The organism is Algibacter luteus, from assembly GCF_900141715.1.
GTDB classification, from domain to species: Bacteria; Bacteroidota; Bacteroidia; order Flavobacteriales; family Flavobacteriaceae; genus Arenitalea; species Arenitalea lutea.
The window spans coordinates 115,343-346,028 of the sequence record NZ_FQYK01000004.1 but is presented as its reverse complement, the minus strand read 5'-3'; the positions used below and the strand labels follow the sequence as shown (position 1 = coordinate 346,028).

At 33.0% G+C, this 230,686-nt stretch carries 201 protein-coding genes, 1 tRNA gene and 1 pseudogene (1 of these 203 only partly in view); 85 read left to right on the top strand and 118 right to left on the bottom strand.

All coding sequences use genetic code 11. From position 1 onward, the window contains the following. Positions 1 to 147 precede the first annotated feature (147 nt). Positions 148 to 798, bottom strand: coding sequence for a rhomboid family intramembrane serine protease (locus BUA46_RS09970; protein WP_019386398.1), 651 nt, complete (start codon positions 796 to 798; stop codon positions 148 to 150). 106 nt (positions 799 to 904) lie between these two features. Between BUA46_RS09970 and BUA46_RS09965 the strand changes: the two genes are divergently transcribed. After that, on the top strand, positions 905 to 1,786 hold the full coding sequence (locus BUA46_RS09965; protein ID WP_026009914.1) for a lysophospholipid acyltransferase family protein: 882 nt from the start codon (positions 905 to 907) through the stop codon (positions 1,784 to 1,786). Between the two features lie 6 nt (positions 1,787 to 1,792). Here BUA46_RS09965 and aroC read toward each other — a convergent pair whose 3' ends face one another. Then, the gene (gene aroC, locus BUA46_RS09960) at positions 1,793 to 2,854 is read right to left on the bottom strand and encodes a chorismate synthase (protein ID WP_019386400.1); all 1,062 of its coding nucleotides are present in this window, start codon (positions 2,852 to 2,854) and stop codon (positions 1,793 to 1,795) included. 126 nt (positions 2,855 to 2,980) lie between these two features. Continuing rightward, the gene (locus BUA46_RS09955) at positions 2,981 to 5,890 is read right to left on the bottom strand and encodes an FAD-binding and (Fe-S)-binding domain-containing protein (RefSeq protein WP_019386401.1); all 2,910 of its coding nucleotides are present in this window, start codon (positions 5,888 to 5,890) and stop codon (positions 2,981 to 2,983) included. A 137-nt stretch (positions 5,891 to 6,027) separates the two neighbouring features. Between BUA46_RS09955 and BUA46_RS09950 the strand changes: the two genes are divergently transcribed. Continuing rightward, complete coding sequence (locus BUA46_RS09950; RefSeq protein ID WP_019386402.1) at positions 6,028 to 6,519, top strand: hypothetical protein; 492 nt, start codon at positions 6,028 to 6,030, stop codon at positions 6,517 to 6,519. 69 nt (positions 6,520 to 6,588) lie between these two features. On the opposite strand, the gene bshA is transcribed toward BUA46_RS09950, so the two are convergent. The 8 genes from bshA to BUA46_RS09910 form a co-directional block, all read right to left on the bottom strand. After that, positions 6,589 to 7,725, bottom strand: coding sequence for an N-acetyl-alpha-D-glucosaminyl L-malate synthase BshA (gene bshA / locus BUA46_RS09945; protein WP_019386403.1), 1,137 nt, complete (start codon positions 7,723 to 7,725; stop codon positions 6,589 to 6,591). 19 nt (positions 7,726 to 7,744) lie between these two features. Then, positions 7,745 to 10,663: a serine hydrolase domain-containing protein gene (locus BUA46_RS09940; protein WP_019386404.1), complete on the bottom strand. Its 2,919-nt coding sequence runs from the start codon at positions 10,661 to 10,663 to the stop codon at positions 7,745 to 7,747. Between the two features lie 192 nt (positions 10,664 to 10,855). Further along, positions 10,856 to 11,341, bottom strand: coding sequence for a hypothetical protein (locus BUA46_RS09935; RefSeq protein WP_019386405.1), 486 nt, complete (start codon positions 11,339 to 11,341; stop codon positions 10,856 to 10,858). A gap of 9 nt (positions 11,342 to 11,350) precedes the next feature. Next, entirely contained in the window at positions 11,351 to 12,007 is a 657-nt protein-coding gene (locus tag BUA46_RS09930) for a hypothetical protein (protein ID WP_019386406.1), read from the bottom strand. A gap of 10 nt (positions 12,008 to 12,017) precedes the next feature. After that, complete coding sequence (locus BUA46_RS09925; protein WP_019386407.1) at positions 12,018 to 12,809, bottom strand: (Fe-S)-binding protein; 792 nt, start codon at positions 12,807 to 12,809, stop codon at positions 12,018 to 12,020. 156 nt (positions 12,810 to 12,965) lie between these two features. Next, positions 12,966 to 14,279 carry a 4Fe-4S dicluster domain-containing protein gene (locus tag BUA46_RS09920; RefSeq protein ID WP_026009915.1) on the bottom strand — a complete coding sequence of 438 codons (1,314 nt, stop codon included), beginning with the start codon at positions 14,277 to 14,279 and terminating at the stop codon, positions 12,966 to 12,968. Between the two features lie 14 nt (positions 14,280 to 14,293). After that, on the bottom strand, positions 14,294 to 15,256 hold the full coding sequence (locus tag BUA46_RS09915) for an MlaD family protein (RefSeq protein ID WP_019386409.1): 963 nt from the start codon (positions 15,254 to 15,256) through the stop codon (positions 14,294 to 14,296). Positions 15,257 to 15,306: 50 nt separating this feature from the next. Next, positions 15,307 to 16,416: an N-acetylmuramoyl-L-alanine amidase family protein gene (locus BUA46_RS09910; RefSeq protein ID WP_019386410.1), complete on the bottom strand. Its 1,110-nt coding sequence runs from the start codon at positions 16,414 to 16,416 to the stop codon at positions 15,307 to 15,309. 171 nt (positions 16,417 to 16,587) lie between these two features. Here BUA46_RS09910 and BUA46_RS09905 point away from each other — a divergent pair, with 171 nt between their 5' ends. Together BUA46_RS09905 and BUA46_RS09900 are read left to right on the top strand one after the other, a co-directional pair. Beyond that, positions 16,588 to 19,350 carry a putative LPS assembly protein LptD gene (locus BUA46_RS09905; protein WP_019386411.1) on the top strand — a complete coding sequence of 921 codons (2,763 nt, stop codon included), beginning with the start codon at positions 16,588 to 16,590 and terminating at the stop codon, positions 19,348 to 19,350. A gap of 11 nt (positions 19,351 to 19,361) precedes the next feature. Then, positions 19,362 to 19,742 (top strand): RidA family protein, encoded by a 381-nt coding sequence (locus BUA46_RS09900; protein ID WP_019386412.1) that lies wholly within the window; start codon positions 19,362 to 19,364, stop codon positions 19,740 to 19,742. A 10-nt stretch (positions 19,743 to 19,752) separates the two neighbouring features. Here BUA46_RS09900 and BUA46_RS09895 read toward each other — a convergent pair whose 3' ends face one another. Continuing rightward, entirely contained in the window at positions 19,753 to 21,174 is a 1,422-nt protein-coding gene (locus BUA46_RS09895; protein WP_019386413.1) for a response regulator, read from the bottom strand. A 131-nt stretch (positions 21,175 to 21,305) separates the two neighbouring features. Here BUA46_RS09895 and BUA46_RS09890 point away from each other — a divergent pair, with 131 nt between their 5' ends. The 4 genes from BUA46_RS09890 to BUA46_RS09875 all read left to right on the top strand — a co-directional run bounded on the left by BUA46_RS09890 (position 21,306) and on the right by BUA46_RS09875 (position 29,340). Further along, a complete protein-coding gene (locus BUA46_RS09890; RefSeq protein WP_019386414.1) occupies positions 21,306 to 22,346 on the top strand; it encodes a GMP reductase in 1,041 nt (346 codons plus the stop codon). 205 nt (positions 22,347 to 22,551) lie between these two features. Further along, positions 22,552 to 25,881, top strand: a complete 3,330-nt coding sequence (locus BUA46_RS09885; protein ID WP_019386415.1) for a transglutaminase family protein — start codon at positions 22,552 to 22,554, stop codon at positions 25,879 to 25,881. A gap of 6 nt (positions 25,882 to 25,887) precedes the next feature. Further along, complete coding sequence (locus BUA46_RS09880; protein WP_019386416.1) at positions 25,888 to 28,449, top strand: circularly permuted type 2 ATP-grasp protein; 2,562 nt, start codon at positions 25,888 to 25,890, stop codon at positions 28,447 to 28,449. Beyond that, positions 28,450 to 29,340 carry a transglutaminase family protein gene (locus BUA46_RS09875; protein ID WP_019386417.1) on the top strand — a complete coding sequence of 297 codons (891 nt, stop codon included), beginning with the start codon at positions 28,450 to 28,452 and terminating at the stop codon, positions 29,338 to 29,340. Positions 29,341 to 29,347: 7 nt separating this feature from the next. On the opposite strand, the gene BUA46_RS09870 is transcribed toward BUA46_RS09875, so the two are convergent. The 12 genes from BUA46_RS09870 to BUA46_RS09815 all read right to left on the bottom strand — a co-directional run bounded on the left by BUA46_RS09870 (position 29,348) and on the right by BUA46_RS09815 (position 44,976). Further along, positions 29,348 to 29,869, bottom strand: a complete 522-nt coding sequence (locus tag BUA46_RS09870; RefSeq protein WP_019386418.1) for a nuclear transport factor 2 family protein — start codon at positions 29,867 to 29,869, stop codon at positions 29,348 to 29,350. A gap of 127 nt (positions 29,870 to 29,996) precedes the next feature. Next, entirely contained in the window at positions 29,997 to 30,533 is a 537-nt protein-coding gene (locus BUA46_RS09865; protein WP_019386419.1) for a hypothetical protein, read from the bottom strand. A gap of 122 nt (positions 30,534 to 30,655) precedes the next feature. After that, positions 30,656 to 30,988, bottom strand: a complete 333-nt coding sequence (locus BUA46_RS09860) for a hypothetical protein (RefSeq protein WP_019386420.1) — start codon at positions 30,986 to 30,988, stop codon at positions 30,656 to 30,658. Then, entirely contained in the window at positions 30,985 to 33,342 is a 2,358-nt protein-coding gene (locus BUA46_RS09855; RefSeq protein WP_019386421.1) for a hypothetical protein, read from the bottom strand. Before BUA46_RS09855 ends, BUA46_RS09860 begins: the two co-directional genes overlap by 4 nt. Positions 33,343 to 33,508: 166 nt before the next feature. Then, on the bottom strand, positions 33,509 to 34,117 hold the full coding sequence (locus BUA46_RS09850; protein ID WP_143148110.1) for a hypothetical protein: 609 nt from the start codon (positions 34,115 to 34,117) through the stop codon (positions 33,509 to 33,511). A 441-nt stretch (positions 34,118 to 34,558) separates the two neighbouring features. Then, positions 34,559 to 34,981 (bottom strand): VOC family protein, encoded by a 423-nt coding sequence (locus BUA46_RS09845; protein ID WP_019386424.1) that lies wholly within the window; start codon positions 34,979 to 34,981, stop codon positions 34,559 to 34,561. 163 nt (positions 34,982 to 35,144) lie between these two features. Then, positions 35,145 to 35,762: a hypothetical protein gene (locus BUA46_RS09840; protein WP_202801134.1), complete on the bottom strand. Its 618-nt coding sequence runs from the start codon at positions 35,760 to 35,762 to the stop codon at positions 35,145 to 35,147. 304 nt (positions 35,763 to 36,066) lie between these two features. After that, positions 36,067 to 37,278 (bottom strand): ATP-binding cassette domain-containing protein, encoded by a 1,212-nt coding sequence (locus BUA46_RS09835; protein WP_019386426.1) that lies wholly within the window; start codon positions 37,276 to 37,278, stop codon positions 36,067 to 36,069. A gap of 9 nt (positions 37,279 to 37,287) precedes the next feature. Next, on the bottom strand, positions 37,288 to 38,148 hold the full coding sequence (locus BUA46_RS09830; RefSeq protein WP_026009918.1) for an N-acetylglucosamine kinase: 861 nt from the start codon (positions 38,146 to 38,148) through the stop codon (positions 37,288 to 37,290). Between the two features lie 282 nt (positions 38,149 to 38,430). Then, positions 38,431 to 39,438 carry a type I glyceraldehyde-3-phosphate dehydrogenase gene (gene gap, locus BUA46_RS09825; RefSeq protein WP_019386428.1) on the bottom strand — a complete coding sequence of 336 codons (1,008 nt, stop codon included), beginning with the start codon at positions 39,436 to 39,438 and terminating at the stop codon, positions 38,431 to 38,433. A 17-nt stretch (positions 39,439 to 39,455) separates the two neighbouring features. Next, positions 39,456 to 40,442, bottom strand: a complete 987-nt coding sequence (pfkA, locus tag BUA46_RS09820; protein ID WP_019386429.1) for a 6-phosphofructokinase — start codon at positions 40,440 to 40,442, stop codon at positions 39,456 to 39,458. A 145-nt stretch (positions 40,443 to 40,587) separates the two neighbouring features. Beyond that, entirely contained in the window at positions 40,588 to 44,976 is a 4,389-nt protein-coding gene (locus BUA46_RS09815; RefSeq protein WP_019386430.1) for a translocation/assembly module TamB domain-containing protein, read from the bottom strand. Positions 44,977 to 45,230: 254 nt separating this feature from the next. Here BUA46_RS09815 and tsaD point away from each other — a divergent pair, with 254 nt between their 5' ends. From tsaD to BUA46_RS09775, 8 genes are all read left to right on the top strand, one after another. Continuing rightward, positions 45,231 to 46,253, top strand: coding sequence for a tRNA (adenosine(37)-N6)-threonylcarbamoyltransferase complex transferase subunit TsaD (gene tsaD / locus BUA46_RS09810; protein ID WP_019386431.1), 1,023 nt, complete (start codon positions 45,231 to 45,233; stop codon positions 46,251 to 46,253). 123 nt (positions 46,254 to 46,376) lie between these two features. Beyond that, positions 46,377 to 47,015, top strand: coding sequence for a peptidylprolyl isomerase (locus BUA46_RS09805; protein ID WP_019386432.1), 639 nt, complete (start codon positions 46,377 to 46,379; stop codon positions 47,013 to 47,015). Next, positions 47,015 to 47,719 (top strand): 16S rRNA (uracil(1498)-N(3))-methyltransferase, encoded by a 705-nt coding sequence (locus tag BUA46_RS09800; protein ID WP_019386433.1) that lies wholly within the window; start codon positions 47,015 to 47,017, stop codon positions 47,717 to 47,719. Before BUA46_RS09805 ends, BUA46_RS09800 begins: the two co-directional genes overlap by 1 nt. A gap of 6 nt (positions 47,720 to 47,725) precedes the next feature. Next, positions 47,726 to 48,367 (top strand): DUF4159 domain-containing protein, encoded by a 642-nt coding sequence (locus BUA46_RS09795; RefSeq protein WP_019386434.1) that lies wholly within the window; start codon positions 47,726 to 47,728, stop codon positions 48,365 to 48,367. Positions 48,368 to 48,429: 62 nt separating this feature from the next. Continuing rightward, positions 48,430 to 48,930 carry a TrmH family RNA methyltransferase gene (locus tag BUA46_RS09790; protein ID WP_019386435.1) on the top strand — a complete coding sequence of 167 codons (501 nt, stop codon included), beginning with the start codon at positions 48,430 to 48,432 and terminating at the stop codon, positions 48,928 to 48,930. Positions 48,931 to 48,951: 21 nt separating this feature from the next. Continuing rightward, positions 48,952 to 50,040 (top strand): AI-2E family transporter, encoded by a 1,089-nt coding sequence (locus tag BUA46_RS09785; RefSeq protein WP_019386436.1) that lies wholly within the window; start codon positions 48,952 to 48,954, stop codon positions 50,038 to 50,040. A gap of 8 nt (positions 50,041 to 50,048) precedes the next feature. After that, entirely contained in the window at positions 50,049 to 51,242 is a 1,194-nt protein-coding gene (locus BUA46_RS09780) for a THUMP-like domain-containing protein (protein ID WP_019386437.1), read from the top strand. Further along, positions 51,239 to 51,595: a hypothetical protein gene (locus BUA46_RS09775; RefSeq protein WP_019386438.1), complete on the top strand. Its 357-nt coding sequence runs from the start codon at positions 51,239 to 51,241 to the stop codon at positions 51,593 to 51,595. The genes BUA46_RS09780 and BUA46_RS09775 overlap by 4 nt, the downstream gene beginning before the upstream one ends. Before the next feature lie 46 nt (positions 51,596 to 51,641). On the opposite strand, the gene BUA46_RS09770 is transcribed toward BUA46_RS09775, so the two are convergent. The 3 genes from BUA46_RS09770 to BUA46_RS09760 are packed head-to-tail and all read right to left on the bottom strand — an operon-like array spanning position 51,642 to position 54,180. After that, entirely contained in the window at positions 51,642 to 52,616 is a 975-nt protein-coding gene (locus tag BUA46_RS09770; RefSeq protein ID WP_019386439.1) for an MlaD family protein, read from the bottom strand. Positions 52,617 to 52,627: 11 nt separating this feature from the next. Continuing rightward, positions 52,628 to 53,407 carry an ABC transporter ATP-binding protein gene (locus BUA46_RS09765; RefSeq protein ID WP_019386440.1) on the bottom strand — a complete coding sequence of 260 codons (780 nt, stop codon included), beginning with the start codon at positions 53,405 to 53,407 and terminating at the stop codon, positions 52,628 to 52,630. Positions 53,408 to 53,409: 2 nt separating this feature from the next. Beyond that, positions 53,410 to 54,180 (bottom strand): MlaE family ABC transporter permease, encoded by a 771-nt coding sequence (locus BUA46_RS09760; RefSeq protein WP_019386441.1) that lies wholly within the window; start codon positions 54,178 to 54,180, stop codon positions 53,410 to 53,412. A 317-nt stretch (positions 54,181 to 54,497) separates the two neighbouring features. On the opposite strand from BUA46_RS09760, the gene BUA46_RS09755 reads away from it, so the two are divergent. After that, entirely contained in the window at positions 54,498 to 55,097 is a 600-nt protein-coding gene (locus tag BUA46_RS09755) for a hypothetical protein (RefSeq protein ID WP_143148109.1), read from the top strand. 67 nt (positions 55,098 to 55,164) lie between these two features. Here BUA46_RS09755 and BUA46_RS09750 read toward each other — a convergent pair whose 3' ends face one another. Continuing rightward, positions 55,165 to 56,868 (bottom strand): ABC1 kinase family protein, encoded by a 1,704-nt coding sequence (locus BUA46_RS09750; protein WP_019386443.1) that lies wholly within the window; start codon positions 56,866 to 56,868, stop codon positions 55,165 to 55,167. A 1-nt stretch (position 56,869) separates the two neighbouring features. Beyond that, positions 56,870 to 57,241 (bottom strand): hypothetical protein, encoded by a 372-nt coding sequence (locus BUA46_RS09745; protein WP_019386444.1) that lies wholly within the window; start codon positions 57,239 to 57,241, stop codon positions 56,870 to 56,872. Between the two features lie 128 nt (positions 57,242 to 57,369). Here BUA46_RS09745 and BUA46_RS09740 point away from each other — a divergent pair, with 128 nt between their 5' ends. From BUA46_RS09740 to dgoD, 6 genes are all read left to right on the top strand, one after another. After that, positions 57,370 to 57,777, top strand: a complete 408-nt coding sequence (locus tag BUA46_RS09740) for a CBS domain-containing protein (protein WP_162129525.1) — start codon at positions 57,370 to 57,372, stop codon at positions 57,775 to 57,777. A gap of 104 nt (positions 57,778 to 57,881) precedes the next feature. Continuing rightward, positions 57,882 to 58,820 carry a L,D-transpeptidase gene (locus tag BUA46_RS09735; RefSeq protein ID WP_019386446.1) on the top strand — a complete coding sequence of 313 codons (939 nt, stop codon included), beginning with the start codon at positions 57,882 to 57,884 and terminating at the stop codon, positions 58,818 to 58,820. Between the two features lie 242 nt (positions 58,821 to 59,062). Continuing rightward, positions 59,063 to 59,791 carry a FadR/GntR family transcriptional regulator gene (locus BUA46_RS09730; protein ID WP_202801135.1) on the top strand — a complete coding sequence of 243 codons (729 nt, stop codon included), beginning with the start codon at positions 59,063 to 59,065 and terminating at the stop codon, positions 59,789 to 59,791. Beyond that, entirely contained in the window at positions 59,788 to 60,795 is a 1,008-nt protein-coding gene (locus tag BUA46_RS09725) for a sugar kinase (RefSeq protein ID WP_026009921.1), read from the top strand. Before BUA46_RS09730 ends, BUA46_RS09725 begins: the two co-directional genes overlap by 4 nt. Then, positions 60,792 to 61,442, top strand: coding sequence for a bifunctional 4-hydroxy-2-oxoglutarate aldolase/2-dehydro-3-deoxy-phosphogluconate aldolase (locus tag BUA46_RS09720; protein ID WP_019386449.1), 651 nt, complete (start codon positions 60,792 to 60,794; stop codon positions 61,440 to 61,442). The genes BUA46_RS09725 and BUA46_RS09720 overlap by 4 nt, the downstream gene beginning before the upstream one ends. Beyond that, positions 61,430 to 62,587, top strand: a complete 1,158-nt coding sequence (gene dgoD / locus BUA46_RS09715; protein ID WP_019386450.1) for a galactonate dehydratase — start codon at positions 61,430 to 61,432, stop codon at positions 62,585 to 62,587. The genes BUA46_RS09720 and dgoD overlap by 13 nt, the downstream gene beginning before the upstream one ends. A 268-nt stretch (positions 62,588 to 62,855) precedes the next feature. Here dgoD and BUA46_RS09710 read toward each other — a convergent pair. Then, positions 62,856 to 62,929, bottom strand: a tRNA-Arg gene (locus BUA46_RS09710). Positions 62,930 to 63,008: 79 nt separating this feature from the next. Next, entirely contained in the window at positions 63,009 to 64,658 is a 1,650-nt protein-coding gene (locus BUA46_RS09705) for a solute:sodium symporter family transporter (protein WP_019386451.1), read from the bottom strand. 273 nt (positions 64,659 to 64,931) lie between these two features. Here BUA46_RS09705 and BUA46_RS09700 point away from each other — a divergent pair, with 273 nt between their 5' ends. The 5 genes from BUA46_RS09700 (at position 64,932) to BUA46_RS09680 (ending at position 69,211) form a co-directional block, all read left to right on the top strand. Continuing rightward, complete coding sequence (locus BUA46_RS09700) at positions 64,932 to 65,816, top strand: aldose 1-epimerase (protein WP_019386452.1); 885 nt, start codon at positions 64,932 to 64,934, stop codon at positions 65,814 to 65,816. Positions 65,817 to 65,856: 40 nt separating this feature from the next. Continuing rightward, positions 65,857 to 66,246, top strand: coding sequence for an acyl-CoA thioesterase (locus tag BUA46_RS09695; protein ID WP_026009922.1), 390 nt, complete (start codon positions 65,857 to 65,859; stop codon positions 66,244 to 66,246). Positions 66,247 to 66,312: 66 nt separating this feature from the next. Next, positions 66,313 to 67,878 (top strand): hypothetical protein, encoded by a 1,566-nt coding sequence (locus BUA46_RS09690; protein WP_019386454.1) that lies wholly within the window; start codon positions 66,313 to 66,315, stop codon positions 67,876 to 67,878. Between the two features lie 72 nt (positions 67,879 to 67,950). Next, a complete protein-coding gene (locus tag BUA46_RS09685) occupies positions 67,951 to 68,403 on the top strand; it encodes a nuclear transport factor 2 family protein (protein ID WP_019386455.1) in 453 nt (150 codons plus the stop codon). Between the two features lie 37 nt (positions 68,404 to 68,440). Continuing rightward, a complete protein-coding gene (locus BUA46_RS09680) occupies positions 68,441 to 69,211 on the top strand; it encodes an SOS response-associated peptidase (RefSeq protein WP_019386456.1) in 771 nt (256 codons plus the stop codon). A gap of 75 nt (positions 69,212 to 69,286) precedes the next feature. Here the strand turns inward: BUA46_RS09680 and glyA are convergent, their stop codons facing one another. After that, positions 69,287 to 70,558 carry a serine hydroxymethyltransferase gene (gene glyA / locus BUA46_RS09675; RefSeq protein ID WP_019386457.1) on the bottom strand — a complete coding sequence of 424 codons (1,272 nt, stop codon included), beginning with the start codon at positions 70,556 to 70,558 and terminating at the stop codon, positions 69,287 to 69,289. Positions 70,559 to 70,761: 203 nt separating this feature from the next. Between glyA and fahA the strand changes: the two genes are divergently transcribed. Further along, positions 70,762 to 72,045 (top strand): fumarylacetoacetase, encoded by a 1,284-nt coding sequence (fahA, locus tag BUA46_RS09670; protein WP_019386458.1) that lies wholly within the window; start codon positions 70,762 to 70,764, stop codon positions 72,043 to 72,045. A 125-nt stretch (positions 72,046 to 72,170) separates the two neighbouring features. After that, positions 72,171 to 73,352, top strand: coding sequence for a hypothetical protein (locus BUA46_RS09665; protein ID WP_019386459.1), 1,182 nt, complete (start codon positions 72,171 to 72,173; stop codon positions 73,350 to 73,352). 45 nt (positions 73,353 to 73,397) lie between these two features. Here the strand turns inward: BUA46_RS09665 and BUA46_RS09660 are convergent, their stop codons facing one another. From BUA46_RS09660 to BUA46_RS09650, 3 genes are read right to left on the bottom strand one after another with little or no spacing between them, the layout of a single operon-like run. Continuing rightward, positions 73,398 to 73,808 carry a gamma-glutamylcyclotransferase family protein gene (locus BUA46_RS09660; protein ID WP_026009924.1) on the bottom strand — a complete coding sequence of 137 codons (411 nt, stop codon included), beginning with the start codon at positions 73,806 to 73,808 and terminating at the stop codon, positions 73,398 to 73,400. 14 nt (positions 73,809 to 73,822) lie between these two features. Continuing rightward, complete coding sequence (ytxJ, locus tag BUA46_RS09655) at positions 73,823 to 74,212, bottom strand: bacillithiol system redox-active protein YtxJ (RefSeq protein WP_019386461.1); 390 nt, start codon at positions 74,210 to 74,212, stop codon at positions 73,823 to 73,825. Positions 74,213 to 74,250: 38 nt separating this feature from the next. Continuing rightward, the gene (locus BUA46_RS09650) at positions 74,251 to 75,858 is read right to left on the bottom strand and encodes a glycoside hydrolase family 16 protein (RefSeq protein WP_026009925.1); all 1,608 of its coding nucleotides are present in this window, start codon (positions 75,856 to 75,858) and stop codon (positions 74,251 to 74,253) included. Between the two features lie 217 nt (positions 75,859 to 76,075). On the opposite strand from BUA46_RS09650, the gene clpB reads away from it, so the two are divergent. The 4 genes from clpB (at position 76,076) to deoD (ending at position 81,457) form a co-directional block, all read left to right on the top strand. Continuing rightward, complete coding sequence (gene clpB, locus BUA46_RS09645) at positions 76,076 to 78,682, top strand: ATP-dependent chaperone ClpB (protein WP_019386463.1); 2,607 nt, start codon at positions 76,076 to 76,078, stop codon at positions 78,680 to 78,682. Positions 78,683 to 79,087: 405 nt separating this feature from the next. Beyond that, on the top strand, positions 79,088 to 79,825 hold the full coding sequence (gene deoC, locus BUA46_RS09640) for a deoxyribose-phosphate aldolase (RefSeq protein WP_019386464.1): 738 nt from the start codon (positions 79,088 to 79,090) through the stop codon (positions 79,823 to 79,825). Positions 79,826 to 80,079: 254 nt separating this feature from the next. Then, positions 80,080 to 80,745: a deoxyribose-phosphate aldolase gene (gene deoC, locus BUA46_RS09635; RefSeq protein ID WP_019386465.1), complete on the top strand. Its 666-nt coding sequence runs from the start codon at positions 80,080 to 80,082 to the stop codon at positions 80,743 to 80,745. A gap of 10 nt (positions 80,746 to 80,755) precedes the next feature. Then, positions 80,756 to 81,457, top strand: a complete 702-nt coding sequence (gene deoD / locus BUA46_RS09630; protein ID WP_019386466.1) for a purine-nucleoside phosphorylase — start codon at positions 80,756 to 80,758, stop codon at positions 81,455 to 81,457. Here deoD and BUA46_RS09625 read toward each other — a convergent pair. The 17 genes from BUA46_RS09625 to BUA46_RS09545 form a co-directional block, all read right to left on the bottom strand. Then, positions 81,440 to 82,294: a 5-oxoprolinase subunit C family protein gene (locus tag BUA46_RS09625; protein WP_019386467.1), complete on the bottom strand. Its 855-nt coding sequence runs from the start codon at positions 82,292 to 82,294 to the stop codon at positions 81,440 to 81,442. The two genes, deoD and BUA46_RS09625, sit on opposite strands and share 18 nt — an antisense overlap. Next, entirely contained in the window at positions 82,287 to 83,021 is a 735-nt protein-coding gene (pxpB, locus tag BUA46_RS09620; RefSeq protein ID WP_019386468.1) for a 5-oxoprolinase subunit PxpB, read from the bottom strand. The genes BUA46_RS09625 and pxpB overlap by 8 nt, the downstream gene beginning before the upstream one ends. A 3-nt stretch (positions 83,022 to 83,024) precedes the next feature. Next, entirely contained in the window at positions 83,025 to 83,765 is a 741-nt protein-coding gene (pxpA, locus tag BUA46_RS09615) for a 5-oxoprolinase subunit PxpA (RefSeq protein WP_019386469.1), read from the bottom strand. Between the two features lie 4 nt (positions 83,766 to 83,769). Continuing rightward, entirely contained in the window at positions 83,770 to 84,891 is a 1,122-nt protein-coding gene (locus tag BUA46_RS09610) for a DUF2891 domain-containing protein (protein WP_019386470.1), read from the bottom strand. 11 nt (positions 84,892 to 84,902) lie between these two features. Next, the gene (locus tag BUA46_RS09605; protein ID WP_019386471.1) at positions 84,903 to 86,438 is read right to left on the bottom strand and encodes a YifB family Mg chelatase-like AAA ATPase; all 1,536 of its coding nucleotides are present in this window, start codon (positions 86,436 to 86,438) and stop codon (positions 84,903 to 84,905) included. A gap of 198 nt (positions 86,439 to 86,636) precedes the next feature. After that, complete coding sequence (locus BUA46_RS09600; protein WP_019386472.1) at positions 86,637 to 87,905, bottom strand: alginate export family protein; 1,269 nt, start codon at positions 87,903 to 87,905, stop codon at positions 86,637 to 86,639. A 130-nt stretch (positions 87,906 to 88,035) separates the two neighbouring features. Next, a complete protein-coding gene (locus BUA46_RS09595; protein ID WP_019386473.1) occupies positions 88,036 to 88,866 on the bottom strand; it encodes an ABC transporter ATP-binding protein in 831 nt (276 codons plus the stop codon). Between the two features lie 9 nt (positions 88,867 to 88,875). Further along, the gene (locus tag BUA46_RS09590) at positions 88,876 to 89,724 is read right to left on the bottom strand and encodes an ABC transporter ATP-binding protein (protein ID WP_019386474.1); all 849 of its coding nucleotides are present in this window, start codon (positions 89,722 to 89,724) and stop codon (positions 88,876 to 88,878) included. A gap of 136 nt (positions 89,725 to 89,860) precedes the next feature. After that, positions 89,861 to 90,967, bottom strand: coding sequence for an ABC transporter permease (locus BUA46_RS09585; protein WP_019386475.1), 1,107 nt, complete (start codon positions 90,965 to 90,967; stop codon positions 89,861 to 89,863). Between the two features lie 23 nt (positions 90,968 to 90,990). Beyond that, positions 90,991 to 92,382: a CmpA/NrtA family ABC transporter substrate-binding protein gene (locus BUA46_RS09580; RefSeq protein WP_019386476.1), complete on the bottom strand. Its 1,392-nt coding sequence runs from the start codon at positions 92,380 to 92,382 to the stop codon at positions 90,991 to 90,993. 257 nt (positions 92,383 to 92,639) lie between these two features. Further along, on the bottom strand, positions 92,640 to 93,389 hold the full coding sequence (locus tag BUA46_RS09575) for a Crp/Fnr family transcriptional regulator (RefSeq protein WP_050981752.1): 750 nt from the start codon (positions 93,387 to 93,389) through the stop codon (positions 92,640 to 92,642). Between the two features lie 149 nt (positions 93,390 to 93,538). Then, positions 93,539 to 94,756, bottom strand: coding sequence for a sulfate reduction electron transfer complex DsrMKJOP subunit DsrP (gene dsrP, locus BUA46_RS09570; RefSeq protein WP_019386478.1), 1,218 nt, complete (start codon positions 94,754 to 94,756; stop codon positions 93,539 to 93,541). Between the two features lie 13 nt (positions 94,757 to 94,769). After that, entirely contained in the window at positions 94,770 to 95,897 is a 1,128-nt protein-coding gene (locus tag BUA46_RS09565; protein ID WP_019386479.1) for a 4Fe-4S dicluster domain-containing protein, read from the bottom strand. A 36-nt stretch (positions 95,898 to 95,933) separates the two neighbouring features. Further along, the gene (locus BUA46_RS09560; RefSeq protein ID WP_237714652.1) at positions 95,934 to 96,506 is read right to left on the bottom strand and encodes a cytochrome c3 family protein; all 573 of its coding nucleotides are present in this window, start codon (positions 96,504 to 96,506) and stop codon (positions 95,934 to 95,936) included. Positions 96,507 to 96,546: 40 nt separating this feature from the next. Further along, on the bottom strand, positions 96,547 to 97,245 hold the full coding sequence (locus BUA46_RS09555; RefSeq protein WP_035105969.1) for a nitrate reductase cytochrome c-type subunit: 699 nt from the start codon (positions 97,243 to 97,245) through the stop codon (positions 96,547 to 96,549). Positions 97,246 to 97,248: 3 nt separating this feature from the next. After that, entirely contained in the window at positions 97,249 to 99,576 is a 2,328-nt protein-coding gene (locus BUA46_RS09550) for a molybdopterin-dependent oxidoreductase (protein ID WP_019386482.1), read from the bottom strand. Between the two features lie 7 nt (positions 99,577 to 99,583). After that, positions 99,584 to 99,820 carry a hypothetical protein gene (locus BUA46_RS09545; RefSeq protein WP_019386483.1) on the bottom strand — a complete coding sequence of 79 codons (237 nt, stop codon included), beginning with the start codon at positions 99,818 to 99,820 and terminating at the stop codon, positions 99,584 to 99,586. 124 nt (positions 99,821 to 99,944) lie between these two features. Here BUA46_RS09545 and BUA46_RS09540 point away from each other — a divergent pair, with 124 nt between their 5' ends. From BUA46_RS09540 to BUA46_RS09490, 11 genes are all read left to right on the top strand, one after another. Beyond that, positions 99,945 to 101,123: a molybdopterin molybdotransferase MoeA gene (locus BUA46_RS09540; RefSeq protein ID WP_019386484.1), complete on the top strand. Its 1,179-nt coding sequence runs from the start codon at positions 99,945 to 99,947 to the stop codon at positions 101,121 to 101,123. A gap of 2 nt (positions 101,124 to 101,125) precedes the next feature. Continuing rightward, the gene (locus BUA46_RS09535) at positions 101,126 to 101,464 is read left to right on the top strand and encodes a winged helix-turn-helix domain-containing protein (protein ID WP_019386485.1); all 339 of its coding nucleotides are present in this window, start codon (positions 101,126 to 101,128) and stop codon (positions 101,462 to 101,464) included. Between the two features lies 1 nt (position 101,465). Beyond that, the gene (locus BUA46_RS09530; RefSeq protein ID WP_035106010.1) at positions 101,466 to 102,206 is read left to right on the top strand and encodes a sulfite exporter TauE/SafE family protein; all 741 of its coding nucleotides are present in this window, start codon (positions 101,466 to 101,468) and stop codon (positions 102,204 to 102,206) included. A 1-nt stretch (position 102,207) separates the two neighbouring features. After that, positions 102,208 to 102,792 carry a molybdenum cofactor guanylyltransferase gene (gene mobA, locus BUA46_RS09525; protein WP_019386487.1) on the top strand — a complete coding sequence of 195 codons (585 nt, stop codon included), beginning with the start codon at positions 102,208 to 102,210 and terminating at the stop codon, positions 102,790 to 102,792. Beyond that, positions 102,776 to 103,009 (top strand): MoaD/ThiS family protein, encoded by a 234-nt coding sequence (locus tag BUA46_RS09520; RefSeq protein WP_019386488.1) that lies wholly within the window; start codon positions 102,776 to 102,778, stop codon positions 103,007 to 103,009. Before mobA ends, BUA46_RS09520 begins: the two co-directional genes overlap by 17 nt. A 1-nt stretch (position 103,010) precedes the next feature. After that, positions 103,011 to 104,090, top strand: a complete 1,080-nt coding sequence (gene moeB / locus BUA46_RS09515; protein ID WP_019386489.1) for a HesA/MoeB/ThiF family protein — start codon at positions 103,011 to 103,013, stop codon at positions 104,088 to 104,090. A gap of 7 nt (positions 104,091 to 104,097) precedes the next feature. Continuing rightward, positions 104,098 to 104,544: a molybdenum cofactor biosynthesis protein MoaE gene (locus BUA46_RS09510; RefSeq protein ID WP_019386490.1), complete on the top strand. Its 447-nt coding sequence runs from the start codon at positions 104,098 to 104,100 to the stop codon at positions 104,542 to 104,544. A 73-nt stretch (positions 104,545 to 104,617) separates the two neighbouring features. Further along, on the top strand, positions 104,618 to 105,529 hold the full coding sequence (gene moaCB, locus BUA46_RS09505; RefSeq protein ID WP_019386491.1) for a bifunctional molybdenum cofactor biosynthesis protein MoaC/MoaB: 912 nt from the start codon (positions 104,618 to 104,620) through the stop codon (positions 105,527 to 105,529). Next, complete coding sequence (gene moaA, locus BUA46_RS09500; RefSeq protein ID WP_019386492.1) at positions 105,529 to 106,536, top strand: GTP 3',8-cyclase MoaA; 1,008 nt, start codon at positions 105,529 to 105,531, stop codon at positions 106,534 to 106,536. Before moaCB ends, moaA begins: the two co-directional genes overlap by 1 nt. Positions 106,537 to 106,647: 111 nt before the next feature. Beyond that, a complete protein-coding gene (locus BUA46_RS09495) occupies positions 106,648 to 109,554 on the top strand; it encodes a PEP/pyruvate-binding domain-containing protein (protein ID WP_019386493.1) in 2,907 nt (968 codons plus the stop codon). 5 nt (positions 109,555 to 109,559) lie between these two features. Continuing rightward, positions 109,560 to 110,819 carry a serine hydrolase gene (locus tag BUA46_RS09490; protein WP_019386494.1) on the top strand — a complete coding sequence of 420 codons (1,260 nt, stop codon included), beginning with the start codon at positions 109,560 to 109,562 and terminating at the stop codon, positions 110,817 to 110,819. Here the strand turns inward: BUA46_RS09490 and BUA46_RS09485 are convergent. The 6 genes from BUA46_RS09485 to BUA46_RS09460 form a co-directional block, all read right to left on the bottom strand. Continuing rightward, positions 110,809 to 113,637, bottom strand: coding sequence for an Npt1/Npt2 family nucleotide transporter (locus BUA46_RS09485; RefSeq protein WP_019386495.1), 2,829 nt, complete (start codon positions 113,635 to 113,637; stop codon positions 110,809 to 110,811). The genes BUA46_RS09490 and BUA46_RS09485 overlap by 11 nt on opposite strands. Before the next feature lie 149 nt (positions 113,638 to 113,786). Next, the gene (locus tag BUA46_RS09480; RefSeq protein WP_019386496.1) at positions 113,787 to 114,719 is read right to left on the bottom strand and encodes a serine hydrolase; all 933 of its coding nucleotides are present in this window, start codon (positions 114,717 to 114,719) and stop codon (positions 113,787 to 113,789) included. Positions 114,720 to 114,906: 187 nt separating this feature from the next. Then, positions 114,907 to 115,593 carry a hypothetical protein gene (locus BUA46_RS09475; protein WP_019386497.1) on the bottom strand — a complete coding sequence of 229 codons (687 nt, stop codon included), beginning with the start codon at positions 115,591 to 115,593 and terminating at the stop codon, positions 114,907 to 114,909. 164 nt (positions 115,594 to 115,757) lie between these two features. Next, a complete protein-coding gene (locus BUA46_RS09470; RefSeq protein WP_019386498.1) occupies positions 115,758 to 116,726 on the bottom strand; it encodes a type I phosphomannose isomerase catalytic subunit in 969 nt (322 codons plus the stop codon). A 15-nt stretch (positions 116,727 to 116,741) separates the two neighbouring features. Next, positions 116,742 to 117,230, bottom strand: a complete 489-nt coding sequence (locus BUA46_RS09465; RefSeq protein ID WP_019386499.1) for a glycosyltransferase — start codon at positions 117,228 to 117,230, stop codon at positions 116,742 to 116,744. A 26-nt stretch (positions 117,231 to 117,256) separates the two neighbouring features. Next, the gene (locus BUA46_RS09460) at positions 117,257 to 118,441 is read right to left on the bottom strand and encodes a response regulator (RefSeq protein ID WP_019386500.1); all 1,185 of its coding nucleotides are present in this window, start codon (positions 118,439 to 118,441) and stop codon (positions 117,257 to 117,259) included. A 192-nt stretch (positions 118,442 to 118,633) separates the two neighbouring features. Between BUA46_RS09460 and BUA46_RS09455 the strand changes: the two genes are divergently transcribed. From BUA46_RS09455 to BUA46_RS09445, 3 genes are read left to right on the top strand one after another with little or no spacing between them, the layout of a single operon-like run. Further along, positions 118,634 to 121,723 carry a membrane protein gene (locus BUA46_RS09455; RefSeq protein WP_019386501.1) on the top strand — a complete coding sequence of 1,030 codons (3,090 nt, stop codon included), beginning with the start codon at positions 118,634 to 118,636 and terminating at the stop codon, positions 121,721 to 121,723. Further along, positions 121,723 to 122,940 carry a hypothetical protein gene (locus BUA46_RS09450; protein ID WP_019386502.1) on the top strand — a complete coding sequence of 406 codons (1,218 nt, stop codon included), beginning with the start codon at positions 121,723 to 121,725 and terminating at the stop codon, positions 122,938 to 122,940. Before BUA46_RS09455 ends, BUA46_RS09450 begins: the two co-directional genes overlap by 1 nt. Beyond that, the gene (locus tag BUA46_RS09445) at positions 122,934 to 124,451 is read left to right on the top strand and encodes a glycoside hydrolase family 2 TIM barrel-domain containing protein (RefSeq protein WP_019386503.1); all 1,518 of its coding nucleotides are present in this window, start codon (positions 122,934 to 122,936) and stop codon (positions 124,449 to 124,451) included. The genes BUA46_RS09450 and BUA46_RS09445 overlap by 7 nt, the downstream gene beginning before the upstream one ends. On the opposite strand, the gene BUA46_RS09440 is transcribed toward BUA46_RS09445, so the two are convergent. From BUA46_RS09440 to BUA46_RS09430, 3 genes are all read right to left on the bottom strand, one after another. Further along, positions 124,441 to 125,661, bottom strand: coding sequence for a glycosyltransferase (locus BUA46_RS09440; RefSeq protein WP_019386504.1), 1,221 nt, complete (start codon positions 125,659 to 125,661; stop codon positions 124,441 to 124,443). The two genes, BUA46_RS09445 and BUA46_RS09440, sit on opposite strands and share 11 nt — an antisense overlap. 107 nt (positions 125,662 to 125,768) lie before the next feature. Continuing rightward, a complete protein-coding gene (locus BUA46_RS09435; RefSeq protein WP_019386505.1) occupies positions 125,769 to 127,016 on the bottom strand; it encodes an oligosaccharide flippase family protein in 1,248 nt (415 codons plus the stop codon). Positions 127,017 to 127,046: 30 nt separating this feature from the next. Then, complete coding sequence (locus BUA46_RS09430; RefSeq protein ID WP_019386506.1) at positions 127,047 to 127,325, bottom strand: STAS domain-containing protein; 279 nt, start codon at positions 127,323 to 127,325, stop codon at positions 127,047 to 127,049. A 186-nt stretch (positions 127,326 to 127,511) separates the two neighbouring features. Between BUA46_RS09430 and BUA46_RS09425 the strand changes: the two genes are divergently transcribed. Next, positions 127,512 to 129,539: a tetratricopeptide repeat protein gene (locus tag BUA46_RS09425; protein WP_019386507.1), complete on the top strand. Its 2,028-nt coding sequence runs from the start codon at positions 127,512 to 127,514 to the stop codon at positions 129,537 to 129,539. A gap of 190 nt (positions 129,540 to 129,729) precedes the next feature. Here the strand turns inward: BUA46_RS09425 and BUA46_RS09420 are convergent, their stop codons facing one another. The 18 genes from BUA46_RS09420 to BUA46_RS09335 all read right to left on the bottom strand — a co-directional run bounded on the left by BUA46_RS09420 (position 129,730) and on the right by BUA46_RS09335 (position 154,022). Further along, positions 129,730 to 132,318 carry a DUF6923 family protein gene (locus tag BUA46_RS09420; RefSeq protein WP_019386509.1) on the bottom strand — a complete coding sequence of 863 codons (2,589 nt, stop codon included), beginning with the start codon at positions 132,316 to 132,318 and terminating at the stop codon, positions 129,730 to 129,732. Between the two features lie 208 nt (positions 132,319 to 132,526). Continuing rightward, the gene (locus BUA46_RS09415) at positions 132,527 to 133,252 is read right to left on the bottom strand and encodes a LytR/AlgR family response regulator transcription factor (RefSeq protein WP_019386510.1); all 726 of its coding nucleotides are present in this window, start codon (positions 133,250 to 133,252) and stop codon (positions 132,527 to 132,529) included. 9 nt (positions 133,253 to 133,261) lie between these two features. After that, positions 133,262 to 133,585: a hypothetical protein gene (locus BUA46_RS09410; RefSeq protein ID WP_019386511.1), complete on the bottom strand. Its 324-nt coding sequence runs from the start codon at positions 133,583 to 133,585 to the stop codon at positions 133,262 to 133,264. Continuing rightward, a complete protein-coding gene (locus BUA46_RS09405; RefSeq protein ID WP_019386512.1) occupies positions 133,582 to 136,062 on the bottom strand; it encodes a GAF domain-containing sensor histidine kinase in 2,481 nt (826 codons plus the stop codon). The genes BUA46_RS09410 and BUA46_RS09405 overlap by 4 nt, the downstream gene beginning before the upstream one ends. Then, positions 136,062 to 136,601 (bottom strand): heme NO-binding domain-containing protein, encoded by a 540-nt coding sequence (locus BUA46_RS09400; RefSeq protein ID WP_019386513.1) that lies wholly within the window; start codon positions 136,599 to 136,601, stop codon positions 136,062 to 136,064. The genes BUA46_RS09405 and BUA46_RS09400 overlap by 1 nt, the downstream gene beginning before the upstream one ends. Continuing rightward, on the bottom strand, positions 136,601 to 137,011 hold the full coding sequence (locus BUA46_RS09395) for a response regulator (protein WP_019386514.1): 411 nt from the start codon (positions 137,009 to 137,011) through the stop codon (positions 136,601 to 136,603). Before BUA46_RS09395 ends, BUA46_RS09400 begins: the two co-directional genes overlap by 1 nt. 157 nt (positions 137,012 to 137,168) lie before the next feature. After that, entirely contained in the window at positions 137,169 to 137,471 is a 303-nt protein-coding gene (locus BUA46_RS09390) for a hypothetical protein (protein WP_019386515.1), read from the bottom strand. 125 nt (positions 137,472 to 137,596) lie between these two features. After that, positions 137,597 to 139,036: a rubredoxin gene (locus BUA46_RS09385; RefSeq protein ID WP_019386516.1), complete on the bottom strand. Its 1,440-nt coding sequence runs from the start codon at positions 139,034 to 139,036 to the stop codon at positions 137,597 to 137,599. Beyond that, entirely contained in the window at positions 139,036 to 142,557 is a 3,522-nt protein-coding gene (locus BUA46_RS09380; protein WP_019386517.1) for a nitrate reductase, read from the bottom strand. The genes BUA46_RS09385 and BUA46_RS09380 overlap by 1 nt, the downstream gene beginning before the upstream one ends. Before the next feature lie 125 nt (positions 142,558 to 142,682). After that, positions 142,683 to 144,119, bottom strand: a complete 1,437-nt coding sequence (locus BUA46_RS09375; RefSeq protein WP_026009932.1) for an MFS transporter — start codon at positions 144,117 to 144,119, stop codon at positions 142,683 to 142,685. A 312-nt stretch (positions 144,120 to 144,431) separates the two neighbouring features. Beyond that, complete coding sequence (locus BUA46_RS09370) at positions 144,432 to 144,830, bottom strand: hypothetical protein (protein WP_019386519.1); 399 nt, start codon at positions 144,828 to 144,830, stop codon at positions 144,432 to 144,434. An 89-nt stretch (positions 144,831 to 144,919) separates the two neighbouring features. Beyond that, positions 144,920 to 145,588: a response regulator transcription factor gene (locus BUA46_RS09365; RefSeq protein ID WP_019386520.1), complete on the bottom strand. Its 669-nt coding sequence runs from the start codon at positions 145,586 to 145,588 to the stop codon at positions 144,920 to 144,922. Between the two features lie 53 nt (positions 145,589 to 145,641). Next, positions 145,642 to 146,022 (bottom strand): RidA family protein, encoded by a 381-nt coding sequence (locus BUA46_RS09360; RefSeq protein WP_019386521.1) that lies wholly within the window; start codon positions 146,020 to 146,022, stop codon positions 145,642 to 145,644. A gap of 7 nt (positions 146,023 to 146,029) precedes the next feature. Beyond that, positions 146,030 to 147,844 carry a sensor histidine kinase gene (locus tag BUA46_RS09355; protein WP_019386522.1) on the bottom strand — a complete coding sequence of 605 codons (1,815 nt, stop codon included), beginning with the start codon at positions 147,842 to 147,844 and terminating at the stop codon, positions 146,030 to 146,032. A gap of 10 nt (positions 147,845 to 147,854) precedes the next feature. Further along, positions 147,855 to 148,439, bottom strand: coding sequence for a DUF4202 domain-containing protein (locus BUA46_RS09350; RefSeq protein ID WP_019386523.1), 585 nt, complete (start codon positions 148,437 to 148,439; stop codon positions 147,855 to 147,857). A gap of 23 nt (positions 148,440 to 148,462) precedes the next feature. After that, a complete protein-coding gene (gene nirD / locus BUA46_RS09345) occupies positions 148,463 to 148,840 on the bottom strand; it encodes a nitrite reductase small subunit NirD (protein ID WP_019386524.1) in 378 nt (125 codons plus the stop codon). Between the two features lie 128 nt (positions 148,841 to 148,968). After that, the gene (gene nirB, locus BUA46_RS09340) at positions 148,969 to 151,482 is read right to left on the bottom strand and encodes a nitrite reductase large subunit NirB (RefSeq protein ID WP_019386525.1); all 2,514 of its coding nucleotides are present in this window, start codon (positions 151,480 to 151,482) and stop codon (positions 148,969 to 148,971) included. 245 nt (positions 151,483 to 151,727) lie between these two features. Beyond that, positions 151,728 to 154,022, bottom strand: a complete 2,295-nt coding sequence (locus BUA46_RS09335) for an FdhF/YdeP family oxidoreductase (RefSeq protein WP_019386526.1) — start codon at positions 154,020 to 154,022, stop codon at positions 151,728 to 151,730. A 146-nt stretch (positions 154,023 to 154,168) separates the two neighbouring features. Between BUA46_RS09335 and BUA46_RS09330 the strand changes: the two genes are divergently transcribed. Continuing rightward, on the top strand, positions 154,169 to 155,644 hold the full coding sequence (locus tag BUA46_RS09330; RefSeq protein ID WP_019386527.1) for an SLC13 family permease: 1,476 nt from the start codon (positions 154,169 to 154,171) through the stop codon (positions 155,642 to 155,644). Between the two features lies 1 nt (position 155,645). Here the strand turns inward: BUA46_RS09330 and BUA46_RS09325 are convergent, their stop codons facing one another. From BUA46_RS09325 to tilS, 3 genes are read right to left on the bottom strand one after another with little or no spacing between them, the layout of a single operon-like run. Continuing rightward, positions 155,646 to 156,608 (bottom strand): YheT family hydrolase, encoded by a 963-nt coding sequence (locus BUA46_RS09325; RefSeq protein WP_019386528.1) that lies wholly within the window; start codon positions 156,606 to 156,608, stop codon positions 155,646 to 155,648. Between the two features lie 13 nt (positions 156,609 to 156,621). Continuing rightward, complete coding sequence (gene ade, locus BUA46_RS09320; protein WP_019386529.1) at positions 156,622 to 158,256, bottom strand: adenine deaminase; 1,635 nt, start codon at positions 158,254 to 158,256, stop codon at positions 156,622 to 156,624. A gap of 9 nt (positions 158,257 to 158,265) precedes the next feature. Next, positions 158,266 to 159,576 (bottom strand): tRNA lysidine(34) synthetase TilS, encoded by a 1,311-nt coding sequence (gene tilS / locus BUA46_RS09315; protein ID WP_019386530.1) that lies wholly within the window; start codon positions 159,574 to 159,576, stop codon positions 158,266 to 158,268. 122 nt (positions 159,577 to 159,698) lie between these two features. On the opposite strand from tilS, the gene BUA46_RS09310 reads away from it, so the two are divergent. After that, complete coding sequence (locus tag BUA46_RS09310; RefSeq protein WP_019386531.1) at positions 159,699 to 160,391, top strand: hypothetical protein; 693 nt, start codon at positions 159,699 to 159,701, stop codon at positions 160,389 to 160,391. Here BUA46_RS09310 and pabB read toward each other — a convergent pair. Continuing rightward, positions 160,388 to 161,692 (bottom strand): aminodeoxychorismate synthase component I, encoded by a 1,305-nt coding sequence (gene pabB, locus BUA46_RS09305; RefSeq protein ID WP_019386532.1) that lies wholly within the window; start codon positions 161,690 to 161,692, stop codon positions 160,388 to 160,390. The two genes, BUA46_RS09310 and pabB, sit on opposite strands and share 4 nt — an antisense overlap. Positions 161,693 to 161,772: 80 nt before the next feature. On the opposite strand from pabB, the gene BUA46_RS09300 reads away from it, so the two are divergent. Both BUA46_RS09300 and BUA46_RS09295 read left to right on the top strand, forming a co-directional pair. Then, positions 161,773 to 162,663 (top strand): aldose 1-epimerase family protein, encoded by an 891-nt coding sequence (locus BUA46_RS09300; protein ID WP_019386533.1) that lies wholly within the window; start codon positions 161,773 to 161,775, stop codon positions 162,661 to 162,663. Between the two features lie 41 nt (positions 162,664 to 162,704). Then, the gene (locus tag BUA46_RS09295) at positions 162,705 to 164,063 is read left to right on the top strand and encodes a DEAD/DEAH box helicase (RefSeq protein WP_019386534.1); all 1,359 of its coding nucleotides are present in this window, start codon (positions 162,705 to 162,707) and stop codon (positions 164,061 to 164,063) included. 124 nt (positions 164,064 to 164,187) lie between these two features. Here BUA46_RS09295 and BUA46_RS09290 read toward each other — a convergent pair whose 3' ends face one another. Next, positions 164,188 to 164,580, bottom strand: coding sequence for a MotA/TolQ/ExbB proton channel family protein (locus tag BUA46_RS09290; RefSeq protein ID WP_019386535.1), 393 nt, complete (start codon positions 164,578 to 164,580; stop codon positions 164,188 to 164,190). Positions 164,581 to 164,771: 191 nt separating this feature from the next. Here BUA46_RS09290 and BUA46_RS09285 point away from each other — a divergent pair, with 191 nt between their 5' ends. The 6 genes from BUA46_RS09285 to BUA46_RS09260 all read left to right on the top strand — a co-directional run bounded on the left by BUA46_RS09285 (position 164,772) and on the right by BUA46_RS09260 (position 169,928). Continuing rightward, positions 164,772 to 165,824: a sensor histidine kinase gene (locus BUA46_RS09285; RefSeq protein WP_019386536.1), complete on the top strand. Its 1,053-nt coding sequence runs from the start codon at positions 164,772 to 164,774 to the stop codon at positions 165,822 to 165,824. A gap of 3 nt (positions 165,825 to 165,827) precedes the next feature. After that, entirely contained in the window at positions 165,828 to 166,544 is a 717-nt protein-coding gene (locus BUA46_RS09280) for a LytR/AlgR family response regulator transcription factor (RefSeq protein WP_019386537.1), read from the top strand. Between the two features lie 181 nt (positions 166,545 to 166,725). Then, positions 166,726 to 167,088, top strand: coding sequence for a coiled-coil domain-containing protein (locus BUA46_RS09275; protein WP_019386538.1), 363 nt, complete (start codon positions 166,726 to 166,728; stop codon positions 167,086 to 167,088). Between the two features lie 14 nt (positions 167,089 to 167,102). Then, positions 167,103 to 167,921 (top strand): hypothetical protein, encoded by an 819-nt coding sequence (locus BUA46_RS09270; RefSeq protein ID WP_019386539.1) that lies wholly within the window; start codon positions 167,103 to 167,105, stop codon positions 167,919 to 167,921. Then, positions 167,908 to 168,396: a Rab family GTPase gene (locus BUA46_RS09265; RefSeq protein WP_019386540.1), complete on the top strand. Its 489-nt coding sequence runs from the start codon at positions 167,908 to 167,910 to the stop codon at positions 168,394 to 168,396. The genes BUA46_RS09270 and BUA46_RS09265 overlap by 14 nt, the downstream gene beginning before the upstream one ends. Positions 168,397 to 168,401: 5 nt before the next feature. Continuing rightward, on the top strand, positions 168,402 to 169,928 hold the full coding sequence (locus BUA46_RS09260) for an ATP-binding protein (protein WP_019386541.1): 1,527 nt from the start codon (positions 168,402 to 168,404) through the stop codon (positions 169,926 to 169,928). Positions 169,929 to 169,948: 20 nt separating this feature from the next. On the opposite strand, the gene BUA46_RS09255 is transcribed toward BUA46_RS09260, so the two are convergent. From BUA46_RS09255 to BUA46_RS09245, 4 genes are all read right to left on the bottom strand, one after another. After that, positions 169,949 to 170,494, bottom strand: a complete 546-nt coding sequence (locus BUA46_RS09255) for an RNA polymerase sigma factor (RefSeq protein WP_019386542.1) — start codon at positions 170,492 to 170,494, stop codon at positions 169,949 to 169,951. 316 nt (positions 170,495 to 170,810) lie between these two features. Next, the gene (locus BUA46_RS09250; RefSeq protein ID WP_019386543.1) at positions 170,811 to 171,638 is read right to left on the bottom strand and encodes a mechanosensitive ion channel family protein; all 828 of its coding nucleotides are present in this window, start codon (positions 171,636 to 171,638) and stop codon (positions 170,811 to 170,813) included. Positions 171,639 to 171,683: 45 nt separating this feature from the next. After that, positions 171,684 to 171,860 (bottom strand): hypothetical protein, encoded by a 177-nt coding sequence (locus BUA46_RS15120; protein ID WP_019386544.1) that lies wholly within the window; start codon positions 171,858 to 171,860, stop codon positions 171,684 to 171,686. Next, complete coding sequence (locus BUA46_RS09245) at positions 171,860 to 172,432, bottom strand: RNA polymerase sigma factor (protein WP_019386545.1); 573 nt, start codon at positions 172,430 to 172,432, stop codon at positions 171,860 to 171,862. Before BUA46_RS09245 ends, BUA46_RS15120 begins: the two co-directional genes overlap by 1 nt. Positions 172,433 to 172,603: 171 nt before the next feature. On the opposite strand from BUA46_RS09245, the gene BUA46_RS09240 reads away from it, so the two are divergent. Further along, a complete protein-coding gene (locus tag BUA46_RS09240; RefSeq protein WP_019386546.1) occupies positions 172,604 to 173,386 on the top strand; it encodes a S1/P1 nuclease in 783 nt (260 codons plus the stop codon). A gap of 116 nt (positions 173,387 to 173,502) precedes the next feature. Further along, a complete protein-coding gene (locus BUA46_RS09235) occupies positions 173,503 to 173,703 on the top strand; it encodes a hypothetical protein (RefSeq protein WP_019386547.1) in 201 nt (66 codons plus the stop codon). A 52-nt stretch (positions 173,704 to 173,755) separates the two neighbouring features. On the opposite strand, the gene lpdA is transcribed toward BUA46_RS09235, so the two are convergent. Together lpdA and BUA46_RS09225 are read right to left on the bottom strand one after the other, a co-directional pair. Then, positions 173,756 to 175,156: a dihydrolipoyl dehydrogenase gene (lpdA, locus tag BUA46_RS09230; RefSeq protein ID WP_019386548.1), complete on the bottom strand. Its 1,401-nt coding sequence runs from the start codon at positions 175,154 to 175,156 to the stop codon at positions 173,756 to 173,758. Between the two features lie 93 nt (positions 175,157 to 175,249). After that, positions 175,250 to 176,851 (bottom strand): S41 family peptidase, encoded by a 1,602-nt coding sequence (locus BUA46_RS09225; RefSeq protein ID WP_019386549.1) that lies wholly within the window; start codon positions 176,849 to 176,851, stop codon positions 175,250 to 175,252. A gap of 111 nt (positions 176,852 to 176,962) precedes the next feature. Between BUA46_RS09225 and smpB the strand changes: the two genes are divergently transcribed. From smpB to BUA46_RS09205, 4 genes and pseudogenes are all read left to right on the top strand, one after another. After that, entirely contained in the window at positions 176,963 to 177,421 is a 459-nt protein-coding gene (gene smpB / locus BUA46_RS09220) for an SsrA-binding protein SmpB (protein WP_019386550.1), read from the top strand. A gap of 65 nt (positions 177,422 to 177,486) precedes the next feature. Further along, positions 177,487 to 178,038: a hypothetical protein gene (locus BUA46_RS09215; protein WP_019386551.1), complete on the top strand. Its 552-nt coding sequence runs from the start codon at positions 177,487 to 177,489 to the stop codon at positions 178,036 to 178,038. A gap of 23 nt (positions 178,039 to 178,061) precedes the next feature. Further along, positions 178,062 to 179,957: a Xaa-Pro dipeptidyl-peptidase gene (locus BUA46_RS09210; RefSeq protein ID WP_019386552.1), complete on the top strand. Its 1,896-nt coding sequence runs from the start codon at positions 178,062 to 178,064 to the stop codon at positions 179,955 to 179,957. Positions 179,958 to 179,962: 5 nt separating this feature from the next. Beyond that, a pseudogene (locus tag BUA46_RS09205) lies at positions 179,963 to 180,145 on the top strand (SAM-dependent methyltransferase); the annotation flags it as partial. 20 nt (positions 180,146 to 180,165) lie between these two features. On the opposite strand, the gene BUA46_RS09200 reads toward BUA46_RS09205, so the two are convergent. After that, positions 180,166 to 180,807 carry a protein-L-isoaspartate(D-aspartate) O-methyltransferase gene (locus BUA46_RS09200; protein ID WP_019386554.1) on the bottom strand — a complete coding sequence of 214 codons (642 nt, stop codon included), beginning with the start codon at positions 180,805 to 180,807 and terminating at the stop codon, positions 180,166 to 180,168. A gap of 158 nt (positions 180,808 to 180,965) precedes the next feature. Between BUA46_RS09200 and BUA46_RS09195 the strand changes: the two genes are divergently transcribed. The 8 genes from BUA46_RS09195 (at position 180,966) to BUA46_RS09160 (ending at position 188,886) form a co-directional block, all read left to right on the top strand. Next, entirely contained in the window at positions 180,966 to 181,925 is a 960-nt protein-coding gene (locus tag BUA46_RS09195; protein WP_026009934.1) for a Gfo/Idh/MocA family protein, read from the top strand. A gap of 29 nt (positions 181,926 to 181,954) precedes the next feature. After that, a complete protein-coding gene (locus tag BUA46_RS09190; protein WP_019386556.1) occupies positions 181,955 to 182,845 on the top strand; it encodes a 3-hydroxyacyl-CoA dehydrogenase family protein in 891 nt (296 codons plus the stop codon). A 56-nt stretch (positions 182,846 to 182,901) separates the two neighbouring features. After that, complete coding sequence (locus tag BUA46_RS09185) at positions 182,902 to 184,140, top strand: DUF1015 domain-containing protein (protein ID WP_019386557.1); 1,239 nt, start codon at positions 182,902 to 182,904, stop codon at positions 184,138 to 184,140. A 13-nt stretch (positions 184,141 to 184,153) separates the two neighbouring features. Then, positions 184,154 to 184,825 (top strand): YggS family pyridoxal phosphate-dependent enzyme, encoded by a 672-nt coding sequence (locus BUA46_RS09180; RefSeq protein ID WP_026009935.1) that lies wholly within the window; start codon positions 184,154 to 184,156, stop codon positions 184,823 to 184,825. A 30-nt stretch (positions 184,826 to 184,855) separates the two neighbouring features. Continuing rightward, positions 184,856 to 186,232 (top strand): exonuclease domain-containing protein, encoded by a 1,377-nt coding sequence (locus BUA46_RS09175; RefSeq protein ID WP_026009936.1) that lies wholly within the window; start codon positions 184,856 to 184,858, stop codon positions 186,230 to 186,232. A 26-nt stretch (positions 186,233 to 186,258) separates the two neighbouring features. Further along, a complete protein-coding gene (locus tag BUA46_RS09170) occupies positions 186,259 to 187,104 on the top strand; it encodes an ion transporter (protein ID WP_019386560.1) in 846 nt (281 codons plus the stop codon). A gap of 187 nt (positions 187,105 to 187,291) precedes the next feature. Beyond that, entirely contained in the window at positions 187,292 to 188,215 is a 924-nt protein-coding gene (gene miaA / locus BUA46_RS09165) for a tRNA (adenosine(37)-N6)-dimethylallyltransferase MiaA (protein ID WP_019386561.1), read from the top strand. Next, a complete protein-coding gene (locus BUA46_RS09160; RefSeq protein WP_019386562.1) occupies positions 188,212 to 188,886 on the top strand; it encodes a GNAT family N-acetyltransferase in 675 nt (224 codons plus the stop codon). The genes miaA and BUA46_RS09160 overlap by 4 nt, the downstream gene beginning before the upstream one ends. A gap of 33 nt (positions 188,887 to 188,919) precedes the next feature. Here the strand turns inward: BUA46_RS09160 and BUA46_RS09155 are convergent, their stop codons facing one another. The 3 genes from BUA46_RS09155 to BUA46_RS09145 are packed head-to-tail and all read right to left on the bottom strand — an operon-like array spanning position 188,920 to position 191,575. Then, positions 188,920 to 190,449 carry a DUF4097 family beta strand repeat-containing protein gene (locus BUA46_RS09155; RefSeq protein ID WP_143148108.1) on the bottom strand — a complete coding sequence of 510 codons (1,530 nt, stop codon included), beginning with the start codon at positions 190,447 to 190,449 and terminating at the stop codon, positions 188,920 to 188,922. 12 nt (positions 190,450 to 190,461) lie between these two features. Next, entirely contained in the window at positions 190,462 to 191,040 is a 579-nt protein-coding gene (locus BUA46_RS09150) for a hypothetical protein (protein ID WP_019386564.1), read from the bottom strand. Beyond that, complete coding sequence (locus BUA46_RS09145) at positions 191,024 to 191,575, bottom strand: RNA polymerase sigma factor (protein ID WP_019386565.1); 552 nt, start codon at positions 191,573 to 191,575, stop codon at positions 191,024 to 191,026. The genes BUA46_RS09150 and BUA46_RS09145 overlap by 17 nt, the downstream gene beginning before the upstream one ends. Positions 191,576 to 191,922: 347 nt before the next feature. Between BUA46_RS09145 and BUA46_RS09140 the strand changes: the two genes are divergently transcribed. Beyond that, a complete protein-coding gene (locus BUA46_RS09140) occupies positions 191,923 to 192,477 on the top strand; it encodes a DUF2911 domain-containing protein (RefSeq protein WP_019386566.1) in 555 nt (184 codons plus the stop codon). A 66-nt stretch (positions 192,478 to 192,543) separates the two neighbouring features. Further along, a complete protein-coding gene (gene meaB / locus BUA46_RS09135) occupies positions 192,544 to 193,620 on the top strand; it encodes a methylmalonyl Co-A mutase-associated GTPase MeaB (RefSeq protein WP_019386567.1) in 1,077 nt (358 codons plus the stop codon). Here the strand turns inward: meaB and BUA46_RS09130 are convergent. The 7 genes from BUA46_RS09130 to mnmA all read right to left on the bottom strand — a co-directional run bounded on the left by BUA46_RS09130 (position 193,603) and on the right by mnmA (position 200,776). Next, the gene (locus BUA46_RS09130; RefSeq protein ID WP_019386568.1) at positions 193,603 to 194,178 is read right to left on the bottom strand and encodes a phosphatase PAP2 family protein; all 576 of its coding nucleotides are present in this window, start codon (positions 194,176 to 194,178) and stop codon (positions 193,603 to 193,605) included. The two genes, meaB and BUA46_RS09130, sit on opposite strands and share 18 nt — an antisense overlap. A 120-nt stretch (positions 194,179 to 194,298) precedes the next feature. Beyond that, the gene (locus tag BUA46_RS09125; protein ID WP_026009937.1) at positions 194,299 to 194,526 is read right to left on the bottom strand and encodes a DUF8828 family protein; all 228 of its coding nucleotides are present in this window, start codon (positions 194,524 to 194,526) and stop codon (positions 194,299 to 194,301) included. 8 nt (positions 194,527 to 194,534) lie between these two features. After that, positions 194,535 to 195,911, bottom strand: a complete 1,377-nt coding sequence (locus BUA46_RS09120) for an MATE family efflux transporter (protein WP_019386570.1) — start codon at positions 195,909 to 195,911, stop codon at positions 194,535 to 194,537. 276 nt (positions 195,912 to 196,187) lie between these two features. After that, complete coding sequence (locus BUA46_RS09115) at positions 196,188 to 196,967, bottom strand: FkbM family methyltransferase (RefSeq protein WP_019386571.1); 780 nt, start codon at positions 196,965 to 196,967, stop codon at positions 196,188 to 196,190. A 21-nt stretch (positions 196,968 to 196,988) separates the two neighbouring features. Then, complete coding sequence (locus BUA46_RS09110; RefSeq protein ID WP_019386572.1) at positions 196,989 to 197,930, bottom strand: NAD(P)H-dependent flavin oxidoreductase; 942 nt, start codon at positions 197,928 to 197,930, stop codon at positions 196,989 to 196,991. Continuing rightward, a complete protein-coding gene (locus tag BUA46_RS09105; protein ID WP_019386573.1) occupies positions 197,930 to 199,564 on the bottom strand; it encodes a S8 family serine peptidase in 1,635 nt (544 codons plus the stop codon). Before BUA46_RS09105 ends, BUA46_RS09110 begins: the two co-directional genes overlap by 1 nt. A gap of 24 nt (positions 199,565 to 199,588) precedes the next feature. Beyond that, positions 199,589 to 200,776 (bottom strand): tRNA 2-thiouridine(34) synthase MnmA, encoded by a 1,188-nt coding sequence (gene mnmA, locus BUA46_RS09100; protein ID WP_019386574.1) that lies wholly within the window; start codon positions 200,774 to 200,776, stop codon positions 199,589 to 199,591. A 177-nt stretch (positions 200,777 to 200,953) separates the two neighbouring features. Here mnmA and BUA46_RS09095 point away from each other — a divergent pair, with 177 nt between their 5' ends. Continuing rightward, entirely contained in the window at positions 200,954 to 201,937 is a 984-nt protein-coding gene (locus tag BUA46_RS09095) for a fasciclin domain-containing protein (RefSeq protein WP_019386575.1), read from the top strand. Positions 201,938 to 202,019: 82 nt separating this feature from the next. Here BUA46_RS09095 and BUA46_RS09090 read toward each other — a convergent pair whose 3' ends face one another. The 5 genes from BUA46_RS09090 to folE form a co-directional block, all read right to left on the bottom strand. Beyond that, positions 202,020 to 202,724, bottom strand: a complete 705-nt coding sequence (locus BUA46_RS09090; RefSeq protein ID WP_035105983.1) for a toxin-antitoxin system YwqK family antitoxin — start codon at positions 202,722 to 202,724, stop codon at positions 202,020 to 202,022. Positions 202,725 to 202,868: 144 nt separating this feature from the next. Then, positions 202,869 to 204,755 carry a membrane protein insertase YidC gene (gene yidC, locus BUA46_RS09085; protein WP_019386577.1) on the bottom strand — a complete coding sequence of 629 codons (1,887 nt, stop codon included), beginning with the start codon at positions 204,753 to 204,755 and terminating at the stop codon, positions 202,869 to 202,871. Between the two features lie 75 nt (positions 204,756 to 204,830). Next, positions 204,831 to 206,471 (bottom strand): CTP synthase, encoded by a 1,641-nt coding sequence (pyrG, locus tag BUA46_RS09080; RefSeq protein ID WP_019386578.1) that lies wholly within the window; start codon positions 206,469 to 206,471, stop codon positions 204,831 to 204,833. Positions 206,472 to 206,667: 196 nt separating this feature from the next. Further along, positions 206,668 to 206,937 (bottom strand): hypothetical protein, encoded by a 270-nt coding sequence (locus tag BUA46_RS09075; protein ID WP_019386579.1) that lies wholly within the window; start codon positions 206,935 to 206,937, stop codon positions 206,668 to 206,670. A gap of 41 nt (positions 206,938 to 206,978) precedes the next feature. Further along, positions 206,979 to 207,566: a GTP cyclohydrolase I FolE gene (gene folE, locus BUA46_RS09070; protein ID WP_019386580.1), complete on the bottom strand. Its 588-nt coding sequence runs from the start codon at positions 207,564 to 207,566 to the stop codon at positions 206,979 to 206,981. Positions 207,567 to 207,742: 176 nt separating this feature from the next. Here folE and BUA46_RS09065 point away from each other — a divergent pair, with 176 nt between their 5' ends. From BUA46_RS09065 to BUA46_RS09055, 3 genes are read left to right on the top strand one after another with little or no spacing between them, the layout of a single operon-like run. Then, entirely contained in the window at positions 207,743 to 210,235 is a 2,493-nt protein-coding gene (locus tag BUA46_RS09065) for a DUF5916 domain-containing protein (protein ID WP_019386581.1), read from the top strand. Positions 210,236 to 210,285: 50 nt separating this feature from the next. Then, positions 210,286 to 210,951, top strand: coding sequence for an ABC transporter ATP-binding protein (locus tag BUA46_RS09060; RefSeq protein WP_019386582.1), 666 nt, complete (start codon positions 210,286 to 210,288; stop codon positions 210,949 to 210,951). A gap of 9 nt (positions 210,952 to 210,960) precedes the next feature. Then, on the top strand, positions 210,961 to 211,719 hold the full coding sequence (locus BUA46_RS09055) for a TIGR02757 family protein (RefSeq protein WP_019386583.1): 759 nt from the start codon (positions 210,961 to 210,963) through the stop codon (positions 211,717 to 211,719). A gap of 123 nt (positions 211,720 to 211,842) precedes the next feature. On the opposite strand, the gene BUA46_RS09050 is transcribed toward BUA46_RS09055, so the two are convergent. Next, positions 211,843 to 213,732, bottom strand: a complete 1,890-nt coding sequence (locus tag BUA46_RS09050; RefSeq protein WP_019386584.1) for a M61 family metallopeptidase — start codon at positions 213,730 to 213,732, stop codon at positions 211,843 to 211,845. Between the two features lie 87 nt (positions 213,733 to 213,819). Between BUA46_RS09050 and BUA46_RS09045 the strand changes: the two genes are divergently transcribed. From BUA46_RS09045 to BUA46_RS09020, 6 genes are read left to right on the top strand one after another with little or no spacing between them, the layout of a single operon-like run. Continuing rightward, positions 213,820 to 214,827, top strand: coding sequence for a glycosyltransferase family 2 protein (locus tag BUA46_RS09045; protein WP_019386585.1), 1,008 nt, complete (start codon positions 213,820 to 213,822; stop codon positions 214,825 to 214,827). Between the two features lie 38 nt (positions 214,828 to 214,865). Then, positions 214,866 to 216,791: a BatA domain-containing protein gene (locus BUA46_RS09040; RefSeq protein ID WP_019386586.1), complete on the top strand. Its 1,926-nt coding sequence runs from the start codon at positions 214,866 to 214,868 to the stop codon at positions 216,789 to 216,791. Next, on the top strand, positions 216,788 to 218,041 hold the full coding sequence (locus tag BUA46_RS09035; RefSeq protein WP_019386587.1) for a dihydroorotase: 1,254 nt from the start codon (positions 216,788 to 216,790) through the stop codon (positions 218,039 to 218,041). Before BUA46_RS09040 ends, BUA46_RS09035 begins: the two co-directional genes overlap by 4 nt. Positions 218,042 to 218,047: 6 nt before the next feature. After that, complete coding sequence (locus tag BUA46_RS09030) at positions 218,048 to 218,389, top strand: hypothetical protein (protein WP_019386588.1); 342 nt, start codon at positions 218,048 to 218,050, stop codon at positions 218,387 to 218,389. Beyond that, entirely contained in the window at positions 218,390 to 219,046 is a 657-nt protein-coding gene (locus tag BUA46_RS09025) for an alpha/beta hydrolase (RefSeq protein ID WP_019386589.1), read from the top strand. A gap of 36 nt (positions 219,047 to 219,082) precedes the next feature. Further along, positions 219,083 to 219,604, top strand: a complete 522-nt coding sequence (locus BUA46_RS09020) for a hypothetical protein (RefSeq protein WP_019386590.1) — start codon at positions 219,083 to 219,085, stop codon at positions 219,602 to 219,604. 46 nt (positions 219,605 to 219,650) lie between these two features. Here the strand turns inward: BUA46_RS09020 and BUA46_RS09015 are convergent, their stop codons facing one another. The 11 genes from BUA46_RS09015 to BUA46_RS08965 form a co-directional block, all read right to left on the bottom strand. Then, positions 219,651 to 220,355 carry a response regulator transcription factor gene (locus tag BUA46_RS09015; protein WP_019386591.1) on the bottom strand — a complete coding sequence of 235 codons (705 nt, stop codon included), beginning with the start codon at positions 220,353 to 220,355 and terminating at the stop codon, positions 219,651 to 219,653. A 2-nt stretch (positions 220,356 to 220,357) separates the two neighbouring features. Further along, positions 220,358 to 221,890, bottom strand: coding sequence for a sensor histidine kinase (locus BUA46_RS09010; RefSeq protein WP_019386592.1), 1,533 nt, complete (start codon positions 221,888 to 221,890; stop codon positions 220,358 to 220,360). A gap of 99 nt (positions 221,891 to 221,989) precedes the next feature. Continuing rightward, positions 221,990 to 222,589: a dephospho-CoA kinase gene (gene coaE, locus BUA46_RS09005; protein ID WP_019386593.1), complete on the bottom strand. Its 600-nt coding sequence runs from the start codon at positions 222,587 to 222,589 to the stop codon at positions 221,990 to 221,992. After that, positions 222,586 to 223,542: a YbbR-like domain-containing protein gene (locus BUA46_RS09000; RefSeq protein WP_019386594.1), complete on the bottom strand. Its 957-nt coding sequence runs from the start codon at positions 223,540 to 223,542 to the stop codon at positions 222,586 to 222,588. The genes coaE and BUA46_RS09000 overlap by 4 nt, the downstream gene beginning before the upstream one ends. Next, positions 223,542 to 224,549 (bottom strand): glycosyltransferase family 2 protein, encoded by a 1,008-nt coding sequence (locus tag BUA46_RS08995; RefSeq protein WP_019386595.1) that lies wholly within the window; start codon positions 224,547 to 224,549, stop codon positions 223,542 to 223,544. The genes BUA46_RS09000 and BUA46_RS08995 overlap by 1 nt, the downstream gene beginning before the upstream one ends. Positions 224,550 to 224,794: 245 nt before the next feature. Further along, positions 224,795 to 225,610 carry an enoyl-ACP reductase FabI gene (locus BUA46_RS08990; protein WP_019386596.1) on the bottom strand — a complete coding sequence of 272 codons (816 nt, stop codon included), beginning with the start codon at positions 225,608 to 225,610 and terminating at the stop codon, positions 224,795 to 224,797. A gap of 58 nt (positions 225,611 to 225,668) precedes the next feature. Then, the gene (gene recN, locus BUA46_RS08985; RefSeq protein WP_019386597.1) at positions 225,669 to 227,321 is read right to left on the bottom strand and encodes a DNA repair protein RecN; all 1,653 of its coding nucleotides are present in this window, start codon (positions 227,319 to 227,321) and stop codon (positions 225,669 to 225,671) included. A gap of 78 nt (positions 227,322 to 227,399) precedes the next feature. Continuing rightward, the gene (gene porD, locus BUA46_RS08980) at positions 227,400 to 228,287 is read right to left on the bottom strand and encodes a type IX secretion system protein PorD (RefSeq protein WP_019386598.1); all 888 of its coding nucleotides are present in this window, start codon (positions 228,285 to 228,287) and stop codon (positions 227,400 to 227,402) included. After that, positions 228,280 to 229,491: a bifunctional phosphopantothenoylcysteine decarboxylase/phosphopantothenate--cysteine ligase CoaBC gene (coaBC, locus tag BUA46_RS08975; RefSeq protein ID WP_019386599.1), complete on the bottom strand. Its 1,212-nt coding sequence runs from the start codon at positions 229,489 to 229,491 to the stop codon at positions 228,280 to 228,282. Before coaBC ends, porD begins: the two co-directional genes overlap by 8 nt. A 90-nt stretch (positions 229,492 to 229,581) precedes the next feature. Then, entirely contained in the window at positions 229,582 to 229,911 is a 330-nt protein-coding gene (locus BUA46_RS08970; RefSeq protein WP_019386600.1) for a DNA-directed RNA polymerase subunit omega, read from the bottom strand. An 11-nt stretch (positions 229,912 to 229,922) separates the two neighbouring features. After that, positions 229,923 to 230,686, bottom strand: partial view of an outer membrane protein assembly factor BamD gene (locus BUA46_RS08965; RefSeq protein WP_019386601.1) — the 3' portion only. The gene runs 76 nt beyond the window's last position; the window shows 764 of its 840 coding nt (coding positions 77-840); its start codon lies off the right edge, out of view — the gene reads right to left on this strand; it ends in the stop codon at positions 229,923 to 229,925.

Here is a 230,686-nt window from a genome sequence, read left to right as displayed (position 1 = left end):
GTCAGAAAACAAATTAGACCATTTATTTTATTAATAAAAGCAATTTTTTAAAATGTTGATAATCAATATTTTAATATTAAATATATCGACTCAACATACTTATAATTTCAATAGCTATGCCAATTCAGAAAATTAACACTTTAAATATTACATTTTACCCATTTTCTTTAAGCCAAAAAGCAAAATAATAGGAATAGCTAACAAGACCACCATAAGTAAGTTGGTTTTAAATAGCCAAGGTGAAAGTATTAAGGTAATTAAATAACCGCCCACGGCGCCACCAAAATGCGCATCATGACCAATATTTCCAATTCTATTTTTCATCCCGTAAATAGAATATAACAAATAACCAATTCCAAAGAGATAAGCAGGAATTGGTATTGGAATAAAAAAGAATAATAATTTCATTCCCGGTTGCAAAAGTATAGCAGAATAAATAATGCCACTAACGGCTCCACTGGCTCCAACGGCGCTATAATGATATTCGTTTTTATGAAAATAAAGGGATAACAAACTTCCTAACAATAAACTCCCTAAGTAAATAAGTGAAAATTGAAAAGGGTTTAAAAGATCAATAACAACGTCTGCGAAGAAGTATAAACTTAACATATTAAATAACAAGTGTTGTGTATCGGCATGTAGAAAACCAGAACTAAACAATCTTATTTGTTCACCACGCTGCACACTCCCTACTTGAAACTTATATTTTTCAAAAAAACTGTAATCACTAAATCCTTTATAAGAGATAATCACATTTGCTGCAATTATTATCATTGTTACTAAATCTAACTTGCCCATAGGGTATAAACGTTTATTATCAAATTAACATATATTTCTTCTATTTATGCTAAATTTTGAATGAAAAATTTCATGTACTTTTGTCCCACAAATCTAAAACTAATTCATGCAATTTCTAGTTTATATTCTGGTTTATCCCATTTTATGGGTCATATCTGTATTGCCTTTTAGATTATTATATTTTTTATCCGATGTCTTTTATGTGATATTGTATTATATCATAGGCTATCGGAAGAAAGTAGTTACCGAAAATTTAAAATTATCATTCCCTGAAAAAACCTCTGAAGAAATAGCTTTGATCAGGAAGCGATTTTATCATCATTTAAGTGATATGATGTTTGAAGCTATTAAATCGATTACTATTTCGGAGGCTGAAATGCATAAGCGATATGTTTTTACTAATGTAAACGAGATTCATAAACTTGAAAAAGAAAATAGAAGTATTGTTTTATTTATGGGGCATTATGCCAGTTGGGAATGGGTTTTTATTTTACAAACACACGTTAGACACAAAGGGTATGCGGTTTACAAAAGACTAAGTAATAGATATTTTGACGCACTAGTAAAACGTATACGGGCAAAATACAACAGCTATTTAATAACAACTAAAGAAACGTTTCCTACGCTTATAAAAGCCAAACAAGACAACGAATTAACACTTAATGGTTTTGTTTTTGACCAATCGCCTAAACTTAGTAGAGCTATTTATTGGCAAGAATTTATGGGAACTGAAGTTCCTGTGCATGTTGGTGCAGAAATTTTAACTAAACGATTGGATATGGTTTCGCTTTTTTTAAAAGTTAAAAAAGTAAAACGCGGACATTATGAAGCCACTTTTACAGATATCATTAGAAATACTAAAGACTACAAAGATTTCGATATTACAAATCTTTATTTAAAACGCGTTGAAGAGCAGATTCAAGAAGCTCCTGAGTATTATTTCTGGACACATAAGCGCTGGAAACATCGCGGTAAAAAACCACAATAAAATACATTAATTATAAAGCTTATTTATTAAATGAAAATCGGCTAATACCAATGCAGCCATGGCTTCTACAATAGGTACCGCTCTAGGCACAACACAAGGGTCGTGGCGACCTTTACCTTGCATTTCTACAGTATTACCTTCTTTATCGATAGTTTCATATTTCTGTATTAATGTGGCGACTGGTTTGAACGCTACACTAAAATAAATATCCATTCCGTTACTGATTCCTCCTTGAATACCACCTGAGTAATTTGTTTTTGTCGTACCATCATTATTAAAGGCATCATTATGCTCACTTCCGTACATAGTACTTCCGTGGAAACCACTACCGTATTCAAATCCTTTTACAGCATTTATAGAGAGCATTGCTTTACCTAATTCGGCATGTAGCTTATCAAAAACGGGTTCACCTAAACCTACTGGCACATTTTTAATTACGCAACTTACAATACCGCCAACGGTATCGCCTTTTCCGCGTACTTCTTTTATGTATGTTTCCATTTTTTTAGCCATTTCTAGATCTGGACATCGCACGATATTCGACTCTACGAGCGACAGGTCAATTTCGTTATAAGGTGTGTTTAACTTCATGGTTCCAACTCCTGAAACATAAGCCTTTATTTCAATGCCTTTAAGCATTTGTTTTGCAATGGCGCCAGCCACAACACGACAAGCAGTTTCTCGTGCAGAACTACGACCACCTCCGCGATAGTCTCTAACGCCATATTTTTTGTCGTATGTATAATCGGCATGACTAGGTCGGTAACTGTCTTTTATATGCGAATAATCGTGAGATTTCTGGTTAGTATTCTCAATAACAAAACCAATTGAAGTTCCGGTAGTTACACCTTCGAAAATTCCAGAATGAAATTTAACTGTATCGGGCTCTTTACGCTGTGTAACAATAGCAGATTGACCTGGTTTTCTTCGGTCCAACTCTTCTTGAATCGCGTCTAAATCTAAAGCAATTCCCGAAGGACATCCATCAATAACACCACCTAAAGCAGGTCCGTGAGATTCGCCGTAAGTTGTTAAATTAAATATTTTTCCGAAGGAATTTCCAGCCATAATTATAATTTTTGGCTAAAATAAAGCTAATACAATTAATAAGGAAATGAAATTACATTTCACTTTATTATTTCTTTACAAATTTCGAGTGTCATTATTAAAATAATTATAGTTCTAATTGCTGGACTACAAAAGTGCTTCTTTTAAAATGGTGATTGGATGTTTGGCTTCACGCTGTGTTCCGTCCTTTATTTGATGCCTACAACTTGTGCCATTTGCTGAAATAATCGTGTCTTGAGATGCTTTTCTAACTGCAGGAAAAAGCGTTTGCTCGCCTATTTGCATACTCACCTCGTAATGCTCTTTTTCGTATCCGAAACTTCCTGCCATACCACAACATCCGCTCGGAATAATAGTTACTTTATAATTTTTTGGAAGATTTAATACCTTAAAACTGGATAATTGATTAGAGCTTGCTTTTTGATGGCAATGCCCATGAAATTTAATTGTTTGCTCCTGAGTTGTGAATTGATCAGGAGTTATGTTGCCTAAGTCTATTTCTTGTTGAATGAATTCTTCTATTAAAAAGCAATGTTTGGCTATCGCTTCTGCAGAAGTTTTATCATCTGCTAATTTTAAGTATTCATCTTTAAACGTTAATATAGACGAAGGTTCAATACCAATTAGCGGCGTGTCTTCTGAAATTAAATCTTTGTAGATAGATACATTTTTATTTGCAAAATCTTTAGCTTGCTTTAGCAAACCTTTTGATAAAAAAGACCGACCAGATTCTTCATTTTTTACCACTTCAACTTGATAGTTTAATGCTGTTAGAAGTTCTAAAGTATCTATTCCAATTGATGTATCTAAATGATTCGTAAATTCATCGTTAAACAGATAAATTTTTTTTATATAATCTTTATTATATATCTGACTATCAATACTTTTAAGGTATTTATCTAAACTTATATTTGAAATTAAAGGTAGACTTCGTTTTGACGCAATTCCAATTGATTTCTTTATTAATGAAGCTAAAATCGGGTTTGAAAACACAAAATTTGAAAGCTTAGGTACTTTGCTTCCTATGCCATTAAATCTGTTATTATATGCGAATAGTTTTGAACGAAAAGGAACGCCATTTTCTTTTTGATATTGATATTGAAATTCCGCTTTTAAACTTGCCACATCAACACTACTTGGGCATTCGCTACTGCAGGCTTTACAACTTAAACATAAATCGAATACATCCTTTAGTTCGGTATGATTAAACTTGTTTATCTTTTCAGAGTTCGTTAAAAACTCACGTAAGGCATTCGCTCTTGCTCGTGTGGTGTCTTTCTCATTTCTGGTAGCGCGATAACTAGGGCACATGGTGCCGCCAAATTCAGGAAGCTTGCGGCAATCTCCAGAGCCATTACATTTTTCAGCCTCTCTCAAAATGCCTAAAGACTTTGAAAAATCTAAAAGGGTTTCAATTTCAGGTTCTTGTCTATCACTTACGTAGCGCAAGTTCGCATCCATTGGTAATGCATTGACAATTTTTCCTGGATTGAATATATTCTCTGGATCAAATACAAATTTTATGCGCTTTAAAATGTTGTAATTATCTTGACCAATCATGAATTCGATAAACTCTGAGCGAACAATACCATCGCCATGTTCACCACTCATAGAGCCTCGATAAGATTTTACTAATTGTGCTACTTCAGTGGTAATCAGTCTAAAAAGATGAACGTCTGTAGATTTTTTTATATCTAATATGGGTCTTAAATGAATCTCCCCTGCTCCAGCATGTGCATAATAAATAGCATCTTGATTATGCTTTTGCATGAGCTCGGAAAACTCGTTTATATAATTGGCTAAATCGGTTAAGGCCACAGCGGTATCCTCAATACAAGCCACGCCTTTTTTATCTCCGATAATATTACCTAAAAGCCCTAAACCTGCGCTACGCAATTCATTGGCCTTATTAATATTATCGCCCTTAAGTGTTGGGAAGGCATAACTTAAGCCAGTAGATTCAATGGTATTTACTAATTTTTGAGCCTGTTTATCAACCTCTTCAATAGTTTCAGCCCTGACTTCGCACATTAAAATCGCTTTGGGATCTCCAATTATAAACCGCCTGTTATCTTGCTGGGTTTTATTGTGTTTTGTACAGTCTAAGATGGTTTTATCCATCATTTCGCAAGCGTATAGGTTGTGTTCCATTAATGATTCTACTGCTTGCATGCAATTTTTAATACTATCAAAATGAACTGCCACCATGACAGCTTCTTGCGGTGGCAACTTATCTAATTTAAGTGTAATTTGTGTTGTAAAAGCCAAAGTACCCTCGCTTCCTGAAAGCAATTTGCACATGTTGAATTTGCTATTAGAATTTGAAAACACTTTAGTTGCAATCAATTCATCAATAGCATAACCTGTATTTCTTCGATGTATTTCTGGCTTCGGAAAATGATTCAAAACTTGTTTTTGTACTGCTTCAGACTTTAATTCTTCAAAAATCGTCTTGTAAACCTGCCCTTCTAAATCATCTTGCTTTAACTTCTCTTGAAACTCATCATTTGATAATTCACCAAAAACAACTTCACTTCCATCGCTCAAAATAGTGTGCATTTCTAACACTTTATCTCTAGTAACACCATATTGAATAGAAGTTGTTCCTGAAGAATTGTTGCCTACCATTCCTCCAATCATACATCGATTTGATGTGGAGGTATTCGGACTAAAAAACAATCCGTGAGGTTTGAGGTAATTATTTAACACATCGCGAACCACTCCAGGTTGAACGGTAATGGTTTTATTTTTTTCATCAAAATTAATAATGTCTGTAAAATACTTTGAAACATCTACAATTATTCCGTCGCCAACACATTGTCCAGCTAAAGATGTTCCAGCAGTTCTTGGAATTAATGAGGTGTTTTTTGCCTTTGCAAACTGTATTAATTGTTTTAAATCGTCATTATTTTTAGGATAAGCTACAGCGAATGGCAGTTTTCTATAAACTGACGCGTCAGTGGCATAAATTGATTTGATTAAATTGTCATCATACAATTCCCCCGATAGTTCTGATTTTAAAGCTTTTAAAGACATTAATTAAAAAATATATTACTAGCGTAAATATATAGACAAAATTGGCGTTATTTTTGTAAAGTTAAATAGATTATTACTAAGTGGTCTATTTAATGACAAAGACCGTATATAGAACAACAATCTAAAATCTTTAAATTATGAAAAAAGTATTTTTATTATCATTAACAGTATTAGGATTTGTTTTAACATCGAATGCACAAGACATTGCAGAAAATGCCATTGGACTACGATTAGGCGATAGCGATGGTCTGGGCGCTGAAATATCTTATCAGCATGCTTTAGGCGATAACAATCGTTTAGAAGTCGATTTAGGTTGGAGAGACGGGAACAACTACGATGGTTTTAAACTAGCAGGTTTATACCAATGGGTTTGGAATTTAGATGGAGGCTTTAACTGGTACGCTGGTGTAGGTGGAGGTTTAGGCTCTTTTAGTTTTGACAACCCGGGTGGAAAAGATATTGATGATACTTTTATTTTCGCTGCAGGAGATATTGGTATAGAATACAATTTTGACATTCCTTTATTGTTGTCATTGGACTTTAGACCAGAAATTGGTTTTGGCGATGACACATATAACAACAATGATTTGGATTTTGATATTGCACTTGGTATTCGTTACCAATTCTAATATTCTAAACATAAAAAAAGCACCATATCTTGGTGCTTTTTTATGTTTTAATTATATCTATAAATAGATCTATAAAACCATGCACTTTGCTAATGTGTCCTCATAGATGGCTTCATACTGTGGGACAATAGCATGTAAATCGAATTTTTCAGCCACTTTTCTTGCTGATTTTTTAAACGCTTTTAAACGCTCTTCATCACTTAAAATATACATGGCATTTTTAGTCATGTCTTCAACGTCTCCAACATTACTTAAGAATCCTGATTCACCATGAATATTCACCTCAGGTAATCCACCTGAATTACTCGAAATAACAGGAACACCAGAAGCCATGGCTTCTAAAGCCGCTAAACCAAAACTCTCTGTTTGCGAAGGCAGCAAAAACAAATCACTAAAACATAATATTTTATCTATTTCATTACTCCTTCCAAAAAATACAACTTTATCTAAAATACCTAATTCTTGACAACGGAGTTCTATTTTTTCTTTCTCAGGACCTTCCCCAATAAACATCAATTTTGCAGGTATTTCTTTTTGAATGTTGTAAAAGATACTGATCACATCTTGAACGCGCTTCACAGGCCTTAAATTACTAATGTGTGTTATGATTTTTTCATCATCATTAGCCATCATTCCTCTTTGACAATCGGTAAACTTATGATTGTATTTTTCTAAATCAATGAAATTTGAAACTACGTGTATATCATTCTTAATATCAAATAAACGTAAGGTATCATCTTTTAAACTTTGTGAAACAGTAGTAACAGCATCAGATTTATTAATACTAAAAGTTACAGCTGATTTGTAGAAAGGATGACTTCCAACAAGAGTAATATCAGTACCATGCAGTGTCGTTACAATTGGCACATTAATACCTTCTTCTTGAAGCATTTTTTTCGCCATATATGCAGCATAAGCATGCGGTATGGCATAATGCACGTGAAGAATTTCAATATCATGTAGCTTAACCATATCCACCAATTTACTAGATAAAGCTAATTCATAGGGTTGATAATGAAATAATGGATATTCAGGAACGGTAACCTCATGGTAATGCACGTTATTGCTTATTAATTCTAAACGTACTGGTTGATTGTAGGTAATAAAATGTATTTCATGTCCGCGTTTAGAAAGTTCTAAACCTAGCTCTGTAGCTACTACACCACTTCCACCAAATGTTGGATAACAAACAATTCCTATTTTCATATATGAATTTTAAGTGTCTTTAATTTTCAATTGCTTCGTAAATCAAGCGTTGAATTTCTGTTCTAATATTTTCTCTTAACAATAAATTTTTTCCAGCATGTGGAAATGTTCGATTTGCTAAAAATACATAAACTATTTCCTCTTCTGGGTCTGCCCAAGTGTATGTTCCGGTAAATCCAGAATGCCCAAAACTTGTCATTGAAATACAACCACATGTAGGACCATCATCACCTAATTGAGGTTTATCAAAACCGATACCCCTACGGTTATTATCATCACAATAATAGCAGGTGTTAAATTTATCAATAGTTTCAGGTTTTAAATAACGCTTACCGCCATAATAGCCTTTCTGCAAATACATTTGCATAATTTTCGCAACATCGTTGGCATTACTAAACACACCTGCGTGACCACCTACACCATCTTGCATTGCTGCACCCATATCATGAACATAACCATGTATTTTTTGGTACCGATAATAATCATCCATTTCTGTTGGCACAATCTTCTTACTACTTATTTTGTAATAAGGGTTATACAAGGTATAATTTGCTCCTAACGGTTCGTAAAAATGCGATTGTGCAAGCTCGTCTAACCTTCTGTCGTAATGTTGTTCTATAAATTTCTTTAAAATATAATATGGAAAGTCACTGTAACGATATCTTTGTGACTCTAATAACTCCGAATTTTTTATAATTTCAGGTATAGAATCCTGATAATCAGTTCTTAAAAATAAATTCTTAGTCACTTCAATATTAAAATTGTTGCTTCTTTTATTTCGATAATATTTTTTACTTGGGCGCTTGGTAATCGTGTCTAGAGTATGATAGTAGAATGGTTCCCAAGGACGTAATCGCGCATAATGTGACAACATACTTTTAAGAGTGATATGCGATTTGTTTGAATTTCTATACTCAGGTAAAATATCTGATAGTTTTGAGTTTAAGGATACGATACCTTGTTCTTCAAGCTCCATTAATAAAGGTAAGGTTGCTAAAATTTTAGTAAGGGATGCTACATCATAAATATCATCGAAGGCAACTTTTTCTTTACCGTTATATGTGTGTTTGCCAAAATTTTTATTGTAAATAACTTTCCCTTTTCTCGCCACTAACAACTGAATTCCTGGAGTCATCATTTTATCTACTGCGACTTGAGCTACTGAATCTATTTTTTTTAATTTTTCAGAATTCACACCAACCCGCTCCGGAATGGTATACCCTAACCTTTTTAATTCGTTATTGTGAATGCCTTCTCCTACTTTAAAATGATTTCCAATAGATACAGGTAGGTTTCCTTTAGAAGGGATGGCACCAAAAATAAGCTGTGCCGATTTACGTTGGGCAATTTCACTATTTTGATAACTTACAACGATGCTTTCAAAATTCACTAAACTCTTAAGACTAGAAAGTGCATATGGTTTAACAAAAGCATCTAGAATAACTGTATGGTTTTGTGCTATTTCGTGTAACCAAACCAATTCTTTATTGCTAAATTTATAAGATTTCCACGGATTATCATTAGAACGATGAAAACCTACAATCACTGTATTATAAGCTTTTAAGCTACTCATAAACGTATAAAGATTATCAGATTGAATCTCGTGAACTTTAGCATATTTTCTTAATTCATCTAAAAACGCAGAACCTGAGTCGTCACCCAATTTCACATAGGCAAACGTTTTGGTTTCAAGCCTTTGCAACGGTAATAAGTTATTTTTGTTTTTTACAACTGTTATGGCGTTTTCTAGCAATTCTTCGTATAAAATATCATCTTTAAGTCTGAGTAAATCTTTTGATAAATTATAAAGCTTTACAGGTTTATATCTATTTAAACCAACTTTATATTTGGCTTGAAGCACTTTTTTAACGGAATGCTCTAAACGAGACTCTGAGATTTTTCCATTTTTATAGGCTTCAATAATTTTTGCAACGCCGATCCCTACATCTTCAGACATAAGCATCACATCATTACCTGCTTGAAATGCTGCCAAATCAATATCTCCAGTTTCACTAAAGTTTGCAGCACCTTTCATGGTTAAAGCATCTGTAAAAATAAGTCCTTTAAACCCTAATCTTTCTTTTAAAATATCGGTTACAATATGTTTTGACAACGATGAAGGATACCCATCTCGAGGCTCTAAACTTGGCACGTTAAGATGCGCAACCATGACGCTGGACAGCCCTTCGTGAATTAATTTTTTATATGGGAATAACTCTATAGAATCGATGCGTTTTTCATTAAAGCTAATAGTAGGTAGTGTTAAATGTGAATCTTGGTCTGTATCTCCATGACCTGGAAAATGCTTTGCATTAGCCAAAACTCCGGCATCTTGCATACCTTTCATAAAATAAGACGCTTTTTCGGTCACATTATCCCGATCTTCACCAAAAGACCTATTTCCAATTATTGGGTTTTTGGGATTGGTGTTGATATCAACCACAGGTGCAAAATTAAAATGAACACCTAAGCGTTTGCAATGCTCCCCTATTTGTCTGCCTGTTTGTTCAATAAGCTTATTATCTTTTATGGCGCCTAATGTCATATTCCAAGGAAAGGCATACGTAGAATCTAAGCGCATGCTTAAGCCCCATTCTGCGTCCATACCTATAAGCAAGGGAATATTCGATAAAGCTTGCAGCTCATTATTTAGTTTAGCCTGTCTTACTGGACCACCATTCGAGTATATGATACCTCCAATTTTATGTTCCTTAATGGTTTTAATGACCTTGTTTTTAGTAGCTTGGTCTTGATTGGACATCACCTGAACCATATACAGCTGTCCCACTTTTTCCTCTAAAGTCATAGAAGCATATAAGCTATCGACCCATTTTTTTTGAGCAGCGTAGTCTGATGTTAAAAGCGGATTTTTAGTTGTTTGAGCAACCGAAAGGGCAAATGAAAATAAGGCAATAAATATTATAGTGATTTGACGCATATTTAGATTTTTAATGGGGATTACCAGTAATTACTAATACCAATAATAGCGCCAAAATAATACTTTTAAGAAGAAGATGAAAAGACTTTAAGATAGATTTATAAAGAAGTTTGTGAACAAACACGAACTATATTAAAACTGAGGTAAACCTTAAACTTGATTTGTCTTTAAATAAGTTTTAAGAATGAAACATTACTTTAAAAAACGGGCATGCCAGCTTTCGCTTGCAGGTACTTCCCAGTTTTCATTAAATTCTGCTACCGTGTTTACTAAATTGTTGAACACAATGGTGTTTTTAGACACAGCTTTGTCTTTTGCCATTTTACGAAAATCGGTAAGTGATTTGTGTGCAATGAATTCGCCTTGTTTGTAAGAGACATTCATTTTATCCATTAAATCGACGTTGTAGTCTTTCTCTAATTGTTGGATAAAATGTACCGAAGCATCTATCGAACAACCTGTGGCATTATTTAAGTTTTGATTTAAACCTATAACTATAAAGCGCTTATATTTAATAAGATAACCTGCTTGAAGATCACTACCATGTGCTGTCCAGTTTTCAATAAAGATATTTAGTTTAGCTTTTATCTCTTCCAATTCGGATTCAGAAAATGAACGATTGGCTTGGTAAATCCAAACGCGTGATTCTTCTGGTAATGTATTAAATTCTACTAGCATGAATGTGATTTAATCTATTAGTTCAAGGTATTTAACTACCTTCTTTTTAACGTATTTGCGCTCACTTAAATCGAACATATCTATTTCTTTATAATAGATATTAAATGACTTATTAAAGTTAGATTTCTTTAATAATTTATAACCATCAAATTGCTCATTTATTATAAAGGTATGCGTTTTATCAAAAGCATCTTTAACTTGAAAATAGGAAACCGCATCGTTACTTAAGGACAATAATTCGGCTTCTAATTGTAAGTCGTTATCGTTTTTTGCTGCAGGTGGTGGTGGCGCAGTTTCATCTTCATCTACATCGTCAATAATTTCACCTAACTGTTCGTCGCTAAATATGGCCATAAACTCAACACCACAAGTTGAAACCATTTGAATGCCTACTTCTTCGCCTAGTGCTTCAAAATCGTCTATACCACTATCCTTCATGGCTGAAGACTCAGATTTACGCGTGTTGTAACTTTTTAATAAACATAAACCCAAAGCAACTTGCTTTTGATTCATGGATTTATCTTGAGTGAAAGAGGTTTTGTCTTTTTTTATACATTCGCAAGTGTCTTCCGCCATTAATTCAATCACTTGTTCTCTGGTTTTGTCTTGTGCAAAAACATTCACAACAAAACATAGGTTTACTACTAATAAGGTGTATTTTAACATGGTATATTATTTATAAATCTTGGGCATTTGCAATTAATTCGGCAACATCCATTACGGCGACGTCGCTTTCTTTTTCTTTGGCTTTAATACCGTCGGTCATCATGGTGTTACAAAATGGACAACCGGCAGCGATAATTTCTGGTTTTACGTCTAAGGCTTGTTCTGTGCGTTCTACATTAACATCTTTATCACCTTTTTCTGGTTCTTTAAACATTTGCGCACCTCCTGCTCCGCAACATAAACCGTTGCGTTTGCAGTTTTTCATTTCTATTAATTCGGCTTCCAACTTTTGAATGAGTTCTCTTGGTGCTTCGTACACATTATTGGCTCTACCTAAATAACAAGGATCGTGAAATGTGATGCGTTTGCCTTTATATTTTCCGCCTTCAATAGTTAAGCGACCTTCATCAAGCAGAGTTTTTAAAAACTGGGTATGATGCATAACCTCGTAATTTCCACCTAGATCGGGATACTCATTTTTTATGGTATTAAAACAGTGTGGGCAAGCCGTAACTATTTTTTTTACTTCGTAAGCATTTAACACTTCTATGTTTGTAACGGCTTGCATTTGAAACAAAAATTCGTTACCAGCACGTTTTGCGGGATCGCCAGTACAACTCTCTTCGGTTCCTAAAACTGCAAATTCTACATTGGCTTTGTTTAATAGTTTTACAAAAGCTTTTGTGATTTTTTTAGCTCTATCATCAAAACTTCCAGCACAACCAACCCAGAATAGTACTTCGGGTTGTTTTCCTTGAGCCATGAATTCTGCCATGGTTGGTACTTTAAGTAATTCGCTCATTTTTTTTAGTTTAAGACCTTTAAAGTTTAAAAACTTTGCAGGAATTTGTTTTATGTTGTTTATCGCGTTAGGGATTGTAGCGGTATCCTTTTTGCGATGAAAAGCAAAAAGATAAAGTGAAAGCCCGACCCTTGTGGTAACGCCCTTATTATTTTATTATTCGTTTTTCCAGTTTAAACGGTCCATTTGGTTATAAGGCCATGGCGCACCGTTATTTTCTATATTCGTCATCATATTATTCAATTCGGTAGGCGCTGCGGATTGTTCCATAACTAAATAACGACGCATTTCTAGAATGATTGAAAGCGGGTCGATACTAACAGGACAAGCTTCCACACAGGCATTGCATGATGTACATGCCCAAAGTTCTTCTCGGGTAATATAATTATCTAGAAGCTGTTTACCGTCTTCTTTAAATTCGCCTTTATTAGCATCGATGTTTTTACCAACTTCCTCGAGACGGTCTCTGGTATCCATCATGATTTTTCTAGGTGATAATTTTTTACCAGTTTGGTTTGCAGGACATTCACTTGTGCAGCGTCCGCACTCGGTACATGTATAGGCGTTTAGTAATTGCACCCAATTTAAATCTTGAACATCGCTGGCACCGAATTTTGCTGGAACCTCATCTTCACTACCTTCGGCAGGTGCAGCAAAAGGATCGACATTAGAATCCATCATCATTTTTACTTCATTGGTAACTGCTTCTAAATTATTAAACTGCCCTTTGGGTTTTAAGTTGCCATAATAGGTATTAGGAAACGCCAATAAAATATGTAAATGCTTTGAGAAATATAAGTAATTAAGGAATATTAAAATACCAACAATATGCAGCCACCAAGCGCCTCTTTCTATAATGTGTAAGGTGCCTTCGCTTAATCCTGAAAACCATGGTGCCATATATTGACTAATAACATTACCAGAATTTAAGGCTTGAAAATTTACATCGGTGGCATTCATGACTAAAAATAACGTCATTAAAACCATCTCGAAATACAAGATATAATTACCATCGTTTTTTGGCCAGCTGGTCATTTCGCTTTTCCAGAAACGCGCTAGTTTTATTACATTTCTACGTAACCAAAACACAATAACCGCTATAAAAACTAAAACGGCTAACACCTCAAAACTACCTATTAAAAAACCATAAACCGATTGTGGTAATATTTGAAGACCAATGCGGTGTGTGCCGAAAATACCATCAATTATAATTTCAAGAACTTCAATATTTATAATTATGAACCCCACGTAAACTACAACATGCAATATCCCTGCAATTGGGCGACGCACCATTTTACTTTGCCCTAACGCAATCATCGCCATATTTTTCCAGCGTTGCGCTTTATTATCGCTCACATCGGTGTCTTGACCCAGTTTAATATTTCTCATTAATTTTTTTACATTTTTTGCAAAAAAACCAATTCCTAGAAATAGTATTATTATAAAAAGGAGATTAGGAAGATAACTCATATCTATGGCTTAATTTAGTCTTTAGTTTCAATCTCATTACCCTCGGCATCGTAATGTTTTGGCTTTTTTCCAAATAAAGAGAAATGCACATAACGTTTCGGGTTCAATTTCATGTCTTCTAATAACTGCTCGAGCTGCAAACTTGCCCCCTCTAAGTTATTATAAAGTCCGTCGTCTTCTAAAAGTTTTCCAATCGAGCCTTCTCCGTTCTTAATTTTATTAGAAATGTTATTGAAGTTTTGAATAGTAGATTCAAGATTTTTTATCGTTTCTTCTAAATTGGCATTCGCTAACTGGCTTGTTGTTTTATTTAAATTTGAAGAGATATTATCAACATTGGCTAAGGTATTGTTCAATTTTTCCTCGTTACTAGCCATCAAACTATTTAGTGAATTAGAAGTGTTTTTGAAATTCTGAATCACATCATTTAAACCTGCAAAACTCGCTCTTAAGTTGGCTTTTGTTTTTTCGTCGAAAACCTCATTGATATTATTGAGTAACGAATCTGCTCCTACCATCATGATTTCAATTTTTTCTTGTAATGGCGTTAAGCGCTGATTCACTAAAGCTGTTAAACCTGGCTTAACTGAACCTTCTAAAAAATCATTTTTTTGGGCATTTTCAGCACCATCAAAAGCAGGTATGATAGCAATGGCTTTCCCTCCTATCAATCCTGTTTCGTATAACTCTGCTTTACTGTTTTTTGAAAATTTAAAATCACTGTCAACCGACAATTCAATCTGTAATATTCCAGAGCCATCGCCTTTAAAACCAATACTGGTTACCTTACCTACTTGCAAACCATTAATGGTTACTGGTGTTGACGGCACTAAACCTTCAACATTATTATAACTTGTGTAAATAGTTAGTGAGGAACTAAGCAGGTTTTGACCTTTGAGGTAATTGAATCCAAAAATAAAAAGGACGATGCCTAATAATACGAGTATGCCTGTTTTAACTTCTTTAGATATTTTCAAACTGAATTCTTTAGAATAACAAATTTAATATAAATTTAAGAAGAATACCTTTAATTAGGAATGGATTTTAAAGCGTCGATTAAAGCTATTTTTTTTCCGTCTTTAAATGCTACAATAAAACTTGATGTATATCCTTTGCTTTTTGCCTCTTGTTCAAGGGTTTTAGTTGCTTCATAATCTGAAGAATTTCCATAAAAATATTTATACAAATTACCTTCTTTATGTCTAGAAATCACATCTAAACCTTTAAAATTATAAGGTTTTGTATCTAAAGCTTTAGAACTTGCGGCTATTTGAACTTTAAATGTGATGTTTTCAAGATTAGTGTCCGAATCTGAAATAACATCAGTTTCAATATCATTTAAAACATAGTCACTTACATTATTATCTATTCTACTTTTGTAATCTAAAATAGCTTCTACTATTGATTCTGCCATTTGTATTTGGCCTTTTTTAGAATTTAAATAAGCACCTTCTTTTTTATTTGTTAAAAAGCCCAACTCCACCAAAACACTAGGCATTACAGTTTGATGTAATACGATAAAACCAGCTTGTTTTACTCGACGGTCTTTTCGATTTAATTTAGAAGTGAATTTTTTCTGAATTAAGCTTGCTAATTGAATACTTTGATCGAGATATTCTTCTTGGCTTAACAAAATACTCATCACTGACTCTGGGGAATTAGGGTCGAAACCGGCATAGTTTTTCTCGTAATCTTCCTCCATAAAAATTACTGAGTTTTCCTTTTTAGCAACTTCAAAATTGGTTTGATTTCTATGTGTTCCTAATACAAATGTACCGGCACCGTAGGCCTGCGACGTATGAGAATCGCAGTGTACTGATACAAATAAATCTGCTTTTTCTTTATTGGCAATTTTTCCTCTAACAAATAAATCTACAAACACATCGGTTTTACGCGTGTAGACAACCTTTATGTTTTTATTTTTCTCTAACTCTTTACCAATGGCCAAAACTGTTTTTAAGGCAATATCTTTTTCTCTGTAACCATTACCAAGGTTTCCTGGGTCTTTACCACCGTGACCAGCATCCAACACCACGACAAATTTTTTAGAATTGTTTTGTGCCTCAACACCAGTAAAAGAAACTAATGTTAATACTATTATAAAAGATACGAAATGTATAATGTTGTTCGTTTTCATGTGGTAATTACTATTTTTTCATCTGGCGCCCCATCATTTCATCAAAGGCATCATTTTTGATAAAAACTAAATTCAATTTTTATGCCATTTTAACGACTAAAAAACCTTGTTTATTTTAAATTTAAATTTTTACTTGAATATTAAATTAATCCCAGAAAAATATATGTAATTTTGGCTTTTCAAAAACCGAGCCATACTTTTACAAAAATACATTTAAAAGCGTTGCGTACAAACAACTTTAAAATACTTTTTGCATTAAGTTTTACAGTGTTTATTAACACGTTAAGCTTCTCTCAAGACATCCCTAAAAAAGGAAAACCGCTTGATAGAACCGTAAAAGACAGTGTGAGTACAAATGTAAATGATCTTCTAATTCCGGCTTCAGAAAAAACTCAAGATACCATTGTAAAAGACTCTATAAAACCTAAAAAAGAGCTTTTAGAAAATATCGTAAAGTATCACGCCAATGATTATACGCGCTTTAGTCAAAAAAGGCAAAAATTGTATTTATACAACGAAGCGCGAATTGATTACGGCGATATGAATATTACTGCTGGTGATATTACCATAGATTATAACACAAACACGGTTTATGCCAAAGGAATTACCGATACTATTAATGGTTATACCCAAAAACCTGTTTTTACTCAAGGTACAAACGTGGTTGAACCTGACTCTATTGTATTTAATACTCAGTCGCAAAAAGCACTTATTTACAACTCTAAAACCGAGCAAGGTGAAGGAACTGTAGTATCAAATATCACAAAAAAAGAAAACGACTCGGTTTACTTTGTAAAAGACGCCAAATATACGACTGCCGAAAATCTTGAAGATCCTGAATACTACATCAAACTTAGAAAGGCTAAAATTGTACCTGGTAAAAAAATAGTAACCGGACTTGCAAACCTATTTATCTATGATGTACCAACACCTTTAGGATTGCCATTCGGATTTTTTCCTCAAAGTGAAACCCATACTTCAGGTGTGATTATTCCAACTTTTGGAGAACAAAACGATCGTGGTTTCTTTCTACAAAACGGTGGTTATTATTTTGCCATAAGTGATTATGTTGATTTAGCTGTTTTAGGTGATTATTATACAAACGGAAGTTATGGAACCCGCTTAGAAAGCACTTATGCCAAACGTTACAGATTTCGTGGTAATGTAGGTTTTAGGTATGAAAATTTAATTTCTAGCGAACGTGGTTTTCCTGATTATGCTAAAAATACGGTATATAATCTTAGATGGTCGCACAGTCAAGATTCCAAAGCAAATCCAAGTTCTCGTTTTTCGGCCTCAGTGAATTTAGGTAGTAGTACCTATTATCGTTCTTCGGTAAACCAAGTCAATTCTGGAGCGTTTTTAAATAATACTTTATCTTCTTCGGTCTCTTATTCCAAAACATTTTCTGGAGAACCTCAGGTTAATTATAGTTTAACGGCAACGCACTCGCAAAACACCAATACAGAAACGATTAACATGACGCTACCTACATTTCAGGGAAGTGTGGGCAGAATGTATCCATTTGCCTCTAAATCTGGCTCAAAAAAAGGAATATTTCAAAATATAAATTTACAGTATAACGTCAGAGGTGAAAACCAAATTCAAACTACAGATTCGTTATTCTTTAAAAAAGAAATGTTCGAAGAGGCTAAAGCAGGTTTTCAGCATACCATACCGCTTGCAACCAACTTTAAGCTATTTAAATATTTTAGTGCTAGTGCCAGTACGAATTTTAATGAGGTTTGGACGTTTAAAACCATCAACAGAAGTTACGACACTACAGAAGATGAAACCATAACTGAAGATGTTAAAGGGTTTGATGCTTTTAGAACCTATAATTTCAGTACAAGCATAGGAACAACCATTTACGGTATGTTTAATTTTGAAAAAGAAGGTCAGGATAAAAAAATAAAAGCCATAAGGCATGTTATGAGACCTTCTATAAGTTATAACATCAACCCTTCTTTTGATCAATATTATGATTCTTATGAAGGTGATGAAATTATAGATGCTGATGGAACAACAACAAGAGACATTATAGAATACACCCGTTTTGAAAATGGGGTTTTTGGTACGCCTAATAAAAACTTTTCAAGTTCTATGGGCATCTCAGTTTCTAACAATTTAGAAGCCAAAGTAAGAGATAGAGATTCTACGGCAACGGAAGCTAAAAAGATTACATTATTAAACAATTTAAATTTTTCAACTTCATATAATTTCGCAGGCGATTCATTACAATGGAGTCCGGTAAGGATGTCTGGTGGTACACAACTTTTTCAGAACAAGCTTAGTATTAACTTTAATGCCACACTTGACCCCTACGCTTTAGATAATAATAATAAAAAAATCGACAAGTTTAATATTGATAACGGAGGAAGTCTTTTTAGATTAACTAGTGCAAGTATGAACGCCAGCTGGTCATTACAAAGTAAAAAGGCGGATACTAAAGACAAGAAAAAGGACAGCGGTATAGAAGAAAATATTCGAAGCGGTGGTCGTGCAGACGATTTATTTGGCGTTTCAGAAGATTTTGCAAATCAGCAAATACGAGGCGACGAAGGTAAGGAAGAAGAAGATTCCGGTGAGTTATACAACTATAAAATCCCCTGGAATTTGAGGGTAGCTTATGCGGTAAATTATTCTAACAGTGCCAGACAAAATGAAATATCCTCCCACTCGCTTATGTTTTCTGGCGATATTCAACTGTCACCAAAATGGTCTATTGGTGGATCTTCGGGTTATGATTTAAAAAATGCTGGATTTACATATACGCAATTACGATTTGAACGTGATTTATTAAGTTGGCGAATGAATTTTAGTTGGGTACCTTTTAGTGATAGAAGTTCTTGGAACTTTTTTATTGGTATAAAATCTAGTTTACTTAGCGATCTTAAATACGAAAAACGTAGACAACCAGATATTCAGTTTTAAACTCTTTGCTTATGAAAACCATTATAACTACTGATAAAGCGCCTGCTCCTATTGGGCCTTATAATCAAGCCATTTTAGTTAACAATACCTTATACACATCGGGTCAAATAGCTATTAACCCTGAAACTAATGCCTTAGTTTTAGAAAACATTAAAGATGAAACGCATCAGGTTATGCAGAATCTTAAATCGGTTTTAGAAGCAGCAAGTATGACTTTTGAGAACGTTATAAAATCATCAATTTTCATTTCTAATATGGATGATTTTGCACAAATAAATGAAGTCTATGGTAGTTATTTCGATGATGCTAATGCACCAGCAAGAGAAACGGTACAAGTGGCAAGACTACCTAAAAATGTTAACGTAGAAATAAGTGTTATTGCTATAAAATAAAAACGTAAAATTATTCAGTCTCAATATCTTTGTGAGCGTATTTTACTAATAGCTTTTTTAACTTTTCAACATCAATAGGTTTTGATAAATAATCATCAATACCTGCGAGTTTCGCTTTTTCAATATCTTTCTCAAAAGCACTTGCCGAAACACCGATTATAGGTGTGTTAGAAATGGCATATTTTTCGGTTTCTTTTATGAATTTGGTAGCTTCATATCCATCCATATCAGGCATGTAGATATCCATAAAAATCATATCGAAATCTAATATTTTGTATAAATCTACAGCTTCCAATCCGTTTTTTGCGAATGTACAATCAGCGCCTTGTCGCTCTAAAATAAACTTGATGACCTTTTGGTTCATCCTATTATCTTCTGCCACTAAAACATTAAATTTATCGGATAAAACGGGGCGATGTATCTCCTCTTCAGATTTCACATTTAAAGTCTTTTTCAACTGTAAACTAAAGTAAAACGTAGAGCCTTCATTCTCTTTACTTTCAACTTTCAATTGCCCACCCATAATACTCACCAATTTATGAGAAATTATAAGTCCCATGCCGCCACCTCTGTAATCTCTTAAAATAGAATTTTTCCCAATGCCTTCAGTATTCATGAAAATACTTTTAGCATCTTTTGGCTTCATACCAATGCCCGTGTCTTTTATATAAAAGGTTATGATTTGATCGTTGTCTATTCCAACAGATTGGTCAACGATGATTGAGATTTTTCCTGTATGCGTGAATTTTATCGCATTATTAATCAAATTAATTAATACCTGTTGAATTCGAGCAGAATCAGCAAGTACTAAAAATTTACCGTTTTCTTCTGATAAAAATTTAAAATCAAATTCTAATCCTTTCTCCCAGGTTTGATATTCAAATACCTTAAAGAGCTTCGTTAAGTCTGCTTTTAAATCTACGGTTTTTAAATTCAATGTCACCTCCTCTTCATTAGCTTCAGCATTGTCGGTTACCATATTTACCAGTTGCAATAAATGCTTGGAAGAGTATTCGGCAATTTCAACTTGCGCCGATTGGTCGCTATCTAAATTAGTTTGTTTTAGCATATTTAGCATCCCTAAAACGGTATTTAAAGGAGTGCGCACTTCGTAACTCATGTTAGCCAAATAAATCGATTTATGATTCGCTAACTCTTCAGATAGTTCTAGCTTGTCTTTTAATTCCTCTAACCTTAATCTCAAATTAGATTTAACTACGTCGTTTTTAAGTTGATTTTTTAGGAAATATTGCAAAGCCAAAACTTGAATAATGGCTAAAATTAAGAGGAAGATTGCCGCACTTTCAGCATATATTTTTTTTTCAATAAAGAAAAATCCAATTATTAATATGGCAGCAATAGACACAAAAATGAAGATTGAAAGCTTCTTTTTCATTTTTATTTTGCCAATAGATTTAGGGAAAATCTTCATTTAGTGCATTTTTAACAAACATATCTATAATTATGGTAATTAACAAAACTATTCCACCTATTAAGCTTCGTATTTCTTCTGAATTTCTCTATTTTTAGATTATAATAAAAACTTACAATACAAATTAACTTATGCGCATTGAATACGAAATAAAATTAGGCTTTAAAGACGTGATGATTCGCCCGAAACGATCGACGCTAAAAAGCAGATCTGAAGTGACTTTAAACCGCGATTTTAAATTTTTACACAGTCCGTTAACTTGGGAAGGTATTCCTATTATAGCCGCAAACATGGATACCGTTGGAACCTTCGAAATGGCAACCGCTTTATCAAAACACAAAGTCATTACTGCGATACATAAACATTACAGTTTAGAAGAATGGGATGCGTTTTTAAACCAAGCACCACAAGGCATTGAAGATTATATAGCCATTAGCACAGGTATTGGTAAGCAAGATAACAAAAGATTAAGCGCAATTTTCACTTCACATCCGCAACTTAAATTTATATGTATTGATGTAGCTAATGGATACTCTGAGTACTTCGCAGATTTTGTAAAAAACGTACGCGCTCAGTATCCCGAAAAGGTGATTATAGCAGGTAATGTTGTTACTGGCGAGATGGTTGAAGAATTACTATTATCTGGTGCCGATATTATTAAAGTGGGCATTGGTCCCGGCTCTGTATGTACAACACGCATAAAAACTGGTGTAGGCTATCCGCAACTTTCGGCAATCATTGAATGTGCAGATGCAGCACATGGTTTAGGCGGACAAATTATAAGCGATGGTGGTTGCGCTTCACCAGGTGATGTGGCCAAAGCCTTTGGCGCAGGAGCGGATTTTGTGATGTTAGGCGGCATGTTAGCTGGACATAACGAAAGCGGTGGTGAAATCATTGAAAAAAACGGACAAAAATTTCGACAATTTTACGGGATGAGCTCTACAACAGCTATGGATAAACATGCTGGAGGCGTTGCCGAATATCGCGCTAGTGAAGGCAAAACGGTTGATGTGCCCTATCGTGGTGATGTCAATGAAACCATTCTGGATATTTTAGGTGGTTTGCGCAGTACATGCACTTATGTAGGAGCAGCTCGATTAAAAGAATTAACCAAACGCACTACCTTTATTCGCGTTGCCGAACAAGAAAATCAAGTTTATAAATCTTAAAGACAGCCATTTCTTTTTATTAGATTTCCATGTAAGAAGTAGTTTCAATAGAAAACTTACGCTTTTTGAAAATTTTCAATTTCAGGACACTAAATAAATTAAAATCACAATTAATGCCTATTAATTATATGACTATTTAAACGGTATTTCTGTAAATACTAAAAAGAAATAACTTAAATTGTAATATCAAAAAACCAATCCATATATGGCGCTTAAAGTAGTTATTTCGCATAAAACATTGTATAAATACGATCGTTCTGTAGCATTATCTCCTCACATTTTTAGACTTCGTCCTGCACCACATAGCAGAACACCTATTGAAGCCTATTCGATAAAAATAAAGCCTGAAAATCATTTCTTTAATTGGCAACAAGATCCTTTTGGGAATTACTTAGCGCGATTAACATTTCCGGAAAAAACTACCGAACTCTCTGTAGATGTTGAAATTATTGCAGATTTAAAAACCATAAATCCGTTTGATTTTTTTGTAGAAAAATATGCTGAAGAGTTTCCGTTTAAATATACCGAAACCACACAAAAAGAACTTATCCCTTATCTAGAAATAACAGATAAAGGCACTTTATTGCAGGAATTTTTAAAGACCATTGATTATACGCCTAGAAAAACCATTTACTTTTTAATCGATATCAATCGAAAAATATATGAATTTCTAAACTATAACATCCGTATGGATCCGGGTGTGCAGTCCTGTGAAGAAACCTTAGAACGCAAAAATGGGTCCTGTAGAGATTATGCCTGGTTATTTGTTCAGGTGATGCGTCACTTAGGATTGGGAGCGCGTTTTGTTTCCGGTTATTTGGTGCAATTGTCTGCCGATGAAAAATCATTAGATGGTCCTTCTGGTCCTGAAGCCGATTTTACCGATTTACATGCTTGGGCAGAAGTTTACATTCCAGGTGCTGGTTGGATTGGTCTTGATGCCACGTCTGGTCTTTTGGCTGGTGAAGGACATATTCCTTTGGCTTGTACACCATCGTTTGAAAGTGCTGCTGCCGTTTCTGGTATGACAGATATTTGTGAAACCGAATTCTTTTATGAAAACTCCGTAAAACGAATTTTTGAATCGCCCAGAGTTACCAAACCTTATACCGAAGAGCAATGGAACGCCATTTACAATCTTGGTTTTAAAGTAGAAGAACAATTAGAAAAAGGCGATGTACGTCTCACTATGGGAGGCGAACCAACCTTTGTGTCTATTGATGATATGGAGTCTCCGGAATGGAATACTGATGCCGATGGTCCACATAAAAGGGAGTTGGCTAAAGACCTCTCCGCAAAATTATACGACGAGTTTGGTAAAGGCGGTGTCTTACATCAAGCCCAAGGGAAATGGTATCCAGGAGAACCGCTTCCACGTTGGTCTATTGAGATTTGCTGGCGAAAAGATGGCAAACCCATTTGGAATACTAAAAACTTGTTATCGCTATTTGCTGATGATTATACCTTACCAAAAAATGCCGATAAAAAATTCCTGAAAACCTTAACGACCTATTTAGGCGTTTCAGATAAATTTATAAAGCCAACTTACGAGGATAGTTTTTATTTCTTGTGGGAAGAAGGGAAAATGCCTATTGATATTGATCCGACAAAAGACAATGGTAATTTATTAGTCAAAGATAAGTTAAAAGAAATCTTGAAGGAAGGCACTTCCAAACCAGTTGGTTATGTGTTACCCTTAAATAATTACAAGAATACTTGGTTAACTTCCGCTTGGAAGCTAAGACGAAAAAACATCTTTTTGATTCCTGGAAATTCACCAGTGGGATTACGATTACCATTAAAATCACTCATAAAAAAGGCGAAGCTAGAAGAGTTTCCTGTGGTGGAGCCCGACCAATTTTCAAAACCAAAAAAGTTTCCAAATTTCACTGCACAAGTGAACAAACGTTTTGAAGCGTTTCAGAATAATAAGGTTGAAAAAAGTGAAGAAAAATTCTTCATTCGTACCGCATTATGTTCAGAGGTAAGAGAAGGCAAGCTCTATTTATTTTTACCTCCTTTAGACACTGCTGAAATGTTTTTAGATTTAATGGCATCTATTGAAGCGACAGCTAAAGCCTTAAACATCCCTGTTATTTTAGAAGGCTACGATCCTCCAAAAGATAACCGTTTAGAATCTATGAAAATAACGCCAGATCCGGGCGTTATAGAGGTAAATGTACACCCAGCAAAAAATTGGAAAGAGCTTACTGATAATACCATAACGCTTTACAAACATGCCAAACAATCTAGACTAGGTACCGAAAAATTCATGCTAGACGGTAAACACACAGGTACTGGTGGTGGTAATCACGTGACTTTAGGTGGTGTTACTCCTGCCGATAGTCCGTTGTTGCGTAAACCGAGTTTACTACGAAGCTTATTAACCTTTTGGCAGCATCACCCGGGATTATCCTATCTATTTTCTGGTGCTTTTATTGGACCTACCAGTCAAGCGCCACGTATTGATGAAGCTAGAATGGAAAATCTTTACGAACTGGAAATTGCTTTTAGCAAAATCCCGAAAGGCGGCGATGTGCCGTTTTGGTTAACCGATAGATTGTTTCGACATTTATTAACCGATTTAACCGGAAACACGCACCGTGCAGAATTCTGTATTGATAAATTGTATTCTCCAGATTCATCGTCTGGTCGATTAGGTATTCTTGAACTTCGTGCTTTTGATATGCCGCCTCACCCACAAATGAGTTTGATGCAAAATTTGTTAGTGAGAACCTTAGTGGCTTGGTTTTGGAAAACGCCTTACGAACACGATTTGGTGCGTTGGGGAACCGAATTACACGATAAATTTTTAATTGAACATTTTGTTCGCGAAGACATCAAAGATATTGTACGTCAGTTAAATAAAGCTGGCTATGAATTCAGAGAAGATTGGTTCGACCCGTTTTTCGAATTCAGATTCCCACTTCATGGAATGACCACAATAAACCACATGCATGTAGAATTAAGAGCTGCTATTGAACCTTGGAATGTCCTTGGTGAAGAAATGGCTGGCGGCGGAACCGCACGTTATGTGGACTCGTCGTTAGAACGTATTCAAATAAAAATTTCAAACTTTGTAGATGAAAGATATATTGTAACTTGCAACGGCGTAAAAGTGCCTTTAAAAAACACAGGTGTAAAAGGTGAATATGTATCTGGAATCCGTTATAAAGCGTGGAATCCGTATTCAGCATTACATCCAACCATTGGTGTTGATGCGCCTTTAGTATTTGATATTATTGACACTTGGAACAAACAGTCTATTGGAGGTTGTACCTATTTTGTGGCGCATCCAGGAGGGCGTTCGTATGAAACGTATCCTGTAAATAGCTATGAAGCCGAATCGAGACGTATTAATCGTTTCTGGGGCTTTGGGCATACACAGGGTGATGTGGTCCCAGATCAAGACGATAAAATTACTAAAAAAGAATACCAAGGTATTCAGAAGAAAACAAGTTTAAAAAAGTTTAAATATAAAGAGTTGCCCATTAATTTTGAGTTTCCAAACACGCTCGATTTAAGAAAAAAATAACACCCTATGTCCATAGATTCAAATACACTATTTCAAAATTATTTTTCTGATTTTAGAAATTATGATGAAGTATTGAAATCTGATATGTCTATAAACCCCAATTGGGAACGTTTGCTTACAAATTTATCTCAAGTAGGACCGAATAATCTCAATGCGAAGCAAGACGAAGTCAATTGGTTAATGGAAGAAAATGGTGTAACCTATAACGTGTATAACGATCCTAACGGGATGCACCGTTCTTGGGGATTGAACATCGTGCCTTTTTTAATTCATCAAACGGAATGGGAAAACACCATTGAAAGAGGTCTTCAACAGCGTGCCGAATTATTAAACCTCATTTTAAAAGATATTTACGGGGAAAGAGCACTTATAAAACATGGCATTATACCGCAGGAAGTGATATTTGCACATCGCGGATTTTTGAGGCAATGCGATCAAATTCAATATCCAGCCTCTAAAAATTTACTCATTTATTCGGCAGATTTAGCCAGAGGACCAGACGGCCGTATGTGGGTGGTAAGCGACCGAACGCAAGCACCATCAGGTATGGGTTATGCTCTAGAAAATAGGTATGCGCTTAACAGAGTCATGCCCAATATCTTTCAAAATATACATTTGAAGCAACCTTCGCAGTTTTTTCATGAGTTCAATCAAATGCTTATTGATGCGGCGCCTCAAAATAAAAGCAATCCTAATATTGTGATTCTAACTCCGGGTCCGCATAACGAAACCTATTTTGAACATGCCTATTTGGCTTCGTTTTTAGGGTATCCGTTGGTTATGGGTAACGATTTAATTGTTAGAAATGGCAAGCTTTGGATGAAAACCTTAAAGCAACTCAAACAAGTTGATGTGGTTTTAAGACGTGTGGACGATGTGTTTATGGATCCTTTAGAATTACGTGAAGATTCTTATCTCGGTGTTGCTGGCCTTATGGAAGTGGTACGAGAACAACAAGTCAGTATCGTGAACCCTATTGGTAGCGGTATAATTGAAAACTCGGGGCTTATCCCGTTTATGAATGCCATATGTAAATACTTTTTTAACGAAGATTTAATTTTACCACAAATTGCGTCTTGGTGGTGCGGACAACAAAAAGAACGCGATTACGTCTTAAATCATTTGAAAGATTTAGTCGTGAAACGTATCGACAGATCGAATAGAGAAAACATCTTTTTCTGTGAGTTTTTAGATGAAACGGCGCTTAATAAACTCAGACAAGAAATAGAACAAACACCCTATCAATTTGTCGCACAAGAAAAAATATCATTCTCTACAGCGCCAAATTTCACCAATGGTATTTTAGAACCCAGAAAAGTGATGTGCAGAACCTTTGCCATTGCTAAACAAGGCGGTTATAGTATCATGCCCGGTGGTTTAGTGCGTGTGGCTTCAGAACGCGAAAATTTGTTTGTGTCCAACCAACGTGGTGGCATCAGTAAAGATTTTTGGGTGGTTTCTGATTCGCCTCAAAATTACATTCAAAATTATTCTTGGGACAATGCTTCCAATCAAACGATATCCGATATTAACGATTTACCGAGTCATACAGCAGAAAACCTGTATTGGTCTGGACGCTATTTAGGGCGTGCTTTAGTCACCGCGCGTTATTTACGCATGGTGCTGAATCGTATGACGCAAGAGCAATACAACAACCGAAAATCGGAATCTGAAAGTTTAGAATTGTTGTATAAATCCATAACACACATCACCTCTACTTTTCCTGGTTTTGTTGGTAAAGGTTCAGAAAAACGCTTAAACAATCCTTTGGAAGAAATTGTGTCGTTAATGCTCGACGAGAAGCGTTACGGGAGTTTTGCACAAACGCTTTCAAGTTTTAATAACTCGTATTATTCTTTACGTAGCTTATGGTCTAAAGACATGTGGCGCGTTTTTGATGGCATTAATAAACAATGGCGCAAATTTAAAGACGCCGAAAATTATTCGGTGATTGAGCTTTCCAAAGTTTTAGACCGCATTATTACCAGATTGATTGCCTTTATGGGGCTTATTGAAGAAAGCATTTTAGTCAACCAAGGGTTGCTGCTTTATTTTATAGGTTTACAAACCGAACAAGCCATGATGAATGTGGCCAAATGCCGTTCGTTATTGGTTTCTAATTACAACGAGCAGCTGCAATACGAAATTTTAGAGTCGCTATTAACCAGTCATGAAAGTCTTAATATTTACCGTTATAGTTACCGTTCGTATTTGAGTTTAGAGAATGTGATTAAGCTTATTTTATTAGATAAAGATTACGCCAAATCGTTGACTTATCAAATCAATCGGATAAAGAAAGATATAGACCGACTCCCCTATTCTGAAGGCTCAAACCAAGTTTCTATTTGCCAGCAAAAAATTGATGAAGCGCATCGTAAAATGCAAAGCTTAAATATTGAAAACTTGCTGCTTCTGAGTTCTGATGGTAGTATTCGACCGAATTTAGACGATTTATTAGCAGAACTAAGCGATTTGCTGCATAACACCTCTATGGCGATTTCCGATACCTATTTCAACCATTCGTATCAGCAAACTCAATTGGCTAATCAAAATTTCCCCATAACCTAAATGTTATATCGTTTATCACATACCACGAGTTATAAATACGAAAATGGCGTTACGTTTTGTCATAACATTGCCACGTTGAAACCGAAAGATATGTTGGGGCAAAAAGTAGTGAATTATGCTTTAGAAATTCATCCGAAACCGACTGACTTTTCAGAGAAAACAGACTTTTTTGGCAATACCATTACCCGCTTTTCAATTCAAGACTATCATAAAACCTTAAAGGTAATTGCGGTAAGCACCATTGAAAAAGATCATACGCTAATGCCCGATATCCACCAATCTGTTAGTGGAAAAAGCATCACCTTATCGGAAGGTTTGCAGCATTTAAAACATCAAGATCCGGGATTGTGGGATGTGAAGCAGTTTATTTTAGAATCTGTGCTTATTGCGAATATTTCGCCAGAAATACGAGCCTATGCCGAAGTCTCTTTTCAGCCCAATCGGTCTATTTTTGAGGCGGCTTACGAATTGATGCAACGCATTTACACCGAATTTGAGTTCAACCCAAATGTTACAAATGTGGCGACGCCTATTCACGACGTGATTTTGCAAAAGAAAGGGGTTTGTCAAGATTTTGCTCAAATTGCTATTGCTTGTGTGCGTTCGGTTGGGTTGCCCGCGCGTTATGTGAGTGGTTATATTGAAACTTTACCGCCACCAGGAAAAGAAAAACTTGTAGGTGCCGATGCGTCGCATGCGTGGTTCTCGGTGTATATCCCCACTTTTGGATGGGTAGATTTCGATCCTACAAACAATCAAATACCTCAAAACCAGCACATTATTACCGCTTATGGTCGCGATTATTATGATGTGCCGCCTTTAAAAGGTGTGATTTACAGTTCTGGTGACAACAAAATGAAAGTGGCTGTCGATATCAGGCCTGCGGTTTAAACGGTATTTATTCGGCTGCTTCCGGTTGCTTTAGCTCCGAATGGTGTTCGTGCACAATTCTCCAACCTTTATCGGTGTTTAGAAATAACAAGGTCATTTGTTCGTTAACCACCGCGAGGTCTTCTCCAAATTTTAAATGAAAATCGGTGTGCATGGTCACGTTCGCGACGTTATCAAAAACGGCAATTTTCATGTCGTTCACATCGAATTTCACCACTTCGGTAACTGAACCAAAAACGCCGCGTTCAAATTTTTCATTCTCAGCGCCATCATTTCTAGGTTCCCCATTTTTAAATTCTGTGAATTTCGGGCCATAGGCATGGAAGGAAATGAGTTTATCCAAATCGCCATCCTTAACACTTTGTAAAATACTGTCCATCGTAAGTTTTACAGCTTCTTGAGCTTCTGGGAAGGGTTCATTTAAAAGGTCTACAGGGGTTTCAACAACCATTGCTTTGTCGGTTTGCTTGCAATTGGTTATGGCCAAAGCCAAAAGAATAAGCATCATCACTAATGTTCTTGATTTCATAATTTCGTATTTATTTGATTAATAGCTAGTTATCAAGGTACGAAAAATAAAATGGAGGGTGTGATTGTTTTGTGCTTTGCGGCATTAAAAGAATTGACTAAAGCCATAGTTTTAGATGAAACTAATCCTAGTTGATGAGAAAATATTCCACGTTTAATAATTGGATGGAATTAATTACAGCTAAGTCTAAAGAACTTTCTTGATCGAAAGTTAAAATACAACTTGAATTTGCACCAATTTCAAGACAGGGCACCGAAGCATAATTAGAAAAACTGGCTGTTGTTACTAAGCCATCTGCATTCATGGTGAGCATAGGCACTCCAGAAACTGCATAGTCGTTTGGATTATTTAATTTGATTTCGAATTGTAATCGCGATGTATTGTTGCCTGTATCCGGTGTAAACTCAAACTTTAAAACTTCATACGTGAAGCCTTCTAATGCAGGGGCTTGAATCAATTCTGGTTCTGTGGGTTCTGGAAAATCACAAGGTAATTCTTGCGTCGTTTCATAACTATACGATTGATTATTTATAAAATAATATTGCGGAATGGTTATGGTTTTCATGCAATCAGCATTATCATTAGCTTTATCATCACTTGATGAACATCCAAATAGGAATACGGTGCTGAAAACTAAAATGCCATTTTTTAGGGTTGTGGTCATTATTAGGTTTTTTGATTTAAAGGTAACGTTAGTAAATACAAAGCTAATAGAAAATCTGATTGGATTTTCAAAAGTAAGCCCGCAATAGCAATTAATTATACACGTTGTTAATCTCTCGTGTTTTAAAAAGGTAAATCATCATTTTGTTCTTCAGTTTCATCATCTGTTACATTTACTTCACTATTTATAACAATAGAAGCATTGAATTTTTCATAAATTTCATTAATAGTACCTTTTATTAACTCAAGTTTTTCAACATTTTCTTGGTCTTCAAAATCATCATATTCTATTTCAAGATTTTCTTTTTCTGTTATAATTTCTAGTAGATAGTCAATTAATTCTTTGAAGTTTACATCGTTAGATGTATGGATAGTAATGTCTTTTATCGATTGAGTATCTCTAGAAAAATTAATTTCTAAATTAGATTCGTTGAACTTGTTTTTTACTTTTATCATGAGTTAAGTAATTTTTTTATGTTGTATTTTCTAGAACGCATATCAAAAATATATTTTCCGCCATCCAAATTATCTATTATTAATTCTTGATTTTCTTTACGTTCTAAAACTAATTGTTCATATGATATTTTTTCATTTTCATTTTTTGCAAGTATTATATTTTCAGAATCACCATAAACAACTATAGAAGGATTATGGGTAACTATAATAATCTGCTTCTTAAACTTGTGATCTCTTAATAATTTAATAAGGTCTTCATTCTTGAAACTATTGCCTAAATTATCTTCTGGTTGGTCAATCATCACAAGTTTACAATTCTCCTGTTGAAGAATTGTTTTTAAGTACATTTCTGAATTATAACCCGGTGATTTATTTTTAGAATTTCCATTTACGCCATAATCTAAATATGAAGTAGGGGAATTAAATTTTTCTAAAATTATATTCGTCGAACTTATTATCTTATTTGCTAAAATCTGCTTTGAATACTCATTATAATTTTTTATTTGAGAATTGTCTTTTACAAGACCTAAATAATTTATATAGATTGTACTATCTGAATGTCCAAAGTTTAAACAACCAATAATTGAATTAGATAAATTAATATTATTTTCTACTTCTAATGTGAGTTTAACAGATTCATTAATTTCAATATTTTCAGCTGTTTGATATTCATAATTTTGTAATATTTCAGTTGTTCTATTAAATTTTGATGCTGATTTAAATAATTTATTACAAGATGTTATTAAGTTGTTTCTACGTTCTATAGAAGCATTTTTTGCTCGTGATGTTGAATTTAGTTGGCTATTTTTTTGTCTAATTATTTGATTAACATCGTTTATGAAGCTAACCCTTTTCATTTGAAGATTCTTTTTTAGTTGTATTAGTTCTTTCTTTTCTAGAATCAATCTTTCAAATTGCTCGATTAATTCTATTTCTTCAACTAAAAATTCAAATACTTTATCTTCTCTTAAAGTTTCTGTATTAGATGATATTTTATTTAAGAGATTATCTTTTTCCTCAAAGTCTATAGTATTTATAGCTGAATTTATTTCAACGAAATAAAAACTATCGCTCAACATATTTTCAAAATCACCTTCTTGAATTGAAAAATCTTGGTGATATGAATTGTTGAAATCATCAAATTCATTTGATAATTGTGACCTTCTAGATTTGATATTTTCTTCTGCAATTGTTAGTTCTTCATTTTTTTCTGATTCTTTAACCAATTTAGTTAAGTCGCCTTCTTCAAAATAATTTACTATATCTCCTTGATTTATGTAGATTATTTCGTCACTATTAAAATGTAAAGAATTTTGATAATTTTGACTATTAGAAGCTTTTATAAGTGAGTTTAAATCCTCTTTGTGATACCTGTTAAATTTATGCTTGTTGTTTTCTATTTTTTTTCCAATAAGATTAAATAATAAACTTTTTCCGGATGAAGCACCTCCGATAATTGCATTCAAATTGGGACTAAATTCTATTTCACAGTTTTCAACATCTTTTATATTTTCAATTTTAATAGATGAAATGTACTTATTTACATTTTTTAGTAAATCTACATCAGTTTGTTTTCTAATGCGTGATAAAGGGTCGATACAAGCGAATCTTAAAGTTTCATAAGTTGGCTCTCCTTTTAAACAATAAAATTCATGTGGAGTTCCACTTTTGGGAGTTGGATATATATTACAATTGTGATTATCTGAAAAATTTATAAATGCTTCGTCTTCTTTATTTTGGAAATCAGGTTCTTTTAATTTGTCAAACCCTGCGTTAATAATTTGAGTACTTTTTTCCTTAACTTTTTCATGAGCACATTCCATAAGTAAAACCATTTCTTGTGCTTTTGCAATATTTGTTGGTTTATATGCTTCAATAATGTTCTTATGACCAGCAGCATGAGGAATATAGAAAAATTGATATGAACTGAACAATTCAAAAACTTGGTCAATGGTTAAATTTCTATCTTTCATATCAATACCATTAGTTGCAAAATGAGTTTCAATTATATTTGAAATTTCATTTGCTTTAATGGTGTTATTTTCATTAAATATTAAAAGAGTATGGTAAGTTAAAAAACTGCCGTCATTTTGCTTAACTTTTATATCAAATTCACACCCAACTAAAAGAATTGGGTCGCCTTCAGAAAATGAGTTATAATAATCTTCATAGGCTTTAGAATTGATAATATTATGGTCGGTAAGTGAAAATAATTTAACATCATTTTTTATTAGTTTTGATTTTAAAACTGATATGTCAAAAGTTCCGTCATAATCATTCGGTTTTGTTTGATTACTAAAGTCAGTGTGAATATGTAAATCTACTTTAAACCAATCAGAGTATTTGTTTTTCATTTGAGTTCATTTCAATGCAGTTAGTTTTTAACATGAAGCACAACGGTTAAGCAAAAGAATAGTGCATAGTTTGAGCGGGAGGATTTTCCGAAGGAAAATCAAGTGCAAGCAAACTAGCACTATATTTAGATTTAGGAATTGACTTAGGCATTATTTTTATACAATGTTAGCTACTATTTTTAATCCGTCTAGTATTCCTAAAAACACTAACGATTCCAAGAAAAAAAAACAAACCTGATAAAAACTGCCAGAATGAAAATCCGTCCATTTTCCATATCATGATTGGTGTAATAATCCCTGTAAACAGAATTAATATTATACTAATTTGAAAATTCGCTTTGTCAAAAAATCCTATTTGATAGAAAACTTCTTTGTTCTTTTTAGTATTAGTTTTTCCGAAAAGCATAGTCAATCCAAGTAATGAACAGAATAAAGTTAGTATAATCCACCCATTGAAACTGTCAGAGTTTTTAAATAAATCGACAGTCCAAAATCCGAATCCAATAAAAACGGCAATTCCCACTAAAAATTCAGTCCAAGTTTCTGAAGAGTCTTGAAAAGCATCTTCTAATTTGCTTTTTATTTTTTCTTCTATTTCTAAACTCTCAAAAGAACTATTTTCTTTAATCTTTTCTAATATTTCTAAATCAAGTTTTAATTCTTGCTTTCTCCTAATTGAAGCAAAGGTTTCTCTTAATTTTCCAAATGCGGCTATTGCTCCAGTTATTCCAACTATCAGCTTTCCTATGGTTTCTATATTGTAAAATTCTTTCAATAATGGTTTTTTTAAATTGCGGCTATCGTCTTTTAAAACAATCTTATACAATTAATCTATCAAATTAAATATGATAAGAGCACGATTAGTTATCTCATAAAAATATAAAAATTTATGTAAGTAAAAGATTATTTAATGAAATAAAATTAAACTTATATTATATTTTTTTACCTACAGAACCATTTGGGTGTGGCGTCAACTCAAAAACAAAATCGGGTTTAATAAAGTCTTCTTTTCGGTGCGATACATAAATAATAGCAGTGTCGCTTTCTTGGGCTATTTTGTTTACCAATTCTGAGAATAATTGGGCGGTGTTGTCTAGTTCGTTATTTTAGATATATACGTTACTTCTCGGTTTAAAAAGGCATTAGCAAATTCGAGTGGATTCGGACGTAGTCGAATCCGCCGTAATTGCGGTTATACATTGTTGTGTGTAGTTTTTTATTTATAAAATTCTCGTTCATTCACTTTAATAGTCGTTAATTCAACAGTATGTCCATCAAGGTCTTTTGTGTATATCGAATCAAAGTAATGATGGTCTTGGATGTGAAATTCCAAATTTAATTCGGTATATCTTTTTTTAGCTTTTTCAAAATTTTCACTTGTCACATTAAATGCAAAATGGTCAATTTTTACATTTTTTGAAGTTGGTTCAAGTTTAGTATCAATTGTATTCGCAGGAAACAATGCAATTCCAGATTTTCCAGAAAGTAAAAAGATTGGAAAATCTCCCCATTCAGGTAATTGATAACGTTTTAGTCCCAATACTTTTTCGTACCAAATTGCAGAAGCTTCCATATCAACAACTCGAATTGCTACGTGGTCTAAAAATTCAATTTCTATTTTATGTTTTTTATCTGTCATTTGGCAAATTACACACAACGGTCTCGGCTATGAGTAGTTGCGTGGGTTAGCAATTAACTTTGCAAGTACACACCAAACTAAAAATCCGCGAGGATTTTCAGAAGTAGGCGAGAACAAGCAATTACTTATAGCCATTGTTAGGGGCAGGTTTTATATTAATTTTTTAAAGACCGCTTCCATCTGCTTTGTTATATTCATTTTCGTAGTACATCAAAATACGATATTTTCCATATTCTTCATCAATCATAAACCAAACTGGTTTATTTATGCTATTCATGGATTCGGTTACTAATTCTACTATTAAGGGCTGTAATATTTTAAATTCTTTATCATTCAGAGAATCTTTTTGAGTAAGAAGTTCTTTTTTTCTTTCTAATTCTCTACTTAAAGAGTCATATTTTATAGACTTTTGATAAAATATCGCCTCGTATCTTTTTTTGTGAACTGTAATTTCATAGGAAATATCTTCATCTTTAGGTATGGTGTATTTGGCTATTGTTGAATCTGGTTCACTTACATATCTTTCATTATTCATAAATTGCCGGATAAGATTATTAAATCTAATTTTAATATTTATTTCATCTGTGTAATTAGCATCCATAACAGCAATTCGCCACACTTTGTTATTGTTCGTCGCCATGCCTATATTGACATCAGTCCCATTAAATTCGCCATCTAAAATATCTTCACTATACCGATTTATTGTGTATCCTTTAGATTTCAATTTCTTTATCATTTCGGGTTTAAATCCATCAATTGGAATGTCAAGAAATTGTGTCACATCTTTTTGCCCATACAATGCTATTGGTAAGATGAGAAATATGAAAATCTGTGTTATTTTTTTAAAATTTTTGTCCATCACGTTTTGTTTTTATCTGAACTCATTTTTTGTCTTATCCGTTACGTATAGTCAACTTGCCCCTAACGTATTTTAAAACAACCTGTATACATTTTATCTATCAAATTAAATAGGATAAAAGCACTTTAGGTTATTCACACCTTCTAAAACTAAAAAAATAAACTTGTAAGTAAAATATTATTCGAAGAAATGCAAATACAGGTGAGGAACTGCAAATACTACAGTACTATAAGCTTCTGCCTACAGAGCCATTTGGGTGTGGCGTCAACTCAAAAACAAAATCGGGTTTAATAAAGTCTTCTTTTCGGTGCGATACATAAATAATAGCGGTATCGCTTTCTTGGGCTATTTTGTTTACCAGTTCTGAGAATAATTGAGAATCGGTATCGTCTAGTCCGTTGGTAGGTTCATCTAAAATAAGTAGTGGCGGGTGTTTTACCATGGCTCTGGCAATAAGTACCAAGCGTTTATGCCCATTAGATAAAAACTGAAAGCTTTTATCTTTAATGGCGCTCATGTTGAGTAGCGAGATCCATTGTTGTGCAATACGCATTTGCCTATCGGTGGGGTAACTGTACAAGCCTATAGAATCTACAAACCCAGAAATAATCATGCTTTCAATAGTATCTCTGCGTTTAAACCCACGAAGCATTTCGGAGGTGTAAAAGCCAATGTGTTTTTTAATATCCCAAACGGTTTCGCCACTGCCCTTTTTTATACCAAACAGAGTCATATCTGCCATATAGCCTTTGGGGTTATCGCCAGAAATTAACGAAAGAATAGTGCTTTTTCCAGATCCGTTAGGGCCAATAAGTTGCCAGAACTCTCCGGGTTTTATTTCCCAATTGATGTTTTTAATAATTGGGCGTTCGCCATAACTCACCGATACGTTGTTGAGTTGTATGAGTGGGTTGAAGGTTTCCCTATCCAACTCGTAAGGTTGTGGTAAGGCTTGGGTGAAATGTTTGTGGTTGGTTTGTGCAGTTTCTACATACAATTTGGGTTCGCCATCTTCTAGCACATAAATGTCTTCTATAAAGTCTAAAACATCGCGCTTTCTAGTCGCCACTTGGATAATTTGTGTATGCTGACTTAATTGTGTGAGTGTGGTTTCGATGTTGGTTTGTGCTTCCACATCTAAACAATCAAAAACATTATCAAGAACTATATATTCGGGTTTCGATTTTAAAATATGCTGGAGTAAGGCCCGTTTGCGTTCGCCTTCGGAAGAATTTTTTAAACTGTTTGTCGTGGCGGTTTGCACATCGAATTGCCCGTGACGGGTTTCTTCTTCTATAAAGGCATTGACTGTAAAATCTGAAAATACAGCGCCTTTTAGGGTGTTGATCTCTTTAAACCACTGGCCTGACGTAATCTGTTTAAGCAGTTGCTTTTTGTTCTCGGTATTGGATATGTAAAAGGCTTTATGCTTAGGCATAAGCGTGATTTATATGCCTGTGGTATGAAATTTAACCAAGCCTTCTATAGGTCTACGTTCGAAATTACCAACCGTAAAGCCCATTTCTTGTGCTACTTCTTTGATTTCATTTTGTGCAAAAAAGGCGATAGACCCTGCAAAATGTACAGGAACGGTTTTGAGCTCTTCTTTGTACTGCATGATATAATTCTCAACAAAAATGCGAAGTCCCTTTTTAATAAGGTTTATAATATAATCTGAATCTTTGTTTAAAAACATAAATTCGGCAAAGTTTGCCAAATACGCATTAGGATGTGGCTGTTTGTAAATGTTATACTTTACATAATCGGCTTCTAAATTGTATTTACTACCAAAAGCGACTTTAATATCTTCTGGCATATGGTTGAAATAATAATCGCGTATTAATTGCTTACCATAATAGTTACCTGCGGCATCATCCATTAAAATATAACCTAATGATTGCACGCGCTGGTGTAGTTTTTTACCATCGTAATAACTACAATTTGAACCGGTGCCTAAAATACACACCACTGCTGCTTCGTCTACTTTATTAATGGTGCCGTAAACTGCAGCCATAGTATCTTCTTCAACTGTAATATTGGCGTTTACAAAAAATTCATCCAAAGCACTGTAAACTAAATCTTTACCACGGTCTGTTCCGCAACCTGCACCGTAAAAGTACACATGGGTTACAGCATCCTTGTGCGCTTTTAAAATCTCGTTATTTTTAATTGTTTTTTTGAGCTTCTTTTGCGTTAAAATTTCAGGATTAAGACCTTTTGTTCTTAACTTCTCTAAAAGTTGTTTTCCATTAATATCAACGGCTATCCAATCGGATTTTGTAGAACCACTATCAACAATTAAAATCATAAGACTTAGAATTAAAAGATTAATAACATGTTGCATAACAACATATTACAAGTAAAGTAATTAACTGAAAAGAAAAGGTTCTTGATGAAACAGAAAGCAGTTTAAGTTGTTATAACAAAAAACCTTTAGACTGCGCTCATGGTGACCTTTGAACTTAGTTTCAGCTGGTATGTTGTTCAACTCACAGTTTTGAATGCGTTTAAAAACGTATCAAAATGAGTTTCACAAAAAAAAAACCACAGCATGCTTCCGAAGAACCATACTGTGGTAATATATTAATTATTATTTTAAAGCTCCGATATGTTGAGCTAAATCAACTAATTTAGTTGAGTAACCAAACTCATTATCATACCAAGAAACTAATTTTACGAAACCGTCATTTAATGCCATACTTGCGTTAGCATCGAATGTACTTGTTTTAGGTTCTGATACGAAATCTTGAGATACAACACCTTCTTCAGTATATCCTAAAACACCGTTTAATTCACCTTCAGAAGCATCTTTTAAAGCTTTCTTGATTTCCGCCCATGGCGCTGGTTTCTCTAAACGACATGTTAAATCTACCACAGATACATCAACAGTTGGGATTCTAAAAGCCATACCTGTTAATTTTCCGTTTAATTCAGGAATTACTTTTCCAACCGCTTTAGCAGCACCAGTTGAAGCTGGTACGATGTTGTTTAAAGAAGCACGTCCTAATCTGTAATCTTTTCTTGAAACACCATCAACAGTAGATTGTGTTGCAGTAGCTGCGTGAACTGTAGTCATTAAACCTTCAGCAATTCCGAATTTATCGTGAATAACTTTAGCTAATGGCGCTAAACAGTTAGTAGTACAAGATGCGTTAGATACAATGGTATCAGCAGCTGTAATTTGTTTGTGGTTTACTCCCATTACAAACATTGGTGCATCTGCAGATGGTGCAGAAATTGCAACCTTCTTAGCTCCTGCTGTAATGTGTTTTTGAGCACCTTCTATGTTTGTGAAGATACCAGTACAATCTAAAACAACCTCTGCTCCTACAGCATCCCATTTTAAATCTTCTGGGTTACGCTCTGCAGTTACGCGAATAGTGTTTCCGTTTACAATTAGGTTACCATCTTTTGTTTCGATAGTACCATCAAATTGTCCGTGAACTGAATCAAATTTTAATAAGTAAGCTAAATGATCAACATCTAGTAAATCATTAATACCTACTACTTCGATATCATTTGGTCTAGAAGCTGCTACTCTAAAAGCAATTCTACCTATTCTTCCAAATCCGTTAATTCCAATTTTTAATTTTGACATAATCGTGTTTATAAATGTTAAGTGCTCATGATGTCTGAGACACGCAATAATTCTAAGTTTATTTTTGTTTTTCCTTTAATGGCTTTATCTAAAGGTGTTAGTAGCATTTTACCATTCATGAGACCCACCATAAAATTGGTTTCGCCACCTAGCATGGATTCTACAGCTTTTACACCCATTCTACTCGCAAGAACGCGATCAAAACAAGACGGTGCACCACCACGTTGCATGTGTCCTAAAACAGATACTCTAACGTCGTAACCTTCCATATTTTGGTCTACGTAATCCTTAAGTTCGAATATATTCTTTCCTATTTTATCACCTTCAGCAACGATTACGATGCTCGATGATTTTCCTGAGGTTCTACTTTTATTTAATGAATCAACCAATCGGTCTAATCCTAAATCTTCTTCAGGGATTAAAATTTCTTCGGCACCACCAGCTATACCTGCATTTAATGCAATATGACCAACATCGCGACCCATAACCTCTATAAAGAATAGTCTGTTATGTGAACTTGCTGTATCACGTATTTTATCGATAGCTTCTACAACCGTATTTAAAGCGGTATCAAAACCTAAAGTATGTGATGTACCAAATATATCGTTATCAATTGTTCCAGGAATACCCATTACTGGGAAGCCAAATTCTTGATTAAAGATTAAAGCTCCGGTAAACGAACCATCTCCACCAATAACTACTAATCCTTCAACTCCGGCTTTTTTAAGTGCTTCATGGGCCTTTTGGCGACCTTCAACAGTTCTAAATTCTTTTGAACGTGCCGATTTTAAAATGGTACCTCCTTTATTGATAATACCTCGAACGCTTCTGGCATTCATTTCTTTAAAATCGCCTTCAATCAATCCTTCATAACCTCGGTAAACACCAACGCATTCAATTTTATGATAAGCACAAGTTCTAACTACCGAACGAATGGCTGCATTCATTCCTGGAGAATCTCCTCCTGAAGTTAAAACGGCAATTTTTTTTATCTTTTGTGACATTAATTATTTCATTTAACAAGGTAAAATTACTAAACAAAAAGCACATATCTATAGCATTTACAGTAAATTAACAACACTTTTAAAACTATAACGTTTTAGTTGATAAAAAAAAGTTTACGGCTAGAAAATAATGGGTAAAAACGGACTATTTCTCTGAAGTTGACTTGAATGAAATGTACTCTGGAGTGGTATTTTCATCTTCATTTTCGGACGTTTCGGGATTCGATTCCTGAACTCTTTTCTCTTTTTTGAAAAGCTTTCTTATTAATTCTTTGAAGGTGTCAAAATCGACATTATAAGATAAACCTACACCTTGTGTATAACCAATATCTTCTCCGAAATTTCGGATGCTGTTTTCTCTATTGAATACATTGGCGGTTAACGTACCTTCTTCATTTAACAGAAAATCGATTTGCACGTCGCCAGCAATAACCGTTTCTGTAGCCCCACCTACCGGCACCCCTACTTTACCGTTTATTAAAACACGATCGCTAATTTGTGTTTGCAGGGTTACACCAAATCTGTCGTCGGTTTGATAATCGGGTCTGTTTTGTCCCGCTTCGTAGTTGATGCCAACGTTTACTTTACCATCTTCTGAAGTAAAAATACCATTTAAGATACCATTTAATCGTTCAGCAATTGTACCTGACGCATTTAAACTGTTAAGTCCGCTAGAAAACGACCCCGTAGATACTAAAAACAAGGCTTGTTGGTCGCGTTCATCTTTAGATTCTAAACGATAATTAAGCTCTGATTTAATGGTAGAACTTACATTAGGAAACTCGAAACTAAACTCGGGTTTGGGTTGCTCTAAATTCCCCGTAATCTCAATATGTAATTCTACAGGAATACTTCTATTAATAGGATTGTCAAGCAATGGTGATGGGTTGGCCTGCGTTTTGTAAATGGCTAACATGTTTATTTCTGCATCGAGCGGGTCGCCTTCCCATGCTAATGTACCACCAGGTTGTACTATGAATTGCTTTTGAATAATACCACCGTATGCGAAATTATAAACCCCTTCAAATACCGCGAAATCGCCCCACATATCAAATTTTCCGTTGGTGTTTATTTCTACTAGGAGTCCGCCTCTACCTCGACCTTTTAAAGAGTGGCCCGTATCTTTATCGATGATGATTTCAACCTCGGCATCTTCGGTAACATCTAAATCGAAATCGAGCTCTAGTCCTTTAATTTCATCAAATACCACTTCAACACCTTTTCTTCGTGCTTCTTTTTCTTCTTTAGTAATAAAATGGATGTATGAATTGTCTCCAAAAGATTCGGCATCCGTCAAAGGGATTTTAAATACCGTGCCTCTTTTCGTTTCACCAATTACATTAATAACCAATTGCTCTGTAGGCCCGTTAATAGTTGCGCGACCGCCTATAAAGCCTGTACCATAGTACAATGATTCTTCAGTTTCTGGAGTATCCAAGATAAGTAACCGTGGCGTGGTAATAATTAATCCGAGGCTCCATTTTGAAAAATTGACATGACTTAAAGAGCCATTCACATAACCCTTAGAATTAAATTTAGTATCCGTTAAAGCAACATCGTTAAAAATAAAACTTTGGTTTTTTAAGGTTATCGATGAGTTGTTATTAAAAGCATAATCTACATTTAGGTAAGGAATACCTAAACCTCCGTTATTTAATATCAAGTCGCCATTAATATCTGGTTTCTTTAAATCGCCAACCACTTGAATTTTGCCATTGGCCTTTCCACGAATGTTGGATAAGACACCATCGAGCAACGGATTAAGCGGAAATAGATCGAATTTATTCAAGTTAATAGCCACATCTATAGATGCCTTTCTACCTGAAACCGAGATATCGCCTTTGGCACTAAACGATTTATCGATATCATTCTTAATGGTAGCATCCACTTTATAGTTGGTAAGTGATTCGTTTCCTGAAATAGTGGCATCAAACGAGCCTAGGAGATAATCATTCACTTTTAAATCGTCCACAACAATGGTTGAATTCGGTAAATAACTGCCGTTTTTCTGTAAAATATCGAGTTTCCCATTAACATTACCAGCCAAGGATAGACTGTCTATATCGGGCGTAATTTTAGCTAAATCGACATTGGTGAAATTGAGTTTAATATCTTTTTGGGTTGAATCTTTAATGAAACCAGAGAGTTTAATTTCTTCATTTTCATGATTGATTCTAAACTTATCGAGATTGAATTTTGTGAGTTTTTTATCGAAGGAAATTTTATGGAATTTATCCTGATTTTCGTTGATAAACCATTTGTTGTCTTTTATGGTAACATCGGATTGTTTGAATCCAATAACCGATTCATTTTCGGCATTTATAGTATGGTAAAAACTTAAATTAAATATATCTTTATTACGTTTACCACCTTGAAACTCCGATCGCATAAAAAGGGTATCACTTAAGGTTACATTAATTAAACTGAATTTAGAAACGTTATAATATTTTGTATTTAAACTATCAATCTCAACATAAGTATTAAACAGCGGATTACTGTTATCTACTTGCAATTCTATGTTATCAACGAAGTTCTCGATATAACGTATTTTAGGTGACTTAAACGTAAGTTTAAACTTTTTTTCATCGCTTTCAACACGTCCTCGGATAAAGGTGTTTTTACCCAATTCAACCTCAGGATAAATAACTTCAATAATTTTATTATAAATTTTGAAATTAAAGTCGATGCTTTGATTGTTATCTACTTTATGTGGCACATAGTTGGTGTAAATATTACCAATAGAATTTTCAAATAGTTTTTTCAAATCTTTTAAAAAGAAGCGTCCTTTTAACTCGCCTTGAATAATATCTGGTGAGCTAATTTCTACAAAACGCATTTCATTTTCAAATCGTGAAGACACATCGAAACTCTCAAAATAATAGGTGTCGTTCTGGTTTTGATAGCTGGTATTCGCAAAAGTAATTTTACCAAAAGCATCATCAAAATTACTGCTATTCATGTTCATTTTAACCCGACTCTTAAAAATGGAAACACTGTCCTTTTTTATGAAATTGAGCGTGTTTAAATTGGCATAATCTACAACAGCTTCAAAATCGTACTTCCTTATCTTTTGCGAGAAGTCTACTAATCCGGTAAAGTTTAATTGCAAATTGCTATCATTTACATTTAAATTTCCATCAAATATTTTGTTCTTGACATTACCCGCTACTTTTATGTTTTTGTAATTGTAATCGTTATAAATGAGTTCAAAGACATCACCTTTAACTTGCGTATCAATTTTTTCGGCAATGAACCCTTTGCCATTTACATCAAAATCTAATGAGCCTACGCCTACGTTAGGGTCGTTTAAAAAGATGCCAAAATCGAATTCTTGAAATGCGATTTTTCCTTTATAATCGGCATTATCAATGTCGTTTATTTTTGTGATTTCAAGATTGGAATCAACCAAGCCTAATGCGGTATTCATTTGAATATCGGCAATTACTTTTGAAGCGGTGACTTGCGAGTTTCCTGTGATTGTAAAATATCCTAATCTATCAAAAGACGTTGGTATAGCTTCACCTAAAACGTTAGGCAACATGCCAGTTAAATCCTTATATGTTGAAGATAAATTGCTAAAACTTCCGTCCATTAAAAAATTATCTTCTTCCTTATTAAATAGGTTTTTAAAGTTTATATCGCCGTAAACCCTTGTGTTGTAATTGGTGTTTAGTTTTAAGTTATTGGTATGTAAATCGTTTAGTGTTCCTGATAAATCAACACTAAATCGGGCAGACTGATTGACACCAAACTCGTTGTAAAAGGTGTTAAGCTCATCGAGTAACACGTTGGAATCCTTAAAGCTGGCTTCTACTAATACCTTATCGGTAAAGAATTGTAAATCTTCACGCTGATATTTAAATTTTAAGTCGCCCTTTAAAACAGATCCAGGTGTTTTTATTTGAAGATTAGCAAACGTCATGTCTTGCAAGGTGTATGCAAAATCGGTCATCATGTTTTTAACCTCTACACCTCTACTGTCTTTAAACGCTAAGGTGTTGATTCGTGCACTAACATCGCTGCCGTTAATTAAAAAGTTTGTGGCATTAATATTTAAATTGTCAAAATGAAGTACTTCTGTGGTTTCTTTGTTTTCATCTGAAAGGGTAAAAACGCTATCATAAATTGAGACATCGCTCGAGGATAATAAAAAACTACTTTTTTCTTTTCTGGGGTTGTCGCTTTCAAATTTTTCAACAAAAACATTAAGATTAGATAGTGGTTCGTCTTTGTACGTTTTAATATTGAATAACAAGTTTTCGATATCAATATCACCAAAAACCAAATTCCCGTTGTATAAATTTCTGAAACTTAAAATAGAGGTGTTAAGCTCTACAATACTAATTAATGTGTCTTTTTTGTAATCTTCAATGTAAATTTCTTTAAGCTCTACATCGCCATTAAACTGCAAACTTACTTTACCAATATTGATGTTGGTTTTAAATTCGTTGTTTAACTGTTTTGTTGCATATTTACCCAAACCTGTTTGAACAAAGGGAATAGAAAGCACCAACACCAAAATGATGAACAGCATAAGCAGAATACCTGCTATTTTTGACAGTATTTTTAGAAATTTTTTGATGCCCTTAAAGTTATAACTTTATTAAGAATAAACTACTTTTCCTTAGTTATCAATTATTTTATAAATCGGTCTATGGTAAACCACACAAACTCAATTTACTTCCTTATTGAAAATTAAATGAGTAGTTTTGTATTTACGAATAAAAGTAACAGTTGAGATGTTTATTCGTTTTCAAAATTAACAATTATTGTGCCTAATTTTTATTAATGTCTTCACAAAATATTTATATTCTTGGAATAGAGTCTTCTTGCGATGATACAGCGGCCTCTGTAATACATAACGGTCGTATTTTAAGCAATGTTGTTGCGAGCCAAAAAATACACGAGGAATACGGTGGTGTGGTACCAGAATTGGCTTCAAGAGCGCATCAGCAGAACATTATTCCGGTAGTTCATCAAGCCATAAAAAAGGCGGGTATTTCTAAAAATCAGCTCAGTGCTGTGGCTTTTACTAAAGGTCCAGGACTTATGGGGAGTTTATTAGTGGGAACCTCGTTTGCTAAATCGTTGTCCTACGGTTTAAATATTCCATTAATTGATGTGAACCACATGCAAGGGCATATTTTAGCGCATTTTATAGATGAAGATGGCTTTGATAAACCGCCATTTCCTTTTTTAGCCATGACCATTTCTGGTGGACATACTCAGATTGTTAGAGTTGATGATTATTTCGATATGAAAGTTATTGGCGAAACCATTGACGATGCTGTGGGTGAAGCTTACGATAAAAGTGGAAAAATATTAGGCTTAGGCTATCCTGCTGGTCCTGAAATTGATAAACGTGCGCAATTAGGAAACCCTAAAGCGTTTAAATTCACCAAGCCAAAGGTTGATGGTCTCAATTTTAGCTTTTCTGGTTTAAAAACGGCTATCCTTTATTTTGTTCAAAGAGAAACCAAGGCGAATCCAAATTTTGTTGAAGAACATTTGAATGATATTTGTGCTTCCATTCAATACACCATTATTGGGATTTTGATTGACAAATTAAAACTTGCTACCAAGCAAACGGGAATAAAACATATTGCTATTGGCGGCGGCGTTTCTGCAAATTCTGGCATTAGGAAAGCATTAAAAGACGGAGAACAAAAATTTGGCTGGACTACCTATATTCCTAAGTTTGAGTTTACTACCGATAATGCGGCTATGATTGCTATTGTTGGTTACTTAAAATTTCTTGAAGGTGATTTTGCAAACCAAGATGTTTCAGCTTCTGCCCGATTGAAGATTTAAATTTTTTAATTCACTTCAGTGTTTCGAAAGTTATAAACAATGCCTTCTTAAAAACTTCTTTTTTCTTTTAGCATATCGCTCAGTATTCCTTTTAAATTTGAATTTGAATTCAAAAAAAGCCACATGTTACAAAAATTACTTTCTTTATTTTTTATTTGTTTTTCTATCATTCTAACAGCTCAAACCTCGGTTGAGGAAGAATTAAAAGTTTTGGAATCGCCAGAACAGGTTAAATCTTATCTAGAAACTAAAGCGTCTAAAAAGAATAAAATTATAGTTTTTAATGAAGAAAAACATAAAACCATTTTAGCAAAAGAGCTCTTTAAGCAAAATATAGGCGGGACAAAAATAAATGAAAATGAGTTTGAGAAAACCTATTTCAAAGTCATTAATAAAACAGAAAAAACTTATCACAGAGTCGCTTACATTTATTTAGATGGTGCGGAATATAGTCTTGACGAACTTAATGATTTGAGAGATAAAATTATCGCGCAATACCATAACGGTGCCCCATTTGATTTTTTAGCGAAACAATATTCTATGGATGGTAATGCTAAAAAAGGTGGTGATTTAGGATGGTTTTTAGAAGGTGAAATGCATCCTGATTTTGAAGTTGCTATTTTTAATACCGATTACAATGTCAATGATATTTTTACAGTAGATATTCCTTCTGAAAATTGGTATTATGTGGTGCTGAAAACCCACGACCCAAAAGATATTTCAGAAATTGAAGTTTTGAAAATTGTTGAATCTAAAATATAATGCAACTTTTTTATAGCCCAGAAATTGACGAAAATACCACGCAGTTTACTTTTGCTAAAGAGGAAAGTAAACACATCGTGAAAGTCTTGCGTAAAAATATGGGTGACACTGTTTTTATAACAAATGGCCTTGGTTGGTTGTTTACTGCAGAAGTTTCTGTGCCAAACATTAATAAATGTAGCGTTCAAATCATAAAAAAAGAGTTACAACCCCAACGAGACTATCAATTGCATTTGGCTGTGGCGCCTACAAAAATGAACGACCGCTATGAATGGTTTTTAGAAAAAGCTACTGAAATTGGTATAGATAGTATAACGCCCATTATTTGCGAGCATAGCGAACGCAAAGTTGTTAAAACAGACCGTTTTGAACGTATTTTGCAATCGGCCATGAAACAGTCTTTAAATTGCTATTTACCAAAACTTAATGCTGCGATAGCTCTTCAGGATTTTTTGAATGAAGATTTAAAAGGTGATTTATTTATCGCGCATTGCGAGGAAACCGATAAAAAATCTTTAAAACAAGAATTAAAACCTAAAACCAACGTTACTATTTTAATTGGTCCCGAAGGTGATTTTTCAACAAAAGAAATCGAACTAGCCATAAATAAAGGATTTAAACCAGTAACTTTGGGAGAAACAAGATTGCGAACAGAAACGGCGGCTATTGTAGCGTGTCATTCTGTTGCTTTTACCAATGAATAAGTTTTTATGAAAATATTTTTGTCCATAATCTTATCCCTTAGCTTCTATTTAGGAACGAGTCAAGAAATAGCTGTACTCAAGTATAAAGGTGGTGGCGATTGGTATAGCAACCCAACGGCATTACCAAACCTGATTCAATTTTGTAATGAAAATATCAACACAAAAATGATTACTAAACCCCAAACTGTTGAAGTTGGGAGTACAGACATTTTTCAGTTTCCTTTCTTGCATATGACGGGACATGGCAATGTGTTTTTTAGTGAAGCCGATGCTGAAAATTTACGTAACTACCTGGTTTCTGGTGGATTTTTGCATATTGATGATAATTATGGCATGGAACCTTACATCACTAAAGAGTTAAAAAAAGTGTTTCCTGATAAGGATTTGGTTGAATTACCTAGTAGTCATCCTATTTTTAAATCTGCTTACAACTTCCCTAACGGCTTACCTAAAATACATGAACATGATGGGAAACGTCCACAAGCTTTTGGGATATTTCATGAAGAGCGTTTGGTTTTATTATTTACATATGAAAGTGATTTGGGCGACGGATGGGAAGATCCAGAAGTACACAACGATCCGGCTGATGTTAGAGACAAGGCCCTAAAAATGGGTGCCAATATTGTTAAATATGCTTTTGAAAATTAAGTTGCCACGAATTCATGAATCTTTTTCACTGAATACTGCGACTGAGAACTGAGACCAAAAAAATGCAACTTACCCACTACAATACGAATTTTAAACAAAGAACATTTCCAATAACGCTTGTTTGCGAAAATGTGACTAATGCTCCAAATATTGGGAGCTTATTTAGAATTGCTGATGCTTTTGGAATTGAAAAGTTGATACTTTGTGGTGAGAACATCCAGTTGGGAAGAAAAATGGCTAAAACATCTAGAGCTACCGAGAAAGTTGTGAATTATGACATTCAAAAAGACGCTTCAGAAGTCATAGAAGAATTAAAAAAGAAAGACTTTCAAATCATTGCGTTAGAAATTACGAGCCAAAGTCAACCAATCCATACCTTTCAGTTCACTTCACAAAAACCCATGGTATTGGTTATAGGAGACGAGAATTTTGGAGTTTCAGAAGCTGTTTTGAGTTTATCTGATTATATCATTCATATCGATATGTTTGGAAATAATAGCAGCATGAATGTGGTACAAGCCACCAACATTGCATTATATGAAATGACAAAGCAACTTTTATAAACAGTTTTATATATTTACTATATGAATTCAAACACTATTTCAAACGGTATTTTAAGAGCTGTGGGTATTATAATTGGTATTGTACTACTACTCTATTTTCTATACCAAATTCAATCTGTAATTGGTTATATCGCCATTGCTTCTGTGATTTCTTTAATAGGCAGACCCATCGTATTGTTTTTAGAGCGTAAGTTGAAATTTAAAAATACCATTGCCGTAATAGTTGCTATGGTCTTGCTTTTAGGAATCTTTATAAGTTTAGTGGCGCTCTTTATACCTTTAATTATCAAGCAAGGTCAAAACTTATCGTTGTTAAATATTGAAGAACTTCAAGGTAATATCGAAAACTTATACAGTGAAATCATAAGATATTTTGACATACACCAAATAGATGTTGAGCAGTCTTTAAAGCAATCCAATTTACTTTCAAAAATAGACTTCTCTTTAATTCCGAATTTTTTAAACTCGGTAGTTAGCGGTTTAGGAAGTTTCAGCGTTGGGTTATTTTCTGTGTTATTTATCTCGTTTTTCTTTTTGAAAGATAGCAGGTTGTTTGAAAATGGGATCCTCACGTTTATCCCTGATAACAAAGAATCGCGCTGGAAAACCTCTTCAACTAAAATAAAAGATTTACTCTCACGATACTTTGTTGGACTTATTTTTCAAATTTTAATCATTTTTGTAATCTACACCATTGGTTTGTTAATCATAGGCGTGGAAAATGCCGTTGTTATCGCTTTTTTATGTGCCCTATTAAACCTTATTCCTTATGTTGGACCATTGGTAGGTGCATTTTTAATGCTTACACTTACCATGACCAGCAACCTTGGGGAATCGTTTAGCGATGTTATTTTACCTAAAACATTCTGGGTATTTATCGTTTTTATGGTTGGGCAATTGTTTGATAATTTTATCAGTCAGCCGAAAATATTCTCAACTGCAACAAAAGCACATCCGTTAGAAATATTCCTAGTTATTTTAATCACTGGTATTTTATTTGGTGTTATTGGGCTTATAGTTGCAGTACCAGCTTATACCGCAATAAAAGTGATTCTTAAGGCCTTTTTATCTGAAAATAAGATTGTTAAGAAATTAACTAAAGACCTTTAATCAATACTTTGAATAAAGAAATATTAAATACTGATGTTCAAGAGTTTATAAATAATAATATTGACACAAACACAGCTTCAATACTATTAAAAGGCACACATTTTAATTCAGTTAATACCAAAGAAATTATTGAGCAAATTGAAGCGAAAGCGAGGTGTAAAAACAAGCTTCCTACATGGTTTCATACTAAAAATATTTACTATCCCAATAAGTTAAATATAGAGCAAACATCATCTGAAATCACAGCCCAATTCAAATCTGAAATGATAGCAGGTGATTCTATAATAGATCTAACTGGTGGATTTGGAGTTGACTGTTTTTACTTTTCGAAACGGTTTAAACATGTTGAACATTGCGAACTTCATGAAGCACTTTCAGATATTGTTGCGTATAATTATAGGCAATTAAATATTCACAACGTCGATACCATTAAAACAAATGGCATTGAATACCTCAAAAACAATTCAAAAGCTTACGATTGGATTTATGTTGATCCTTCTCGACGTCATGAAAGTAAAGGCAAGGTTTTTTTCCTGAATGATTGTCTACCAAATATTCCATTTCATTTAGACTTACTCTTTAAGCGTTCTAAAAACATCCTGATTAAAACGTCTCCACTTCTAGACTTAACTGTTGGTATAAGTGAGTTAAAGGATGTTAATGCCATACATGTTGTTGCTGTAAATAATGAAGTCAAGGAGCTATTATGGGTTCTAGAAGCTAATTATAACGATTCTATAACAGTCCACACGGTAAATATTAAAAAAACCACCAAAGAACATTTTCAATTTTTATTACACGAAGAAACGTCAACAATAATTGATTATAGCGAACCACTCGCCTATTTGTATGAACCTAATGCAGCCATTCTTAAGGCAGGAGCATTTAATCAAGTTGCTAAACAATTAAAGCTTTTTAAGCTTCATAAGCATTCGCATTTATACACTTCACAAGATGACATTGATTTTCCGGGACGCGTTTTTAAGGTTAATCAGGTGATCCCATTTAACAAGAAAGCGATAAAAAAATTAGGCATAAAAAAAGCGAATATTACCACCCGGAACTTCCCAGAAACGGTCAATCAAATTCGTAAAAAACTGAAAATTTCTGATGGTGGTGATGATTATTTGTTTTTTACAACGGATAAGAATGAGCAAAAAATCATGATCATATCCACTAAGCTCAAAAAAACAAATCTATGACCCTAAAAGAATTACCAGGACAATATGCTATTATTGGGAGTAATCAAGATGAAGAATCTAACGAATACAAAGGTGTATTAGAATTGACCTTGGATGAATATAACCGAATTAAGGCCAAATGGCTAATTAACAATACGCAAGAACAATTGGGTCTTGGCTTTTTTAGAGACAACATTCTAGTTATTAATTTTAATTACAAGGATGAAAATAAGGTCTATAAAGGTGTGGTGGTTTACAAATGCATATCAAAAGATTTGTTAGAAGGTTTTTGGTCTGAAAAACATGGTGATCCAAATTATTTAGGTTTGGAACGATGCTTCAGAATAGATACGCTTAAAGAAACAGTCAATTAAAACGAACGTCTATGAAATAACAAAACACTAATAGACTTAATTTTCTTTATCTAATTTTTTTTTGTTGACGTTCTAATTTTCTAAAGTACCCGCGAGTTAAAAAATTGTGTTTAAAGGCCTCCATGTTTTGATTAAACTTATCAGTACCTTCTTTAATATTTTTTATAGTCTGTTCTAGGTTTTCAACAAACTCTTCATCATCAATAAGATAATTAACGGCACCTTTTCCGTTCTTAAAATCAGCAATGGTTTCGTTTAAATTATTAATTACAGTTTTAATGTCATCTGTTGATGTTTCCAAATTAGTTAATACATCTCTAACTTTTTGGGCTTCTAAAGAATCGTTTAGTAACACACCGGCAACACTTTCATTAAAATTTATATCATTGATAATCGCGTTAAGTGATCTCATTGATTTATTAGCTTCAATACTCATAATCCGTAATTGATTTACGGTTTGTTTCAGGTTATTAGACACAATGGTATCATTTATAAGCATTCCAAAAGTGCCTTTACTATCAGCCATAGCATCAGCAATATTCAGTAATTTAGCAGTCAATAAAGCAGCATTTTCATTAGTAACATTTAAAGTGTTGAGCATTTCGCCTGTGCCTATTTTAGTATAGGTATTAATGACATCACCTTCGGCTATAGCGTCTGCTTTTCCTTCTGAAGGAATAATATTTACAATCATATTGCCTACCAAACCATCTGTTCCTATTGTTGCAATGGCGTTTTTCTTAATATGCTGCACCATCTTTTCTTCGATAACCATGTTCACATTAATCGTGGAATCGTTTATCATAGAAATGGCTTTTACGGTTCCTATGTTAATCCCCGAATAGCGCACGTTGTTACCTTGCATTAATCCGTTTACGTTATTGAAATTTGCACTTATTGTGAATGTTTTTGCAAACATATTTTGACGATTGCCAATAAAATAAACAGCTAATACAAAAAGTATTAATCCGATGATCACAAAAATGCCTAATTTGAGTTTTTCATTATTTGTTTTTCTCATGACTGTGTTATTTATTTAAAAAACGCTTTTACTTTTTCATCGTTTGAATTTTTTAATGTTTCAAAAGTACCTTCAGCATAATTAATACCATCTACTAGTAAAACCATACGTTCTGATACCACGCGAGCACAATCTACATCATGGGTTATAATTAGTGACGATGTTTTATATTCTCGTTGAATTCTTCGCATTAGTTCGATGATTTCTTTCGCGGTTATAGGATCTAAACCACTTGTAGGTTCGTCGTATAAAATTATTTTAGGCTTTAAAATTAATGTTCTAGCTAAAGCTACGCGCCTTTGCATTCCCCCAGAAAGTTCAGCGGGCATTAAGTCTATGGCATCAACCAATCCTACACTTTCGAGGGCTTCTATTACCAACGGTGTTTTTTCTTTTACAATGCCAAATTTGTGTTTATGTCGTCTTAAAGGAAATTCTAAATTCTCTCTTACGGTCATGGAATCATACAAAGCACTACCTTGAAACAAAAAGCCTATTTCAGTTCGCAATTCATTTAAATCATGTTCATTTAGGGTGTTTATATCGTTTCCCATAACCTTAATACTACCAGAATCTGCTTGCATCAATCCTACCAAACACTTGATCATTACAGATTTTCCTGAACCTGATTTTCCCATAATAACCAAGTTTTCACCCTCAAAAAGCTGAAGATTAAAACCGTTTAAAACATGATTATTCCCAAACGATTTTCTTAAATCTTTGATTTCAAGAATGGGCTTTCTAATGCGCGTTGATTCTTTAATTTCTTGTATGTTTTGGGCTTCGTTCATCTTTAAATTTCGAAAAATATATCGGTTATAAATACAGCAACAAAGTCAATTATAAATAATAACATGGATGAAAACACGACTGCCGAATTTGCTGCTAACCCCACACCTACAGTACCTTTTTTACAGTTATAACCTTTAAAACAACCTACTAAACCAATTGCGAATCCGAAAAAAAAGGTTTTAATAGTTGCTGGAATAATATCTCCAAACTCTATGGCATTAAATACTTTGTTAAAATACAACTGAAAAGAAACTTCACCTTTTAAGTTTTCTACAATGTAGGAACCATATAAGGCAATAGCATCGCCATAAATCACTAACAACGGCAGCATTAAAGTCGTTGCCAAAATTCTTGTAACAACTAAAAATTTAAATGGGTTTGTACCCGAAACCTCCATGGCATCAATTTGTTCGGTGACGCGCATAGAACCTAATTCGGCTCCAATTCCCGAGGCGATACGTCCGGCAAATGTTAAAGCAATAATTACAGGTCCTATTTCTCTAATAATAGAAATGCTTACCATAGACGGCATCCATGACTCTGCACCAAATTCTTCTAATGTTGGTCGCGTTTGTAAGGTTATAACCAAGCCAATAATAAAACCAGTAATACCAACTAATAAAAAAGATTTATTACCTATACTGTAGCAGAGTTTCAACAACTCATTAAACTCAAAAGGTTTTTTGAAAAGTTCTTTAAAAAACCTTCTAGCGAAGTATGTGAGTTCACCAATTTCTATGAAGAATGATTCTATTTGGATTGATTTCAGCATAAAAAAGGTTTTCAAATATTTAAAGTTATAATAACATTACTTCATATTAAATGACCAAAATCATGTAGTTACTGATGCATATCATTGTAAAAATCGATTGATTAGGTTATGCTAATATTTCGTATTGATTTTATAAGCACAGGAAACAAATTTTTACTTAAAAGTGAAACTATAAAAATCAAACCATCAATTATACCCAATTAATCATAGAGTTATATGCACTTTTTAAATCCTATAAAAGGTATCAAAACTGATTATTATCATTGCTTAAAATGAATTTAATTTAGATATTTAAAAACAACATAAATCTTATGGCCATGAAAAACAAGGAGATACATTTTGTAGATAAAGTTATTGATGCCCTTAGAAAATCGGCTACTGAGCTTGAGGAGTTTCAAGTAAAAGCAGCTTTAGGAAAAGCTGAAGCGCAAGATAAATATGAAGATGTTAAAAAACAATTTAATCAATTTATTCATGACAGCGAATTCCAGGTTAAAGGGATTAAGGAAAAAATAGAAGAACTTCACACTAAATTTGATGAACTTAGAGTGCAACTAGCTTTGGGTAAAGCTGAAACGATTGACGTATTTAAAAAGCAAAAAAAGAAATTACTTGCTACGTTACATGATATTGAAGTTAAAATTAAAACGAATGAGACTTTAAATAGAATGTATGCACTTACGCTAATTGAAATTGAACAATTCAAAATTCAGTTAGAAATTTTAGAACAAAAATTCAAAAAAGAGAAGCCTGAAGCCAAAGCATCGTTTGAAAAAGGAAAAAAGGAGTTTAATTCCTTTATAGATAAGTTTCGAGGCAAGTATCAAAAGAAAAAAGAAGAGACTAAACTAGAACATTTTCAAAACGAAATTTCAGAAGCTTTTGATCATTTCAAAAAAGCGTTTTCTAAACCTTAAATTATTAATTTTATTAAAAAGGATGCACAATTAGAATTGTGCATTTTTTATTTTATAAGCACATCATTTAATAATCATAATCCCCTTTTCTAATATTTGATAGCATACCAAACCCTAGAATTATTGCTAATGTAAAACTTGAAATGCCCAACAAAGAAATACCTTTCCAAAGCGGCTGAATTTCAAATATGATGAATAATGATGCACCGACAATTAGAGCAACCATTATAAATGCTGTAATTAATTGTTTTGTTATGCGTTGAAGCGTATGTACCATAGGGTCGATGCCTTTATGTGTTAAGTCTACTTTTATTTGACCCGAGTTAATTTTACGAATGGCATTTTTTAAATCTTGAGGAAGCTCTTCCATATAATCGGTAAATTCAACTAATGAATTTGCTATTTTTTTACCCATCAATAATGGGTTGTATTTTCTTGTAGCACTTTTTTTAAGGTAAGGTTTAACAATCTCAAATTGTTCTAATTTAGGGTCTAATTTTTCGATAACGCCTTCAATAGTAACTAAGGATCGTGCGAAAAGGAAAAAATGAGTGGGAACCTTTAGGCCATGAGCGATGATGATATCTTTAAGTTCTAATAAAATTGTACTCATTTCATTTTCATGAACATCTCTAACATAATATTTTTCTACAAATTCATTGATATCAAACTCTAATTCTCTTCTATTTGTAATGGGTGCATTATTGGAAAGTTCTTGTAACGCTTTAATTATTTTTTTTACGTCTTTATTGGTAATTGCGATAAATAATTTTCCAAAAATTGAAATGTCTCTAGGAAGCATACTTCCCATCATACCAAAATCGAGATAACAAATATGATTATTTGGAAGTACCAATAAATTTCCAGGGTGCGGGTCTGCATGAAAGAACCCGTATTCAAAAATTTGTTTAAAGTAGCTTATTGACAACCTTCTTGCGATAACTGTAGTATCAATAGCTTTAGATTTAAGTTCTTCAATTTTATCTATTTTAATGCCCGAAACAAACTCTAAAGCCAATACTTTTGTTGTTGTAAATTCCGGGTATACTTTTGGTGCTTTTGCAAATTGATCTAAAGAATCATCATTCTTTAAATTATTGTAAAACCTTTGAACGTTAATAGATTCGTGAATAAAATCGAGTTCTTTTAAAATGGAAGCTTCAAAATTGCTAACCAACCCTACTGGATCAAAACTTTTTAAAGAGGGAATTCTTTTTTCCAAAACATTCGCAACGCGATACATCACTTTGATGTCCTCTATAATTACATCATAAATGCCTGCACGTTGTATTTTTAAAGCCACACGCTTTCCGGAATGCAATGTTACTTTATGCACTTGTGCCATGGATGCTGAAGCAAATGGTGTTGGTTCAAACCAAGCAAATAAGTTTTCTACCTTGTCTTTTAATTCCGTTTCAACCACGTTTCTAGCAATACTTTCAGACATTGGTGGTACATTGTCTTGCAATTTTTCTAGCTCAAAAGTCAATTCTAATGGTACTAAATCTGGTCTATTACTTAAGATTTGACCAAATTTTACAAAGGTTGGTCCCAACTCTTCGCAGACTAGTCTCATTTTTGCCCATTTACCGTATTTAGATACACGCTTTTTAGTAGAGTTTGGGATAAATTTTTGAATAAAAGTGTAGTTTTTATTTTCTTCTAAATAATGTACCAAATCATCAAAACCATACTTCATCAGTACTCTAATAATTTGATTATATCTAGAGATAGATTTAAACCGTTTTATAATATCAGTTAAAACACCCATTTTATTTAGCTTCCAATTTGTTGAGTCTAGCTTCTAATAATGCAACTGTTGTGTCTAACTTCTCAATTTTTTCATTTAGCGCTTTAATTTCATCTAAATGAGCTACATTTATTTTTTTATAGAATTTAGCAACCAACTCCTCTATTTTTTCATACAATTCCTCTTTTAGCTCATGGGTTTTAAATATTATTTTATCCATAAACTCCATTTCGTTTCCATTTTCATCTAACTGCGCTTCGGCCATAGATTTATTAATATTTTCTTTACTTTTTTCTGAAAACTCGCTTATTTTATCTAAAAAATGAGTGTCTCTTGCTAAAACGTAAATGCTAGAACTTAGTGTAAGTAATTCCAATATGGTTTTAGTTTTCATAACCTTAGATTTAAGTTATACTAGTATTAAATATATTAACATTCAGCATGATTTTATATGATTTAAATCATGTTAAATAAGGCTTTAATATGATAACTTTAAGTTGTTTAAATTTAAATCCATTAAAAATGAAATCTGATTCAATAGTACATGTAATGACGAAGGATGTGATTTCTGTTACTCCAGAACAAAACCTTTTAGATGTTAAGCATATTTACGAGAAAAAGAAATGGCATCAACACATTCCTGTTTTAAAAAATGAGAAATTAGTTGGTATGGTTAGTTTAGTTGATTTCATGTATAATATTGCCGGAGCAGGAATTAATGACGACCACAAAGTTTATAAAGATTTAAAAGTTAAAGACATCATGACGCAAAAGCCTTTTTATTTAACTACAAAAGCTAACGTTGAGGATGTAGCCAAAGTGTTATCTACGCAACACTATCATGCTGTTCCAATTCTTGAGAATGATAAATTGGTTGGCATTGTTTCTACCGCTGATATTATAAATTATTACCTAAAAAAGGCTGTATAATATTACAAAAGTTACATACGTATTCTGATTGAAAAAAATAATTCAATTTTAGGCTATTGCAATTGTATTTCAATCCACTTTGTAAAATACATCAAAACAATAAAATGAATACAATTAAACTCATATTAAAACTAGCTTTAGTTTTAGCAATACCTATTTTTTTTGTAATAAACATATGTTATCCAAAAAACGATGATTGTTTCGTCATTTCATTTGCCAATAAACGTTTAACCACTAATTCACTTCCTTTAAAAATTCAAATTAAAAAGAATATTATAGTTGACAATTACTTTCCATTTATAGATTCTATCGTAACTAAATACGATTCAATAACCCCTTATAAATTAACAGAACATCTTTTAGTTAGAAATAATTACTGGATCATTGACACACTTCAAAACACCGACTATTACAGAAAGAAAGCAAAAGACTCTTTTGTATATAATCAACGACAAATGATTGCCATACCTTCGGGCTCATTTATTACTATACCAGACTCTTTTAAGGCTACAAAACTTTTAAATGCATTTAAAAATACCACTATAGACATAAATATTCCAGAATTTAAACTTCGCATTTATGAAGATTCGTTAAAGCTTTATGAGTTTCCTATTCGCGTAGGAAGACACGAAAAAAAGTTCTTAGAAATGTCTGGTAGAATGGAAGATTTAAGAACAAAAACAGGAAAAGGAACCATTGTAAAACATATTAAAAATCCGAAATATGTGAATCCAGTAAATAACCATGAATACCTTGTTACGAAAAGGGATGATAATAAAGTAACCAAACTGCCTCTAATTCCCTTTTTGGAAACTGAATTAAATGGATTGAGATACGGACAATTAATACACCCAACAACAAACCCCATTACCTTAGGAAAAGCATATTCTAATGGATGTATAGGCACAAATGAAGCTGATGCTTGGGTGATTTACTATTATGCTCCCATAAATACCAAAATACAAATTAGATATGACTTGCAAGTAATTGATGAAAATAATGAATCCCAAGTTTTAAAAGATATTTACGGATATAGTAAATAATCGATTTTTAAAACGTTCCAATTGACCTTTTATTCCTAAAACTTTAAAAACAAAAAAGCTTCACTGCATTATCTTCCGCTTGGAAATGGGAATTAGCTCTTAAGAAGTAGCGAATTAGGATATGACATTTATATAATAATTTGATAGAATCCCTCCTTTTATATATTCAGCATTAATTAGGTTGACAGATAACATTTATTATATTTGTATGATGTCTGATGTATAATAAATCTATTAAAATTATGTTTACTTCTTTAGGTCAAAACAAATCACTTACCCAGCAGGTGGAGTATGAATTAACCGAAGCTATACGGGCCGGAAAATATCTTCCCGGAAGTAAAATACCTTCAGAAAACGAACTCTGCGAAGTATTCAATGTAAGTAGAACTTCCGTTCGTGAAGCTGTTAAAAAAATGAGTGCACGTGGTATTGTTGATGTAAAAAGAGGCAGCGGTGTATACGTCGCAGAAATAAGTTTAAAAAATGCTTCAGAAAATCTCAATCTGTTTTTTGAGCTATCTTCAGACAAAAATATCATCCTTCAAACTATTAATACTAGACTTATATTAGAACCGACTCTTGCATCACAAGCAGCAATTTACAGAAAAAACAGCCACATAGAATTATTGAAGAATAACATGATTCAAATGAGAAAATGTGCTTTAAAGGATAAGAAAAAAGAGGCTGAATTAGATAACGATTTTCATAGTATTATTCTATCTATTGTCAATAATGACGTATTAGAATTACTATTAAGTCCAATCTTTAATTTAATACCAAAATTTAAGACTGCTGTTTATGTAAAGCCAATGGAGGGGCATCTTCTAAAGGAAAAAAAACTGATGCTAAATCATCATGAAAATATTCTTCAGGGCATTATTGAAAGTAATGGCACTGCGGCTCGTGAAGCTATGCGAAACCACATCCTTGAAACACAAAATAACTATACTAAATCACTACTAAAAAAATGAGTTTCACAACTTTTGGAGAAATCATGATGAGATTAACTCCTAGTAATTATAGTAACAAAATAAATTCTTCCAGTTCCTTTAATGTTGATTATGCTGGTTCAGAATCCAACGTCGCAAGTTCTTTAGGCGTGCTAGGAAACAAGGTAAGTTATATTACTAAACTTCCTGAAAACCAGCTTGGAGACGCGACCATTCGTTCTTTAAGGGCTTATGGAATCGATACTGGCAATATCATCCGAGGAGGACATAGAATGGGCACCTATATTATTGAATTAGGTGCTTCAATTCGACCTTCTAGTGTAATTTATGACCGTAAGTATTCTTCTTTCAGTGAAATTGAGAAAGATGAATTTAACTGGGAGGATATCCTTAATGATAAAAAATGGTTATTTCTGTCTGGCATCACACCTGTGCTCTCAAAACAATGTGCTGAAGAAACGATAAAAGTATCTCAAATCGCTAAACAATTGGGAGTTAAAGTAGCGTTTGATATGAATTACCGAAGATCGCTTTGGAAAGACGCTGCAGACGCGCGTAAAATATTTGATAAGATTTTAGAAAACACCGATTTATTATTTGGTAATGCAGACGTATTAAAAGATGTATACAATCTAAATCCGTCAGGTACAAGTCGTCTAGAAAACACCAAAGAAGCGGCTCAAATGGCGGCTGATAAATTTGGAATTAAACATATTGCTTTTACAATAAGAGAACATTGCTCTGCAAGTGTAAACAAGGTGTCGGGTGTTTTTCTAACTAATTCTAAATATTACAGTTCCAAAACAATTGAGGTGGCTATTACAGACCGATTTGGCACAGGCGATGCTTTTGCTGCAGCTTTTTTACATGGTATTGAACATCAATGGGATGATAAAAAAGTAATCGATTTTGCTACAGCAGCTTTTGCATTAAAACATACCATTCAGGGCGATCAACATACAAGTAGTGAAAGAGAAATTCTTTCCATTATGGAAGGTCATATTAGCGGACACGTATTAAGATGAAAAGAGAAAATATAGTAGCCATTATTAAAAAAGAGCGGGTAATCGCAATTGTTAGAACCGATACACAATTACACATACCAAAACTCATTCAAGATTTGGTAGAAGGCGGTATTAATGTTATAGAAATCACGTCAAATACGCCAGGGTATTTAGAAGAAATAGCCAAAGCTCGAAAAAAATATCCTGATTCTGATATTATTATTGGAGCTGGTACAGTTACCAATGCGAAGATAGCCGATGCAGCAATACAAGCGGGTGCTCAATTTCTTGTAACTCCAAATACCAATACCGAGGTGATAGCATTAGCACATCGCAACAACATCCCTGTAGCCATGGGCGCCCTTACACCAACCGAAATCTGTGTGGCAGCAGAACATGGTGCGGATATTATTAAGTTATTTCCGGCGGGAGACTTAGGTATAAGCTATTTCAAATCAGTAAAAGCTCCGTTAGATACCATCACTTATTTTGTTGTAGGCGGTATAAACCTATCTAATATTGAAGAATGGATTGCAGCAGGAATATCTGGCGTCGGATTAGGAAGTGCCCTCACAAAGGAAGAAAAAACTGCATCTGGCGGTGCCCACAATAAAAATACAATTCAAAAATTTGTTAAAATTATAAAAGAATCGCAATGGAAGAATTAGAAATTACCAAAGTAGAACTGTTTAAAGTTCCACCTAGGTGGTTGTTTGTAAAAATAACAACTAAAGGCGGATTATTTGGATGGGGAGAACCTGTTGTTGAAGGTAAAGCCGACTCGGTTGCAGCCTGTGTTAAAGAACTTGAACAGTATTTAATTGGGAGAACCGCTAATAATATTGAAGACATTTGGCAGGTACTATATCGCGGCGGATTTTATAGAGGCGGTACCATTTTAATGAGTGCCATTTCTGGAATTGATCAAGCGTTATGGGATATAAAAGGTAAACATTTAGGTGTTCCCGTTTTTGAACTTTTAGGAGGTGCGGTACGTCAAAGAATGAAAATGTACTGTTGGATTGGTGGAGACGACCCTAAGGTGGTGATAGAACAAGCACGAGAAAAAATGAATCAAGGCTATCGTGCCGTTAAAATGAATGCTACTGGCCCAATGCGATGGGTGTCTTCTATCAAAGATATTAAAAAGGTAGCTGATAATATGAGGCTACTTAGAGAAGAATTTGGATATGAGTTAGATGTTGGCTTAGATTTTCATGGCAGGGTACATAAACCAATGGTTAAAAGACTTATTGATGAACTTGCACCTTACGACCCTATGTTTATTGAAGAACCTGTTTTAAGTGAAAATAATGATGCATTAAAGCATATTTATTCTTATACCAGTATACCGATTGCAACTGGAGAACGTATGTTATCTAGGTGGGACTTTAAAGACGTTTTACAACAAGGCGTAGTCGATATTATTCAACCAGATTTAAGTCATGCAGGTGGAATCTCTGAAGTGAAACGCATCGCTACTATGGCCGAAGCCTATGATGTTGCACTTGCGCCTCATTGTCCTTTAGGTCCCATTTCTCTTGCTTCTGCACTGCATATAGATTTCTCTTGTGCCAATGCTACAATTCAAGAAAGTAGTTTGGGAATTCATTACAATAAAGGATTTGACCTATTGGATTATGTTAAAAACCCAGAAATATTTGATGTCAAAGATGGTTTTATGGACTTATTTACTCAACCTGGTCTAGGTGTTGAAATAGATGAGGAAATTCTAAAAGAAGGCCAAAAAATTGGTCATAATTGGGCGAATCCAATTTGGAGAAATGATGATGGTACTTTTGCGGAATGGTAATAGGACGAAATAACAATTAACTCTAATAAGTTGTGTTCTTAAATTGATAATGATAAAGTAGGATTTATTAAAAATACAGTCATACAAAAAGATAACAACCTAAAAGATGTAACATATCAGTTGTGAAATAATAGCAGTACAAAGAAAACAAAAAACCACTGTTCGAAATAACTTATGGGGTATTGAATAGAATTCAAAATTTTCAAGTGATTAGATTGTTTAGTAATAAAAAACAAAAAAGCCCCACTTTTTACAGTGAAGCTTTTTGTGAGCCCTGAAGGATTCGAACCTTCGACCGCCTCCTTAGAAGGGAGGTGCTCTATCCAGCTGAGCTAAGAGCCCTCAACGAAAACCATTTTTGATTTCCGGTGTGCAAATATAAAATTAACTATATTTCTAACCAAAAGAAATGTTTATAATTTTAAGCAAAATAAATATAAATTGAAGCTACAGTTAAAACTACAATGGCACCAGCAATTTTAGTATGTTTCCAAGGTTCAATATCAACTTGTTTTGTGTATTCTAATTCGTATGCTGTTTCTCTTGGTTTTATTTTACCTATAATTAGCATGATAATAATATTTAGAATAAATAAAATAGCCATAACATGCAAAAAATGCGGGTAAGCATCAGACTCAATTAATTTTAAAGCTGCCTCATCGGTTACACCAGATAGTTTTGCTTCTTCAAGTGCATTTTTTACAAACTGAGGTTTTAAAATAAACTGACTTAAAATATATAGTAATGATCCAGAAACAACTCCAATTTTAGCGGCTATAGCAGGCACTCTTTTAGTTGTATACCCAACTACTATTATAGTAAAAATTGGAATACTATAGATGCCATTGATTTCTTGTAAATAATTGAATAAACTTCCGGCATTTGCAATTAATGGCGCTATAAACATTGCAGAAATCGCTAATATAATACCGAAAATTTTACCATACTTAACCACGGTTTTTTCATCTGCATCCTTATTGATATGCTGTTTGTATATGTCTATCCCAAACAAAGTTACAGAGCTATTTAACACGCTATTAAACGAGCTTAAAATGGCACCGAATAAAACAGCAGCGAAAAAGCCAACTAAATATTTAGGTAATACAGCACGAACTAACTCAGGATACGCTAAATCACTTGACGACAAACCTCCTTCAAAATAGTGATATGCTATAATTCCAGGTAACACTAAAATTAGTGGCCCTAATATTTTTAAAAACGAAGCTAATAATAAACCTTTTTGTCCTTCAGCTAAATTTTTTGCACCTAAAGCCCTTTGAATAATTTGTTGATTTGTTCCCCAGTAAAATAGTTGAACCAACATCATACCAGTAAAAATGGTGCTAAATGGAACTTCTTGACCAGGCTTACCCATAGATTGAAACTTGTCAGGGTTTGCACTCATAAGTGTGTCTAAACCTGCCCCTAAACTACCGTTACCAATCGCCATAAGTCCGAAAACAGGAATTAAAAGTCCTCCAATAATAAGACCAATAGCATTAATACTATCTGAAACTGCAACAGCTTTTAAACCTCCAAAAACAGCATAAATAGAGCCTATGATGCCTATACCCCAAATACATAACCACAAAGCTTTGGAGTTCGAAATATTAAGCATTTCAGGAATATTAAACATGCCACTAATGGCTACAGAGCCAGAATATAAAATAACTGGAAGTAGAACAACAACATAACCTGTTAAAAACAATCCAGATGTTATTGTTTTTGTAGTGACATCAAAACGTTTAGATAAAAATTGTGGTACCGTGGTTAATCCGCCTTTCAAATATCTAGGCAACAACCAAATAGCTGTTATTACCATAGCGATAGCAGCTAGCGTTTCCCATGCCATAACTGATAGCCCATCGGTATAAGCACTACCATTTAATCCTACTATTTGTTCTGTTGATAAATTTGTAAGAAGTAAAGATCCTGCAATTACGCCAGCGGTTAGACTTCTACCACCAAGAAAATAGCCATCAGACGAATTCTCATCCGTTGTTCTAGTTGCATAGTAAGATATGATGGCAACCATTAACGTGAAGCCAAAGAAAGAAATGATTCCTATCATATTTGTAATTAGTTTAGTTAGTTAGTAAATATAAAGATTTAATTCTTGTAAAAAATTGGTTTATAAATAGTCATTCATAGTTTCAAAAGTTTTACTTTTATCCTATAATTTCGAGCTTTTAATAATTAATTAAAACGCCAATTTGTTCAATAAAAATTACAAGGTTGTTATTAATTCGTGTTTAGATTTTATCGCAATAAATTTAACAACAAACACTTGAGTTAATTTAACATAAAATATTGTATATCAATAATTTAAAATTAATCATGAACTGTGTATAAAATAAACCACAATCAAGACTTAAATATTTTAGAAGTTGAAGATGCCAAGAGCAAACTTTATGCGAAACTTAGCATTAATGATGGAGGTTCGTTGCAAGAACTAATTCTAAACGGAAAGGTAATTATTGAAAATTTAGCACCTTTAACTTATGATGTAACTTACGCTTCTTCTATTTTATTTCCTTTTGCAAATAGAATCAAAGATGGCACTTATAAATATAAAGGTAAACAACATCAATTTGAAATTAATCAAAAAGAAGAAAACAATGCATTACACGGATTGGTTTTTAATAAATCATTTCTAGTAAAAGAAACCAATACATGTGATGATTCTGCTGCTATAGTTTTAGAGTATGATGAAACAGAACTTTCAAAAGGATTTCCATTTACCTTCAACATAAAATTAAAATATGTATTTACTCAAAACACTGTGACTTTACTAGTTTCTGTAATAAATACATCCAGTAAAACATTCCCTTTTACACTCGGGTGGCATCCTTATTTTTTAAGTGACAATTTATTTGAAAGTGATATTAAGTTCGACGCTACTAAAAAATTGGTGTTTGATAATCGAAATATAACCAAGGGATTTGAAGATTACGAATCTGATGGAATTTTTCAAATCAAAAATCAAAGACTTGATGACTGCTGGATTTTAAATTCTAACGAAGTCAAGTTTAATACACCTAAGTATCAATTAACTATAACGTCTTCTTCTGATAATAATTTTTTACAAGTTTATACCCCTCCAAAAGCAAACAATATTGCTATTGAACCAACAACTGGTGTTTCAGATAGCTTTAATAATAAAATTGGTATGCAAACATTAAAACCAAATGAGACTTATGATGTCACATGGAAAGTGATGATTGATTAATAACAAAACACAAATTAATACAATTGTAAATAATCTTGGAATGACCATATACGAAAGCACTTTAGTTGTAAACAAAGATTACATAGATGATTTAAATCATGTTAACAACGTACATTATGTGCAATGGGTACAAGATGTAGCCAAAGCCCATTGGCAATCTAAAGCTTCGATTGAATTGCAAACAAAATATAGTTGGTTTTTACTATCGCATTTTATCGAGTACAAAAGCGCTGCTTTTTTAAATGATACCATCAAATTAAAAACCTATATCGCTCAGGCCGAAGGTGTGAAATATACACGTATAGTTGAAATTTATAATGCCAATACCAACAAACTCCTTGCTAAATCGGAAACAAAATGGTGTTTGATAAATGCGAAAACCGGTCGTCCAACAAGAATTCCAGTAGAAATTGTTGATTTATTCGATTAAATCATACATACATACTAAATCATAAATTCAAAAGTTATATTTTTAACCCTCAAACTTATGATTTTAATGAAACGCTATTTATACTTCACACTTACACTAGGATTTTTAATTTTTTGGAGCTCTTGTCGTAAAGATTTTGAATTCTCTGCAAGTACTGGTAGTCTTGAATTTTCTAAAGACACGGTATATTTAGATACAGTTTTTACAAACATAGGTTCTAGCACTTATAACTTAAAAGTGTACAATAGAAGTGATAATGATATTTCCATTCCTTCGGTAGCATTGGCTTCAGGCGATATCTCAAATTACAGATTAAGTGTTGATGGTATTGCTGGTAAAAATTTTACAAATGTTGAAATTTTAGCAAAAGACAGTTTATTTATTTTTGTCGAAACGACTATTAACATTAATAATTTACCTAATCCCGATGGAAATTATTTATATACTGATCAAATTGAATTTGACTCAGGCTCAAACCTTCAAAAAGTAGAATTAGTGACTTTAGTACAAGATGCTGTTTTTATTTACCCAGATAGAGATAATACAACCAAAGTTATCGAAACCTTAACGCTAGACTTAGGCGGAGAAATGGTTGAAACTGAATTACAAGGTCGAGAATTATTACCTACAGAACTCAACTTTACTAATGAGAAACCCTATGTTATTTATGGTTTCGCCACAGTGCCCACAAACGAAACGTTAACCATCGAATCCGGAGCTCGTTTACATTTTCATGAAAACTCAGGTATTATTGTATCCAATGGCGCGAGTATCAATGTTAATGGAGCGTATAGTAACGACCGCGATTTATTAGAAAACGAAGTCATTTTTGAGGGCGACCGGTTAGAACCAAATTTTGCCGAAATTCAAGGGCAATGGGGAACCATTTGGCTTTTAGACGGTAGCATCAATAACACTATAAATTACGCCACCATTAAAAATGCTACAATTGGAATCCTTTCTGATGGAAACCCTGATGAGGCAAACGATAAACTTACTGTTACAAACACACAAATTTACAATTCTAGTAGTTTTGGTATTTTGGGTAGAAACACTTCCATAAATGCTGAAAACTTGGTTATTAATAACTCTGGTTTATCATCTTTTGCTGGAACCTTAGGAGGAAAATATAACGTTACACATTCTACCATCGCTAATTATTGGGACGACGGATTTAGACAATTTCCTGCATTGTTACTCAATAATTTTGTTTTAGATGAAGACAATAATGCTACGATTGCTGATTTAACAGAAGCTAATTTTAATAACTGTATAATTTACGGCAATGATAATCCTGAAATTCTTTTGGATGAAATTGAAGATGAATCAGTCGTTTATAACTTTAAATTCACCAATTGTTTAATTCGTTTTGACGATAACAATAATAATTTCACCGGGGCTAATTATGATTTTAATGATACTTCTAAATATGAGGGAAACATTTTCAATGCAGACCCGAATTTTAAAGATGCAGATTCAAATGAAATGATAATTGGCGACGATTCTGCGGCAAATGGTCAAGGATTAGCGACATTTTCAACACAAGTACCTTTCGATATTTTAAATGTTGATAGAACGACATCACCAGATTTAGGTGCATATCAGCACATTACTTTTCCAGAGGAAGATTAACGCTCTATTAACATTATTATCAAACAATTACAGTTATTTTTAGTTTTCAAATCAATCAAAAATTTAAAAACTATGAAATGTCTAACAGTTTTAGTAACTTTCCTTTTAATGTTTTCAACTGCAATTTCCCAAAATAATACTGATAAAGAAGGGGTTGAAAATGCCTGCCTTAACTACATTGAAGGTTTTTATCAAGGCGATGAGAATAAACTAAAAGAAAGTCTTCAGCCTGCATTAAATAAATTTGGTTTTTGGAAAGACAAAACTTCCAACCAATATAAACAGGTTGACCATATGTCGTTTGAAAAGGCCTTAGAATTCGCGAGAAATGTTTTAGAGAAAAAAAAATTTCCTAATCCAGATGCACCAAAGAAAATTGAAGTTTTAGATATTGGAAATGTAATTGCATCAGCAAAAGTAACGGCGTGGTGGGGTATTGATTATATTCTACTTTCAAAGCGAGATGATATTTGGATGATAGAACAAGTTTTATGGGAAGGTCCATTGCAAAAATCTGAAGATTAGATAAAGCGATAAATCATTCAAACTATAAATAAAGACAATGTGCTACGACATTAAAGCGAGTTATGAAGCGCAACTAAAACGCGCAAAGCGTCGAGGTGATTTGGCTGCGGTTGAAGAAATTATGGAAAAATTAATTCCGTTAACCGATTTACCTATTCATCATGCTTCAGGTTTTAGTCATCCCGAATTACTTATTTACACCAACGAATCGCCAGAATTCCCTACTGTTGCTACTTGGGGGCTCGTTCCATTTTGGGTGGAAGACGAAAATCAACTCAAAAAATTCTGGAATAATACACTTAACGCCCGTGGAGAAACCATTTTTGATAAACCCGCGTTTAGAGATTCGGCTAAAAACAAACGGTGTATTGTTTACATAGATGGTTTTTACGAACATCATCACTTTAATAAAAAAACCTATCCGTTTCTTATTCAAAAAAAAGATAATGAACCTATAGCTCTGGCAGGATTGTGGAGCGAATGGATAAATCCTGATAATGGCGGCAGAATGCATACCTTCTCTATAGTGACCACTAAAGGCAATCCTATGATGGCTAAAATTCATAACAATCCTAAAATTCAAGGACCAAGAATGCCTTTGATGTTATCAGAAAACGAAGAAGATCAATGGTTAGCATCCATTGAAAATGACACAGACCAACAAAAAATACAAAACCTTGTAAAACAGCATTCCGAAATAGATTTAAAAGCGCATACTGTGGGTAAACTTCGGGGAAAAGAGTATTTAGGTAATATTGAAGAAATAACTGAAGAAGTTAAATACCGAGAATTAGAGTTTCAACTTTAATTAATAAATCATAAAACAAAAAAATCCCACTTTAAAGCGGGATTTTTTATAATTAACACTAAAGTGATTCAAGGCTTAAACAAATAAAGGTTTATCTTTCATCATAGCATTTACTTTTGTTTTTACAGCTTCTAAAACGGCTTCATCTTCAAAATTGGTGATCACTTCATCAATTAAATCAACAATTGTAACCATATCATCTTCTTTTAAACCACGTGTTGTAATAGCGGCAGTACCTAAACGTATTCCTGAGGTTACAAACGGCGATTTATCATCAAAAGGTACCATGTTTTTATTTACAGTAATATCTGCTTTCACTAGAGCTTGTTCAGCTTCCTTACCAGATACATTCTTATTACGTAAGTCTATGAGCATACAGTGGTTGTCTGTACCATTAGAAATGATTTTATAATCTTTCGCAACTAACGCATCTGCCATAGTTGTAGCGTTTTGCTTTACTTGTAATTGGTAGTGCAAAAAATCATCGGTTAAAGCTTCACCAAATGCAATGGCTTTTGCTGCAATAATATGCTCTAATGGTCCTCCTTGATTACCAGGGAAAACTGCCGAATCTAATAAAGACGACATTTTACGTAAGTTGCCATTCTTAAGTTTGATACCAAATGGGTTATCAAAATCTTTACCCATCATAATCATCCCTCCTCTTGGGCCTCTTAACGTTTTATGCGTTGTAGTAGTTACGACATGACAGTGAGGTAAAGGATCATTTAAAATACCTTTTGCAATTAATCCTGCCGGATGCGATATATCTGCCATTAAAATAGCACCAACACTATCAGCTATAACTCTAAATCTTTTAAAATCGATATCTCTAGAATATGCTGAAGCACCTGCAATTATTAATTTTGGTTGCTCTTTGGTAGCAATTTCTTGAATTTTATCATAATTTAATACACCTGTCTCCTGCTCTACGCCATAAAATACTGGATTGTATAATTTACCAGAAAAATTTACAGGCGACCCATGTGTTAAATGTCCACCGTGAGATAAATCGAATCCTAAAATTTTGTCTCCAGGATTTAAACACGCATGATATACTGCTGTATTTGCTTGACTACCTGAATGCGGTTGAACATTTACATATTCAGCACCAAATAAAGCTTTTGCTCTATCAATAGCAATTTGCTCTACTTCATCTACAACTTCGCAACCACCATAATAGCGTTTTCCAGGGTAACCCTCGGCATATTTATTGGTTAACACAGAGCCAGCAGCTTCCATAACTTGTTGGCTTACAAAATTCTCTGAAGCAATAAGTTCAATACCATGAAGCTGGCGTTCTTTTTCTGCTTGGATTAGTTCAAAAATTTGTTCGTCGCGTTGCATAAAAATAGAGTTCTAGTTTAATAATGTGCAAAAATAGGAAATAGATTAGTTATTAATATCAAAAAATGCAGATTTACTTCTAAGTTTTCAACGGTTTATTAACCATTTAAATTAATCTATATTTTTTATGTTTTTTTACATTAAAATAAAAAAAATGTGTAGGTTTGATAAGAATACAATAATTTTAAAACTAAAAACAAGTTATGCCATTATCCGCCAACAATCCTGATAGAATATCGTGGTTACACGTTGATAAAAATTCAGACTTTCCCATTCAAAACATTCCTTTTGGTGTGTTTTTGACACGAGATGATATTATTACCATTGGAACACGTATAGGAGATACGGCAATAGACCTTGGTGCTTTGCACCAGCTTGGGTATTTTGATGGTATTCCTTTAACGGATGATATTTTTCTTCAAGACACATTAAATGATTTTATTGCTGACGGTAGAAAAACATGGCGTGCGGTAAGAAATAGAATTGCTCAAATTTTTGATGCCAGTAACGATATTTTAAAAAATAACACAAAACATAAGGAAACTATACTGTTTCGTTTAGATGAAATTGAAATGCAACTTCCTGTGCAAATTGGCGATTACACCGATTTTTACTCGAGTAAAGAGCATGCAACTAATGTTGGTACTATGTTTAGAGATCCGGAAAATGCTTTACTACCAAATTGGTTGCATATTCCAGTTGGCTATCATGGAAGAAGTTCTTCTATTATTCCGTCAGGGATTCCAGTGCATAGACCTCAAGGTCAAACCCTCCCTAATGGAGCTTCTGAGCCTGTTTTTGGACCAAGTAAATTAGTAGATTTCGAGCTTGAAATGGCTTTTATTACAACCGATGCTAACGATTTAGGAGAACCTATTCCAATTAAAGAGGCAGAAGAATATATTTTCGGACTTGTTTTACTTAACGATTGGAGCGCGAGAGATATCCAAAAATGGGAATATGTGCCATTAGGCCCGTTCTTAGCGAAAAATTTTGCCTCGTCAATTTCACCTTGGATTGTAACTTTAGATGCTCTTGAGCCTTATAGAGTCGAAGGACCGAAACCCATAAAAAAACAACTTGATTATCTTCAATACAAAGGAAAAAAGAGTTACGATATCAAATTGGAAGTAGCCATAAAACCTCAAGGTGCAAAAGAAACAGTCGTTAGTAATTCCAATTTTAAATACATGTACTGGAATATGGTGCAACAATTAGCACATCATACTGTTAATGGCTGCCCTGTAAATTCTGGAGACATGATGGGAAGTGGTACTATTTCGGGGCCAACCCCAGATTCTTTTGGTTCTATGCTTGAATTAACTTGGAAAGGTGAAAACCCAATTAAAATGAAAGATGGTACCGAGCGAAAGTTTATCAATGATAATGATACCGTGATTTTGCGCGGACATTGTGAAAATGATGGTACACGAATCGGTTTTGGTGAAGTTTCTACAACATTACTACCAGTTTATGTTAAAAAATAAGTTATATCCTACAATAAATAAGATTTAAATACATTTAATCGGATATATTAGTATTTTATCTGATGTTTTAGTACTTTGGCACCCTAATTGGAATAACAATCCAATAACCCAAAAACTCTAACATCATGAAAAGAATATTACTTTCAGCAATTATCATACTGGTTATACTTTCTTGCAGTACAAGTAAACAAATTGAAAAAGCGGTAAGTGTTGGTAATTACGATCAGGCCATAACTTATGCTATTGGTAAATTACGAACTAATAAGGACAAAAAAAGTAAAGCGGATTTTATTATCATGCTACAAGAAGCTTTCAATAAAGCTACTGCTCGCGATTTAGAAAACATCAATTTTCTAAAAAACGATAACAACCCAGAAAATTATATTCGTATTTATGATGCCTATGTCGGGTTGGATAACCGTCAAGAACGCATCAAACCTTTACTGCCTCTTTATGCCGACGGAAGGGAAATTAAATTTGATTTGTCTAATTATACTAATCAGATTATAAATTATAAAAATGATGCCTCCGCGCAACTTTATGATAATGCGGTAGCACTTCTAAAATCTGATAATAAATTAGATATAAGAGCTGCCTATAATACCCTTATAGATATTGAAGATATTAATCCTAATTATCAAGATGTTCGTCAGTTGATGCTATCTGCACATCAAAAAGGAACAGACTTTGTTTTGGTTGATATGATTAATGATACGCGTAAAATTATTCCAATACGATTAGAAAAAGATTTATTAAATTTTAGTAGCTACGGACTAAACAATTTTTGGGCAGAATACCATAGTGCACCAGAAGACAAAATTAATTACGATTATAACATGCGTGTTAATTTAAGAGAGATTAACGTATCTCCAGAGCAAGTTAAAGAACGTCAGGTTATAAAAGAAAAACAAATAGCCGATGGTAAGAAGAATTTACTAGACGACCGAGGGCAAATTGTTAAAGATAGTCTTGGAAATGCTATTCAAGTTGATAATTTAAAAACCGTTCGTTGTGAATATTATGAGTTTACGCAATTCAAAGCAACTCAAGTTACAGGAAATGTAGAATATGTAAATATACAATCAAATCAACTCATGGATGCATTCCCTATTTCTAGCGAGTTTGTTTTTCAGCATATCTATGCAACATCGCGTGGAGATCGAAGAGCTTTAGATACTAATTTAATCCCGTTTTTAGAACAACGTGCTGTTCCGTTTCCAACTGAAGAACAAATGATTTATGACACTGGTGAAGATTTAAAACTTCAGTTGAAAGACATTATAAATTCTTATACGATTAGACAATAAAATAAAAAACCTCTTAAAATTATTTTAAGAGGTTTTTTTCTGATTCTATTTTTTCTTAATTTCTTTTAAATAATCACCAGAACTAATTTCTTTTAACTTATTTATAGGCTGGTTATATAAATAGATCCAAGCTTTTAATTTTGAGCCGTCTTGTAAAGTTGCGGTTATTATTTCTCTTTTAAACAAACTAAATTCAGGGTTGTTAGCATCGAAATCTTCATAACCATCTAAAACATCTAAAACGGATTCAGAATGATTCATTTTAAAGATTGTTCCATAAACGAAATCTGTTTTATTGTTGCTTAAGACAGCCCCTGGAAACCATGTAACATTATATAATTTCCCCTGAAAACTGGCTCTACCAACAATATCCGAGTTCTTATTTAAATATATAGACATTTCGTTATTTGCCTCCTTCTGAAGTGTTCCGTAAACAAAAAGATATTGACAACTCAAGACTTAAAATGCTGCTAAATAAATCTAGTTAAATCTATATCATTAATCGCGCCGTGCGATGCATGCGCCACCACTGCCCCGTTTCTAATTACAATTAGTTGAGGCGATTCGTGTAAAACTTGGAACTTATACCCTGTTTCATTCGAAACTTCTCGGTAATTCAATAAATCCAAATAATATAAATCGAGGTCGTTTTCGGTTAAATCATATGCTTCAACGAATTGATTCATGACCATTCTACTTATACCGCATCGTGTAGAATGTTTAAATATAACCTGCGTTTTTGTGTTAGATTTTTCGCTTATCGCGACTAGTTGTGCAACTTCGGTTAAAGGTAACCATGGCAACATTTTTTCTTCTTTTGATTCAGTTGAACCACCAAATAATTTATTAATTAATCCCATAGACTAAATGTCGCACTTTTAATAAAAACTTACAAATATTATTGCTTTATAAATTTCATTACGCTTTTTGAGCCGTCATCATATATAAGATTCATAAAATAGAAACCAGTATTTAAAGCACGAGTATCATAGGTAAGCTTCAAACCATTATTTATATATTCTGATTGATTAATGATTCGTCCATTAAAATCAATAATTTCAACCAATACCTTATTGTTATTAATTTGAGCAAACTCTATATTGAATTTATTTTCAACTGGGTTTGGATAAAACTTAAAGGTGTTATTTTTTGCTTTTGAAGTAGATAAACTACTTTCTTGATAAACTCTTACATAATCAATTTCCATAATATCACTGGTAAAACTACCAGCAATCGGTCCGCCTAAACTGCCACCCATAGCAACATTAAGCAACACGAAAAATTCTTCGTTAAATGGGTTTACTGTTGGCATTTGATTCACTAATGTATTGTCGATATAAATTTTCATAGTATCGGGACTCCATTCTAATACATAATCATGAAAATTTTGTGAGGCATCTGTATTCGCCAATGGTACGCTGTTTGAATTGTATTGATATCCCGAGCCAATATCCCAATGCCATGTAGCTAATGTTTGTGTTTTAGCAACATTAGGCTCCATAATATCAATTTCACCGCAAAATGGCCAGCTATCTGTATCAAAACCTTCATTATCCCAATAAGTACCATCTTCATTAATGTTTTTTCCTAGTAACCAAATTGCAGGCCATGTGCCAGCAACTGATGGTAATTTTGCACGAACCTCTACTCTACCATATTTAAAAGCAAATTTTGAATTTAATCTTGCCGAGGTGTATTCTTTTTGATGCCCTTGATCTGTATAAGTTTCCTTTATCGCTTTTATTTTTAATGTACCGTTACTCACGTATGAATTTGCTTCTCGGTTTGTATAATGTTGTACTTCTCCATTAGCCCAACTATTTCCTGCAATAAGTTGTGTTTGATGATACCAATTTGCTCCATCTATGGCCCCTGTACCATCAAATTCATCTGACCAAACCAAATTATCATATATGGGAGCACTAGATTCTGTGTTAAAATAAAGAAGATCATCAATATATGCTAAAACATAATCAGTATTATTCTCTCCGTTAACTTGAATCACAACTCTGTTAAAATCTGTTCTTTCAATAGGAGCTGGAGAATTACCATCTAAATTAATGTAAGTATCATTCTCAAAATCGAAAACAACTTCTTGCCATCGATCTAATTGAATTGGTTTTATAATTTCACTTTGTGTAGACCAAGGTTGTGCTAGATTTTTATCCTGTAGTTTAAGTGAAATTTGATTGGTTTGATTTCCTGTTAAGCCACTTGATGGTACATAAATTTTTAGACTAAATGAATTCTTTGTAGTTAAATCATAATTACTATTAATATCAAATTGCACATTAGCATATGGCCCGCCTACATCATGATACTCCATCACGGTACTCGATGTATTAATGCCCTCAGAATAAGGATTCGTGTAATTAATATTCATGTTACAATTATCTCCGTACCATGAAGTAATGGTTCCACTGCCTTCAAAGTCGTCTTGAACAGATTGAGCCTCTAAAAGCATTGATAACGATAGTAAAACTAACAAAGTAAAAAATGAGCGCATATATAAGTTTTTAGAATTCCAAATGTAATTTATCACTTACTTTGATGCTAATAAGTTACCCATACATAATCCATACATTACAAAGTAATTATGTAAAACGAAGCAAAAACCGACAAAAAGTCATTTAAAAAGTAGTCATTACAGTCATTTTGTCCAGTTATATGTATTGGTAAGATTCTTGACTTATACCAGTTGAAAAGAAAAAGAAAATAATACTATGAACTTAAACAATTATACAATTAAATCGCAAGAAGCCATACAGCAAGCGCAACAAATTGCTCAGGGCTTCGGGCATCAACAAATTGAAAATGAACACATTTTTAAAGGTATTTTCGAGGTTGATGAAAACGTATTACCGTTTCTTTTAAAAAAATTAAATGTAAACGTTAATATTTTAGAACAAGCGTTAGATAAACAACTTGAAAGCTTTTCAAAAGTTTCAGGTGGGGAACTTATGTTATCTCGTGAAGCTGGTAAAAGCTTAAACGAAGCAGCTATTATTGCTAAAAAAATGAAAGATGATTTCGTGTCTATCGAGCATTTATTACTAGCAGTTTTTAAATCGAATAGCAAAATAGCTCAAATGTTAAAAGACCAAGGTGTAACAGAAAAAGGTCTTAAAGCTGCTATTGAAGAGCTTCGTAAAGGTGAAAATGTAACCTCACAAAGTCAAGAAGAAACCTATAATGCTTTAAATAAGTATGCTAAAAACCTAAACCAATTAGCAAAAGATGGCAAGTTAGACCCAGTTATAGGTCGTGATGAGGAAATTAGAAGAATCCTTCAGATTTTATCTCGTCGAACAAAAAACAACCCTATTTTAGTGGGTGAACCAGGAACAGGTAAAACCGCCATTGCTGAAGGTTTAGCGCACCGTATTATTGATGGCGATATTCCAGAAAATTTAAAAGAAAAGCAAATTTTCGCACTAGATATGGGTGCACTTATTGCTGGTGCTAAATATAAAGGTGAGTTTGAAGAGCGTTTAAAAGCAGTTATTAAAGAGGTAACAACCAGCGATGGAGATATCGTGTTATTTATTGACGAAATCCATACACTTGTAGGAGCTGGTGGTGGTCAAGGAGCCATGGATGCAGCAAATATCTTAAAACCTGCATTAGCACGTGGAGAATTACGCGCTATCGGTGCCACAACTTTAGACGAATACCAAAAATACTTTGAGAAAGACAAAGCCTTAGAGCGTCGTTTCCAAAAGGTAATGGTGGATGAACCTGATACCGAAAGTGCGGTTTCCATACTAAGAGGTATTAAAGAGAAATATGAAACGCATCATAAAGTTCGAATAAAGGACGAAGCGATTATTGGTGCGGTAGAGTTATCTCAACGTTATATCACCAATCGTTTTTTACCCGATAAGGCTATCGACTTAATGGATGAAGCGGCATCTAAATTGCGAATGGAAATCAATTCTAAACCAGAAGAACTGGATGTTTTGGATAGAAAAATTATGCAATTAGAGATTGAAATAGAAGCCATTAAACGCGAAAAAGATGAAACAAAATTAAAGTCTTTACGTGCCGATTTAGCAAATCTAAAAGAATCTAGAAATGAAATAAATGCCAAGTGGAAAAGTGAAAAAGAAGTTGTTGATAACATTCAAAACACAAAACAGGCTATTGAAAACTTTAAGTTAGAAGCAGAAAAAGCCGAACGTGAAGGCGATTACGGTAAAGTAGCCGAACTACGTTACGGAAAAATTAAAGAAGCTCAAGAAGAACTTGAAGCCTTACAACTGAAACTACAAGAGCACGCTGAAACCTCATTAATTAAGGAGGAAGTTACCTATGATGATATTGCGGAAGTTGTTGCAAAATGGACAGGAATTCCTGTTACTAAAATGCTACAAAGTGAACGTGAGAAGCTATTAAAACTTGAAGATCAATTACATAAACGTGTTGTGGGTCAAGAAGAAGCTATTGAAGCTGTAAGTGATGCCGTAAGACGCAGTCGTGCAGGTTTACAAAACCCTAAAAAACCTATTGGTACCTTCTTGTTCCTGGGAACTACAGGTGTTGGTAAAACTGAATTGGCTAAAGCTTTAGCAGAATATCTTTTTGATGACGAAAATGCCATGACTAGAATTGATATGAGTGAGTATCAAGAACGTCATGCGGTAAGCAGATTAGTGGGCGCACCTCCAGGATATGTGGGTTATGATGAAGGTGGACAGTTAACCGAAGCAGTTCGCAGAAAACCTTATTCTGTGGTATTATTAGATGAAATTGAAAAAGCGCATCCAGATACGTTTAATATCCTTTTACAAGTTTTAGATGAAGGGCATTTAACAGATAATAAAGGTCGTGTTGCAGATTTTAAAAACACCATCATTATTATGACTTCTAATATGGGAAGCCAGATTATCCAAGAACGCTTTGATGCCACGAAAGATATTGATTCGGCTATAGAAGCAGCAAAAGTAGATGTTTTAGCCCTTCTTAAGCAATCGGTAAGACCAGAGTTTTTAAACCGAATTGATGATACCATCATGTTCACACCATTAAGCAAAGAAAACATTGTTGACATTGTAGGGTTACAAATAAAAGGTATTACCAAAATGATAGCTCAACAAGGTATTACGTTTGATGCAACCCCAGAAGCAGTGGCTTATTTAGCAGAAAAAGGATACAATCCTGAATATGGAGCGCGCCCTGTAAAACGTGTCATTCAGAAAGAAGTTTTAAATGCTTTAAGTAAAGAAATTCTTGCCGGTAGAGTTACTACCGATAGTATCATTTTATTAGATGCATTTGATGATAAATTAGTATTTAGAAATCAAGGAGACTTGGTTACGGAAGAATTTTAAAATATAATAGCTCTTATATGTAACATTTAGTTGCACTTGGAGTCTATTAGTAGGTTGGTTAGTTGAAAAGCAACATGAATTTTTGATTAAAGATGATTGTTGCTTTTTTTATTTTTTACTGTTATACGCGCAGTAAAAAGGGGCTTTTTATAACCTTATCTCAGAAATTCAATTAATTTTAACATAAAAATAATAAACTGAACATACTTTTCTACCGTATATCTAGTTTATAGAAATAATGATGTGCATTTAATCTAAAATTGTTGTTTTTATATCAATGATTTCATTTAAATTAATAATTTAGCTTCTATGTATGTCCCAAATTTATACATAAAAACAATTTTAAATCGAGTATACATTCCCTTTAATATTTGATTTTTAAACACATAAAACCTACTAAACCCTATGGATATTTCTAGTTATATCGACTTTACTTTATTGAAACCTACAACCACCGAACGTGAAATTATTGATTTGTGTAATGCAGCACATAAAAACAACTATTACAGTGTTTGCGTAAGTAGTTCATTCGTGCCCTTAGCAAAACAATTGTTGTTGGATTCTGATGCTAAAGTGTGTACAGCTATTGGGTTTCCTCTGGGAAGTATGTCTACGCAATCTAAAATATATGAAGCTGAAAAGGCCATAGAAGATGGAGCTGATGAAATTGAAATGGTTCTAAATTTAGGGTACATGAAAAGCCGAAACTATGTTTCAGTTTTAAAAGATATTAGTGATGTTAAACGTGCTATTGGTAAAACCCCTTTAAAGGTTATTGTTGAGATTTCAGAATTGAATAAAAACGAAATTATTAAAGCATGTGAAATATGCTTAGATGCCAAAGCAGATATAATTAAAACGTCAACAGGTTTTTCAAAAAGTGGGGCTACATTAACAGCAGTAAAAATTATAAAGAAAACCTTACGAGACCGAGCTAAAATTGAAGCCTCGGGAGGCATTGACGATTTAGACATTGCTCTAAAATATATTGATGCTGGTGCCGATAGAATAGATACTTCGAGTATTATTAAATCTGGATACAGTAGCCGACAAATTAGAAACACCAAGGTATACAAGGATTATATTGAAACTGTTTTAAACTCTAACAATAATCAGTCTATAAGCACCAACAAACAAGTGTAATATTATATTATTTGGTTAATTACAATAAAAAAGCCATTTGAAATCGACTGATTTCAAAATGGCTTTTTTTAATAAGCAGGTTATTATTAGTTTTTTAATTCAACTTGGCTTATTCTAAAGGTTTCCCTAACTTGTTATTTGTATTTTTTCAAAACTTTTTAACTGATTAAAATCATAGTATATAAGCAATAATATTATGAATATTAGCCAAACATTTATACCTTAAAAAACTATCTTGATATAAACTAAAACAAATGGAACCCTTAAATACTTATATAGATCACACGCTATTAAAACCAACTGCCACCAAAAAAGATATCATTAATTTATGTGAAGAGGCAAAGCAATACAAGTTCTTTTCGGTATGTGTTAACAGTTGCTATGTGGGTTTAGCTAAAAAAGCTCTAAAAGATAGCGATGTAAAAGTATGTACCGTTGTTGGCTTTCCATTAGGAGCTATGAGCACAGAAGCTAAAGTTGCTGAAACCACCAAAGCTATTAAAGATGGTGCTGATGAAATTGATATGGTAATAAATATAGGTCTTTTAAAAAGCAAGGACTTTGATGCCGTTTGGAAAGATATTGAAGCAGTAAAAATAGAATTACCGAATAATACGCTTAAAGTTATTCTCGAAACCTGCTATCTTAGTGAGGTTGAAATTATTAAAGCTAGTGAATTAGCCATACATAGTGGCGCAGATTTTATTAAAACATCTACTGGATTTGGTACTGGAGGCGCTACCTTAAATGATATTAAACTCATGCAAAGTGTTTGTAAAGGTTGTGTAAAAATAAAAGCTTCGGGAGGTATTCGAGACCAGAAAACGGCGTTAAAGTTTATTAATTTAGGTGTAAACAGATTAGGAACATCCTCTGGAATAGCCATAATTAACGGTGAAGAATCAATTTCAAATTACTAATTTTATAATTATGAGTATTCATATTGAAGCTAAAAAAGGAGAAATAGCAGAAACCATTTTACTACCTGGCGATCCCTTAAGAGCGCAATGGATTGCAGAAACATTTTTAGATAATCCTTTTTGTTTCAATAAAGTACGAGGCATGTTAGGTTTTACTGGTAATTACAACGGAAAACCTATTTCTGTTATGGGTACAGGTATGGGTGTACCTTCTATTTCTATTTATGCCCACGAGTTAATAACCGAATATGGTGTAAAAAACCTAATTAGAGTTGGCAGTTCGGGATCTTATCAAAAACACGTTAAAATAAGGGATATTGTTTTAGCTATGGCGGCATCATCAAATTCAGGCCTTAACGAACAACGCTTTGGTGGTGCAGATTATGCGCCAACAGCAGATTTTGAGTTATTTCAAAAAGCCGTTGAAACTGCCAAAATGAAAAATATTCCATTGAAAGCAGGTAATGTTTTTACTTCTGATGAATTTTATGCCGACGATTTCGAATCTTATAAAAAATGGTCCAAATTTGGTGTGCTTTGTGTTGAAATGGAAACGGCTGGATTATACACAATTGCTGCTAAGCATAACGTACGGGCACTATCGGTTTTAACCATTTCTGATTCTTTGGTTACGGGTGAAAGAACATCGGCGAGCGATCGAGAAACCACTTTTAAAGATATGATAGAAATAGCTTTAGAACTCGCTGATTAGCTTGAAATTTATACTTCGTCCTACTACTTTTTGTGCTAAACTATTCATTGAAGACTCTGCCAATTGCAAGACTCTAGGATAACCACCTGTTATTTGACAATCGCGCATTAAAATAATTAAATTGCCAGCTGGTGTTAATTGAACGGTTCCTGGTAAAACAGCCGAAGTAATTATACCATTTAAATTATTTTCTAAAGACTCTACTAATTGATAAGCCATTCTATTATTATTTTTAGAAATGGTAAAATTTGAGTTTAAAAGTTGTTCTTGCTGATGGTTTGATAGCTTTTCAAACTCAGGCCCTTTGAAGACATTTAAAGTCGATTCATTAATGTAAGTAGAATCTATTCTAAGGTTGGAATACGGCATGTTATAATTTGAAGTTAAAGAATTTATTGGCAAAACATCTCCCTTTTTAATTCTTGACTCTTTTGTGATATTTGGGTACATACTTCTACTATTTAAGATCTTTTCAGTTTTAAATCCGCCTAAAACTGCCAAATAACTGCGATAGCCACTTTCTAATTTCCCAAACGATAAAACATGACTTTTTGAAACTTTAAAAACTTTATTATTTCGAATGGTAACATCATTTAGCATAGGATTCATATTTACTCCTGAAATACAGATTAAAGTATCGCATTCAAACTTCAATGTTGCCCCTGTAATACTCATTTCTAAAACAGCGTTGTTGACGTCATTACCTAACAGCGAATTAGCATATACGGCTGCTTGCCTATCCATAACACCTGAATAAGGCACACCATACTCCTGTGAGCCTAGTCGACCTAAATCTTGAATTGTGGAATAAAGTCCTGCCTGTAATACTTTAATCATTTACTAATTCGCTTTCTAGACTATACGTTTGGTTTGTTATTTCTTGTGTTATTTGCTGATGGCGATTCACATCAACTTCGTAAAATTTCAATTGGTCTCCTGCTTTTGCAAAACATGGTGGTGTTTTTTCGGCGTTAAAAAATTCAATAGGCGAGTTCCCAATAACATGCCAACCTCCAGGACTTTCTTGAGGATAAATACCAGTTTGGTTCCCTCCTATGGCTACTGCTCCTTTTTCTACTTTTAAACGAGGAGCTGCCTTTCTGGGTGTATTTAAAATTTCATTTAATCCACTTAAATAAAGAAATCCGGGTAAAAACCCAATAAAACAAACAGTATAGATGGGTTCTGTATGTAGTTTGATTATTTCGCTTGCTGGAATACGTATTGAACCCGCTAAATTTTCAATATCAATAGCGAATTCAGAACTATAACACACCGGGATTTTCCATAAACGCGATTGTTTCTTTTTTTGCGAAGAATTTAAAGTTTGATATATCGATTTTAATAATTCAACTTCAGTATCAAAATCGTTAACCTTTCCCTCGTAAACTATTAAAAGCGATTGATATGCAGATCGCGACTCTTTTACTCTTTCTGATAGTCCAGATTCAATTCTTGTTTTAAACTCAAGCACATCATAAAGCATATGATCTTGAATTTTATTGGGCCATTCAATTAATATAGCTTGTTCACCATAAGGTTTATATGAAAGTTTAAAAGCCATAAATTATCGAACTTTTATGCCTTTTTCTGCTAATCGTACACTTAAATTTTTAATCAACTTTGGCGCATTAGGATGGTCTCCATGAACACAAAATGTTTCTGCTTTTATTGTTTTATAATTACCTGTTACTGTTTTTACTTTTTTAGTTGAAAACATTTCGAATACATGATTAAACATTTTATCGGAATCTTCAATTAAAGCATTTGGCTCATTTCTGGAAACTAAGGTTAAATCATCGTTATAGTTTCTATCTGCAAACGCTTCGTACATTATAGGAATATCTTGCTCAATGGCTAATTTAGCAATTACCGAATTATATGGCACATAAAGTTTAGCAGGAAGCATTAAACTTTTCATAACTTCTATCACCGTGTTAGCCGTTTTATTGTCAATCGCAGCTTGATTATATAAAGCACCATGCAGCTTTACATGATGCAGTGGTAAATGGGCTTCATTTAATATAGCCAATAAGCTTTTTATTTGAGTTTTTATGGAAGCGTATAAAGTTACACATGGCATATTCATTACTTTTCTACCAAAATTAACCTTATCAGGAAATGAAGGATGTGCACCAATTTTCACTTGATGCTTTTTTGCTAATTGAACCACTTCTTTCATCGTGGCTTCATCGCCTGCATGTCCACCACAAGCAATATTACAAGACGAGATATAAGGCATAATTAAATGTTCATTTCCTATACCTTCACCTATATCAGCATTAATATCTAAAACAAGATTTTTCACCTTTCTAATTTAACGAATTTGATGAAGAGTTCAATGCGTAAATAGCAAAACTTCCTAACCAATGTCCTCCCATATAATCATCGTCAAATATACTTGGCAATGAATAATTAATATGTTGGTTTGCTAAATTTTGTAAGTGTTTATATTCTGGTAATCCTTCCGCTATTTTATTTAAATTCCATGCGCGAGAGAAATTAACCCCATCTAAGTGTACTAAATGTCCGTCTGTCCTATCGGATACTATACCAACTTCTAAAGTAAATTTTTTGTCCTTTAATTGCGGCAGAAAATCATTAAGCCAATCTTTATAGTCATCAACTGATAATAAGCGTTTCATTAAAGCAGCTTCTTCCAAACAAGGTGATAAAAAATCGGTTCCACTAGGTTCCCATGATATGGGGCAATTTTTATCATTCATATAGAAATAAGAAGCACGATTCTTAATGGCATTCTTGAGTACTTCATGATTTACAGTTTCAGCGTAATCGTAAGCAAAAGAGAGTCCAAATGCTGTATTATTATGTGTGCCAACTCGCAATGGATAGTTTAATTTTGGTAAAAAATCGATATACTTTTGAACAATTAAATTGGTTAACGGTTGAAGATTCAGTTCTAATTGTCTCGCCATTTCGTCATCCCATGTGTGTAATTCTTCAGCTAATTTTAACAACCAAGCCCAACCATAAGTACGCTCAAAAGTTTTATTGTGTTTCCCTTCAAAATAAGCGACTTCAGCATCAATTTTTTCTTTAGATAAATTTTGAAGAAGTTGATTTTTAATAGTATCGGCTTTATCAAGATTAGGATATGTTTTTAATAGACTTACCAAACTCCAATGACCATGAACGGCAGAATGCCAATCGAAACAACCATAAAACGCTGGATGTAATTCTATTGGTGATTTTAAATCTTTATCACTTCCTAAAGTTTGCGATAAACGATTAGGATATTCTATATTAATGCAGTTTAGGGGCAATTCTGCTAACTTATTGGCTTGCTCAAAATTTAGAATAGGAGATTTTATTATTTCTTTTACATCTTTAAAATCATTGGTATGCTTCTCAGTTTTCACCTTATTACAACCAAAAACTAGAACTAAAATTATCAAAAATAAAATCCTATTCATCATGTTCCATTTTATCCCAACCACCCTTCTCTATCTAAACTTCGATATTGAATAGCCTCACTAATATGTGAACCATTTACTGCTTCTGCACCTTCTAAATCGGCTATAGTTCTGGAAACTTTCAAAATTCTATCATAAGCTCGTGCTGATAAATTCAAGCGTTCCATGGCGGTTTTTAAAAGTGCTTTCGAGCCTTCATCTAAAACACAGTGTTTTCTTATTTGTTTGGTATTCATTTGGGCATTATAGTGCACGGTTTCAGATTCTTCGAATCGTTTGGTCTGAATTTCTCTTGCTTTAGTAACACGTTTTCTTATTTCTACAGATGTTTCACCCTTTCTATCGTCACTCAATTTATCAAAAGGTACAGGTGTCACTTCAATATGAATATCTATTCTATCCAGCAACGGACCAGAAATTTTACTTAAATAACGTTGCATTTCAGCAGGACTAGAAGTTACTGGAGCATCAGGATCGTTAAAATAACCTCCCGGACTAGGATTCATACTCGCTACTAACATAAATGACGACGGGTAAGTTACTGTGAATTTTGCCCGCGAAATGGTGACTTCTCGATCTTCGAGCGGTTGACGCATAACTTCTAAAACTTCTCGCTTAAATTCTGGCAATTCATCTAAAAATAAAACACCATTATGCGATAAAGATATCTCACCTGGCTGTGGATAACTTCCGCCACCAACAAGTGCCACATTTGAAATGGTATGATGCGGACTTCTAAAAGGACGTTGTGCTATAAGTCCAGTGTCTTTAACTCGCCCAACAACCGAATGTATTTTTGTAGTCTCAAGAGCTTCATGCAGCGTCATAGGCGGCAGAATACTAGGCAATCGTTTTGCTAACATGGTTTTTCCTGCTCCTGGAGGTCCGATTAAAATAATGTTATGCCCTCCTGCTGCTGCTATTTCCATGCATCGTTTAATGCCTTCTTGCCCTTTTACATCACTAAAATCAAACTCAGGATAATTTAAATTTTTCTCGAATTCTTTACGGGTATCTATGATGGTTTGTTCTAGCACTTCTCCTTTATCAAAATAATCAATGACCTGTCTAATATTATCGACTCCATAAACTTCTAAATCATTTACAATAGCCGCTTCTTTTGCATTCTGACTAGGTAATATAAACCCTTTATATCCTTCTTCTCTTGCTTTAACTGCTATGGGTAACGCGCCTTTTATGGGCTGCAAACTTCCATCCAAAGAAAGTTCGCCCATAATTAAATATTTTTCTAAATCTTCCGCTTTAATTTGATCTGAAGAAGCCAAAATTCCTATAGCTAAAGTTAAATCGTATGCAGACCCTTCTTTTCGTAAATCTGCTGGCGACATATTTATAATAATCTTTTTACCTGGAATTCGGTAGCCATTATTCTGAAGTGCGGCTGCAATTCTAAAATTACTCTCTTTTATGGCGTTATCTGGTAATCCAACTAAATGATATCCTACACCTTTGTCTGTGTTCACTTCAACGGTAACCGTAGTGGCTTCGACACCAAAAACGGCACTTCCAAAAACTTTTTTAAGCATACTTTTTGTTTACTGCTTAAATGTAAGAAATGTATTTGAAATTGAATAATCAAATTGAAATAGCTTCATTGTAAAAACGCTTTAAAATAAAAGAATCCCACCTTAGGCGGGATTCATTTAGAATTGGACATTTAACTAACTCATATTATAGCATAAATATGACATCCAATTCACTGATGAAAAACACTAATATTTAATTTAGTTTATAAATTTTGGTTTTATAACTAACATCGTCCATGCCCAATTTTGGCCGCTAGCAGCGTCGTTTTCAGCAATACCTTTTAACTCGTACATGCCATCGCTCGCAAACATTTGAGAATATCCAGCAACTAAAGCGTAACCTTTAAATTGTTTCTTGAACACAAGATCGATTTCAGTTCCTAATGATTTTTCACCGCTAGTAAGTTCTTGCTCTCCGCTAAAGTTTAATGCTTTTACCATTAAGCTAGACGTTTCGCTTAATTTAAAATTAGCGCTAACATGAATATCTACTAAACCTATGGAGTTGGCGTGATTACCTACATAGAAATAATCCATTAATCCATTAAACTTATGGTTGGTACCATATAATGGGAAGAATGCACCAGTCTCACCAGCACCACCATCGTTACCACTAATTATTTCAACTCCAGCGCCTAATCCAACTTTAGCAGATGCTTTATAGGTTAATTCAAGACCTAATAGATGAGCGCCTTTTACATCTACTTCACCTTGTCGCTTTCCGGTTTGGATAAATGCATTAAGTGCCGCACCAAAACTTCCTTTTTTATAATTTAAATGGGTTCCTAAAGTTTGTAAATTACTTACACCATCAGGGTCGCTGTTTGTATCAAACTCTTGAAAACCATTGTTCATAAGTAATAAGCTTCCTGAAAAACTTTCCCAAGACTGCTTTAAATAAGCATATTGCATGGTTTTATATGAAAAGAAACCAGTGGTATTATATCCAGTTCCAGCTGAAACAAATCCTGTTGGGTTTGAGTAATCTTGATTAAAAGCTAATGCTAAATCAAAAATGAATTTATCCTTTTGATATTTAATTAAAGCAGCATCATGATTACGCCCTTGTTGTGCCCAATCTAAACCACCTAAAATACGTTGATCATCATAAGAAAGGATTTGACGTCCTAATTTTGTAGACCAACCAGAACCAAAATTAATTTCTGCCCATGCTTGAAAAATAGCAAAAGAGTTGTTTTGGTCGTAAGGTAAAATTTGTCTGTTTTCACCCCATACCATTACATCTTGCATGCTCAAGAAAAATTTGTAAGCTTCTGTTTTGTAGCCAGCATTTAAGCGTGCTCTTGTAGAAATACCAAATCCAGCATCGGCATCGTCTGCAATTAAACTACCAAATCCGTTTCTGTATTCAGTTCGTGGTCTAAATTCACCATCTAAAGTAAACTGTGCTTGTGCAAATTGAACTATCAATGCCATCAAGCCTATTAATACATATTGTTTTTTCATTTTTACTTGTTTTTAAATTTGAGTTATTTTTGATTTTTTTATTTATTAAAATTTTAGTTTGGCAAATATAGTATGGTTAAACTCTATTGATTATGATATATCTCATAGTACTTAAACTACATACTCCAAATTAATGCTCTAAGAAGTCAATTAAATGTTTTCTGTATTTGTAATAATCATCGTGCTCAAGAACTGATTTACGGGTTCGTGGTCTTTCAAAATCAATATCTAAAACATCACCAATTTTGGCTTTTGGTCCGCTTGTCATCATCACCACGCGATCGGCTAAAAAAATAGCCTCGTCAACATCGTGTGTAATCATTACAGCTGTAATTTTTTCTTTATTCCAGATTTCAATTAATATATCTTGAAGTTCCCCGCGAGTCAAAGAATCTAACATCCCGAAGGGCTCATCTAACAATAAAACTTTGGGTTTAATTGCAAAAGCTCTAGCAATACCAACACGTTGTTGCATCCCTTGCGATAAATCCGAAGCGCGTTTATTAAAAGAATCTTCTAAACCTACTTTCTGTAAATAATATTTAGCAATATCGTTTCGTTGTTTTTTGGTAGCGTCAGGAAATACTTGGTTAACACCTAAAAGCACATTTTGTAATGCTGTCATCCAAGGCATTAAACTAGGCGCTTGAAAAATAACACCTCTATCGGGTCCAGGACCTTTAATGTGTTTGCCTAAAACCGATATATTTCCTCCAGAAATTGGATTTAATCCGGCAATCATCGAAAGCATTGTAGTTTTACCGCAACCTGAATGCCCAATTATAGTTACAAATTCTTCTTTTTTAATTTGAAGATTTAAATCCTCAAGAACCACGTAATCCCCTTTTGGTGTTGGATAAACTTTTTTTAAGTTTTTTAAATCTAGCATCACTTCAGACGATGGAAACAATCCATTTTCAGTAAGTGTTACATTTGTTTTATCTTTTATAATAGTTGCCATTTGTTTCGATTATTTAAATTGATTAACAAAATCTTTCGGACTCAAATCTGGAAGTATAAACTCTTCAGAAGATTCCGACTTTCGCTCATTTCCTATATCCATTAAATATTCAATAATGGCATTTCTAGTTTGCTTAAAATTCGCATTATCATTCATTTCGGTTTTATCACGAGGCCTTTCAATATCAATCTTAAACTCAGGTCCTAAAGTTGCATTTGGTCCGGGTCTTAATGGAATAATACGATCTGCCATATAAATCCCTTCATCAACATCATTTGTAATCAATAGCGCAGTTCGTTTTTCTTTACCCCAAATATTGAGTATCTCATCTTGTAAATTCCCTCTCGTTAAGGCATCTAAAGCACCAAGAGGTTCGTCCATTATTATCATTTCGGGTTTCATCGCTAACGCTCTTGCTACGGCAACACGCTGGCGCATCCCTCCCGAAAGTTCTTTAGGACGCTTGTTAATCGCAGGTGTTAAACTCACCATTTCAACATATTCTGCAACAATAGCGTTTAACTCCTTTTTACTTTTCTTCGGAAAGGCTTCCTTAACGGCCATAAATACGTTTTGTCCAACAGTTAACCACGGTAGTAACGAGTAATTTTGAAAAATAACACCACGTTCATGGCTTGTGCCCTGTACTGGTTCGCCTTTAAACAAAACCTCGCCACTTGTAGGCTCTAACAAACCATTAATTAAATTTACCAAAGTTGTTTTTCCGCTTCCGGTAAAACCAACAATCGCTACAAATTCACCTTCTTCAATCGATAAATTAATATTCGAAAGTACTTCAGTTGCATGCTCGTCTTGTCCGTAAGTTTTATAAATATTATTTAATTCTAAGTATGCCATTTTTCTAATTTTTATTTGGGCGCCTGCCTGCCGGTAGGCAGGTTACCACAAGGGTCGGGCTTTCACTACTCGCTTCCTCCTACGTCGGCGAGCTCAAACAAACCGTTCAATCCCTAACGCGTATTTGTAACTCTATTTAAATTGCATCAGTTTTATCAAAACTCACCCAGTTTTGTATGGTTAACATCAATCGGTCTAATAAAAATCCAATGATTCCAATAACAAACATGGCAACAATAATTTTAGCATTAGAGTCATTTGCACCATTTTGGAATTCCTCCCAAACAAAGAGTCCTAATCCAGGACTTTGTGCCAATAATTCAATAGCAATTAAAACCATCCACGCTACAGATAATGTAATTTTTAAACCAGTAAAAATTAATGGTAAAGACGATGGTAATACCACTTTAAATATCTTCTGAAAATTCCCGAGTTTCAATACTTTGGCAACGTTTATATAATCTTTGTCTACAGATGATACTCCCATTGCAGTGTTCACTAATGTGGCCCACATAGAACATAAACCAACACTAATAAACGAAATGGTAAACGAGCTATCTTCGTTAGAATCTATCAATAACGTTTTTACAATCATAAAAACTAACAGATACCAAACTACAGGTGAAACGGGTTTAAAAATTTGAATAAACCAGTTAAACGAACTTTTTAACGTTGGACTTAATCCAATAAAAATGCCTAATGGTACAGCAATAACTAATGCCAATAAAAATCCGGCAAATACAGTTTTTAAACTTCTAAATATTTGATCAACAAACGATGGTCTTCCCGTATAAGTAATTGCATCTTTACCTTCAGCAATACGTTTTTCATTTAAAGCTGCTGTTTTTTCTATAAATGCAGCTTTATCCGCACTAATTATGTTGTGGTCTCTTAATAAAGATTTATAAGAATCCCAAACTTGCGTTGGAGATGGCAACGTATTAGGTTTACAACTTACATCTCCCGAAGCAATGCATTCACGCATGGCTTCGGCAGCTGCAGGACCTTGATCGTTTAATGCTTTTTCAATTTTAAACTCTGCCTCTATGTTATATAAAGATTGAGATCCCATATGCCAGAGTCCAATAAATAAAAGTACGGAAGCAAGTGGTACGACTACTTTACGTAAGAAGTTTACATAATCTTCTTTTTCTAGCTTCCCAGTGAATAAGTCTTTTAAAGAACTTAAAAAACCTAATCCCATAAATTTGGTTATTTTTCCTAATGTTATGCTTTGCTTCATGACTTTAATTTTTGTTAAGCGAATTATTGAATTGCTTTGTCTTTATTACCAATTTTAAAACTATTGATGTAAGCAATAGGATCTTTAGCATCATACGATGTACCATCAATAAAATCTGTTGTTACTGGCTTGTATCCATCTGTTTGTGGAATATCTTCTGCTGGAATATTTCCTTCTTCTACCAATAATTTTGCAGCTTTAGTCCAGATATCTGGTCTGTATATATCTTTAATCGTATTTGCATACCAATCAGCTGGTTTAGCTTCAGGAATTTGTCCCCATCTTCTCATTTGAGTTAAGAACCAAATACCATCAGAATAAAATGGATAAGTCGCATTATACTTATAGAATACGTTAAAGTCTGGCATTTCGCGTTTATCACCTTTCTCAAATTCAAAAGTTCCAGTCATTGAGTTTGCTAAAACCGCTTCATCTGCACCAACGTATTGAGACATCGATAATATCTTAACAGCCTCAGGTCTATTTTCTGGTTCATCTAACCATTTTCCAGCTCTAATAAGCGCTTTTGTTACGGCAACCGCAGTATTTGGGTAGTCTTCAACAAACTTTTTTGTCATTACAAATACTTTTTCCGGATTGTTTTTCCAAATGTCATAATTGGTAGTTACAGGTACACCAATACCTTTAAAAACAGCTTGTTGATTCCAAGGCTCACCTACACAATAGCCATAAATAGTCCCTGCTTCTAGTGTTGCTGGCATTTGTGGTGGAGGTGTAACAGACAATAAAACTTCAGCATCAATTTGTCCTTGAACATTATCTGCAGTATACATTCCAGGATGAATTCCTGCCGCTGCTAGCCAATATCTAATTTCGTAGTTGTGTGTTGAAACTGGGAAAACCATACCCATTTTAAAAGCCTTACCAGAGTTTTTATACTCAGTGATAACTGGTTTTAGCGCTTCAGCTTTTATTGGATGAATGGGCTTACCATCTGCTCCTTTAGGAACATTAGGTTTCATTTTACTCCAAACATCATTAGAAACTGTAATACCGTTACCGTTCAAATCCATTGAAAAAGGTGTAACTAATTCTGCTTGTCTACCAAAACCAGCTCCTGCTGCAATTGGCTGACCCGCTAACATATGCGATCCATCCAATTGTCCATCTATTACACGATCTAATACATTTTTCCAGTTTGATTGAGCTTCAACTGAAACAAATAATCCCTCATCTTCAAAAAATCCTTTTTCTTTGGCTATAGCTAAAGGTGCCATATCTGTTAACTTTATAAATCCAAAAGTTAATTGTGGTTTTTCTATTTCTAAGGTTTTTGTTTTTGTAGTTGCGATTGCAACATCTTCAGTAGATTTCTTTTTTTCTTTTCCTCCACATGCAAAAAGCATCATGGCCAATGAAAATAATAATGAAGCTTTTGTAAATAATGATTTCATATTTTCTAATTTTAAATTAACACTAAGTATAAATACTTATTTTTTGACAAATATATAAGTAGTATTAATTCTGTTGTATGACATTAACCATATAAAAACCTCTTTTTAAAACATAAAAAAACCTGTCAAAAAACAGGTTTAAACTGTAACTAATTGAATTAGTGTAAAATGAAAATTGTATTTAACTAAAAAATAAATACGTAAGCCTACGTATATAATTCTAATTTTTTTTGAATTTTATTTGAATTATTATGAAATTAACTATCTAAGAAATAGTTATGCTCGTTAATTTCTTTTTTGAGAAGATCAAGGTTTGTAATACCAATTTTTCGACCTTGAGAAGTAATCAGTTTTTCTTTTTTTAATGCCGAAAAAATTCGAATGACTTGTTCCTCTGTAGTACCAGCGTAATCAGCATAATCTTTTCGACTAAGTGGTAAATTTAAGAATCCTCTTAAGTCACCGAACTTTCTGTGAATATATAATAAGGTATCAATAACGCGTTCTCTAACGGTCATTTGAGAAATAGATTTTACCTTATTCTCACTTCTGTTGAGCTCATTAGCATAAAACAGCATCATATCATAAGTAAACTTCGGGTTGTCCATTAAAGCCTCCTGCAAGTTATCCTTCGAAAAGTAGCACAATATCGAATCTTCCAAAGCAATGGCTCCAATTGAATAATACTCCTCTGTGCCAAAACCTCGATGTCCAATAATTTCTCCTTCCTTAGCGAATCTTACAATTTGTTCACGCCCATTAATGCCCGTTCGAATGACTTTTACTGTGCCTTTTAAAATGAAAAACAACCCATTAACTGGAGCGCCTTCCATAATAAACTGTTGCCCCTTCTTACACCTAAGCGTGTTTTTATTTTCTGTAAGATTAAATGTAGAAAGCGTTTTTAAGTTTTTTCCGATTAAACAATTTGTGTTAAGACAATTATGGCAAGAAACATCAAATGATGAACTACGTATAGATTTTTTATGTAATGAAACTGAAGTCATAAAATCTTTTGTTCGAAACAAAAATACGTAATAATACTTAGTTTTTTTGTAGTTGAGTCTATTTTTGAGAGCTTGATAAAAAAAAGCAACTGAAATTAATCAATTGCTATTTTAACCAACGAATATTCGTAATCTATTATTACTGAATACTATTTTTTATATCTCAGTTTCCCCAATTCAATACCAATTGCTGTTTTTGCGAGTATGGTAAACACAAATGCGCCCATTGCCCAAATTCCAAGCGTTACACCTATTTCAATACCTGTAGGCGTATATTCGGCTATTTTACCATAAGGTCCTGGAATAAAACCTGGAACAATCAATCCAAATCCTTTTTCAATCCAAATAGCTACAAATAAAATAAAGCATGAGAAAAACAACACCCTAAAATTATTCCGAAGTTTATGGAAAGTCAGTAGTACAGTCGCCAAAACATTCAATGGAATTGCCGTCCATATCCATGGTAATAATGCCGTTTTTCCGTGAAGTCCAAAGAATAAATAATACGCACTTTCACTATGGTGCGTTGGTGCATAAAACTCTTTAAAAAGTTCGGAAATGAGCATAATCAAATTTATTTGGGCAGCCACCGTTACCACCATCGCAATTTTTTTAATTGTCTTATCATCAATTTTAAAAGCAGTATACGTTCTAATAATAGCTAAAACTAATATTATTAAGGCTGGTCCTGCTGCGAATGCTGAAGCTAAAAACCGAGGTCCTAATAACGCATTGTTCCAAAAAGGACGCGCTTGTAGCCCTTGATATAAAAATGCTGTTACTAAATGAATTCCAACCGCCCAAAATACTGATAAGATAGCACCGGGCACATAAACACTTGCCTTCGATTCTTTACCTTGATAATGCCTAAAAAGTATATAAAACGGAATGGTGATATTTAAAAACAGATACCCATTAAGAACCAAAACATCCCATGTTAGCATAGAATTTGGAAAATTAAATACGCCAATTCCAGGTATCATATGCCACAACACTGAAGGGCCACCCATATCTGCAATAACAAAGGCTAAACACATAATAAGTGCTGCCACTGCAAGTCCTTCACCAATTAAAACGGCCTGCTTAAAATCAATATCTTTCAATACATATGTTGGCATTACTAACATGACAGCCGCAGCCGCCACTCCTACCAAAAATGTAAAATTAGAAATATATAAACCCCAACTCACTCTATCTGTCATTCCTGTTGCACTTAACCCTTGATCTAATTGAATAGAATAACAATACATTCCCATTAACATCATAAAGGTTAAAAATGCCATCCAAATGTGGTATTTTTTAGATCCTTGTGTTATTGCGTCCACACTATCAATAACTAAACTCTTAAATACTTTTAATCGTCTCATTTAATCACTATTATTAATCCATAAAATACCAGAACTTAGGTTCCGTACCTAAATCTTCTTTTAATCGAAATACCTTTTTGTTTTCTAAAACCCATCTTATGGTGCTATTTGGATCTAATAAATTACCGAAAATTCTAGCTCCAGTAGGACAAGCTTCAACACAAGCCGGATTTTTACCTGCTCTTGAACGTTGTACACAAAATGTGCACTTTTCCACAACACCTTTTTTACGCATGCGGTTTCCTAAGTAATGCTGATTTTTATTGATTTCTGTTTCTGGTACTTCTGGTTTGCTCCAATTAAAACGTCTACCATCATACGGACACGCTGCCATACAATAGCGACACCCTACACACCAATCATAATCAACTACAACCAATCCATCATCTTCTCGCCATGTGGCTTGTACTGGACACACTTCAACACATGGTGGGTTATCGCAGTGAAAACACTGCGTTCCCATATAAAAATGTCCTTCGGCGGGCACTTCATGGTAATAATTATCATCAGCCTCATTAAAATTAAAACCTTTACCATCTTTCATTTCATGAATTCTGATGTATTGCATTTGCGAATTCCGATCTTGATTGTTTTCTTCAACACAAGCATTCACACAATCCATATATCCTTGACATTTTGAAATATTGAAAGCATAACCAAACAACACATCATCTTCAGCATTTTTAGAGGACATACTAATATTTTTTCCAGTTCTAAGCTCGTATGAACGCATCAATCTTTCTACTGTCCCCTTTTTCTCATCATCATCCATCAATTTATAATTACCCTTAAATTGCTCTTCCCAATCTATTTGTGCTTTTTCTTTACTTTCATCACCGCTAATCACACTGCAAGACGTACTTACAGCCCCGGCTCCAATTAACAAACTAGCGGTTAGTTTTTTAAACGCCGAACGTCTGTCCATTTTCACATCAAACACTTGATCAAATCCATCTTTGGTGCGTTCTTCACCAATAGAAGCATTTATAGCAGCTTCTGCAAACTCTTCATCTGTCATTTGAGGATGTTCAGAATAAGACCCGCAACCTCCAGAAGTCTTTCCGCAACCACAAGTACCAGAAGACTCTTTTTTCTTCCTATTTAAATTTAAAGAAAACCATTTTTTGTTATCGCTACTCATACCTTACATATTAGTTGAACCTGTTACAGGTTTTAATTATTCTCTTTCTTTTACAGTTTCTGTATTAAATCGTTCTGGCCATTTCGACTCAAAATGAGGCTTATGAGGATTATGACAATTCACACAGGTCATTGATGCCCTAGGAGGCGCCCAACCTGCAAGACGTTTACCATGTGCACCACCTTTCCAATCTTTAAATTGTTTGGTATGGCATTGATTACACAAATTATAACTATTATTGAAATCGATGTTATTACCCGTTAAACTTGTTAAATTATCCATGTTATCTGGGTTATGGCACGTAATACAATTCATTGTATTTTTATTGGCATGGACTAATTTAATATCCCAATGCGCATTTTTTGCATCTTTACCTTGCATTTGAGTTAGTGGTTTTGAATGACACTCGGTACAAGCATATGAAGTAATTTGATTTTTACGTTCTGGAATTAAAAAAGTATGTTCACCCTCAGTAATTTCAATAGTTTTAATTCCTTCTAAATATTTTTCAGAAGATATAGAAGTACCGTGGTAATTTTTACTTTCAGCTTCAATTCTATCCGTGACACCGTGATATTCACCTTCACCATGTCTACATGAAAAAAGCACAAAGAGACATGTACAACATAGAATGTATATATAGTTCTTTCTATTCATCATTATTACTATTCGTTCTTGTAAAAGGCTTGATTTCTGAAACTAATCGGTCTGTAGGCACATGACATTGTCTGCAGTTAATACGTTCTGGATGCGATACCCTAATTTCTTTAGGAGCTGCAGGTCCTGCATGACATGACAAACAATTTTCTCTCATTTGTATTTGATGAGGAATCATTGGTGGTGTTCCAATTAAAGCATTGTTTACACCCACTTTAGGAGCTTGTACTTTAATTAAATTAGCAGACTTAAACAGGGTTCTACTGTTTTGAGCGACATGACATTGCCGGCAATTAACCATTTCGGGATGTGGGGTTACAGGCGCATATGCATTAAATTTTGAAACAAAACCACCATTTTGATGACATTGTAAACAGGTATTACCGCCAAAACTTTTTTCATCTTTAATAGTATGAGGAATGCTTGGTGGCGCGCCATGATAGGCTCTATTATTATAATATGAGTCTAATGTTCTTTCATGGTTTTTATCTATGGGCATATTTGCATATTCTAATGCAAATTCTGATCGTTGAAAAACACCACTCTCAGAAGGGATATATGAATTAGCTTGCGTTTTTTCTATAGGGATATAAGCTTCTTCTAAACCTGTTTGATAACTAAAATTCCAGACCACAATAAAAGCTATAAATAACAATACAAAAAGTGATATGATTCCGAGTCTCTTTTTCATAAATTATGCTTTTTCTACTTTAACAGCGCATTTTTTATAATCTGGTTCTTTTGATATGGGACAAAAAGCATCTAATGTCACATCGTTAATCATCATGTTTTCATCAAAGAAAGGAACAAAAACCTGACCTTTAGTTGGCAATCCTCTTTCATTTATAGATGCTGGTAATACACATGAACCACGTCTGGATGTTACTTTAATATTTTCGCCATTTCTTATCCCTAATGCTTTAGCATCCTCTGGATGAAATTCTGCATAGGCATGTGGCATCGCTTTATGCAATACAGGAATTCTTCGTGTCATAGACCCTGTATGCCAATGCTCTATGACTCTACCCGTATTCAACCAAAAAGGGTAATCGCTATCTGGCACTTCTGGAGCTGGTTCGTATGGACGTTGCCATATCACTGCTCTTCCATCTGGTTTTCCATAAAAATCAAAATCTTCACCGTTAGTACAAGCTGGGTCATACTTTGCATTGAAACGCCATTGTGTAGATTTTCCATTTACATATGGCCAAATAGCTCCTGATTCTTTCTTTAAAACTTCTAAAGGAGCCATACCGTGTTTTGCACCTTCATGAAATTGTCTATACTCATTGTATATTTCTTCTACGTGATTTTCTTTTGAATAAGGAAATAAATCACCATAACCCATACGTTTGGCAACCTCAATAAACATCCACGCATCTGGTGTGGTATCACCGGGACCTTCTATCATTTTATCCCAATGTTGTGTTCTACGTTCAGAATTTCCATATAGCCCGCTCTTTTCAATATGCCATGATGCTGGTAAAATCACATCGGCAACATCTGAAGTTGGCGTTGGAAACACATCTGAAACCACCACAAAACATGATTTTTTCTCCATTGCTGGACGATATCGGCTCGTTTTAGGAAGTGATACTAATGGATTAGTTGCTTGGGTCCAAATAAATTTAATATCGCCGCGATCAACAGCCCTAAACATTTCTGTAGCATGATATGTAGGTTTAGCAGGAATACGCTCGTAAGGCACTTTCCATATTTTGGCAGCCATTCTTCTATCTTTCTCATTCATAACAACTCCGTGTGGTAACTTATGAGTAAATGTACCAACCTCACGCGCTGTACCACAAGCCGAAGGTTGACCCGTTAAAGAAAATGGTCCGTTCCCTGGTTGTGAAATTTTTCCTGTTAGTAAATGAATGTTATACATCAAGTTATTCATCCATGTCCCTCTAGTATGTTGGTTCATTCCCATACACCAATAGGAAACTACTTTTTTATTAGGATCACCGTATATAGAAGCCAAATACTTTATATCTTTCGCCGATACTTTGGAGTATTTTTCAACTTTTTCAGGTGTGTAATCTTTTAAGAATTCTTTATAAGAAGCAAAATCTATTTTTTCTGGCTTGTCTGTAAACTTAAATTTGTCTTCAACACCATATCCAATATTGGTTAGACCTTTACTGAAACTACAATGCTTTTCAACAAAAGATTTATTTACCCAACCATTATTAATAATCTCATAACAAATAGCATTAGCAACAGCTAAGTCGGTTTGGGGTTCGAATAATATAGATCGATCTGATGCTGTACTAGAACGTGTTGTGCGTGTGGCAAAATCAATAATTTTAGCACCTCGTCTAGTTTTTTGCTCTAACATTCTAGAAAATAAAACAGGATGCATTTCCGCCATATTATTCCCCCATGTGATGAAATAATCAGCATGGTCTATATCTTCATAACAGCCCATCGGTTCATCAGCACCAAACGTGGTTAAAAAACCTGTTACCGCACTTGCCATACATAAACGCGCATTACAATCTAAATTGTTTGTACCAATAGCGCCCTTCATTAATTTTGAAGCTACATAACCCTCAGGAATTGTTGATTGTCCAGAGGTGTACATCGCCACAGAATCTTTTCCATGTGCCGAAATAGTATCTTTCATTTTATTGGCGACTATATCTAGAGCTTCACTTATCGGTGTTTTAACATATTTGCCGTTTTTCTTCACCAAGGCATGTGTTAATCTATCTTTGGATTGAATACACATAGTTTGATGGTAGCCTTTTACACAAAGAAGCCCTTTATTTACAGAGCTATTTGGGTCTCCTTTTACAGCAACAGCTTTACCATTTTCTGTTCCTACCAAGATTCCACAACCCACACCACAAAATCTACATGGTCCTTTTTTCCAATCTAAGTTTGCACTATTGGGTATCCCTTCTTCCTGTTCACTTGCGAATAATATCCCTGGAAACATGGTTGCCGCAGCTGTTATTGCTGATAACTTCGCCATTCTTTTTAAAAAACTTCTTCTGGTTGATAATGAATTGGTCATGTGCATACTAATTTTGTGGACTATTAAAACCTGAAACCATTGCTAATAGTTTTAAGCTATCAATTTTTTCTATTTTCTCTTTAAGGATTTCTTCAGAAACGTCATCTAAAGTTTCTGTAATTACTACCAAAACATCTTCATTTGTGGCAGGTAAAACCTCGCACTCTTTTATTGCAGATAACGCATCAATAAGATGTTGTTTTCTGCCTTCATGCGGATGTGCTAAATAGCTTTTTATTGGCATAAAATTTTCATTATTTTATAAAACCGTAAATCTCAATCAATTTAGCAAAAAATAAACTGACGAATGTCATGTTAAAATAAAAAATCAATTCGTTATATTTGCTAGGATATAACGAAAAAATAATATGATTTCTATTTCAGAAGCTATTTCTATTGTTAAAAACAACAGTGAACCACTATTGAAACAAACTAAAAAGTCTGTTGAAAAAGCCGGAGGTTACCATTTGTTTGAAGACATATATTCACCTATTAATATGCCCCCATTCAGACAATCTGCAATGGACGGATATGCGCTACATTTGCATGAAGATTTAACATATACTTTAATTGGTGAAATTCAAGCCGGTGATGCATCTAGACTTCAATTAAAAAAAGGAGAAGCCGTCAGAATCTTTACCGGTGCTCCTGTTCCAGATGCTGCGAATGCTGTTATGATGCAAGAGAAGGTGAAAGTAGATGGAAATACAATAAGCATAACACATAAAATAAATCAGGAACTCAATATTCGTCCTTTAGGAGAGCAAGTAAAACAAGGCGACTTAGCACTTAAACAAGGTACAAAATTAACGCCAGCTGCAATTGGGTATTTGTCTTCACTCGGAATTACTGAAGTTTCAGTTTACAAAAAACCAAATATTGCATTAGTTACCACCGGGAATGAATTGATTGAAGGCGGACTAGAATTAACCTATGGAAAAATATACGAAAGTAATTCCAAAATGCTTTTAAGTGCGCTTTATATTTTGAAATTTTATGATGTTACCATTCACAAGGTTGAAGACGATTATCATCAAACCCTTTCCAAATTAAAAGAGGTTATTAATGCGAACGATTTAGTCATTATTACAGGTGGTATTTCGGTTGGCGATTACGATTTTGTTGGTAAAGCTCTGAAGGAATTACAAGTAGAAGAACTGTTTTATAAAGTAAAACAGAAACCGGGAAAGCCTTTATTTTTTGGAAAAAAACATCACACTTCCATTTTCGCTTTACCTGGAAATCCTGCAGCTGCATTAACTTGTTTTTATGTTTATGTATACATCGCACTGCAAAACATGATGAATAAGAAGGTAAATGAATTACCTCGAGTAAAGGCTAAATCTGTTTCTAATTTTACTAAAAAAGGAGATAGACCACAAATTTTAAAGGCTATATATAATAACGCGGAAGTTGAAATTCTTGAAGGGCAAAATTCGTCGATGCAACAAACCTTTGCCATTTCAAATGCTTTAGTTTATGCTCCCGAAGATGTAAATGAGATAAAAATAAACGATACGGTTGAAACCATTCTGTTACCTGTTTAGATATGAGTTATAAAATAAAAAGTAGAATCTGGATTGAGTCTGATAAGCATGTGCTTTTAGGTGAAGGCAGAGTACAATTATTAAAAGCGATAGATAAAACAGGATCATTATCAAAAGCAGCTAAAGCATTAAACATATCATATAAAAAAGCTTGGAATTTGCTAGACTCGGTGAATAAATCAGCAAAAAAACCAGTAACCATAAATAGTATTGGTGGCAAAGGTGGTGGTGGCGCAGAACTGACAGATTATGGTAAATCGTTAATACTAGCTTTTGATGAAATTAATAAAAACTGCTGGGAGTTTTTAGATAAGCAATTAGAAAAAATTGAAAACTTATAAAATGCTTCAAACGGAAAACATATTTATTTTTTTACTCATCCTTCCGGTGGTCTCGTTTCTATATTCAAGTGTGGGTCACGGTGGTGCAAGTGGATATTTAGCACTTATGGCATTGTTTTCGTTTGCTCCAGAAAACATGAAACCCACTGCCCTATTACTTAACTTGTTTGTGGCAGGAATCTCATTTTTTTATTATTACAAAGGAGGTTTTTTTAACAAAAAGCTGTTTTTATCATTTGCCATAACCTCTATCCCTTTTTCTTTATTGGGTGGGCGATTTGATATAGATGCTTCTCTCTATAAAAAAATACTAGCTTTTTTATTGGTATTTGCTATTTTAAAAATGTTGAATGTTTTTGGAAAAGAAAGCGACTCAATCAAGCAAGTAAAAATTATGCAAGGGCTGGTCATTGGTGGAATTATAGGCTTTTTTTCAGGGCTAATTGGTATTGGAGGAGGTATTATCTTAACTCCTCTTATTTTATTATTTCATTGGGGAAACATGAAAGAAGCGGCTGCAGTTTCAGCATTATTTATCTGGGTGAATTCAGCCTCAGCATTAATCGGACAATTTAGTGTTGGTGTTACCCTCGAAAAAGAATCCTTTTTACTAGTTGCTATTGCCTTGGTTGGTGGTGTTTTAGGCGGATACTATGGCAGCAAAAAAATAAACAATCAAAGTTTAAGATATATTCTAGCTTTCGTTTTAGTAATTGCTTGTTTTAAATTAATATTCACTTAAAATGCTTGACAAAAAGAACATAACAGGTATTATTTTAGCAGGCGGTAAAAGCGAACGCATGGGAACCGATAAAGGCTTTTTAGAATTGAACAAAAAACCTTTTGTTCAATATAGTATCGATGCTTTGCAACCTTTAGTGTCTAAAATATTAATTGTTTCAAACAATCCTGAATATGATGCTTTTGGGATTGATAGAATCGAAGATGTTTTTAAAAATGCTGGACCAGTAGCAGGCATCTATTCAGGCTTAGAAGCCTCTTCAACTAAATATAATTTGATTTTAAGCTGTGATATTCCTTTGATTACTTCAGAAATTCTTCAAAAATTAATTGATTCTGCAGATGATACTCACGATATCATTCAATTGGAAAGTGATGGAAAATCAATGCCCTTAATTGCCCTTTATAAAAAACAAGTTGCAAAAACGTTTTACAACTTATTACAACAAGACGAACGACGTTTACGAATTGCTGTAAATAAGTGTAAGGTCAAAAATATTGTTTTAGACAAGCATCAAATAAAACATACGATGAATGTCAACACACAAACTGAATATAAAACTGTTGAAAATGAATATAACGATTAAATACTTCGGACAATTAACAGACATAACGCAATTAGAAGAAGAAACTCTAGAATTTGGAGGCACTTACGTTTACGAACTTTTAGAAACGCTTTATAGAAAATATAATACGCTAAAAACCAAAGATTTTCAAGTGGCGCAAAATCAGGAATTGGTTAATGAAAACACTAAAATAACAGGGCAAGAAATAGCCTTATTACCACCATTTGCAGGCGGATAACATGAGTAGATATAACGGACATATTGTGCTTTCAGAAATTGGCCAGATTGGTCAAGATAAACTGTCAAACGCTAAAGTATTAGTGGTTGGAGCCGGTGGTTTAGGTTGTCCTATTTTGCAATATCTAACGGCTGCAGGTGTTGGAACTATTGGTGTTATTGATTTTGATGTGGTTGAATTATCTAATTTGCAACGTCAAGTGCTCTTTGGCAAATCTTCATTAGGAAAAAACAAAGCTATAGCAGCCAAGGAACGATTGGAAGATTTAAATGAAAGTATACAAATTAACGCTTACGCGGAACGATTAACGCATCAAAATGCTATTAATTTATTTGAAAACTATGATATCATCGTTGATGGTTCCGATAATTTTGAAACACGCTATTTAGTGAATGACGCTTGTCTAATAACTAATAAACCTTTGGTATTTGGAGCCATTTATAAGTTTGAAGGACAGGTTTCGGTATTCAATTATAATAACGGACCAAGTTACCGTTGTCTATTTCCAAATCCACCGAAACAGGGTAGCGTTCCAAATTGTTCAGACATTGGCGTTTTGGGTGTTCTCCCGGGAATTATTGGGAGCATGCAAGCCAACGAAGTTCTAAAAATAATTTTAGGTATTGGTGATGTGCTTTCAGGAAAAGTATGGTATTACAACGCATTAACACTTCAAAATTCCATATTAAAAATTAATAAATCTGAAGAAATAATACAGTCCGTTTTAAAAATCAAAGACAACTTCGATAAAACCAACATCGCTTTTAATTGTGAAAGCGAAATAAAAACCGCCTTCATTGAAGACCTATTGACTTCAGAAAACGTTCAATTTATTGATGTTAGAGATGCGATTGAACAACCAAAAATTAAAGGCTTGGAAGTTATCAATATACCATTAAGTCAATTAGAGAATAATCTACATCAATTAGATTCAGAAAAAACGAAAGCCCTTTTTTGTCAATCAGGAATACGGAGTAAACAAGCTGCACAAATGTTACAAGAACACAAAGTTCAAAACTGTTTTAGTATTGTGGAAGGCGCTTCAAAAATAAATAATAAAATAAAAGAACATTTAAAATGATGTCAAAATGAAAGATAAAAAACCAATGAAAAGTGTTTTCAAAGAAGGCGCTATTACATCAGAATTTATAGGGAATTCGATTTACAAACATCAAACCAAAACAAGTATTGGTGCTCATAATATTTTTTTAGGCCAAGTAAGAGCAGATGATATTGATGGTAAAATCGTTTCTGCTATTGAATATACTGCGTATGAGGATATGGCAAATCAAAAATTTCATGAGATTAGAGAATCCGCTTTTGAAAAATTCGATTTAACATGCATGCACATTTATCACAGTTTAGGTACTGTAAAAGCAGGCGAAATTTGTTTATTCGTTTTTGTGTCTTCACCAAGACGAAAAGTCGTTTTTGAAGCATTAGAATATATTGTTGAAGCGATTAAAGCAGATGTTCCTGTGTTTGGAAAGGAAATTTTTGAAGATGAAAGCCATCAATGGAAAGTGAATAGTTAAAATGTATCTTGTTTAGCTGATTGACTTTAAGTCGATAACATCTAAACAACAAACACCTAAACAAATAACAATAATGGTCGATATAACTCACAAAGTAACAACACTTCGAACCGCAGTTGCACAAGCAGTTGTAAAAGTTAGCAAACCTGAAACGATAACGGCGATTCAAAACGACACCGTACCTAAAGGCAATGTATTTGCTATGAGTAAAGCAGCAGGATTATTGGGTGTAAAACGAACTCCTGATATTCTACCAGATTGTCACCCCTTACCTATTGAATTTACTGGTGTGGAATATGAAATTAATGGACTAGAAATTACCGTTTTATTTACAGTAAAAACCATTTATAAAACAGGAGTTGAAGTTGAAGCGATGCATGGTGCTAGCGTAGTAGCTCTTAATATGTATGATATGCTTAAACCTATTGATAAAGGCATTGAGATTCATGCTATAAAATTGCTATCAAAAAAAGGCGGGAAATCTGATTTTAGAGATAAATTCAGAAAAGATTTAACGGCAGCAGTTGTGGTTTGTAGCGATTCTATTTCAGCAGGACTTAAAGAAGATAAAGCCGGAAAAGCCATTATAGAAAAATTAAAATCTTGTGAGGTTGTAGTTTCTGAATATGTGATTATTCCTGATGAAAAAGAGGTTATTCAAGAAAAAGCTTATTCTTATCAAAACCAAGGTATTGATTTAATAATTTATACCGGTGGTACAGGACTTTCGGGTCGCGATGTAACACCAGAAGCCTTAATACCAATTCTAGATAGACGAATCCCAGGAATTGAAGAAGCGATTAGAAGTTACGGACAAGACCGGATGCCTTATGCTATGTTGTCAAGAAGTGTAGCTGGAACTATTAATAACTCATTGGTTTTAGCTTTGCCAGGATCAACCAATGGCGCAAAAGAATCAATGGATGCTATATTCCCTTCCGTATTACACATTTTTGGAATTTTAAAAGGTGCCAGACACGACTAATGACAAACGAAAAAAACATATTACAAGATTCACATGGTAGAGACCATGGCTATTTACGTATTTCTTTAATTGAACGTTGTAATTTACGATGCACCTATTGTATGCCTGAAGAAGGTGTTCAACTTTCTCCAAAAAGTCATTTAATGACTTACGAGGAAATCTATGAAATAGCCAAAACTTTTGTAAACCATGGTGTTACCAAAATACGACTTACTGGTGGCGAACCATTGATTCGAAAAGATATTCCTGTTATTTTAGAAAAACTAGCAACTCTTCCTGTAGAGTTATCTATTACTTCTAATGCTGTAATTATCGATAAGTTCATTGATATATTAAAAGCTAATGGGGTTAAAAAAATTAATGTTAGTCTCGATTCTTTGGATGCCGCTAAATTTAAACATATCACCAGAAGACACGAATTCGAGAAAGTTTATAACAACATTTTATTATTGGAAAAAGAAGGCTTTACTGTAAAAGTAAATGCGGTTTTAATGAAAGGATTTAACGAAAATGAAATCATCGATTTTATACATTTTACTAAAGATTTACCTATTTCAGTTCGTTTTATTGAGTTTATGCCTTTTGATGGTAATAAATGGGATATGAGTAAGATGGTATCATATGCTGAAATAATGAATTATGTAAATACATCGTTCACTAAGGACCAAATTGTTAGGTTACAGGATGCGCCTAACGATACCTCAAAAAATTATAAAATAGAGGGCTACAAAGGCAGTTTTGCCATTATCAGTTCGGTTACCAATCCGTTTTGCGATTCTTGTAATAGACTCCGTTTAACCGCCAATGGCCAGCTAAAAAACTGTTTGTTTTCTTCTACAGAATCAGATTTATTAACAACCCTTCGCACAGGAAATACTATTGAACCTGTAATTCAAAAGGCAGTACAGGCGAAGTTTAAAATTCGTGGTGGCATGGATACTTTAGAAAAACTTCAACAACCTAAATTGCACAATAATAACCGCAGTATGATTACCATTGGTGGGTAATGAATATGTTTAATTTTATGCTTTTAAACCCTTGTAAATAAATTATTTAAAAACTTATTATTTTTAATTTTTTTGGTTATACATTTGATATAAAATCGTATATTATATTAAATGAAAAAGACAGTTTTATTAAGTGTGATTTTAATAAGTTTTATTGCCAAAAGCTTTTCTCAAAAAGTTAGTAATGAAGCTATTGCTCAACAAGTAATTCAATATAAAAACGACGTAAGAGGTCCTTATAAGGATATACGTTGGTTTTGTACTGATGGTAGCATAAGGCAACCCAAAGACCCATGTCCAGATAACATTGGTCCAGGAGTGCAGCATGCGCGTTATAAAGATGCCGTAGTTTCTCTTGGAAAGTCAAATCATATTTATTTAGGTCAAATTTTAGCCTATTCCGATAAGGTTGAATTTTGGGATGCCGAAAATAACCAATCGAGATTAAAGCAATATCAAATCGATAAGTATTTGCGAGCTATAGATAATGGATGGATTAATGAAAAAGGGCAATTTTATAGAGGAGCCATTCAATCTGAAGATGAAGAAGCTTGGGGAATTGATTTCTATAAATGGTTGTTAACCAAAGACGAAAACCTAGAAAAGCATTATTTTTTAATTCGTCAGTCATTAAAAGATATTCCACACAACGGTGATGATAATTTGTCTCAACTTATGCGAAGTCAGTCAAAAGTCATTTCAGATGAGTTTATACAGTTTATGGATTTACGTGTTAAAATTCATGGTCAACCTGAAGCATCAGATATTGTAAAAGTCATTGCTTTTAAAAATAAATACGCTAACCAACTCTCTGTTAATCATAAAAACAAGATTGATGAACTAGTTAGTACCATGCAAAAGTTTTACAAGCCTATTGATATAAAATCTCTAGTTAACAAATCCTCATTATTTAAAAACACACCAATTGGTGAAAAAATATCAAATTTTATCGCATCCCATTCATCTGAAACCAAAGCGTCATTATTAATTCCTGATACAGCTGAACTTCTAATGGCAATTAGAGAATCTATTTTAGATGAAAAGCGTCCAATGGCCAGATTACAGCTTTTAGATTTATCCCTAAAACTTGAAGAAATAGTTTTTAAAACATCACCAGAATGGGAGCCTGAAAACCTGCAGCAAATGCTTACTAAAATTTGTTATTTAGGTATGGCTACCGCTGGTTCTGGCTATATTGAATTATCAGAATGGGATCAAATTAATTTAAAAACACCCGGCGAAAAAGAGGAAAGTTTAACCTTAGAAACATTGACTTCAGTTTTAGAAAACGCACGCAGCTTGGTGGAATGGAGTTCATCTATGGTAAAAGCGAATTACCAACACACAGTTGATGTATATACTGGTTTCGAACCTAAAGCTTACGGTTTTATCGATGATAAAATTAGAGGATCCATTGCTTTATACCTTGGCGAAAACGTTGGTGAATTAGGTGATTTTATTGCTAAAGAATCTTCGTTAACCAATAAAGTTATGGATATTCCTAACCAAAGTTCATTTAGAGGATTGAATCCGGGGTACGCTTTTGGGGAGCTTGTAGTTGTTGATGGTTCTCCAGATGACATTGAAGTACATTCTGATAAAATATATATTTTTCAACGTCCTCCAGCCGATTTAAAACCAATAGCAGGCATTGCAACCGTTTCAGAAGGTAATATGGTGTCGCATGTGCAATTATTAGCTAGAAATTTAGGCATCCCAAACGCTGCATTATCTGATGATAATTTAAAGAGTCTGAAGAAATATAGTGGACAAAAAGTATTTTATGCCGTTTCAAATAAAGGTAATATTATTTTGAAACCAGAGGCTAAAATGAATGAAACCGAACGCGCATTATTTGTAAAAAAAGAACGCAATGAAGAAAAAATTGAAGTACCAATAGAGAACATTCGACTTACAGAAACTAATATTTTAAACTTACGAGATGTTGATGCTAGTGATTCTGGCAAACTTTGCGGACCTAAAGCTGCAAATTTAGGTCAACTCAAAAAAATGTTCCCAGATAAGGTTGTTGAAGGTTTAGTGATTCCTTTCGGGATATTTAAAGAACACATGAATCAAATCATGCCTAATAAAGATGCGTCGTATTGGACATTTTTAAACATCATGTTTGCAAAAGCGGAAAGATTGAGAAATGAAGGTGTTGACGAAACCGAAATTGAAAACTATCAATTACAAGAATTAGAAACTTTAAGAAAAGCCATAAAAGAGATAACACTGAAACCAGAATTTGTTGCGCAATTAGAAACAGATTTTAAGCGTATTTTAGGTGAAGATTTGGGCAAAATTCCAGTGTTCCTTAGAAGTGACACTAACATGGAAGATCTTAAAGATTTCACTGGAGCTGGACTAAACTTGACCCTATTTAATGTTTCAGACAGAGACAAAATATTAGATGGTATTAAGGCTGTTTGGGCTTCGCCATACACAGAACGTAGCTTTAAATGGCGTCAAAAATACCTCTTGAATCCTGAAAATATTTTTCCTTCTATTTTAGTTATTCCTAGTGTGGATGTTGATTATTCAGGCGTTTTAATTACCAAAGGCATTAGTAATGGTAATGAAGAGGATTTAACCGTGGCCATGAGCCGCGGCGCTGGTGGTGCTGTTGATGGGCAATTGGCAGAAACATATTTGGTAAAAATTAACGGTGGCACACAATTTTTAGCCCCTGCACGAGAACAAACCTATAACAGTTTACCAGAAACCGGTGGTTTCCTTAAAAAACAAGCAACTTTTGAAACTCCAATTTTAAATCAGCAAAACATAAACGAGATTCGCGTTTTAGCAAAAACCATCCGAAAAACGCTTCCGAAAGAAACCCAATCTGATTACGACGGCGCTTATGATGTAGAACTTGGTTTTAAAGACAATAAACTATGGTTGTTTCAAATTCGACCATTTGTAGAAAATAAAAAGGCATTAAGTTCAGGATATTTAGAATCTATAACGCCTATAATTGATAAAAACAAAAAGATTTCACTTTCATCAAAACTATAAAACAAATGAAAAAAATTGCATTCATTCTAAGCATCCTGTTTTTTTGTACAGCGTTCACAACCTTACACTACTACCCTATTGATGGTTATGAACACACCGGAATAAAACGTTTAAAGCGCTTAGAACTTATAAAAAGTGGTGAAATTAATGATGGCACTAAACTACTTCCTGGGGCGCTCAAATCTTATATGGATATTGAGTTAAAGTTACTTCCAAAAAAGAACGACAGTGTGCATTGCTATTTGAAGGTGGATGAAGATTTCCAAAAAGACATCAATAATTTATTTAAAGGTTTAGATAGAAGCTATTCACTTTCGGTTTTAGATATTTCAGATATTAATCATGTACGCTATGCGCACCGTAATCAAACAGCTGGTTATCAACCAGGAAGTGTCGGGAAAATTGCCGTTTTAGTTGGGTTATTCAATCAATTGGCTAAAATATATCCCAATGATTTTGAAAAACGCATAGACTTGCTTAGAAATAAATCTGTAAAAGCAGGCGTTTGGGGCTTAACCGATGAACATACCGTACCTATTTTCAATATTGATACCAAAAAATTGGTAAAACGTCAAGTTATAGCTAGTGATGTGTTTACGCTTTTTGAATGGGCAGACCATATGATGTCAGTCAGTAATAATGGTGCCGCAAGTATTCTTTGGCGCGAAGTACTTTTGATGCAAGCTTTTGGTGAAAAATATCCAGATCTTACAGAGGAAGAAGCCCTCGTTTATTTTAAAACGACACCTAAGAAAGAACTAACAGATATTGGCAATGATGTTGTGAATTTACCATTGCGAGAACTTGGGATAACCCATGATGAATGGCGATTAGGTAGTTTTTTTACTAGAGGCGCCAACACCTATGTGGGTGATAAAGGCGGAAGCATTGGAACCACGCAAGGCTTAATGAAATTTTTAATACAATTGGAACAAGGTAATGTTGTTGATACTGCATCTAGCTTAGAAATGAAACGTTTAATGTATATGACAGATAGACGTATTCGCTACGCACAATCTCCTGTTTTGAAAGAAGCAGCTGTTTATTTTAAATCTGGGAGTTTGTATAAATGTGATAGAAGTAAAGGAGAAGCCTGCGGCAAATACATGGGTAATGTTTCAAACTTCATGAATTCGGTTGCGATTGTGGAGCATCCTGATAATTGCAATTATATTGTTGTTTTAATGACCAATGTGTTAAGGAAAAACTCTGCAACAGATCATATGATGTTGGCGGCAAGTATTGATAAAGTCATTAGGAAATAGCCATAATTTCTTTTGCGCGTTGTATTATCTTTTCGTTGGAATCGCTTTGAATAACCATTTCTAAAAGCGGGTTAAACTGAGGATTTTTAGATTGCTCAATAAGATACAAAACCGCGAGTTTAAGTTTGGAATCTTTACGTTTCAATAATTCGTTATAACATTCTGTTTCACTCATTATTTTTACATTAAGCTTTTTAATTTTTTCTTCAGTATTCGTTTCGTACAAAACAGATTCGGCAACCGGTATTAGTTCTTTTTTAAGTTGTTTGTCTAAAATATTATCTAAAAATTCAATGGCATGTAAGCGCTGTTCTTCTTTACCATTTAGTATGATATTAAATATAGGATCAACATCTTGTGGCGGATATTTAATCCCTAAAAACTGAAAAATTCGTTGTAATTGACGATCTAAACGCTGCTCCAACAAATTAATTAAAGCTTTACGAGCTTGATTTTCTTGTGTTTCTGAATTCAGACTTTTCTTTTTGTATTGAATTACTATTTGAGTGTGAATAACTGATAATGTATTTTGATATAAGTGGCATTCATCTAATATTTTGTCAACTATAAAACGATCTTTAATGATAAGATCAGGATGTTTCCATTTTAGGCGTTTTAAAGCTTCTATAGCCTCAATTTTTATATTGTGCTCAGTTTTTTCTGTTAACTTAATTAATTTACTTACCGCTTTTTGAGAAGCAAATTTCTCTATTACGGCAAGAGCTATAGTTGCATCTTCTTGATCTATAGTTTCATTTTTAATTAAATCGTAAATAGCATCAATAATAGGTTCGCCGTAAAAATAAAGCGCTTCAATGGATTGTTTTCTAGTTTCTTTTCCTGATAAATGAGAAACAATAGGTTTAATAAACTGACTATCTAAAGTTTTTGAAGCCGAATAAATGGCCTTATTTAAAATCTCTAGATTCTTTGAATTTAACTCAACTTTTAAAACATTATAATAGCGCTCAAATCGAGCATGACCAATAGCCTGAAGTATGGCTTCCATACTATGTTTCTTTTCGTTTTCGTCAGAAGTCTTATTATATTCGATTAAAGCATTTTCAATATGTTGTTCTAAGCTAAATTTGTTTTGAAGGATTATATTATTTCTTAACTCCTGCGAAAGGCCAATTAATGCAGCATTTTTTATGGTTCTATCTGAACTATCTAAATATTTTTTAAACAAATCAACCGTATTATTCTTGTTGTGTTTAAGTAAGTAACGGAATGCGGACGTAGTAACCTCTTGGTTATCCTCATAGACCATTTTACCAATCGTATCACATAAATTCTCGGTTCTTAAAAAGTATAAGTTTTCAATTGCCAAAAACTTAACTTTTGACGATTGATGATTTAAAAGATTCTTAATGGGAAGGAAGAAACGTTCGTCTTTAACTTCTAAAGTTTTTTGAAGCATATGAACAATTTGATTCTCATTGCCTGTATTTAATACCCGTTTTACGGTATCAACAATTGAGGTTACTTTTATTTCTTCCTTAACGTTTTTTTCTTTTTTTACTTGAGATTTTTCATCTAAAAAGCCCTTAAATGCCACAATATATTCTAATCTTAAGTGATAGATAAAATAAAGCCAAAAAGAGATTAAAACTATAATTATAAGGCTTATATAAGTTGAAGAAATATCTAATCCGTTAATAAAAAATATTAATATCAAACCAGCTAAACCTGTAGCGATACTGTCAATCACAACATCGGTAAATGTTTTTGTTTTCTTTTTTATTTCAATAGGAATAGGGATTGACAATAATTCAGTAGCTGCTTTATTAACAGACTGTTTTAAACTGCCATCTACAATTTTGATGAATACAACAACCCATAATTGAGGAATTATAAGCAATAAAACAGAGCCTATTAATATGCCAGAAGGTAACCATAATAACGACTTACCTACTCCAAAAGTTCCTACAATGCGCTTTGTTAAAAACAATTGAATTAATAAGGAAATTACGCTAAGTGTTGAAAACCAAAATCCAAAAAATGAAGTTAGTTCTTCTTGATCTGAAATTAGTTTTGATGCATAATCACTGTATTGATAATCTACCAATTTGGCTATTAAAACGCTTATCCCAATAACAACTGCAATAAAGCTTAATAGTTTTGATTGTTTAATAAGCTTTATTGGGGATTCGCCTTTAGGATTTGTTCTTAATGATACTTGGTAAGGATTTAATTTAATAACCTCATGTTTCCAGATGTATCGTGTAATTGGAATGCAACCTGCTAAAAGTAATGCGGCGACAAACAATAAATCTTCTGTTTCTAAAAAATTAGTTAGCAAAGAGGTTAAATAACCGCCAAAAATACCACCTGCTATAGCACCCGCTCCAATAAAACCGAAAACGCGCTTAGCCTCCCTAACGTTATAAACAAGGTTTGCTAAAATCCAAAATTGAGATGCTGTTAATAAACCAAAAATGGCCACCCATACATAAGGAATATAGAGCAGAAAACCATTGGCGAGATTAAAATTAAAGGCCGCAGCAAATAAAATAAGTGAAAGAACAGACCCAATAATGGTTCGATCTATGATAATGTTTAATGCGTATTTCTCTAAGGCCTTGTCATAAAAATGATAACCAATAATAGCCAATATAGCAGTTAGTACATATCCTAATGGTAATGCATCTGAAGTAAGTTCTGAGAGAAACAACGAATTAACTGTTGGCTTTATAATTAAAAGCGTTGTGATAATTATAAAAATATTTAATTGAAGTAAAAGCGTTTTAGTTAGCTCTTCTTCTTTTAAATCAAAAATTTTAAGGATGTAACTTTTAATCGTGTCAACAATTGGCATGTGGTGCTTTATTCAATTACATTAATAAAATTTTGTGTCATCATTATAGAGTGTATCATGATGACACAAAATTAACACATTGCTTTTATAAAATATGCTTATTCTTATATTTATTACAAGTCAATTGCTTAAACTAAAAACCTCTGTTTTTAGCGTCCTTTAGTGTTTGATTTGCTAGGAACTGCTTTTGCTTTTAATGCCTTCTCTATAGGTTTAACTAAACTTCTAATAATTTGTTCGCCATTAGAATCATCTATTAATGCAACCAGTATATATCTTCTACTTGGATCATTTCCCCAAACTAAAATAGAATCTGAATGATAGGTTTTCCAAGAGCCCGATTTTCTAAATAAAGTTGCGTTTGGAGCAATTTTCTCAATAGTACTTACAAATTTATGGTGTAAGTCTGGATCTGCCATGATTTCTAGCATTTGCTTAGAGCGTTTTTCATTAACCAATTTACCATGAGCTAATAAATAGTAGTATCGACAAACCTGGTTGACACTTGCGGCATGACTTAAATTTTTAAGAGGCTCTCTGTTAGTGTTTCCTCCGCCGCCATAACGTTTTCCTACCCAAAGACCACCACCGCGATCTTCGTCATAAAACATATATTTTGGGTCGGTCATAACACTTTCAATCTTGTCATAACCCACTCTGTCAATCATTCTTGTAGAGGCCGCATTATTAGATTTACTAATCATTATGCGCATATCATTTTTAACCGTTTGGGTTTCCTTTAATTCACCTTTCTCTATAGCATCCATGGCTGCTAATAGAATTGCAATTTTAGGTAAACTAGCAGCGTACATCATATGATTTCCATTTACGCTGGCATATTTAACCATATTAGGATTGCTTAAATCTACAACCCCAACAGCCATTTTTTTATTAGCAATTAAACGTTTCCATTCTGGGTTTCCATTCAGTTCTTTTTCTAAATTAACTTGCAAGTTTTTATTAGTAAAAGACATTAATGGCTTTATTTTAGAATCATTAACTTTTATTGGTAAGCCTTTTTGACTAAACAATGAAAAGTTAATAGACAAAAAAATGAATAAGAAAAAAAATCTGTTTTTCATTTAATAATTTCGAATTAAAATAAGTTATACAAATGTATTTAAATAGTTGTTTGTTAATGTGTTAAAGTTTTTAGTAATTCTCATTTAACGCATCGGCTATTTACGTACAAAAGTCTAACAATAGACGTTTTAAAATGTTAAATATTTAGTTTGAATAATTAAAAAAGATTCTAGATTGAAATAACATTTAATCGAAATCAAAAAAGGTTACCGCCTCAAAATCTTCAACATATTTCATGTCTTTAAACCAATATGCAGAAGATATCACTGAAAATATTATGGTATTATTATCGATCGGTACTTTTTCTAATTGCCAAATAATATCCTTAGCCTCTTGAAATACACCTTCTTCCAATTGTTCATCATATAATCGATTAATTAAAGTGTTTTTTGGCATACCTTTAACCAACAACCTCATTAAAGGAACTTCGGTTTGGGAATTAAAAACTAATAAATCTTCTTTGTTTTTTGCAGTTACTTTAACTTTAAATTGAACTGCTTCTGGATGTGGAAATTTACCGTTGTAGGTTTCATATAACAATTGAGTAGCATTGAAGAATAATTCATGAAATGCTACATCTGCATATTCCTCCCACATCTTCTCATCTTGCATTTCGTTTGACAGGTTACTAATCTGTCCTGAACTTAAACGCTCTTGAAAAACATATTTTAGAATAATTTGAGCAGCTTCTTCTGGTTCATTTTCAGAAAGTAATATTAAGCAGGTTTCTTTTAATTCATTAGGTGAAATATCTGAAACATCGCCATAGTCCATAATTTCAAGTAATGCTTTGTAATCAGTATCATTCCAAGCATTTGGTAACTCTGTGATTGTAGAAAACTTTACAAGTTCTACTTTAAATGGAAATTGCATACAGTATTTTTATTAAAGATACTAAATAAAAATACTCATTATAAAAAAATATTGGGTCTTAAATACTCATAATATTAGTTAGTATTTAATATTCTCACTACTTCTAGAAGACCATTTGATAATCATGATTTTATGAGTGAAACAAATCGTTTTAAACTGTTTTATTAGCTCACATATACCTCGAGTAACTTAGCGTTATTCGTATTAAAAACAACCTTTTCTGCTTTTGCAGGTAAAAGAATAGTTTCTCCTGTGTTAACGATTTCAGTATGTCCATCAACAGAAATACTTGCTGATCCTTCAACACACATAAAAATAATAAATGAATCTAAATGACTATAGCATTTTTCTTGGACACTATTAATATCTAAAATATTGGTTGTAAAGTATTCACAACTCGCCAAATTAGCTGTATTATCTTGGTTTATGGTATAATTAGACTTACCACTTGAATCAAATTGTTTTGTCGCTTTTTCTGCCAATTTGGTATGTAATTCGCGTTTTTTACCATGAGTATCTTCCCTATCCCAATCGTAAACACGATAAGTGATATCAGAAGTTTGTTGAATTTCAGCTGCTAACACACCAGCACCAATAGCATGAATTTTTCCAGCAGGAATAAAATAGCTGTCACCTTTTTTAACTTGTTCTCTATTAAAAATAGATTCAACATTTTCGGCAGTAATGTGGTTTAACATTTTAGGATTTGTGTTTTTATCTTTCAATCCTAAAACAATATTAGCATTAGCATCACTATCCATGATATACCACATTTCTGTTTTACCAAAAGAGTCATGGTATTTTTTCGCCATTTTATCGTCCGGATGCACTTGCACAGAAAGATCTGTTTTTGCATCTAAAAACTTAATAAGTAATGGGAAATTCGTTCCGAAGTTTTCAAAATTGTTTTTCCCAACAAAATTATGTTTATGCTCGGTTAATAATTCTTTTAAATTTTGTCCCTTATAAAAACCATTATTTACAACAGATACATTTCCGTTTACATCTGAAATCTCCCAGCTTTCGCCAACATTATCACCTATCGATGGTTTTCCTAAAACTTTATTTAATTTATTACCTCCCCATATTTTTTCCTTTAAAATAGGGCTAAATTTTATTGGATAAACTTTCATAATCTTAATTTTTAATTAACTCAAACTATAATTTAATAGTTGGTTGTCCTTTTTTAATTTTTCTAGGTATTCAACAATAGAGAATACACTTTGAAACAAAGTTTGTTTCATTTCTTTTTTATCTAAAACTTCAATATTATACTTTACAATGATATCTTGGTTTTGACTTATCACTTCAATCAATTTACTAATGCTTAGAAACTTGCTATTTAATTTATTAGCATCAACATATCCAACATGATTGAGGTTGTGTTGATTAAACATAAATCTAGCTCCAGATCTTATAGCTGCATGGTCTGATTTAAATTTTTTTACATCGACTACAGATACTTTTTTCTCGCACATTTCTTTAATCTCATCAAGCAATTTATATGTTTTATCAGTACTTGCGTTATTTACTAAACATAACTCAAGGTATTTTGCTCGGTTTAAATGCTCGATAAAAAAGCTTGTGTCAATATCATTTTCATTGTTATGAAATACTATTATAACGCCTATTTTCATTAGGGAGAGAGTAATGTTATAGATTATTAAGCTACTTTTAATTCCATTTGATCTGCAGATTTTTTGTTGGATTTTTTGCTTCTATAAACCCATGCGATTTGACCAAGTTGCATAACAATTTTTATTGAATCTTTCATTGATAATTTAGATCCATCAGCATGTATCCATCTTTTTAATGGCTGCTCACATAAAAATTCTTTGGCTCTTTTTAATCCGTAGTGAATACTCATTCTTTTAAAGATTTCAACATCAAATATCCATTGAGTTACAAACTTTTCACCAAAAGCAATTTTTATAACATCTTTACTAAAAATTTTAGCACCACATTGCGTGTCTTTAAAATCCATTTTCAATATTTTTCTGATGATAAAATTAATGGTCATACTAATAATTTTACGAGCAGATTCTTTAGTAATATTGGCTCCCATTCTAGAAATTCTAGACCCACTAACTATTTTAAAATCAGAAGTTTGTATTGTTTTAACTAAATCATCAAAATCAGCTAAATCAGTAGATAAATCGGCATCAAGGAAACCTATATAATCTAAATCTTCTTTTTGAGCCATGTGTAACATGCCTAGACGCACTGCTTCGGCCTTACCTCCATTTTTTTCACAATCGTAAACTGTAATAAAATCTTCTCTTCCTTTTTGTAAATTATTTAAAACTTCAAGAGTTTTATCTTTACTTCCATCATTAACAAAACACAAATGGTAACCAGAATTCTCATCTATATAATCAATAAATTCTTTGCTTAAAAGTCTTTCTTCTTCATTATAACAAGGAATTACGACTCCAACACAACGTTCTTGTATCATTACATTACTGTTTTCTACCGTGTTGTTTCCTTCAGGTATACCAATTAATCGCTTAACACGAGCACTAATTTCGTTTAAACTCAAAGGTTTTTTCATGTAATCGTTAATTCCTAATTCAAAACCTTCAGTAATAACATCATCTTGAGTGTTACCAGATAGTACCATAACGGCCGTATCGGCATTTTTAGAGTTTCTTATATACTTTACAATTTCTAAACCTGAAACACCTGGCATATTAATATCTACTATTACAAGGTCTGGGTTAAAAGAATTATATGTAGAAATTCCTTCGTTGGCATCTGTTTCAATTCTTACCGTATAGCCTAAATCGCTTAGTCTTTTCTGTAATGGTAATAAAACTAATTGTTGATCGTCAATTGCTAATATTTTCATGATAATTGATTTTTATTATTATATTTAATAATTACAGGACAAAAGTACATTTGAAGGTTGTTTTAAAATTTTTATTTAGTTTAACCCATAAGTAACTGTAGACGGATGGTAGATTTGTGTAGATAAATAAAAAAATGAGAAGTAATTAAATTATTTATCTTTACCCTGTAGCTTTTACCGTTCAAGTAATTAATGAAAGAAACCTCAAATAAATACTTAATTTCTGCACTATTATTAGGACTATTGTTTCATGGTAGTTCGATATTTTTCACACTAGAAACAACCTATGATGCTTTAATTCACTTATTTTTTGCCGATCATTATGCCAACAGTTGGTTTGAACCGTGGAATTATGAATGGTACACAGGCTTTACTGTACAAAGTTATCCGCCATTAGTGCACCAAAGCATTGGATTACTATCTTATATAGGTGGTTTAAAATTTGGAATGTTTAGTGTCGCGATCATTGCCATTGTTTTATTTATTACAGGCGTATATCGGTTTTCTTTGATGATGACCTCGAGTAAAACCGTTGCAGGTTATGCTGCGATTTTGGCAGTATTTTCATCTTCATTTGTTGAAACGCTTCATATTTTTGGGCAACTACCTAGTATTGTAGGTGTATCCGTTTTAATGCATGCCTTACCAGAAATTTATTTATGGTTAAAAACAGGTAAAAAATGGTACTTGGCTACCGCTTTATCTTTAATTTCAGTTACCGTTACTTCGCACCATGTTACACCCATTTTCGGAATGATATTTTTTATCTTTCCTCTAATTGGAATGGTTTTAATGGATGTTTCAAGAGAGCAAGTTAATTCCATGAAAGAGGTTACTTTTAAAGTGTTTCTAGGTAGCTTTTTTAAATTGTTTAAACGTATCGTTAGTTTTGGGCTTTTATCTTTAGTATTAATTATTGGATGTATTTTTCCGTATTGGTTAAATTCTAAAGCAAACCCAATAACACAGGTACCAATACCACATGGTTCTCGCGATAACTTTTTAGAAATAACATCATCAGGTTTAGTATTCTTTTTAATTCCATGGGGCATTTTATTGGTGCTATTGCCGTACATTTTTTATCGCTATTACAGTAAGCGTTATTTGTTTTTTGGTCTATCCATAACCATTTGTACTATTTTAGGAACTGGCGGAACTACTCCCGTGCCTCTTAAAATGTTAGGAGAAACAGCTTTTAATATTCTTACTTTAGATCGATTTACGCTTTGGGCCTCTATTTTATCACTTCCATTATTAGGTGAATTCGCCTATCGCTTTGTTGAAGGTGATTTAAAAGAACTTATTCAAAATAAATTCGGAGCAATTTATCATCGTATTATAGGTGGCATTCTAGCAGGATTGTTTGTGTTTATGGTGATTTTCACTATGAGCTTGGGATATTTTAGACCATCGCAACCTCAAAAAATAAAAATGTTGCCTATTGTAAATTTCTTAAATCAAGATGATCATGATAAATGGCGATTTTTAACACTTGGTTTTGGCGACCAAATGGCTTGGTTAAGTGCACAAACTAATGCTATGACTGTTGATGGAAACTACCATTCGGCAAGAAGATTACCTGAATTAACAACGAGACCTATAGAACGTTTAGAGAATTCTAAATTTCAAGGTGTTGCTGGAATCGGGTCTTTGCAACAGTTTTTAACCACTCCTGAAAAATACAATTTGAAGTATATATTTTCTAACGACAAGTTTTACGATCCGATACTTTATTTTAGTGGTTGGCAACGCTTAAGGCAATTGGAAAACGGTATTATGGTTTGGGAACGCCTTAACATCCCACCATTATCTTCGATATTACCTAAAGAAGATGTGGCAAAATGGTTAAAAATTCACTGGGGCATAATGCCTTTTTTAACCGTTATAATTGCATTTATTTTAAATATACAAATGCTTTGGGTTAATATGTTAAAAACACGAATAAAGCCTATACCAGACTTTTTAAAATTCCCAACCACTTATAATAAGTTTAATAAAAATGTTTTAAGAATCACACATGTTTGGTCTTTATTTCTAGCGGTTGTAGTTTTTTATGGCATTTATTTATTCTATCTAAAAAATGATACACAGCGCAGTCCAGAAAACGCCATAGTAGCTTATTATGACGCTCTTGATTTCAAAGAATTTGAAAAAGCCCATAGTTTGATTGACCCTACTAGTAATATACCAATTGCACAGTATATGTTAGAGATATCTGTAACGGACGGTTTACTAAGTAGTTATGCTAAAATGGATTCTATTGGTTCTGAAATCACAAAATACAACGATAGTACCGTATCTGCTAAAGTTACTACACATTGGATTACGCCACTTGAAAAAATTGAGAAAGTTGATTTCAAATCACTTTCTAAAATTAACGGCAAATGGTATTTACAAGCAGACGATTTAAATAACGATTTGCCACCAGATCAGCTTTATTCAAATAACGTTACTAAATATTTTAACCAAGGTAGACGGCGCATAACTACTGAACAAACCCATCATGAAGATATACTAAAGCAACCCGTTTTAGAGGTCGTTTCAGCTAAATTGGTAAAATTCGATGGTAGTTATGCAATTATTGGTGAAGTACAAAACATAGATAATGTTCCTGCAGATGTTATATTGAAAGGTACATTGTACAACGATGATAACAAGCAACTGGCAACTTTTAACGCCAAATATCATGTAAAACACAAATTAATGCCTAAAGAATCTAGTAGTTTCAGAATTAATTTTGAAGGTATTGCCTGGTCTAAAACTCAAGATTCTATTCCTGACACGTTTAATCCAGATGAATTTACACCAATCGAATTTGAAGAACAACCTACAAAATTCAATTTACAATTAGCTGGAAATGTTTCAGGTTCCGATTTATATAAAAATGTGGTATTGAGCGATGTTAATATTCAAGGTGATATTTTAAATGGCAAGCTTTTTAATAGTGGCATACAAGAAATAACCATCCCGCAACTTTTAGTTACGTATTATGATGTGAATAAAAACATGGTTTGGGTAGATCATTTATTTGTAAAAGAAGGTGTACGGCAGCAGCGTAAACAAGATTTTACATACCAAATTTTAAATAAAGGTCAAGTAGATATCATAAATGAAAGCATGAAAAATATTTTTGTTAATGGTTTACCAAACGAAAACATTTCAAATAAAATAGTCCCAAATAGAATAATTAATCATACTAATTCGGAATTGCAAGCAATAGAGCACCCCTATTTTAGTTATATGAAAATTGAAATTAACACCTATATAGGAAGCCCATTTTAATGAAGTTTAAACAAAACTACATATTCGTAATAAGTTTAATATTGTTATCATCTTTCACAATAGTACAAAATGGTGAAAAAGATTCAGACATTAAACTAATAACCACTCAAACCAATTTTGAAGTTGGGAGTCGAATTGTATTAAAATTTTCGAGTCAAGGCGAAATCAAACCTCTACTCTATTGCTCTAATAGCTATGGCTCTACATTAATTTCACCACATAATGAAAGTGGAACTCTTGAATACCAAATTCCAGAAAACATCTCTATAAAAATTGGTGTTTTAAATTGGAAATTACTTAATGATGAACATTCAATTACCGGAAAAATAAACATAACTCCTAAAGCAGAAGTTGCTACTATGGAAACTTATATCGGTCCGCCCAGTATAGAATCAGGAGGTGCAGATTATACAATGCTTGTAGTTGTACCTACCGATTCATTAGATAATCCCGTGCCTACAAATACTTTAGTAACTGCGAAAAATCAGTTTTTAGATTATGAAGAAACGCACGACATATTTACCAAAAACTTAATCGCCTATAGAAATATTAATTCGAAAAAAGAGACTGGAAGAATGCTAGTGTCATCTGAAAGTTTGGGCACCAATTCAAAAGAATTCACCATAAATGTATCGGCAGCAATCCCAACTAATTTTTCAATTTCAGCCACGAGATCACATGGTTATGCAGATGGCAATCAAATTACAACATTCACCACGTCGGTTATAAAAGATCAACATAAAAATATAGTAAGTGATGGCACCTTCGTGACATTTTTCATTACAAATTCAAAAGGAAATATACTCAAAACAACAGGTTTAACGTTGGCTGGGGTTGCAACCTCAAAAATGATTCATCCTGATTATGCTGACAGTTGGAAAATAAAAGCTTATGTAGACGGCATGTCTGAAAGTAATAGTATTTCACTGGACTATGTTCAAGTTATTGAAGATTTTGAAGTTACTTTTTCTGAAAATAATCGCGAAATAACTATTGGCCCTTTACAAAGTTTTATGCAGCAAATGATTCCTGATGGCTTGCATGTAAAACTTAATATTTATAAAGGAAATACATTTGTTACAACTCTAACAAAAACGTCTTTTAATGGATATGTCCATTTCAAACTAAAACCAGCCATATTTGATAATGGCACCTATAGTTTTAGCATAGAAACTGCCGGTTTAACAAAAGAATTTAAAAACAAAAAACTATGGTAGGGCTAAATAAAAATATCATGCGTGCCATATTAATAGCCTCTTATGTTGTGCTAATAGGATTAATAGTTTCAGCGCTTAGTGGCATTTTTAGTTATTTAAATACTGGAGCCGATAGAAGTAAAATGCTACATACTGAAATACAAAAAATAGAACAGTATTTACCAAAAATTGTTTGGGAGCCTCTAGATAATGAAGGCAGAATCATGGATGCGCAAAACCTAAGTGCACTACAAAACGATTACTTGGATGCTTGGTATGTAAAACAGATTGCCTATAAAACCAATAAAATTGCAGGAATTAAAGATTACTATACAGACAGCTCAAGAGAAAATTTATACAGTTTTATTGCTTTAAATAAGACTGAAAAAACAACAATTGAAGCAACAACTTTAAGTCACAACCCAACTCTAGAATTTTATAGTGAAGACGGACAACTTGCTGTAGTTACCGATAGAAATGTGGTAGAATATAAACGCGTTTTTAAAGCGGATGCTTTAGTTTTAGAAACAACTGAAACATCAACATACAAAATAATATTTTTACTGGAAGATGGTTTTTGGCGTATAAGGCATATGGTAAAAGAAGATAATGCCATTTATAATCCAGAACAAAAAATAATAGCTACTGATAGTTTAAATATAAAAGGTATTAATTACTATCCGCAAGCTACACCATGGAATACTTTTGGAGATACATTTTCAACTGATACGATATCTAAAGACTTTAAAATTATTAAAGATGCTGGACTAAATTCTATTCGAATTTTTGTTCAATACGAAGATTTTGGTAAAGCCAGAGTGAAACCAGAAATGATAACTAAACTAAGGCAAACTTTGGATGTTGCTGATAAACATAACTTAAAAGTAGTTATAACTCTATTTGATTTCTATGGAGACTATTCCTTAATGAATTGGACTTTAGACCATCGACATGCTGAAACCATTGTAAATGCATTAAAAGACCATAACGCTTTGTTGGCTTGGGATATTAAAAATGAACCCAATTTAGATTTTGATTCTCGTGGGCAAGACATCGTTATCGCTTGGTTGGATAATATGATTGATTTAGTGAAATCTGTAGATGACAAACATCCTATAACCATAGGTTGGTCTAACACACAAAGTGCAACCTTACTTAAAGAAAAAGTTGATTTTGTGTCGTTTCATTATTATGAAGACCTTGATAAATTAGACGAAGCAATCAAAACGATGAAAACAGAAATAAAAGATAAACCTCTTGTGCTTCAAGAATATGGATTGTCTTCTTATCGCGGACTATGGAATCCTTTAGGCTATACTGAAGAAGATCAAGCCGAGTACCACAAAAAAATCCAGAACATACTTGCAGTAAATAAGATGCAATTTATGTCCTGGACTTTATATGATTTTAAGGATATACCAACCGAAGTTGTTGGAAGACTTCCTTGGAGAAAAAGAGCTCAACAACATTTTGGATTTATTAACCAAAATGGAGAACCAAAGCCTGCATTCCAATATATTTCTAAAGAATAGCTTCCTTCCTAATGTTTCCGCTAAGCTTTGATTTTTTTACGATAATATCATAAAACGTATTTAAGTACATTTCTGCAATTTTTTCCATTGGGTAAGCTGTTGCAGCTTCGTAATTTGTTTTTCCTAATTCCACTCGATAAGCATCATTAGTTACAATAGCTTCAATGGCATCGGCTAAACTATCTACAGATGTAGGCTCAAAAAACTCACCTCTATAACCTTCATCTTTAACCAATAAAGCTAAATCTCCTAAGTCTGGCATCACTACTGCTTTACCATAACTTCCGGCTTGGTGTAAAACTCCAGAACTTCCTGTTGTTGATGTATATGGAAATACGACTACAGCACTTTCTTTAAATAAAATTGGCACTTCGTATTCTTCAACATAACCTGTAAACCTTACTTGAGGAACGTGTTTGTAATCTTCTTGAACTTGAGCTAAATATCCAGGAACATTCGGATTATCGGTTCCTGCAATAACAACTTCTAAATCTAAACCAGTTTTTGCTCTAACTTTTTCAACCGCTTCAATCATCCCTTCTACTTTCTTATACGTTCCAAATTTTCCAAAAGTCATCACTTGTAATGGTCCTTTAGGTAAATTATATTCTGGTAATACATCTGTTACTTCAAAAGTTCCATGAGGAATTAATTTTACGTTTTTCGCATGGTATTTCTTTTCTAATATATCAACGTATTTTTGCATTGTAACTGCAACCGTATCGGCCTGTAAAATCAATCTTGTTAAGGTAGATCCAATAAATCCGTAAATTTTTTGCATCAACTTATTACTAGTAAAACCAGCACTTCCTAAATCTACTTCTTCTAAAATATTATGTAATAAAACAATATTTGGAATACGCTTTAGTTTACAAACCAAAGGCAACATTAGGCCTAATGCAGCAGCTATTTTTTTATCACCAAACTTCATAAATTGTAAATTAAATAGAACTGAATCTGGTTTTGTAACGTTAATTGCTTTTGTAACACTTAATATGTTTTTATAGCTATTAAAAGACCAGCATTCTTTAACCGTTATTTTACAACCTGCTTCTGTAAATTCTAAATCTTTGGCATCTTCAGTCTTGTCTGTTAACAAGATTAATTCGGTTACAGCTTCTTTTTGTCTAAACTGCTTTACTAAATGGTATGCATATTCGTTTAATGTTACCTTACTTGGTGGATATGCTGTTACTATTGCTAATTTCATGATTTGTGGGTTTTAATATGGTACAAATTTGGGGATTATTGTTTTAAAATTCTGACTACCTTAGTTAGATTACTTTTTAGTGTAGACGAATGGTAATTATCTTTAGATTAAGTTATTTTCTCAGATTGATTTAATTTAAAAAATACAAGTTGAATAATTAATAATAATACCATCGCTATAATTTGCATATGCACAACTTGTTCTAAACTCTCATGATAAAATATGACTAGTCCCATTTGAAGCATTCCAAATACACCAGAAATAATTACTGGCACATATTTATCTAAAGACAAATAATAGTATGCGAAAATGTTAGAAATGGCGAACATTGAAGTTGCTATAGCATATTGCCACAATAACGGCGCCATTGCTAAATAACTATCACCAAACAATAAAGTTATAATTGTTTCAGGAAAACTTAAACAAACCACTACAATAGTTGTTGAAATGGCAGCAATGTATCCAACATATTTGAATAACGTTGATGCCGTTTCTTTTCCTTCTTTTTTTAATTGAACTACAGTAGGTAACAATAGCATAACAAACATCCAAGCTATGAAATAAACTATTCTACCAATTAATGCTAAGGATGCGTATAAACCTGCCTCATAAGACTCAAAATAATGTTTAACTAAAAGGATATCACTATTGTTTATTATGATTTGGGTTAATTCGTAAAACGCCGTAATAAGAAAGAAACTTTTTATAGCTTTTGAATGTGTTTCACTTAATTGTAAAGCTTTCTTCGGAATTAACGTTGGAAATTTAAACGGAATTAATCCGAATAAAAAAGACGTTAATATACCAACCGCAATGACAAACGAAGATTGAATATTAAACAGTAAAATAAGACCTAATGTAATTACTAAACGGCTTAACATTTCACCTTGATAGGTTATCGATAAAGACTTAAAGGCTTTCTTGCCTTGAAAAACACCGCGATTAACACTCATTAAAAAATAAAGTGGCACACCACATCCAAATATTACAAACATATTTGAAGACGATGTATTGAATAAAGTTTGTAATTGTCCTGCAAAAACAACTATTAGCGTTCCCATAACAAGACCTACTACAAGAGCGTTTTTATATATTTTAGATATGAAACTTTTAAAAATGTCATTTTCAAAAAGCACTGAAAACTTTGCAGTTACTAACTGAAATGTCATGGCTGCAAAACTTAGAACCAATAAAAAAGTAATAAGTACAGCGGCATCTGCAAACTGTGCAGGACCCAACAAACGACCAAGAATTAAATTATATAAATAATTCCCGCCATTTACGGCTAAAACACTAAGCATAAATAATTGCTCCGGTGAAATTTTTCTCGATTTTAATGTGGCTAAAATTTGCATAAGTATTAGGTAGATTTGGGGCTTAAATAATTAGGCTGAATGACTTTCTAAAATATCTTCATAAATGGCTTTACAACCATATCCAACAATATCGAATGATTTTTTATGAGTTAATGCCATACTATTTAAAGTTTTTATAGCATTCATTCCCATTCGGTCAATGGCACTAACGCCATCAATATCAATAGTTAAGTTCTTTTTGTAAAGTAATAAGAATTCTAAATGATTTTTAAATTGCACTATGGTTTTAGTATTTATAGAACCTTGTACCAAAAATATTCCGTTGTTTTCTTTAATAGTAAGTGACATGTTATAAATGATTTGGGTTAATCTTATTTTTAATTCTGATACAAATATCTCTTATGAATCAATGGAATTCGTCTGAATTTCGACGAGTGGCGGTTTACTGTAGGTGAATGATTCAATTGTTATGCTTAACTTGCAATGCAATTAAAAACCTACAATATGCCCTTTAAAAAGTACCTTATATATCTAATGTTATTTGTGTCTTTAACTATAACAGCTCAAGACATGAAAGAAGGCTTCGCCTACCTAGAAACTGGAAACTATACCAAAGCTGAAGCTTATTTTAAAAATATACTAAAAGCATATCCAGATAATAAAACTGCACGATTATGTTATGGACGTGCAGTTGGTTTAAATGGAAACCCAAAAAAAGGAGCTTTGCTATTTACCGATTTACTTGAAGATTATCCAAACGATTTTGAAGTTAAATTAAATTACGGTGAATCTTTACTTTGGAATAATGATTTTAACAAAGCCAAAATTTATTTTAAAGGATTAATTGAAGAAGATGCGAAAAGTTTCCCAGCCTTATTAAGTTATGCCAATACCCTTTCAAATTTAAAAGAATACGAAGACGCTTTAACTTATGTAAACAAAGCATTAAAAGTTTCACCTGGTAATCCTAATGCATTAACTTCAAAAAAATATATCTATTTAGGTTATGCTTATCAGAAACAACAGGCCCAACAATATGAAGAAGCCGAAGAGTACCTAAAGGAAAATTTAAAGCTTTTTGAAGATGATAAAGATACACTGCTAAATTTAGCGAATCTATATTTAATTGCTGGCCAATTTGATAAAGCGGAATCAACCTATAATACAATTTCAAAAAATCCAGAGAACAGACTTACCTCATTAAATGGATTAGCATTAGTTGCTCACTTAAAAGGTAAAGAAAAGGATGCACTTCAACTAAGCGAACAAGCTTTTGAAAGTTTAAATTTTGATACTGATGCCATTTTAGTACAACAAACTACTGAACGCTATATTCAAGCTTTAATCTGGAATAAAAAGTTTAAAACTGCGAATTCGTTAATTAATGATTTAATTAAAAGTAGACCGAACGAAAACTGGTTATTATCGCTGCGTGCCACTTTAAATATTTACAAAAGTGAATTTAAGAAGAGTGTTAACGACTACAACCGAATTTTAGTAAACGATAGCAGTTCATTTGATGGTAATCTAGGAAAAGCTAATGCTTTAAAAGCTATTGGTTTATATGATGATGCTTATAAATCGGCACAAAACACCTTAACATTCTACGAAAAACAAAAAGATGCTTCAAACTTTATTAAAACTTTAAATACTACATTTACACCATTTCTAGAAACGAAAGGTTCATACTCTTTTGATAATGGCGACAATAAAGCTTTTGGAGTTCAAACCAAAATGGAGTATCCTACATCTACAAAATTTAAGTGGTTGGCTAATTTTGGATACAGAACAACGAGTAACAAGGTCACAGATAACGAAGCAACATCAAATGATTTTTCTTTAGGTCTAGCCTATCAATTGCTGCCAAATATCACATTTAATGGAACTGCAGGTGTTACTTCTGCAAAAGCAAATACCAGCGATTATACACAACTTGTTAGCAACCTTTCTTTAAATATTAAACCATTTAAATTACAAGTTTTAGATATTGGATATAAAAGTGAAATACAAAGCTTTAATGCCGAATTATTAGATCGAGAAATTGTGATGAACAACTTGTATGCAAATTATAGCTTAAGTACGAATTTTAATTTAGGATGGTTTACTCAATATTTCTATACATGGCAAAACGATGACAATGCCCGTAATTTGCTATTCACCTCGTTATATTATAATATTTTACCAAAACCTTCGCTAAAAGCAGGATTAAATTATCAATATATTACGTTTAAAAATCAAGTACCGACAGTTTATTTTAGTCCAGAAAAATTTAATGCTGGCGAAGTGTTTATAAATGTTATAAAAGATGAGAACATTGCTAAAACAAAAGAATGGTTTTATGAGTTAACTGCTGCAACTGGATTACAGTATATTGAAGACGATAGCAGCCAAAGTACTTACCGTATTCAAGCTAAATTAGGATTTAAGTTTTCAGATCATGCCTTATTGAACCTTTTTGGAGCTCGAAGTAATATAGCATCAGCAACTGCAGCAGGTTTTACTTATACCGAACTAGGTTTAAGGTTTAAATGGTATTTGTTTAATAAGCCAGTTTTTAGATAATTTTTAGACCTAAAGTCTTTACTTGTTACTTTTAAAATTATTGAATTTGCAGAGTAAAAATTTATAGCAAATTCTATAGTTAAAAATTGATATACAAAGGAATTAACTTAGCTAAATATGCTATAATTATAACAAAAAAAGGCAAAAGACTTGCGCCTTTTGCCAAACTCAAAAGAATAATTGCTATTAATTAATCTAGGAGTAATTTTGTGGTTTTATAATTGGTTTGATTGCTTATTATATTACAGAAATAGATCCCTGAACTTAATTTTTCTCGTTTTAAAATGACCTCGTTTAGGCCTTTTTGTGAATTCACCTCTAGCTCTTTTACTAAACGTCCTACTTGATTATAAACCAAAAGCTTAACAGTTTCTGTATTTGCTGCTGTAAATTGAATCGTTGTTTGAGTTGTCATAGGGTTTGGTATTGCTACGACATCAATCGTATTTTCTGTTAAACTTGGAGTTACAGATAATAAAATATTATTAGAGAAATAAAGTTGCTCTAAAGTCATGGTTTTAGTTTCAACTTCTCCATTTTCTGCAAGCATAGTAAAAACTATAGAGGTAACATCTGAAACTTCAATTGAGCTTCCATCCAACGTTTTAAAATCTAAAAACGGGATACTGAAATTTTTAAACTCAGGAGTTAATTCTATACTTGTTCTATATTGTTGCTCCCAATTGGTTACACTTTCTTTTACTAATCTGAGTATTAATATACCTGTCCCTTTTGCTGTAAAATTAAAGCTATTAAAAGCTGTTAAATTTATAGCATTAAACTTTGGAGTTAAGGCTCTGTACGCAGCAATATACTCACTGGTTGTCGCTTCTAGATTGATGTTACGCTCTATTGAGTAAACATTTTCATCAAAACTAGAACTATTAGATTCTACAGTGTAGGAAGTAACATTGGTTGTTATCGCAGCATCATCATAACCCCATGGACCGTCCGACATAAATAAATCGTCAGGAGTGTTTAAACCATCACCGATTCTAAATCCTATGTCAAACAAATTACCTGCATCTACTTCTAAATTTGAAATGTAATTACCATTTAATGCGATACTAGATGAAACGGTTTCTACAATATCGGTCTCGGTTGAACGAACTCCGCCATCAAAAGCTACGGATGCTGTTCTGTTGGTATTTACTATTTGTAAATCTAATTTACCATTGTGGTATTTTCCTTTTCTAACAAATACAGTGGGTGGTGAAGAATTGTTATAATTTGTTATTGGTTTTTGTACTTCTAATAGATGTAATACCTCTTCACCTAATAACAATAAATCATCTAAAGAATTGGACCATATCTGGAAATTATAATATCCATTCTTACTGGTGTATTTATCTAAATTCCAATGGCTTTCAATACCAAACTCAGAATCATTATTTATGGCTTTCGCAGATAAACTTAATACAAATTCTAACGAACCATCAATATTCCTAATTAAAGCTTTAATAAAATTTTGCCCTTTAATTTCTATGTTTGAAACAGAAATTAATTGTGCGCCTAGTAATCTGTCGCAGATATATTTGGTGTGTTCATAAACACCTCGATCTGTTTTAAGCACTAAAATAGATGCTACGGCTTCTTCATTTTTAATATAATCCACTGAATAAACCTCGGTAGCATTTGTAATACCTATCAAATCCGTTGGAGATGATTCAACTACAAGTTCTTCATTAATAACTTCTAAAGGAATAAAATCAGATAATTGAGTCAGACCACCTCTTTGAGCATAATGTTTGCCGTAGTTCGGGGTTTTGGTTAATTTTTTTGCGGCACTTTGGTCAAATATATAGCCGGTTTTGGCACGACCAAAGTTACGCTTACTAACTTGTTGAGATAACCTATTATTACTCTCTAAACCTCCCAGATTTGCACTAGAAGTGGATGTGATTTCAATAACTGGACAGCTTGAATAACCAGAACATGAAGGATCTTCGCAATCAATTAATCCATCGCCATCATCATCAATTCCGTTATCACAATCTTCTTGTGGTACAGCAGCGCTAGGACAACGTGCCCCATCATTCTGTGAACTGGCTGGTCCGAAAGCAAATAAATTAGATTCGATAGTATTTTGGCCATTTAAATCTTGAACGGCTTGAATAACATAGATAGTTCCTGTTTGGTTTGCCGAGGCATAAAAACGTCCTGAGGCATCAAAATAAACCGCTCCATAAGTATAATTTAAACCAGATAAAACAGGAACAACTCCTAAAGCTTGAACTTCGCTTGTTACGGGGTTAATTCTATATAAAATATTTGTGTTTTTCTCTAAAGCATATAAATTCCCATCAACTGCATTAAATGCCCAATCATGAATACTAATGTTTTGTGATAACGTTTCAGACGAAATAAACTCACCATAATTGGCAGATTCGGGATTAAGGTTTACTTTATAATAAGTTGACCCTCCTCCCTTTAAATAATAAATACCTTCTGCACTAACATCACCTACATAACGATTATTTGTCGGTAATTCATCTATATATAACGTTGTGGTTTCAAAGTTTTGCCCAATACGAACGATAGTTTTTGATGGTGAACTTAATGACCCCCAAATATAACCATCGGCAGGATTGTATGCTGTAGCATTAATATTACCCGGGGTAACATCGGCATGAGCCAAATATGAATTTCCCGAAGCTAAATCAACGGCATAAACATCGTTATACTGAAATAAATAGGCATTATTATTGCAATTAAATGGTGTGTCTTGCGCATTTACTATAAAACCTATTAAAATTAAAAGTTGTGCTAATATTTTCATAACATAAAATATTTGCCACAAAATTAATTTTAAACAATAGGATAAAGCTAATATTTCGATAGAGTCGAATTTAGTGCAGACGAATGGCGAGTAACAAGTGTTAAATTGAATTAAACTCTTGATGTGAATATGTAATTAAATAAGTAAGGGCGTTAGACGACCTCAAATTCCATGAAGAAAAAGATTTCTTTGAAAGAAGTAAAATTGACTACAGCAAATTTAAACGTTTCATCAACTCCGGACGATTAGCACGACTAACAGGAATCACGTCTTTTTTTATGAGCACACTATTATCTTCAATGTCTATTATTTTCTTAGTATTTATAATAAAAGATCTGTGTACTTTTAAGAATAAATCGCTAGGCAATTTATCCTCTATTTTTTTTAAGGTAGAATGAACGGTATAATTCTTTTCTTCAGTTTTTACATTTATGTAATCACCTTTGGCTTCAACTAAATAAATACTAGGGATGTCAATTTTAATAAGCCGTCGATCAATATTTACATATAAATCGTTACCAGAAGAAGTTTCGACACTTCCAGCAGAAGCATTTACAGTTTCCACATTTTTAACAGGTTTAGCAGCCACAGATTCAGCTTTTTGAATTGCCTTTTCAAAACGTGCTAACTCAATAGGCTTTACCAAATAGTCAACAATACATTCATATTCAAAAGCTTGTATCGCAAATTGAGGATCTGAAGTTGTTAATATAATTTTAGGAGGATTTTTTAAAGTGGCAATAAAATCAAACCCTGTAAAATCAGGCATATGAATATCAAGTAGTATTAAATCAACTTTGTTCTGATTTAAATATTTAATGGCTTGAATGGCATTGGGAAATTCTTCTACTACATCAAGATTTTTAAAATTTGAGCATAATTGGCCTATTATAGCCCTAGCCGTAGCTTCATCATCAATAATTATACAATTCATAAAATAAAATTATAGAGTAGCTAAAAAGTTGGTAATAGATTTTAAAATATTTTCAAAATCTGCTTTACCTTCTGCTCTATTCTCCAATAAACTATTTTCAAAATTGGCAGCAACTTCGTAACTTTTTTCAAGCCCTAAAATACTAATTTTATGTTTAAGTTTGTGTACAATCTCAGAAGCTTCTTTAAAATTTCTGGATTCAATATTATTAAGGTATATTTCTTTCTCTTCAGGAAATTCTGTTTTAATAATACCAATAAGTTTTTCCTGAAATGTCAAATCACCGCCAGATAACTTTTCGATATAATTTAAATTCGGGGTTTCTTGTATCATTTTTTAAGTGTAAAATAAAATGTTGTACCAACACCTGGTTCAGAATCTAACCAAACTTTTCCTTTATGAATTTCTACTATCTTTTTAACTATTGATAAGCCAATACCTGTAGAATCTTTACTTTTGTTTAAAGAGTGAAATATCTTAAAAATTTTATCATGATATTTCTTATCAATACCCATACCGTTATCTTTAATCGAAAATTCGTAAAATGATTTTTGATTTTTAAAATCAATCTGAATTAATCCTTGATTCTTATCCATGTAACGAATGGCATTACCAACTATATTTTGAAACACCTGCTGTAACATGGTACTATCACCCGTTATTGTAGGTAATGGTTTTAAAATTTCTAATTTTATGTGCTCTGGGATGTGCAAAAGATGAATAATTTCAGACAATACCACATTTAAATCTACATTTTCCTTTTTTGATGAATCGCTTCCAACGCTAGAGTATTCGAGAATATCAGAAATTAGATTTTCCATTTTTTCAAGAGTAGTCTCAATTAGTCCAAAATTTTGCATACTTATGTCATCCAGTTTCCCCTTGTTATCTTCTTTTAACCAAGATACAAGTGCATTAATGCTTCTTAATGGTGATTTTAAATCGTGTGAAACTATATGAGCATATTCTTGAAGTTCGTTATTTGTAATTTCTAAATCTCTTACTAGTTTTTCTTTTTGTTTCTGCAGATTTTTTATGTCCGTTATGTCAAGATGAATACCAATAGACCCTATAACTTCCCCATTTAAATTATAATTGGGTGCTCCACTCACCAGCCAGTTTCTCAGCTCTCCATCGTTCCTTTTTACAATAACTTCGTATGAATTGGCCATTCCTTTTTTACGTTTATTGTTTTCTTTTACTATAGTTTCAGAGCTTTTTTCAAATGTAAAAGTTTCATTCGCAATTTTACCGATTATTTCTTCTTCTTTGTAACCAGACATTTCAGCAAAACTATTATTAATCATTAAAATCTTATCATCAAGATCAACCTCCATAAGGCCTAAGTTCATATTTGCTATAATATTGCTATATTTTTGCCTTTGAGCCTCTAAACTTTTACGATATTTTCTTCTTAAAGTTACATCTCTATAGGTCCATAAATGCCCTTTATAAAATTTGTTTTCATAAATAGGAATATAATCGCGTTCTAGTATTTTGCCATTAACCATTTTGAGTTCTTCACCCAATACAACTTTTTGGTTTCTTAATAATCGATCAATTCCTTTCACAAATTCTTCAGGGTTTTCAAAAAGACCTTTACTTTGTTCTGCTGATTCTGTACAATCTTGACCAATTAACGACTCTGGTGACAATGGAATATTAAAAAACTCGCAAAATTTCTTGTTTGTAATCACAATTTTTCTGTTCTCATCCTCTAATAAAACACCACTATCAAGATTTAAAATAAGAGCTGATAACCTGTTTTCCGACTCTATAAGTTGCTCCTCAGCTTTTTTGCGTTCTCTTAAATCGATAGCACTTTTTAATTGCAAAGCAACAATGCCGGCAATACTCATAAGCATATTTAAATGCTTTTCGGTGAAATAATTTTCTTCTTCATGTTCTGAATCTATTATTCCAAGTACTTTATCTCCTATCATTATGGGAATTGTGATTTCTGATTTTCTTTCCACAATGTCCTTTACATATCTTTTGTCTAAATCTGCATTAGTAATAATTTCGGCCTTACCAGATTTCGCTACGGCGCCAACAATACCAACGCCTTCTTTTAAAACAATTTTATTTACAATTTGGCTATTTTCATCCAATTTTTCACCATACGCCGAAATTTGTTCGAGTGTATTGTCCGTGTCATTATATAGATAAATGACACAATCTTGAGATTCTAAGTACTTAGCAATTTTATCTGTAATTTGATACGCTATTTCATAAATATCAAATTTCCCCAATATTGATTGAGCAATGTCATTAATAACCTCAATAACAAGTTCTTTTTCTCTTACCGTTGTGATATCTCTAATTATTCCTTGTGCGGCAACTGCTTCTCCCTTTTCATAAATAATACTAGCATTGACGTGTACTAGTTTTATTTCATTAATATTGTTCTTTATAGTAATTTCAAAATCAGTTAAAATACCGTCCTTCATAAGGTTTTCGAAAGATTTAACTACTTTCTTTATATCAGATGGAAAAACCATATCATTGAGGTTGAAATCTACTTTTTCATTCTCAAAACCAAATAAACTTACCGCGGCATTGTTCATTTTTAAAACATTACCTGTTAAATCCATTATTAAGTAAGGATCTACAATATTCTCAAATACACCTTGGAGTTGGGAGTCTGTTTTATTAAGTAAAGCTTCTAATTCAGCGTAAGATTTTTCTAGTAGTTGTCTAGCTTGGAATAATTCAGCAGATTTACTTTCCAATATTTTTTCTGCCTGTTTTCTGGCCGATTTTTCACGTGCGAGTGCACGCTGTAAGATGTCAATTTGGTTTTGACTCATTAATTTTTGTTAATTAAAAACTTAACTTCTGTACCATCTTCTTTTAAATTCTCTAAAACAATTGTTGCTGTTGAATTAAAATGTTCGAACGTTTTATTCATTAAACCCAAACCAAAATGATGCATTGCTCTACTTGATTTATAAATCATTATGAGTGAGTTTTCAGTTTTTTCAACAACTTCAAAAGAAGGTAATTCAGCATCGGGGTATATCTTTCTTACTTCTACATGAATATGATTTTCTATTGAGGAAATCATTTCAATTGGGTCGCTATAAGTTGCCAAAAGCCCAGGATAACTTTCCTCTAAAACACTAAAAAAATGTTCTGCATATACTAACAATAAATCGTCAATAGAAATGCCTGTGTATGAACTTAAATGTTGAAGTAATTGTAACATTTCAGAGAACTTATAAGTTCCTACTGACGTATATACTCCATTCGATTCTAAGTCTGAATTATTAATGATTTTATCAACCATTTCTAACCCAAATTTATCTTCTACTAATTCTAAAAACTCTGTAAATACAATACCTTTCATTAAACTTGTTTTAGTTCGTTAATACTCCAATAGGCCAATAATTTTTCAATTTTAGTTATATAATCCTCATATTTCAAAGGCTTTAACACATAACCTGCAATACCTATTTCGTAACATTCTAATAAATCTCGCTGATTACTTGAAGTTGTTAAAATAATAGTAGGGATATACTTTAAAACATTATCTTGTTTCAAAATTTTCAAAAACTCAATACCGTTAATTTTTGGCATATTCAAATCTAACAAAATAACGTCTGGTAATTGGTCTTTTTTTTCTAAAATTTTCAACGCATCTTCACCGTTATTGGCTTCAATAATATTATGATTTAAATTAAGCGATGAAATTGTTCTATTCAATTTCATCACTTCAATCATGTCGTCTTCAATTAACAATATATTTAAATTTTTCATTAGGAATTTGGATTAGTCTATTTTTTTAATAGATAAAGTTAGGGTTATTCCTTGGTGAGAAACTTTAATTAAGTTAAATAAACCATTAGTGTAGATAGATGGTAATTAAGTGTCGACGAATGGTTTTGATATTTTCTAATTTAGGCTGCGTAAGAGTTTATGCGATTTTTCGAGTTGTATTAATAGTGTTTATTTTACATATTAATTTTGATGATTTTAACTCATCATAGAAATCTTGAGAAAATCCTTGAATTTGGCTAACTTCAATCTGTTTTTCAAGTTGATTAATATATTCTATGTGTCTTAGATTCCTATTTACTAAGTATTGTTGCATTTCATCAGCATTTTGGTGAGAAGAATTTGCTTCTAATTCAAAATTAGTTGCTGTTTTTTGATTTGCAATATTGTAAAACAAAATATTCGCAAAGTTTACAAGGAATCTTGGTAATATATTTTTCATTTCAACAGATTTAATATAATTATTTACTGATGCAAATGTATTCCCGATTTCTTCCCTATTTTTAGATTTTCTTTTAATGCAATGTCTTTAACGATAATTGGAATTTAAGTGTCGACGAATAGCTATTACCGCATTTTGGTTTTTAACATTTTCTTTTCGAAACTGCTTAAAGGCGCATCACAGACCGAACATTCGTACGTGTTAGGCAGACTTTTAAACGGTGTATTTGGTAGAATTTCTTGAGTAATATCGCCATAACTCTCATTATAAACTGTCATACATTCCGAGCATTGATAGACTTCTTCTTCTGTGGTTTCTTTTATTATGGTTTTAACCGTTTCTTGCTCAGGCTCGTTTCCTAATTGTTCAAAATAAAGCTGACTCAATTCCATCAACAACCCTGGAAGTTCCACTTTATCAACATCTTGAACATGCATGATATATTCTTGCGTATTCGGGTCGAAATTCTTAGCATACAGTAAGTTATAGGTGTCTCTTATTTTAAAATCACCAATTTGTTCAGGCTTTTTATTTTTTTCAACTACTATTGAAGTAAAATTATATGTATCGCTATCATAACTAGTAATCCCGAAGGTTAAACCATAAGTACTGATATCATTTTGGTCGAAATTGGTCACTAAATATTTTTTGAGATTTAATGCGTCTTTATCATTTACTGGTAAATGCCAGTTCATCTCTAACATAGAATGGCGGACATTAATACCAAATTTTCCTAAGAGTTTTTCCCATTTTAATTTTGATTCTAACGGAATTCCTTTTACAATAAATGATTTCCATGGTGTGATAGATATTTTTCCGATTTTATTTTCGGAACACAACTCGCACATGGCTTTCAGAAATTTTAAGTCGTATCGGTTATTTCGCCAATACAATCCTAACCAATACCTATCTGAAGCAATTCTATTCATGCCTTCGTAATACGGAAATGGATAAAAAGGCACCTCTAAAGGTTTATCGACAGTTCTATTGTTAGTATCAATAGCGTCGCTAACTAAATCAAAAACCATTTCAATAGATTCTGGTTCTTCAATTAATATATTTTCAATTGCGAGTTCTATCTTATCCATGTCCCAGCTATAAATTAAAGCTGGATACATTTTAGTTTTTTCCCAACCTGGTAATCTTAAATATAAATACCAATAATCTTCATGCTCTGAGGCAATAAAATTCACATTTCCTGTAAATAACGGTACTAATCGTTGTTTGGGGTCAATAACATTAATACGAAGCTTCGGATTGTGTTTAAACTGCTCTATAACATACAGATAACGATCACTAGTTAACCATGATGTACTTGGTAAAATTTCAGCTGAAACATAAGATGAAGAAATATTTTCTACACCATCTCTTTTAGGTTTTACAAACTGAATTTTATTAAACTGGCTAAACTTACTTTCATCAATTTCTTCTGGGAAAATAATATCTTGACGGGAACCAAAAGAAATGGCATCTAAACCTAAAGCTTCGGCTGCTTCACAAATGTAATGTAACTCACCTGGTGATAACACACCTCCATTTATTCGTAATCTATATGGCTCCTTCATCATACTAGAATTTTTGAATTTTGAAGTATGTCTCTAACTTCTGTTTTGCAACTACCACAACCTAATCCTGCACCTGTTTTATTACATAATTCTGTGAAATCGGTACAGCCTTTGGCAATGGTTTCTTCTATATTTCCTGCACCCACTTGACTACATGAACAGACTAATTTACCCAAAACAGGAACGTCATTAGACGAACCTCGAAGTAGCTTATCACGCTTTTCGGCCATTTCAATCTTACTTTCAATCATGGTTTTAAATTCGGCAAATTCATTTTTATCCCCCATTAAAACCGCACCAATTAATAAATCGTCTTTTACAATACACTTTTTATAATAGCGCTTTTTAATATCGGTAAATATTATTTCTTCAAAGCTATCATCATTTTCAGGAACATTTATTTCACCTATACTGCAAAGGTTAAGATCATTAAACTTTAAAATATTCATTAAAACTGAACCGTTATAAGCACAACTGATATCACCCGCTATAAAATTTGCCAGAATATTAGCTTGCTCTTCAGCTGCCGATGTAATTCCAAATAATTGATTGTTGTATTCTGCAATTTCACCAATGGCAAAAATATCTGGATGGGAAGATTGTAAATGCTGATTAACAATAACCCCTCTTCTACAAGAAATGCCGTTTTCTCGGGCTATTTCTACGTTAGGAATAGTCCCAATGGCATAAACAATAGCGTTGGCAGTAATAAATTTTCCACTCTTTAAGGTAATGTTTAATTCACCCGTATCCTCATCATCAAATACGGTGCTTACTTCATTATCAAAATAAATTTGAATGCCTCTTTCTTGAACATCTAACGCAAGTAGTTTACTTGATACCAAATCTAATTGACGTTCCATTAAACGTGAACCTCGCTGCACTATGGTGATTTTAGCGTTTTTATGCTTCATGGCAGCAGCTAATTCTAATCCTAATAGGCCACCACCAACAATTACCACATGTTGTTCTTCAGGAGGTAAATTAGTAGCCTCTAAATAAGCTTTAAAACTATCCGCATCACTTTTATTACGCATGGTAAAACGACCCGGTAAATCTATTTGAACATCCTTAGGTACGAAAGCGCGACTTCCAGTCGCTAAAATAAGTTTGTTAAATTGATGGGTTTCACCGGTATTATCGGTAACCGTTTTATGAGTTTTATCAACCTTTGTTAAATAGGTTTCAGGATGTAATTGAATGTTAAGTTTTTTTAGCTCTTTCTCTTTTATTTTTAAGAGTTCATCCCAAGACAATTCTTCTGTAACATACTCAGGTAGTAATACTCTGTTATAAAATAAATTAGGCTCTTTTGAAAACACATGTATTTCGTCGGTTTCATTTTGTTCTCTATAGTTTTGAACAAACCTAAAAGCCGCAGCTCCTGCCCCAGCGATTATAATTTTTTCTACTTTCTTTTTATGTTTTGAAACTGAAACTCTAGTAAACTTGAAATCAGGTTCTTTAGATACTGGATCTACATGAGTATTGGTTAAATTATTTGCTCTGTTTAAATTACTTTGCAACTGCTTACCCCAATGCATTGGTAGAAAAACCACGCCTTTCTTGATATTTTCTGTAACACTAGCTCGAACTCTTACCACACCGTTTTCACTAGTAATTTCGGTGATATCGCCATTTTTAATTTTGTACAAATACGCATCTACTGGATGAATTTCTAAAACTGGTGTTGGGTAATGAGTTTTTAAACGTGATACCTTTCCTGTCTTGGTCATGGTATGCCATTGATCTCTAACTCTACCCGTTGTAAGAATTAATGGGAAGTCTTCATTTGGCAAAACAGAATTATTCTCTATAGAACTTGGTAAATTAAATTTCGCATTCCCTGAAGCCGTATAAAACTTTTTATTCTGAAAAAGTCTTGGCGTTCCTTCATGTCTATGCTCTGGTACTGGCCACTGGAACGTACCTTCATTTTTTAATCTGTCGTAATTTAAGTAAGACACATCAATATTTGTGCCTTTGGTCATGGCAGCGTATTCATCATAAATCTCGCTTGAACTATTAAAATTAAACCCTCTAAAGCCCATGCGTTTTGCGAAATCACAAAATATTTCAACATCAGGTCTTGCTTCTCCTGGAGCATCAATTTCTTTAGGTAGATATGAAATTCTTCTTTCAGAATTTGTCATAGTTCCTTCTTTCTCTAACCATCCAGCTGCTGGCAACACTAAATCTGCAAAAGCAACCGTATCCGATTTATGCGATATATCTTGAACCACCACAAACTTTGCGTTTTCCATGGCTTTTTCAATCCTATTCAGGTTTGGTAAGCTTACTAGCGGATTAGTACAAGCAATCCACACCGCTTTAAGTTTTCCGCTTTCTAAAGCATCAAACATTTCAGTAGCTGTTAACCCAGGTTTTGGGTTGATTTTATCAACGCCCCAAAACTGAGCCACTTCTCTACGGTGTTCTTCATTCATTAGGTCTTTGTGTACTGCCAGTAAATTGGCCATACCACCAACTTCGCGACCACCCATAGCATTAGGCTGTCCTGTTAAAGAAAATGGTCCGCAACCCGGTTTTCCAACTTGTCCTGTTATTAATGATAAATTTAAAAGCGATACATTTTTATCTGTACCAACCACACTTTGGTTAAGCCCCATAGCCCACATGCTAATAAATCCTTTGGAAACCCCTATGGTATCGGCTGCTTTTTGAATATCCTTTTCTGAAACACCACATATTTTTGAAGCTTGCTTTAAAGAAGTCTTGAAAATTAAATCTTTATATTCTTGAAAACCATCTGTATGATTTTTAATAAAATCTTCATCGATTAATCCTCGTTTATACAAGCATCTAGCAATGGCATTATACAAAACAACATCGGTTCCAGGTAGCAATTGTAAATGAATATCTGCGAAGTTTGCAGTATCCGTTTTTCTAGGGTCTACAACTATAATTTTAACATTCGGATTTTCCTCTTTATGCTTTTCTAATCTTCTGAACAAAATGGGATGGCACCAAGCAGGATTTGCTCCAGTGATTAAAAATGTATCTGCAAGTTCTATATCTGCATATGAAATTGGCACACTATCTTCACCAAAAGTTTTCTTATATCCCACTACAGCAGAGCTCATGCATAAGCGAGAATTTGTATCTATATTATTTGTTCCAATAAAACCTTTGGTAAGTTTATTTGCAATGTAATATTCTTCAGTTAAACTTTGTCCAGATACATAAAACCCAACACTATCGGGTCCGTGTTTTTTTATGATGGATTTAAAAACACTAGCAGCACGATCTAAAGCATCGTCCCAACTCACGCGCTCTCTAGGATGTGAACGACTCCAACGCATCTCTGGATACAGAATTCTGTCTGACACGTCATTTGCTACATAATGCAAATTCATACCTTTAGAGCATAACATGCCTTTGTTTACAGGGTGGTCCTTATCTCCTTCGACAAAAACTTTGTTGTTGGCATCTTTTTTAACAATAATGCCGCAACCTACACCACAATATGAACACGTTGTTTTGACTTCGTTTTTAATCATTTAGACCAACATTTATTACTAAATAAGACAATATATTTATACCAAACAAACACCGCTTTTATTATTCTGAATACCTTAAAAAATAGACTTTAAATTTTTAAATCGTTAATAATGACATTAAAAATTTAGCTATTTAATTTTATAGTTTGCAATCCTTCCATGAGTTCGTTGTCCATATCTTCACTAGGAATATCTTGCTTTTCGTCTGCTGGCGAAAACTTAATGGCTAAGGCAAGAAACCCAATAATAACCACAATAAAACCTATTAACATATATCCTTCTGAAACGGCTAATGAAGAAGCTGAAGATTGTGCTGCTTGTAACAATTCTTCACTCATACCCTTATTTTCCAGAATCGCAGTTTTTTCAGCTAATGCGGATTTTGACTTCAATAAAAATGCTGCTAAAAAAGCCCCTACATTACCTCCTGCTCCAACAATACCAGAAACAGAACCAATCGCCTTTTTATTAATAAACGGAACAACAGAGAACGTCGCGCCTTCGGCCATTTGAACACTTAAGCTAAACAATATTAAAAAGATGAATCCTATAACTATACTCGTAGTTAAAGAAAATGTAACTAGCATGATACCTTGAACTGTTAAAATAAAAGACAGGAACAAAACACGACCTCTTAAACCTTTTAACTTACCAAATTTATCTCCAAAAAAGCCTCCTAAAGTTCTAGCAAAAATATTCATTAAAGCAAAAGACAACACAATATTTCCGGCCGTAATTCTTTCTAATTGAAACGTATTTTGAAGATAATCATCCATTGTACCATAAACAGTTAATTCGATACCAAAACTTGCTGCATATACTAGAAATAATATCCAGATTCTATAATCATTCAATACTGCTAAAAAGCCTACTTTATCTTTCTTTTTATCAATAGCAATACCCGATTCTTTTAAATCTTTAAAATTTCCTTCTGGAGTATCTTGAGTAAAAAAGAAATATACTAGACCCATTAAAAAGCAAACAATTCCGGCAATTACCATCGCGTATCTCCATGCTTCGGTATCAGCAACACCAAAAGCAACAACTGCCGATGCTATTAAAGGCATTCCCAAACGGTTGGCTCCTCCTCCTAAATTGCCCCATCCCGCTGATGTGGCGTTTGCTGTTCCAACAATATTAGGTGCAAACATTAATGAAGTGTGTACTTGAGTAATAACAAAAGAGGCACCAATAAATCCAATAAACAATCTACAAATTAAAAATTGTGTAGGTGTTTGTACCAAACCACACAGAATTACCGGAATAGCTCCTAATATAAGTAGCCAAGTATAGCAAAGTCTTGGTCCGTATTTATCACATAATTTTCCGATAAGTAATCTAGCAAATACGGTACCTGTAACCGCCAAAATAATGGAATTCCATTTTTGATCGGGTGTTAAACCCAAATCGCGAACAACATCTGGCATAAAAGGCACAATCCCGAACCATGCGAAGAAACACATGAAAAAGGATATGGCAGTAATCCAAAATGTACGTATTGAAACGTTTCTAAGATTTAATAAATTTAATGTCGTGGACTTAGTTGGTATTGTATTATTCATAATTAAGTACTTTTATACGTACAAAACTAAGTATTAATACTTAATTAAATTTAAAATTGCGTACGTATTTGTAAATAAATATGAGTTTGACAAAATAGAAATGCGGATTTTATGGAATTAATAAAATCTAAGGGTAAATAGTTGTGATTTTTGTAATTGTGACAACATAAATATGTGTGCAACGACTTTGCATATGCAAAGATTCGCGTTTTTAACACCTCATTTAACAAATAAATCACAGATTGAAAGACCACGAGGACTTACATATGTAGGCTTTTACCAATAATGAATTGATTATGTTGTAGACTTTCGTTATCTCACCTTTGATTGCGAAATCTTATTGAAAAAGTTTTGCAAACAATTACTTTGGTCATCTAAAAATTCTTCAATTTCTTCAATAAATGATTCTTTTTGTTGTTGACGATTTATTGTTAGATGAATGACTACAGCGTCAGGATCTGGAAGAATTCCAGTTGTAATTGTCCACGCTAATGCATTTGGGCATTCTACTAAAGCAAAACGCAGCCCTCCTTTGATAAGCGTTCGAGTTAAAGTGAATTCACCCCAAATACCTCCAATATCAGCTTCAGTATTATTTTGATCACCAATAACAAAAATCTCATTGCTAATATATTCTAGATTTTCAATAGTTAATTCATCTTGAATAATCTTGTCTTGTGTCTTTAAATTTATAATTCTAAAAAACTCCATATTGTGTATTTATGATCTTATTAACCAGTCAATCAAGTATATAAAATTCAATCTTAATGAAGGTTATCTATTTCACATAGTATTATAAATTAAGACACCAACCCAAATTCTTTGGCCTTATTACTTAATTCCATTAAGTTCTTTACTTCCAACTTTTTCATTAAATTAAACCGGTGTACTTCGGCAGTTCGCTTGCTTATTTGAAGTTCATCTGCAATATCTTTATTATTCTTCAATTGAAGAACCAAACTAAGTATTTGCTTTTCACGCTTGGTAAGTTTAAAAGGATCTTCTTTAGGTGTATTAACTGGATTAACCGCTGTGTTTGTATTCCCATTCACAAAATTATTCATGATAATGGCCGATACATCACCTGTGAAGTATTTACCTCCAGAAGCCACTTTAGTTAAAGCCTTCAAAAACTCTTCTTTACTCGCCCCTTTCAGCAAATAACCATCGGCACCCGCTTGAATTGCTTGCACCACATATTCCTCGGAATCATGCATAGAGAGTACCAAAGTCTTCACATCACTATTAGAATTATTGATTTCGCGAACTACTTCAATACCATTCATTTCCGGCATTCTTATATCAACAATTAATACATGGGGTTGATTCCTTTTTATCACTTCTAAAGCCTCTTTTCCATTTGAGGCCTCATCTATCACTACAATTCCAGATTGGTCTTCTAATAACGCCTTAATGCCATCTCTTACCAGTACATGGTCGTCTGCAAGTACTACATTGATAATATCCATAAATACTAATTATAAGTACAAAAGTAGTGATTTTAAGTAATACTACGTATTTTTCAACTTTTTAAAGCGGTGACCTGAATTTCTATTTTCATTTTGTTGTCTGCTAATTTCGCCGAAAACATAGTTGCTGCAGGTTTAATATCGCCAAGGTATTTTCTTAAAATTGGCCAACACATTTCAAAATCGCTTGCTTCTGGTAAAATATAAGTAACCCTAACAATATCAGATAAACTTGCATTGGCTTTTTCTAGTGTATTTTTTATATTAAGTAAGCATTGTTCGGTTTGTTCAGCTATATCTTCGCTAATGGTCATATTGTCGTAATTATAGCCTGTTGTACCTGATACAAATACCCAATCGCCTTGCACTACTGCTCTCGAATACCCGATTTTTTCTTCAAAGGTAGAGCCTGTACTTATGAGTTTTCTTTTCATAAATCACTTATTTTAGCGGAATATTTAATGTAATACGTGTTCCCTTACCTTCTTCAGAATTTAAAAAGAGTCTACCATCAATATATTTTATACGTTCCTGCATAAAGGTGAGCCCCATGCCACCATCACCTGCTTTAATGTGTTTCACTTTACTTGGGTCAAAACCCTTACCATTATCATCTATTACAATACTTAATATGTTTTTACTATGCGATAATGATACCAAAATATGAGTGGAATCGGCATATTTTATAGCATTGTTTATGGCCTCTTGAGTAATGCGATAAATATTAATTTCTTCTAAAGAATCTAAACGCTGATTGAAATCTGTTTTATTAAAAAACACAATATCCTTTCCAGTTAATTTCGAAAGTTCTTGTACCAATTTGTTAATCGCAGGAACAATACCATGATCGGTTAATTCTGGTGGTGTCAAATTAAAAGTAGCTGTTCTAACTCCTTTTATAATATTGGAAGTCAATTCTTTAAGATGCTCTATTTTAACTTTTGCTTTATTAATATCACTAGTATCAATACTTTCTAAATTATATTTTAAACCAGTAAGCATCTGCCCAATTCCATCGTGTACATCTTTAGCAATTCTGTTCTGTTCCTTTTCCTGGTTTTCGATAATTTTACTCGAGATAACCTTTTGCTGATTCATCTTTTCCTCAAAGCTTTTTGTTGTCAATCTGTCGATTTCTAACTGTGCTTGTTTTCGCATTGTAATATCAGAAGCTATAATCAGAATTTCCGATTTGTCTTCCGTAGGATTATAAGGAATAATAGCCATCTCTAACCATATGTCAATCTTATCTTTGGTTGTTGCCTTGACTTCACCCTGCCATCCCGTTTTAATGTTTTTGGTTATAACATCTTCTATGGCGAGTTGTTCGGTTTCAATATGAGATAAAACGTCCCAAATCATGGTCGCATCATTAAATTTTGAATATTTAAATAAACGCGAAAATTTATTTCCCATGTGTACAATGGTCCCGTTAGGAAGAATTCTAGCAAATAATAAGGTGTCGTCCATCGCACGACTTAATGCCCGAAGTTCTTTAATCGACTTCTCTTTCGAAATACTTAGTATATCAGCATCATAAGCCATTTTTTTAGCATGCTTTTCCGCCGTTAATAAATCAGATAAAATAGACTTTACCGATTTCGCAGCAGGCCAAAATATAAACAAGAATTCCCCTAATAAAATGAGTAACGTTAAAATAGTAAGCCATAACTCTAATTGGCGCAACCAAGCTACTTTATGGTCTGCCTCTAGGTCGTATTGGTTCACAATATCGTCCATGAGTTTTAAAAACTCCCCTTCGTTTGCTTTTACCTTTTCAATTTCAGGGCTGTACTTTTCCAAGAATGCATTCTCACTATCAACAGGAGAATTAATAATGCTTGTTGTAGCCGATTGTATCGTATCAAAAACCGGATTTAGAAGCTTGAATTTCTCACTAACCGCAAGACTATTGTCTCCAGGTAGTCCTAAACTATCATTACCTTTTTGAAGTGCATCGTGCGATAATTCCCAGAGCTTTAAAGTCGCTCTAATCTGATCTTTTAATTGACTTATTTTTGTGGTATTCGTTTCAGCAGAAAGTGAAACAATATCCTTGGTAAGTTTCTGGCTTAACATACGCTGCCTTCCAGCAACGTTTATAACTGAAGAATCGCTCTCTTGTCTACTTAAATGCGAACGAATAAGTAACTGACTTACAATAATAGAAACGGCGATTGTACTTAAAGCAATAATGTATAAACGACGTAATTTATCAAACGTTCTTTGGTCTAATGAATTACCCAGTTTTGTCATGTGCTAATTTTTAAGATATAGCTTGCTTAACTAAAGCTAAACTCTTTTCAGAGAATGGGAGTTGTAATGCGGCTTCATGCCCTTTATCAGACATTTTTACCCAAGTTTTTTTAAGTATATCAATAATTTTTTCTTCTTCATGTTTCGCTGCAAACTCCTCAAAGTAATAATCTAAAAACACCAAACAAATCGTGTCTTCTAGCGTTTGACTTTCCTCGTTTTTCTTAATGAGTTTTTTGTTAATTAAAAATGAAACTCTATCCACAAACTGTTGGTCGTAACCCACCTGATTTAGAATTTCGGCAGTTAATTCAGCATGCATTTTCTTTAAGGTTTCGCGCCATTTTAAGTAACCAACACGATCCATTGGGTATTCGTCTCTAGGAATTTTCCATCTACAAATATGTTGAGCGCGTGCTGCAATTTGTAATGCCTTAGAAGCATTAGGGTTAAACTGCAATAACTTTCTTGTCATTCGCTGCGAATACAGCAACTCTTTTGGGTATTCAATACCAAATACTTGGTACGTATTTTTATCTTCAGCGTTTTTTTTATCTATTAAAGCAAGGGCAGTTTCAAATCTTGTTGGTTTCATCAGGAATGGTTTTAATCAAATCTTTAATCTGAGAAGCCAATATACACATTTCCGTCTTTAATTTTAACAGGATAGGTCGCAATTTTTAAATCTTCACCTGCAAGATTCGATCCGTCTTCTAAAGAAAAATTCTTTTTATGCATTGGGCAAGCCACTTTAGGAACCCCTTCCTTATCGCCTATCATCCCTAACGAAAGTACCATTTCCATTTTATGCGGACATAAATTTTGGCAAGCATACCATTTTCCAGTTCTTGCAAAATTATAAACCGCAATTTGCTTGGTTTTATACTTTATACAGGCGCCACTATTCTCAGGAAAATCTGAGGTCAAACCAACTTTAAACCACTCTTTTACTGCGTTTTCAGTAACTGTTTCGTATTGACTTAATATATCTTGCATAATCTTATGTTTTAAATATTTTTAATATTGGCGTTACCACAAGGGTCGGGCTTTCCGTTACAAGTCCTCGCTGTCGCTGCGGGCTTTCTTCTGCAATCCCTAACGCGGTGTCTGTTTGCATTCTTTAGTTAAACCCAAGCTTTTGGCATTTTCTGTCCTCTCATCGGAACAAAAACTAAATTATCATCTGTATCATCAGAATTCACAAAATGCTTAAAACGTTTCATCATTTCTGGGTTTTCAATAGCTTCCTTCCACTCACATTCATATTTATTTACTAAACCTTGCATTTCTTGCTCTAAATCTTCTGCAATCCCTAAAGAATCCTCAATAACTACTTTTTTCAAATATTCAATACCGCCTTCAAGCTTATCTAACCAAGGAGCTGTTCTAACCAACGGACCAGCAGTTCGTATGTAATACATTAAAAATCTATCTAAGTATTTCACAGCCGTTTCGTCATCCAATTGTTCAGCGAGTAAAATAGCATGTTTTGGTGTAGCTCCACCGTTTCCGCAGACATATAAATTCCATCCGCCGTCCACAGCAATCAGCCCAAAATCTTTACCTCTTGCCTCAGCACATTCTCTAATACAACCTGAAACTCCTCCTTTTAACTTATGTGGTGAACGTAAGCCTCTGTATCGGTTTTCAATCTCTATGGCAAACGTTACACTCTCGTGCATTCCGTATCTACACCAAGTTGAACCTACGCAGCTTTTTACCGTTCTTAACGATTTGCCGTATGCATGTCCACTCTCAAAACCTGCATCTATTAATTCTTTCCAAATCAAAGGTAATTCATGTATTTGAGCTCCAAATAAATCAATACGCTGTCCACCTGTAATTTTAGTGTATAAATCGTATTTCTTTGCAACTTCACCAATAACAATAAGTTGATCTGGAGTTATCTCTCCACCTGCAACTCTAGGCACGACAGAGTAAGTGCCATTTCGTTGAATATTCGCTAAAAACCTATCGTTGGTATCTTGTATAGTTGGTTGCCTATTGGCCGTTTCCATGGTTATCGTTGCAAATATTGATGCTAATAACGGTTTACAAACCTCGCAACCATGTCCTTCTCCAAATAAATTCAATGCTTCATCATAATCAGCAACTCTATTTATTTTAATTAAATCGTAAAGTTCTTGACGACTAAAATTAAAATGCTCACAAATGGTTTCTTTAACTTCTTTACCTAACGATTTTAAAGTTTCGTTCACCAAATCAACAACCATTGGTTTACAACCACCACAACCAGAGGTTGCTTTTGTTTTAGCCACAATATCTGATAAGTTATGGCTCTCACCATCTGTAATAGAACAGCAAATATCACCTTTAGAAACACTCTCGCAAGAACAAACCTGTGCCGTATCTGGTAAATCTAAAACACTACCAAATGAAGCCCCACCTTCGCTTGCAGGTAATATAAGTTGCGATGCATCTTCAGGAATTGCCATGCCGTTTAAATATATTTGATGCAGCATGTTATAGTCTGTAGCATCGCCAACAAGAATTCCTCCTAGTAATGATTTCCCATCAAGACTAACATTAATTCTTTTGTATAAATACTGTGTTTTATTTTCAAATATTATGGAATGTCCTTTTGCTGCTGGCATAAAAGGTTCTCCAAAACTCGCCACGTCTACGCCAATCAACTTTAATTTAGTAGACATATCAATATCATCAGGCATTAATGAATCGCTATCACCTAAAATTTGATCTACGGCAACACCAGCCATATCGTAACCTGGGGCTACTAAACCATAAATCATTTGATTGTATAAAGCGATCTCTCCAATGGCATAAATATTTTCATCGGAAGTTTGCATTTTGTTATCAACTACAATACCACCGCGAACGCCCATTTCCAAACCACAAGTTTTACCGAGTTCATCCCTCGGTCTAATTCCAGCTGAAATAACCAACATATCAACATCCAGAACATCATCTTCACCAAACTCTAAACCTGTAATGGCTTTGTCTCCAAGTATCTGATTGGTTGCCTTACTTAAGTGAATATTTAAACCAATAGATTCTAACTTTAATTGTAATACCTGACTACTTCTTAAATCTAATTGCCTAGGCATTAGTTTTGAAGCAAATTCTACGATATGAGGTTCTAAGCCCATATCCATAACTGCTTTACCAGCTTCTAAACCTAACAATCCACCACCAAGAACCGCTGCTTTAGCATTAGGATTGTTCGCTTTAATCTTGGCTGCATAAGCTAACATACCTTCTAAATCTTCTATGGTACGGTAAACGAATACACCTTCCTTTTCAACACCTTTAATTGGCGGAACAAATGCCGAAGACCCTGTCGCTAAAACCAAATAATCGTATGAAAACTCACGATCAGTTACAGTAGTAATTGTTTTTTTTGATCTGTGGATATCAGAAACACGTTCACCAACAATTAAATCGATTCCATGTTCTGTATACCACTCTAATGGTGCCATTTCTAACGCTTTGGCATCTTGGTTTTCAAAAAATTCACTTAAATGAACTCTATCGTAAGCAGGTCTCGGTTCTTCTCCAAAAACTGTGATCTTAAAATCTTTAGAAGCTGCTTTTTCTACAAATTTCTCGCAAAACTTGTAGCCAACCATCCCATTTCCAACAACAATAATATGTTTCATTCGTTTCGTTTTAATTGTTAAACGGTTGTATGCTATTCGTTTAAAGAAGATAGTTATACTATCAAAATGCTGTAACAAACGAATACATAACTACGTATTTTAAAACAAAACTAAGTATTTATACTTATTTTATCATGTGTTTATCTAAGAAATTTACGTAGAAAGCCAATTATTATCAATTTCACAAATTGATATGCCAATAATTGCTTTTAAAGAAAATAATGGGATTTGTTTTTATTGAAATGCTAAACTTTTTCAATAGTAATTTTAACACTCTTAGATGCTGGCGTCTTAGCGGTGTGTGCAAAACTATCTAAAGGCACGAGTACATTGGTTTCAGGAAAGTAAGTGGCACAACAGTTTTTAGGAATTTCGTAACCAACAACTTTGAAATTCGGGGCTTTTCGTTTAGTGCCTTGATATTCAGAACATAAATTAACAACTTCATGTTCTTTTAAACCTCTTACTTTCATGTCTTCACGATTCATAAAAATAATACGCCTTTCATTGAAAACCCCACGATATCGGTCGTCTAATCCGTAAATTGTTGTATTAAACTGATCGTGACTACGTATTGTCATCATAATCAATTCATTATCTTTTAAAGACCATTTTGGAAGCTTATTTATTGAAAAATTTGCTTTTCCTGTTTTGGTATTAAATTCTCTAACTCGAGCTCCATTTGGCAGATAAAAACCAGATGGATTTTTTAATCGGTTGTTATAATCGCTGAATCCAGAAACAACGTCTTCAATATCATTTCTAACAAGGTTATAATCATCTTTGTATTGTAACCAATTGATCTTTGATTTTTCTTTTAAAGTGGCATGCGCAATACCGCAAACTACTGCAACTTCACTGATAATATTATCCGAACACGGATCCAAAACCCCTTTGGTTGCCGACACCACACCCATGGAGTTTTCTACACTTTGAACTTGCAAGCCTGTTTTTTGATAATCTTTTTCTGTGCGTCCTAAACAAGGTAGTATCAACGCTTCTTTTCCCGTAACTAAATGCGATCGATTGAGTTTGGTACTGACGTGAACCGTTAAATTGCAGTTGGCTAAAGCGGTTGCAGAATACAACGTATCAGGAACAGCAGATATAAAGTTTCCGCCCAATCCAAAAAACACTTTAGCATCTTTATAATACATGGCTTTTATTGCATCTATAACAGAATATCCATGCTTATGCGAAGGTTTAAAACCGTATTTTTTTTCAATTTTATCTAAAAAAGCTTGTGGTGCCGATTCCCAAATACCAACCGTTCTGTCACCTTGAACATTGGAATGTCCTCGCACAGGACAAGTCCCAGCTCCTTCTTTTCCAATACTTCCTTTAAGTAATAATAAGTTTACTATTTCTCGAATATTATCAACGGCATTTTCATGTTGTGTTAGGCCCATTGCCCAACATACAATGATCTTATCGTGGTTTAATATCAATTCAAAAACATCATTAAAAACCTTCTCTGAAACTCCCGAAGCCTTTAAACACGCTTCAAAATTAAAAGTCTTTAAATCGGAAATAAAAGCGTCGTAACCACTAGTGTAAGTTTCAATAAAAGCCTTATCAAATACATCGCCATGTGCTTCTTCTTTCTCTAATAATTTTAAAAGAATAGCCTTAAAAAAAGCAACATCTCCGTTTATAGTTATGGGTACAAATACATCGGCTATTTGTGTACCTCCAGTTAATAACTTAATTGGATTTTGCGGATTCGTAAATTTAATTAATCCTGCTTCTGGTAAAGGATTTATAGCAATAATTTTGCCACCGTTTATTTTGCACTTTTCTAGTGCACTTAACATTCTAGGATGATTTGTTCCTGGGTTTTGTCCAACAACTATTACCACTTCTGCCTTATATAAATCATCTAAAACCACCGAGCCTTTGCCAATGCCTAAAGTTTCAGAAAGTGCACTTCCGCTAGCTTCATGACACATATTGGAACAGTCTGGTAAATTTGATGTTCCAAACTCTCTAACAAACAATTGATATAAGAACGCAGCTTCATTGGTTGTTCTGCCTGAAGTGTAAAACACCGCTTCATCAGGATGATTGAGTTCATTTAAATGATAAGCAACTTTATTAAAAGCTTCATTCCAAGATATTGGTGTGTAATGAGTTGCGCCTTCTGCTAAAAACATAGGTTCTGCCAAACGACCTGATTTTCCTATTTCAAAATCAGACCAACTGGATAATTCATCAACACTATATTGTTCAAAAAATAGAGAGCCAATCGTTTTGTTTTGTGCTTCCTCAGTAATGGCTTTAATGCCATTTTCGCAAAACTCTCCTAAAGAAGAGCGTTCATCGTCTGGATCTGGCCATGCGCAACCTGGGCAATCAAAACCACCTTTTTGGTTTATTTTTGAAGCCAACCTCAAGGCATCAGCAGGCTTCATATATTTTGCTACCTGATCGATGACTTTTAATATTGAGGTAAATCCAACACTATTTTTAGGTGGATTACTCGTTTTTAAATTCAAAAAGGATTCTGAAGTTTTCGCTTTATCTTCTGCTGATTTAGGCATTTTTCTATTTTATCATGAAGATATTAAAATTTACATGAAATTTAATCGATTATATTTAAGTATTGCATTTATTAAATAAAATCTCAAATGTTGCTGCTATCAAAATAAAAACTATTTTTAAGAATTAAACTACTCTAAAACGATTCATGACTAACGCTAAACGTTTTGGACTCATATTGGGTCCGTTTCTATTTGTTTTAATTCGCTTATTTTTTTACCCTGAAGGTTTATCGGAAGAAGCTAACGGTATTCTGGCTTCGACTTTATGGATTGCTGTTTGGTGGATTTTTGAAGCCATACCTATTGCAGCTACGGCTTTACTTCCCATAGTATTATTTACATTAACGGGGAGTTTAGATATTGCTACAACTACTGAGTCTTACGGACATAAATTCGTGTTTTTATACTTAGGCGGATTTGTGATTGCAATTGCTATTGAGAAATGGAATTTACATAAACGCATCGCGCTTAATATTATAAATCTCATTGGATTGAATGTTAAAAAAATCATCCTAGGTTTTATGGTTGCTACGGCATTTTTATCCATGTGGATATCTAATACAGCAACTTCAGTAATGATGCTCCCTATTGGTATTGCTATCATAAAACAATTGAAGGATAATCCCAATACCGATGAAGATGAAAATTTGATTTTTGGAAAAGCCTTGATGTTGGCTATTGCTTATAGCGCTTCTATTGGTGGTATAGCAACCTTAATAGGAACGCCTCCAAACTTAGTTTTAGCAGGCGTTGTGGCAGAAACTTATGGTTACGAAATTACATTTTCACAATGGTTCATTTTCGGATTTCCTATTTCCATTATTCTGTTATTAATTTGCTGGAAGTATTTAACTTCGTTTGCCTTTTCTTTTCATCAGAAAGAATTCCCTGGTGGTAAACAGGAAATTAAACGATTGTTAAATGCATTGGGGAAAATGACTTACGAAGAGAAGATAGTTGCGGTAGTATTTGCCACTACAGCATTTTGTTGGATAACACGATCTTTTTTACTCAAAAACATACTACCGGAAATTGACGATACCATTATTGCTATTTTATTTGCCATTGTACTTTTTATCATACCTTCAAAAACGAAACACAAAAAATTAATTTCATGGCAAGACACCAAAGATTTACCTTGGGGAATTATTTTACTATTTGGAGGTGGAATGGCATTAGCTAAAGGTTTTGAATCTAGCGGGTTAGCTTTATGGATTGGAAACCAAATGACAACTTTAGAAGGTGTAAGCACATTGATATTAATTCTATTGCTCATTGCGGCGGTGAATTTTTTAACTGAAATTACATCGAACTTAGCAACAACCGCAATGCTTTTACCTGTTTTAGCTCCTATGGCTTTAACTTTTGATATGCATCCGTTTATATTAATGGTAGGTGCTGCCGTAGCTGCGTCTTGCGCTTTTATGTTGCCTGTAGCAACCCCTCCAAATGCCGTTGTTTTTGGGTCTGGTTATTTACGAATTCCAGATATGGTAAGTAAAGGCATCGTCATGAATATAATTTCTATATTCATCTTAACCTTTTTTGTGTATTTCGTGCTGCCAGAACTTTGGGATATTGTTATTGAAGGCTTCCCCGATAACCTTAAATCTACTCCTTAAATTATTTACCGTTACTTTTTACAAACTCTAATGCACGCTTTTCATTATAATACTTGTTTTTTCGATCTATAAATCCGGCATGTCCGCCATAATTAGGCATTTCTAAAAACAAATTTGGATTTTGTTTTGCTTCTTTTACTGGATAACATTCGGGAGACAAAAACGAATCATTTAGTGCATTAATAATTAAAGTTGGAGTTTTTATTTTGGGAAGCAATTGTAAACTACTGCATCTAGTATAATAATCTAACGCATCTTCAAAACCATGAGCTCTAGCGGTGTATACATTATCAAAATCCAATAACGTTTTTATTGAATTTAATTGTTCTTCACTTAGTTTATCAGGAAACTGTTCTTGTTTTAATTTGAGTCTGTGCTTTAGATGTTTTAAAAACCGGTCATGATATAATTTGTTTTTAAAATGATGTAATTCTTTGGCGGCTCCTGCTAAATAACAAGGCACTGAGACTGCAATGGCAGATTTCACTTCTAGTGGAACTTCGTTTCGTTCACCCAAATATTTCAAAATAATATTAGCGCCTAAACTCACACCTTTTAAGTAAATTTTTGAATACCTTTTGTTGGAAACAGCATGTTGAATAACTGCATCTAAATCATCAGTAGCACCCGAATGATAACTATAAAATTTTAAATTAGGTTCTCCACTACAGCCTCTAAAATTCACTGATACAGCATCAATATTGTTTGAATTGAATAATTTCGCAGCACCAGTAATATATGGACGTTGCCCATTACCTTCTAGACCATGCAACAAGATAACGAGTTCTTCACTTTTTTTGTTTGAATAACTCCAATCTAAATCTAAAAAATCATCGTCTTTTAAAATAATTCGCTCTCGTTCTTGTTTCAGAGAAATGCGTCTTATTAATCCTGAATAAACAGTTGAAATAAACCCGTTCTTAAAGTAAAATCTGGGTTTGTAAGTTGATTCAATTACTGGCATTATTATTAAAGAATTATTTTGATTTATGATTTAATGTTAAAGGTGTAAACTTAAAATCTTTTCCATTAAAAAGCCCTTTATCGCTTAATTTTAATGAAGGAATTACTAAAAGAGCCATGAAAGACAACGTCATATAAGGCGCGTACAATTTACTCCCTAATGTCTTAGCCATATTGTCTATACTGGCGTAAGCTTTAGCGATAGTTTCACCATCTTTATCGCTCATAATACCTGCAACTGGAAGCGGAACGATTTTCTCTTCAGAATGAGATACTGCGCAGATACCACCTTTATGTTCAATAATTAAATTTACGGCTTGACATATGGCTTCATCTGAAACGCCTACGGCAATAATATTATGTGAATCATGACCAACCGACGACGCTATAGCACCCTCCTTTAATCCAAAATTCTTAATAAAAGCTGCGGCTGGTTTGCTATCGTCGTATCTATTAACAACGGTCATTTTTAAAATATCATCTTTTATATTCGAAACTAAATTTCCGTTTTCGATAAGTGTTTCTTCGATTAATTCATTCGTCACCAACTGACCCTCTAACGCTTCAATAACTCTGATTTTTTTTGCTGAAGAAGTTATTTCAAAATCTTCAACTCGTTTGGTTTTACAATTAAAATTATTAAGATTCTTAAATGCAACGGATTTAATTAAAGATTCACTTCCATCAAAAACCAATTCACCATTGATATAGGTTTGAAGTGTTTTAAATTGCTTAAGGTCTTCAACAACTATAAAATCGGCATGGTCTCCTTTTTTTAATAACCCAACATCTAAATTATAATGCTTTACAGGATTAACACAAGCTGCTTGCAACACTTTATAAACATCTATTTTATTTGCCACAGCTTTTGCACATAATTGATTGATATGGCCTAGAATTAAATCATCAGGATGTTTATCATCACTACAAAACATCATATTTTCATAATGCTCTCGTAATAAATCAATTAAAGCTTCGAAATTCTTAGCAGCACTACCCTCTCTGATTAAGATTTTCATCCCCTTTTGAAGTTTCTCTAGAGCTTCTTCCAAAGTAAAACATTCATGATCGGTAGAAATACCTGCATTTATGTATTTTCTAACTTCACTTCCTCTAAGTCCTGGTGCATGACCATCAATTGGTTTTTTAAAATACTTCGCCCAACTTATTTTTTTCATGACTTCATCATCATCGAAAAGAACACCGGGATAGTTCATCATTTCTGCAAGATATTTGATATCAGGATTTTCAAGAAGTCTTTTTATATCATTAGAATCGATAACAGCACCAGCCGATTCAAAACTGGTAGCTGGCACACAAGATGGCGCTCCAAAGTTGAATTTGAAAGGAACTCTTTTGCCGTTTTCAATCATGAATTCCACACCTGCAATACCTAAAACATTGGCAATTTCATGAGGGTCTGAAACTGTAGACACCGTACCATGTTTTACAGCAATTTTCGCAAATTCTGAAGGCACTAACATAGAACTTTCAATATGAATATGTGCATCAATAAAACCAGGAATGATAAAATGATTTACTTCATGTTCTTTTTCTGAAATAGCAATAATTTTACCATTTTCAACAGTTATTTCGCCTTTAAAAATGCGTTTATTTAAAATATCGACTATGTTACCTTTTATCTTCAATGGCGTGAATTATTTTAACTCTATTTTCAAAATCTGGTTTGTGTTTTCAGTAACCTTAAAACGATTATCTGCTCTTTTGCCAATAACCCAAACAACCTCTCCTCTTGAACACAATAACCAAGTATTTTCTTTGTCTAAAAGCGAAAATTTTTCATCTTTAAAATATTTGCTTAATTTCTTGTTACCTGTCATTCCTAATGGATAGAAATAATCGCCTTCCTGTTTCTTTCTAACTTTTAAAGGGAATTGCAACTTCTCCTTATCAATAAATATCGTATTCGAACATTGATCTAAAACAGCTTCAGCTTCATCAAAAAACAAAATACCCAAAGGTGTTTCAATTTTTGTATCGGACTCTAAAATTTCGATCTCATTAAAATCTTCAGATTCTATTTTACTTAGCAATAAATGATCTCTATTTTTAATTAACCTGTAGGTGGTCGAAAACACTTGCTTGCCTGTTTCAGCATCTAATAAATTTAAAATATCATCCCATTGCGTGAAGCCAAATTCTTTAAACGATTCGTACAAATATGGTCTTTGGTGCTCCAGATTTTTGAACGCTGAAATCTTAAATTTAACTACATTGTCATCAATACTCTCAATAGCTTCGTTTAAAAACTTATCGATACTTTCTTGAACAATTAAAGCAGTTTCATTGAGGTTATTTAATGTGCTTTGAAAACTATTTAATAAACTGGGATTAATTTCTTTTAAGATAGGAATGACTTCATGTCTAAGCTTATTTCGAAGATATTTAGTTGAGGCATTACTGCTATCGTCTCGCCATTTAATGTTGTTTTCTTTAGCATAAACATTAATATCGGCACTTGAAAAAGATAATAAGGGTCGAACAAATTTTCCGTTAACCTCTGGAATTCCTGTTAAACCTTCCAGTCCGGTTCCTCTTGTAAAATTGATTAGAAAGGTCTCCAAATTATCATCGGCATGATGCGCGGTTAATATGTAATCAAACTTGAGTTGAGCTGCGAGTTCTTCAAACCAATTGTATCGTAATTCTCTGGCAGCCATTTGGATAGAACGCTTGTTATCTTTAGCATAGGCTTCGGTATCAAATCGTTGCACAAAAACTTCTAAATCTAAATCTTCGGCTAACTCTAATACAAAATCTTCATCTGTATCACTTTCATTTCCTCGTAAATTAAAATTACAATGTGCTAATGAGATATTGAGTTTTATTTGCTTACATAAAAAAGTTAAAACCACGCTATCAATTCCTCCAGATATGGCAATAAGAAGTTTGCTATGATTTAAAAAATCTAGTCGGGTTTCTATGCGTTTCTTTAAGTCCTGTAGCATGCCTTCAAATATACAACTTTGACTATTATATAATTCACTTTCCTGATAATTCAAATGACAAAAATCATAATAAACTATCTCGAATTTTGTAACTTTAAGAAAGTAATTAAAATTATAAGATTATGTGCACTTCAGAGAAACTAAACGATAAGAGAACGACAGATGAATTCAATAAGAAGGTTGTATCTGCAACACAGCATTTACAAGCGTATGTAAAACATAGATTGTATATAGCTGAGTCTACGCGCATTATTCCTAAAAACATGTTTAACTCTCATGACATTATTGATGAAGGCATTGCGAAATTTTATGAAGCTGGCTACAACATTGATGCGGATGCAGCAACTATAAAAATTAGCCTTTTTAAAATTGTAGATAACGATTTAGATGCGCTTTTTAAAAATGAGAAATTCCATCAACAAACCATGAGTACGCATACCATTTTACAAGATGAATTGGATGGTTTAGATGAAAAATTTACAGTTGATGAAGATTTCGATTTAATTATGAACGAAGAGTTGAGTGACATCTCATACAGGCAAGACGGTGAAGCCAAACAAGTATTTCTCTATGATGATAATAATTCTACTATTAAAAATGCCTTAGAAATCACAGATTTATCTTCAAAACGCAACAAACATTTATTAGGTAAATTCTACACTTGGTTACCTTTAAAAGTTTCAGATATTGTTGATTTATTTGTATTTGGTAAATTATCTTTTGAAGAAATAGCGAAGGTGAAATCTATTGAGGCTAAACGCGTTGAACGTGTTTTAAAACTTGCTATTGAAGATTTTAAAGAACATTTAGATTAGTTTTCAAGAACCTCGCGCATGGCTTTGGCTTTAACCAAACACTCTTCGTATTCTTTTAACGGATCGCTTTTAGCGGTTATTGCGCCTCCAACAGAATAAGAGACATATCTCGTTGTGGCGTTATACAAAATGCTTCGTATAACGACATTAAAATCGAAATCGCCTTTAGGTGTAAAATAGCCTATGGCTCCCGAATAGATACCGCGCTTTGTTTTTTCCAATTGCTCAATAATTTTCATTGCTGAAATTTTCGGAGCTCCTGTCATGCTTCCCATTGGAAACGTGCTTTTTAGAATATCTACGGAATTCGTTTGTTCATTTACTGAAGAAACCACAGTAGAAATCATATGATGCACTTGGTTGAAACTATAAATGCCACAAAGCTCTTCTACTTTAACACTTCCTTTTATGGCTGTTTTTGATAAATCATTTCGAACCAAATCTACAATCATTACATTTTCACTGCGCTCTTTAGAATCTTGAGCTAAATTGGTTTTTAAAACAGCATCTTCCAAAGGGTTTAGAGCCCGTTTTGCTGTACCTTTTATAGGTTGTGAAATAACTGTAGTATCGTTTTTCTTTAAATACCGCTCTGGTGAAGCGCTTAACACAAACTTTTCTTCCAATTTTAGGAATGTTGCAAATGGCGATTTTGATATATTGTTTAATTTCTGATAGGTTTCAAGCGGATTGATTTGTGTGTTTTCGGCATAAAACTCCTGACAAAAATTAGCCTCATAAATATCGCCCCTATGAATATGCTCTAACATGGTTGTTACCTTATCAAAATATTCATCTTTATGAGTTCGAAGTTTTATTTTAATATCTGAAAAAACCGTGCCTCGAGCAGCTTCAGACTTATTTTTTATATCAAATAAATCATCTTCAATTTCATCCGAAACAACATTTAAATACTGTATTTCAACTTGAGTGCCTTTTATTAAAAACAACTTTTTTGGTTGAAAAAAGTATAAATCTGGAAACCCTAAACCATCAAAATTTTGAGATATTAAATTTTCTACATCATTTTTTAAATCGTACGACAAATAGCCGAAAATCCAGTCTTTCGAGTAGCTTTGATATTCTTTTAACTTTTCAAAACCATCGGTAAAATCGGTTTTTATGCTCGTAAATGCATCAACAGCCAATACTGCATCATAATTATAATGCTTTTGGTGTTCTTTATTATTTTCAGGATTAGATTCTAACCAAACAACCTCTTCAAATTGTTGAGCCCAGTCTAGTAACTGTTTTTTGAATTTTCTAATACGCTCGAAAGTATAAACTTGTGTTGTTCTCAATTAAAATAAATATTGAACAAAGTTAATTAGAATACTTAAAATATGAAGATTTTTGTACATTAGTTTAAACAACAAAAAGTATGCACACATTAGAAAACGATAAACTAAAAATTAGTGTTAATACCATTGGTGCCGAATTAAGTAAAATAACATCTGTAAAAAACAAAACTGAATTCATGTGGCATGCAGACCCAAATGTTTGGGGCAGTTCTGCACCTAATTTGTTTCCTGTAATTGGCGCATTAAAAAACGACACCTATGTTTTTGAAAATAAGGCATATAAACTTCCAAAGCATGGTTTTGTTAGGCATAATCAAAACATCATTTTACACAAAGAAACCAAAAACAGCTTAACTTATAAGCTGGTTTCAGATAAGGATTTATTAACAAAATATCCTTTCCATTTTGAGTTTTTTATCACATACACGCTATCAGACAATAATCTAGAAATTAAACACACCGTTAAAAACACTGATGATAAAACCATGTATTTTTCGGTTGGTGGACATCCTGCTTTTAAATGCCCTGCTTTTAAAAATGAAAATTATGACGATTATTATTTAGAATTTGATCAGGTTGAAAATTCTAAAAGACACTTTATTAATATGGATAACGGACTCATTTCTGATAAAACTGAACTCGTTTTTAATAATTCTAATAAGCTTCTGTTAACACATGATTTGTTTCTAAAAGACGCTTTAGTTTTTAAAGACACAAAATCTAGAAAAATAAGGTTGATGAGTGAAAAAAGCGGACCTATTCTTTCTGTGAATTTTGAAGGCTTTCCATATTTAGGTATTTGGGCTAAACCCAATGGTGATTTTATCTGCATCGAGCCTTGGCTTGGAATTGCAGATAGTGAAAACACAAACCAAAACCTTGTTGATAAAGAAGGTATTTTGAGTTTAGAGGCTAATAAAACATTTCAAGCATCGTATATTATCGAAATAGACAACACGCATTTAGCCTAAAGCCAAGAATAAGTGTAACTTTGCCCCAAAATATCAAGATTTTGACTTTTTCAGATTTAAATTTAAACACACCGCTTCTTAACGCCATAAACGATTTAGGTTTCACAACGCCTACTCCTATACAAGAACAAGCCTTTAATGTGGTGGCTTCGGGTAAGGATGTGGTTGGTATTGCGCAAACTGGTACAGGTAAAACCTTTGCCTACATGTTGCCTATTTTAAAAAACTTAAAGTATTCTGAACAAGAAAATCCAAGAGTTTTGGTTTTAGTACCAACTCGAGAATTAGTGGTACAAGTGGTTGATGAAATTGAAAAGCTATCTAAATACATTAACAATCGTGTTTTAGGTGTTTATGGAGGCACCAACATTAACACACAAAAAAAAGCTATTGCCGAAGGTTTAGATATACTAGTTGCTACACCTGGTCGTTTATACGATTTGGCTTTAACCCGAGTTTTACAATTAAAATCTATACAGAAATTAGTGATTGATGAAGTTGATGTGATGCTCGATTTAGGTTTTAGACACCAACTTATCAATATATTCGATATTCTTCCGCAACGAAGACAAAACATTATGTTTTCGGCAACCATGACGCAAGATGTTGATTTACTAATTAATGATTTCTTTAAAAGTCCAGAGCGCGTTTCTATTGCTGTTTCAGGTACACCACTTGAAAACATTGCACAAAAACGTTACAATGTTCCTAATTTTTACACCAAAGTTAATTTATTGGTAGAAATGCTTCAAGATGAAGAACATTTTAATAAAGTATTAATTTTTGTGGCGTTTAAACGAATGGCAGACAAATTGTTCGATAAGCTAGATGAACATTTTAAAGAGGAATTGTGTGTTATTCATTCTAACAAAACACAAAATTATAGGCTACGAAGTATCGAGCATTTTAGAAATGGTGATAACCGCATTTTAATAGCTACCGATGTTATGGCACGTGGTTTAGATATCGATAATGTGAGTCATGTTATTAATTTTGATACACCTGATTACCCAGAAAACTACATGCACCGTATTGGTAGAACTGGTCGTGCCGAACGTGAAGGTGAAGCACTAGTGTTTACAACGGAAAAAGATCAAGAAGCCATTGAAAACATTGAAGCTTTAATGAAAATGACTATTCCGGTTGAAGAGCTTCCGGAAACTGTTGAGATTTCTACTGAGCTTATTGAAGAAGAACGTCCACAGATAAAAGAGCGCAACAATCCAAACAAACGTAGCGACGAAGATGCTCCAGGGCCTGCATTTCATGAGAAATCAGCTAAAAATCAGAAAGAAAATTTAGGAGGTTCCTATAAATTTAAAATTGCGGCAAAGTATAAAAAGCCAAAAACTAAAGGTGATAAGAATTACAACCGACGTAATAAGAATTTTAAGAAGTAAAAGTATTTAGTTATTCCTCCACCTGGCCGCAGTGATTTAGAAAATTCTAAAACAAAAAAATCCCATCTTCAATTAAATGAAAAAGAGATTTCTATGATTAACTGAAATTGTCCCATGAAAACTTTTAGCTTTTCTGCAATCCTTTCAATATTATAATACCTATTCTTGGAATTATAAATGTAATAGCTCCAAAAACTGTTGTTAAGAACGATACTTTTAGTCCACCTGCCATCATGCTTGCACTAATATCGCCCATAGACTCTATTGCATCAAAAGCGGTTATCATTCCAATTATAGATCCTAAAAACCCAAATACTAAGCCTAATATACTTGCATCGGAAGCTAAACCCGTCATTTTTTTTGATTTCGCCACATTTTTTTTAAGATTAACAAAACCTAAAACAATAAAAAACAAGGCCAAAAGCAAACAGATTAAAATAAAAGACATAAATAATGGACCGCCTTCCATAAATCTATCCACAAAAACATTTAACGAAATAACTGATAATACATTCATAATTCAAAATTTTAATTAAACATGCCACAAACATAAACACTTAAGGCTTCTTTTAATTTAAAATGCGACAGATGACTAATTTAGTCATTAATATAACATGATGCTAAAACCAGAGCTAATCCTGTTATTCGTCTATAAAAACTTTAATAGCTTCAAATTTATAGTATTATTGTAATATGGTTTAATAGGTTATGTTTACAATTCCAAAGGTTTTACATAAAATAGGTCAAGTTTTACTCCATACTTTATTTTGGTGTGGGGTGTTATTATTTTATACTTATTTTTTCGGTGTAGATAGCAGCGATTTTAGTTATGTGTTGTCGTTCTCATTATTTTTAATGCCCATAACTATTGCCACAACGTATACTTTTATATATAAATTAATTCCAGAATATTTAATAACTAAACGCTACTTTTTATTCGTACTGTACAGCATATATGCCTTAATTATTTCGGCATATTTAATTGTAATTTCTGTATTCTACGGACTCGTTTACCTCTCGAATTTTAAGTATGCCAACATGGCTCCTATTAGTAAAAGTCTCCTATTAGTTGCTATTGCTGTATATCTTGTTGTTATTATTGTTAGTGCCTTTAAACTTCTAAAATTGAATTTAAAACATACAGAAGACGCAAAAAAACTAGAAACCAAAATTTTAGAAACGCAACTTAAATTAAAGGAACAAGAATTGAATTATTTAAAAATGCAGATTCATCCACACTTTCTGTTTAACACACTAAATACCATGTATGGTTTTGCATTAAAAAAGGCAGATGAAACACCTGAAATGATTCTGAAACTTTCTAATTTATTAGACTATTTGCTCTACCAAGTCGATAAACCCTTTGTACCACTGAATGATGAGCTCCATCATATTAACGATTATATAGCACTTGAAAAAATGCGTTTTAATAATACATTAAATATTAATTTTGAAACTAAACATATTCCAGAAAATGTACAAATTGCTCCAATGCTTTTGCTGCCTTTTGTAGAGAACAGTTTTAAACATGGTAGCTTAAAAAATGGCGTTTTATCAATTGATATTAAGCTGTTTCAAAAAAACAACACTCTTTTTTTCGAAATTGAAAACACTTGTGATTCTAATTCTGAATCTGAAAAAGGTATTGGTTTGGAAAACATAAAAAAACGTTTAGATTTGATTTATAAAGGTGACTATTCGCTTGATATTGAAAATAAAGACGATGTTTTCAAAGTCAAATTAAACCTTGTAATTTCTTAGTTTATGCCAGATTCAAAAGACATAAAATGTATTATAGTAGATGATGAATCCATTGCTAGAGAAATTATTGCAACACATCTTACTAAAATACCAAATATAGAAATTGTAGGAAGTTGCAGTAACGCCATTGATGCTTTTAAATTATTAAGAGAACAGCAAGTAGATTTGGTGTTTCTGGATATTAATATGCCTGAAATTTCAGGTATTTCATTTGCCAAATCGATTAACAAAAATGTAAAAGTCATATTCACTACCGCATATCGAGATTACGCAGTTGAAGGTTTTGAATTGAAAGCAGTAGATTATTTGCTCAAGCCTATTTCTTTTGAAAGATTACTCAAAGCAATAAATACGTATTTTGAAATCCATGTTGACTCGAATCAAAGTGTGAAAGAGGATTTAGAAATAAACGATTTCATGTTTGTTCGAGCCGATAGACGCATGCTAAAAATAGATTTTGAATCTATAATTTACATTGAAAGCTATAGTGATTATATTAAAATTCATTTACCTAATGAAACCATAGTAACTCGTGAAACAATTAGCGCAATCGAAGCCAAACTACCGAAACAACGATTTTTAAGAATTCATCGTTCTTACATCATTTCGTTAAAACATATCAGCTCATTTACAAACGAAGAAATCACCATCAATAATACAGCATTAACCATTAGTAGGAGTTATAAAAAGGATGTTTTAAAAATTCTAGAAAGCTACTAAAACCTTTTATCAAACTAAATAAAGTCTAATATTTGTTTGCTTGATTTAAGGAATTACACCCCCATTTCGTCCATAAAAATCATTAAATCATATATAAAATAGTACAAAATAAACACCTAATTAGCTATTATCGCTTATTTTATTCTACTTTTGTGTATTAGTTTCACTAAACAAGCTGATAATGAAAAAACAAGCAATAGAAGAAAGCGTTAAAAATTTAAACGACAAACCTCAAAACAATAATTCAAAAATTGACGCTATAAAAGAACTTATTTTTGGGGAAAATATTCAAGAATACAATCAAGAATTCGAAACTCTAAAAGCTGATATTTTAAGTAAAAGAGAAGAACTTCAAGATTTAATTAGTACAGTTGAGTCTGAATTGTTACAAAATATTGATTCGTTAAGTACAGACATCAATATTAGAATTACCGATCTTGAAAAGTCAATAAGCGACAAACTTTCTAAAATGGACAATAAAAAGACCGATAGAAAACTATTAAGCGAGCTTTTTATAAAATTGGGAGAAAAAATAGCTGAATAAACTTATTCGCGTTGATGAATCAAGATGAAAAATTAAATATAATTAAAGATATCTTGCTCACCGACGAGCGAGAGTTTGTGTCTGCAATTGAAAAAAAAATCAAAATTCTTGAGAACACCGTCAACAAAAAAGAAAACTTATCTGTTAAAGTAGACCCTATAATTGAAACCAAGTTAAATGAGTTTGTAAAAGAAATACCTGAAACGCTCGGGCCTACTATAACTGAAGCATTAAAAACAGAAATTAAAAATTCCCAAGATGCGGTTGTTGAAGCTCTTTATCCAATTTTAGGTAAAATGATAAAGCGTTACGTGCAGCATGAAATGAAATTATTATCAGAAAGGATAAATAATCAAGTTAACAAAACCTTCTCGTTTAAACGATTTTTTAGAAGAGCGAAATCTAAAGCTTCGGGCATTAACGAATCAGAATTAATTCTTCAAGAACAAACCAATGCCAAAATTGAACAAATAATTATTATTGAAAAAGGCTCTGGACTTCTATTAGCTGAATATTCAAAAAACAAAATGGCAGATGAAGATATGGTGGCTGGTATGCTTACAGCTATTAAAAGCTTTGTTGAAGATGCCTTTAAAAAAGAGAGTCAAAATTTACAATATATTGAATACGACCTTTACCATATTCATATTCAAAATTTTTCTTCCTTCTATATTGCCGTTGTAGTTTCAGGTGCTTACAATGTTATATTTAAGGACCAACTAGAAGACAAATTATTTGAATTTGCCGACAAGGAAAAAATAGTAAAACACTTAAAAAACAAATCGCTATTATCTAAAAAAATAGAAGATTTCTTTAAAAATGACAGTATCTAAAAAAATTGTGTTAATAGGTCATTTTGGAGTTGGAAAAACCTCATTAATAAGGCGCTTTGTTGAAAATACTTTTTCTGAAGATTACAAAGTAACCATTGGTGTTCATATTTCTAAAAAAACCATAACTATTCCCGAAGGAGAACAAATTTCATTAATAATCTGGGATTTAGAAGGACAAGACGATATAAAAAAAACGAGACCGTCTTATTTATTAGGTACTAACGGATTTATTTATGTTTTTGATTTATCAAGACCTGTTACCTTCCAAGATCTTAATTCTGAACTGTCCTTTTTAAAAGAAAATTATCCTAAAATCCCCGTAAAAGTAGTTGGGAACAAAATGGATTTAGTAAATAAAATTTATTTAAAAGAACACCAAACCATTTTTGAACCCCATGTTGATTATTTTGTAAGTGCAAAAACAGGAAGTAAAGTTGAAAAACTATTCTCTAAACTTGCTGAAGACTTAATTTGAAATAGATGCTAAAACCCTATTTAGAAAAATATCATACAAACAATTTTCAATATATTTTAGTTGATGATTCTGGATGTGTTTTAGAAGTAGACAATCCTATTTTTCCCATAAAAGTAAACGATAAAATACAAGACACTCATCCTTTCTTTGAGATTTTAAACAACTTGATTTTAATAAAAAATGAATGTTTCGAGTTTACTTGTATTAACCTAGAGTTTAATGGTAAACCTTATGTTGTCGACCTTACTTTTAGACCTCAAAATAATCAAGAAAATCTTTTAATTATTGAGAATTTAACCAAACATTACAATAACTATCAACTTACCGCACAAACTAGAAACGAATCCATTATAAACTCTCAAATTCTTGTTCTTAAAAATGAATACTTACAAGAAAAAGAGACATTTAAAAATAATTTTATTGCCAATTTTAGCCATCAACTTAGAAACCCAATTACGGCGTCTATAATATTTAGCGATTTATTAAATAATAGTGATTTATCAACTGAGCAAAAAAACTACATCAATATTATTCAATCGGCTAACAAAGATTTAAAAAACAGAATTGAAGATATACTTGATATTTCAAAAATAGAATCGGGAAAGTTAATTTTAGTTGATAAAGTATTTAATTTAAAAGAATTGCTGAATGAAGTTGCAATTATGTACGAATACATGGCAAATAAAAAGGGTATTGATTTTAATTTCAAAATAGCCGAAAATATTCCTGAATTTGTTGAGGGCGATCAATATCGATTAAAACAAATCTTAAACAATCTTTTAAATAATGCCATAAATAATACCACAAAAGGCTCCATAACACTAGATATATCACTTAATTACAAAAGGGCGAAAAAGGTTAATCTTCATTTTGAAATTACAGATACTGGTTGTGGCATAAATAAAGAACATCTTGAAACTATTTTTAATAGGTTTACTAACTTAGAATCGGATGTGAAAATTGACAGAGGTTTTGGCTTAGGTTTGTCTATTGTAAAATACTTAATTACCGAAATGGATGGTAATATAAAGGTTGAAAGTGAAATAGATAAAGGCTCTAAATTTATATGTAATTTAAGTTTTAAAACATCAAATTACAACCAGAGCCAAAAGGAAGAATTGTTAAATAAACAATTACTGAAATTAGAGGGAAGATATAATGTTCTGTTAGTTGAAGATTCAGAATTAATACAGCTTACTATTTTAAAAACATTAGCCTCAACAGGACTGTTTTATGTGAATATTATAAATAAAGGCGAAGAGTTAATTCCCAATATTATTGATAAAAAGGTAGATATCATATTATTATCCAATACAATAGAAGGTTTCTCTGCCATAGACTTAGCGGCTTCAGTAAGAAATCTTTCAAAAGAATATAAAAAAACTCCAATTATCGTTTTATCAACTCAAGCCTATAAAGAAGACATTAAGCGCTTTAAACAAAACGGCATTAACAATGTTATAATAAAACCTTTTGATAAGAAAAACTTGTTGGAAGGAATTCAGAAATACTTAAAGAAATCAACGGATTAGATAATTTTTTACTTAATACATTAAACTGCCATGGCATAAGAATTCGCTAAACGTTCTTTGGCTCTTTTAATTCTCATTTTAACAGCACTTTCACCAATTCCCAAAGTATTTTCAATATTTTTTAAGCTTAAATTTTGTTTGTATTTTAACTCCAAAATAGAACGGTCATTGACCGATATTTTTTGTAAAGCATTATTAATTCGCTTACCTTTTCTTTCTAAGTGATCCATGGAATCATCTCTATCTTCAGCGTAGTTTTCAATATCGAAATTTTCTGTTAATCGCATTTCATATTTACGTTTAGGATTTCTATTAACGTAGTTAACACAATGGTTATAGGTAAATGAGTAAACCCAAGTAGAAAATTTAGATTTTCCTTGAAAACTCGATAATTTTAAATATAATTTTAAGAAAATATCTTGACTTAAATCTTTAGCCTCATCTTCATTTTTCACAAAATGGTAGCATTTATTATAAATATTATGTGAAAATCTGTCATATAATACACTAAATAATGCGGTGTCGTTGTGGTCTACAATTCTGGATACTAATTCTTGATCTGTCAAAACTAATTGGTTTAAATGTTAAGGTATCCCAATATTAAAGCTTGATACTTTGTTCTGATTTTTGTAAAACAATAATTTACAAAACTAGACTAAATACAAATAATATAGATAATGTGTTTATATTTATGTAGGAAATGACGGTTTTTATATAAAAGCTGAATGCAGTTATAATCGGAGTGGACCATTTGTATTCTTAAAGTCTCACTTAATTCATTAAAAAAATCCCTTTTCAAATTCATGAAAAGGGATGATATAATGTAGAGAGCTTTTCAATTTACAGAAAAGTAACCAACCAAATTTTAACCCTAACTTAAAGTTAATCCTGTAATCTTACTTGACTCTCTACAATATCTTTAATAGGCACTATCACTTTGCCTGTATCTGTTAATATGGTTATTGTAATGCCATCAATTGACTCTACTTCACCTTTAATATCATTAAATTCTATTTTTTGTCCTATTTCATAGGTCTTTCTTGTATAAAATGTTCTCATCAAATCTCCAACTACTTTTTGAGACCCAAAACCAAATGCCAATGCGAATGCCAATAAAAAGGCCGCAAGAATCATAGTTATATTACTTGTAATGATTTCGGTGTCAATTCCAGCTTGGTTTAAGGCTGTAATCGAAACATAGATTAATATTAGAAAAAATACAAACTGGCTTATCAGTTTTGCTCCTGATAAATCCATGGACTCAAACAACGATTTCAATCCTTTCTTAACAAGGTTTGCTAAAATTAAACCTACAGTAAATATGACTAACGCTGCAAATAATTGTGGCAAATAAGCTAATAAATTGCTTATTTGTTGAGAAATCATGGTTAAGTTCATAATATCTGATGCCATAATAATAAGCATCACATACATGACCCATTTTACAAAGTTTGAGACTATTTTAACCGTATCAAAGTTTAACTTCTTGCCTTCAATAATCTCAATTTCATTAATAGCATCATCCAATTTGTTAGCATTAGCAAGCTTTAAAACCTTCTTAATAATTTTTACAATTAATTTGGTAATTAACCAACCAAAAATTAAAACAATTAAAGTTCCTATTATGTTTGGAAATATTTTTGATATTTCAAGCCACATCGTTGATAGAGATTCCATGGCCATATCTTTCCATTTTGTCGCTTTTTCCATGTTTAAATTATTTTTTTAGGGATTTTAGGTTTGGTTTAATATAATTTACTTTGATTTTCTACTCTTAATAACGGTTTCAATAACATCGCCAATATTATAAGAAAATAACGTTGCCAGGTCCATGATGAGTTTTGCCATGGCAATATCATTCATCACTTTCTCCTTGAGTTCTGGCGGAACTTCCTTAATAGGCTGGTTTATATGTTTAAATGGATTATCCATTATTTGTCATTTAGGTTATAAACGCTTATAAGTTTATCTTTTGCACGTTTTATTCTCATTTTAACTGCACTTTCTCCTATTCCTAAAGCACTTTCAATCTCCTTAATACTTAAATTATCTTGGTACTTTAATAATAAAATCATTTTCTCTTGCGGAGAAATGAGTTCTAATGCTACTTTTAATTTATCAACCTTCATACTTAGAAAACTGTTGTCGTCTTCCTCCTCTGATAAGTTTTCTAAATCAGTGTAATCTACCGACTGCTTTTCAAATTTTTTAGCCGTGTTTCTGGTTACGTAATTTACACAGTGATTATATGTAAACGCATATAACCAAGTTGAAAACTTCGATTTACCTTTAAAACTAGCCAACTTTACAAAGAGTTTTAAAAACACATCTTGTGTTAAATCTTTAGCTTCATCTTCATCTTTTGCAAAACCATAACATTTATTGTACACCAATCGTGCGAACCTATCATATAACGTTTCGAAAAGCAATGTGTCATTTGTTTTAACAATTGCTTGTACCAAATCTTCATCAGATAAACTATTTATATTGTCGAGGGTTTTCAAAATTAGCTTGCGCTATTTACGTGTTATGTAGAATAAGACACTACATTTTATAATTAGTCACGCGTTTTTGAAAAAAATTAAAAATATACTGTTTTATTAAACTTTTGTTAACTCCGGATTATTTATGAATTTCTTTATCCGTTATATTTAAATTAGCTAAAAATTAACGGCATGAAATTTATTTACACTTTACTTTTAGCTTCACTTTATATTTTACCATATCAAACTTTTGCAAATGATGATTTTTGGGGACAAACCGGACACCGCGTCGTTGGTAAAATTGCGGATGACTATTTATCAGGAAAAGCTAAACGTGAGATAAATCGTTTGCTCAACAGAAAATCGCTCGCGTTTGTTTCTACTTTTGCTGATGAGATAAAAGCAGATAAGCGTTATAACGAATTTTACACATGGCATTACATCAATATGTCTTTAGATGAAAACTATGAGAATTCAGAGAAAAACCCTGAAGGCGATTTAGTTTCAGGAATTAATTATTGTAAAAAAATCATTTCAGATGATGAAGCTTCAGATGACGATAAGGCGTTTTATTTAAAACTTCTAATTCATTTAATAGGCGACTTACATCAGCCCATGCATATTGGTTTAAAGGAAGATCGAGGCGGAAACGATTTTAAAGTACAATGGCATTATGAGGATTCTAATCTTCATAGAGTTTGGGATTCCGATATGATTGAAAAATTTGATATGAGTTATGTTGAATTAGCTGAAAATGCCGATGTTTTAAGTAAGGCACAGGTGAAAGCCATTCAAAAAGGATCAGTTATTGATTGGGTAAATGAAACGCATGAATTAACTAGAAAAATATATGACTCAGCAGAACCAGAAGAAAATTTAAGATACCGTTATTCTTATCATCATTTTAAAACAGTTAGAACGCAATTACAAATAGCTGGAATTCGTTTGGCTAAGGTGCTAAATGAGCTGTTTTAATTATAATTGTTTCCAGTTTTGAATCATAATCCTTAATTAGCCTTATAAACAGTAGTAGGCGAAATGGTTTATTTAAAAATTAACTATCTTGTTTGAATAAACTAACTATATAAGGTATGAACAAATCAGTTAAAACAGTTTTATTAGTAGTCGGATTAGGACTTTTAGGCTATGGTATATACACGCTAGTGGCTCCAGAAGCTGCTGTAAGTATTGGAGAATTAAGTATAGAAGCCCAAGATAATACTAACTCATATATTACTATTGCTTTAGGTATTGTAGCCTTAGCATTAGGATTCTTAGGAGGTAAAAAATAAAAAAAGGCTTACCAAAATGGTAAGCCTTTTTTTAATTATTTTATTTAATAATCTATATATGTAAAGCTCTATCCTCAGTAGCTGCTAATGCTGCTTCTTTGATAGCTTCTGTGAATGTTGGGTGCGCATGAGACATTCTAGAAACGTCTTCAGCAGAGGCTCTGAATTCCATAGCAACAACAGCTTCGGCAATCATATCCGCCGCACGTGCACCTATCATATGTACGCCCAAAATTTCATCTGTAGATTTATCTGCAAGAATTTTTACAAATCCGTCTAAATCCATACTTGCTCTACTTCTACCTAAAGCTCGCATTGGGAAAGAACCAACTTTGTAATCGACACCAGCTTCTTTTAATTGTTCTTCAGTTTTTCCAACAGCAGCAACTTCTGGCCAAGTATAAACTACACCTGGAATTAAGTTATAGTCTATGTGTGGTTTCTGTCCAGCAAGTGTCTCTGCAACGAATACACCTTCTTCTTCCGCTTTATGAGCTAACATCGCGCCTTTTACAACATCGCCAATAGCATAAATATTAGATGCACTAGTTTGCAAATGATTGTTTACTTCTACTCGACCTCTATCATCAAGCTTCACACCTGCTGCTTCCGCATTCAAGCCATCCGTATATGGGCGGCGACCAACAGAAACTAAACAGTAATCACCTTTAAATTCTACTTCTTCTCCTTTTTTGTTATCTGCTTTTACTATAACTTCTTTTCCTTTACGCTCCACAGATTTCACTTTGTGAGACACCTGCATCGAGAATTTAGCTTTCTTAAAAACCTTATTAAGTTCTTTAGATAAACCAGCATCCATGGTTGGAATAATTCTATCCATGTACTCTACAACAGTTACTTCTGACCCTAAACGTTTGTAAACTTGCCCTAATTCTAAGCCAATAACGCCTCCTCCAATTACAATTAAATGTTTTGGAATTTCTTTAAGTTTTAAAGCTTCTGTAGAAGTTATAATTCGCTCTTTATCAATGTTTATGAATGGTAAACTTGAAGGTTTACTTCCAGTTGCAATAATTGTGTTTTTTGCTTCAATTTCAGTCGTTTTATCACCTGAAATTGTAATATGCGTAGCATCTTTAAAGCTTCCTAAGCCTTGATAAACATCAATACTATTCTTCTTCATTAAAAAATCAATACCACCTGTAGTTTGGTCTACAACAGCTTGTTTTCTAGCAATCATTTTTTCTAGATTTACCTTAACCTCGCCTGGTACCTCTATACCATGCTCTTCAAAATGCTTAATAGCATCTTCGTAGTGGTGTGACGAATCTAATAACGCTTTACTTGGAATACAACCTACATTTAAACATGTACCACCAAGTGTGGCATATTTTTCTATAATGGCAGTTTTCATGCCTAATTGCGCGCAACGAATCGCTGCAACATATCCTCCAGGACCCGAACCAATAATGGCTACATCGTATGAATTCATATAATAACTTTGAAGTTTTAGTATTTAAAAATCTAAATTCAAAAATACAAATTTAGATTCAAGGCATTCAAGGAATATTCTTTTTTTTGGAAATTAATCGTGTTTATGAATATCTTTTAAAATCCAATCTAATTCGGTGTCAATATTTAATTGTCTGTCTTCTAATTTTGGTAAAATGGTAATATCTGGTTTTACGCCGTAACCATCAGGATTTTGTTTTTGTGGAGCTTCTATTTGCATGAGCCCCATCCGCACTTTAATTTTAGTATTTGGCAATTGGTAAATTTTGTAAACACCAGCTACTGTGCCGTTATAAGCACCTCCAGTTTCTTCACCAACAAAAATAGCGCGGTCGTTTGCTTTTAAATGCGTCGAAATCAACGAAGATGCCGAAAAAGAATTACCATTAATCAAAACATACAATTTCCCATTATAATGCATAGGTTTAGGTGGTTTTATCTTGGTATGCTTGTTAAACTTGTAATATGTTTTACCATCACGGTTTCTAGTTTTAAATAGATTATGAGCCGCTACAACTGGATAAAATACCGCACTCAATACTTTTAAACTATTCGGCGTTGTGTTACTCATAAATGATTTTAAAAAAGGTGTTCTGCTCGTTACTTCGCTTTCTGTAATAAACTGGTAAGATTCATCTGTTAAATAGGAATATAAATAATCTATTTCGGCTATTCTACCACCACCATTGTCTCTTAAATCTAAAATAAAATACTTGGTTTTGGCAGAATCTAATTTAGCAAAACTCTCTTTATAAAATCTTTTATAATTGCCATTAGTAAAGCTACGAAGCTTCATGTAAGCTACACTACTATCTTTTCCTATAAAACTAAAATTTCGGGTGTACTTGTTATTTTCACCCAGATATCCATATTTTCTATCATCCTTTCTTCTTTTACGTTTTGCCAGCTGTTTTGCTTTCTTTTCTTCTTTTGAAAGTTTATTGAATTTTATTTTTTTTGCGGATGTGGTGTCTTCTGCAGTCCGTTTTTTCTTTTTCTTATCTTCTTTATCTATGCGTTTAAAAACTCTCGAAAACAAGGAGTCTTTCGATCTAAAAGTTACTTTCAAACTATCAGAAAACCCTTTGTCTCGATAATAAAATGTTGAAAAGCCCTTTGAAACATAGCGATTATGCAATGTGGTGTTATAACCATCTGAAGCAAATCGTGTTTTATATCTTTTCACTAAATCTTTTGCAGATTCTCCTTCAATAGTAACTACTTCTTTGCCTTTTAAAATTGAATCTTTACCCTTGTAATTTTTTACCCAAAGCTTGTCTTCTAAATATTCAAATTCTAATTTATAAAACTCAAAAGTAGTCTTCTTTAGTTGTTTTCTTTCATTTCTCGTAAATCGTTTTGAGACAGAACTTACCGCTACATGACCTTGCTTTACATAAGCTACCACTGGCGCTATTTTTCTATAAAAAGTGCGAGAATCTATTGGTTGATTTATGGTGAATTTCAAACTATCAAATTTAAAATCTAGATCCTCCTTAGAAGTGTATTGATATAACTTAGGGTGATGACGCTTAAGTTGATTGTATAGCTTATCAATATCGCTATGCAAATTTTCAACGCTATGTAATTTGGTAATCTGCTCGTTATGTTTAGCCACACTTTTACATGATACTAAAACAGCAATAAGCATAAGCATAAAAAGTATTCGCTTCATTCAGGCTAATTTAATGGTATTTAAGCAATCAAAAAACCGATTAATCATTCTTTAACTTTTTCAATGTCGTTAAGTGAAAATCTCACAATAAATTATGTAGTTTTGTGCTTCATGCAAAAGAACATTAACATACAAAATAAGAAAGCACGCTTTCAATATGAAATTTTAGATAAGTATACTGCTGGCATTGTGCTAACGGGTACCGAAATTAAATCTATTAGAAGTGGTAAAGCCTCTATTGCTGAAAGCTTTTGTGAATTTAATGAAAAGGGTGAGTTATTTGTAGTTAACATGACCATTGAAGAATACCTTTATGGCACGTATTACAATCATAAACCTAAAGCTACTAGAAAGCTGCTTTTGAACAAAAAAGAGCTTAAAAAATTAAATAAGGAAGTTCAAAACACTGGACTTACTATTATTCCGTTACGCCTGTTTATAAATGAAAAAGGCTATGCAAAACTTGTAATTGCATTAGCAAAAGGCAAAAAGCTTTATGATAAGCGAGAGACCATAAAAGACAGAGATAACAAGCGAAACCTAGACCGTATTAAAAAAATATATAAATAATTTAAGGGTTTATTAACGCTTATAATTATTGAGTTTTCCTATTTTTCAACTTTAAATTTTTATATATGAAGAAGTTCTTAGTTGTACTCTTAGTCATTACTGTTTCTACAAGTATTCATGCGCAATACAAAAACAAAAAAGCAAATCAAGACTCTATTGAATTTAAGATAGATAGCACTACCGTTTTAACTTTAGATAGTACAATCAAAACACTTTATGCCGTTATCTCTGGTGAAAAAGGGCAAAAAAGAAATTGGAAACAATTTAAGTTTCTATTTAAGCCAGATGCAAAATTAATTCCGTCAGGGCAAGATAAAGAAGGTAATTTTGGAGTAAGATATATGAGTCCGGATGATTATATCAAGAGTTCAGGAAAATGGCTAGTTGAGAATGGTTTTTTTGAAAAAGAAATTAATAGAAAAGTTGACACCTTCGGAAATATCACTCATGTTTTAAGTACATACGAATCGTTTTATAGCGAAGGCGATGAATCTCCATTTATTCGAGGCATCAATAGTATCCAATTAGTAAATGACGGCAAGCGCTGGTGGGTTGTAAATATTTTTTGGACTCAAGAAACTGAAAACAATCCCATTCCAAAGGTATACTTACCATAACCATCAATTAATTTCAAATTTTTATGATCAAGAAATACTACATCCTTACTTTCTTTCTAAGTTTTTTTATCTTAAAAAGTGTAGCCCAAGACAAAGCAAAACCTAGTTTTAAAGATGGTGAAGCACAAATAGTTGGAGCTTTTAATACACCAGATAAATGGATTAGACATGATTTATTTGTTGAAACCACATTTGATACTGATGGTGATGGGAAACTAGACCGCATGCACGTATCTGTTACCCGACCTTATCAAACAGAAACTGAAGGTCTAAAATTACCTGTGATATATGTTTCTAGCCCGTATTTTGCTGGAGTTGCACCAGATGTGGATGGCCTATTTTGGGATGTTAATAACGAACTTGGAGAACTATCTGAAAAACCACGTGTACATCCTGAAGTGACACGCAGAGGCAAACGACCTATAATTTCGAATTCGCATATTAAAAAATGGGTGCCACGAGGTTATATTGTGGTGCATTCGTCTTCACCAGGAACTGGACTTTCGCAAGGATCTCCAACGGTAGGTGATGATAACGAATCTTTAGCACCAAAGACAGTGGTTGATTGGTTGTGTGGTAGAGCAAAAGGTTATACTGAACCCTATAACAAAAAAGAAGTAAAAGCCTATTGGAGCACCGGTAAAGTTGGAATGACTGGAACTTCATACAACGGAACCATTCCCTTAGCGGCTGCAACTACTGGCGTAGAAGGGTTGGAAGTGATAATACCTATTGCACCAAACACATCTTACTATCATTATTACCGCTCTAACGGTTTGGTGAGATCTCCGGGAGGTTATTTGGGTGAAGATATTGATGTATTATATGATTTTATTCATAGCGGTGGCGAAGAACCAATTATACCACTAAAAAACACAAAGCTTAACGACTCCAAAATTCCTAAAAAACCTATATCTAAACGTGTTTACAGTAATGCTAAAGTTAGAGATACCGAAATGAAAAACGGTATGGATAGAATTAATGGCGACTATAATGATTTTTGGGCAGGTCGAGATTATTTAAACGATATGGCTCCCATGAAAGCGGCATTATTGATGTCTCATGGTTTTAATGATTGGAATGTTATGCCAGAACACAGCTATCGCATTTACAAAAAAGCGAAAGAAATGGGATTACACACCAACATCTATTACCATCAAAATGGACATGGCGGACCACCACCTTTAAGTATGATGAACAAGTGGTTTACTAAGTATTTACATGGTGTTGATAATGGCATTGAAAACCAACCCGATAAAGCTTATATCGTTCGTGAAAATGATGAAAGAAATCAACCTACTCCTTATAATGATTACCCTAACCCTGATGCGCAAGATGTTACGCTATTTTTAAGTTCTGGAGCACCTAACTCAGGTGGATTAACTGCTGAACAGTCTCAAAAAAAGGGACAAGAAACTTTAATAGATGACTATTCAATAGCTGGCGAAGAATTAGCTAAATCAGAAACAAGTAAACACCGTTTATTATATGTGTCTCCCACGTTATCAAAAGACTTGCATATATCGGGAGTTCCTAAAATTACAGTAAAATTGGCGAGCAGTAAACCTGCAGCTAATTTATCAGTTTGGTTGGTTTCGCTACCTTGGAATGAAGGTAAAGTAAAAATTACCGATAACATCATCACGCGTGGTTGGGCAGATCCTCAAAACCATAAATCGTTAACTGAAAGCGAACCGCTTATACCTGGTAAATTTTATGATGTTACTTTCGAATTACAACCAGATGATCAAATAATTAAAGCAGGCCAACAAATAGGCTTAATAATTTTTTCTAGCGATAAAGAATATACTTTACATCCAAAACCAGGAACTGAATTAACCATTGATTTAGACGGCACTAGTTTGACATTGCCTATTGTTGGAGGATTAGAAGCACTAAACTTAGCAATTGAAGAATAACAAAATTGAATCAAGAAGATACAAACAACGTAGAAAATTACTGGACCCAACGTTACAATGAACGGCAAACAGGTTGGGATGTTGGGAAACCAACAACACCTTTAAAGACCTATATAGATCAATTAAAAAATAAGTCGTTAAAAATATTAATTCCTGGAGCTGGTAATGCTTATGAAGCAGAATATTTATAAAAAAGAACAATTAAGTCCTAATTTTTATCTCCTAGTAAAGGCACAAATCTAAACTCACCAAATTCTTCTTGTTCATATTCTTTAGGCCCTTTTCTTGTAAACATGGTCATAACTTGAATATCGTCTCCAACCGGAATTACAAGCCTACCTCCTATTTTTAATTGGCTTAGTAAGGGTTTAGGGACATAAGGCGCACCTGCGGTTACAATAATGCCATCAAAAGGCGCTTCTTCTTCTAATCCCAAATAACCGTCGCCAAATACTAGTTTTTTTGCGCGATACCCCAATTTTGGCAAAAACTTAGATGTTTTTTTAAATAGCTCATTTTGTCTTTCAATACTATATACCTTAGCCCCTAATTCACATAAAACAGCTGTTTGATAGCCACTTCCGGTACCTATTTCTAAAATTTTATCGCCAGGTTTAATTTTTAGCAATTCAGTTTGAAACGCTACTGTATAAGGTTGCGAAATGGTTTGGTCTGCAGCAATAGGAAACGCTTTATCTTGATAAGCATGATCTAAAAAACTCGAGTCCATAAACAAATGCCTCGGTATTTTTCCAATAGCTTTTAATACTTTAGGGTCCTTTATTCCTTTGGCTTCTATGATGTTAACGAGTTGTTGTCTTAATCCTTTGTGTTTAAAAGTATCTTTCAATTTTAGTAGCGTTTATTTTGCTAAAATTAGTCAAACATTTTCAAGCTTAAAACTAAATTATCAGTTTTTATTTATCACACATTTTTAAGCCAAATTTTTAGATGAATTGCTTAACTTCACGTTTTAAATATCTTATTTTTGTTGAAAACGTAAATATTATGCTAAAAGCTGGAGTTCTAGGTGCTGGACACTTAGGAAAAATTCATTTAAGACTTCTTAAACAATCTGAAAAATATGAACTTGTTGGGTTTTATGATGCCGATGAAGAGAACGCTAAAAAAGTAGAGGCAGAATTAGGATATAAATATTTTAATTCCATTGAATCTTTGATTGATGCCGTGGATATGGTGGATATAGTTACACCAACGTTATCACATTATGATTGTGCTAAACAAGCCATTGCAAAAGGAAAGCATATTTTTATTGAAAAGCCCATTACAAATACGGTAGAAGAAGCTGAACATATCAGAGAGCTTTTAGCAGAAAATAATTTACGCGGACAAGTAGGTCATGTTGAGCGTTTTAACCCTGCATATTTAGCAGTAAAAAATGAAATTAATTCGCCTATGTTTATCGAAACACATCGATTGGCAGAATTTAATCCGCGCGGTACAGATGTGCCTGTAGTTCTGGATTTAATGATTCATGATATTGATATTATTTTAAGTGTTGTGAAATCGAAAGTTAAAAACATTTCAGCTAGCGGAGTTGCTGTTATTAGTGATACGCCAGATATTGCTAATGCCAGATTAGAATTTGAAAATGGTTGTGTAGCAAATTTAACGGCGAGTAGAATATCACTTAAAAATATGCGTAAAGCACGTTTTTTCCAGAAAGACGCTTATATTTCGGTAGATTTCTTAACCAAAAAGTGTGAAGTTGTAAAAATGAAAGATGCCCCGGAAAATCCGGGTGATTTTGATATGATTTTACAAAATGCTGAAGGTGTAAAAAAACAAATTTATTTTGATAATCCTCAAGTGCCTGTAAACAATTCGATTCTAGACGAATTAGAAACCTTTGCTGATGCTATTAATAACAATACGACTCCAATTGTTACGCTTCATGATGGTACTGAAGCCCTGCGTGTTGCAACTCAAATAATAAATAGTTTTTAAGTTATAACAAAACGAAAAATACAATACCAATGAAAAACGTAGCTGTTATAGGTGCTGGAACCATGGGAAATGGTATCGCACACACATTTGCTCAAAGTGGATTTTCTGTAAATCTTATAGATATAAGTGAAGCATCACTTAAACGTGGTATGGCTACTATTACCAAGAATTTAGACAGAATGATTGCAAAAGAAAAAATTTCTGAAGCAGATAAAAAACTGACACTGTCTCATATCAAAACACACACAAGTATTAGTGAAGGTGCAAAAAACGCAGATTTAGTAGTTGAAGCGGCTATCGAAAATTTAGAATTAAAACTTAACATTTTTAAAGAGCTCGATAAAGCCTGTTCAGATTCAGCAATTTTAGCATCAAACACTTCCTCTATTTCTATCACACAAATTGCTGCTGCAACATCAAAACCAGAACGCGTTATTGGCATGCATTTTATGAACCCCGTTCCTATTATGAAGTTAGTAGAAATCATTAGAGGTTATAACACCAGTAATGCTGTGACTCATACCATCATGGAACTTTCTAAAACTTTAGGTAAAGAACCAGTTGAGGTTAACGATTATCCTGGGTTTGTTGCTAATCGTATTTTAATGCCCATGTTAAATGAGTCTATAGAAACGCTTTACAATGGAGTGGCTGGTGTTGAAGAAATTGACACGGTAATGAAATTAGGTATGGCGCACCCTATGGGACCTTTACAACTAGCTGATTTTATTGGTTTAGATGTATGTTTGTCTATTTTACATGTGATGTACGACGGATTTAAAAACCCTAAATATGCCCCTTGCCCTTTATTAGTAAATATGGTAAGAGCAGGTAAATTAGGTGTGAAATCTGGTGAAGGTTTTTATGATTATTCTGAAAATAGGAAAGCCGAAAAAGTAGCACAACAGTTCCAAAAGTAAGCCAAGTGTTTTCAACCTATAAAATAGTTCATAAGCAAGGTTTAACATTAAAATAAATGGCTAAAATAATTCCTTTTAAAGCAGTACGACCAACGCGCGATAAAGTGAGTTTGGTGGCATCAAGGTCTTATCAAAGCTATACCCAAAAAGAATTAGAAGCCCGTTTAGATGGTAATCCGTTTTCATTTCTTCATATTATAAATCCTGGTTATAAATATCATCAAGAAATTACTGGAAAAGCACGCTATACTTTAGTGAAAAACAGGTATTTAGAGTTTAAAGAAGATGGTATTTTTATACAAGACGAAACACCTGCATATTATATCTATAAAATTGTTAACAGGGACGGAATTGCATTTTCAGGAATTGTAGCTGCTGCAAGTGCCGAAGATTACAAAGCTGATATTATCAAAAAACATGAAGATACGCTTGAATTTCGCGAAAACATTTTCAAAGATTATTTAAAAACGGTTGGTTTTAATGCTGAACCCGTGCTCCTTACCTATCCAGATAATGACGTTATTAGTGATATAATTACGGAAACACAAAAAGAGCGTGCGGAATTTGAATTCACCACCCATTTTAGAGACACACACTATTTATGGCTCGTGGAAGACGAAGCTTCCATAAACAAAATTAAGACTGCGTTTAACACTATGAATAGTATTTATATTGCCGATGGTCACCACCGTTCAGCATCATCATTTTTACTAGCCGAAGATTTAAAAGCAGAAAATAAAATGCATTCTGGAGACGAAGCTTATAACTATTTTATGAGTTATTTAATTCCAGAATCAGAATTAAAAATATACGAATTCAATCGTTTGGTTAAAGATTTAAACGGATTAACAAAAGATGCTTTTCTTATAAAATTAGATGCAGTTTTCAGAATAGAAAATAGAGGATCAGAACTCTATAAACCTAGTAGAAAGCATCATTTTAGCATGTATTTGGATGGGGAGTTTTATTCACTTTACCTCAGGAAACATAATTATAGTTTGGACAATCCGTTGCTAGCACTAGACACACATATTTTATACAAAACGGTTTTAGAACCCATTCTAGGGATTTCAGATTTACGTAACGATACAAGAATTGATTATTCTCATGGTAAAAACGATTTAGTAAACATAAAAATGAAAGTAGATAAAGGCGATTATGCGGTTGGTTTTGGTTTGGTGCCTATTTCAGTCGACGAACTCAAAGCTATTGCAAATTCAGGTTTAACTATGCCTCCAAAAAGTACCTTTATTGAACCCAAATTAAGAAGCGGTGTTACAATCTATGAATTTTGATATCATTAAAAATATGAGCATTAAAGAAAATCTTATAAATATAAAATCAACATTACCGGAACATGTTAGTTTAGTGGCTGTTTCTAAAACGAAACCTGTAAGCGATTTAATGGAAGCTTATCATGCGGGACAGCGCGTTTTTGGAGAAAACAAAATCCAAGAAATGGCCGAAAAGTATGAAGAGATGCCAAAAGATGTTGAATGGCACATGATTGGGCATGTACAGCGCAACAAAGTAAAATATATAGCTTCTTTTGTGTCGCTAATTCATGGTGTTGATAATTTTAAATTGTTGACAGAAATAAACAAACAAGCAAAAAAGCATAATAGAGTGATTGATTGTTTGCTTCAAATAAAAATAGCTTCAGAAGATTCTAAATTTGGAATGACGTCCAAAGAGGCTTCAGATATTATGCAATCAGAACCCTTTTCAGAATTAAAACACATCAAAATTACTGGAGTAATGGGAATGGCAACATTTACCGATGATGAAATTCAAATAAAACGTGAATTTCATTTTCTTAAATCAACTTTCGATGCTTTAAAAGACCTATCAACTTTTAACTGTAAACTCGAAATTATTAGTATGGGTATGAGTGGCGATTATCAATTAGCAATAGCATGCGGAAGTAACATGATTCGAGTAGGAAGTAGTATCTTTGGTGTAAGAAATTATTCAAATTAGAAGTTTAGTAATAAATAAAAATAGCATACCATTTACGCAATATTAGACATAGAAACAACTGGCGGAAAGTACAATGAAGAAGGCATCACCGAAATAGCTATATACAAATATGATGGTCATGAAGTTGTCGATCAATTTATTAGCCTCATAAATCCTGAACGCGATATACAACCTTTTGTAGTTAACCTAACAGGTATAAATAGTAACATGCTTCGTAATGCGCCAAAATTTTATGAAGTTGCAAAACGCATTGTAGAAATCACTGAAGATTGTATACTTGTTGCCCATAATGCTCAATTTGATTATCGCATTTTATGCACAGAATTTAGCCGATTAGGGTTTGAATATGAACGCAAATCCTTATGTACTGTTGAACTTTCTAAAGGATTAATTCCTGGGCAAACATCTTATAGTTTAGGTAAATTAGTACGTTCTTTAGGAATACCGGTAACCGACAGGCACCGAGCTTCTGGTGATGCATTAGCAACCGTTAAATTGTTTAAAATGTTGCTAGATAAAGATTCTGAAAAAAGCATCATAAAAAATTCTGTTAGGCTAAATCCGAAACATCAACTCGAACCAAGACATATAGATATTATAAGTGAGTTACCTTCAATAACAGGGGTTTATTACATTCATAAATCTGATGGTGAAATAATCTACATTGGGAAGAGTAACAATATTAAAAAACGCATTAACCAACATTTTACGGGTACAAATGCTAAATCAAAAAAAATACAATCTCAGGTTACAGCAGTAACTTACGAAGCAACCGGAAGTGAATTGGTGGCGCTTCTAAAGGAAAGCGAAGAAATAAAGAAAGTAAAACCCATCTATAACCGGGCGTTACGTCGATCGATATTTACTCATGCATTATATCACTATAAAGATGAGCACGGTTATATTAATTTAAAAATTGATATCGCAGATGGAAGAAAAAAACCCATTACAACCTTCAGTAATCGCATGAGCGGAAAAAGTTTTATCACAAAAGCTGTTGAAGATTACAATTTATGCCAAAAATTAACTGGATTGTATAAAACCAAAACCAGTTGTTTCAACTACCAAATTAAAAACTGCGAAGGGGCTTGTATTCAAGTAGAATCGCCAGAAACTTACAACAAACGTGTTTCCGAATTAATTAAAAAAAACAGCTATTCAAACAAAAACATGGTAGTTGTTGATAGAGGTCGCGATGTTGACGAACGAAGTGCCATACTTATAGAAAACGGCGTATTTAAGGGCATTGGCTTTTTTAATCTCAACTATCAAATTAATAACCTTGACGTATTAGAATCTATTATTACGCCCATGCAGAACAATAGAGACACCCAACATATAATCCAAAGTTATTTAAGAAGGAATAAACGCTTAAAAATAGTCGAATTGTCGAATACCAAAAACTAACTAAACTTTTTAGTACTTTTGAGAATATGAGCAACACAACAAAAAAATCCTGGAGAACATCGCTTTATAAAATTATATATGAGGCTGAGACTTCTGCCGGAAAATTATTCGATGTTGTTTTAATGATTACCATTATTGCGAGTATTTTACTTGTTATGCTAGAAAGCGTTAAGAGCATTGATAGTAAATTTCACAATTTTTTAAACATATCTGAATGGGTTATTACCATCCTTTTTACTATTGAATATATTGCACGTATTATTACCGTAAAACAACCTGCCAAATATATTTTTAGTTTTTATGGTATCATCGATTTGTTATCGACCATACCAAAATATATATCACTTTTTTTCGGTGGTATTCATGCTTTGGCAGCGTTAAGAGCCTTACGTTTGTTGCGTATATTTAGAATTTTAAAACTGGCCAGATATTTGGGCGCATCAAATAATCTTGTAAATGCTTTAAAAGCAAGTCGCGCAAAAATATCAGTTTTTCTTTTTGCTGTCATTATAGTTTCTATCATTTTAGGAACTGTTATGTACCTTGTAGAAGGAGAAGAGAACGGATTTACCAACATACCAAAAAGTGTGTATTGGTGTATTGTAACCCTTACTACTGTTGGCTTTGGCGATATTGCACCACAAACACCATTAGGCCAATTTATAGCCTCAATGGTTATGATTTTGGGTTATGGCATTATTGCAGTTCCAACAGGAATCGTATCTGCTGAATATGCTAGCCAAGGCACTAAACAAAAACCCGAACCGCCCAAAACGAATTTAAACACACAATCTTGCGAAAATTGTCTTGCTACAAACCATAAAGACAAAGCAGACTATTGCTACAACTGTGGAGAAAAGTTATACGGTTAATGTTTATGAAGTTATTAATCGTATCAATAATTCATAATCACGGAGTGAATAAATCCAGCATTTATTAATCTAATTCAGTTAAAAAACAATAAGGCTTCAACTTTAAAAAAAGCATTTATTAGCCATAGTTTATTAATTTCAAAATTGGTATTAATCATAAATTCAATTTAACTTTACAAAATAAATTTTGGTTATTATCAATTCAAAAACAAAATATCTTATTTCGGTTGTTGGTCCTACCGCCATTGGAAAAACGGCGCTAAGCATTAAGCTGGCTCAACACTTTAAAACCGAAATCATTTCAGCCGATTCGCGTCAGTTTTTCAGCGACATGCAGATTGGTACTGCAGCCCCATCACCTGAAGAATTAGCTGCAGCAAAACACCATTTTATTCATCATAAATCAATAAACGATAATTATAATGTAGGCGCCTTTGAAAAAGATGCAATACAATGTTTAGATAAACTATTTAAAACTCACGATATTGCTATTATGGTTGGTGGCTCTGGCTTATATATTGATGCCGTTACAAAAGGTTTAGATTATTTTCCTGATGTAGACACTAAAATTCGTAAAAGCTTAAATAAGCAATTGGAAACTCATGGTTTGAAGTATTTACAGGATCAATTACAAGAGTTAGATTCGGCTTCATACAATACTATAGCAATTGATAATCCGCATCGCGTCATTCGTGCTTTAGAAATTTGTTTAGGCACAGGCAAGCCTTATGCTTCATTCTTAAATAAAGCGAAAGGACATAGACCATTCAAAACCATTTCTATAGGTATTAATGCAGAAAGAGATATAATTTACAACCGAATTAATCAACGCGTTGATATGATGATGGAACAAGGTTTATTACAAGAAGCTAAAAAACTTTATCCTTTTAAGAACCTAAATGCGCTAAATACAGTTGGCTACAAAGAATTGTTCAATTATTTAGATGGCACTTGGGATTTAGATTTTGCCATTTCAGAAATAAAAAAGAATACACGTCGTTTTGCAAAAAGACAACTCACCTGGTTTAGAAAAAACCAAGACACCATTTGGGTAGATTATAATGAATCTGTTGAAACCATTATAACAAAAATTGAATTGCAATTAAAATGAAAAACGAATCGGTATTAGACAATCCAGTTTGGTATGCACTCACAGAGCAACATGACGCGCATTGTATCGACTATGGCGCTGTAAAATTTTATAAACCCGATTTTACGCCTTTTGGTGCAACTCAAAATCCAGAAGAAACCGCAAGCGCCATTGAACAACATTCTAAATTACTAAAAGATTTTTTTATTGTTGGAAACAAACCTACAATGCCCACATCGTTTAACCCGCCAATTAAATATGTTGGTTTACAAATGATTGTTTACCATAAAATAAAATACCCAATAACCGAAACAATAATAAAACTAAACGAAGCGCATTACCAAGACTTAATTGCTTTAACAAAGCTTGTTTATCCTGAATTTTTTAAAGCTAAAACTAATACTTTGGGGCGCTACTATGGGATTTATAAAAATGAAAAGTTAGTTGCTATTACTGGTGAGCGCATGCAAACCAATAACTTCATAGAAATAAGTGCGGTAATAACACATCCTGATTTTTTGGGTCATGGCTACGCAAAACAACTAATAACGCATACTGCTAATAAGATTTTTGAGAAGAATAAAATTCCGTTTTTACACGTCGATGAAACAAATTTGGGACCTATAAACCTGTATAAAAAATTGGGTTTTGTAACAAGAAGAAAAATTGAATATTGGAAAATAAGTTGTTAAAAAGTAAATTATTAAGGGCTTTAAATTGTCGTTTTATTGCATAGAGACTTGACTATATTTTGCATTAATAACTATATTTTTTCCATTAGCTAAATTCCCAAATGTGAAATTAGTAACTTGATGACCTTCGGTATTGTTAGGATGTATAAAATGCGATCTGTTTCCTTTATACCTTAAATTAGATGGTGTTAGTGGTAAAGCTATTTCCACATCATTATTTTGAAGAATCATATTTAAACTAATAAAATCATCATCAATATTAAAAATTTTAATGTTCCCAATATTCCCATCTATAATAGCGCTTCCAAATAAATGCTCCACTTCAATATTAGACGATACAGCGTTTAATACTAAATGTTTCACATTTGAAAGTTCAGCATTGGTAACATAATTTAAATTTAATTCACCTAAATTCCAGTTTTTCACAAAAATAGGTGAATATGAAGCATTAATGGAAGTTAAACTTCCATTAATGCTTTCTGCTTTAAATTTTGTATGCGATAAATCGGCTTCTAAATTATCAATATTAGCTGCAAACTCAATTTCACCATGCCTTACGTTTACTTTTAACTTTGCATCTTTTGGCATCTTTATTTTTATTGTTTTCTTAATGTTAGGGTTCGTTTTGTTATGAAACAATCGTTCTATTTCTTTCTCTCTATCTTTTATTAAAATAGAGCGCTCTTTCATATGATTTTTGTGTACTTCTGCTCGCGCTTTATGTTCTGCAATACGTTTCTTTTGTTCTTTTAATCGTTCTTTTTGCGCTAACATACGTTCTGCTTGCGCTTCAGCACGTTCAGCTTGATGTTCCATACGTTCTGCGTAGCGTTCACTCCAATTTTCTATTTGTTCCGCGTAGCGTTCGCCAAATTTTTCACCCCAAGCTTCCATCTTTCTAGCATAGTCTTCACCAAATTTTTCACTCCATTCTTTTCCAAACTTCTCGCCCCATTCTTCCATTTTTTTGGCATAATCCTTTCCATATCTAGATTCAAACTTTTTTGTCCAGTCCTTTAAATACTGTTCACCATTTTTCTGGTAGGCATCATAATCAAAACTAAAAGCCCTAACACCTTCAGGCAATTCAGGTAGTTCTGGTAACTCAGGCATTTCGGGCATCTCTGGCATTTCAGGCATGTCAGGATTAAAATGCATCTGTGGCATATCTGCCAATTCAAATTTTAACTCCTGAAGCAAGGCTTTAACATCGTTTTCATGAAAATCACCCGTATCATGGCTCGCCCATAAAGAAGATGTATGACCACTATTTGTTCGTATAGACACCTCGTTACTGGTAGCATCAATATCTACATCCCATTGCTTTAAAGCTTCTTGAAGCTCTTCCTTACTTAAACTTTCGCCTTCTATATAAGCTTCAATTTCAATGGTGTTCTTATTCCATGTGTCAAAAACAATATTGCAATAGCTCGTGTTCAAATCAACAACAACATCCTTATCAACTTTTATAGATTGAGATACTTTTGTTAATTTTTGTTGCGCCAAAATATTTCCTATACTTAGAAAACAAAAAGCTATTAATTGGATTATAATTCTGTTCATTTTTTGATTTTTTTAGATTGATTTTGTCATTCCTTCGGCATTCACCTCCGAAGTATTAAATGCTTTCAATTGAGATTTCAAGCGGTACAATAAATTTAACCTAAGCTTTAGGTTATCAATCAAAGCATTAACTGTTAATTCACTTGGTCCTGAATCGGTTAACTCCAAAGATAATTTTTGGTATTCTTTATCTAGCTCATTCAATTGCATCAAATACCCATCAAATAAAGCTTTGGTTTCCGGAGTATAGGTCATTTTAGACAACTCCAAATTAATACTCGCTAAATAGTAATCTTCTACCTTTTTTAAACCAGGGGAAATATCACCCAAGGTTTTAGTATCAACTGTTTTGGTCTTAGCAAGCATTGGAGTATCATCAATATTTTGTGTAGAAAAATACTTGAAACCAGCCAAAGTAAAACCTAAAAGTATCACCGCACTTGCTACAATTCGCAGCCAACTAAATCCAGATGTTTGAGTTACAGGCAATGCCTCATCTAACTTATTTAAAAAGCGCTCTTGATGATTTTTGGGCATCTTTTCATTCGTTATTTTATCATTTTTAAATAACTCTCTAAGATCTTGTGCCATTTTTTTTAAGTGTTAACAGTTTTTGTAATTTTACTTTTCCTCTAGATAGTTGTGTTCTTGATGCCACTTCGGTAATGTCTAGAATCTCCGAAATTTCCTGATGGTCGTAACCCTCAATTAAATAAAGCATCACAACATATCGATACTTATCAGGCAACTCATTTATCGCCGCTTTAACATCGTTTAATGTTATCGTATCGTCTACTAACCATTTGCCGTCTGCTTCTGTATCTACAACTTTCAAAGAAACCGCATCCAAAGCAATTAGGTGTTGTTTCTTCGCTTTCAAAAAGTCAATACATTTATTAACAACAATACGTTTTAACCATGCCCCAAAAGTGACCTCTGCTTTGTATTGATGCAATTTTGTAAAAGCCTTAATAAAAGCCTCTTGCACCACATCTTCAGCATCGGCAGCATCCTTTAAAAACCGTTTAGCAACAATATACATACCATCGCAGTACTGGTTGTATAACTGCAGTTGTGCTTTGCGGTTGTTCTGTTTACATTGTTCAATAATGTTAACTTTAAACATGCTGGTTTTACTTTTGGTATAAGTTAGTTCATTTTAAAGACGAATAAAAAAACAGAGTGTTGCAAAAAAATGAAATTAAAAATTAAAAATAATCTTTTTTAGGGCGTTACCCCACTTCTGGCGGGGTCAGGCTATTCGTTACAAGTCCTCGTGCCTGTGGGCTTTCCACTGCTATCCTTAACGCGGGCGTTTCTGTTAAAACCTGTTTTTAATAGCAAAAATTTACACTTTTATTACAGGTCAATTCACATGCAAAATCATCTACAACAAAACTTAATAATTTCACGTTTGTATATTTATTAGTTATTCCTTTTAAATTATCTTTGCACCTTAATAAATTGCTGTATATGAACACCTTTTTAAAGAACACCTTAATCCTTTTATCCATTCTAGCTTTAGGATTATTTTTATATTCTGTTTTTGTAGAAAATATATTTGCCAAACGCCTTAGTCCTAAAGATACTGTAGAGTTTAAACTAAACGACTTAAAACTAGAAGTTTTCTATAATCGTCCATCTAAAAAAGATCGCGAAATATTTGGCGCTTTAGTCCCTTACAATCAAGTTTGGAGAACTGGAGCTAACGAAGCCACTACCTTCGAAACCAACAAACCGTTAGAAATTAAAGACGTTAATATTCCTGCAGGGAAATACACCTTATGGACAGTACCTAAAGATTCTACCTGGACTGTTATTTTCAACTCCAAACAATATTCATGGGGTGTCAATGCCCAAATGCAACCTATGTGGGATCCAAATTACGACGTATTAAATATTGAAGTACCGGTGGAAAAATTAGATAATACCGTAGAACAGTTTACCATCGCATTCGATAATTCTACAGACAAACTGTATCTAACTATGGCTTGGGATGATGTAAAGGTAGCAGTACCTTTAAAATAGAAGCCGATATTAAGTTCGGCTTGAAACGAAATATTATCGTAAATTTAGACAAACATTCGTCTGCTTGTGTCAAAATCTAAAAAATCAGCCTTAGAAGAAAAAAAAGGGGTTTCCTTTTCCGAAATCACGAGTAAATCTTCAATTGATGCTTTTAAAAATAAGCGAAAAGCAGATATTGACACTTCCAATTTAATAGAATCCCTTCTCAATAAAGATATAACAGCATTAAGTAGAGCGATAACTTTAATAGAAAGTAAAAATCCTCAACATAAAGTAAAAGCTACTAACATCTTGCAAGCTTGTTTACCACATGCTAATAATTCCATTAGAATTGGTATTACCGGAGTTCCTGGAGTTGGCAAAAGCACCTTTATTGAAACCTTCGGAAAACATCTTACCGCGTTTGGTAAACGTGTTGCTGTTTTAGCGATAGACCCGAGTAGCACCATTACAAAAGGTAGTATTTTAGGTGATAAAACCCGAATGGAAGAATTAGTAAAAGACGAAAATGCTTTTATCCGTCCGTCGGCTTCTGGAGATTCATTAGGTGGTGTTGCTAGAAAAACAAGAGAGTCCATTATTCTTTGTGAGGCCGCAGGTTTTGATGTGATTATCATTGAAACTGTTGGTGTAGGACAAAGCGAAACGACTGTACATAGTATGGTCGATTTCTTTTTGCTTTTAAAGTTGGCTGGTGCTGGTGATGAACTTCAAGGTATTAAACGTGGTATTATTGAAATGGCAGATGCCATTGCCATTAACAAAGCAGATGGCGATAACCTAAAACGAGCCAAACTTGCTAAAGTAGAATTTAATAGAGCACTTCACCTCTACCCTACAAAATCATCAAATTGGCAGCCTCAAGTAACCCTTTGTAGTGCTTTAAAAAATGAAGGAATTGATGCTATATGGGATATTATTTCAGATTATATCAAAACAACAACAAATAATAATTATTTCAATACAAATCGAAACGAGCAAAATAAATACTGGCTCATTCAAACCATAGAAGAACAACTCAAATCGAATTTCTTTAATACCCCAAAAATTAAAAAGGCACTTGAAAATCAACTCGAACTTCTAGAAACAAATCAAACCACACCTTTCGCCGCGGCAGAGTATTTACTAAAACTTTACAGCTAAATACTTACGCAATAAAAACTTGCTGAGTTTGTAAAACCCAAATCCAGAAATAGCGCCAAAGGTCATACCACAAAATACATCCAGCGGGTAATGTACCCCAACATAAATTCTACTGTAAGCCACTACTGCACTCCAAAATAGTAAAATAAAGATTAAATTTTTGTAGTATGGTTTCAGCATTAAACCCGAAAAAACCGCAGCAGCCATAGAGTTTGAAGAATGCCCTGAGAAAAAACCATATTTACCACAGCGCACTGCTATAAAACGTAATTCATCAGCAATTTCGGCAACACCGCACGGTCGAGGCCTCATAAAAGCTCTTTTAAAAACGTTAGTTACTTGGTCTGTAAATGTAATCATTAATACAATTACAACAATAAATACTAATAAAGCATTGACTCCAAAATGCTTGTGCAACAAATAAAGTAAAATTACATACAAGGGTACAAAAGCAAATTTGTTGGTAATTAAAAGCCACAAACCATCCCAGGTTGTCGATCCTAAATTATTTAAAAACAAAAATAATTCTGTGTCGTATTCTAAAAGTTGTTCAATCATTAGTAATTATTTCAGCGCCTGCCTGCCGGCAAGCAGGTTACCAAAAGGGTCGGGCTTTCCTTTACAATCGTTTTGCTCGTGCCTTACAAAAAGGATTTCCATTACAATCCCTAACGCAACTTAGTCTTCGTATTTAGCTATTTCGTTATCATAAAACGCTGTAGCCTCTTTTATGGCATTTTCGGTTTCAGTTTCTAATTCCTTTTGGTCTTCCATATCAAAATCTTCAAACCATTCCACCTCATCATTCTCAAGATTAATAATAAACCTCGGAAATTCAGTATGAATAACATAAATGGCGTTAGGAAATTCGGTATTATCACCAAGTATAAATTTAGGAAGTTTCATTTTCATAATTATTTGTTAGACAAAATTAATTTTTTTGTCAAATAGTTAAATCGAATATACAATAAAATTGCAGCTGTTGTTAAACCTGCTAGTAATCCTAACCAAATTCCAAAGCTACCATAAGCATCTTCTTTCCCTAAAAACCAACTTATAGGAAAGCCAATAAGCCAATACGAGATGAATGTAATTACCGTTGGAATTTTTACATCTTGTAAACCTCGTAACGCGCCCAATACCAAAACTTGTATACTGTCGCTAATCTGAAAAATAGCAGATGCAATTAACAATTTAGAAGCAATACTTACCACTTCTTGGTTGTCTACAAAATTTTTAGCGTCATCAAAATCTACATATATTTTTGGCAGATTCGCATGAAATACAAAGAAAAACAAAGCAAAAACTAACGCAAAAATAGTACCCATCAAAAATAAGGAATAGGCAATTCTACGTAACTCAAAATAGGCTTTTAGTCCTTTTTGATTACCAACACGAATCATGGCCGCAACACTTAAACCCATGGCAACCATAAACGTCATGGAACTTAGGTTTAAAGCAATTTGATTAGCTGCTTGCGGATTTTTACCCAATAACCCACTTAACCAAATGGCAGCTGTAAATATGGCGACTTCAAAAAACATTTGCATTGCACTGGGTGCGCCAAGGTTTATAATTTTTCTAAGCATAAGTTTATCAAGTATAAAAAACTTAATATGAGTTACATAAGCCTTCGATTTCTTTTTGCCTTTTAATAAAACCCATAAATGCCAAACCATAATTATTCTAGAAGCCAACGTACCATAAGCTGCACCAACAATACCTAACTCAGGGAATCCAAATTTCCCAAATATTAATAAGTAATTTAGAATGATGTTAACTATGTTCGCTAAAAGCGTTGCATACATAGGATACTTGGTCATAGATAAACCATCGCTAAATTGTTTAAACCCTTGAAAAATAATTAATGGTATTAATGAAACTGCAACCAAGTCTAAATACGGAATTGCTAATTCCACAACCTCAACAGGTTGCTTCATTAAATACATTAATGGTTTTGCAAAAAATACTAAAAGAAAAAGTAAAACGCCCAGAACGGTACATAAAAACAATCCATTTTTGAAAGCCGATTTCCCTTTTACAAAATCTTTAGCAGAGTCTGCTTCAGCAATTAATGGCGTAATAGCAGTAGAAAAACCTATACCTAAAGACATGGCAATAAACATAAAACTGTTTCCTAAAGAAACGGCAGCTAATTCAGCAGTTCCCAATTGCCCAACCATAATGTTATCTATAAAACTAACAAAAGTGTGTCCAAGCATTCCTAACATTACAGGTGCAGCAAGTTGCCAATTGTATTTAAATTCTTTTGTATAGTCGCTAAATTGCATTTCACAAATGTAGTATTTAGCTATTATTTAATATAAATATTAAACTATTCTTTTAATTTATTATCAAATTAACAAATGTTAATAAAACATGATAACTTGTAAGTTTTATATTATAGATTTTTAATATTTTTACGGTGCCTTAAGTCGTTCTCACTAAAACTATATAGCATTAGGAAACATTTAGCTATTTATAGGGATGAATTATTTATGCTGTGGTTTCTAAACAAAAAGGAGGAAATAAATTTCCTCCTTTTTAATTCTATATTCAATTCATCATTAATGATGAAATATTAAATTTTCACCTTGTTTTACTGTACTAAAATTATGCTCTTTTAATTTAGTATCAATAAATTCAGTGACACCTTTTGAATACATTTCATGTAATTCTACAATGCCATATTTAGTTTTTGATAACCAATCACTGTAGTTTTCAGTAAAAACAATTTTCTCAGATCCTTCTATATCAATTTTTAAAAAATCTATCGATTCTAATTGATACAATTTCATTATGTCATTTATCGAATAGCCTTTAAACTCACCTTCATCTTCACTAACTTCTTGAACTTGAAACGCCCACTTTCCTGCTTTCTTATTTCTAATAGATAAATGAGATGTTTTACTCCATACACCCCCATGAATACCTTTTACGTTATTATAAGCAGATGTGTTTTTCTTAATCATATTAAAATTTGATTCATCAGGCTCTACTGCGATAATTAGTGCGTTTTCAAATTTCTTAGCAAAATAAAGTACAGAATAACCACAATTAGATCCTGCATCAATAATTGACTTTACAGGGAAATCAATATCAATATTATGATCTTCTTCAAGAAAAATTTGCTTAAATATTTTAAAATCACTTGTATTTGCTCTGAGATATATTGGATTATTATAACCTTTAACATTAAGCGCAATAAGGTGCTGCTTTTTAAATTTGTTTTTAAACAATAATGATATGAATTGAATGGGTCCTAATAAATAAATCCATTTGGGAACCCATTTTATCTGATATATTCTATTAATAAGTTTATATATAAATGTTTTTTTTAATTTCATACGTTATTTTAAACTATTCTATTAGAGTTGTTGAATATTCGCCTTTGCATTCTCAAATTCCTGCATTATTTCTTCAACAATCTGATGGACAGGTTGTATATCGTGTATCAGCCCTGAAATCTGGCCTATTTCAAGTTCGCCTTCTTCTAGGTCACCTTCAAACATACCGCGTTTTGCTCTTGCCCTACCCAATAAGTCTTTAAGTTGTTCTGGTGTTGTACCAGATTTGTAAAGTGCTTCAATATCTCTATAAAACTTATTCTTTATTAATCTAACGGGAGCTAATTCTTTTAATGTTAATTTGGTATCGCCTTCTTTGGCATCAACAACGACTTGTTTAAATGCTGTATGTGCCGAACTTTCCTCACTAGCCACAAACCTACTCCCTATTTGAACACCATCGGCACCTAAAATCATAGTGGCTAACATCGCTCTACCTGTTGCAATACCACCTGCAGCTATTAAAGGAACATGTATTTGCTCTTTTACCATTGGTATTAATGTTAGTGTAGTAGTTTCATCTCTTCCGTTATGTCCGCCAGCTTCAAAACCTTCAGCAACAATAGCATCAACTCCAGCTTCCTGAGCTTTCAATGCAAATTTCACACTGCTTACTACATGCACAACAGTAATACCGCGTTCTTTTAACCAAGAGGTCCAAGTTTTAGGGTTGCCTGCCGAGGTAAATACTATTTTTACATCTTCCTCTACAATGATATCCATGATTTCCTGAATATTAGGATAGAGCATTGGTACATTGACTCCAAAAGGTTTATTTGTTGCTTTTTTACATTTAATAATATGTTCTCGCAATACATCAGGATACATAGAACCTGCACCAATGAGTCCGAGAATACCCGAATTACTAGATGCAGACGCTAGTCGCCAACCACTATTCCATATCATGCCCGCTTGAACAATTGGATATTTTATATTAAAAAGTTCGGTAATTCTATTCGACATTATTGTTTTATAAGTTTAACAGATTTTGAAAACGTTTTACTAGCAAGTTTTACAATATATAGTCCTTGAGCCAAAGAAACAGTACTAATTTCATTTATACTTTCAGAAATATCATAAGTATTAATTTCTTCTCCTAAAATGTTATAAATTTTCAAGTTAGTTTTTTCAGCTAAAACAGGTAGTTTTATAAATAAATTATCCGTTACAGGATTAGGATAAATTTGTACATCAAAATTATCAGCAAGATCCGTGTTAAAAGCCAACGTTGTATTCAAAGCCCATTCAAGATTGGGAATGCCGTAACCCAAAAAATAATCGGGTGAAGTGTATTGAGAACCAGACTCACGAACCAATTGCATAATTTCAGCGTTTGTTTTTTCAGGTAATGCTTGCCATAAGCAGGTTATCCCTCCAGCTAAAATGGGTGAACTAAAAGAAGTACCGTTAAGTGTACCAATAACATCGTTTGTGCCTATCACATAACTTGCTTGTCCTTGAGCAACAACATCTGGTTTTTGATTGGGCTGTGTTGCATTTCCTCTTGAGCTAAATGATGCATAATTGCCATTCAAATCAACTGCTCCTACGGTAAAAGCGCCTGATGCATCAGCTGGTGCACTAACAATGCCCCAAGACGTATTTCCAGAGTTTCCAGCCGATGTTACTAATAAAAGTCCTTTCTCAAATGCAATATTAGCACCTTTACTTATAAAAGCGGTATTGCCATCCATATCGGCTTGGGTATAACTATAGTTAGGATTGTCATAACTAGTATAACCTAATGATGTATTAACAAGATCAACACCCAAACTATCCGCACGTTCAACAGCTTCAACCCAATAACTTTCTTCTACAGGATTTTCATTAGGGGCATCTTCTGTAATAAACAAATAATAAGAAGCATCAGGTGCTGTACCCACAAAATTATTTTCAATGTAACCTGCCATATCACTTAAAACCCAAGTACCATGGCTACTTGAAGTCCCTGTGTAAACATCAATATCGCGGTTAACAAAATCATAGGTTCCTAGTATATTACCTGCATTTCTCAATCTTTGAAATGATGTCATGTTATCTACGTTTGGAAAACCAGAATCTAAAACTGCTACGGTCATGCCGTCTCCCGTATAATCGGCTAGATGCAGTTTATCACCATTAAACATTTCAATTTGGTTGGTTGCATCACCGTAATTGAAAACTGTAAAGTTATTTTCTTCTTTTGAAAGTTTGGTATGGTTTAGTTTTGGCTTCGTTTTTGTGCCTTTAGCGTTTAAATTTTTATCTGCAAAATCAATTGCTGAAACAAAAGTAAAACTAGTTAAAGACTCAATTTCTGTTTGTGAGCCTCTCACATGCACAGCATTGAACCATTTCGATTTTGCCAAAACAGAGATTCCTGTTGCATTTTTTAGTTGCGTAATATAGGTTTCGTTAACGGGTACATCTCTGTCGTCAATAACAACGCCATGAGCATTTTTTCTATCTATTGCTTTTTGTGTAAGAATACTTATGGGGTTGGCTATTGAAGCAGCTACATTTTCTTTGTCAGCAAGGTAAACCCAAGCATCTTCTATTTGCGCAAATAAATTGTAATGGAAACAACAAAATACCAGAAGCAGCAATACTTTTTTCATAACCTAAGATTAAGCAATGCTAAGTTATGAAATTACTCCCGAACCTATTAATTCATTTTCAATATACCATGCAACGAATTGTCCTTCTGTGATTGCTGTTTGAAATTCTTCAAATTCAACATACAAACCACTATCCACTTTATACAAAGTAGCTTTTGCTAATGGTTGACGATAGCGTATTCTCGCTTTTACTTGCATTGTTTGATCAACTTGTAAAGCCAAATCTTCGCGAATCCAATGTAACTCTTCATTAGCAACGAAAAGCGCTTTTTTGTATAATCCAGGATGCTCTTTACCTTGTCCTGTATAGATAACGTTTTGTTCAACATCGGTATCGATTACAAATAATGGCTCAACAGTTCCACCAACCGATAATCCTTTCCGTTGGCCTTTAGTAAAATAATGGGCGCCTTGATGTTTACCAACCACTTTACCATAATCAACTTTATAATTTATTTTTCTAGATAAGTGTTTTAATTTTTCTTCTTCCGAATCAAATAACAATCTATCTTCTTTATATATATCTTGCTCTTTTGGAATTTCAACAATAATTCCTTCTTTAGGTTTTAATTGTTGTTGAAGAAAATCTGGCAACTTTACTTTACCAATAAAGCATAAGCCTTGGGAGTCCTTTTTTTCTGCAGTTACCAAATCTAATTTTGTAGCTATCTCTCTAACTTCTGGTTTAGTTAACTCACCTATAGGAAATAAAGCTTTTGATAATTGCTCTTGCGATAATTGACACAAAAAATACGATTGATCTTTATTACCATCTACCCCGGCTAAAAGTTGATAAACTTTACTGCCATCTTTTTCAATAACAGCTTTTCTGCAATAATGACCCGTAGCAACGTAATCTGCACCAAGCTCTAATGCTATTTTCATGAAGACATCAAACTTAATCTCTCTATTACATAGTACATCTGGGTTTGGTGTTCTTCCTTTTTCGTATTCATGGAACATATAATCTACTATACGCTCTTTATACTCCTCACTTAAATCGACTGTTTGAAAAGGGATTCCTAATTTTTCTGCAACTAACATAGCATCATTGCTATCGTCTAACCATGGACACTCATTGGAAATAGTCACAGAATCATCATGCCAGTTTTTCATAAACAAGCCAATCACCTCATAACCTTGCTCCTTTAATAAATAAGCAGCAACACTTGAATCTACACCACCAGAAAGCCCAATAATAACGCGTTTCATTCTTTAAAAATTAGTGTACAAAGATACATAATATTGTAACATTTAAAGGGCTTTTAGCTATTCGAAAATACTTTATCAAAATAGTTTTGTTTATTTATTTTTAAAATATATTGAACAAAACTTGTTTGTTTGTTTAATTATTTTATATATTTGTTAAACAAAATAAAACCTTACACTATGAAAAATTTAAAATTATTAGAAAAGTTAAGCTTAATCATTGTATTAATGATAGCCTTTACATCATGTAGTAATGATGATGACAACAGTACTCCTGCACCACAACCACTTAATATTGTTGAAACTGCACAGTCAGTTAGTGATTTAAGTATATTGGTTGAAGCTGTAGTGCAAGCTGGATTAGTTGATGCTTTATCGGCATCAGGGGATAAAACAGTTTTAGCACCAACAAATGCCGCGTTTTCAGCTTTTCTTGCTGAAAAGGGATTTAATTCCTTATCTGAAGTACCAAATGCGTTACTTACACAAATTTTATTGAACCATGTAATTGACGGTGCAAATATTCCATCTTCTGCACTTATTGATAATACAGGGTATGCAAACACACTAGCTGACGGACCAAACGGAACGAAATTAAGTATCTATTATGATGGTACTTCGGGAGTTTCTTTCAACGGAGGAGCTTCAGTAGCTATAGCTGATGTTAGCACTACAAACGGAATTGTGCATGTGATTGATACGGTAATTGATTTACCTACTATAGCGACGTTTGCTACAACTAATCCTGCGCTATCAACGTTAGTTGGAGCGTTAGCCTATGCAGATACAGGAATGCCAACTGTACCATACATTCAAACAGTTTCTACATCAGATGCTGGACCGTTTACAGTTTTTGCGCCTACAAACGATGCGTTTGCTGCCTTATTAGCGGAATTAGAAATTGATGCGTTAACAGATTTAGAGACCTCTACTGTAGATGCTGTACTATTACACCACATTGTAAATGCCAATGTTCAATCTAGCCAATTAGCAAGTGGAGAAGTAAGTACTTTAGGAGGGGCAATAACTGCTGATGCTTCGGTATTCACTTTAACAGATGCCAACGCGAGAACAAGTAATATCGTAACAAGTTTAATAAACATACAAGGAACCAATGGTGTGGTGCACGTTATAGATCGTGTAATCCTACCAGCTGCTGAATAATTTTAGTTTGGTTTGTTGATTGTAGACATCCTTTTAGTCTATTCCCACTAAAAATTGTCTATGAAAAAGGCGCCTTAAGAAATTAAGGCGTTTTTTTTATGTATTTAGGTTTATAGCTGAAATCTTTTTCTGTTACTATTTTTCCATTTTCAAAATTCTCCCAAACACCATCTTTCTTACCACGCTTATATTGCCCTTGAGTTACCAACTCTCCTTTTGGATTATAAAATTTTGCTTCACCATGTAATTCATCATTTTCATAAATAAAAGATTTTAGAACCACACCTTTTACCGAATACCACATAGATACTCCATTTAATTTACCGTTTATATAACTTTTCTTTTCTGCTACCTGACCGTTGGGATAGTATACAAAACGCTCTCCATTCAATAAGCCTTCATCGTTATAATGCTCGACAGTCAATAATTGGTCTGAGTTTTTTTGATAGTATTTCCAAGTACCAATATAAATTTTACCGTTCATTTTACCTTCACTAATAATCCGTCCGTTTGATGCTAAAAATTTAACTTCTGAGATATTATCATTTTCATTAAACAGTTTTGTTGCTGTTAAAATGGCTTTATTCTTATAATTTTTATAAAACTTGAATAAGCCAATTTCTTTACCATGATAAAACTGTCCTTCATATCTAGTAATATTAGTGCCATCAAAATTCTTTTTCCAAGAGCCATGACGTTTACCATTTTCATCAAATGCATTTATATCCTGTGCTAGAACCAAATTACAAGTCAGTGTTAAAACTATTAAACTAAATATCCTCTTCATTTCTTTTATTATTTCGATTTCGCGGAATTTATACCTCGTTAACGATTGTTTTATAAGTTTGTTATATCAAAAAAGCTGCCAGATTGTAACTTGACAGCTTTTTGTTTTAAATGTTATTTTGAAAACGTTATCAGTTTATAAATACTATTTACGTTTCTTTTGCGCTTGCTTTTGTTTTTCAGCTTGTTCCATCATTTCAGCCATTTTTTTCTGGAAACGATTCTCTTTTTTAGGCTGCTTTTTCTTCTCTTGGATCTGTGCATGAATTTTATCTTCATCAAGAATAAAGTTTTTAATCACTAATATAATTCCAATACTAATTAGGTTTGAAATAAAGTAATATAAACTTAAACCAGAAGCATAGTTGTTAAAGAAAAACAGCATCATGATAGGTGAGAAATACATCATATATTTCATCATTTTTGCCATATCTGGCATACCTTCTTGTTGCGGTTGAGCTTGCATATTTTGACCAGTAGTTAATCGCATGTAAAAGAAAATAGCTATAGAGGCCAAAATTGGAAACAAACTAACATGGTTACCATAAAATGGAATGTTAAACGGCAAATTGGCAATAACATCATACGATGATAAATCGTCTGCCCATAGGAATGATTTTTGTCTTAAATCAAACGCCGAAGGGAAAAACTGAAATAAAGCATAAAACACTGGTAATTGAATTAATGCCGGTAAACATCCTGCCATTGGGCTTGCACCTGCTTTAGTTTGAAGCGCCATAGTTTCTTGTTGCGCTTTCATTTTGTTGTCTTTATATTTTGCTCTTATTTCATCTAATTCCGGCTTTAAAATTTTCATTTTTGCCTGCGATAAAAACTGCTTATACTGCACAAATGATAATAAGATTTTTACCAAAATAGTCATAACCACAATAGCAATTCCGTAAGGCATATATCCGCCCAAGAAGCCAAAAAGAGGCATAAAAATATAGCGGTTTATCCAACCAAAAATACCCCATCCAAATGGTACCAATTCATCTAGATTACGGTCATATTTATTTAATACCTTAAAATCACTAGGTCCGTAATACCAATCCATCGATTGATTTAATTCTCCACCTTGCAATTCTAAAGGAATAGTTGTGGCAAAATGCTTGGTGTAAACCGTATCAATAGCCTCATCTTTTACAAGATTCTCAGTATTTACTTTAACTGTTTTAAAACGATTATCTGTTAATAAAACTGAAGAGAAGAAATGTTGCTTATAGCCTACCCAAGTAACATCTTCAATTACATCTTCTCCATCTCTTGTATAATCTGCTTTTCCGTCTTCATAATCATAATGAATATCTGAATATCTATTTTCATATGAAATACTTTTGGCGTGTCTGTAACCTTTAAGCTTCCAGTCTAAATTTATAGCCTGCGAACTGTTTATAACGTTACTTAAACCTTGAGAACGAATAGCAAAATCGATCATGTAATCGTTATCTTTTATTTCGTATCTATATTCTAAAAATTGATTTTCTGAAACTTTAAGTTTCATAGAAACCACTGTAACATCAGCATTTTTAGTAACTGTTGGTACAAATGGTAAATCTTTAGTATTTAAAATTCTACTATCCGTAGTGCCGAAATTAATATTAAAAGAGGCATTATTATCTTTGATTAAATAAATAGGAATAGAATCAAAATCTACAAATTGTTTTAATCGAACTTCTGAAAGATATCCACCTTTGTTATTAAATTTAAGTGCTAATAAATCACTTTCAACCACGGTTTCTTGATCTGAAGATTGTAATGCTGAATAAGCAAAAGCACCTAACTTATTTTTTAACTGAACTACTTGAAGTGAATCGGCATCGGCTCCAACTGCATAGTCGTTGGCTGTAGTTACAAGTGTTTGCTCACCAACATCAGCTTTTTTTTCAGCCTCAACTTGCTCTTGTTTAGCTTTTTCCTGTGCTTCAATTTCTTCAGGTGTAGGCTGGTTTTGCCACAGCATATAAGCCAATATTGCAAAAATAAGCACAAAGCCTATAATCGAATTGAGATCTAATTTCTTTTCTTCCATCTATTATTTCGTATCGTTTAAAACTATTCCTAATTATTCAGGAATAACACAAGCTTATCAATAAGCTATCCAATTTTACTTTTGTGCCATAGTGGCATTGTTTTTCTTTCTTTTGTAATTCAATGAAGCTTTTACAAATGCCACAAAAAGTGGATGTGGATTAGCAACAGTACTTTTATATTCTGGGTGATATTGTACACCAACAAACCAAGGATGTTCTGGTATTTCGATAATTTCAACTAATCCTGTATCTGGGTTTAAGCCTGTAGCAATCATTCCTGCGTCCTCAATTCTTTTTTTGTAATCACTATTAAACTCGTATCGGTGTCTGTGACGTTCTGTTATACTTTCGGCCTTATAAATATCTCTTACTTTACTACCCAATTTTAAATCGCAAGCCCAAGCACCTAAACGCATAGTTCCACCTTTATCGGTAATATTCTTTTGGTCTTCCATTAATCCAATAACTGGATTTTTGGTATTTAAATTCATTTCGGTAGAATCTGCATCAGCAATTCCTAGTACATTTCTAGAAAATTCAATTACTGCCATTTGCATGCCTAAACAAATGCCTAAAAAGGGCACTTTGTTTTCTCGCACATATTGCACCGCATCTATTTTACCATCAATTCCGCGCTCTCCAAAACCTGGAGCAACTAAAACACCATCTAAATGGGCTAATTTAAGTTTGGCGTTGTCTTTATTAATATATTCAGAATGAACAGATTCTACATTAACCTTTACTTCATTTTCAGCTCCCGCATGAATAAAAGCTTCTAAAATGGATTTATAAGAATCTTGAAGCTCCACGTACTTTCCGATTAAACCAATAGTGATTTCAGTTTTAGGATTTTTATGACGGTGTACAAATAGATTCCATTGTTCAATATCTGGTTTCGTGCTTTTCAAATTCAATTTATCAAGAACCACCTTATCTAACCCTTCTTCAAGCATTAAATTTGGCACATCATATATAGTTGACGCGTCAATAGATTGGATTACTGCATTTTCTTTTACGTTACAAAATAGTGCTAGTTTTCTTCGCAACTCTTTAGGTAAATCATGCTCGGTTCTACAAACTAATATATCTGCTTGAATTCCACTTTCCATCAATGTTTTAACACTGTGTTGGGTCGGTTTTGTTTTTAGTTCACCTGCCGCAGAAAGATAAGGCACTAAGGTTAAATGAATAACTATACCGTTATTTTCACCTAGATCCCAACGTAATTGTCGAACAGCTTCTATATAAGGCAGTGATTCAATATCACCTACTGTTCCTCCAATTTCAGTAATTACAATATCATACTTACCAGAATTTCCTAGAATTTGAACACGTTCTTTAATTTCATCGGTAATATGCGGTACTACTTGAACCGTTTTACCTAAAAATTCACCTCTACGCTCTTTTTCAATAACGCTTTGATAAATTCTTCCGGTAGTAACATTATTGGCTTGACTAGTTGGTCGGTTTAAAAAACGCTCATAATGACCTAAATCCAAATCGGTTTCTGCACCGTCTTCTGTCACATAACATTCACCATGTTCATAAGGGTTTAATGTTCCGGGATCTACGTTAATGTAAGGATCTAATTTTTGAATGGTAACTCTATAGCCTTGAGCTTGTAGTAATTTAGCAAGAGATGCTGCTATAATTCCTTTTCCTAGTGATGATGTAACACCGCCGGTTACAAATATGTATTTTGTAGTAGTTGTCATGTTGCGCTTATAAACGCAGGCAAATTTACAAAATTAAAATAGTTATTAGAGAATTGTTTTTAGATATTTAAAAGGATTTATAAACTACTTTTTAACGATATGTTTTTAGAGTTCATTTTATTAAATTTAAATACAAAAAAATGAGTTGACAAAGTTTAACTTATCTATACCTTAACTGAAAAAAAAAGTGATAAGGTTATACCTCTACAACCTGCTCCTTTTTTTGAAAAACATAGGTTAAAAACCACATAATAGTAAAGGTTGGAATAATATCAAGTCCAGGTATAATTTCTTCTATAAACGACACGACTCCAGCAATTTTACCTTTAGTACCTTTATACATTTTGCTCATTAAATATCCTGAAGCTGGTGCCCAAATAATATCGAATACCGTTAACATTCCAATAGCATCAAACACAATACTTAATGCAAGCTTTTTATTTTTACTTAAGTTTTCTAAATTCATAGTTATTTTTTAATAGATATATAACAAATAACATACCAGTTTTATTTTCCTATAAGCTTTAAAAATTCATTTCTGGTTTCAATTTTTTCAAATTGTCCTCTAAAACCAGATGTTGTTGTGATTGAGTTTTGTTTTTGTACACCGCGCATCATCATACACATATGCGAAGCTTCAATAACAACCGCAACACCTTGTGGTTTTAATGTATCATTTATACAATCTAAAATTTGTTCGGTTAATCGTTCTTGAACTTGCAATCGACGCGCAAAAACATCAACTATCCGCGGAAGTTTACTTAATCCAACAATCTGCCCATTTGGAATATAGGCGATATGAGCTTTCCCGAAAAAGGGTAAAATATGATGCTCACAAAGCGAATACAACTCAATATCTTTAACAATAACCATTTCATTGTAAGATTCTTTAAACATGGCTTCTTTTAAAATTTCAACAGGGTCTTGGTCGTAGCCTTGTGTTAAAAACTGCATCGCTTTTGCAGCTCGTTCCGGTGTTTTAACAAGTCCGTCTCTTGTTGTATCTTCTCCTAAGTCTTTTATGATGTCTTCATATCTAGATTTAACATCATCAGTTATTTTCATATTGTATTCTTCAAAGCTTTTGTATGCCATAATGCGTGTTTGTCAAAAAATAAAACTAAAGGTAGCTAAAAATTACATTTTCTACTGATAATCTAATTCGCGTATTCAATTTTTTAACTTTTTATTATGAATAATAAAAGATAACAAAATTAGTTTTGTTATAGTTATCAGACTAATAACGCATCATCAATCAATCAATCAAAATAATGAAACAATCAATATTCATTTTAATGCTACTCTGCTTTTTATTAAAAGTAGAAGCTCAATCAAAAAAAACATATCAAATAACTCGAACTGAAACTGCGCCAAATATTGACGGTGTTCTTGACGAAAGTCTTTGGTCCAAATTGCAAGTTGCTACTGATTTTATTCAATTTAGACCAGACGTTGGAAAATCACCTACAAAAGAAAAGCGCACCGAAGTGAAAATGTGTTATGATGATAATGCCATTTATATTTCGGCTTATTTATATGATAACCCAGAAGATATCATGCGCCAGTTTACCCAGCGAGATAACTTTGGACAGTCGGATTTTTTTGGTATAATCTTTAATCCAAATAACGACGCTCAAAACAATACCGAATTTTTTGTTTTCAGTACAGGCACGCAAGCTGATGCTGTTGAAAGTCCTAGCAATGGTGAAGATTTTGGATGGAATGCAGTTTGGGAAAGTGCCGTTAAGGTTGTAGATAACGGTTGGATTTTAGAAGTGAAAATACCTTATAGAGCTCTTCGCTTTACCCAGCAAGACGACCCAACTTGGGGGATTCAATTCCATAGACATTACAGAAAAACCAGGTCTCAATTTACATGGAATCCTATTGATGTCACAAAAGGTAATTTCGGACTTTATAATGCTGAATTAGAAGGACTAAAAGACATAAAACCTCCTACAAGATTAAGTTTCTACCCCTATTCTTCAGCCTTGGTAAGTACATTTGATGGCGAAACGGATACTGATTTTGCTGCTGGTTTAGATCTCAAATATGGTATTACCGAGAATATTACTTTAGATGCTACTTTAATACCAGATTTTAGTCAAGCAGGATTTGATAATGTGATTCTTAATCTTGGCCCTTTCGAACAACAATTTAGTGAACAACGTCAGTTTTTCACAGAAGGTGTAGACTTATTTAATAAAGGAGATTTATTTTATACAAGGCGAGTTGGTAGTAGACCTATAAGTAGACCTTCTACTGATGATGATGAAGAAATTACCAATTATCCTGATAAAGTACAGTTACTTAATGCCGTAAAAATATCTGGTAGAACTAAAAATGGTTTGGGCATAGGTTTTTTTAATGCTATAACTGAAAAAACCGAAGTAACCATTGAAAAATCCGAAGTCATAAACGAAAACACACCCGAAGAGACAATTATTAAATCGAAAAGAAATGCTGTAGCCGAACCTTTAGCAAACTATAATATTATGGTCTTAGACCAACAGTTTAATAAAAACTCATCAGTAACACTTATTAATACCAACGTGACTAGAAATGGCGAATTTAGAGATGCCAATGTTACAGGTTTATTGCTTGATTTGGTGAATAAGAAAAACACCTATGGCGCCATTGGCGAAATTAAAATGAGCACCTTTAATGATGTTGCCAACAAAGACAACGGTTATAGCGCTAAAGCTGGTGTTGGAAAGAACAGTGGTAAAGTAAGATATAGTTTTGTTTATAATTATGCCGATGAAAATTATGATATAAATGATTTAGGCATATTATTTAGAAATAATTATAGTAATTATAATGCAGAAGTATCTTACCGAATTTTCGAGCCAACAAAAAAGCTAAATAACTTCTATACAGGTGTTTGGTTTAACTACAACCAATTAGCAAACCCGAATAACTTTACTGGAGCTAACGTAGGCTTTAATATTAATGCTACTAATAAAAAACTACATGGTTTTGGTATTAATGGTAATTGGAACATTAATAAACGTTATGATTATTTTGAACCTAGAAACGGGTTTGACAGCTACTTTATAACTAAAAATTATGCACAAACCAATGTATGGTTTTCTTCAAATTATAATAACTTTTTTGCTATAGATGCTAATGTTGGATACGCCAGATTTTTTGATAAAGAAAGAGATAACTTTAATAATATATGGTATGGCATAAATCCGCGTTTTAAGTTTAATGATAAATTTCTTTTGGTTTTAGGCTATTCTTATGATGATTATACAGCGGATAGAGGGTTTATTAACGGGCAAAACGTTGAAAATGAAATTATATTTGGTCAGCGTGATCGAATCGAAACAACCGTTCGAATTTCTGGAAGTTATAACTTTAATCCTTTCAATGCACTTACGCTTAGCTTTAGAAATTATCTAAGTCGAGTAACTTATGATGAAAAAGTTTATAACCTACAAGATAATGGTAATCTTTTAGTGTCTAACACACATACCAAAACAACTATTGGTAACGACGCCGACTTTAACCCTGATGCCAATTTTAATACTTGGAATTTAGATTTTAGCTACACTTGGCAATTTGCGCCCGGGAGCCAATTAACAGCATTATATAGAAATCAAATTTTTAATTTATCCAATGAATCAAGAGATCCTTATTTTAAAAGTTTGAATAGTTTATTCGACCAAGAAAAACGAAATACTTTTTCATTACGATTAGTTTATTTTATTGACTATAATGACATAAAAAACGTTTTCAGCAACAAAAACAGTTCTTAATTGTTCATCACAGTATAAAGTAGTAAATTCACAGCTGGAATTTTTTACACATGATTCAAGCAAAAAACATTCATAAATATTACGGCAATTTACAAGTATTAAAAGGTGTAAATATTGCCATTAAAAAAGGCGAAATTGTTTCGATTGTTGGTGCTTCTGGTGCAGGAAAAACAACACTACTTCACATTCTTGGAACTTTAGATCAAGCTTCTACAAATGAAGATTTTGAGTTAGTAATTAATAACACCAATATAAATACCCTTAAAGATAAAACCTTAGCTAAATTCAGAAATGAACATCTTGGGTTTATTTTTCAATTCCATCAATTATTACCTGAGTTTACTGCCATAGAAAATGTTTGTTTACCCGCTTTTATAAAAGGAACAAAAAAATCTGATGCCGAAAAACGAGCCAAAGAACTTTTAGATTTTTTAGGGTTATCGCATCGCTACAATCATAAACCAAATGAGCTCTCTGGTGGCGAACAACAACGCGTTGCCGTTGCTAGAGCATTAATTAATAATCCGGATTTGATATTTGCAGATGAACCTTCGGGTAATTTAGATAGCGAATCTGCTGAAAATTTACACAACTTATTTTTTAAATTAAGAGATGAGTTTGGACAAACCTTCGTTATCGTTACACATAATGAAGATTTAGCAGATATGGCCGATAGAAAACTCACTATGGTTGACGGACTAATAGTAGATAATTAATAGCTTGTTTTGAGAAAAGCAGAACTCAAAGACTTTCTAAACGCTAAAGTAATTCAATATAATAACCCAAATTTTATTGAAAGCGATCCTATTCAAATTCCTCATCAATTTAGCATTAAAGAAGATATTGAGATTTCAGGATTTCTAACCGCAACCATTGCTTGGGGAAACCGAAAAAGTATTATAAACAATGCCAATAAATTAATGGAATTGTTAGACCACTCTCCTTATGATTTTGTGATGAATCATGAAGTGAACGATTTAGAAAAGTTAGAGCCATTTGTACATCGTACGTTTAATGGCCATGATTGTATTCAGTTTATAAAATCCTTACAACATATCTACAATAATCATGGAGGTTTAGAATCTGTTTTTACTTCTGAAAGTGATACACTTCAAGAATCTATTTCAAATTTTAAAAGTATTTTTTTTGAGATTGACCATTTACCTCGAACAGAGAAACATATTAGCGATCCGTTAAAAAATTCTGCCGCCAAACGTATTAATATGTTTTTACGATGGATGGTACGAGATGATAATACTGGTGTAGATTTTGGTATTTGGAAAAGCATCGCTCCCAGCCAACTTTCATGTCCATTAGATGTGCATTCTGGAAACGTTGCTAGAAAATTGGGATTACTTAAACGAAAACAAAATGATGCGAAAGCCCTTTTTGAACTAGATCATGCTCTAAGGAAACTAGACCCTAAAGACCCTGTAAAATATGATTTCGCCTTATTCGGACTTGGAGTTTTTGAAGGATTCTGATTGTTTAAGAAGATAAAACAGTAGAGATACCAAAAATAACTTCCTATAACACTTATAAAAAAAACGATCGACAAACTTATAAGTCCATCAATCGTTTATATAATTATGAAAGTGCTAATTTATTTAGCCTTTTAACCATGCTTCACGAAGCTTATGCTGTGCATCAGTAGCGTTTTCTTTTACTTTTAAAGCTTTTCCTTTTGTATAACCTTGTGTTGTCGTAGTTTTAATCACAACTTCCTCGCCATCGCGTTCTAAAACAACCTCTACATCTCTTCCAGGTTTCCAGCTAAACACTTCACCTAAAACTTTATTGGCATTTTGTAATGTAACCTCTGCTCCATCAACCGACTTAATAACATCGTTTGGCATTGCACCTTGCTCTTTCCAGAAACTATTTTCTAAAACACTATCTATAAAAAATACGCCTATTGTTGGGTCGCCACTAACTATTGGCGCACCGTTAATGATAATGTAATTAGCTTCTATTAAATCTTCGGCAATTTCTAATCCTACTTTTGCGAAAAACTCATTGTAATTAATTGGAATATCACCCACAACGTGCGTGTTTAAAAATTCGCCAACCGATGGGTAAGTCATTGCTGTAATCTCCTCGATTAACTTATCGTCTTCAAAAGGCTTGTTCTTCCCATATTTGTTTGATAACTCTTTCATTAATGAAAGGATGCCTCTGTTTCCATTACTTCCTTCGCGCATTAAAATATCAACGCACATTCCTATTAAAGCTCCTTTTTGATACACATTTATGTATTGATCTTTATAAGGATCTTTTAAGATGTTTTCACTCATAATGGTAAAACTCATAGCATCATTATAACGCTTAGAACTTTCTATTTTTTCCATTATTTTGTTATAGAAATCTTTCTCTTCAACAAGACCCTGATCTACTTGAAATAAGGTTGCAAAATACTCTGTAACGCCCTCGTACATCCATAAATGTTTTGAAAACGTAGGATTGTTATAATCAAAATAGTGTACATCTTCAGAGTGCACACTTAATGGAGTAACAATATGGAAAAATTCATGAGAAACAACGTCGATCATGGCTTCTGCAATAGCGTCATCATTCATAGATTCTGGCAATACTACTACTGTTGAAGTATGATGTTCTAAGGCTCCGAACCCTTTTGGAGAGTCTTCTTTTCCTTCAGAAAGATATAAATAGATATCGTATCGAGGTGTAGAGTTGATATCCCCTAAGTATGCTTTTTGAGCTTTCATCATTTTAAAAACTACATCTTTAAGAGATTTAGCTGAATGTACTTTGTTTGGAGAATACACACTTAGAACAATTTTAATATCGCCTACCTGAAATTCTTCAACATCTAAATTCCCATACATCATTGGGTTATCAGTTATATCAAAATACCTAGGTGCGAAGTAACTAGTTGTGGTGGTTTTTCCAACTTCACTAACTTTAGAACTCACATTTTGTAACGCAGATGTTCTAATAAAATCTGTTGAAGCCGTAACATCTAATTTATACTGATTGTTTTTTAATGAATCAAAATACCCTATAAAACCATGTAAGTTTAACACATAGTTATTAGGTTCTATGTTTGTTCCTGAAGGAGAAAAAGGCGTGTCTTTCCCAATACCACCACTAGTTTCAATATCGTAAGTATCGTTTACGTAGTAAGTAATTTTGTCTAATTCTTTAGCGTTGGTAATGGTCCAAGAATTGGTATCAACTTTGTTTACAGGTAATTCATTGCCAGCGTAATCTATAGCCTTAAAATCGTCTACATATTTCCCAAAATCACTTACTGAATATGTGCCTTGTACTACTCTTGGCAATCTGTAAGTCACAGTTTCTGTTGTAAAACGACCTGGATTAATAGTTACTGGTGCTTTATCATCAACAATATTAGAAAGATTAATTGATGTTTCAATGGGTAAACTCGTCGCTAAATCGTTGCTTACATTCTTAGTAGTACCACAACTAACTAACACAACTCCAACAAATAACGCAAATAGTGTTTTAGTATTCATTAATTTGATTTTTATAGTTTTTTAATTGACGCCCAAATTACCACAATGTTACGGGGTACTTTCTTAAGGTTTTGTTAAATTCGCAATATGCAAAGACCTTTAATTAGCATTCTAGTTCCATTTAAAAATACCGAGGAATTTATTGCCGACTGCTTAACCTCAATTATTAATCAAACTTATACCAATTGGGAGTTAGTTATTGTTGATGATCATTCAACTGATATGAGTTATTCTATTGTTGAAAATTTCGCCAAACAAGATGACCGAATTAAGCTTTTGAAAAACAGCGGACAAGGTATTATTGATGCTTTAAAGATGGCTTTTAATCAAAGTTCTGGCGAATTCATCACCAGAATGGATAGTGATGATGTTATGCGATTAAATAAATTGGAAATATTATCTAAAAACCTATTAATTCATGGCAAAGGACACCTAGCCGTTGGTAAGGTTAATTATTTTTCTGAAAAAGGCATTAAAGAAGGCTATAAAAATTATGAGATTTGGTTGAACGAGCTCACAGAAAAAGGAAATAATTATTCTGAAATTTATAAAGAATGTGTCATCCCTTCACCTTGCTGGATGATTCACAGAAGTGACTTGATGGCTTGTAATGCCTTTAATCCTAAACGATATCCTGAAGATTACGATTTAGCTTTTCGGTTTTATAAACATCAATATACCTGTATTCCTAGTAACGACATTCTACACGATTGGCGAGATTATAGTTACCGAACTTCAAGAACTAACGAACATTATGCAGAAAATCATTTCATACCCTTAAAACTCGATTACTTTTTAGAATTAGACTATAATCCTGAGAAAAAACTTGTGATTTGGGGCGCTGGAAACAAAGGTAAATTTATTGCCAAAACACTGATTAAAAAGCAGATCCCTTTTGAGTGGATTTGCGATAACCCGAATAAAATTGGACGTGATATTTATGGCAACATATTAAAGCCATTTGATTATTTAGAGACCATTAACAATGCACAAAGTATTATTACAGTGGCAAACAAGAAGTCACAACAAGAAATAAAGAATTATTTGTTAAAATTAAATTTGAACTCTATTGAGGATTATGTTTTCTTTTGTTAATGAAAAAAATTATCTAGATTTGCTCAATCGAATAAACCATGCAGTTTAAACACCCAGAAATTCTTTACGCTTTATTTTTACTGCTTATTCCTATTATTGTTCATTTATTTCAACTTCGTAAGTTCCAAAAAGTTTATTTTACAAATGTCGCTTTTCTAAAAGAAGCTACTTGGCAAACACGTAAAAGTTCGCAAATAAAAAAATGGTTAGTGTTATTGACCCGCTTGTTTTTATTAGCAGCATTAGTGTTTGCATTTGCGCAACCATTCACTTCGAAAACAACCAGTTTTAAGAAAGAAAAAGAAACTGTAATATATCTAGATAATTCGTTCAGTATGCAAACCAAAGGCAACCAAGGTGAGCTGTTTAAACGGGCCATTCAAGATGTGATTGCGAACGTATCAGAGAACGAAAATATTACATTGATTACAAATGATAAAGTTTTCAAAAAAACCAGCATAAAAGCTATAAAAAACGAGTTACTTACGCTTAATTACACATCAAGCGTTTTAAGTAAGCAAGCGGCATATTTAAAATGCAAAAGCTTTTTATCAAATAAAACTAATACATTAAATAATGTAATATTAATTTCTGATTTTCAAGAAGATAACACAAATTTAAATATTCTATCGGATTCAACAACTAACATCAATTTTGTAAAATTAAACCCTCTCAATAAAAATAACATTGCTATTGATAGTGTTTTTATTTCCAAAGTTAATCCAGACTTATTAGAGCTAAAAGTAGTGTTAAAAAATAGCGGAGTTTCAGTTGAAAACTTACCAGTTTCTTTGTTTAATAATGATAAATTAATTGCAAAGACATCATTAGAAATTGAGCAAAAATCAGAAACCATTTTTACCTTACCAAACCATGATGTGATTAACGGTAAAATTACAATTAATGACGCCAGTTTACAGTTTGATAATACGCTTTATTTTAATATCAATGAAGCCTCAAAAATTAATGTTTTAAGTATTAATGATGCTGATGATTCATACCTAAAACGTATTTATAGCATAACAGAATTTAATTATGTTTCGACACAACTAAATACATTAAATTACAATCTTATTGATAGTCAACACCTCATTATTTTAAATGAATTGAAAAGTATTCCTTTAGCCTTAAACGCGGCATTAAAGCAGTTTACTCGTCAAGGTGGTAACCTAGTTATTGTACCTTCTATAAAAAACAATAACGAATCTTACAATACGTTTTTAACCAATTATGATCTAAGTTTTAATGAAATAGTTAATTCTGAAAAAAGAATAACGAGTATAAATTATGCACATCCGCTTTATAATAATGGTGTTTTTGAAAAACAAGTTAAAAACTTTCAATACCCCAAGGTGAATAGTTTTTATACTTTAGCCTCAAAAAACTTATCTGCCGTTTTACAGTTTGAAGATGAGAAGCTCTTTTTAGGTCAAAGACAGAATGTTTACTTATTTACGGCTTCAATAAATCAAGTTAATTCTAGCTTTAAAATTTCACCGTTAATAGTACCAACCCTTTATAATATTGCCAAACAAAGCTTTAAAATACCTGAACTTTATTACATCATAGGTAAAGAAAACGCTTTTGATGTAGATACAAAAATGCAACAAGATGCAGTGCTTTCTTTAGTTAAAGAAGACATTAGCATGATACCAAAACAGCAATATTTCAACAATAAGGTGGTCATAAATACTTTAGAAGACCCTTCAGTTGCGGGAACATATCAAATAAAAAACAAAAACGAAATCATTAAAAATGTGAGTTACAACTATAGCAGAAATGAAAGTCAATTAGCTTACAAAGACCTTTCTGCTCTAGAACAAGTAACAGTTAGTAATTCTATAACAGAAGTTTTCGATACTATAAAAAGTGATACAAAAGTTAACGCCCTATGGAAATGGTTTGTTATTTTTGCACTAGCGTTATTGATTATTGAAATGCTCATCTTAAAATTCTTTAAATGAACATACTTATAAAATCTGCCACAATTATAGATTCCAAAAGCGAGTTTCATAATTCAACTCAAGATGTATTAATTGAAAATGGTGTGATTACAAAGATTTCCAAAAGCATTAAAAATCCAAATAATTACAAAGAAATTAAGCGCGACAATCTACATATTTCTCAAGGTTGGTTTGATAGTAGTGTAAGTTTTGGAGAACCTGGATATGAAGAACGTGAAACCATTGAAAACGGATTAAAAACGGCTGCTCACTCTGGTTTTACGGCAGTTGCAGTTAATTCGAATACAAATCCGGTAATTGATTCGAATTCTGATATTACTTTTCTAAAATCAAAAGCAAATAAAAATGCTGTTGAACTTTTACCAATTGGAGCCCTAACCATAGGGAGTAAAAGTGAGTATTTAGCAGAACTATTCGATATGCGTTCTGCAGGCGCCGTAGCCTTTTACGATTATAAAAAACCTATTTCTAATCCAAACTTAATGAAAATTGCGTTGCAATATGCTAGTAATTTTGATGGTTTGGTATGCTCTTTCCCACAGGAAAATAAAATAGCAGGACATGGTGTTATGAATGAAAATGTAACAAGCACAAAACAAGGTCTTAAAGGTATTCCTGCACTAGCGGAAGAATTGCAAGTTGCACGAGATTTATTTTTGCTTGAATATACAGGCGGTAAATTACATATACCAACAATTTCTACTGCAACATCGGTAGCTTTAATACGCGAAGCTAAAAAGAAGAAACTTAATGTAAGCTGCAGTGTAGCCATACATAATCTTTACTTTACGGATGAAGTTTTAACCGATTTTAATACCAACTTTAAAGTATTGCCACCTCTTAGAACGCAGACTGATATCGAGGCTTTAATTGAAGCCGTGAAAGATGGCACTATAGATATGGTAACTACTGACCACTCACCTATTGATATTGAGGAGAAAAAAATAGAGTTTGATCACGCAAATTACGGAACCATTGGTTTAGAAAGTGCGTTTGGTGCTTTGCAAAATATCTTTACCACAAAGAAAACAATTGAAGTTTTGACCAAAGGTAAAACAAGATTTGGGTTAGAACAAACGCCAATACAGAAAGGTAATACCGCAAACATATCACTTTTCAATCCTGATGAGAAATATGAGTTTTTAAAATCTAATATCATATCCAAATCTAAAAACACCATTTTTGAAAATGAAACTTTAAAAGGTAGAGTTTATGGAATTATTGCAAAGAATAAAGCGGTATTAAATTGATAGATTATGACAGAGGAAGATATTTCTAGAGGAAGAAAAAATGCTATCATCAGTTACATTACAATAATTGGATTCATTGTAGCTTATTATTTAAATAATGAAGAAGATAAAAAAAGTGCTTTTGCTAGTTTTCACATCAGGCAGTCTTTAGGACTTTGGCTTTCTTTTATTGTTGTGAACTTATCAATCACTAGAAATTTTGATATTTTTATGTTAAGAGCATCGGTATACGTGTTCTTTTTTACGCTTATAATTTATGGGTTATCGAATGCCATAGGAAGAAAATCACAACCGGTACCGTTGCTAGGTAATTTATTTCAAAAAATCTTTGCTAATTTAGGATCATAAATGATAAACACATCGCTTTCTTTACAACACTTAGTTCGTGAATCTAGTTTAACTGAAAACGCACCTTTACTCATCATGCTACACGGATATGGTAGTGATGAAAACGATTTATTTTCTTTTGCTTCAGAATTACCTGATGAATTATTTATCATCTCTGTAAGAGCCCCACACCCCATGCAACCTTTTGGCAATGCTTGGTATGCCATTAATTTTGATGAAGAAAAAGGCAAATGGAGTAATAATGAAGAAGCCATAGCTTCTAGAGATTTAATTGCTACATTTATTAATGAAGCTTTGGCAACATATCCTGTTAACAATAACAATGTTACGCTTTTAGGCTTCAGTCAAGGAACCATTTTGAGTTATGCAGTGGCCTTAACTTATCCTGAAAAAGTAAAAAATATAGTAGCGCTTAGTGGCTATATTAATAAAGATATTTTACCAGAAAACCTTGAAAGCAAAGATTACACCAACTTAGATTTTTATTGTTCTCACGGTAGTGCAGACCAAGTGATTCCTGTAAATTGGGCAAGATTAACACCTCCATTATTAGATAGTTTGAATATCAAACATAAATACTCAGAATTTCCTGTGGGTCATGGTGTGGCACCTCAAAATTTTTATGAGTTTAAAGATTGGTTAATTAAACGTATCTAATTTATTTTATATCTTAAACCTTTAAACAAGGTTAAGATGAAATACAATAAAACTTTTTTGCTATGTCTATTTCTGTTTATTGGAAGTAGTACATTTTCTCAAAATGAAGACTTATTAAAAGCTATTAATCATGATTTGTGGGCTAACTTCTCTAAGGCTTTTGAGACTTTAGATTATCAGTTATTTTCAGATTTACACTGTGAAAACTTAACGCGTGTAAGTGGCGATAGCCATAAAATTAAAAACAAGACTGAATATATAGAAGTTTACAAAACCTATTGGCAAGATAAAAGTCTTAAGCAGATTATCTCCTTTAGGTTTTTAGAGCGTATTTGTGGCACCGAAAAAGCATCAGAGCGTGGTATTTACAAATTAACCCGAAATCCTAATACAGCTAATGAAAAGTCTTATTATGGCAAATTTCATGTGATATTAAAAAAAGAAGAGTCTGTTTGGAAGATTTTAGTAGATTACGATTCTTCAGAAGGAAATTCCATTAACGAAGAATCCTATCAAAATGCCTATGATATAAACGATTTTGAAAGTTTTAATAAATAAAAAAATCCAGCATTCTGCTGGATTTTATATCATTAAGTAAAGATTACTAGCTATTTACTACAAGTCTAAATCCTTCACCGTGAATATTAAGTATTTCAACTTTATCATCCGGCTTTAAATATTTACGCAATTTAGCAATATATACATCCATACTACGAGATGTAAAATAATTATCATCACGCCATATTTTAGTCAACGCTAATTCACGAGGCATTAAATCATTTTCATGTAGTGCTAACAAACGTAATAATTCGTTTTCCTTTGGTGAAAGTTTTACCGGATCACCACCATCAAATTTTAAGAATCGTAATTTCGAATTTAAATCAAATCGACCAATTTTAAATTCAAATTGTTTACTATCCGAAATGGTTTCTGTAGCTTTTCTTTGAATGATGGCTTTAATTTTCATTAAAAGTACCTCACTATCAAAAGGCTTATTTAAATAATCATCTGCACCCACTTTATAACCTTTTAAAACATCTTCTTTCATTGTTTTAGCAGTTAAAAAAATAATAGGCACATCCGTATTTTTTTCTCGAATTTCTTTAGCCAGTGTAAAACCATCTTTATAAGGCATCATAACATCTAGAATGCACAAATCGAAATCGTCTTTCTTAAATTTTTCAAAGCCTTCCATACCATTTTTAGCATGAGTAACTTCATAATCATTCATCATTAAATAATCCTTAAGAACGGTTCCAAAATTGGGATCGTCTTCAACTAATAAAATTCTTTTTTTATGCTCTTCCATAGTTATGATATTAACGGAAGCTTTATAATGAACGTGCTTCCTTTGTCCTTTTCTGATTCTACTGATACATGACCTTGATGGTCTTCTACAATTCGTTTAACGTAAGCCAATCCTAAACCATGGCCTTTTACATTATGAATATTTCCTGTGTGTTCTCTATAAAACTTTTCGAACACGCGTTTGGCAGCTGCTTTACTCATTCCGCTACCATGATCTTTGATTTTTAATAATATGTTTGTTCCTGCATTTTCGGTATACACCTCAATTTCAGGAGCTTCTGGAGAATATTTTATAGCATTATCCAGAATATTTACAATAACATTAGTAAAATGCGTCTCATTGGCTAACACAGACGACTGTTCAGCATTTAAAAATGTTTTAATATATCCTTGTCGGTCTTCAACAATAAGCTCTACATGTGTAATTGCATCTTCAATTAAGTCGTGCAGTTCCACTCTATCCTTACTGATGTTTAACTCATTTTTTTCTAGTTTAGATATTCTCAATACGTTTTCAACTTGCGCATGCATACGCTTGTTTTCTTCTTTTATCATGCCCAAATATCTAACAACTTTTTCTTTATCATCAATAACTTTAGGGTTTCTAATGGCATCTAAAGCTAAGTTAATAGTTGCTATTGGTGTTTTAAATTCATGCGTCATGTTATTGATAAAATCAGTTTTTATTTCTGAAATTTTACGTTGTTTTACCAACTGAAACAGAGCACTTGAATATGCAATAATGATGATAGATGTAAATAATATTGATAAAAAAATCATTTCCAAAACACCAGATAGTATAAACTTCTTATCATCTGGGAAATCAACTAAAAGCCTATATGGTGTTTGATTGTTTTCATCATAAAATATAGGAACCTTAAAGTTCGATTTTGGATTATATTCAAAATTACTACTACTTACTTTTGTTGCTAAATCGTTACTATAAATTGCGTATTCAAAATCAATATCAATACCATCTTTTTTGAGTTTTTCTGTTAACAGGTTTTTAATTTCTGTACCAGAAACACGTTTATGAATGGGTGTACGTTTTGATATTTCTTTAAAACTCTTTTCAAAACTCAATCTTTGTGCTTCATCAATAGTACCGCTTCTAATAATTTTAGAAATTGGACTTTTTATATCTTTTTCTGAAATACCAGCGTTATTATAAATTTCGGCAGTTGACTGCGCAGTAATATTTTTTATATCTAGGCTATCTAAACCAATGTCAAAGAGCGAAGAAGAAAGTTTGTAATTTTCCTCCAATACATTACTTCTGTAAATGAGCGTTTCTTTTGTGCTATTATTTTTTTGATAAATGAGCAATTGAGAAACAGCATCTTCATCTACTTTCTTTTCACTATCTAAGCTTAAAAACTTAGAAAAATATTTTTCAGATTCGTTTTCCTCAACCGTATTTGAAACGTAATTAAGTGCCTTTACAACATTAAACTTAAATCGTTCCTTTTCGTTTTGAACTGAATCATTAATATAATAAGCTTGAATAGAGATAATACCAACTAGAGATAGACTCATGAGTATTATTAATAGGATGAATATTCTTTTGCTCATCATTCAAAATTAACATTTTAACATTTAGCGCTATCGTCTTTTAACCTTACATTAACAAAAATGTTAAAATTGGCGTTTCTTGACTTTTTTAAGAATTTCATTATGAATCTTTAAAACTTGCTTTTTTGTGTATTCAAGTTCGATATTTTCAATAACAAATTGAGAGCGTTTTATTTTCTCATCATCTGTCCATTGATTTTTCATAATGGCTTCAATCTTTTCTGCTGAAGTATTGTCGCGTTTAAGTAAACGTTGTATTCTAGTTTTTTTAGGAGCTGTTACTGTAATTACAAAATCACATAATTTATCTCCTCCATTTTCAAATAAAATAGCTACTTCTTTTATTACGTAAGGTGCCTTTTGTTTTAAAACCCATTTTTCAAAATGTCTAGCCACTTTAGGGTGCACAATCGCATTCAATTGATGCAAATACGATTTATCATTGAATATAATATTAGCAATATAAGGCTTGTTCAATTTTCCACTGGTGTAAGCATCATCGCCAAATAGTTTAGTAAGTTTTCTTTTAATAATTTTCGATCTATTCATTAAAAGTTTCGCTTCCTCATCAGCTATATAAACAGGAATCCCTAAAGCTGAAAACTGTTTTGCTACCGTTGTTTTTCCACTTCCTATACCGCCTGTAAGTCCTACTATAATCATTTTGTAATTATAAATTCAATTCGCTGTAACCCTAATCTTGTGTTTTTTACCGTTTCTGGTTGCTTAACCAACTCTGGAATTAAAAAAGACTGGTTCTTATTCGTTTTCGCGAAATCGCAAACCACTTTAAAATTTTTCGCAGATACTGAATTGAAGTCGCTTAAACTCACGTAATAAGAAACGTTTATTACCTTAGGAAAGTATTTTATTTTCACATTTTTAGACACATTAATAACATGAACCGGAAGTTTCAGCGTGCCTTCTGTGAATTTTTCCACATTACCTTTTAGCATGATTTGTTCAACTGAAAATTTCAAATCTTTTGTTTTAGCTGGTAACTTTAATTTTACTAAATCTTGTATATCTTCTCTAACACCAGCTAAACTAAATGGCTCTGTTTCTAGCTGATTAATTTCTGATACTAATAAATCAGGACCAACAACAACTACTGAATCCGGCTCAGAAAATAATTTTTCAGACATATCAAATCCTGGATGAAAGCTAATATCTGTGTTTAGAACCACAGGAACCTTCTTGACCTTATTTACACCGTATTTAAAAATCAACGGGTCTGGTGTTATATTTAAAATCTCCACTTGCTTATCAAATTGTGTATTATTTAAGTAAGACTTTGACTTATTCCAAACAAACTCTCCTTCTCTTTTTAATACATCTTTACTAAAATCGATAGTTATTTTAGGCGAATAGAAATAATACTTTAGCCATTTGAATCCGTGAGTTTTTAAGGTAATATTTAAACTGGCAGTATCGTTTAAAATGACGTTTTCTTGAGGGACATTTATTTTTTCAATATCAAATGGAATAGTTTTGGTATACTCTTTTGATAGTTTGGTAAAGAATAAGATAACAAAAGCCGACAATAAGAATAAAATAAAAACATTGATCTTTTTATTTTTAAATGATGCTATAATATCTGCTTTTATTTTTTCCATTATTTTAATTTAAAGAATAATTTAGGAAAATGAGTTTCAGGATCTTTATTTAAGAATGAAACCGCGAAGGTAGATTTTAAAAACCCGATGCCGTAGCCGAAAAATTGAATTAAAATGGCGGGTATTACCAATATTGAAACTATTATGTTTTTTGTTTTTATTAAAGCCAGAATAAATGCCAATACAAAATAGAAACCATAAACTATTAGCAACAAGTTAAATCCGACAACAGCTAAAACTACTGTGACGATTAAGCCTAGGATAAATAAGGTTGGGAACCAATAGGTTATTTTTTTTGTTGAAGGATGCCATTTATTTAAAATAGGGCGAACCATCCCGAATTTATTGACTTGTTTAAAAAAGTTAGACCAAGAAATTCTGCGTTTATGATATACGAAAGCCTCAGGAATAAGTTTGGTTTTAAATCCTAAATTCCACAATCGAATCGATAAATCGGGGTCTTCTCCTGGATGTATTTGTCCGAATCCTTTGGAAGCTTTAAATGCTTTTTTTGAAAGTCCCATGTTGAAACTTCGGGGTTGAAATTTATCTACACTGCTCTTTTTTCCTCGAATTCCTCCAGTTGTAATAAAGGACGTCATTGAAAAGTTGATAGCTTTTTGAAGATTCGAAAATGAATCGTGGGCAGCATCAGGACCACCAAAACAATCTACATATTCTTTTTCTAAATTCTTCTTTACTTCTACTAAATAGGTTTTAGGAAGAATACAATCTGAATCTAAAATGATAAAATAATTGCCTTTGGCTTTTTTCATGCCATAATTTCGAGAATCTCCAGGGCCTGAATTCTCTTTAAAATAATAGGAAATGTTTAAACTTTTACTAAACGTATCAACTACTTGTTTTGATGTTTCAGAAGAGCCATCTTCAACAATTACAATTTCATAGGATATATCGCCTTGTAAAGCTTCAAAACTTTCCAAAAGTTCTTGAATCTCGTTAGGCCTGTTATAAACTGGAATTATAAATGAATATTGTAATTGCATAATACAAATGTAATTAATCCTGTTGCATTTATTGGCAAACTTACAGTTGCTTTTTGATGAGATTCTTATTTGGCGGACACTTGCGAGAGCGATAGTAGTGGTTAGCTTTTGGCGAGGCGCGCATCGAGCCAAAACTAGTAACGTATAGCGCGGTTTTTTTAAAACTCGCCATAATTATATCAACATATAAAAGCATAAAAAAGCCACCGTTTTATGGGTGGCTTTCTTGTATATTAAAAGTTATTTTACTCTTCTCCAACAAAAGTAGACATTACTGCATCGCTCACACCCATGTTACTAAAACCACCATCGTTATAAAGGTTTTGTAAAGTAACTCGTTTTGTTAAATCGCTAAACATGGCAACGGTGTAATTTGCACAATCCATTGCGGTTGCATTACCAAGTGGCGACATTTTTTCGGCATAAGCTATAAAGCCATCGAACCCTTTTACGCCACTACCTGCAGTTGTTGGCGTAGGGGATTGCGAAATGGTATTAACACGAACGTTTTTATCTCTTCCGAAGAAATACCCAAAACTACGTGCAATACTTTCTAAATAGGCTTTATTATCTGCCATATCATTATAATCTGGAAACACACGTTGTGCTGCCATGTACGTTAGCGCAACAATACTGCCCCACTCATTCATAGCGTCAGATTTATATAAGGTTTGCATTAACTTATGAAAAGACATTGCTGATACATCTGTTCCCTTCTGTGTCCAATCATAATTTTGATCGGTATAATGCTTTCCTTTTCTAACATTTATAGACATGCCTATTGAATGTAAAACGAAATCAATTTTACCACCTAATATTTCCATAGATTGGTCGACTAAATTCTGTAAATCTTCAAGCGAAGTCGCATCAGCAGGAATTATTTGAGAACCAGTTTTTTCTGCCAATTCGTTAATTTGCCCCATTCGCATTGCAACCGGTGCATTTGTTAATACAAATTGTCCGCCTTCTTCATGAACGCGTTCTGCTGTTTTCCAAGCAATTGAATTTGAATCTAGTGCTCCAAAAATGATTCCTTTTTTTCCTTTTAGTAAGTTATACATATGTAATGGTTTATATCTTGATTAGTTATGTTTTAATTTTAGACTTTAAATATACTAATTAATTGAGTAATTCTTTGGCATGAGCTATTGCAGAATTTGATATTTCTGAGCCACCAAGCATTTGTGCAATCTCAACAATTCGTTCGTCGTGATTTAGTTTTATTAAATTGGTTTGCGTTACCTCATTAACATCTTCTTTATAAACTTTGAAATGCGAATGGCCTTTTGCCGCTATTTGAGGTAAATGTGTTATTGAAAACACTTGCATATGCTTACTCATTTGAAGCATAATATCGCCCATTTTGTTCGATATTTCGCCTGAAACACCCGTATCAATCTCATCAAACATAATGGTTGGCAGTTGAATGTATTTTGCTAAAACTGATTTGATTGCTAACATGATTCTAGAAAGCTCACCGCCTGAAGCTGCCTTTTTTAATTCGTTAAAATTACCACCTTTATTTGCTGAAAACAGCAGCGTTAATTCATCTTTTCCGTTAGAATAAAAGGTATTACTCAATTCTAAATCTATTTTAAACTGAGCGTTTGGCATTCCTAAATCTACCAAAATAGTTTCTAATTGTTGTTTTAACTGCGGAATAACATCTAGCCTGTTTTTATGAATTGATTGTGCGATTTTGTTCAGTTCTTCTTCCTTTTTGGTGATTTCTGAAGATTTCTTCTGAATGGTTTCATCCAAGTTTTCAGTAACTGCTACTTTCTCTTCAAGTTGATTTTTTATGTCGATTAACTCTGAAACTTCTGAAACAATATGCTTTTGCATTAAATTATGGATGCTTTTTAATTTCGCATCTACAACTTCTAATCTCTGCGGGTCTGCTTCTAAGCTTTCTTGTAGTTCATAAACTTCACTATACAAATCGTCCATTTCAATTAAACTGCTATTGGCTCTGTTAAATAACGTCTCATATTTATTAGAAATACTCGATAGTTTCTGAAATATATTTTTTAAAGAAGTTAATGACGTAATAATGCCAATTTGGTCTTCGCTTAAGAGTTGATAAGCTTCATCCAGCTTTTCTTTAATCCCTTCTACATTGCTAAGTGTTTCATATTCTTCTTCTAAAGTTTCAACTTCTCCTTCAACTAAATGAGCTTCAACCAATTCATTTAATAAAAATGTATTGTAATCGTGCTCTTTTATAGCTACTGCCTGAAAAGTCAATAATTCTTGATGTTCCTTTTGAAGCGCTTTTAAGCCTTTCAATTCCACTTTATAATGCGATACTAGGTCGTCATGTTTTGCTAAAGCATCAATAACTTGAAACTGAAAATCGTTACTGGTCAATTGTAAGGTTTGGTGTTGCGAATGAATATCTATTAAACGCTCCCCTAGCAATTGCAAACTAGATAAGTTTACTGGCGAATCATTTACAAAAGCCCTTGATTTCCCTGATGGTAATATTTCTCTTCTGATGATTGTTATATCTTCATAATCGAAATCTTCAGCTTGAAAACGCGATTTTAAATTGTAATTAGCAATATTAAAAACGGCTTCGATAATACATTTTTGAGTTGTGTCTTTTAAACTACTTAAATCTGCACGTTTACCTAAAATTAAAGATAAACCTCCTAGTAATATTGATTTACCTGCACCAGTTTCACCTGTTATAATAGAAAAACCATCATAAAAATCGACATTCAAATTATCAATTAAAGCGTAATTTTTTATGGAAAGTGATGTTAACATTTTTGATTTTCAGTAATTCAGGATAAGAACTTAAACTTTAAAATTCAATTATTAAGATAATACTTTTGTACTATTTATTTAATACTTGATATTCTGCCATTTACTACTATGCATTGGTGCAATTTTCTGTAAAGTTTCTTTTAGACTTGAAATATTTACACTAGGCCCATCGGTAAAAATTTGTTCAATTTCTTCAGCTTTAGCATCAAAAAATGTTCGTAAAACAAAAGAATTAGGTCTTCGGTTATTCATTGCCTGAAATGTTTCTAAAGCTTCACTAATAGACTCTTTTCCCGCTTTTACATCGTCGCTCATAACATCTAAACCTTTGCGGTGATAATTATAAAGCACAGTTCTGAACTCTTTAAAAGTGGGAGACAAAACATTATCAATTAATGTGAATCTACTTTGCAAACCATCTTCTAATTTCCAACCTTGAAAATTCCCTTGCTGTGAATAATTTGTAATAATTTGCGCTTGTTTATAATATTCATCACCTCCATTTTCCTTGAAAGAATCAGCATCTAAAGCCAACATCATATTAACATGAAACGCTATAACAGAGATTAAATTAGACTCAAACTGCGAGGGGTTGTATATTAAGTTTTGAAATTCTAAGTATCTAAAATTAAAATCTTTATCGTTAAAATTGTAGATAGGTGAACTGTACGAAGAACCATATATTGGTCGAGAAGACTGCACTTGTATTGTAGCCTGAAAAGACTCGCCACTATAATTAATAACATTTATAAACATGTTACAATTAATACGCTCTTGATCTTTGAATACTTTATTAGTCCACTTTGTATTATTTACAAACTCGTTTATTTGCTTTTCAAGGGTTTTAAAAATTGGAAAGTTTTCATTACCGGTTTGTTCTGCATTTACAACAACATTGCAATTTAACTCTTGAGAAAAACCTGCAAGTCCAATACAAATTAATAATACAACTAAAATATTACGCATCAATTTCTGATATAATTTTATTTATTAAATCTGAAGCTACTTCGGCCTTCGACTTTAATTGAAATTTGGTAATAACTTCCTCATTATCAATAAAAGTAACTTTGTTAGTATCGGTTTTAAAACCAGCTCCCTTATCATTTAACGAATTTAATACAATTAAATTTAAATTCTTTCTTTTTAATTTTCCTTTGGCGTTTTCTAATTCGTTAGTTGTTTCCAAAGCAAAACCAACAAGATATTGGTGTTTTTTTATTTCACCTAATGAAGCTAAAATGTCTTTAGTTTTTTCTAACTCTAATGTTAACGTATCAGACTTCTTTTTTATTTTTTGAGTTGCTACTTCTTTAGGCTTAAAATCTGCAACAGCTGCCGAAAGTATTGCCACATGTGCTGATTCATAATGCTTATGCACTTCATCATACATATGTTGTGCATTCACAACAGGAATAATGTTTATTAAATTATGGGTTACACTTTGATGAGTAGGACCTGTGATTAATATCACCTCTGCTCCATTATTTGCAGCCGCTTTGGCTATTTCAAAGCCCATTTTTCCACTAGAATGATTACCAATATACCGCACAGGGTCAATAGCTTCATAAGTTGGTCCCGCAGTTATAAGTATTTTTTTTCCTTTTAATGGAAGTTTTCCTAAAATATCATTTTCAATAAACGAAACAATATCCTCAGGTTCAGCCATTCTACCTTCACCCACTAATCCACTTGCTAATTCTCCACTTGTAGCAGGAATCATTATATTTTCAAAGGCTTTAAGTTTTTTAAAGGATGTAAGTGTTGTAGCATGTTTGTACATATCCAAATCCATTGCTGGTGCAAAATACACGGGACATTTAGCTGATAGGTAGGTAGCTAACAATAAATTATCACAAACACCATTAGCCATTTTAGACAAGGTATTTGCCGTGGCTGGCGCTATAACAAAAAGGTCTGCCCAAAGCCCTAAATCTACATGATTATTCCAAACTGCATTATCATCTTCTTCATTAGTAAAAGATGAGTAAACAGGATTTTTGGAAAGTGTGGATAAAGTTAAAGGCGTAACAAATTCTTTTGAAGCTGGTGTCATAACCACTTTTACATGGGCACCAGATTTTATAAACAACCTGACTAAAGATGCTGTTTTGTATGCAGCAATACCTGCAGTAACGCCTAACAATATATTTTTTCCGCTTAAAACGCTCATAAAGAGACCCGTGTTTAATAACCAAACAAACTCCAATACCATCTATTAAAACGGTATTGGAGTTTGTTTAATGGTGTTTAAATTTAGAAATTATTCTTGAGAATCTTCCTCTGTATTTCTAAAATAAATTTTATCTGTTAACCATTCTTGAACAGCTAACGCATGAGGTTTAGGTAATTTTTCGTAAAATTTTGAAACCTCAATTTGCTCTTTGTTTTCAAAGATTTCTTCAAGACTATCGTTATAAGTAGCGAATTCTTCTAACTTATCAATAAGTTCTTTTTTAATCTCGGTGTTAATTTGATCTGCACGTCTTGCAATGATTGAAATAGACTCGTAGATGTTGTCTGTTGGCTCATCTATTTGATTTCTATCGTACGTTACGGTATTAACCGGAGCATTGGTTTTTTTTAAATCCATTCTTTTATTATTTAACTTTTGGTGCTGTAACTTTCTAATTCTTGGTTTATAGCAGATGTCATTTCATTAACATCTTCTATGTATTTTGAGTCGGTATAAAGTAATTTAAACGAATCAGAATATTCTTTTGCTATTTCTAATCGCTCTTTTCTTAAATGCACAAGTCCATTTTGAACTGTATTTTTATATTCTACGCTGTTAATTGCCAATTTATATGCTGAATCTAACCTGTAATACAATGCATCTTCACGCAATTTTGAACCTGGAAATTCGAATATAAAATTATCAAAAGATTTAACTGAAGCAGGATAATCTGATATTAAATTAAATTGTTTAGCAATTTCAAACGCCTTTTTTTCTAATTTAAAATCAAGTTCTTGAATTAATCTATTAGCCTCAGAAACGTGTTCGGATTCTGGGAACAAATTGATAAATTCTTGCAACTTTTCAATAGCTTCGACAGTTTCTTTCTGCTCTTTACTAAAAACTGGCGATAAATGATAATAACTTTTTGCAGCTAAAAAAGAGGTCTCCTCCAACTTTTCGCTTTTAGGATAACTTGATGCAAAGCGTTCTAGTTGATATCCAGAAATATAATAATCTTCCATTTTATAGAAGGAAGTAGCATACAAATACATTAATTTTTCCGCTTGTGGTTTGCCTCTGTAATTGGGTACTATTTGCGCAAAAAGTCTATTTGCTTTTGCAAATTTCCCTTCATTATACAAAGCCTCACCCATTTTAAATTTCTCAGCAATTGCTCCTTCTCCATCAG

Bases quoted from the DNA above. Each gene is read 5' to 3' on its own strand.
- BUA46_RS09065 (WP_019386581.1), top strand. From the start codon at position 207,743: ATGAAACAATCAATATTCATTTTAATGCTACTCTGCTTTTTATTAAAA.
- BUA46_RS09275 (WP_019386538.1), top strand. From the start codon at position 166,726: ATGAAAAAACAAGCAATAGAAGAAAGCGTTAAAAATTTAAACGACAAA.
- glyA (WP_019386457.1), bottom strand. From the start codon at position 70,558: ATGCAACGCGACGAACAAATTTTTGAACTAATCCAAGCAGAAAAAGAA.
- BUA46_RS09510 (WP_019386490.1), top strand. From the start codon at position 104,098: ATGAAAGATAAAAAACCAATGAAAAGTGTTTTCAAAGAAGGCGCTATT.
- BUA46_RS09855 (WP_019386421.1), bottom strand. From the start codon at position 33,342: ATGAAAAACAAATACTCTGATTGGTTTAAAGTAGATTTACATATTCAC.
- mobA (WP_019386487.1), top strand. From the start codon at position 102,208: ATGCTTGACAAAAAGAACATAACAGGTATTATTTTAGCAGGCGGTAAA.
- BUA46_RS09955 (WP_019386401.1), bottom strand. From the start codon at position 5,890: ATGTCTTTAAAAGCTTTAAAATCAGAACTATCGGGGGAATTGTATGAT.
- BUA46_RS09885 (WP_019386415.1), top strand. From the start codon at position 22,552: ATGGCGCTTAAAGTAGTTATTTCGCATAAAACATTGTATAAATACGAT.
- BUA46_RS09400 (WP_019386513.1), bottom strand. From the start codon at position 136,601: ATGAAAGGTATTGTATTTACAGAGTTTTTAGAATTAGTAGAAGATAAA.
- dgoD (WP_019386450.1), top strand. From the start codon at position 61,430: ATGGAAGAATTAGAAATTACCAAAGTAGAACTGTTTAAAGTTCCACCT.
- BUA46_RS09585 (WP_019386475.1), bottom strand. From the start codon at position 90,967: ATGAAGCAAAGCATAACATTAGGAAAAATAACCAAATTTATGGGATTA.
- BUA46_RS09880 (WP_019386416.1), top strand. From the start codon at position 25,888: ATGTCCATAGATTCAAATACACTATTTCAAAATTATTTTTCTGATTTT.
- moaA (WP_019386492.1), top strand. From the start codon at position 105,529: ATGACAAACGAAAAAAACATATTACAAGATTCACATGGTAGAGACCAT.
- recN (WP_019386597.1), bottom strand. From the start codon at position 227,321: ATGTTAACATCACTTTCCATAAAAAATTACGCTTTAATTGATAATTTG.
- nirB (WP_019386525.1), bottom strand. From the start codon at position 151,482: ATGAAACATATTATTGTTGTTGGAAATGGGATGGTTGGCTACAAGTTT.
- BUA46_RS15120 (WP_019386544.1), bottom strand. From the start codon at position 171,860: ATGGATAATCCATTTAAACATATAAACCAGCCTATTAAGGAAGTTCCG.
- BUA46_RS09520 (WP_019386488.1), top strand. From the start codon at position 102,776: ATGAATATAACGATTAAATACTTCGGACAATTAACAGACATAACGCAA.
- BUA46_RS09115 (WP_019386571.1), bottom strand. From the start codon at position 196,967: ATGAAATTAAAAAAAACATTTATATATAAACTTATTAATAGAATATAT.
- BUA46_RS09650 (WP_026009925.1), bottom strand. From the start codon at position 75,858: ATGCGCTCATTTTTTACTTTGTTAGTTTTACTATCGTTATCAATGCTT.
- BUA46_RS09120 (WP_019386570.1), bottom strand. From the start codon at position 195,911: ATGCAATTTAGCGACTATACAAAAGAATTTAAATACAATTGGCAACTT.
- coaE (WP_019386593.1), bottom strand. From the start codon at position 222,589: ATGATTATAGTAGGACTTACAGGCGGTATAGGAAGTGGAAAAACAACG.
- BUA46_RS08990 (WP_019386596.1), bottom strand. From the start codon at position 225,610: ATGTATAACTTACTAAAAGGAAAAAAAGGAATCATTTTTGGAGCACTA.
- BUA46_RS09875 (WP_019386417.1), top strand. From the start codon at position 28,450: ATGTTATATCGTTTATCACATACCACGAGTTATAAATACGAAAATGGC.
- BUA46_RS09965 (WP_026009914.1), top strand. From the start codon at position 905: ATGCAATTTCTAGTTTATATTCTGGTTTATCCCATTTTATGGGTCATA.
- BUA46_RS09180 (WP_026009935.1), top strand. From the start codon at position 184,154: ATGAGCATTAAAGAAAATCTTATAAATATAAAATCAACATTACCGGAA.
- BUA46_RS09805 (WP_019386432.1), top strand. From the start codon at position 46,377: ATGTTACAAAAATTACTTTCTTTATTTTTTATTTGTTTTTCTATCATT.
- BUA46_RS09530 (WP_035106010.1), top strand. From the start codon at position 101,466: ATGCTTCAAACGGAAAACATATTTATTTTTTTACTCATCCTTCCGGTG.
- BUA46_RS09240 (WP_019386546.1), top strand. From the start codon at position 172,604: ATGAAATTTATTTACACTTTACTTTTAGCTTCACTTTATATTTTACCA.
- BUA46_RS09790 (WP_019386435.1), top strand. From the start codon at position 48,430: ATGCAACTTACCCACTACAATACGAATTTTAAACAAAGAACATTTCCA.
- BUA46_RS09575 (WP_050981752.1), bottom strand. From the start codon at position 93,389: ATGACTTCAGTTTCATTACATAAAAAATCTATACGTAGTTCATCATTT.
- BUA46_RS09235 (WP_019386547.1), top strand. From the start codon at position 173,503: ATGAACAAATCAGTTAAAACAGTTTTATTAGTAGTCGGATTAGGACTT.
- BUA46_RS09860 (WP_019386420.1), bottom strand. From the start codon at position 30,988: ATGATAAAAGTAAAAAACAAGTTCAACGAATCTAATTTAGAAATTAAT.
- dsrP (WP_019386478.1), bottom strand. From the start codon at position 94,756: ATGAGACGATTAAAAGTATTTAAGAGTTTAGTTATTGATAGTGTGGAC.
- BUA46_RS09480 (WP_019386496.1), bottom strand. From the start codon at position 114,719: ATGAAAAACAGATTTTTTTTCTTATTCATTTTTTTGTCTATTAACTTT.
- BUA46_RS09720 (WP_019386449.1), top strand. From the start codon at position 60,792: ATGAAAAGAGAAAATATAGTAGCCATTATTAAAAAAGAGCGGGTAATC.
- deoC (WP_019386465.1), top strand. From the start codon at position 80,080: ATGGAACCCTTAAATACTTATATAGATCACACGCTATTAAAACCAACT.
- BUA46_RS09940 (WP_019386404.1), bottom strand. From the start codon at position 10,663: ATGCGTCAAATCACTATAATATTTATTGCCTTATTTTCATTTGCCCTT.
- BUA46_RS09735 (WP_019386446.1), top strand. From the start codon at position 57,882: ATGAATACAATTAAACTCATATTAAAACTAGCTTTAGTTTTAGCAATA.
- BUA46_RS09490 (WP_019386494.1), top strand. From the start codon at position 109,560: ATGAAAAAAATTGCATTCATTCTAAGCATCCTGTTTTTTTGTACAGCG.
- BUA46_RS09365 (WP_019386520.1), bottom strand. From the start codon at position 145,588: ATGGATATTATCAATGTAGTACTTGCAGACGACCATGTACTGGTAAGA.
- BUA46_RS09280 (WP_019386537.1), top strand. From the start codon at position 165,828: ATGCCAGATTCAAAAGACATAAAATGTATTATAGTAGATGATGAATCC.
- BUA46_RS09625 (WP_019386467.1), bottom strand. From the start codon at position 82,294: ATGATTAAAGTATTACAGGCAGGACTTTATTCCACAATTCAAGATTTA.
- BUA46_RS09475 (WP_019386497.1), bottom strand. From the start codon at position 115,593: ATGCAATTTCCATTTAAAGTAGAACTTGTAAAGTTTTCTACAATCACA.
- BUA46_RS09750 (WP_019386443.1), bottom strand. From the start codon at position 56,868: ATGGGTGTTTTAACTGATATTATAAAACGGTTTAAATCTATCTCTAGA.
- BUA46_RS09215 (WP_019386551.1), top strand. From the start codon at position 177,487: ATGAAGAAGTTCTTAGTTGTACTCTTAGTCATTACTGTTTCTACAAGT.
- BUA46_RS09590 (WP_019386474.1), bottom strand. From the start codon at position 89,724: ATGGCATACTTAGAATTAAATAATATTTATAAAACTTACGGACAAGAC.
- BUA46_RS09755 (WP_143148109.1), top strand. From the start codon at position 54,498: ATGAAAAACAAGGAGATACATTTTGTAGATAAAGTTATTGATGCCCTT.
- BUA46_RS09150 (WP_019386564.1), bottom strand. From the start codon at position 191,040: ATGGCACAAGATCTTAGAGAGTTATTTAAAAATGATAAAATAACGAAT.
- BUA46_RS09440 (WP_019386504.1), bottom strand. From the start codon at position 125,661: ATGAAATTAGCAATAGTAACAGCATATCCACCAAGTAAGGTAACATTA.
- BUA46_RS09775 (WP_019386438.1), top strand. From the start codon at position 51,239: ATGACCCTAAAAGAATTACCAGGACAATATGCTATTATTGGGAGTAAT.
- BUA46_RS09030 (WP_019386588.1), top strand. From the start codon at position 218,048: ATGACAGAGGAAGATATTTCTAGAGGAAGAAAAAATGCTATCATCAGT.
- BUA46_RS09425 (WP_019386507.1), top strand. From the start codon at position 127,512: ATGTTATTTGTGTCTTTAACTATAACAGCTCAAGACATGAAAGAAGGC.
- BUA46_RS09465 (WP_019386499.1), bottom strand. From the start codon at position 117,230: ATGAAAATAGGCGTTATAATAGTATTTCATAACAATGAAAATGATATT.
- deoD (WP_019386466.1), top strand. From the start codon at position 80,756: ATGAGTATTCATATTGAAGCTAAAAAAGGAGAAATAGCAGAAACCATT.
- BUA46_RS09550 (WP_019386482.1), bottom strand. From the start codon at position 99,576: ATGACCAATTCATTATCAACCAGAAGAAGTTTTTTAAAAAGAATGGCG.
- tsaD (WP_019386431.1), top strand. From the start codon at position 45,231: ATGTCTTCACAAAATATTTATATTCTTGGAATAGAGTCTTCTTGCGAT.
- BUA46_RS09680 (WP_019386456.1), top strand. From the start codon at position 68,441: ATGTGCTACGACATTAAAGCGAGTTATGAAGCGCAACTAAAACGCGCA.
- BUA46_RS09370 (WP_019386519.1), bottom strand. From the start codon at position 144,830: ATGGAGTTTTTTAGAATTATAAATTTAAAGACACAAGACAAGATTATT.
- pxpB (WP_019386468.1), bottom strand. From the start codon at position 83,021: ATGGCTTTTAAACTTTCATATAAACCTTATGGTGAACAAGCTATATTA.
- aroC (WP_019386400.1), bottom strand. From the start codon at position 2,854: ATGGCTGGAAATTCCTTCGGAAAAATATTTAATTTAACAACTTACGGC.
- BUA46_RS09555 (WP_035105969.1), bottom strand. From the start codon at position 97,245: ATGAAAAAGAGACTCGGAATCATATCACTTTTTGTATTGTTATTTATA.
- coaBC (WP_019386599.1), bottom strand. From the start codon at position 229,491: ATGAGCGTTTTAAGCGGAAAAAATATATTGTTAGGCGTTACTGCAGGT.
- BUA46_RS09815 (WP_019386430.1), bottom strand. From the start codon at position 44,976: ATGCTGTTCATCATTTTGGTGTTGGTGCTTTCTATTCCCTTTGTTCAA.
- BUA46_RS09765 (WP_019386440.1), bottom strand. From the start codon at position 53,407: ATGAACGAAGCCCAAAACATACAAGAAATTAAAGAATCAACGCGCATT.
- BUA46_RS09920 (WP_026009915.1), bottom strand. From the start codon at position 14,279: ATGAGTTATCTTCCTAATCTCCTTTTTATAATAATACTATTTCTAGGA.
- BUA46_RS09130 (WP_019386568.1), bottom strand. From the start codon at position 194,178: ATGATTGAACAACTTTTAGAATACGACACAGAATTATTTTTGTTTTTA.
- BUA46_RS09265 (WP_019386540.1), top strand. From the start codon at position 167,908: ATGACAGTATCTAAAAAAATTGTGTTAATAGGTCATTTTGGAGTTGGA.
- BUA46_RS09170 (WP_019386560.1), top strand. From the start codon at position 186,259: ATGAGCAACACAACAAAAAAATCCTGGAGAACATCGCTTTATAAAATT.
- BUA46_RS09770 (WP_019386439.1), bottom strand. From the start codon at position 52,616: ATGAGAAAAACAAATAATGAAAAACTCAAATTAGGCATTTTTGTGATC.
- BUA46_RS09105 (WP_019386573.1), bottom strand. From the start codon at position 199,564: ATGAAAAAAGTATTGCTGCTTCTGGTATTTTGTTGTTTCCATTACAAT.
- BUA46_RS09760 (WP_019386441.1), bottom strand. From the start codon at position 54,180: ATGCTGAAATCAATCCAAATAGAATCATTCTTCATAGAAATTGGTGAA.
- BUA46_RS09060 (WP_019386582.1), top strand. From the start codon at position 210,286: ATGATTCAAGCAAAAAACATTCATAAATATTACGGCAATTTACAAGTA.
- BUA46_RS09610 (WP_019386470.1), bottom strand. From the start codon at position 84,891: ATGAATAGGATTTTATTTTTGATAATTTTAGTTCTAGTTTTTGGTTGT.
- BUA46_RS09160 (WP_019386562.1), top strand. From the start codon at position 188,212: ATGAAAAACGAATCGGTATTAGACAATCCAGTTTGGTATGCACTCACA.
- BUA46_RS09145 (WP_019386565.1), bottom strand. From the start codon at position 191,575: ATGTTTAAAGTTAACATTATTGAACAATGTAAACAGAACAACCGCAAA.
- fahA (WP_019386458.1), top strand. From the start codon at position 70,762: ATGCCATTATCCGCCAACAATCCTGATAGAATATCGTGGTTACACGTT.
- BUA46_RS09605 (WP_019386471.1), bottom strand. From the start codon at position 86,438: ATGCTTAAAAAAGTTTTTGGAAGTGCCGTTTTTGGTGTCGAAGCCACT.
- BUA46_RS09385 (WP_019386516.1), bottom strand. From the start codon at position 139,036: ATGAAGGAGCCATATAGATTACGAATAAATGGAGGTGTGTTATCACCA.
- porD (WP_019386598.1), bottom strand. From the start codon at position 228,287: ATGCGTAATATTTTAGTTGTATTATTAATTTGTATTGGACTTGCAGGT.
- BUA46_RS09075 (WP_019386579.1), bottom strand. From the start codon at position 206,937: ATGAATTTAGAAAACTTAAGTAAAAATAAAAAGCTTGCATTAAGTATT.
- BUA46_RS09795 (WP_019386434.1), top strand. From the start codon at position 47,726: ATGAAAATATTTTTGTCCATAATCTTATCCCTTAGCTTCTATTTAGGA.
- BUA46_RS09420 (WP_019386509.1), bottom strand. From the start codon at position 132,318: ATGAAAATATTAGCACAACTTTTAATTTTAATAGGTTTTATAGTAAAT.
- BUA46_RS09190 (WP_019386556.1), top strand. From the start codon at position 181,955: ATGAAAAACGTAGCTGTTATAGGTGCTGGAACCATGGGAAATGGTATC.
- gap (WP_019386428.1), bottom strand. From the start codon at position 39,438: ATGTCAAAATTAAAAATTGGAATTAACGGATTTGGAAGAATAGGTAGA.
- folE (WP_019386580.1), bottom strand. From the start codon at position 207,566: ATGGCATACAAAAGCTTTGAAGAATACAATATGAAAATAACTGATGAT.
- BUA46_RS09300 (WP_019386533.1), top strand. From the start codon at position 161,773: ATGCACACATTAGAAAACGATAAACTAAAAATTAGTGTTAATACCATT.
- BUA46_RS09685 (WP_019386455.1), top strand. From the start codon at position 67,951: ATGAAATGTCTAACAGTTTTAGTAACTTTCCTTTTAATGTTTTCAACT.
- BUA46_RS09600 (WP_019386472.1), bottom strand. From the start codon at position 87,905: ATGAAAAAACAATATGTATTAATAGGCTTGATGGCATTGATAGTTCAA.
- BUA46_RS09800 (WP_019386433.1), top strand. From the start codon at position 47,015: ATGCAACTTTTTTATAGCCCAGAAATTGACGAAAATACCACGCAGTTT.
- BUA46_RS09020 (WP_019386590.1), top strand. From the start codon at position 219,083: ATGAAATACAATAAAACTTTTTTGCTATGTCTATTTCTGTTTATTGGA.
- BUA46_RS09845 (WP_019386424.1), bottom strand. From the start codon at position 34,981: ATGACAGATAAAAAACATAAAATAGAAATTGAATTTTTAGACCACGTA.
- tilS (WP_019386530.1), bottom strand. From the start codon at position 159,576: ATGCTACAGGACTTAAAGAAACGCATAGAAACCCGACTAGATTTTTTA.
- BUA46_RS09110 (WP_019386572.1), bottom strand. From the start codon at position 197,930: ATGTCGAATAGAATTACCGAACTTTTTAATATAAAATATCCAATTGTT.
- mnmA (WP_019386574.1), bottom strand. From the start codon at position 200,776: ATGAAACGCGTTATTATTGGGCTTTCTGGTGGTGTAGATTCAAGTGTT.
- BUA46_RS09195 (WP_026009934.1), top strand. From the start codon at position 180,966: ATGCTAAAAGCTGGAGTTCTAGGTGCTGGACACTTAGGAAAAATTCAT.
- BUA46_RS09015 (WP_019386591.1), bottom strand. From the start codon at position 220,355: ATGGAAGAGCATAAAAAAAGAATTTTATTAGTTGAAGACGATCCCAAT.
- BUA46_RS09250 (WP_019386543.1), bottom strand. From the start codon at position 171,638: ATGGAAAAAGCGACAAAATGGAAAGATATGGCCATGGAATCTCTATCA.
- BUA46_RS09535 (WP_019386485.1), top strand. From the start codon at position 101,126: ATGAGTTATAAAATAAAAAGTAGAATCTGGATTGAGTCTGATAAGCAT.
- pyrG (WP_019386578.1), bottom strand. From the start codon at position 206,471: ATGACAACTACTACAAAATACATATTTGTAACCGGCGGTGTTACATCA.
- BUA46_RS09540 (WP_019386484.1), top strand. From the start codon at position 99,945: ATGATTTCTATTTCAGAAGCTATTTCTATTGTTAAAAACAACAGTGAA.
- BUA46_RS09495 (WP_019386493.1), top strand. From the start codon at position 106,648: ATGAAAAAGACAGTTTTATTAAGTGTGATTTTAATAAGTTTTATTGCC.
- BUA46_RS09665 (WP_019386459.1), top strand. From the start codon at position 72,171: ATGAAAAGAATATTACTTTCAGCAATTATCATACTGGTTATACTTTCT.
- lpdA (WP_019386548.1), bottom strand. From the start codon at position 175,156: ATGAATTCATACGATGTAGCCATTATTGGTTCGGGTCCTGGAGGATAT.
- BUA46_RS09970 (WP_019386398.1), bottom strand. From the start codon at position 798: ATGGGCAAGTTAGATTTAGTAACAATGATAATAATTGCAGCAAATGTG.
- BUA46_RS09125 (WP_026009937.1), bottom strand. From the start codon at position 194,526: ATGAAACTTCCTAAATTTATACTTGGTGATAATACCGAATTTCCTAAC.
- BUA46_RS09335 (WP_019386526.1), bottom strand. From the start codon at position 154,022: ATGCCTAAATCAGCAGAAGATAAAGCGAAAACTTCAGAATCCTTTTTG.
- BUA46_RS09270 (WP_019386539.1), top strand. From the start codon at position 167,103: ATGAATCAAGATGAAAAATTAAATATAATTAAAGATATCTTGCTCACC.
- clpB (WP_019386463.1), top strand. From the start codon at position 76,076: ATGAACTTAAACAATTATACAATTAAATCGCAAGAAGCCATACAGCAA.
- BUA46_RS09210 (WP_019386552.1), top strand. From the start codon at position 178,062: ATGATCAAGAAATACTACATCCTTACTTTCTTTCTAAGTTTTTTTATC.
- BUA46_RS09450 (WP_019386502.1), top strand. From the start codon at position 121,723: ATGAAGTTTAAACAAAACTACATATTCGTAATAAGTTTAATATTGTTA.
- BUA46_RS09410 (WP_019386511.1), bottom strand. From the start codon at position 133,585: ATGATACAAGAAACCCCGAATTTAAATTATATCGAAAAGTTATCTGGC.
- bshA (WP_019386403.1), bottom strand. From the start codon at position 7,725: ATGAAAATAGGAATTGTTTGTTATCCAACATTTGGTGGAAGTGGTGTA.
- BUA46_RS09285 (WP_019386536.1), top strand. From the start codon at position 164,772: ATGTTTACAATTCCAAAGGTTTTACATAAAATAGGTCAAGTTTTACTC.
- BUA46_RS09010 (WP_019386592.1), bottom strand. From the start codon at position 221,890: ATGAGTCTATCTCTAGTTGGTATTATCTCTATTCAAGCTTATTATATT.
- BUA46_RS09095 (WP_019386575.1), top strand. From the start codon at position 200,954: ATGAAAAATTTAAAATTATTAGAAAAGTTAAGCTTAATCATTGTATTA.
- BUA46_RS09725 (WP_026009921.1), top strand. From the start codon at position 59,788: ATGAGTTTCACAACTTTTGGAGAAATCATGATGAGATTAACTCCTAGT.
- BUA46_RS09025 (WP_019386589.1), top strand. From the start codon at position 218,390: ATGATAAACACATCGCTTTCTTTACAACACTTAGTTCGTGAATCTAGT.
- ytxJ (WP_019386461.1), bottom strand. From the start codon at position 74,212: ATGGGATTAATTAATAAATTATTTGGTGGTTCAACTGAATCAAAAGAA.
- BUA46_RS09595 (WP_019386473.1), bottom strand. From the start codon at position 88,866: ATGGCAACTATTATAAAAGATAAAACAAATGTAACACTTACTGAAAAT.
- BUA46_RS09045 (WP_019386585.1), top strand. From the start codon at position 213,820: ATGCAAAGACCTTTAATTAGCATTCTAGTTCCATTTAAAAATACCGAG.
- BUA46_RS09930 (WP_019386406.1), bottom strand. From the start codon at position 12,007: ATGTTAAAATACACCTTATTAGTAGTAAACCTATGTTTTGTTGTGAAT.
- BUA46_RS09375 (WP_026009932.1), bottom strand. From the start codon at position 144,119: ATGAATAATACAATACCAACTAAGTCCACGACATTAAATTTATTAAAT.
- BUA46_RS09430 (WP_019386506.1), bottom strand. From the start codon at position 127,325: ATGTCACTTACTATTAAAGAAAACAACGGAATATTTTTGGTACAAGGT.
- BUA46_RS09415 (WP_019386510.1), bottom strand. From the start codon at position 133,252: ATGAATTGTATAATTATTGATGATGAAGCTACGGCTAGGGCTATAATA.
- BUA46_RS09565 (WP_019386479.1), bottom strand. From the start codon at position 95,897: ATGAGTAGCGATAACAAAAAATGGTTTTCTTTAAATTTAAATAGGAAG.
- BUA46_RS09445 (WP_019386503.1), top strand. From the start codon at position 122,934: ATGGTAGGGCTAAATAAAAATATCATGCGTGCCATATTAATAGCCTCT.
- moeB (WP_019386489.1), top strand. From the start codon at position 103,011: ATGAGTAGATATAACGGACATATTGTGCTTTCAGAAATTGGCCAGATT.
- BUA46_RS09950 (WP_019386402.1), top strand. From the start codon at position 6,028: ATGAAAAAAGTATTTTTATTATCATTAACAGTATTAGGATTTGTTTTA.
- BUA46_RS09185 (WP_019386557.1), top strand. From the start codon at position 182,902: ATGGCTAAAATAATTCCTTTTAAAGCAGTACGACCAACGCGCGATAAA.
- BUA46_RS09730 (WP_202801135.1), top strand. From the start codon at position 59,063: ATGTTTACTTCTTTAGGTCAAAACAAATCACTTACCCAGCAGGTGGAG.
- BUA46_RS09140 (WP_019386566.1), top strand. From the start codon at position 191,923: ATGAACACCTTTTTAAAGAACACCTTAATCCTTTTATCCATTCTAGCT.
- BUA46_RS09435 (WP_019386505.1), bottom strand. From the start codon at position 127,016: ATGCAAATTTTAGCCACATTAAAATCGAGAAAAATTTCACCGGAGCAA.
- BUA46_RS09935 (WP_019386405.1), bottom strand. From the start codon at position 11,341: ATGCTAGTAGAATTTAATACATTACCAGAAGAATCACGCGTTTGGATT.
- moaCB (WP_019386491.1), top strand. From the start codon at position 104,618: ATGGTCGATATAACTCACAAAGTAACAACACTTCGAACCGCAGTTGCA.
- BUA46_RS09690 (WP_019386454.1), top strand. From the start codon at position 66,313: ATGAAACGCTATTTATACTTCACACTTACACTAGGATTTTTAATTTTT.
- BUA46_RS09785 (WP_019386436.1), top strand. From the start codon at position 48,952: ATGAATTCAAACACTATTTCAAACGGTATTTTAAGAGCTGTGGGTATT.
- BUA46_RS09395 (WP_019386514.1), bottom strand. From the start codon at position 137,011: ATGAAAAATTTAAATATATTGTTAATTGAAGACGACATGATTGAAGTG.
- pfkA (WP_019386429.1), bottom strand. From the start codon at position 40,442: ATGTCACAAAAGATAAAAAAAATTGCCGTTTTAACTTCAGGAGGAGAT.
- BUA46_RS09225 (WP_019386549.1), bottom strand. From the start codon at position 176,851: ATGAAGCGAATACTTTTTATGCTTATGCTTATTGCTGTTTTAGTATCA.
- BUA46_RS09035 (WP_019386587.1), top strand. From the start codon at position 216,788: ATGAACATACTTATAAAATCTGCCACAATTATAGATTCCAAAAGCGAG.
- BUA46_RS09545 (WP_019386483.1), bottom strand. From the start codon at position 99,820: ATGCCAATAAAAAGCTATTTAGCACATCCGCATGAAGGCAGAAAACAA.
- BUA46_RS09900 (WP_019386412.1), top strand. From the start codon at position 19,362: ATGAAAACCATTATAACTACTGATAAAGCGCCTGCTCCTATTGGGCCT.
- BUA46_RS09910 (WP_019386410.1), bottom strand. From the start codon at position 16,416: ATGAAAACGAACAACATTATACATTTCGTATCTTTTATAATAGTATTA.
- nirD (WP_019386524.1), bottom strand. From the start codon at position 148,840: ATGCAAGATATATTAAGTCAATACGAAACAGTTACTGAAAACGCAGTA.
- BUA46_RS09460 (WP_019386500.1), bottom strand. From the start codon at position 118,441: ATGAAAATATTAGCAATTGACGATCAACAATTAGTTTTATTACCATTA.
- BUA46_RS09290 (WP_019386535.1), bottom strand. From the start codon at position 164,580: ATGAATGTATTATCAGTTATTTCGTTAAATGTTTTTGTGGATAGATTT.
- BUA46_RS09405 (WP_019386512.1), bottom strand. From the start codon at position 136,062: ATGAGTCAAAACCAAATTGACATCTTACAGCGTGCACTCGCACGTGAA.
- BUA46_RS09830 (WP_026009918.1), bottom strand. From the start codon at position 38,148: ATGATTTTAATTGTTGATAGTGGTTCTACAAAATCCGATTGGATAGCC.
- BUA46_RS09325 (WP_019386528.1), bottom strand. From the start codon at position 156,608: ATGCCAGTAATTGAATCAACTTACAAACCCAGATTTTACTTTAAGAAC.
- BUA46_RS09155 (WP_143148108.1), bottom strand. From the start codon at position 190,449: ATGAACAGAATTATAATCCAATTAATAGCTTTTTGTTTTCTAAGTATA.
- BUA46_RS09350 (WP_019386523.1), bottom strand. From the start codon at position 148,439: ATGAAACCAACAAGATTTGAAACTGCCCTTGCTTTAATAGATAAAAAA.
- BUA46_RS09580 (WP_019386476.1), bottom strand. From the start codon at position 92,382: ATGAAATCATTATTTACAAAAGCTTCATTATTATTTTCATTGGCCATG.
- BUA46_RS08970 (WP_019386600.1), bottom strand. From the start codon at position 229,911: ATGGATTTAAAAAAAACCAATGCTCCGGTTAATACCGTAACGTACGAT.
- BUA46_RS09040 (WP_019386586.1), top strand. From the start codon at position 214,866: ATGCAGTTTAAACACCCAGAAATTCTTTACGCTTTATTTTTACTGCTT.
- BUA46_RS09470 (WP_019386498.1), bottom strand. From the start codon at position 116,726: ATGAAAGTTTATCCAATAAAATTTAGCCCTATTTTAAAGGAAAAAATA.
- BUA46_RS09705 (WP_019386451.1), bottom strand. From the start codon at position 64,658: ATGATAGGAATCATTTCTTTCTTTGGCTTCACGTTAATGGTTGCCATC.
- BUA46_RS09355 (WP_019386522.1), bottom strand. From the start codon at position 147,844: ATGACAAAACTGGGTAATTCATTAGACCAAAGAACGTTTGATAAATTA.
- BUA46_RS09000 (WP_019386594.1), bottom strand. From the start codon at position 223,542: ATGGAAAAAATAAAAGCAGATATTATAGCATCATTTAAAAATAAAAAG.
- smpB (WP_019386550.1), top strand. From the start codon at position 176,963: ATGCAAAAGAACATTAACATACAAAATAAGAAAGCACGCTTTCAATAT.
- BUA46_RS09310 (WP_019386531.1), top strand. From the start codon at position 159,699: ATGTGCACTTCAGAGAAACTAAACGATAAGAGAACGACAGATGAATTC.
- yidC (WP_019386577.1), bottom strand. From the start codon at position 204,755: ATGGAAGAAAAGAAATTAGATCTCAATTCGATTATAGGCTTTGTGCTT.
- BUA46_RS09865 (WP_019386419.1), bottom strand. From the start codon at position 30,533: ATGACCACAACCCTAAAAAATGGCATTTTAGTTTTCAGCACCGTATTC.
- BUA46_RS09925 (WP_019386407.1), bottom strand. From the start codon at position 12,809: ATGAGCGAATTACTTAAAGTACCAACCATGGCAGAATTCATGGCTCAA.
- BUA46_RS09390 (WP_019386515.1), bottom strand. From the start codon at position 137,471: ATGAAAAATATATTACCAAGATTCCTTGTAAACTTTGCGAATATTTTG.
- BUA46_RS09455 (WP_019386501.1), top strand. From the start codon at position 118,634: ATGAAAGAAACCTCAAATAAATACTTAATTTCTGCACTATTATTAGGA.
- BUA46_RS08995 (WP_019386595.1), bottom strand. From the start codon at position 224,549: ATGCAATTACAATATTCATTTATAATTCCAGTTTATAACAGGCCTAAC.
- BUA46_RS09360 (WP_019386521.1), bottom strand. From the start codon at position 146,022: ATGAAAAGAAAACTCATAAGTACAGGCTCTACCTTTGAAGAAAAAATC.
- BUA46_RS09745 (WP_019386444.1), bottom strand. From the start codon at position 57,241: ATGAAAACTAAAACCATATTGGAATTACTTACACTAAGTTCTAGCATT.
- BUA46_RS09090 (WP_035105983.1), bottom strand. From the start codon at position 202,724: ATGAAGAGGATATTTAGTTTAATAGTTTTAACACTGACTTGTAATTTG.
- deoC (WP_019386464.1), top strand. From the start codon at position 79,088: ATGGATATTTCTAGTTATATCGACTTTACTTTATTGAAACCTACAACC.
- BUA46_RS09740 (WP_162129525.1), top strand. From the start codon at position 57,370: ATGAAATCTGATTCAATAGTACATGTAATGACGAAGGATGTGATTTCT.
- BUA46_RS09895 (WP_019386413.1), bottom strand. From the start codon at position 21,174: ATGAAGATTTTCCCTAAATCTATTGGCAAAATAAAAATGAAAAAGAAG.
- BUA46_RS09485 (WP_019386495.1), bottom strand. From the start codon at position 113,637: ATGCCAATTGTTGACACGATTAAAAGTTACATCCTTAAAATTTTTGAT.
- BUA46_RS09695 (WP_026009922.1), top strand. From the start codon at position 65,857: ATGACCATATACGAAAGCACTTTAGTTGTAAACAAAGATTACATAGAT.
- BUA46_RS09890 (WP_019386414.1), top strand. From the start codon at position 21,306: ATGCGCATTGAATACGAAATAAAATTAGGCTTTAAAGACGTGATGATT.
- BUA46_RS09835 (WP_019386426.1), bottom strand. From the start codon at position 37,278: ATGCCTAAGCATAAAGCCTTTTACATATCCAATACCGAGAACAAAAAG.
- BUA46_RS09050 (WP_019386584.1), bottom strand. From the start codon at position 213,732: ATGAATACTAAAACACTATTTGCGTTATTTGTTGGAGTTGTGTTAGTT.
- BUA46_RS09330 (WP_019386527.1), top strand. From the start codon at position 154,169: ATGACTAACGCTAAACGTTTTGGACTCATATTGGGTCCGTTTCTATTT.
- BUA46_RS09380 (WP_019386517.1), bottom strand. From the start codon at position 142,557: ATGATTAAAAACGAAGTCAAAACAACGTGTTCATATTGTGGTGTAGGT.
- BUA46_RS09260 (WP_019386541.1), top strand. From the start codon at position 168,402: ATGCTAAAACCCTATTTAGAAAAATATCATACAAACAATTTTCAATAT.
- BUA46_RS09870 (WP_019386418.1), bottom strand. From the start codon at position 29,869: ATGAAATCAAGAACATTAGTGATGATGCTTATTCTTTTGGCTTTGGCC.